Origin of the sequence: Paenibacillus sp. FSL R5-0744 (assembly GCF_037972555.1) — a bacterium.
Classification (GTDB): Bacteria; Bacillota; Bacilli; order Paenibacillales; family Paenibacillaceae; genus Paenibacillus_AQ.
Genome location: NZ_CP150228.1, coordinates 519,043 through 749,728, shown reverse-complemented (window position 1 = coordinate 749,728; position 230,686 = coordinate 519,043). Strand labels below are relative to the sequence as shown.

Annotated in this window: 205 protein-coding genes, 1 tRNA gene, 3 rRNA genes, 2 pseudogenes and 8 riboswitches (2 of these 219 running past the window's edge); of the genes and pseudogenes, 49 read left to right on the top strand and 162 right to left on the bottom strand. The window is 45.4% G+C overall.

Features of this window, described 5'->3' with window-relative positions:
• The 3 genes from MKY19_RS03390 to MKY19_RS03380 form a co-directional block, all read right to left on the bottom strand.
• Positions 1 to 128: the start of a diacylglycerol kinase gene (locus tag MKY19_RS03390; protein WP_042184783.1), read on the bottom strand. The gene continues 763 nt to the left of window position 1, outside the view; only the first 128 of its 891 coding nucleotides appear in the window; the start codon lies at positions 126 to 128; its stop codon lies off the left edge, out of view.
• A gap of 229 nt (positions 129 to 357) precedes the next feature.
• A complete protein-coding gene (locus MKY19_RS03385; RefSeq protein WP_339800283.1) occupies positions 358 to 1,128 on the bottom strand; it encodes a CbiX/SirB N-terminal domain-containing protein in 771 nt (256 codons plus the stop codon).
• Between the two features lie 3 nt (positions 1,129 to 1,131).
• Entirely contained in the window at positions 1,132 to 1,422 is a 291-nt protein-coding gene (locus tag MKY19_RS03380) for a YerC/YecD family TrpR-related protein (protein WP_019913624.1), read from the bottom strand.
• Between the two features lie 430 nt (positions 1,423 to 1,852).
• Between MKY19_RS03380 and MKY19_RS03375 the strand changes: the two genes are divergently transcribed.
• Complete coding sequence (locus MKY19_RS03375) at positions 1,853 to 2,422, top strand: tyrosine protein kinase (protein WP_149647572.1); 570 nt, start codon at positions 1,853 to 1,855, stop codon at positions 2,420 to 2,422.
• Positions 2,423 to 2,439: 17 nt separating this feature from the next.
• Here MKY19_RS03375 and corA read toward each other — a convergent pair whose 3' ends face one another.
• The 9 genes from corA to MKY19_RS03330 all read right to left on the bottom strand — a co-directional run bounded on the left by corA (position 2,440) and on the right by MKY19_RS03330 (position 9,843).
• A complete protein-coding gene (corA, locus tag MKY19_RS03370) occupies positions 2,440 to 3,399 on the bottom strand; it encodes a magnesium/cobalt transporter CorA (RefSeq protein WP_339800279.1) in 960 nt (319 codons plus the stop codon).
• Positions 3,400 to 3,432: 33 nt separating this feature from the next.
• Positions 3,433 to 3,567 (bottom strand): hypothetical protein, encoded by a 135-nt coding sequence (locus MKY19_RS03365; protein WP_339800276.1) that lies wholly within the window; start codon positions 3,565 to 3,567, stop codon positions 3,433 to 3,435.
• A 670-nt stretch (positions 3,568 to 4,237) separates the two neighbouring features.
• Positions 4,238 to 4,516 (bottom strand): hypothetical protein, encoded by a 279-nt coding sequence (locus MKY19_RS03360; RefSeq protein ID WP_339800273.1) that lies wholly within the window; start codon positions 4,514 to 4,516, stop codon positions 4,238 to 4,240.
• A 31-nt stretch (positions 4,517 to 4,547) separates the two neighbouring features.
• Positions 4,548 to 5,540 (bottom strand): inorganic phosphate transporter, encoded by a 993-nt coding sequence (locus MKY19_RS03355; protein WP_076300202.1) that lies wholly within the window; start codon positions 5,538 to 5,540, stop codon positions 4,548 to 4,550.
• A 13-nt stretch (positions 5,541 to 5,553) separates the two neighbouring features.
• On the bottom strand, positions 5,554 to 6,171 hold the full coding sequence (locus MKY19_RS03350) for a DUF47 family protein (protein ID WP_042184774.1): 618 nt from the start codon (positions 6,169 to 6,171) through the stop codon (positions 5,554 to 5,556).
• 202 nt (positions 6,172 to 6,373) lie between these two features.
• On the bottom strand, positions 6,374 to 7,471 hold the full coding sequence (locus tag MKY19_RS03345; protein ID WP_042184772.1) for a DUF3048 domain-containing protein: 1,098 nt from the start codon (positions 7,469 to 7,471) through the stop codon (positions 6,374 to 6,376).
• A 240-nt stretch (positions 7,472 to 7,711) separates the two neighbouring features.
• The gene (locus tag MKY19_RS03340; RefSeq protein ID WP_339268666.1) at positions 7,712 to 8,488 is read right to left on the bottom strand and encodes a class III extradiol ring-cleavage dioxygenase; all 777 of its coding nucleotides are present in this window, start codon (positions 8,486 to 8,488) and stop codon (positions 7,712 to 7,714) included.
• An 85-nt stretch (positions 8,489 to 8,573) separates the two neighbouring features.
• A complete protein-coding gene (locus MKY19_RS03335) occupies positions 8,574 to 9,404 on the bottom strand; it encodes an alpha/beta fold hydrolase (RefSeq protein ID WP_042124053.1) in 831 nt (276 codons plus the stop codon).
• A 235-nt stretch (positions 9,405 to 9,639) separates the two neighbouring features.
• Complete coding sequence (locus tag MKY19_RS03330; protein ID WP_042184766.1) at positions 9,640 to 9,843, bottom strand: hypothetical protein; 204 nt, start codon at positions 9,841 to 9,843, stop codon at positions 9,640 to 9,642.
• 183 nt (positions 9,844 to 10,026) lie between these two features.
• Here MKY19_RS03330 and MKY19_RS03325 point away from each other — a divergent pair, with 183 nt between their 5' ends.
• Together MKY19_RS03325 and MKY19_RS03320 are read left to right on the top strand one after the other, a co-directional pair.
• The gene (locus MKY19_RS03325) at positions 10,027 to 10,689 is read left to right on the top strand and encodes a DUF1129 family protein (protein WP_076286938.1); all 663 of its coding nucleotides are present in this window, start codon (positions 10,027 to 10,029) and stop codon (positions 10,687 to 10,689) included.
• Positions 10,690 to 10,736: 47 nt separating this feature from the next.
• Positions 10,737 to 11,678: a hypothetical protein gene (locus tag MKY19_RS03320; protein ID WP_339800268.1), complete on the top strand. Its 942-nt coding sequence runs from the start codon at positions 10,737 to 10,739 to the stop codon at positions 11,676 to 11,678.
• A gap of 86 nt (positions 11,679 to 11,764) precedes the next feature.
• On the opposite strand, the gene ilvA is transcribed toward MKY19_RS03320, so the two are convergent.
• The 19 genes from ilvA to MKY19_RS03225 form a co-directional block, all read right to left on the bottom strand.
• Positions 11,765 to 13,027, bottom strand: a complete 1,263-nt coding sequence (ilvA, locus tag MKY19_RS03315; RefSeq protein ID WP_042184762.1) for a threonine ammonia-lyase IlvA — start codon at positions 13,025 to 13,027, stop codon at positions 11,765 to 11,767.
• Positions 13,028 to 13,321: 294 nt separating this feature from the next.
• Entirely contained in the window at positions 13,322 to 14,617 is a 1,296-nt protein-coding gene (locus tag MKY19_RS03310) for an SEC-C metal-binding domain-containing protein (protein ID WP_339800265.1), read from the bottom strand.
• A 286-nt stretch (positions 14,618 to 14,903) separates the two neighbouring features.
• Positions 14,904 to 16,169, bottom strand: coding sequence for a phosphoribosylamine--glycine ligase (gene purD / locus MKY19_RS03305; protein ID WP_076300197.1), 1,266 nt, complete (start codon positions 16,167 to 16,169; stop codon positions 14,904 to 14,906).
• Positions 16,170 to 16,192: 23 nt separating this feature from the next.
• On the bottom strand, positions 16,193 to 17,740 hold the full coding sequence (gene purH, locus MKY19_RS03300; protein WP_339800259.1) for a bifunctional phosphoribosylaminoimidazolecarboxamide formyltransferase/IMP cyclohydrolase: 1,548 nt from the start codon (positions 17,738 to 17,740) through the stop codon (positions 16,193 to 16,195).
• Between the two features lie 161 nt (positions 17,741 to 17,901).
• Complete coding sequence (gene purN / locus MKY19_RS03295) at positions 17,902 to 18,519, bottom strand: phosphoribosylglycinamide formyltransferase (RefSeq protein ID WP_076286942.1); 618 nt, start codon at positions 18,517 to 18,519, stop codon at positions 17,902 to 17,904.
• Positions 18,519 to 19,559 (bottom strand): phosphoribosylformylglycinamidine cyclo-ligase, encoded by a 1,041-nt coding sequence (gene purM / locus MKY19_RS03290; protein ID WP_339800256.1) that lies wholly within the window; start codon positions 19,557 to 19,559, stop codon positions 18,519 to 18,521. Before purM ends, purN begins: the two co-directional genes overlap by 1 nt.
• Positions 19,560 to 19,917: 358 nt before the next feature.
• Positions 19,918 to 21,414, bottom strand: coding sequence for an amidophosphoribosyltransferase (purF, locus tag MKY19_RS03285; RefSeq protein WP_076286945.1), 1,497 nt, complete (start codon positions 21,412 to 21,414; stop codon positions 19,918 to 19,920).
• Positions 21,399 to 23,645, bottom strand: coding sequence for a phosphoribosylformylglycinamidine synthase subunit PurL (gene purL, locus MKY19_RS03280; RefSeq protein ID WP_339800252.1), 2,247 nt, complete (start codon positions 23,643 to 23,645; stop codon positions 21,399 to 21,401). Before purL ends, purF begins: the two co-directional genes overlap by 16 nt.
• Positions 23,623 to 24,312 carry a phosphoribosylformylglycinamidine synthase subunit PurQ gene (purQ, locus tag MKY19_RS03275; RefSeq protein WP_042124034.1) on the bottom strand — a complete coding sequence of 230 codons (690 nt, stop codon included), beginning with the start codon at positions 24,310 to 24,312 and terminating at the stop codon, positions 23,623 to 23,625. The genes purL and purQ overlap by 23 nt, the downstream gene beginning before the upstream one ends.
• 5 nt (positions 24,313 to 24,317) lie before the next feature.
• Entirely contained in the window at positions 24,318 to 24,563 is a 246-nt protein-coding gene (purS, locus tag MKY19_RS03270; RefSeq protein WP_339244715.1) for a phosphoribosylformylglycinamidine synthase subunit PurS, read from the bottom strand.
• A gap of 127 nt (positions 24,564 to 24,690) precedes the next feature.
• Positions 24,691 to 25,581, bottom strand: a complete 891-nt coding sequence (locus MKY19_RS03265; RefSeq protein ID WP_076300191.1) for a phosphoribosylaminoimidazolesuccinocarboxamide synthase — start codon at positions 25,579 to 25,581, stop codon at positions 24,691 to 24,693.
• 317 nt (positions 25,582 to 25,898) lie between these two features.
• Positions 25,899 to 27,194 (bottom strand): adenylosuccinate lyase, encoded by a 1,296-nt coding sequence (gene purB / locus MKY19_RS03260; RefSeq protein WP_076275258.1) that lies wholly within the window; start codon positions 27,192 to 27,194, stop codon positions 25,899 to 25,901.
• Between the two features lie 5 nt (positions 27,195 to 27,199).
• On the bottom strand, positions 27,200 to 28,321 hold the full coding sequence (purK, locus tag MKY19_RS03255; RefSeq protein WP_339804134.1) for a 5-(carboxyamino)imidazole ribonucleotide synthase: 1,122 nt from the start codon (positions 28,319 to 28,321) through the stop codon (positions 27,200 to 27,202).
• The gene (locus MKY19_RS03250; RefSeq protein ID WP_339804589.1) at positions 28,224 to 28,454 is read right to left on the bottom strand and encodes a hypothetical protein; all 231 of its coding nucleotides are present in this window, start codon (positions 28,452 to 28,454) and stop codon (positions 28,224 to 28,226) included. The genes purK and MKY19_RS03250 overlap by 98 nt, the downstream gene beginning before the upstream one ends.
• Positions 28,432 to 28,917: a 5-(carboxyamino)imidazole ribonucleotide mutase gene (gene purE / locus MKY19_RS03245; protein WP_042184739.1), complete on the bottom strand. Its 486-nt coding sequence runs from the start codon at positions 28,915 to 28,917 to the stop codon at positions 28,432 to 28,434. The genes MKY19_RS03250 and purE overlap by 23 nt, the downstream gene beginning before the upstream one ends.
• A 210-nt stretch (positions 28,918 to 29,127) precedes the next feature.
• Positions 29,128 to 29,229: riboswitch (purine riboswitch) on the bottom strand.
• 375 nt (positions 29,230 to 29,604) lie between these two features.
• Entirely contained in the window at positions 29,605 to 30,039 is a 435-nt protein-coding gene (locus MKY19_RS03240; protein WP_042184737.1) for a universal stress protein, read from the bottom strand.
• A gap of 40 nt (positions 30,040 to 30,079) precedes the next feature.
• Positions 30,080 to 30,343: a DUF1294 domain-containing protein gene (locus tag MKY19_RS03235; RefSeq protein WP_042193264.1), complete on the bottom strand. Its 264-nt coding sequence runs from the start codon at positions 30,341 to 30,343 to the stop codon at positions 30,080 to 30,082.
• Between the two features lie 112 nt (positions 30,344 to 30,455).
• Entirely contained in the window at positions 30,456 to 31,661 is a 1,206-nt protein-coding gene (locus MKY19_RS03230) for an MFS transporter (protein ID WP_339800246.1), read from the bottom strand.
• Positions 31,662 to 31,798: 137 nt separating this feature from the next.
• The gene (locus tag MKY19_RS03225) at positions 31,799 to 33,934 is read right to left on the bottom strand and encodes a DNA topoisomerase 3 (RefSeq protein WP_339800243.1); all 2,136 of its coding nucleotides are present in this window, start codon (positions 33,932 to 33,934) and stop codon (positions 31,799 to 31,801) included.
• A gap of 127 nt (positions 33,935 to 34,061) precedes the next feature.
• Here MKY19_RS03225 and tsaA point away from each other — a divergent pair, with 127 nt between their 5' ends.
• Both tsaA and MKY19_RS03215 read left to right on the top strand, forming a co-directional pair.
• Positions 34,062 to 34,508, top strand: coding sequence for a tRNA (N6-threonylcarbamoyladenosine(37)-N6)-methyltransferase TrmO (gene tsaA / locus MKY19_RS03220; RefSeq protein ID WP_339800240.1), 447 nt, complete (start codon positions 34,062 to 34,064; stop codon positions 34,506 to 34,508).
• 47 nt (positions 34,509 to 34,555) lie between these two features.
• Positions 34,556 to 35,095 carry a helix-turn-helix domain-containing protein gene (locus MKY19_RS03215; protein ID WP_339800237.1) on the top strand — a complete coding sequence of 180 codons (540 nt, stop codon included), beginning with the start codon at positions 34,556 to 34,558 and terminating at the stop codon, positions 35,093 to 35,095.
• A 484-nt stretch (positions 35,096 to 35,579) separates the two neighbouring features.
• On the opposite strand, the gene MKY19_RS03210 is transcribed toward MKY19_RS03215, so the two are convergent.
• From MKY19_RS03210 to MKY19_RS03135, 16 genes are all read right to left on the bottom strand, one after another.
• Positions 35,580 to 36,770, bottom strand: a complete 1,191-nt coding sequence (locus tag MKY19_RS03210) for a DUF4179 domain-containing protein (protein WP_339800234.1) — start codon at positions 36,768 to 36,770, stop codon at positions 35,580 to 35,582.
• Positions 36,745 to 37,332 carry an RNA polymerase sigma factor gene (locus MKY19_RS03205; RefSeq protein ID WP_042184728.1) on the bottom strand — a complete coding sequence of 196 codons (588 nt, stop codon included), beginning with the start codon at positions 37,330 to 37,332 and terminating at the stop codon, positions 36,745 to 36,747. The genes MKY19_RS03210 and MKY19_RS03205 overlap by 26 nt, the downstream gene beginning before the upstream one ends.
• A 185-nt stretch (positions 37,333 to 37,517) precedes the next feature.
• A complete protein-coding gene (locus MKY19_RS03200; protein WP_339800230.1) occupies positions 37,518 to 38,273 on the bottom strand; it encodes an acyl-ACP thioesterase domain-containing protein in 756 nt (251 codons plus the stop codon).
• Between the two features lie 238 nt (positions 38,274 to 38,511).
• A 5S ribosomal RNA gene (gene rrf / locus MKY19_RS03195) occupies positions 38,512 to 38,628 on the bottom strand.
• A 128-nt stretch (positions 38,629 to 38,756) separates the two neighbouring features.
• A 23S ribosomal RNA gene (locus MKY19_RS03190) occupies positions 38,757 to 41,685 on the bottom strand.
• A 258-nt stretch (positions 41,686 to 41,943) separates the two neighbouring features.
• Positions 41,944 to 43,501, bottom strand: a 16S ribosomal RNA gene (locus MKY19_RS03185).
• The 16S, 23S and 5S rRNA genes sit together here, the layout of an rRNA operon.
• A 371-nt stretch (positions 43,502 to 43,872) precedes the next feature.
• Complete coding sequence (locus tag MKY19_RS03180; RefSeq protein ID WP_081383096.1) at positions 43,873 to 44,682, bottom strand: transglutaminase-like domain-containing protein; 810 nt, start codon at positions 44,680 to 44,682, stop codon at positions 43,873 to 43,875.
• A 13-nt stretch (positions 44,683 to 44,695) separates the two neighbouring features.
• Positions 44,696 to 44,776, bottom strand: a riboswitch (cyclic di-GMP riboswitch).
• Between the two features lie 108 nt (positions 44,777 to 44,884).
• Positions 44,885 to 44,965: riboswitch (cyclic di-GMP riboswitch) on the bottom strand.
• 125 nt (positions 44,966 to 45,090) lie between these two features.
• Positions 45,091 to 45,741, bottom strand: coding sequence for a class D sortase (locus MKY19_RS03175; RefSeq protein ID WP_339800225.1), 651 nt, complete (start codon positions 45,739 to 45,741; stop codon positions 45,091 to 45,093).
• A 34-nt stretch (positions 45,742 to 45,775) separates the two neighbouring features.
• On the bottom strand, positions 45,776 to 46,180 hold the full coding sequence (locus MKY19_RS03170; protein WP_339800222.1) for a GtrA family protein: 405 nt from the start codon (positions 46,178 to 46,180) through the stop codon (positions 45,776 to 45,778).
• Positions 46,170 to 47,150: a glycosyltransferase family 2 protein gene (locus MKY19_RS03165; RefSeq protein ID WP_076285851.1), complete on the bottom strand. Its 981-nt coding sequence runs from the start codon at positions 47,148 to 47,150 to the stop codon at positions 46,170 to 46,172. Before MKY19_RS03165 ends, MKY19_RS03170 begins: the two co-directional genes overlap by 11 nt.
• A gap of 100 nt (positions 47,151 to 47,250) precedes the next feature.
• Positions 47,251 to 49,029: a phospholipid carrier-dependent glycosyltransferase gene (locus tag MKY19_RS03160; RefSeq protein WP_339800218.1), complete on the bottom strand. Its 1,779-nt coding sequence runs from the start codon at positions 49,027 to 49,029 to the stop codon at positions 47,251 to 47,253.
• On the bottom strand, positions 49,026 to 51,074 hold the full coding sequence (locus MKY19_RS03155; RefSeq protein ID WP_339268628.1) for a glycosyltransferase 87 family protein: 2,049 nt from the start codon (positions 51,072 to 51,074) through the stop codon (positions 49,026 to 49,028). Before MKY19_RS03155 ends, MKY19_RS03160 begins: the two co-directional genes overlap by 4 nt.
• Positions 51,071 to 53,050, bottom strand: a complete 1,980-nt coding sequence (locus MKY19_RS03150; protein ID WP_339268626.1) for a hypothetical protein — start codon at positions 53,048 to 53,050, stop codon at positions 51,071 to 51,073. The genes MKY19_RS03155 and MKY19_RS03150 overlap by 4 nt, the downstream gene beginning before the upstream one ends.
• A 155-nt stretch (positions 53,051 to 53,205) precedes the next feature.
• Entirely contained in the window at positions 53,206 to 54,606 is a 1,401-nt protein-coding gene (locus tag MKY19_RS03145; RefSeq protein ID WP_042184716.1) for an NCS2 family permease, read from the bottom strand.
• 124 nt (positions 54,607 to 54,730) lie between these two features.
• Positions 54,731 to 54,830, bottom strand: a riboswitch (purine riboswitch).
• Positions 54,831 to 55,017: 187 nt separating this feature from the next.
• Entirely contained in the window at positions 55,018 to 55,482 is a 465-nt protein-coding gene (locus tag MKY19_RS03140) for a hypothetical protein (RefSeq protein ID WP_339268624.1), read from the bottom strand.
• Positions 55,483 to 55,651: 169 nt separating this feature from the next.
• A complete protein-coding gene (locus tag MKY19_RS03135; RefSeq protein WP_339268622.1) occupies positions 55,652 to 56,386 on the bottom strand; it encodes a CPBP family intramembrane glutamic endopeptidase in 735 nt (244 codons plus the stop codon).
• Between the two features lie 272 nt (positions 56,387 to 56,658).
• On the opposite strand from MKY19_RS03135, the gene MKY19_RS03130 reads away from it, so the two are divergent.
• Complete coding sequence (locus MKY19_RS03130; RefSeq protein ID WP_339268620.1) at positions 56,659 to 57,543, top strand: Rgg family transcriptional regulator; 885 nt, start codon at positions 56,659 to 56,661, stop codon at positions 57,541 to 57,543.
• Between the two features lie 199 nt (positions 57,544 to 57,742).
• On the top strand, positions 57,743 to 59,320 hold the full coding sequence (locus MKY19_RS03125) for a carboxylesterase family protein (RefSeq protein ID WP_339800214.1): 1,578 nt from the start codon (positions 57,743 to 57,745) through the stop codon (positions 59,318 to 59,320).
• A 103-nt stretch (positions 59,321 to 59,423) separates the two neighbouring features.
• Here the strand turns inward: MKY19_RS03125 and MKY19_RS03120 are convergent, their stop codons facing one another.
• The 7 genes from MKY19_RS03120 to MKY19_RS03090 all read right to left on the bottom strand — a co-directional run bounded on the left by MKY19_RS03120 (position 59,424) and on the right by MKY19_RS03090 (position 69,498).
• A complete protein-coding gene (locus MKY19_RS03120; protein WP_339800211.1) occupies positions 59,424 to 60,167 on the bottom strand; it encodes a GntR family transcriptional regulator in 744 nt (247 codons plus the stop codon).
• 128 nt (positions 60,168 to 60,295) lie between these two features.
• Entirely contained in the window at positions 60,296 to 61,474 is a 1,179-nt protein-coding gene (gene deoB / locus MKY19_RS03115) for a phosphopentomutase (RefSeq protein WP_076285858.1), read from the bottom strand.
• Positions 61,475 to 61,603: 129 nt separating this feature from the next.
• On the bottom strand, positions 61,604 to 62,320 hold the full coding sequence (deoD, locus tag MKY19_RS03110; protein ID WP_339800208.1) for a purine-nucleoside phosphorylase: 717 nt from the start codon (positions 62,318 to 62,320) through the stop codon (positions 61,604 to 61,606).
• 239 nt (positions 62,321 to 62,559) lie between these two features.
• Positions 62,560 to 64,098: a glutamine-hydrolyzing GMP synthase gene (gene guaA, locus MKY19_RS03105; protein ID WP_339268613.1), complete on the bottom strand. Its 1,539-nt coding sequence runs from the start codon at positions 64,096 to 64,098 to the stop codon at positions 62,560 to 62,562.
• A 160-nt stretch (positions 64,099 to 64,258) separates the two neighbouring features.
• Positions 64,259 to 66,643, bottom strand: coding sequence for a transglutaminase domain-containing protein (locus MKY19_RS03100; protein WP_339800205.1), 2,385 nt, complete (start codon positions 66,641 to 66,643; stop codon positions 64,259 to 64,261).
• Positions 66,612 to 68,027 (bottom strand): DUF58 domain-containing protein, encoded by a 1,416-nt coding sequence (locus tag MKY19_RS03095; protein WP_339800202.1) that lies wholly within the window; start codon positions 68,025 to 68,027, stop codon positions 66,612 to 66,614. The genes MKY19_RS03100 and MKY19_RS03095 overlap by 32 nt, the downstream gene beginning before the upstream one ends.
• A gap of 58 nt (positions 68,028 to 68,085) precedes the next feature.
• Positions 68,086 to 69,498: a polysaccharide deacetylase family protein gene (locus MKY19_RS03090; RefSeq protein ID WP_339800200.1), complete on the bottom strand. Its 1,413-nt coding sequence runs from the start codon at positions 69,496 to 69,498 to the stop codon at positions 68,086 to 68,088.
• Between the two features lie 107 nt (positions 69,499 to 69,605).
• On the opposite strand from MKY19_RS03090, the gene MKY19_RS03085 reads away from it, so the two are divergent.
• The 3 genes from MKY19_RS03085 (at position 69,606) to MKY19_RS03075 (ending at position 71,812) form a co-directional block, all read left to right on the top strand.
• Positions 69,606 to 70,274 (top strand): DedA family protein, encoded by a 669-nt coding sequence (locus MKY19_RS03085; RefSeq protein ID WP_076285863.1) that lies wholly within the window; start codon positions 69,606 to 69,608, stop codon positions 70,272 to 70,274.
• Between the two features lie 184 nt (positions 70,275 to 70,458).
• Complete coding sequence (locus MKY19_RS03080; RefSeq protein WP_076301085.1) at positions 70,459 to 71,409, top strand: YafY family protein; 951 nt, start codon at positions 70,459 to 70,461, stop codon at positions 71,407 to 71,409.
• Between the two features lie 91 nt (positions 71,410 to 71,500).
• The gene (locus tag MKY19_RS03075; RefSeq protein ID WP_231573377.1) at positions 71,501 to 71,812 is read left to right on the top strand and encodes a zinc ribbon domain-containing protein; all 312 of its coding nucleotides are present in this window, start codon (positions 71,501 to 71,503) and stop codon (positions 71,810 to 71,812) included.
• A gap of 81 nt (positions 71,813 to 71,893) precedes the next feature.
• On the opposite strand, the gene MKY19_RS03070 is transcribed toward MKY19_RS03075, so the two are convergent.
• Both MKY19_RS03070 and bcp read right to left on the bottom strand, forming a co-directional pair.
• Entirely contained in the window at positions 71,894 to 76,177 is a 4,284-nt protein-coding gene (locus MKY19_RS03070) for an acyl-CoA dehydratase activase-related protein (protein WP_339800196.1), read from the bottom strand.
• A gap of 123 nt (positions 76,178 to 76,300) precedes the next feature.
• On the bottom strand, positions 76,301 to 76,807 hold the full coding sequence (gene bcp, locus MKY19_RS03065; RefSeq protein ID WP_339800194.1) for a thioredoxin-dependent thiol peroxidase: 507 nt from the start codon (positions 76,805 to 76,807) through the stop codon (positions 76,301 to 76,303).
• A 66-nt stretch (positions 76,808 to 76,873) separates the two neighbouring features.
• On the opposite strand from bcp, the gene MKY19_RS03060 reads away from it, so the two are divergent.
• Both MKY19_RS03060 and MKY19_RS03055 read left to right on the top strand, forming a co-directional pair.
• Entirely contained in the window at positions 76,874 to 77,926 is a 1,053-nt protein-coding gene (locus MKY19_RS03060; RefSeq protein ID WP_339804131.1) for an LCP family protein, read from the top strand.
• Between the two features lie 122 nt (positions 77,927 to 78,048).
• Positions 78,049 to 79,365 (top strand): glutamate-1-semialdehyde 2,1-aminomutase, encoded by a 1,317-nt coding sequence (locus MKY19_RS03055; protein WP_339800191.1) that lies wholly within the window; start codon positions 78,049 to 78,051, stop codon positions 79,363 to 79,365.
• Between the two features lie 73 nt (positions 79,366 to 79,438).
• Here the strand turns inward: MKY19_RS03055 and MKY19_RS03050 are convergent, their stop codons facing one another.
• From MKY19_RS03050 to MKY19_RS03010, 9 genes are all read right to left on the bottom strand, one after another.
• Entirely contained in the window at positions 79,439 to 80,059 is a 621-nt protein-coding gene (locus MKY19_RS03050; protein WP_042184679.1) for a hypothetical protein, read from the bottom strand.
• Positions 80,060 to 80,236: 177 nt separating this feature from the next.
• Positions 80,237 to 80,788, bottom strand: coding sequence for a peptide deformylase (def, locus tag MKY19_RS03045; protein WP_339804128.1), 552 nt, complete (start codon positions 80,786 to 80,788; stop codon positions 80,237 to 80,239).
• A 100-nt stretch (positions 80,789 to 80,888) separates the two neighbouring features.
• Positions 80,889 to 82,181, bottom strand: a complete 1,293-nt coding sequence (locus MKY19_RS03040) for a stalk domain-containing protein (RefSeq protein WP_339800188.1) — start codon at positions 82,179 to 82,181, stop codon at positions 80,889 to 80,891.
• A 127-nt stretch (positions 82,182 to 82,308) separates the two neighbouring features.
• A complete protein-coding gene (locus tag MKY19_RS03035) occupies positions 82,309 to 82,569 on the bottom strand; it encodes a hypothetical protein (RefSeq protein WP_076285870.1) in 261 nt (86 codons plus the stop codon).
• Positions 82,570 to 82,584: 15 nt separating this feature from the next.
• Positions 82,585 to 83,469: an inositol monophosphatase family protein gene (locus MKY19_RS03030; RefSeq protein ID WP_042184672.1), complete on the bottom strand. Its 885-nt coding sequence runs from the start codon at positions 83,467 to 83,469 to the stop codon at positions 82,585 to 82,587.
• Positions 83,470 to 83,706: 237 nt separating this feature from the next.
• The gene (uvsE, locus tag MKY19_RS03025) at positions 83,707 to 84,714 is read right to left on the bottom strand and encodes a UV DNA damage repair endonuclease UvsE (RefSeq protein WP_339800186.1); all 1,008 of its coding nucleotides are present in this window, start codon (positions 84,712 to 84,714) and stop codon (positions 83,707 to 83,709) included.
• Positions 84,711 to 85,028, bottom strand: coding sequence for a hypothetical protein (locus MKY19_RS03020; RefSeq protein ID WP_042123954.1), 318 nt, complete (start codon positions 85,026 to 85,028; stop codon positions 84,711 to 84,713). The genes uvsE and MKY19_RS03020 overlap by 4 nt, the downstream gene beginning before the upstream one ends.
• Positions 85,029 to 85,075: 47 nt before the next feature.
• Positions 85,076 to 86,167: a D-alanine--D-alanine ligase gene (locus MKY19_RS03015; protein ID WP_042184669.1), complete on the bottom strand. Its 1,092-nt coding sequence runs from the start codon at positions 86,165 to 86,167 to the stop codon at positions 85,076 to 85,078.
• 22 nt (positions 86,168 to 86,189) lie between these two features.
• On the bottom strand, positions 86,190 to 87,224 hold the full coding sequence (locus MKY19_RS03010; protein ID WP_339248406.1) for an amidase domain-containing protein: 1,035 nt from the start codon (positions 87,222 to 87,224) through the stop codon (positions 86,190 to 86,192).
• A gap of 267 nt (positions 87,225 to 87,491) precedes the next feature.
• On the opposite strand from MKY19_RS03010, the gene acnA reads away from it, so the two are divergent.
• On the top strand, positions 87,492 to 90,233 hold the full coding sequence (gene acnA, locus MKY19_RS03005) for an aconitate hydratase AcnA (RefSeq protein WP_042184665.1): 2,742 nt from the start codon (positions 87,492 to 87,494) through the stop codon (positions 90,231 to 90,233).
• A gap of 132 nt (positions 90,234 to 90,365) precedes the next feature.
• Here acnA and MKY19_RS03000 read toward each other — a convergent pair whose 3' ends face one another.
• Complete coding sequence (locus MKY19_RS03000) at positions 90,366 to 91,109, bottom strand: IclR family transcriptional regulator (protein WP_042184662.1); 744 nt, start codon at positions 91,107 to 91,109, stop codon at positions 90,366 to 90,368.
• A 271-nt stretch (positions 91,110 to 91,380) separates the two neighbouring features.
• Here MKY19_RS03000 and MKY19_RS02995 point away from each other — a divergent pair, with 271 nt between their 5' ends.
• A complete protein-coding gene (locus MKY19_RS02995; RefSeq protein ID WP_042184661.1) occupies positions 91,381 to 92,421 on the top strand; it encodes an alpha/beta fold hydrolase in 1,041 nt (346 codons plus the stop codon).
• Between the two features lie 187 nt (positions 92,422 to 92,608).
• Complete coding sequence (locus MKY19_RS02990; protein WP_094877189.1) at positions 92,609 to 93,787, top strand: Fe-Mn family superoxide dismutase; 1,179 nt, start codon at positions 92,609 to 92,611, stop codon at positions 93,785 to 93,787.
• A gap of 121 nt (positions 93,788 to 93,908) precedes the next feature.
• Here MKY19_RS02990 and folE read toward each other — a convergent pair whose 3' ends face one another.
• From folE to MKY19_RS02965, 5 genes and pseudogenes are all read right to left on the bottom strand, one after another.
• Positions 93,909 to 94,502: a GTP cyclohydrolase I FolE gene (gene folE / locus MKY19_RS02985; protein WP_042123940.1), complete on the bottom strand. Its 594-nt coding sequence runs from the start codon at positions 94,500 to 94,502 to the stop codon at positions 93,909 to 93,911.
• 45 nt (positions 94,503 to 94,547) lie between these two features.
• Complete coding sequence (locus tag MKY19_RS02980) at positions 94,548 to 94,799, bottom strand: YneF family protein (RefSeq protein ID WP_042123938.1); 252 nt, start codon at positions 94,797 to 94,799, stop codon at positions 94,548 to 94,550.
• A gap of 172 nt (positions 94,800 to 94,971) precedes the next feature.
• Positions 94,972 to 96,126, bottom strand: a pseudogene (queG, locus tag MKY19_RS02975) (tRNA epoxyqueuosine(34) reductase QueG); the annotation flags it as partial.
• Between the two features lie 36 nt (positions 96,127 to 96,162).
• Entirely contained in the window at positions 96,163 to 96,771 is a 609-nt protein-coding gene (gene lepB, locus MKY19_RS02970) for a signal peptidase I (RefSeq protein WP_339800181.1), read from the bottom strand.
• 190 nt (positions 96,772 to 96,961) lie between these two features.
• A complete protein-coding gene (locus tag MKY19_RS02965; RefSeq protein WP_036676822.1) occupies positions 96,962 to 97,381 on the bottom strand; it encodes a GNAT family N-acetyltransferase in 420 nt (139 codons plus the stop codon).
• A 479-nt stretch (positions 97,382 to 97,860) separates the two neighbouring features.
• Here MKY19_RS02965 and MKY19_RS02960 point away from each other — a divergent pair, with 479 nt between their 5' ends.
• Positions 97,861 to 98,469: a superoxide dismutase gene (locus MKY19_RS02960; RefSeq protein ID WP_042184652.1), complete on the top strand. Its 609-nt coding sequence runs from the start codon at positions 97,861 to 97,863 to the stop codon at positions 98,467 to 98,469.
• A gap of 409 nt (positions 98,470 to 98,878) precedes the next feature.
• On the opposite strand, the gene mutY is transcribed toward MKY19_RS02960, so the two are convergent.
• Both mutY and acpS read right to left on the bottom strand, forming a co-directional pair.
• Complete coding sequence (mutY, locus tag MKY19_RS02955) at positions 98,879 to 100,198, bottom strand: A/G-specific adenine glycosylase (RefSeq protein ID WP_339800178.1); 1,320 nt, start codon at positions 100,196 to 100,198, stop codon at positions 98,879 to 98,881.
• Positions 100,199 to 100,235: 37 nt separating this feature from the next.
• A complete protein-coding gene (gene acpS, locus MKY19_RS02950) occupies positions 100,236 to 100,634 on the bottom strand; it encodes a holo-ACP synthase (RefSeq protein ID WP_076300164.1) in 399 nt (132 codons plus the stop codon).
• A 207-nt stretch (positions 100,635 to 100,841) separates the two neighbouring features.
• Here acpS and MKY19_RS02945 point away from each other — a divergent pair, with 207 nt between their 5' ends.
• The gene (locus tag MKY19_RS02945) at positions 100,842 to 101,663 is read left to right on the top strand and encodes an alpha/beta fold hydrolase (RefSeq protein ID WP_339268585.1); all 822 of its coding nucleotides are present in this window, start codon (positions 100,842 to 100,844) and stop codon (positions 101,661 to 101,663) included.
• Between the two features lie 86 nt (positions 101,664 to 101,749).
• Here MKY19_RS02945 and nadE read toward each other — a convergent pair whose 3' ends face one another.
• The 3 genes from nadE to MKY19_RS02930 form a co-directional block, all read right to left on the bottom strand.
• Positions 101,750 to 102,559 (bottom strand): ammonia-dependent NAD(+) synthetase, encoded by an 810-nt coding sequence (nadE, locus tag MKY19_RS02940; RefSeq protein WP_339800174.1) that lies wholly within the window; start codon positions 102,557 to 102,559, stop codon positions 101,750 to 101,752.
• A gap of 168 nt (positions 102,560 to 102,727) precedes the next feature.
• The gene (locus tag MKY19_RS02935) at positions 102,728 to 103,162 is read right to left on the bottom strand and encodes a BrxA/BrxB family bacilliredoxin (protein WP_042184644.1); all 435 of its coding nucleotides are present in this window, start codon (positions 103,160 to 103,162) and stop codon (positions 102,728 to 102,730) included.
• Between the two features lie 116 nt (positions 103,163 to 103,278).
• Positions 103,279 to 105,000, bottom strand: a complete 1,722-nt coding sequence (locus MKY19_RS02930; protein WP_339800170.1) for an ATP-binding protein — start codon at positions 104,998 to 105,000, stop codon at positions 103,279 to 103,281.
• A gap of 178 nt (positions 105,001 to 105,178) precedes the next feature.
• Between MKY19_RS02930 and MKY19_RS02925 the strand changes: the two genes are divergently transcribed.
• On the top strand, positions 105,179 to 106,447 hold the full coding sequence (locus MKY19_RS02925; RefSeq protein ID WP_339800167.1) for an NAD(P)/FAD-dependent oxidoreductase: 1,269 nt from the start codon (positions 105,179 to 105,181) through the stop codon (positions 106,445 to 106,447).
• Between the two features lie 67 nt (positions 106,448 to 106,514).
• On the opposite strand, the gene MKY19_RS02920 is transcribed toward MKY19_RS02925, so the two are convergent.
• From MKY19_RS02920 to MKY19_RS02910, 3 genes are all read right to left on the bottom strand, one after another.
• Positions 106,515 to 107,777 (bottom strand): ABC transporter permease, encoded by a 1,263-nt coding sequence (locus MKY19_RS02920; protein WP_339268577.1) that lies wholly within the window; start codon positions 107,775 to 107,777, stop codon positions 106,515 to 106,517.
• Entirely contained in the window at positions 107,774 to 108,514 is a 741-nt protein-coding gene (locus MKY19_RS02915; RefSeq protein WP_042184638.1) for an ABC transporter ATP-binding protein, read from the bottom strand. Before MKY19_RS02915 ends, MKY19_RS02920 begins: the two co-directional genes overlap by 4 nt.
• 201 nt (positions 108,515 to 108,715) lie before the next feature.
• The gene (locus tag MKY19_RS02910) at positions 108,716 to 110,059 is read right to left on the bottom strand and encodes an MFS transporter (protein WP_339800163.1); all 1,344 of its coding nucleotides are present in this window, start codon (positions 110,057 to 110,059) and stop codon (positions 108,716 to 108,718) included.
• 343 nt (positions 110,060 to 110,402) lie between these two features.
• Between MKY19_RS02910 and MKY19_RS02905 the strand changes: the two genes are divergently transcribed.
• Entirely contained in the window at positions 110,403 to 110,870 is a 468-nt protein-coding gene (locus tag MKY19_RS02905) for a MarR family transcriptional regulator (RefSeq protein ID WP_042123913.1), read from the top strand.
• A gap of 114 nt (positions 110,871 to 110,984) precedes the next feature.
• Here the strand turns inward: MKY19_RS02905 and MKY19_RS02900 are convergent, their stop codons facing one another.
• From MKY19_RS02900 to MKY19_RS02890, 3 genes are all read right to left on the bottom strand, one after another.
• The gene (locus tag MKY19_RS02900; RefSeq protein ID WP_339800160.1) at positions 110,985 to 112,493 is read right to left on the bottom strand and encodes an MDR family MFS transporter; all 1,509 of its coding nucleotides are present in this window, start codon (positions 112,491 to 112,493) and stop codon (positions 110,985 to 110,987) included.
• A gap of 24 nt (positions 112,494 to 112,517) precedes the next feature.
• A complete protein-coding gene (locus tag MKY19_RS02895; RefSeq protein ID WP_339268572.1) occupies positions 112,518 to 113,078 on the bottom strand; it encodes a GNAT family protein in 561 nt (186 codons plus the stop codon).
• Between the two features lie 184 nt (positions 113,079 to 113,262).
• Entirely contained in the window at positions 113,263 to 113,544 is a 282-nt protein-coding gene (locus MKY19_RS02890; protein WP_094874766.1) for a hypothetical protein, read from the bottom strand.
• 227 nt (positions 113,545 to 113,771) lie between these two features.
• Between MKY19_RS02890 and MKY19_RS02885 the strand changes: the two genes are divergently transcribed.
• Positions 113,772 to 114,251, top strand: a complete 480-nt coding sequence (locus MKY19_RS02885; protein ID WP_042184630.1) for a GAF domain-containing protein — start codon at positions 113,772 to 113,774, stop codon at positions 114,249 to 114,251.
• A gap of 87 nt (positions 114,252 to 114,338) precedes the next feature.
• Here the strand turns inward: MKY19_RS02885 and MKY19_RS02880 are convergent, their stop codons facing one another.
• The 3 genes from MKY19_RS02880 to MKY19_RS02870 form a co-directional block, all read right to left on the bottom strand.
• Positions 114,339 to 116,771 carry a glycogen/starch/alpha-glucan phosphorylase gene (locus MKY19_RS02880; RefSeq protein ID WP_149644652.1) on the bottom strand — a complete coding sequence of 811 codons (2,433 nt, stop codon included), beginning with the start codon at positions 116,769 to 116,771 and terminating at the stop codon, positions 114,339 to 114,341.
• A 97-nt stretch (positions 116,772 to 116,868) separates the two neighbouring features.
• Entirely contained in the window at positions 116,869 to 117,972 is a 1,104-nt protein-coding gene (gene glgD / locus MKY19_RS02875; RefSeq protein WP_042184625.1) for a glucose-1-phosphate adenylyltransferase subunit GlgD, read from the bottom strand.
• A 122-nt stretch (positions 117,973 to 118,094) separates the two neighbouring features.
• Positions 118,095 to 119,258, bottom strand: coding sequence for a glucose-1-phosphate adenylyltransferase (locus tag MKY19_RS02870; RefSeq protein WP_042184623.1), 1,164 nt, complete (start codon positions 119,256 to 119,258; stop codon positions 118,095 to 118,097).
• 463 nt (positions 119,259 to 119,721) lie between these two features.
• Here MKY19_RS02870 and MKY19_RS02865 point away from each other — a divergent pair, with 463 nt between their 5' ends.
• The 3 genes from MKY19_RS02865 to MKY19_RS02855 all read left to right on the top strand — a co-directional run bounded on the left by MKY19_RS02865 (position 119,722) and on the right by MKY19_RS02855 (position 122,633).
• On the top strand, positions 119,722 to 120,405 hold the full coding sequence (locus MKY19_RS02865) for a response regulator transcription factor (protein ID WP_076116779.1): 684 nt from the start codon (positions 119,722 to 119,724) through the stop codon (positions 120,403 to 120,405).
• Entirely contained in the window at positions 120,402 to 121,985 is a 1,584-nt protein-coding gene (locus MKY19_RS02860; protein WP_339800154.1) for a HAMP domain-containing sensor histidine kinase, read from the top strand. The genes MKY19_RS02865 and MKY19_RS02860 overlap by 4 nt, the downstream gene beginning before the upstream one ends.
• A gap of 81 nt (positions 121,986 to 122,066) precedes the next feature.
• Positions 122,067 to 122,633 (top strand): FAD-dependent oxidoreductase, encoded by a 567-nt coding sequence (locus MKY19_RS02855; protein WP_076116777.1) that lies wholly within the window; start codon positions 122,067 to 122,069, stop codon positions 122,631 to 122,633.
• A gap of 375 nt (positions 122,634 to 123,008) precedes the next feature.
• On the opposite strand, the gene galU is transcribed toward MKY19_RS02855, so the two are convergent.
• The 10 genes from galU to MKY19_RS02805 all read right to left on the bottom strand — a co-directional run bounded on the left by galU (position 123,009) and on the right by MKY19_RS02805 (position 133,894).
• Positions 123,009 to 123,920 (bottom strand): UTP--glucose-1-phosphate uridylyltransferase GalU, encoded by a 912-nt coding sequence (gene galU / locus MKY19_RS02850; RefSeq protein WP_339800150.1) that lies wholly within the window; start codon positions 123,918 to 123,920, stop codon positions 123,009 to 123,011.
• 20 nt (positions 123,921 to 123,940) lie between these two features.
• Positions 123,941 to 124,921: a glycosyltransferase family 2 protein gene (locus MKY19_RS02845; protein ID WP_339800147.1), complete on the bottom strand. Its 981-nt coding sequence runs from the start codon at positions 124,919 to 124,921 to the stop codon at positions 123,941 to 123,943.
• Positions 124,922 to 124,999: 78 nt separating this feature from the next.
• Positions 125,000 to 127,153 carry a glycosyltransferase family 39 protein gene (locus MKY19_RS02840; protein ID WP_339800145.1) on the bottom strand — a complete coding sequence of 718 codons (2,154 nt, stop codon included), beginning with the start codon at positions 127,151 to 127,153 and terminating at the stop codon, positions 125,000 to 125,002.
• A 219-nt stretch (positions 127,154 to 127,372) separates the two neighbouring features.
• A complete protein-coding gene (locus tag MKY19_RS02835; RefSeq protein ID WP_042184608.1) occupies positions 127,373 to 127,918 on the bottom strand; it encodes a DUF1697 domain-containing protein in 546 nt (181 codons plus the stop codon).
• Positions 127,919 to 127,944: 26 nt separating this feature from the next.
• Complete coding sequence (locus MKY19_RS02830; RefSeq protein ID WP_339800142.1) at positions 127,945 to 128,763, bottom strand: aminoglycoside phosphotransferase family protein; 819 nt, start codon at positions 128,761 to 128,763, stop codon at positions 127,945 to 127,947.
• A gap of 14 nt (positions 128,764 to 128,777) precedes the next feature.
• Positions 128,778 to 129,074: an antibiotic biosynthesis monooxygenase gene (locus MKY19_RS02825; RefSeq protein ID WP_339800139.1), complete on the bottom strand. Its 297-nt coding sequence runs from the start codon at positions 129,072 to 129,074 to the stop codon at positions 128,778 to 128,780.
• Positions 129,075 to 129,093: 19 nt separating this feature from the next.
• A complete protein-coding gene (locus tag MKY19_RS02820; protein ID WP_076285896.1) occupies positions 129,094 to 129,720 on the bottom strand; it encodes a hypothetical protein in 627 nt (208 codons plus the stop codon).
• Positions 129,721 to 129,849: 129 nt separating this feature from the next.
• Entirely contained in the window at positions 129,850 to 130,953 is a 1,104-nt protein-coding gene (locus MKY19_RS02815) for an endospore germination permease (protein ID WP_339800136.1), read from the bottom strand.
• A gap of 239 nt (positions 130,954 to 131,192) precedes the next feature.
• Positions 131,193 to 132,347 (bottom strand): Ger(x)C family spore germination protein, encoded by a 1,155-nt coding sequence (locus MKY19_RS02810; RefSeq protein WP_339268548.1) that lies wholly within the window; start codon positions 132,345 to 132,347, stop codon positions 131,193 to 131,195.
• A complete protein-coding gene (locus MKY19_RS02805) occupies positions 132,344 to 133,894 on the bottom strand; it encodes a spore germination protein (RefSeq protein WP_339800132.1) in 1,551 nt (516 codons plus the stop codon). The genes MKY19_RS02810 and MKY19_RS02805 overlap by 4 nt, the downstream gene beginning before the upstream one ends.
• A gap of 221 nt (positions 133,895 to 134,115) precedes the next feature.
• Here MKY19_RS02805 and MKY19_RS02800 point away from each other — a divergent pair, with 221 nt between their 5' ends.
• Complete coding sequence (locus MKY19_RS02800; RefSeq protein ID WP_042184593.1) at positions 134,116 to 134,433, top strand: MGMT family protein; 318 nt, start codon at positions 134,116 to 134,118, stop codon at positions 134,431 to 134,433.
• Here MKY19_RS02800 and MKY19_RS02795 read toward each other — a convergent pair.
• The 8 genes from MKY19_RS02795 to MKY19_RS02760 form a co-directional block, all read right to left on the bottom strand.
• Entirely contained in the window at positions 134,430 to 135,131 is a 702-nt protein-coding gene (locus MKY19_RS02795) for a DUF1361 domain-containing protein (RefSeq protein WP_339800130.1), read from the bottom strand. The two genes, MKY19_RS02800 and MKY19_RS02795, sit on opposite strands and share 4 nt — an antisense overlap.
• 231 nt (positions 135,132 to 135,362) lie before the next feature.
• Positions 135,363 to 137,141 carry a sulfate permease gene (sulP, locus tag MKY19_RS02790; RefSeq protein WP_339800127.1) on the bottom strand — a complete coding sequence of 593 codons (1,779 nt, stop codon included), beginning with the start codon at positions 137,139 to 137,141 and terminating at the stop codon, positions 135,363 to 135,365.
• A 99-nt stretch (positions 137,142 to 137,240) separates the two neighbouring features.
• Positions 137,241 to 137,567 (bottom strand): metalloregulator ArsR/SmtB family transcription factor, encoded by a 327-nt coding sequence (locus MKY19_RS02785; RefSeq protein WP_339800124.1) that lies wholly within the window; start codon positions 137,565 to 137,567, stop codon positions 137,241 to 137,243.
• Positions 137,568 to 137,640: 73 nt separating this feature from the next.
• Positions 137,641 to 138,018 (bottom strand): hypothetical protein, encoded by a 378-nt coding sequence (locus MKY19_RS02780; protein ID WP_339268541.1) that lies wholly within the window; start codon positions 138,016 to 138,018, stop codon positions 137,641 to 137,643.
• Positions 138,019 to 138,079: 61 nt separating this feature from the next.
• Positions 138,080 to 139,648: a phospholipase D-like domain-containing protein gene (locus MKY19_RS02775; protein WP_339268540.1), complete on the bottom strand. Its 1,569-nt coding sequence runs from the start codon at positions 139,646 to 139,648 to the stop codon at positions 138,080 to 138,082.
• A gap of 170 nt (positions 139,649 to 139,818) precedes the next feature.
• Positions 139,819 to 140,112, bottom strand: coding sequence for a putative quinol monooxygenase (locus MKY19_RS02770; protein WP_042184585.1), 294 nt, complete (start codon positions 140,110 to 140,112; stop codon positions 139,819 to 139,821).
• A 27-nt stretch (positions 140,113 to 140,139) separates the two neighbouring features.
• Entirely contained in the window at positions 140,140 to 140,781 is a 642-nt protein-coding gene (locus MKY19_RS02765) for a nitroreductase family protein (protein ID WP_339268538.1), read from the bottom strand.
• A gap of 36 nt (positions 140,782 to 140,817) precedes the next feature.
• The gene (locus MKY19_RS02760; RefSeq protein ID WP_339800120.1) at positions 140,818 to 141,246 is read right to left on the bottom strand and encodes a MarR family winged helix-turn-helix transcriptional regulator; all 429 of its coding nucleotides are present in this window, start codon (positions 141,244 to 141,246) and stop codon (positions 140,818 to 140,820) included.
• A gap of 163 nt (positions 141,247 to 141,409) precedes the next feature.
• On the opposite strand from MKY19_RS02760, the gene MKY19_RS02755 reads away from it, so the two are divergent.
• Positions 141,410 to 142,189, top strand: coding sequence for a carbon-nitrogen family hydrolase (locus MKY19_RS02755; protein WP_339800117.1), 780 nt, complete (start codon positions 141,410 to 141,412; stop codon positions 142,187 to 142,189).
• A 71-nt stretch (positions 142,190 to 142,260) separates the two neighbouring features.
• Here the strand turns inward: MKY19_RS02755 and MKY19_RS02750 are convergent, their stop codons facing one another.
• Positions 142,261 to 143,190 carry a hypothetical protein gene (locus MKY19_RS02750; protein ID WP_339800114.1) on the bottom strand — a complete coding sequence of 310 codons (930 nt, stop codon included), beginning with the start codon at positions 143,188 to 143,190 and terminating at the stop codon, positions 142,261 to 142,263.
• A 178-nt stretch (positions 143,191 to 143,368) separates the two neighbouring features.
• Between MKY19_RS02750 and MKY19_RS02745 the strand changes: the two genes are divergently transcribed.
• Positions 143,369 to 144,253 (top strand): CHAD domain-containing protein, encoded by an 885-nt coding sequence (locus MKY19_RS02745; RefSeq protein ID WP_339800111.1) that lies wholly within the window; start codon positions 143,369 to 143,371, stop codon positions 144,251 to 144,253.
• A gap of 22 nt (positions 144,254 to 144,275) precedes the next feature.
• On the opposite strand, the gene MKY19_RS02740 is transcribed toward MKY19_RS02745, so the two are convergent.
• The 10 genes and pseudogenes from MKY19_RS02740 to MKY19_RS02695 all read right to left on the bottom strand — a co-directional run bounded on the left by MKY19_RS02740 (position 144,276) and on the right by MKY19_RS02695 (position 152,446).
• Positions 144,276 to 145,487, bottom strand: coding sequence for a Ger(x)C family spore germination protein (locus MKY19_RS02740; RefSeq protein ID WP_339800108.1), 1,212 nt, complete (start codon positions 145,485 to 145,487; stop codon positions 144,276 to 144,278).
• Positions 145,484 to 146,575 (bottom strand): GerAB/ArcD/ProY family transporter, encoded by a 1,092-nt coding sequence (locus MKY19_RS02735; RefSeq protein WP_339268528.1) that lies wholly within the window; start codon positions 146,573 to 146,575, stop codon positions 145,484 to 145,486. Before MKY19_RS02735 ends, MKY19_RS02740 begins: the two co-directional genes overlap by 4 nt.
• A gap of 27 nt (positions 146,576 to 146,602) precedes the next feature.
• Positions 146,603 to 148,345 (bottom strand): spore germination protein, encoded by a 1,743-nt coding sequence (locus MKY19_RS02730; protein WP_339800104.1) that lies wholly within the window; start codon positions 148,343 to 148,345, stop codon positions 146,603 to 146,605.
• Between the two features lie 181 nt (positions 148,346 to 148,526).
• Positions 148,527 to 148,964 (bottom strand): carboxymuconolactone decarboxylase family protein, encoded by a 438-nt coding sequence (locus MKY19_RS02725; RefSeq protein ID WP_076285910.1) that lies wholly within the window; start codon positions 148,962 to 148,964, stop codon positions 148,527 to 148,529.
• Positions 148,965 to 149,049: 85 nt separating this feature from the next.
• The gene (gene sigJ, locus MKY19_RS02720) at positions 149,050 to 149,925 is read right to left on the bottom strand and encodes an RNA polymerase sigma factor SigJ (RefSeq protein ID WP_339800101.1); all 876 of its coding nucleotides are present in this window, start codon (positions 149,923 to 149,925) and stop codon (positions 149,050 to 149,052) included.
• Between the two features lie 101 nt (positions 149,926 to 150,026).
• Positions 150,027 to 150,122 (bottom strand): annotated as a pseudogene (locus MKY19_RS02715) (L-2-haloalkanoic acid dehalogenase); the annotation flags it as partial.
• A gap of 18 nt (positions 150,123 to 150,140) precedes the next feature.
• On the bottom strand, positions 150,141 to 150,467 hold the full coding sequence (locus MKY19_RS02710; protein ID WP_339800098.1) for a thioredoxin domain-containing protein: 327 nt from the start codon (positions 150,465 to 150,467) through the stop codon (positions 150,141 to 150,143).
• 38 nt (positions 150,468 to 150,505) lie between these two features.
• Positions 150,506 to 150,898 (bottom strand): MerR family transcriptional regulator, encoded by a 393-nt coding sequence (locus tag MKY19_RS02705; protein WP_076285912.1) that lies wholly within the window; start codon positions 150,896 to 150,898, stop codon positions 150,506 to 150,508.
• A gap of 147 nt (positions 150,899 to 151,045) precedes the next feature.
• The gene (locus MKY19_RS02700; protein WP_339800095.1) at positions 151,046 to 151,681 is read right to left on the bottom strand and encodes a ThuA domain-containing protein; all 636 of its coding nucleotides are present in this window, start codon (positions 151,679 to 151,681) and stop codon (positions 151,046 to 151,048) included.
• A 42-nt stretch (positions 151,682 to 151,723) separates the two neighbouring features.
• Complete coding sequence (locus tag MKY19_RS02695; protein WP_339268519.1) at positions 151,724 to 152,446, bottom strand: SDR family NAD(P)-dependent oxidoreductase; 723 nt, start codon at positions 152,444 to 152,446, stop codon at positions 151,724 to 151,726.
• Between the two features lie 227 nt (positions 152,447 to 152,673).
• On the opposite strand from MKY19_RS02695, the gene ytxJ reads away from it, so the two are divergent.
• Both ytxJ and MKY19_RS02685 read left to right on the top strand, forming a co-directional pair.
• Positions 152,674 to 153,000, top strand: coding sequence for a bacillithiol system redox-active protein YtxJ (gene ytxJ / locus MKY19_RS02690; RefSeq protein ID WP_042123836.1), 327 nt, complete (start codon positions 152,674 to 152,676; stop codon positions 152,998 to 153,000).
• Positions 152,997 to 153,236, top strand: a complete 240-nt coding sequence (locus tag MKY19_RS02685; protein ID WP_042184561.1) for a glutaredoxin family protein — start codon at positions 152,997 to 152,999, stop codon at positions 153,234 to 153,236. The genes ytxJ and MKY19_RS02685 overlap by 4 nt, the downstream gene beginning before the upstream one ends.
• A gap of 202 nt (positions 153,237 to 153,438) precedes the next feature.
• Here the strand turns inward: MKY19_RS02685 and MKY19_RS02680 are convergent, their stop codons facing one another.
• The 5 genes from MKY19_RS02680 to MKY19_RS02660 form a co-directional block, all read right to left on the bottom strand.
• On the bottom strand, positions 153,439 to 155,763 hold the full coding sequence (locus MKY19_RS02680; RefSeq protein WP_339800090.1) for a histidine kinase: 2,325 nt from the start codon (positions 155,761 to 155,763) through the stop codon (positions 153,439 to 153,441).
• Positions 155,764 to 155,865: 102 nt separating this feature from the next.
• Positions 155,866 to 156,474, bottom strand: coding sequence for a potassium-transporting ATPase subunit KdpC (gene kdpC / locus MKY19_RS02675; RefSeq protein ID WP_076300181.1), 609 nt, complete (start codon positions 156,472 to 156,474; stop codon positions 155,866 to 155,868).
• A gap of 55 nt (positions 156,475 to 156,529) precedes the next feature.
• On the bottom strand, positions 156,530 to 158,563 hold the full coding sequence (kdpB, locus tag MKY19_RS02670; RefSeq protein WP_339800087.1) for a potassium-transporting ATPase subunit KdpB: 2,034 nt from the start codon (positions 158,561 to 158,563) through the stop codon (positions 156,530 to 156,532).
• A gap of 16 nt (positions 158,564 to 158,579) precedes the next feature.
• Positions 158,580 to 160,256: a potassium-transporting ATPase subunit KdpA gene (gene kdpA / locus MKY19_RS02665; protein WP_339268513.1), complete on the bottom strand. Its 1,677-nt coding sequence runs from the start codon at positions 160,254 to 160,256 to the stop codon at positions 158,580 to 158,582.
• A 216-nt stretch (positions 160,257 to 160,472) separates the two neighbouring features.
• A complete protein-coding gene (locus tag MKY19_RS02660; protein ID WP_076285918.1) occupies positions 160,473 to 160,889 on the bottom strand; it encodes a hypothetical protein in 417 nt (138 codons plus the stop codon).
• Positions 160,890 to 161,079: 190 nt separating this feature from the next.
• Positions 161,080 to 161,269: riboswitch (cyclic di-AMP (ydaO/yuaA leader) on the bottom strand.
• Between the two features lie 420 nt (positions 161,270 to 161,689).
• Positions 161,690 to 161,855: riboswitch (cyclic di-AMP (ydaO/yuaA leader) on the top strand.
• A 133-nt stretch (positions 161,856 to 161,988) separates the two neighbouring features.
• Here MKY19_RS02660 and MKY19_RS02655 point away from each other — a divergent pair.
• The 3 genes from MKY19_RS02655 (at position 161,989) to MKY19_RS02645 (ending at position 163,498) form a co-directional block, all read left to right on the top strand.
• Positions 161,989 to 162,480, top strand: a complete 492-nt coding sequence (locus MKY19_RS02655) for a hypothetical protein (RefSeq protein WP_339800083.1) — start codon at positions 161,989 to 161,991, stop codon at positions 162,478 to 162,480.
• A 16-nt stretch (positions 162,481 to 162,496) separates the two neighbouring features.
• Positions 162,497 to 163,006, top strand: a complete 510-nt coding sequence (locus MKY19_RS02650; protein WP_094877483.1) for a hypothetical protein — start codon at positions 162,497 to 162,499, stop codon at positions 163,004 to 163,006.
• Positions 163,007 to 163,138: 132 nt separating this feature from the next.
• Positions 163,139 to 163,498 (top strand): hypothetical protein, encoded by a 360-nt coding sequence (locus tag MKY19_RS02645; protein WP_339268508.1) that lies wholly within the window; start codon positions 163,139 to 163,141, stop codon positions 163,496 to 163,498.
• 90 nt (positions 163,499 to 163,588) lie between these two features.
• Here the strand turns inward: MKY19_RS02645 and MKY19_RS02640 are convergent, their stop codons facing one another.
• From MKY19_RS02640 to MKY19_RS02615, 6 genes are read right to left on the bottom strand one after another with little or no spacing between them, the layout of a single operon-like run.
• Positions 163,589 to 163,780 (bottom strand): hypothetical protein, encoded by a 192-nt coding sequence (locus MKY19_RS02640; protein ID WP_339268506.1) that lies wholly within the window; start codon positions 163,778 to 163,780, stop codon positions 163,589 to 163,591.
• A gap of 34 nt (positions 163,781 to 163,814) precedes the next feature.
• Positions 163,815 to 165,104 carry an ABC transporter permease gene (locus tag MKY19_RS02635; RefSeq protein WP_076285923.1) on the bottom strand — a complete coding sequence of 430 codons (1,290 nt, stop codon included), beginning with the start codon at positions 165,102 to 165,104 and terminating at the stop codon, positions 163,815 to 163,817.
• A complete protein-coding gene (locus MKY19_RS02630) occupies positions 165,097 to 165,999 on the bottom strand; it encodes an ATP-binding cassette domain-containing protein (RefSeq protein WP_339800078.1) in 903 nt (300 codons plus the stop codon). Before MKY19_RS02630 ends, MKY19_RS02635 begins: the two co-directional genes overlap by 8 nt.
• A gap of 4 nt (positions 166,000 to 166,003) precedes the next feature.
• A complete protein-coding gene (locus MKY19_RS02625) occupies positions 166,004 to 166,933 on the bottom strand; it encodes an ABC transporter ATP-binding protein (protein ID WP_339268503.1) in 930 nt (309 codons plus the stop codon).
• 19 nt (positions 166,934 to 166,952) lie between these two features.
• The gene (locus tag MKY19_RS02620) at positions 166,953 to 167,348 is read right to left on the bottom strand and encodes a GntR family transcriptional regulator (protein ID WP_339268501.1); all 396 of its coding nucleotides are present in this window, start codon (positions 167,346 to 167,348) and stop codon (positions 166,953 to 166,955) included.
• 60 nt (positions 167,349 to 167,408) lie between these two features.
• The gene (locus MKY19_RS02615; RefSeq protein ID WP_339800076.1) at positions 167,409 to 168,137 is read right to left on the bottom strand and encodes a hypothetical protein; all 729 of its coding nucleotides are present in this window, start codon (positions 168,135 to 168,137) and stop codon (positions 167,409 to 167,411) included.
• Between the two features lie 393 nt (positions 168,138 to 168,530).
• Here MKY19_RS02615 and MKY19_RS02610 point away from each other — a divergent pair, with 393 nt between their 5' ends.
• The gene (locus tag MKY19_RS02610) at positions 168,531 to 168,677 is read left to right on the top strand and encodes a hypothetical protein (protein ID WP_339800073.1); all 147 of its coding nucleotides are present in this window, start codon (positions 168,531 to 168,533) and stop codon (positions 168,675 to 168,677) included.
• 430 nt (positions 168,678 to 169,107) lie between these two features.
• On the opposite strand, the gene MKY19_RS02605 is transcribed toward MKY19_RS02610, so the two are convergent.
• The 7 genes from MKY19_RS02605 to MKY19_RS02575 form a co-directional block, all read right to left on the bottom strand.
• On the bottom strand, positions 169,108 to 169,572 hold the full coding sequence (locus MKY19_RS02605) for a DUF420 domain-containing protein (RefSeq protein ID WP_042123812.1): 465 nt from the start codon (positions 169,570 to 169,572) through the stop codon (positions 169,108 to 169,110).
• 26 nt (positions 169,573 to 169,598) lie between these two features.
• A complete protein-coding gene (gene ctaG / locus MKY19_RS02600; protein ID WP_076300136.1) occupies positions 169,599 to 170,519 on the bottom strand; it encodes a cytochrome c oxidase assembly factor CtaG in 921 nt (306 codons plus the stop codon).
• An 82-nt stretch (positions 170,520 to 170,601) separates the two neighbouring features.
• Entirely contained in the window at positions 170,602 to 170,928 is a 327-nt protein-coding gene (locus MKY19_RS02595) for a cytochrome C oxidase subunit IV family protein (RefSeq protein ID WP_042184535.1), read from the bottom strand.
• A 5-nt stretch (positions 170,929 to 170,933) separates the two neighbouring features.
• Positions 170,934 to 171,560: a cytochrome (ubi)quinol oxidase subunit III gene (locus MKY19_RS02590; protein WP_076300135.1), complete on the bottom strand. Its 627-nt coding sequence runs from the start codon at positions 171,558 to 171,560 to the stop codon at positions 170,934 to 170,936.
• Positions 171,557 to 173,404 carry a cytochrome c oxidase subunit I gene (gene ctaD / locus MKY19_RS02585; protein WP_076285960.1) on the bottom strand — a complete coding sequence of 616 codons (1,848 nt, stop codon included), beginning with the start codon at positions 173,402 to 173,404 and terminating at the stop codon, positions 171,557 to 171,559. The genes MKY19_RS02590 and ctaD overlap by 4 nt, the downstream gene beginning before the upstream one ends.
• Before the next feature lie 127 nt (positions 173,405 to 173,531).
• A complete protein-coding gene (coxB, locus tag MKY19_RS02580; RefSeq protein WP_042123804.1) occupies positions 173,532 to 174,578 on the bottom strand; it encodes a cytochrome c oxidase subunit II in 1,047 nt (348 codons plus the stop codon).
• Positions 174,579 to 174,976: 398 nt separating this feature from the next.
• A complete protein-coding gene (locus tag MKY19_RS02575) occupies positions 174,977 to 175,165 on the bottom strand; it encodes a hypothetical protein (RefSeq protein ID WP_339268495.1) in 189 nt (62 codons plus the stop codon).
• 470 nt (positions 175,166 to 175,635) lie between these two features.
• Between MKY19_RS02575 and MKY19_RS02570 the strand changes: the two genes are divergently transcribed.
• The 3 genes from MKY19_RS02570 (at position 175,636) to MKY19_RS02560 (ending at position 178,151) form a co-directional block, all read left to right on the top strand.
• Positions 175,636 to 176,652, top strand: a complete 1,017-nt coding sequence (locus MKY19_RS02570; RefSeq protein WP_339268493.1) for a serine hydrolase — start codon at positions 175,636 to 175,638, stop codon at positions 176,650 to 176,652.
• Between the two features lie 92 nt (positions 176,653 to 176,744).
• A complete protein-coding gene (locus tag MKY19_RS02565; protein ID WP_060626766.1) occupies positions 176,745 to 177,083 on the top strand; it encodes a hypothetical protein in 339 nt (112 codons plus the stop codon).
• A gap of 111 nt (positions 177,084 to 177,194) precedes the next feature.
• Positions 177,195 to 178,151, top strand: a complete 957-nt coding sequence (locus MKY19_RS02560) for a diacylglycerol kinase family protein (RefSeq protein ID WP_339800068.1) — start codon at positions 177,195 to 177,197, stop codon at positions 178,149 to 178,151.
• 99 nt (positions 178,152 to 178,250) lie between these two features.
• On the opposite strand, the gene MKY19_RS02555 is transcribed toward MKY19_RS02560, so the two are convergent.
• The 4 genes from MKY19_RS02555 to MKY19_RS02540 are packed head-to-tail and all read right to left on the bottom strand — an operon-like array spanning position 178,251 to position 180,846.
• Positions 178,251 to 178,844 carry a xanthine phosphoribosyltransferase gene (locus tag MKY19_RS02555; RefSeq protein ID WP_042123794.1) on the bottom strand — a complete coding sequence of 198 codons (594 nt, stop codon included), beginning with the start codon at positions 178,842 to 178,844 and terminating at the stop codon, positions 178,251 to 178,253.
• Positions 178,845 to 178,886: 42 nt separating this feature from the next.
• Positions 178,887 to 179,189, bottom strand: coding sequence for a hypothetical protein (locus MKY19_RS02550; protein WP_339800064.1), 303 nt, complete (start codon positions 179,187 to 179,189; stop codon positions 178,887 to 178,889).
• A gap of 22 nt (positions 179,190 to 179,211) precedes the next feature.
• Positions 179,212 to 180,030, bottom strand: coding sequence for a helix-turn-helix domain-containing protein (locus tag MKY19_RS02545; RefSeq protein WP_042184525.1), 819 nt, complete (start codon positions 180,028 to 180,030; stop codon positions 179,212 to 179,214).
• 33 nt (positions 180,031 to 180,063) lie between these two features.
• Positions 180,064 to 180,846 (bottom strand): zinc ribbon domain-containing protein, encoded by a 783-nt coding sequence (locus tag MKY19_RS02540; protein WP_339800061.1) that lies wholly within the window; start codon positions 180,844 to 180,846, stop codon positions 180,064 to 180,066.
• A gap of 305 nt (positions 180,847 to 181,151) precedes the next feature.
• Between MKY19_RS02540 and MKY19_RS02535 the strand changes: the two genes are divergently transcribed.
• The gene (locus MKY19_RS02535) at positions 181,152 to 181,826 is read left to right on the top strand and encodes a GTP pyrophosphokinase family protein (protein ID WP_042193221.1); all 675 of its coding nucleotides are present in this window, start codon (positions 181,152 to 181,154) and stop codon (positions 181,824 to 181,826) included.
• A gap of 100 nt (positions 181,827 to 181,926) precedes the next feature.
• On the opposite strand, the gene MKY19_RS02530 is transcribed toward MKY19_RS02535, so the two are convergent.
• Positions 181,927 to 182,730 carry a hypothetical protein gene (locus tag MKY19_RS02530; RefSeq protein ID WP_339800058.1) on the bottom strand — a complete coding sequence of 268 codons (804 nt, stop codon included), beginning with the start codon at positions 182,728 to 182,730 and terminating at the stop codon, positions 181,927 to 181,929.
• A gap of 33 nt (positions 182,731 to 182,763) precedes the next feature.
• Positions 182,764 to 185,850 carry a DEAD/DEAH box helicase gene (locus tag MKY19_RS02525; RefSeq protein WP_339800055.1) on the bottom strand — a complete coding sequence of 1,029 codons (3,087 nt, stop codon included), beginning with the start codon at positions 185,848 to 185,850 and terminating at the stop codon, positions 182,764 to 182,766.
• Positions 185,851 to 186,349: 499 nt separating this feature from the next.
• Here MKY19_RS02525 and MKY19_RS02520 point away from each other — a divergent pair, with 499 nt between their 5' ends.
• On the top strand, positions 186,350 to 187,126 hold the full coding sequence (locus tag MKY19_RS02520; RefSeq protein ID WP_339800053.1) for a tryptophan-rich sensory protein: 777 nt from the start codon (positions 186,350 to 186,352) through the stop codon (positions 187,124 to 187,126).
• Positions 187,127 to 187,211: 85 nt separating this feature from the next.
• Here the strand turns inward: MKY19_RS02520 and MKY19_RS02515 are convergent, their stop codons facing one another.
• The 5 genes from MKY19_RS02515 to MKY19_RS02495 form a co-directional block, all read right to left on the bottom strand.
• Positions 187,212 to 187,592 carry a RidA family protein gene (locus MKY19_RS02515; protein ID WP_042184517.1) on the bottom strand — a complete coding sequence of 127 codons (381 nt, stop codon included), beginning with the start codon at positions 187,590 to 187,592 and terminating at the stop codon, positions 187,212 to 187,214.
• A 93-nt stretch (positions 187,593 to 187,685) separates the two neighbouring features.
• The gene (locus tag MKY19_RS02510; RefSeq protein WP_339800050.1) at positions 187,686 to 188,351 is read right to left on the bottom strand and encodes an oxidoreductase; all 666 of its coding nucleotides are present in this window, start codon (positions 188,349 to 188,351) and stop codon (positions 187,686 to 187,688) included.
• 20 nt (positions 188,352 to 188,371) lie between these two features.
• Entirely contained in the window at positions 188,372 to 189,646 is a 1,275-nt protein-coding gene (locus MKY19_RS02505; protein ID WP_339800048.1) for an MFS transporter, read from the bottom strand.
• A gap of 95 nt (positions 189,647 to 189,741) precedes the next feature.
• On the bottom strand, positions 189,742 to 191,154 hold the full coding sequence (locus tag MKY19_RS02500) for an ATP-binding protein (RefSeq protein WP_339800046.1): 1,413 nt from the start codon (positions 191,152 to 191,154) through the stop codon (positions 189,742 to 189,744).
• 169 nt (positions 191,155 to 191,323) lie between these two features.
• Positions 191,324 to 191,527, bottom strand: a complete 204-nt coding sequence (locus tag MKY19_RS02495; RefSeq protein WP_042184513.1) for a CsbD family protein — start codon at positions 191,525 to 191,527, stop codon at positions 191,324 to 191,326.
• Positions 191,528 to 191,974: 447 nt separating this feature from the next.
• Here MKY19_RS02495 and MKY19_RS02490 point away from each other — a divergent pair, with 447 nt between their 5' ends.
• The 4 genes from MKY19_RS02490 to MKY19_RS02475 all read left to right on the top strand — a co-directional run bounded on the left by MKY19_RS02490 (position 191,975) and on the right by MKY19_RS02475 (position 196,486).
• Positions 191,975 to 192,865, top strand: coding sequence for an FMN-binding protein (locus tag MKY19_RS02490; RefSeq protein ID WP_076285940.1), 891 nt, complete (start codon positions 191,975 to 191,977; stop codon positions 192,863 to 192,865).
• Positions 192,866 to 192,913: 48 nt separating this feature from the next.
• Positions 192,914 to 194,794 carry an FAD-dependent oxidoreductase gene (locus tag MKY19_RS02485; RefSeq protein WP_042184509.1) on the top strand — a complete coding sequence of 627 codons (1,881 nt, stop codon included), beginning with the start codon at positions 192,914 to 192,916 and terminating at the stop codon, positions 194,792 to 194,794.
• 244 nt (positions 194,795 to 195,038) lie between these two features.
• Positions 195,039 to 195,488 carry a hypothetical protein gene (locus tag MKY19_RS02480; protein WP_042184507.1) on the top strand — a complete coding sequence of 150 codons (450 nt, stop codon included), beginning with the start codon at positions 195,039 to 195,041 and terminating at the stop codon, positions 195,486 to 195,488.
• A gap of 17 nt (positions 195,489 to 195,505) precedes the next feature.
• The gene (locus MKY19_RS02475) at positions 195,506 to 196,486 is read left to right on the top strand and encodes a polyprenyl synthetase family protein (protein ID WP_076285941.1); all 981 of its coding nucleotides are present in this window, start codon (positions 195,506 to 195,508) and stop codon (positions 196,484 to 196,486) included.
• Positions 196,487 to 197,121: 635 nt separating this feature from the next.
• Here MKY19_RS02475 and MKY19_RS02470 read toward each other — a convergent pair.
• The 10 genes from MKY19_RS02470 to MKY19_RS02425 form a co-directional block, all read right to left on the bottom strand.
• On the bottom strand, positions 197,122 to 198,006 hold the full coding sequence (locus MKY19_RS02470; RefSeq protein WP_339268475.1) for a UbiA-like polyprenyltransferase: 885 nt from the start codon (positions 198,004 to 198,006) through the stop codon (positions 197,122 to 197,124).
• 38 nt (positions 198,007 to 198,044) lie between these two features.
• A complete protein-coding gene (locus MKY19_RS02465; RefSeq protein WP_339268474.1) occupies positions 198,045 to 199,331 on the bottom strand; it encodes an aspartate aminotransferase family protein in 1,287 nt (428 codons plus the stop codon).
• Positions 199,332 to 199,428: 97 nt separating this feature from the next.
• Entirely contained in the window at positions 199,429 to 201,354 is a 1,926-nt protein-coding gene (locus tag MKY19_RS02460; RefSeq protein ID WP_339800039.1) for a U32 family peptidase, read from the bottom strand.
• A 43-nt stretch (positions 201,355 to 201,397) separates the two neighbouring features.
• Complete coding sequence (locus MKY19_RS02455; protein WP_042184497.1) at positions 201,398 to 202,189, bottom strand: energy-coupling factor transporter transmembrane component T; 792 nt, start codon at positions 202,187 to 202,189, stop codon at positions 201,398 to 201,400.
• Positions 202,182 to 203,087 (bottom strand): ATP-binding cassette domain-containing protein, encoded by a 906-nt coding sequence (locus MKY19_RS02450; RefSeq protein ID WP_339268470.1) that lies wholly within the window; start codon positions 203,085 to 203,087, stop codon positions 202,182 to 202,184. Before MKY19_RS02450 ends, MKY19_RS02455 begins: the two co-directional genes overlap by 8 nt.
• A complete protein-coding gene (locus MKY19_RS02445; RefSeq protein ID WP_339800034.1) occupies positions 203,078 to 203,932 on the bottom strand; it encodes an ATP-binding cassette domain-containing protein in 855 nt (284 codons plus the stop codon). Before MKY19_RS02445 ends, MKY19_RS02450 begins: the two co-directional genes overlap by 10 nt.
• 29 nt (positions 203,933 to 203,961) lie before the next feature.
• Entirely contained in the window at positions 203,962 to 204,519 is a 558-nt protein-coding gene (locus tag MKY19_RS02440) for a Gx transporter family protein (RefSeq protein ID WP_042123757.1), read from the bottom strand.
• On the bottom strand, positions 204,503 to 204,892 hold the full coding sequence (locus MKY19_RS02435; RefSeq protein WP_042184493.1) for a NusG domain II-containing protein: 390 nt from the start codon (positions 204,890 to 204,892) through the stop codon (positions 204,503 to 204,505). The genes MKY19_RS02440 and MKY19_RS02435 overlap by 17 nt, the downstream gene beginning before the upstream one ends.
• 730 nt (positions 204,893 to 205,622) lie before the next feature.
• Positions 205,623 to 206,558: an alpha/beta hydrolase gene (locus MKY19_RS02430; protein ID WP_339800029.1), complete on the bottom strand. Its 936-nt coding sequence runs from the start codon at positions 206,556 to 206,558 to the stop codon at positions 205,623 to 205,625.
• 169 nt (positions 206,559 to 206,727) lie between these two features.
• On the bottom strand, positions 206,728 to 208,677 hold the full coding sequence (locus MKY19_RS02425) for a choice-of-anchor A family protein (RefSeq protein ID WP_339800026.1): 1,950 nt from the start codon (positions 208,675 to 208,677) through the stop codon (positions 206,728 to 206,730).
• A 110-nt stretch (positions 208,678 to 208,787) separates the two neighbouring features.
• A riboswitch (cyclic di-GMP riboswitch) is annotated at positions 208,788 to 208,878 on the bottom strand.
• Between the two features lie 491 nt (positions 208,879 to 209,369).
• Here MKY19_RS02425 and MKY19_RS02420 point away from each other — a divergent pair.
• Positions 209,370 to 209,762, top strand: a complete 393-nt coding sequence (locus MKY19_RS02420; protein WP_339800023.1) for a hypothetical protein — start codon at positions 209,370 to 209,372, stop codon at positions 209,760 to 209,762.
• A gap of 386 nt (positions 209,763 to 210,148) precedes the next feature.
• Complete coding sequence (locus MKY19_RS02415; RefSeq protein WP_042184482.1) at positions 210,149 to 210,523, top strand: helix-turn-helix domain-containing protein; 375 nt, start codon at positions 210,149 to 210,151, stop codon at positions 210,521 to 210,523.
• A 64-nt stretch (positions 210,524 to 210,587) separates the two neighbouring features.
• Here MKY19_RS02415 and MKY19_RS02410 read toward each other — a convergent pair whose 3' ends face one another.
• The 7 genes from MKY19_RS02410 to MKY19_RS02380 form a co-directional block, all read right to left on the bottom strand.
• Positions 210,588 to 211,130, bottom strand: coding sequence for an NAD(P)H-dependent oxidoreductase (locus tag MKY19_RS02410; RefSeq protein ID WP_339800021.1), 543 nt, complete (start codon positions 211,128 to 211,130; stop codon positions 210,588 to 210,590).
• A gap of 476 nt (positions 211,131 to 211,606) precedes the next feature.
• The gene (locus MKY19_RS02405; protein WP_197071258.1) at positions 211,607 to 211,708 is read right to left on the bottom strand and encodes a sporulation protein YjcZ; all 102 of its coding nucleotides are present in this window, start codon (positions 211,706 to 211,708) and stop codon (positions 211,607 to 211,609) included.
• Between the two features lie 30 nt (positions 211,709 to 211,738).
• The gene (locus MKY19_RS02400; RefSeq protein WP_197071257.1) at positions 211,739 to 211,894 is read right to left on the bottom strand and encodes a hypothetical protein; all 156 of its coding nucleotides are present in this window, start codon (positions 211,892 to 211,894) and stop codon (positions 211,739 to 211,741) included.
• 178 nt (positions 211,895 to 212,072) lie between these two features.
• Positions 212,073 to 212,303, bottom strand: a complete 231-nt coding sequence (locus tag MKY19_RS02395) for a hypothetical protein (protein ID WP_042184478.1) — start codon at positions 212,301 to 212,303, stop codon at positions 212,073 to 212,075.
• 128 nt (positions 212,304 to 212,431) lie between these two features.
• Positions 212,432 to 212,770 carry an N-acetylmuramoyl-L-alanine amidase gene (locus MKY19_RS02390; RefSeq protein WP_339800016.1) on the bottom strand — a complete coding sequence of 113 codons (339 nt, stop codon included), beginning with the start codon at positions 212,768 to 212,770 and terminating at the stop codon, positions 212,432 to 212,434.
• A 54-nt stretch (positions 212,771 to 212,824) separates the two neighbouring features.
• Positions 212,825 to 212,896: transfer RNA gene (locus MKY19_RS02385), tRNA-Thr, on the bottom strand.
• A 95-nt stretch (positions 212,897 to 212,991) separates the two neighbouring features.
• Positions 212,992 to 213,300, bottom strand: a complete 309-nt coding sequence (locus MKY19_RS02380; RefSeq protein ID WP_076285946.1) for an MTH1187 family thiamine-binding protein — start codon at positions 213,298 to 213,300, stop codon at positions 212,992 to 212,994.
• A gap of 374 nt (positions 213,301 to 213,674) precedes the next feature.
• Positions 213,675 to 213,910, top strand: a riboswitch (cobalamin riboswitch).
• Positions 213,911 to 214,126: 216 nt separating this feature from the next.
• On the opposite strand from MKY19_RS02380, the gene MKY19_RS02375 reads away from it, so the two are divergent.
• The 4 genes from MKY19_RS02375 (at position 214,127) to MKY19_RS02360 (ending at position 220,286) form a co-directional block, all read left to right on the top strand.
• Positions 214,127 to 216,112: an anaerobic ribonucleoside triphosphate reductase gene (locus tag MKY19_RS02375; protein ID WP_076285947.1), complete on the top strand. Its 1,986-nt coding sequence runs from the start codon at positions 214,127 to 214,129 to the stop codon at positions 216,110 to 216,112.
• Positions 216,109 to 216,624, top strand: a complete 516-nt coding sequence (gene nrdG / locus MKY19_RS02370; RefSeq protein ID WP_076285948.1) for an anaerobic ribonucleoside-triphosphate reductase activating protein — start codon at positions 216,109 to 216,111, stop codon at positions 216,622 to 216,624. The genes MKY19_RS02375 and nrdG overlap by 4 nt, the downstream gene beginning before the upstream one ends.
• A gap of 55 nt (positions 216,625 to 216,679) precedes the next feature.
• The gene (locus MKY19_RS02365) at positions 216,680 to 219,013 is read left to right on the top strand and encodes a ribonucleoside-diphosphate reductase subunit alpha (RefSeq protein WP_042184468.1); all 2,334 of its coding nucleotides are present in this window, start codon (positions 216,680 to 216,682) and stop codon (positions 219,011 to 219,013) included.
• A 241-nt stretch (positions 219,014 to 219,254) separates the two neighbouring features.
• A complete protein-coding gene (locus tag MKY19_RS02360) occupies positions 219,255 to 220,286 on the top strand; it encodes a ribonucleotide-diphosphate reductase subunit beta (RefSeq protein WP_339800010.1) in 1,032 nt (343 codons plus the stop codon).
• Positions 220,287 to 220,457: 171 nt separating this feature from the next.
• Here the strand turns inward: MKY19_RS02360 and ssuE are convergent, their stop codons facing one another.
• Together ssuE and MKY19_RS02350 are read right to left on the bottom strand one after the other, a co-directional pair.
• The gene (ssuE, locus tag MKY19_RS02355) at positions 220,458 to 221,006 is read right to left on the bottom strand and encodes an NADPH-dependent FMN reductase (RefSeq protein ID WP_042184465.1); all 549 of its coding nucleotides are present in this window, start codon (positions 221,004 to 221,006) and stop codon (positions 220,458 to 220,460) included.
• A 146-nt stretch (positions 221,007 to 221,152) separates the two neighbouring features.
• Positions 221,153 to 221,356 (bottom strand): hypothetical protein, encoded by a 204-nt coding sequence (locus tag MKY19_RS02350; protein WP_339268453.1) that lies wholly within the window; start codon positions 221,354 to 221,356, stop codon positions 221,153 to 221,155.
• Between the two features lie 147 nt (positions 221,357 to 221,503).
• Here MKY19_RS02350 and serS point away from each other — a divergent pair, with 147 nt between their 5' ends.
• Together serS and MKY19_RS02340 are read left to right on the top strand one after the other, a co-directional pair.
• Positions 221,504 to 222,790, top strand: coding sequence for a serine--tRNA ligase (serS, locus tag MKY19_RS02345; RefSeq protein ID WP_339800006.1), 1,287 nt, complete (start codon positions 221,504 to 221,506; stop codon positions 222,788 to 222,790).
• A gap of 423 nt (positions 222,791 to 223,213) precedes the next feature.
• Positions 223,214 to 230,686, top strand: partial view of a 5'-nucleotidase C-terminal domain-containing protein gene (locus tag MKY19_RS02340; RefSeq protein WP_339800003.1) — the 5' portion only. It continues 321 nt past the right edge of the window; 7,473 of the gene's 7,794 nt are visible here — the first part of the coding sequence; its start codon is at positions 223,214 to 223,216; its stop codon lies off the right edge, out of view.

Genomic DNA, 230,686 nt, shown 5'->3' with positions numbered 1-230,686 from the left:
TCTCCGGTTGTTGCATGGCAGGTAGCTTCAATGCCACCAATATCCAGCCGGTCCAAAATATCGGCGAGCCGCTTCTTCATTTCTTCCCGTCCAGAAGTGGGATTATAAATCAATCTCGCAGTTTTCATTACCGGAACGCCACCTGTTTTTATAATAGAATAACCTAATTGATTATACCTAATTCGGACCACTACAATCAATGTTAAAGGCCCTTTCATGCAAATATTCCATTATACAGCAATTAATGACACTGAGTTTAAAGAAAAACAACTATTTATATGTGTATGCAACAAATCCCGTATTATCCACGGATGTGGGCACTTTTTTTATGATTAAGTGTGCTCAAGGGTAGGTACTTTATCGTTTCATTCGAATCTGTTCGAGGAGTGTCTCTACCTGTCTCTCAATCCAATGCGGAAGAAGGGGGTGGGGCAGAAGCGTTTGACCAGAATACTTATAGGTTAACCCTTTAAGTCTGTTAGGAACCACATGCTTAGTAAAATAGCCTTCACTCAAAAAAAGCGGCGCCACCAGAACCTCGTGACCCTGCTCCTGCCAATACTCTACCTTGCTTCTTACACTATCTGGACTCAGCAGACCATAGTCGGCCGCCGCTACGCCACTTACCTCACGTACACGTCCCGCCAGCGAAGATATGCCTTGCTGCCAGCGCTGACGGAAGCCATCATATACACTGCCATGACCCACAAGCAAAATCGTCTCTCGCTTCGGTTCCGTAGACAGCTCACGTAGCTTGTCCCAGATCATTACAGCGATGTCCGGATCATCGTCGATAGGATAACCGTAGTGAACTTTAGCCTTCACTGAGAACAGCGCTAAATCCGTCTCACGTTCAGGCTCAGGTTTGGCGCCAAGTGCATATTCTATCTCATCGACATGTGTGCTTCCTGAGGAAACGAACAATGGGACCACAATAATATCTGTGATCCCTGCGTGTTCCAGCTCATTTATTCCATCTTGAATCAGACGGCCCTCTACCAGCTCTAAAAAAGAGACCACAACAGGAATCTCTTCACCTAGCGATAATCCGCTTACGGCTTCCTCTACGATTGACACCCAAGCCTTATCGCGAGAGCCATGACTGATAATAAGTACGCCTGGCACCATAAATTAGCGTCCCAAACGTTCCAGCGTTAATTTATATCCGTCATTGCCGTAGTTCAGGCAACGTTTTACACGGGAAATCGTAGCTGTGCTTGCGCCCGTCTCTGCTTCGATCTGGTTGTAGGTGGAGCCTTTGCCGAGCATACGCGCTACTTCCAGTCGCTGCGACAGCGATTGAATCTCGTTCACAGTGCACAAATCATCAAAGAACACGTAACATTCTTCCATATTTTTTAACGTTAAAATAGCTTCAAATAATTGGTCGATACTTTTATCATTCAACTTCTTAAGTTGCATCAGCTTTTCATCCCCTAAAAGTTCTATCAGCATTAGTTTCTCTAATTAAGCTCCGTACAAAACTAGCTCCGGAAACATAAACCTCATGCGACTATCCTGCCTTTACTATATTGCACTGGAGCGCATTTTTCAAGCATTAACGATTTCACGCTGTAAAGAGTGAAATCGATGGACAAACGTCCACCCGTGGCGCACACTCAATATGTATCAAACTACGTTTGTTTCTTCCTACATAAGAAATAGCACCTACACTATAGTACTACATAAGCGCCGAAAATCAAGCTTGTACACGCTTTTTTCACTTCTTAAAGACGATTATAGGCATTCGCCCTTTTCCGCTCCTATCACGGGTAACCCGGGCATTCGTCTATACCGTATGTTCGCCCATGACATACAGTATAGCAAACCACTAACAAAGGAATGTGATATTATGCCTGATCATTACTATAATCATTCCCGCCGAAACCAGCGTTCACTGACCGATACTTATAATGCATCTGCTTACCCTGGGCTCAGTCCATATGCGCCTTCATCCCCTCCAGGAGAGAGCGGAATCCTTCCCGCTTTAGGAGCAGAAGCTGCCACTGAAACAGCTCTAGCGCTTCCTGCTGCTGAAGCTACAACAAAGGCAAGCGGCGGGCTTGCCGGGTTGCTTAGCGGCTTAGGCGGATTAGGCGGCGGGGGCGGAATCGGCGGGAATATGGAGCAAATCAAAGGTATCATCGACCGAATGGGCGGTATTGACGGGATCGTAAACTCCATGGGTAAAGTGCAGAAGGTGATGTCCGGCTTCCAGCAGATGGCTCCAATGGTTAAGCTCTTCATGGGTAGCTTCGGCAAAGGAAAAGGAGCAGCAGGCGCACTGGCAGCCGAAGAGGATGCCGCACTGTACAGCCCGAGTCGGCGCAAAAAAAGACGCTCCACCTCCGGGCGTCGTAAATCTACTACAACCACACGCCGGCGCTCTACTCCCTCTACCGGAAAACGTCGCCGCAAATAGCGGTGACGTTTTATTTTTCACTTAAACCATCCACTACGCCGGAACCATCTGAACATACTAACACCCACCACCAGCATAAATAGCAGAACGCCAAAATATCCATACTTCCATTCGAGTTCAGGCATCACCACGAAGTTCATCCCATAAATTCCGGCAATCAGCGTCAGCGGCATGAATACGGTAGTGATTACTGTTAGTGTTTTCATGATCGAATTCATCCGGTTGGAGTTAAGAGAAATGTAGCTATCACGTAGATCCGCAGTCATTTCTCGATCCGCCTCAATCATATCGGACAGTTTTAACAAATGGTCATAGATATCGCCAAAATAAATCCGTTCCTCACCGTTGCTCTGGACATGCTGCGAATTCACGATCCGGTACATCAAATCGCGCATCGGCACAATCGTCCGCCGCATCTTGAGCAGCCTTCCGCGCACATTAAACACTTGGCTCATCAAATCCTCCACCGACTCACTGCCGCCATTACTCTCCAGATCCGCAAGCTCGTCCTCTAAACTATAGAGGCATGGAAAATACTTATCTACCAGCTTGTCCATTACAGTATATGCAGCCGCCATCGGACCACCCGACCAGCCTTTACGACTATGTATTTCACGCTTCACCTGCTCCCAAGCTTCATTCATCTCTGTTTTTTCCTGATGATGATAGGACACGAGGTAATTCGCACTCAAAAAAAGGTCAATCTCTTCAGCATCCAGCGTCTCTTCATTCAGCGCATGCAGCACAAAAAACTGCACTTCCTCATAATGATCCAGCTTCGGTCGCTGTAGCACATGCATACAGTCCTCAATCGCCAAAGGGTGAAAATGAAAATAGTGATCCAGCAGCAGCGTCTCCTCTGCCGTAGGTGTAGCAAAATCTGCCCATATCCATGCATAATCCTCCCGCCGGATATCCTGCAAAGGTATGTCTATCAGCACCTCACCTGTATGCGTCACCGCAAGTGTACGTATCATAAATGTTCCTCCGCTTCATCTTCTTCCACGCATCTATTGTACCGCAAGAAGTGGAGTCTTCCAAAAATAACAAAAAAGAATCTCAGCCGAGAAGTCATAGCTCTGAGCTTCCATTATTCTATAGCGTCCCATTCCGGAAAGGATGGAATACTCTTTAGATAGTATCATTCATCCTCTTCTCCCTCTGATCATTCGGCTCATAGTGTATATAACGATGCTCCTCAGATGGCGGGGATAGAATGGATAGAGTAAGTTGGGTTGGGTTGTCACCGTACTTAATCAAATCATATCAAGTGATTTGTTTAATGATTAGTTAGTTTAAATTCTAACCCGCCGCTTAGATTCGACAGATGTACAAATAGCTACGTCCAGTCATAAGCTCATAAGCATCTTATCCAAGCTTTAACCACTCTCGGTTGTACGAGCTAGACTCTGCAAATTCAGGGCACTTATATCCTTCTTTATGCTTCTTCGACGCTATTTAGCCAATTCTGGGGTATTTATACCCCTCTTTCTACTTCTTCGACGCTATTTCACCAATTCTGGGGTATTTATACCCCTCTTTTTGCTTTTTCGAGGCTATTCCACCAATTCTGGGGTATAAATGTCCCTCTTTCCCCTTCTTCGACGCTATTTTGCCAATTCTGGGGTATTTATGCCCCTCTTTCTACTTCTTCGACGCTATTTCACCAATTCTGGGGTATTTATGCCCCTCTTTTTGCTTTTTCATCGCTATTTCGCCAATTCTAGGGTATTTATGCCCCTCTTTCTACTTCTTCGACGCTATTTCACCAATTCTGGGGGATTTATGCCCCTCTTTATGCTTCTTCGACGTAACTTAGCTAATTCTACGGGATTTATACCGCTCCTTCCCCTCCAATTGCCCAATTCCATCATTTCTACGGGATTTATACCGCTCTTTGCTCTCCAATCGCCAAATCCCGTCAATTCTACGGGATTTATACCGCTCCTTCCCCTCCAATTGCCAAATCCCGTCAATTCTACGGGACTTATACCGCTCTTCCCCCTCCAATCGCCAAATCCCGTCAATTCTACGGGATTTATACCGCTCTCTCCCCGCACCACCCAAACAACAAAAAAAGATGTCCGCAGCCAAAGGCTAACTGACATCTTTTTATTAAAGGGATTTAAAAAATGATTTTGAAAATCAGACCGGCTAATACCGCACTGATTGGAATCGTAATAAACCAAGTAACAACAATACGTCCAGCTACTCCCCATTTCACGGCAGAGAAGCGTTTCGCGGAGCCAACACCCAGGATCGCTGAAGTGATCGCGTGTGTGGAGCTGACTGGTAAATGCAGCAGTGTTGCCGAGAAAATAACGGAAGCCGCGGAAATATCAGCCGCGAAGCCGTTGATCGGCTCGATTTTGAAAATCTTCGTACCCATGGTCTTGATAATCTTCCAGCCGCCAATGGAGGTACCGAGTGCCATAGCCGTAGCCGCAGCAATCTTAACCCATAGAGGGATTACATCCATAGTCTCTTGGCGTCCTGATGTAACGAGGGCAAAGGTAATGATCCCCATCGCCTTCTGCGCATCATTCGTACCATGAGTAAACGACTGTAATGCCGCCGTCACAACCTGCATGGAACGGAAGCCCTTATTAACCGTATGTGGACTACGCTTTGCAAAAATCCATTTCAGGACTGTCATGATGATATAACCGATAACAAATGCAATAATTGGCGAGAAGATCAAGCCCTCGACAATTTCCACAAATCCGCCCCAGTTAATATGCGACGAACCTGCACCCACATATACCGCACCAGCCAAAGCGCCGATCAGTGCATGAGAGGAGGAGGACGGAATTCCGAGCCACCAGGTGATCAAATTCCAAATAATCGCAGCAATCAGCGTGGCTATTATGATATCCAGACCATTTTCCAGCAACGTGGGGTCTGTGATACTTCCGCCAATTTTCTTAGCTACACCTGTAAACATCAAAGCTCCGACAAAGTTCATCAGTGCCGCCATAATAATAGCTGTTCGAGGTTTTAACGCACGTGTAGAGACAGAGGTAGCAATCGCGTTGGCCGTATCATGGAAACCATTAATAAAGTCAAACGCAAGCGCGAGAAATATAACAATTCCAAGAATCCATATCGATGTTTCCATATTCTAGTACCCCTTATGAGTTGCGCATGATGATCGATTCCAACATGTTGGCTACATCTTCACATTTATCTGTAGTGGTTTCGAGTCGCTCATATAATTCCTTGCGCTTAATCAGCTCAATCGGGTCCTTAACGGTTTCAAATAGAGCTTTGGTACAAATACGAAGGACTTCGTCCCCTTGATTCTCAAGGTCATTCAAACGGATCGTATATTCACGAATGGCCAGCAGCTTCTTCTGGGAAAGCAAATGAACCGCTTTTTGGATTTCATAAGCACACTGACGAAGGATTTCGGCAAATTGTACAATGTATTCATCCGGGTCAAGAAGGTTGTACATATAGAAACGTGAGGCAGATGCCTCCAAGCCATCAATGACATCATCCATGCTTGTAATCAAGTCCATAATGTCGTCACGCTCAAGTGGCGTAATGAACGTCTTGTTCAATTCCTTAATTACGGTGTGCGTGTAAGTATCACATTGGGATTCGTACTTCTTCATCTCTGCAGCGAAACTATCGACATTATTCTGGAGATCAGTGATATTCTGAGCAAAATAATCTGCAGCTTGGACAATGGTATCCGCCATATTTTCCAGCGTCTCAAAGAATATGTCCTTTTTTCTCAACTTCATTGTTTTAAACCCCTTTACATAATATTACCGTGAGTACAGAGTCACCCATATGTAAAAAGCATGAAAATGAATGACAACCCTTGTTATCTTAACATATCCGTAGAAGGTATAGAAGCTATAGAAATGAACTTTTTTACACTCTATTAACACTTACCCATAATTCCGAACACAAATCTGTATAACACTGGATATTCCGACTTTCTTAGGTTGCACTATCTGCTCCGCCGTATACCACATGACTGCTAAATGAAGGTGAATTAGGGACAACCAAAATATGGGTGATTCCTGGATACATTAGCTCTTCTTTACCATCCTTCACAAACCGAATCACATCACCTGGCTCACGCGACCATCTGCCTTTTGTGACCTGTCCTCTCTGAAAGAGCAACGCTTCTCCACCAAGCTCCACATCAACCTGAAGTCTTCCAACATCATCAAGTACTTTATGATCGGAACCCATCACCATCACATTTGCAGCTTCTACTGGCTTATTGTTATTCAGATCCAAATGTGGTTTACCATTCACGTAACGCTGATAGGTCTGGAGCTGAGTATCGTATTTATAGTCAATTTTATAGCTTTTAAGCAAGAAGTTTACGCTAAACTCAGCGGCCTGTTCTCCGCCTGTCGGTATGTAATCTGGATTGTTAAAAAGATACCCTGGCACCTTCACACTTTTGTCATAACCCAGCTTCTCGGCACCTTCCCGCAGCTTCGCTGCATTACTGTAGAGATTATGAGGGGCTTTACGTGCTTTGTCCCGCCAGAAATAGGCTCCGGCACGACCGATTTCGTCCATATCTGCTTTTTTCTCTTTTTGCAAAATAGCATAAGCCGCGGGGCTCCCCCCGGCATGCACTGTCACACCACCATAGCTCTCGCCAATATCGAGCAGATAAGGGCGAATACTGCGAATCGGTCCGATTTTGACCACTCCGGTATGACTTTGAAAAATACCAATTAACCGCGTAATGCCACCTTCAGCAAGGACCTCATATAAAATATCCGCTTCACTCACCCCCGATTGTGGCCGGGCCGCTGGAGCATTATTAATCATAACAGCTAAGGGACGCGGGAGACTGTTTTCAGAAACGGGAAGACCTGTTAATCCCGAAACAAGTTCAGCAGATGGATCTGCAGTAGGCGATGGCTGGATCGTTTCAATAGGCGCGGGATCTGCTGTAGGTTGCTGTGTCGGGGCAATTACATTATTTGCACTCTCTGTACCGCAAGCGGAGAGCAATAGGGTACTTAGTACAAGGGCAGATAATAGACGGGAAGAAGAGCAGTTTACTTTCATAAGCTTGTAGTTCCTCCTAAACGTTTTATGTATCTTAACTGGTTTCTTCCATTTAATCACAGCCAGTCCCATTTGTCTTGATCCGCTTGCATCAAGTGTAATCGACTTCAGCGTCCTTATTAGGACGATATACGTTTAAGCGAGAAATATAAATAATGCATAGCGTAAAACTTTACTTTCTTATATTTAAAAAAAGGGCACAGCCGATCTCCGGCTGTACCCTACGTGTATCTTATCCATTTAGTCTAGCTTCCAGCAATTGAGGCTTAATGTCCCATATTGATACGCTTGAAATATTCGCTCTGCCTTCCTGCTGCCATCCGCTGTTCCCATCGCATAAAAGAGAGGTGCGAAATGCTCTCTTCCGTAAGATGGAACCGCATCACGAACATGCGGAGCTGTTTTCTCATAAGCAAACAGTGAAGGTAAATCCCAAGATTCTAACCCCTTGGCAATCCACGCATCGAATTCAAGCGCCCACTCTTCAGGCTGATCACTTTCATTAAGCATCCGCAAATTGTGAACAAGTCCACCGCTTCCTATCAGCAGTATGCCTTCGTCACGCAGAGGGGCTAACATCCGCCCGATATTGTACTGTTCCTTCGGAGAACGTAGTGAATCGACGGATAAAGCGACTACCGGAATATCGGCTTTCGGAAACATTTTTTTCAGTATTACCCAGACTCCGTGATCGAGTCCTCGCCCCAGAACGGGCTGATGTGAAAGATTGTTACCCTTAAAGAGCTCGGAAATCCGCTTGGTTAGAGCTGGATCGCCTGGGGCTGGATAGGTCAGCGTATACATTTCTTCAGGGAATCCGTAGAAGTCGTGTTGTGTTTCGTGCTTCTCATCCATGGTGAGTAGCTGTTCTGGGCTATCCCAGTGCGCTGAGAATACTACTATACCCCGTGGTGCTTCTAGTTCTTGACCAAGCCGCTCCAGAAAACGGGTATACTCGTTATCCTCCAGTGCGAGGAGCGGAGAACCGTGCGCGATAAAAAATGACGGTAATTTCATAGGATGCCAACCTCCATAACCCAGTATATGGTGTGCATCTTTATTTTACCGCTAATTTCAAGTTATTGCGAGTAAAGTCCATCACCTATATCATCCAATTTTGCCATTCTGTCTGCACATGCTCCTGCTCGTTCATCCACTCTCTTGTCCGCTTAAGCAGCTGCTGCTGTGCTGGACCAGACGAAAAGGTATGATCACCTTGAAAAATGATCTCTTTATCGCATCGTCCCTCAGGACGCGTCCAGAATAATTTCTGGTAAAGGAATGCATAATCCACGGGGATGACATCGTCAGACGTACCATGAATGACGAGCACATCACCACTGAATTTACTAGCCTCTTGGAAAGGCTGGAAGGCCGCCAAAGAATTGAAATATACCGGTGTGAACGAGTAGCCCACGTAATCCGCTGATCCATTCTTGACCGAACGATCATACGCCTCCCGCCCTACGATCTTTACAATATCATTGAAGGGGTAACCCACGGAGGCCCACAGCACGAGATTCTTCACGCGACGATCACGAATACTTGTCAGAAGCGCAACCGCTCCACCCAGACTATGGCCAATAAGCGTCACACGCTGTGGATCCACATCGGCAGAGCTAATTCCGTAATCGAGCACCGCTCTAGTCTGAGCGATCATCGACTCCATATCCTCACCGCCGTAATTACCGCTGCTCTCGCCGCAGCCCGCATAATCAAATCGAATGACCATATACCCATCTTGTGCCAGCTCACGAGCTGCTTTGACAAATATCCGATCGACCCCAATCCGGTTACCCACAAATCCATGGCAGATTACAGCTAATGGCAATCTGTCCTTGCAACGTGTGGAAGTTCCCTTCTCTTTACTCGGATAATGGATGCTCGCTGTCAATTCTTCGCCGTTATGCCGAATTACAATATTCCGTTCCATTGCCGTAACCTCCTATATTTAATCATTATTTTAATTTATTAGAATTCCGATTAACTTAGTGTGAATTATATTCTTATTATAAAGATTTCGTTCATATTGTCAACAGAAACGGGACAGATCTTAGTAATTTGCAAGAGCAAATTCGGAGTATAAACCGGAACGTCAAACAGCCAGTCTCTAATATAATGGAGACTGGCTGTTTTTCAATCGCATGATGAGCTTCCAGGGCCGTCAATCAATCATAGCTGTCGTTAAACATCTCATGGGTTTCTTGACTGCCTTCCCAATCCTTAAGCGCACCCTCTGTTGCTGGTTCTTCTGTGGAATTCCACATGCTGAATCCATCAGAGCCGCCCCAATCCCCCATTGAATGATTGGGCGTAGGCTCGAAACCGTTGCCCATGACACTATCCTGTTCTTTCTTGTTCTCATGTTCCATAAAGCTCCCAACCTTTCCCAAAGCTATATTGATCAAGCAACAACATTATCAGTGTTCACTCTTATAAAAGGATTATGCATAGGAAAATAGAAATGCTTGTCCTTGCGCTGACCTGTCAGGCAAACGTATACTCTAGGTTAAAGACTATACCGATTAACACTACTGGAGGTTTACATCCCTATTATGAAAGTGAAAGATATGATTAAGGAAAATAACGCCCTGCGAGAGCAGATGACGCCTTTCAATCGATCCTATTTTGAAGATATGATCCTGACGATGCGCGCCAGTAGGGTAGAAGCTCTCCGCGCTGAAGAACTTTTACTGGATGCAGCCAAACTGCTTCTGAAAGAACAAAAAAAAGGTAAAAACGCTAAACAGGTGTTTGGCGAGAATCCGGATGATTATTTTAAAGAGATCATAGACAGCGTTCCCACACGCTCAGCACGCAGCAAATGGAACTATTACTTGATGATTCCCTGCGCGGCTCTAACCTGTTTGTTCGGGATCTTTGCTATAGGTGGACTCTTCTTGCAATGGACTAACGGATCACCTGGGATGTTCGGAGAGATTAGCCTCTTCACCCTCTTCGCTGTTGGGGCAGGTTCCATTATCTTGATAGAACTTATTATGAAATGGTTAACCTCCTTGTCTGAGGGGGATGCACCTAAAGCCAAGCCCTTTGATATCAAGGGCCTTGGCGTCTATATCGGAATCGCCGTAGTTGCCGTATTCATTGGCTTGTACCTCGACCGATTGTTTCCGGTCATTACTTTATCCCCGTGGGTAAGCTTAATTGTTTCCCTGATTGGGGCAATTGGACTAAAGTTTATATTTTTTAGAAAATAAAAGTCATGCTCCACCCATATTTCATCCGATAGACAGGGGGAACTTTCATGAATAAGAAGCAATATATTCTCTATTCTGTTCTAGCAGTAACATTGGGACTAGGCGCGGTACCTATAGGAACGATTCAAGCTGAAGGCGCTGCCAGCCCTCCTGTGGGAGGCACTAAGGCAAATGCTTTGACAGCAAACAATAATCATGCGGAGGCTATCTATAAAGCTGCATTGCCGCTGTTGTCTTCCTCTAACAAGTTACCCGAAGCTATTAAATATTTGAACGCCAATATGTATGCGGTAGGTTCGTATCGTGCCACGATAATGACACTGAAGCTTGAGAATTTGCACAAGGCGGCGCTTCCGGCGTGGGAGAGCAAATTCAGTACCAGCAATGTCCAGCGGAAGCTCACCGCCATCTATAAGGCTGGCGCTAGTATGAAGACCCTTGCTGATGCCACAGAAGATCTCACTCTGCGCACACTGCTGAAGAGTGCCAGCGAAAATGGATATAAACTGGAGACCGCGGAAGGCACTTTTTTCCCGGTGATCGACTATGAGGCTTACCGCAAATATAAGCTTTATGTCACTGACGATATCAGCGCGTATCTATCCATTATGGCTACGGAGTCTGATCTGCCCTCCTCCAAGGATAACGGGCTGGTCATTGGTTGGACCGATGTAGCTGCGCGAGCACTGTCTCAAGAGCAATTTATTCAAAATCATCCGAAATCGAACCGAATTTCAGCCGTGAAATCCTTATATTCTATCTATGTTAACAATACGTTTTACGGCCAGAATAACACGCCCCTTTTCCATTATGACAATCTTGAAATGGACTTGGAGGCGCAGAAAGCCTACTCTAGCATTCTCTCCAAGAATAAAGACAACAGCCCATTCCTGCAGAAACTAGATGGCTTCATGAAATTGATGAAAGACAAAGATTATAAATTAACAGATGAAGTCGAACAATACCGTAAGACTGAATTACCTCTCTAGTATGATATACAAAAGGCCCGTCCCTATTCATTCTGGGACGGGCCTTTCTATGTTCATTAACGAAATGATTAAAGTGATGAAAGAAATTAAATAAGGATGTTAAAGAGATTGGAATCCTTATTGATTTCTACATAATCTACACCCTTCTGCTGCATCCGTTCGATAAGTGGTTCATAAGCTTCAATGGACAATAGCTCTATGCCTACAAGCGCGGGACCATTCTCTTTATCATGCTTCTTGATGTACTCGAAACGGGTAATATCATCCTCTGGGCCGAGGATTTCGTCCAAGAACTCACGCAGGGCACCTGCCCGTTGTGGGAAGTTCACCATGAAGTAGTGCTTTAAGCCTTCGTAAATCAGTGACCGCTCCTTGATCTCTTGCATACGGTCTATATCGTTGTTACCCCCACTAATGATACAGACGACCGTCTTCCCGCGGATTTGATCGCGGTATTGATCAAGTGCTGCGATAGGTAAGGATCCCGCTGGCTCAACCACTATAGCATTCTCGTTATACAGCTCCAGAATGGTGGTACAAGCCTTGCCTTCAGGTACCATCACGATGTCATCCAGATGCCGGGAACATATATCATAAGTCAGTCCGCCAACGCGCTTTACAGCCGCTCCGTCCACGAACTTGTTAATTTCTTTTAGCGTTACCACTTCTCCAAGCTTGATCGCTTCAGTCATTGAAGCAGCACCAAGCGGTTCCACACCAATCAACTTAGTAGATGGACTCACCGTCTTCACATAAGTGGCTATTCCTGCTGCCAAACCGCCCCCACCAATCGTTACGAACATAAAATCCGCAGGGTGATCCAGGTTCTCCATCACTTCCATCGCTATCGTTCCATTGCCTGCAATAATTCTCGGCTCATCAAACGGGTGGATCAACGTCATACCATGGTCTATACAAGCTTGCAGCGCTTCATCATAAGCATCATCGAAGGTATCGCCCTTCAGAATGACCTCAACAAACTCGCCACCGAACCGCCGTACTTGCTTAACCTTCTGGTTAGGTGTTGTGCTTGGCATATAGACCTTGCCCTTAATCCCAAGTGCCTTACAGGAATAGGCTACACCTTGTGCGTGATTTCCTGCACTCGCGCAGACAATACCTTTGGCTCTATCTTCTGCGGATAGACTACGAATCATATTATAAGCTCCGCGGATTTTAAAAGAACGGACAATCTGCAAATCTTCGCGCTTCAAATATACATCGCAATCATACTTGGCCGATAGTACGGCGTCACGCTGTAGTGGAGTCCGGATGATGACCTCCCGCAGTACGTGATGAGCCCGTACGATATCTTCCATTCCTACGATTCGGTCTTCCTCTTCTCTCATAACCCTCTCGCCTCACTATCATCTATTCATTCTACTTCTTGTAAACATACTCTCCCAAAGACATTTTTTCAAGCATTGTCCGCTGTATGCAATACAATTATTGATGCAAATCTTATACTTTCTTATACATGCAAAAACGCCTTCATCGTCCCTAAAAGGACGGTAAGCGTTTATGCGAGAAATATAAGGTAATTTATAACGTGAAACAAATAAATTCTTATATTTTAAAAAAAGAGACTACAGGAATCTCCCATAGCCTCTTTAAGTTCATGTCCGTCCAAGATCTGAATTCTACTAATCCTGTTGCTTCAGCATCCACTTCAGCAGATCAGGTAGGCTTGTCCACAAACGCGAGTGTACAATAACATATTCGATAGCTTCATTAGCGTCGCCCATTCCCACAAAATCCGGAAGGTTATGCGGCAATCTTTTGATCCCTAACAAATAATCCGGCACATGCTTGTTCACATTCCGCGCTACGCGGTACAACATTTTCAGTTGGGAAGTAATCCCATTCTTCTTATATTCTAAGACCATCCGGTCGTAAGCTACTGTCGCCGCTGCATCATTGCCGAACTTTTCCAGCACCTTTTCTGTCTTCTTGAGCTTGTTGGTGTAGAGATACGCAGCCGTTAAAAGGTAACGCGCACCTGTGTTATCTTCAGGATTCAGCTCTAAAATGTGCTCAAGTACTTTTTGTGCTTCTTCTGCATTTCCGCTAAACCAACAAGAGTCGGCGTAGCTTTTGCAAATTCGAATGTATGGACGAGTCTCGTGGAGGTCCCAGAAATGTCCCTTGTTCTCAGCGAAAAAGGCTTCTCCAAGCTCACGTTCACCTGCATCCATCCCTGCTTTTAGAAAAGCACGAGCATCTGCTTCATTCTCTGCTTCCTCAGCCAAAATGAGATACGCATCCGGACTGTCCGGATAAACCTCTAATGCGGCTTCAGCTAACTGTATCCGGCGGTTGGATGAATTGGTTTGCATAGCCTTTTGTAATAGTGCTTGCTCCTGATCCTTCGGACTGCCTGAGATATTCAGCAAAAGTAATTCTTCTTCCGCACCACCCATGCCGTATTCCTCAATGTAATTGAGCATCTCTTTGACTTTTCTAGAAATGGTAGGCGTAGTAACCTCATGTTTGGTAGCAAGATCCGCTTGTGTTAGGGAGAAGCCATATTCCTCAGACAAAATAAATTCGATCGCCGCGCAGAAAGAGCCCATTTTCTTCACAGCAGGCTTAGTCTTACGGGAATAACCATTCCACAGAACTAGAGCTTCCCAAATAAGCTCTCTATCATAGCTTTCTCTCATGCTCTCAATAAGGTGCAGCGCCAGTTGTTCATGTGCTGGATGCTCCCAATTCAGATCACGTGACACTTTTTTTCTGAGCGTAGTAAGAGTTAGCTTCACTTCAGGTTGTGCTACGGGTTCCTGTTTCTCAGCCACAGTCTCGCTAGCTGCCGCTTCTTCCTTGTTTACAAGTTGCATGATGGACTCTACTGCAGAAGTTTCTTTACCAAGGCAGCATTTCTTATATTTTTTCCCGCTTCCGCAAGGACACATATCATTTCTTCCAATCTTACTCAAAACGAATTCCTCCTTAAATCTGTGAGTAGCCATTCGCCATAAGCGTATCGCTAGTATGCACTATAAGTATCATCATTTCCAGGCACGAGGCATCCTTTATAAGGTTACTTCACAAAGTCTGAAGGACTCCGATTTAAAAGGGCCTTCCCATGATCGGAAAGACCCTTATCTGTATATATCCGCACATTTTCCCCCGTACGTGTAGTATTATAGCACTTCTTCTATCACTTGTCAGTCCTTTTTTAGGACTTTAAGCGCAAAAAATGCTAGATACAGTTCTTTATCCTTATACCAAAGCTTTCATAGCGATGTCGCTGCGGCTTTGTTTTCCGGAAAAAGAAATTCCTTCGGCTCTAGCGTAAGCTGCAACACGAGCTTCAGCAATCGTAGCACCTAGGCCTACCACGCCTAGTACCCGACCACCATTCGTCACCCAGCTTCCGTCTTCACCACGCGCCGTACCAGCATGGAAGATCAGCCCTCCTTGGCTGTCTTCAAGACCTTCAATCGGTACACCCTTTGGATAAGGGCCTGGATATCCTCCCGAAGCGAGAACTACGCATACAGCCGCTTCGTCGCTCCATTCAATGTCGATATCTGCAAGTCTGCCCTCTGTGACCGCCAGAAAGATTTCTAGCAAGTCGCTCTTGAGTCTAGGCAACACGACCTGAGTCTCAGGATCACCGAAACGAGCATTAAACTCAATCGTCTTTGGTTTACCCTCAGGAGAAATCATCAGTCCCGCAAATAGTACACCGCTAAAGGGACGACCTTCGTCCACCATAGCTTTTGCCGTCGGCTTAATGATGGTCTCGATCGCTTCTTGGATAATAGCCTCATCAATATGTGGTAAAGGCGAATAGGTACCCATTCCGCCGGTATTAGGACCTTTATCCCCATCAAAAACGGGCTTATGATCCTGGGCAGCAGCCATAGGACGTACCGTCTCTCCATCGACAAAAGCCAGAATCGACATTTCCTGTCCAGCTAGAAATTCCTCAATAACAACCTGAGCGCCTGCCTCACCGAATACCTTAGTGACCATAATATCAGCAAGCGCTTGCTCTGCTTCTTCCAACGAATAAGCAACCGTCACGCCTTTTCCTGCAGCCAGACCATCTGCCTTGATTACGATCGGAAGCGGCTGTTCCCGCAAATAAGTTAGCGCAGCTTCATAGTCGTCGAACTTCTCATAGGCTGCTGTCGGAATATTATATTTATGCAAAAGATCCTTCATAAAGGTTTTGCTGCCTTCGATCTCCGCTGCATTCTTGCGTGGGCCAAACACAGGAATATCCTGTGCTTCAAAAGCATCCACAATCCCAGCAGCGAGTGGATCATCTGGACCGATTACAACAAGACCTACTTCCTTCTCTTTCGCAAAAGCCGTCAGACGATCGAACTCAAATACTCCGATCGGCACACATTCGGCTAACTGCGCAATCCCGGCGTTGCCGGGTGCGCAATAGATTTTACCTGCCTTGGGGCTTTGGGATAGACTCCAAATCATCGCATGTTCCCGGCCGCCGCCGCCAACCACTAAAATATCCATCCGAATATGATCCTCCCAGTGCTCTAGTGTTTGAAATGACGGACGCCTGTGAAGACCATAGCAATACCATACTCATTAGCGACCTTAATTGACTCTTCGTCTTTAATGGAGCCGCCTGGCTGAATCACTGCAGTGATTCCTGCTTTTGCTGCCATTTCAAGCGTATCGCCCATTGGGAAGAACGCGTCGGAAGCGAGTATGGCTCCCTTAGATTTTTCACCAGCTTGTTCGATTGCAATTTTAGCTGCACCAACGCGATTCATCTGCCCTGCACCTACGCCAACGGTCATATCATCAGCAGCCAGCACAATCGCATTAGATTTCACATGCTTAACTACTTTCCATCCGAACAACAATTGTTTCAATTCTTCCTCGGTTGGTTTGCGGTCCGTAACGACTTGTAGATCATCTGGGTTCACAGAGTGCACATCGCTCTCCTGTACAACCATTCCTCCATCTATAGAGGTAACTACAAAGCTGCTCTTACGCGCACTAGCCGTACTAAGGTTACCTATTTTGAGCAAACGGAGATTCTTTTTCTTCGTAAGGATTTCCAGTGCTTCTTCCGTAAAGCCTGGTGCCAACACGATTTCGAGGAAAATATCTTTCAGCAGGTTCGCTGTGTCTGCATCAATAATCCGGTTTGCTGCTACAATCCCACCAAAGATAGAAGTTGGATCCGCGTTGTAAGCTTTTTGATAAGCTTCGTATACACTTTCACCCACACCTACACCACAAGGGTTCATATGTTTAACCGCTACGACAGCAGGCTCTTCAAATTCTTTCACGATTTGCAGTGCTGCGTTAGCATCGTTGATATTGTTATAAGACAACTCTTTGCCGTGCAATTGTTCAGCCGCAGTGAGTGTATCCAGTGCCGCCAATGGCTTGCGATAGAACGCTGCTTTTTGATGCGGATTCTCGCCATAACGCAGATCCTGAATTTTCTCATAAGTCACGGTGTAGCGCTCTGGCAGAGGCTCGCCAGTAACGTTAGCCAAATAATCGGAAATCAAGGCATCGTAAGCCGCCGTATGACGGAACACTTTTGCCGCAAGACGTTTGCGTGTTTCTAGCGTTGTATCTCCACCTGCGCGAACCTCTTCAAGTACAGTAGCGTAGTCATTAGCATCCACCACTACACTGACAAAAGCATGGTTCTTCGCCGCAGAACGCAGCATCGTAGGTCCGCCGATATCGATATTCTCGATGGCTTCCTCGTAGGATACGTCAGGTTTTGCGATAGTTTCCGCGAACGGATACAAATTCACAACAACCAGATCGATGTAGTCCAGACCAAGCTCCTTCATTTGACGCGTGTGTTCCTCGTTATCACGAACCGCAAGCAATCCACTGTGTACAGCAGGGTGCAAGGTTTTGACACGTCCGTCCATGATTTCTGGGAATCCTGTCACATCGGAAATCCCGATAACTGGAACACCTTCTTTAGCCAAAAGCGTGCTTGTTCCACCTGTAGAGATAATTTCTACGCCTAATGCAGACAACTCGCGGCAAAAATCCACGATACCTTGTTTATCCGATACGCTGACTAGCGCTCTTTTGATACTCACTTTGAATAGTCCTCCTTCAGGTTGTACGTGCGATTTAATATGAAGAAAACCCACAACGCGACACATAACGCCGCTTATGCAATATTTCCCGAGAAATACCCTGAAACATCTCGGTCTGTCACCAAATGTCGATCCAAAACTTCGAATGGCTGCGGTGCAGCTTACTTTTCGCGGATAATCGTCTTTCTTCCACTCAGTTCCACTTTCCCGCTGGCAAAAGCGCCAACCACTTCGGGATACAGCTCATACTCAACCTTATGAATACGTTCTGCCAATGAATCCGCCGTGTCGTTATCCTGCAGGGCTACGCTGCGCTGAGCAATAACAGGCCCGGTATCCATACCTCCATCGACAAAATGCACAGTAACACCCGTCAGCTTCACACCATAATCCAGCGCTTGTCCGATTGCATCTTTTCCTGCAAAAGCAGGCAGCAGCGATGGATGAATGTTAATAATTCGTCCAGCATACGGCGTTAAAAGCACTGGCGTAATAAGACGCATGTATCCTGCCAGCACAACCAGCCCGATTTCCCGCCGCTGAAGCTCTGCTACAATCTCTGCTTCGTAGAGTTCACGGCTGGCGAAGTCTTTTGGCCGCAGCAAGAGGGCGGGAATGCCCGCATCCTCCGCTCGCTTAGCTACAGGTGCCTCTGGCTTGTCGGATACAAGCAACTCAATATTGCCCTCACCAAGCAAGCCTGCTCTCTGTGCATCGATCAGTGCAGCAAAATTACTGCCTTGCCCAGAAGCAAAAACAGCGATTCGACTCCATTGCATCACACTTCAGCTCCAGTAAAGGTTACTTTGCGTTCCCCTTCTGTCACTTTACCAATGATAAAAGCCTCTTCTCCGCTCGATTTGAGCAGTTCAAGAGCACGTTCTCCATCAGCGCTACTTACTACCAGAACAAGTCCAATTCCCATATTAAAAGTAGTAAACATATCACGGTTGCTTACGTTTCCTTTGTTCTGCATCAAACCGAAGATCGGCAGAATCGGCCACGATCCGTAATTAATCTCCACATCTACACCGTCAGGCAATACGCGCGGGATATTCTCGATGAATCCGCCACCCGTAATATGTGCCATCCCTTTCACCGGAAGCTGCTCCAGCAGCGCCAGCAAAGGCTTCACATAAATCTTAGTTGGTGCAAGAAGTACATCCACAAGCGGAGCTCCAAGCTCTGGAAGCACATCATTCAGGCCATAGCCATCTTCCTCAAGCAAAAGCTTACGCACAAGTGAGAAGCCGTTGCTGTGCACGCCGCTAGAAGCTAAACCAATCACTGTGTCTCCAGCAGCGATGTTAGCGCCTGTTACCAGCTTCGCTTTGTCAGCAACGCCAACTGTGAATCCAGCGATATCATACTCACCCGCTGAATACATGCCCGGCATTTCAGCCGTTTCGCCGCCAATCAGCGCACAACCTGCTTGGTGACAGCCCTCTGCGATTCCTGCTACGATCGCTTCGATTTTCTTCGGTACGACTTTGTCGCAAGCCAGATAATCGAGGAAAAATAGCGGCTCCGCACCTTGCACTACAATGTCGTTCACGCACATAGCTACAGCGTCGATCCCAATCGTGTCATGGCGATCCGCAGCGAACGCGATCTTAAGCTTCGTGCCTACACCATCAGTTCCCGATACGAGCACTGGCTCTTCATATTTATCTTTATTGAGGCCAAACAGCGCTCCGAACCCACCAAGATCCGTCATTACTTCTGGACGGTAAGTACGTTTTACGTGCTTTTTCATGCGTTCTACCGCTTCATTACCAGCCGCAATATCCACTCCGGCGTTTTTATAAGCTTCCGACACTTGGGACACCTCATCTTTTAATTAGTTTAGAGCGCGTTTGGGCGCATTCGGAACCAGTGGTGGTTATTGGAGTTATTGCGAGGAATGTTTGGACTTCCGATCGCTGTTATGCTCGAATTCCTTTGAATTTGTTACCGCTGAGCGGTAGAAATTCGAGCATAAAGGCGAACGCTAACGCTTCTACAGTTCCAAACTTCCTCTCCATAACTCCCTCCAACCACCGCTTTCACCCTACTGCAAGCCGCAGTGCGCGCCTTGCACACGGACCTCAAGACCTCGGTGCATGAGCTGCGCCATGCACCTCCTTAAGCGAAACAAGCGAACACCCACACCTTTGCAAGGGGGACTTAGGGGGATGTCAACACGAGCAGCCATCTTTTTCCGCCCCGCCAAAATCAACCTGCGTCGGGTAATCATTATCGAAGCAGGAAAGGCATAGCCCGCCTTTGTAATCATCTTTGTTGTGACCACCAATGGAAGTGATTAAGCCCTCCGGTGACAAGAATGCCAAGGAATCGGCATTAATCTCTTCGCACATTTCCGCAATGGACTTGTACGACGCGATAAGATCGCGGCGGTCTGGGGTATCAATGCCGTAGAAGCAAGGATTCTTGAAGGGTGGCGATGTAATCCGCACGTGAACCTCTACGGCTCCCGCTTCGCGGAGCAGATTGACGATCCGACGTGAAGTTGTTCCACGCACGATGGAATCATCGATCATGACAACACGTTTGCCATCGACCACACTGCGCACGGCGCTTAGCTTCATTTTCACACCTTGCTCACGTAGCTCTTGGCTCGGCTGGATGAAGGTCCGGCCTGTATACTTATTCTTGATGAGCCCAAGCTCATAAGGAATGCCCGTCTGCTCCGCAAATCCAATCGCTGCCGAGATACTTGAATCCGGTACACCAGTTACGAGGTCAGCATCTACGAAAGCTTCTAATGCCATTCGGCTACCCATCCGCTTACGGGCGGTGTGCAGGTTAGCGCCATTCATATCACTGTCTGGGCGAGAGAAGTAAATATACTCCATCGCGCATAGCGCTTTACGTTTTGGCTCGGTAAAACGGTCCTCTAACAGGCCATTTTTATCAAGCACGAGCAGTTCGCCAGGTTCGATATCGCGGACTAACTGTGCTCCGATAACTTCTAAGGCGCAAGATTCGGAAGCAAAAATATAGGCGTCGCCGATCCGTCCCATTACAAGCGGACGCAAACCATGGGAATCCGAAGCGACAATTAATTTGTCATTCGTCATAAGCAGAAAAGCAAATCCGCCAACCAGTTGTTTTAGCGCATCCTTAGCCGCTTCAACAAAATCCTTAGACGAACGCGCAATCAGATGCGCCAGCACTTCTGTATCACTTGTGGTTTGGAAGATCGATCCGCTTTGCTCAAGCTGTTTACGAATCAACGGTTCATTTACTATGTTACCGTTTGTAGCAATCGCCAAATCACCGTCACGATATTTGAATACGAGCGGCTGTGCATTAGTTAAGCGGCTGTCTCCGCTAGTGGAATAACGTACATGCCCGATGGACATGTCTCCAACCAGTGAGGCAATTTTGTCCTTGTCGAATACTTCTTTTACTAACCCCATCCCGCGGTGATAGTTGAAATCACGACCATCTGCTACGCAGATGCCCGCACTTTCTTCCCCACGGTGCTGTAAGGCGTGCAAGCCGTAATAAGACATGGACGCCGCTTCCGGGTGTCCGAAGACCCCGAAAACGCCGCATTCTTCTTTTAATGTGTCAAAAATATCTCCCGAGCCCGTTCCTTCATTGTAAAAGTCACCAGTCCACAGGATAGGAGTCTCCTGCTCTTTCCCGGTCTTTATTTCATAAGACATGGAATAGCATCCTCCCAAACGAATTTCAATTCTGCTACAGCTTCATCTAATACGGATGCACCGTCCAGATTTACGCGCAGTCTGTCTCCACCTACAGTTCCGATGATTTCCACTGGAACGCCGCTGGCAGCAATCGCTGCTTTCAGCTCTTCCGCACGTTCAGGTGCTGCCGTCAGCACGATACGTGATTGGCTCTCACTGAACAAAGCTACATCGTTTCTAAGTCCATTAGCAGAAAGTTCAACGTTCGCACCAATACCACCACTGATACAGCTCTCTGCAAGTGCTACAGCAAGACCGCCTTCGGACAAGTCATGTGCCGAACGCACCAGACCGCCGCGAATCGAGGTAAGCACTGCGCTCAGCAGTGTTTTCTCAGTAGCCAAATCCAAAGCTGGAGGACGGCCTTCGGTTACACCATGAACAGCATATTGAAATTCACTACCACCAAGCTCAGCTTTTGTTACGCCTAGCAGAAGGATGGAATCTCCTTCTTGTTTGAAGCCTTGAGTCGTAATGTGATCCGTATCCGTTACTAAACCAACCATGCCGACAACCGGCGTTGGGTAAATGGATCCCGTAGTATTTTCGTTATAAAGACTGACATTCCCGCCGATAACCGGAGTATCCAGCACACGACAAGCTTCAGCCATACCATCAACCGCACGCTCCATTTGCCAGAACACATCAGGTTTCTCAGGGTTTCCGAAGTTTAGGTTATCGGTAATAGCAAGCGGTTCAGCACCCGAACAAACGATGTTACGAGCCGCTTCGCTGACTGCAATCCGTCCACCCACTTCAGGATCAAGATAAACATAACGCCCGTTACAGTCCGTGGTCATCGCAAGTCCTTTTCGTGTACCATGAATGGTAACTACAGCCGCATCAGATCCAGGTCGAACAGCCGTACTAGTCCGAACCATGTAATCATATTGGTTGTATACCCAAGCTTTGCTTGCTACGGTTGGTGATCCAAGAACAGTACGAAGTGCGCCGCCTAGATCTGTAACTTCTGCGTAACGAAGCGTATCTACCGATTCATTTTCTACATAATAAGCAGGAACCTCAGATGGTTTGTTGTAGACTGGACATTCATCAACAAGCGCTGTTACTGGCATGTCACCAACAACCTCACCGTGATGGTACAGCTTCAAGCGACCGTCATCCGTAACTTTACCGACCTTGCAGCAGATTACACCCCAGCGATCAAAAATCTCTTGCGCCTGAGCTTCATCCTTCGGTTCTACTACGAACAACATCCGTTCTTGCGATTCCGAAAGCATCATTTCATAAGGGGTCATGCCGTCTTCACGTTGTGGCACCTGATCAAGATACAGCTCCAAACCATTACCAGCTTTACTTGCCATCTCTGCACTAGAGCAGGTAAGTCCAGCCGCACCCATATCCTGAATCCCAATAACAATGCCGCTGTCGATTAACTCTAGACAAGATTCCATAACGAGCTTCTCCATAAATGGATCGCCTACTTGTACAGCTGTACGTTTTGCTTCGGACTCTTCACTTAGTTCAACGGATGCAAAAGTAGCCCCATGAATCCCATCACGTCCAGTAGGAGGACCTACGTAGAAGACTGGGTTTCCTACACCTTTAGCGACACCACGCTGGATTTTATCATGATCAATCAGACCGACACACATTGCGTTAACAAGCGGGTTACCGTCATAGCTATCATCGAACATGATTTCGCCGCCCACGGTTGGAATCCCGATACAGTTACCATAACCAGCAATACCCGACACCACATGCTCGAACAAATATTTCACGCGATCGCTTTCCAGCTTGCCGAAACGCAAGGAATTCAGCAGTGCGATAGGTCTTGAGCCCATGGAGAAAATATCACGAATGATACCACCTACGCCTGTTGCCGCACCTTGAAAAGGTTCTACTGCAGAGGGGTGGTTATGACTTTCGATTTTGAATACAACCGCTTGGTTGTCTCCGATATCTACAATCCCTGCGCCCTCGCCGGGTCCCATCAGGACACGTGGTCCAGTAACTGGGAAACGTTTCAACAATGGCTTAGAGTTCTTGTATGCACAGTGTTCGGACCACATTACGCTGAATACGCCGATTTCAGTATAATTCGGCAAACGTCCCATAAAAGACTTGATGAGCTCATATTCGCTGTCCGACACACCGAATTGGCTGTAAATTTTCTGCTCTGCGATCTGTTCTGCGGTCGGTTCCTTAACGGATACTTGCTGCGTCATGACGATCCCTCCAAGTCTTCAGTATAGATGTGAACATTCGTTTGCCATCTTCAGATCCGAGCAAGCTGTTAGCTGCACGCTCAGGGTGAGGCATCATGCCGACTACATTCCCCTGCACATTACTAACACCCGCAATATCAGCTACAGAGCCGTTAGGATTATCGCTATATGTGAACACAATCTGATTGTTAGCTTTCAGTTCTGCTAAAGTCTCTTCATCACAGTAATAGTTTCCTTCGCCGTGAGCGATTGGGATGATGATTTCTTCATCCTTAGCATAATCAATAGTAAATGGGGTTTCGTTATTAACAACCTTAAGCACTGTATCATGACAACGGAACTTCATGGACATGTTACGACGCAGCGCGCCTGGCAACAAACCAGCCTCAGTAAGAATTTGGAACCCATTGCAAATGCCTAGCACGAATTTACCTTGCTCTGCTGCTTTAGCAACTTCAGCCATTACAGGAGCAAATCTTGAAATCGCGCCGCAGCGCAGGTAATCACCATATGAGAATCCGCCTGGAACCAAAATGCAATCATACGCCGACAAATCTGTCGCTGTATGCCACACATAATCGACTGGTTCGCCGAGACTGTCCTCTACCGCCTTGTAGCAATCAATATCACAGTTAGAGCCTGGGAAGACAAGTACAGCAAATTTCATGTCGTTTAGTCCTCCAATTCGTAGCGGTAATCCTCGATCACCGTGTTGGCAAGTAGCTTTTCGCACATTTCCTTGAGTCGCAGTTCTGCTTCAGCACGGTTATCCGTGTCCAAAGTCAGCTCCATATATTTCCCAATACGCAAACTTTCAACTTCTTGAAAACCTACCGAATGAAGTGCTCCTTGCACTGCTACACCTTGTGGATCGAGAACGCTCTTCTTAATGGTGACATATACCGTCGCTTTTAACATATGCTTGTAGTTCCTCCTAAATTTTTATGTGTATTTACTTTCTGAAAGCTGAAACTCTACTAAAAGTAACTCTAGCTTTAAAAACATACACTTCATTTATTCCCATGAGTAAACACACAATGTTGAGCTATAAAGACTTGCCAGTAAGACGATGATAAATGTCCAGATAACGACGCGTTGTTTCTTCAACTACTTCTAGTGGAAGTGGGTCAGGTTTGCTATTTTTATCCCAGGAGGATGCAGATAGATACGTACGAACAGGTTCTTTATCCATACTATCAATTTCGATATCAAGAGCGTATTTGTCCTTGGCCCAGAAACGTGAAGCATCCGGCGTAAAAATCTCATCAATCAGAATCACCCTGCCATCCAGCAAGCCGAATTCAAATTTACAATCTGCTAGAATGATTCCCCGCTCAGCACAATACTCTCTGGCAAAAGAGAACAATTGCAAGCTCTTCTCCTGCAGCTCGAGTGCCAGATCAGCACCGATTAGCTCCTGCATCTTTTCAAAAGGAATATCCTCATCATGACCTACATCGTTTTTAGCCGCAGGGGTAAAGATTGGCTGTGCCAGCAGCGCATTTTTGCGCAAGTTCTTAGGAAGCTCAATACCATTCACTTTGCCAGTTTCTTGATATTGTCTCCAGCCCCCACCGGTGATGCACCCACGCACAACACATTCGATATCGATGCGCTCTGCTTTGCGTACTACCATAACACGGTTTCTGAGAGCTTCCTTGTCCTTAACGATATCTCCGAGCAGATCCACATCAATATGAACGACATGATTCTCCATTAGCTCTTTGGTCTTTCCGAACCAGAACGCACTCAGACGGTTAAGCACATTGCCCTTTTCAGGTACCGCTGGGTCTAGCACATAGTCAAAAGCAGATATCCGATCCGTGACGACGATCAGTACATTCTCCCCTAAATCGTATAGCTCACGAACCTTCCCTTTATAGAGCAGCGGCGCATTGATGAGTTCCACGGCTGTGGATACGGCCGACGATGTCATGACCTTTCCTCCCTTGAACTAATGATCTTCCTAAGTTGGGCTGGTCTAGGAGGAAGCACTTCCGAGGAATGTTTGGACTTCCGATCGCTGTTATCCTCAGATTTCTTAATTTGAACCGCTTCTCGCGGTAGAAATCCGAGGATAAAGGCGAACGCTACGCTTCTACAGTTCCAAACTTCCTCTACAGTGCTCCCCCATCCAGCTTTGCATTTATTGCAGCGTTCCTTAGTTCACCACTAACTTATCTTTTTAGGATCTCTAAGGTCTCATTCCGAGGAATTCGTTCCTATCGACCCAACCATTAACGCACTTATTTTTTAGAGCAGCTCTAGCTTGCGGAAGATGGTGTCCACATGCTTAAGATGCCAAGAAGGGTTAAATGCATCTTCAATTTCTTCTGGGGTAAGAACGTTAGTGATCTCAGGTGTAGCTTCCACGATATCGCGGAATTGTTTTTGCTCTTCCCATGCTTGCATAGCACGCGGTTGAACGGTGTCGTATGCTTGCTCACGGCTAAGGCCTTTGTCGATCAGTTTAGTCAAGATCCGACCGGAGAAAGGAACGCCGAACGTACGGTTCATGTTACGCTTCATGTTCTCTGGGAATACAGTCAGGTTCTTCACGATGTTTCCGAAACGGTTCAGCATGTAGTTGAGCAGCATTGTCGCATCCGGAAGGATGATACGTTCCACAGAGGAGTGCGAAATATCGCGTTCATGCCAGAGTGGCACGTTCTCGTAAGCTGTAACCATATGTCCGCGAATGACGCGGGACAGACCGGAAATGTTCTCGCAGCCGATCGGATTACGTTTGTGAGGCATAGCGGAGGAACCCTTTTGACCTTTGGCAAAAGCTTCTTCCACTTCACGAATCTCACTCTTTTGCAGAGCGCGGATTTCAGTAGCGAATTTGTCTAACGATGTCGCTACCAAAGCAAGAGCAGCCATGTATTCAGCATGACGGTCACGCTGTAACGTTTGTGTAGAGATTGGAGCTGGGCTTGTGCCGAGCTTGCGGCAAACGAATTCTTCTACAAAAGGATCGATGTTAGCGTACGTACCAACGGCACCGGAGATTTTTCCGAACTGTACACCGTTCGCAGCATGGCGGAAACGCTCCAGGTTACGTTTCATTTCTTCGTACCATAGAGCCATTTTCAGACCAAAGGTAGTTGGCTCGGCATGAACACCATGCGTACGGCCCATCATCGGTGTATCCTTGTAAGCAATAGCTTTATCTTTAAGGATCTCAATAAAGTTGATGATATCCTTCTCTAGAATTTCATTCGCTTGACGCAGCAAGTAACCTAGCGCTGTATCTACCACGTCAGTAGAAGTAAGACCGTAGTGAACCCATTTGCGTTCTGCGCCAAGACTCTCGGAGACCGCACGTGTAAATGCGATAACGTCATGGCGAGTCTCTTGTTCTATTTCATCAATGCGTGCGATGTCGAATTTAGCGTCTTTACGCAGTTTAGCTGCGTCTTCGTGCGGGATGACTCCGAGCTCAGCCCATGCTTCACAAGCGCAAATTTCAACTTCCAGCCACGCTTTGAATTTATTTTCCTCCGTCCAAATAGCTCGCATCTCAGGTCTGCTGTAACGTTCGATCATATTCTTTAGTTCCTCCAAAGTTTAGATTGCTCCACCCAGGACAAGCCGTCTCCGGTATCCTTGCAGAGCAGATTGATATGGCCCATCTTGCGGCCGGTCTTACTCTCAGTCTTGCCATATATATGAAGCTTAGGTACAACACCCAGCTTATTATCTTTTTCGTCCTGTGTACAGGTCGCTTTAATCGCGCCATCCAAATGCTGGCCTAGTACATTTACCATAACTACAGGTGTCAAAAGCGTTGTATCGCCTAGCGGCAGATTACAAATCGCCCGGACATGCTGCTCGAACTGTGAAGTCGCGCAAGCGTCCATGGTGTAATGCCCGGAGTTATGCGGCCTTGGTGCTAACTCATTGACGTACAATTGTCCGTCCTCTGTGACGAACATTTCTACTGCCAGCAGTCCAACCGCATCAAGCCCAGCGATTAATGTCTCTGCCAATTCGCATGCTCTCCGCTGAATGTCCTCTGCCACTCTTGCAGGCACAATGGACAGATGTAAAATATTATTTACATGAATATTTTCCGAGGGTGGGAAGCTCTTAACCTCACCAGAAGCACTGCGTGCTGCAACAACGGATATTTCACACTTAAAAGCTACAAACTTCTCAAGCACCAGCTCCGGCACAACGGATCCGGGTGCTACTTGCCGGAAGGCTTCTTCCAGCTCTTCTACCTGACGGATCACGGCTTGTCCCTTGCCGTCATAACCGCCTGTGGCTGTCTTCAGTACACAAGGTAGTCCAAGTTCAGCCGCCGCCACTTTCAGCTCCGCAAGGCTATCCACCTTCCGGTACGGGGCGACGGGTACGCCTGCCGCCTCGATGGCGGCTTTTTCGCGCAGCCGATGCTGCGTCGTATACAGCAGCGCGCTGCCCTGCGGCACGTACGATTCCTCCGTCAGCAGCGCGGCAACGCCCGCGTCGACGTTCTCGAACTCGTACGTGATGACGTCCGAGCGGCGGGCTAGCTCCCGCGCCGCGTCCCGGTCGTTATACGCCGCTGTAATCTGCGGCGTGACTTGACCGCTAGGCGCATCCGGCGCAGGGTCCAGCGCCACGAAGCGGTAGCCCATGGCGCTGCCAGCCAGCGCCATCATGCGCCCGAGCTGCCCGCCGCCGAGCACGCCGACGGTTGCGCCGGGCAGCAGCGTCCGGACGGTGTCCGTACCGGACACATCCATAGCTGCTGGCGAAGTAACGCCGCCAGCCTCCTGCAGCTTCAGCTCCTCCGGTCTCATAAGCTGTCGCTGCTTTCAAGGACTTCGTCGCGGATCGCATCCCGCCGCAGCTGCGCGCGCTGCTGCACTTCTGGATCGAATGCTCCGATAATCTGTGCAGCCAGGAGGCCTGCATTAATGGCCCCTGCCTTACCAATGGCTACCGTTGCCACTGGAATGCCTCCTGGCATCTGCACGATGGAGAGAAGCGAATCCAGCCCATTAAGCGCCTTCGACTGCACTGGCACTCCAATCACAGGCAGGATCGTCTTTGCAGCCACCATACCCGGCAAATGCGCTGCACCACCCGCTCCTGCAATAATGACGCGAATACCCCGGCCCGCGGCTTCCTCCGCATAGCTGAACATCAAGTCCGGCGTCCGGTGCGCAGATACTACCTTCTTCTCATAAGATAATCCCAGCTCTTCAAGCACCGCACAAGCGTGCTCCATCGTATCCCAATCCGATTTACTGCCCATGATAACAGCTACCTGCACAGACATGATTCGACCTACCTTCCAGTCACTAGTATGGATATCTTTATCTTGTAAATTCGAATAAAAAAAGCCCGATGACCAGACGCATTTTGCTGCGGGAGGATCGGACTAGTAAAGAAATTAGGAAAAAATAATCCGCGTGCCTATCATTAGGCTCTATTAAGCGCGGAAAATGGCATAATGCATCATTCCGTTACCCGGACCGCATTGCCGCATTCTATCATCCTATTTCCTCGTAGTCCGGTAATTTACGGTTCCCGGGTAGAAACTTCCGGGCCATATCCCCGGTTTTATACGAGTTGCTCATGACATCAGTTTAACAATCCCCTACACAGGATGTCAACTCAAACACGAACATTGGTAAATTCCGATTAATAATCGTTCGCTTTTAGGCGTATTTAATTTCTCAATAACCACTTATTTTGATGATAAAGACTTCTTTCCGTACACTATTAGCTCTAACAACAGATGTTATATTAACTGTAGAATAGGCTTCATGGAAATACATATAATTCCTCTACTGGATATGAATTTAGTCATTTCGTTTCTTAATAATCAAGTATAAACGCCTTTGGCGTCCCTGTATGACGGTTAGCGTTTATGCGAGAAATATAAGGATAAAGTATAGTTTGAAACATATACTTTCTTATATTTGAAAAAAGGAACGCCATAAGCGTCCCTTTTAACTTTATATTATTTTACTACCAGCACTGGAATGCGGGCGCTTTGTACTACATTGTGGCTCACACTTCCCAGAACAAACTCACGTATTCCGCCAAGTCCGCGGCTGCCGATAACAATTACATCTATAGCATGTTCTTTAGCATATTTCAAAATCACTTCAGCGGGTGATCCTTGTAATAGCTCAACCTCAGCATTCAAGCCTTCAGCCTCAAGGCGTCCCTTGACTTCTTCCGTAGTCTGCACTGCTAAATCATAATATTCTTTATTTACTGAAGCCGGTAGTGGTGCTAGAGCTTCTCCGATAAAAAATCTTGGAAATTCAAATGCGTGTACAACATGCATCGTAGAGCCCGGAGTTACTTTTGCGAGTTCAATTGCGCGCTCCAATGCTTGATTAGAAGCCTTAGATCCATCATAGGCGAGTAAAATTTTAGAGAATAACATGTACGCCACCTCTTTTTCTAGTTTGTAATCATTAAGACTATCACCTTAAAAAATAGCTGTACAAAAAGATATTCAGCAACAGAAGTAACGGAATTCCGATCCTAAAGGACATATGTCGCGTCTTGTGGCGCTTACGATACATGGCAATCAGCACGCCTAGTGCCCCGCCCATAGCTGCCAGCAGAAAAAGTGTCTTCTCAGGTACACGTTCTCGCCGTTTACGGGCTTTGTTCTTGTCTTCGGACATCACTACATATCCGATAATATTAATTACCACAAACCACAACATTATAACCTTGACCATTCTCCCGGGCTCTCCTCCTTGCTTCCTATCTATCTCTATTATATTCCTCTTTTTCACAAAAAACCAATCATCCTTACACGCTCTGATAACTTCGCTACCTGCCTCTTTCTTTTCACTGCTTCGCATCCTTCATCCATATCCATGACAACACCGCAGCCAACGCCGCCGCAATTCCACCCAGCCAGAACCCTCCGGTCAAGCCATAAAGAGCGCTCATCCAGCCTGCCACGAATGGCCCAGCCGACATACCTATTGCATAAACCGCCTGATAGAAGCCCATAGCTGTTGCACGCTTATATGGATCTACTTCTGACACCGACTTGCCTAGCAACAATGGGAAAATAAGTCCCTGCATAAATCCGTTTCCTATCTGAGTCAGACAGAGCGTCGCTAGCGTCGGCATTGAAGGAATAAGAAGTGTAAACAATGCACTTCCAGCGAAGCCTAAGAGAAGCGTGCCCCGGTCTCCTAGCAGCCTACCAAATGTCCGTGAGCCATAGAGGGTCGCGACAGCATGCGGAATCATAAAAGCGAGCGTCAGCCAGCCCAAGCTTTCTTTACTTGCTCCGATATTCAGAGCTTGGTTTGGCGTATATCCGAACATCGTTATGAATAGCACACAGTGTGCCAACACTGACAGCAGAGAAACTCTTACCAGAAGTGGCTCCTTCATAACACCCGCTAAGTCCTTGATCTGGATCGCACTTTGCCGTTTCTCCTGTTTTTGTTCAGGCAGCCGCAGCGCAAGCAGCAGCGCCGCAATCGCTACAATTCCTCCAATCAGAAACGGGGTATTCCAACCCCAATGCTCCACCATATAGCCACTGATCATCATACTGGTCAATTGGGCAATCACCGTAGTGAATTGCAGCATGCCCATCGCTTTTCCAGCTTCCTCTTTCGGGAAATATCCCGCGAACATCACAGTGTACACAACCCATGCCGAAGCCGCTATACCGGATACTGCACGTGCTGCCAATGCCCACCCAGGCTGTGCTCCCCATATAAAAAGAAAGCAGCTGGCTCCGCTCGCAATCAGTCCCAGGTAGATAAACGGACGACGCCGATCCAAATAATCCGAACCGATGCCAATCGGCAGTCGGAACAGAATCTGCATTAGCCCATAAACGCCCAGCACCATGCCCACCATAAAATATGATGCTCCCAAATGCTCCACATAAGGGGAAAGCACAGGAACATAAATATAAGAAGAGAACCAGAACATAAATACAATAACGAGAAAGAAAAACTTACTGCCACCCTGCCCCTCTGGGCTACCTGCTGCTTTTAGTTGATCCACTTGTTGTTCAGCTGCCACCCTAATCACCTGCTCTAAGTATTTGCTTAACATTCTAATTCAAAGCCTATCTGTAGACCACAAAAACTTACGTGGACAGAAAAAAGGGCTACTGAGTACACTCAGCAGCCTTTTTATTACGATACATGCGATCCTTTTTACTTATCCTTCTTTTGCCCTTCAAGCGCTGCTTTCAGCAGTTCCCCAAGGTTAGAACCAATGCTTTCTTGCTTACTGTATTGCTGTACCAGCTTTTGCTGTTCGCGTTTATTCACATGCTTATGATCCTTATCCAAGGTTTCTGTGATTCCACAGCCCAAACATTGTACGAACATGCCTGCTTTACCCTCTTTGAGCTCCATTTTCTTATGGCACTGTGGACAGCGGCGATTCGATAGTCTTTTCTCTCCGGCACGGGTATAACCACAGTTATCTGCTGGGCATACAAGCAGCTTGCCACGTTTGCTCTTTTTCTCCAGCAGTCTTGTACCGCATTCCGGACAGTTACTGTTCGAGACATTATGCGGTTTATATTCTGCTCCACTAGTTTTGACGCCAGTTACCAGCTCCTGTGCCATACTGCGGATGCCTTGCAAGAAGAGCTCCGGCTTGCCTTGACCACGCGCTATTTTCTCCAGCTCAGCTTCCCAGCGCGCAGTTAGATCTGGTGTCCGCAGCTGTGTGGATACCAACTCAATAAGCTGCTTGCCTTTACCAGTCGGATGCAGCAGATTCCCTTGGCGTTCAATGGTATCGGAGCTTACCAGCTTCTCGATAATATCCGCGCGGGTCGCCGGGGTTCCAAGGCCATGCTTCTCCATTTGCGTCAACAGCGAAGCTTCATTATAACGCTTCGGTGGCTGTGTTCGTCCAGGACGAACCATGCAGCGGCCAATCGTGACAGTTGCTCCTTCGCGCAGCTCAGGTAGCTTCACACTGCCCGCTGCCGGCTCGTCCGCAGATTCGTCATCGTCATCATTACTCATATCTCCGCCGTATACTTCGCGCCAGCCGGCATCTTTTACCGTCGTCCCTTTGACATGGAAGCTTTCGCCTTCCACATTGACGGTTACAGCTACCGCATCATAACGAGCTGGTGGGTAGAACAAGCTAATAAAACGCCGTACAATCAGATCATACAGCTTACGTTCCTCAGTACTCAGGCCATTTAACAATACGGTCTGTTCTGTAGGAATAATAGCGTGGTGATCGCTTACTTTGCTATCATCCACGATCCGCTTCGTAATCGGCAGCGGTTTGCGCAGCAATGGACGTGCTAACGCTGCATATGGACCGACCGCAACACTATCCAGTCTTTCCTTGAGTGTGCCCGTCATATCTGATGTTAAGTAACGACTGTCCGTACGCGGGTAAGTGACAAGCTTGTGCTGCTCATATAACCGCTGAAGCACACTGGAGGTCTGCTTCGCGGAGAAGCCGAACTTCCGGTTCGCATCGCGCTGCAATTCAGTCAGATCATAAGCGAGTGGATGAGGTTCGCTCTTCTCACTCTTTTGTACCTTAATAATACGGCCGCTGCGTCCAGTAAGCTTATCCTTTAGACTTGCCGTCTTATCCTTTTCAAATATCCGACCATCGCCGTTACTGGCTCGCCATGCCGCTTGGAAATCTCCAAAATCAGCAGTCAGCGTCTCAAAATCAACGGAACGGAAACCCGTAATCTCCTGTTCACGATCCATGATCATCCCTAATGTCGGCGTTTGTACCCGCCCTGCGGAGAGCGGCGAACCGAACTTACATGTCAAAGCTCTCGTGACATTCAGTCCAATCATCCAATCCGCCTCTGCGCGGCAACGTGCAGATTCATACAGACGATCAAAATCGCGACCTGGGCGGAGCTTTGCGAATCCTTCTTTTATCGCTTTATCCGTCTGAGAAGATATCCAGAGCCGCCGGAATGGCTTTTTCCACCCCGCCATATTCATAATCCAACGTGCCAACAGCTCTCCCTCACGAGCAGCATCCGTAGCTACCACAAGCTCCTCAATATCCTGACGCTTCATTAGGTGCTGAACAGCTTTATATTGCTGGTTGGTCTCACGCAGCACCTTCAGCTTTGCCTTCTCCGGCAAAATCGGCAAATCCTCCAAAGCCCAAGTTGCAAACTTTTTATTATAATCTTCAGGCTCTGCCAGGCCGACTAAATGACCCAGTGCCCAGGTAACCACATATTTTGGACCTTCAATATAGCTCTTCTGTTTATTATTACATCCCATGACTCGTGCGATCTCGCGTGCAACAGACGGCTTCTCCGCCAATACTAATGTCTTCATAATGCTCCCCTTTCCACATCAAATTTCATTATAGCATTAAATGAATGTTAGCAAATATCGTCAGGCTTTACCGGGTCACTCCGTTATAAACTAAATAATATCTGATACCTGAAAGGAGTCATAGTCAATGAATGAACAAGAAAGCTATAATATAGTACCTATAGGTTGGGTTACAGGTGCGCCACGTAATTTACGACTGGAAATCAAACCGGAATTTAGCCCGGCGCTTAAAGGTTTATCTCAATTTAGTCATTGCCAAGTGCTTTGGTGGCTGCACGAGTTTGCAGATGATCAATTCCGCCAGACTACACAGATTCAACCACCTTATGACGAAACATTAACTGGAGTATTCGCTTCCCGTTCCCCTATTCGACCTAATCCAATTGGGCTTAGTGTAGCAGCAATCCTGTCTGTCGATGAAGCTTCTGGCATCGTAGAGGTGGCTGGACTTGATGCCTATCCTGGTACACCAATTCTAGACATCAAAGCTTATTTTCCTAGTGCCGATCGCGTAATGGAAGTGAACATTCCCGATTGGGCTGCTAATTGGGGGGACTGGACAACAAATAATTGAAGTAATCGATTTGGACACCATTTCTAACTGTTATGGGAGGGCATCTCTTGAACAATCGCCAACTAATCATTCAAGCATTAGATCTCATTGAGGATCGCTTAAACACGCTTCTTCCTGTAGCTGTCCTTTCCAAAGAAATGGGATACTCACTTTATCATTTCACCCGCCTATTTCAAGCAGTCACTGGGATAGCACCCGGCGACTATATAGCCAGACGCAAAATCACTGAAGCAGCCTTGGACATTCACCGAATTCCAGAACGCTCACTCCAGGACATCTCATTAGACTATAACTTTAGTAACTATGAGACCTTTACTCGTGCCTTCAAAAGAATGCTGCACACGACTCCCTCTCTTGTTCGAAAAAGAATTAATAAAACGAAACTCCCTTTGTTGCCTAGACTATATGAACAGGATCTACTTCAAGTCCTTTCTGATAGCGATCTTTCCCCCCAGCTCGTTGATTTCGGGGAAATTATACTTCAAGGACCCGTAGTTAAAATAGACCATGATTTCTCCGTCATTTCTGATACTTGGCCTTTGCTTTTCAGTAAGGTAGATACTATATCTGATAGGGATACAACCTGAAAAATATTATCAGCTTGGCTTCTGGCCAGACGACTATGAGAGTAACGGTTTTTCGATCATGTGTGCCTGCGAACTTAATCCTATAAATGCAGACCACAATCAGATTTTCTCCCTTCAGATCTTACCACCTATACGTTATCTTAAATTCATCCATAAAGGCCGCTCTTGTGATATCCCTTCTACATATAAATATATCTACGGAATCTGGCTGCCCAAAACAGAATACAGGATGTCCATTCCATTTGAATTGGAATTTTATGGTGAATTGTATCTTGGACCAGATAACGAAAACTCGGTGAGTGAAATCTACATTCCGTTAGAATTTTTACAAGAAGAGACTACGTTGTCGTCTTTTATAAATGACAACCGTTTCTCTTAGAAATATAAAGATATTATAGTTGTTTAGCTTATAAATTCTTATCTTTTAACAAAAAGCCCGTATCTGCTATACAGACACGGGCTTTTTTGCTTATGGGATTAATAGTTACTCTTGCTCCACCTGAATCGTTTGTTCAAGCTCCGGATAATAATGTTTAACTTGTTTTCCTTCTTCATCTCTTAATGCTTTATGGCTCTCATCAATGGAGTAAGTAAACGGCTTAACTGTAATTGTTTTTGGTGTTTGTGGGAACGGACTGAAATCTTTGTCTACCATAGGATAGACTATAGCCGGCAAGTTGAATGACCCACTCGAAGAAAATGCATTGCCTAGTTCATCAACAATTTCATAGAACATTTCAGAGGTTGTGTATCCATCCTTTTCTTTCACAGTTGGCGCTTTACCTTCTTCGCTGAGCTGTAATCTGCTTGTGGCTGGAGTTAATTCCAGCTTGGTAATCGTATAACTGAATTCTTCTGCCTCTTTTGTTTGGTTCAGATCAAGCTTGATAATTCCTTCCGTTACTTTTTTCACCGGCACCTTGATTTCAAAAGGCTCTGCGATTTGTGTAACCGGCACAGTGATGCTTAATTCAAATTCATTCCCCAAAGGCTCTACATTATTTAGATTTCTATAATCGTATAAAATAGCATTCTTTTTACCCTCAACATCGCCAAAAGACGACATTTGGGCCTCCAGATTCTTTCCATTCGGCAATTTCACTTCTGCTGAACCCAACAACCCTTTTTCGGACTGGTTCATTGTCACTTTCGCATACTGCTGTTCTTTTACCGCTGGATCGAATTCAGTCGGTTCAATAATCATTTCTGCCATCATCTTATCCTTATCAATGCCTTCCCGTTCAATCGCAAAAGCCAACCGCGAGCCGTCATAATAGGCATCGGTAACCTTCAAGGTCACTCCATCATGGGTAACGCTTTGGTTAGGCGCAGTAGATAATCCTTTTTCTTCAGCAGCATTTAGACCTTTATCGTCAATCCCCTTAAAAATACTTCCTACAACAGGAATCTGCTTTAACGTTTCAGCCATGACTGGGGATATAAATCCGCTACCGATTATCCCCGCACCCAACACTGCTGCTGCCGCGGCAGCCACCAATGATTTTTTCAGGAACTTATTCCCGCTTTTTCTTGACGCTCGCTTTTCCATTCCCTCGTCTCCTATTCGCTTCATAATTGAATCGCTGAAACTGTCTACCGGCATTTCATGATTATGGAATGTTTGACGAATGTGCTCCATCTTCTGACTTTCAGTTGGATCTTGCCATTTCTCCATGAGGGCTTCCTCCTTCATTCATTCTTTGCCGGACTAACTTTTTGCGTAGACGTTCAAATTTCTTGCGTAAAGTAGCTGAATTACAATCCATAATCTGACCCATTTCTTCAAAACTGTACTGCTCTACTACCTTAAGAATCAGAAGATTGCTCTCTTCAGCTGTCAGATCATCCATAAATAACTTCTGCAATGGCTCCTCATCGTTAGGATTATAATAGGCTTTCGGCTGCTGCTCTTTATATAGCGACAACAGACGGTTTCTTCGTTTGCGTTTGCGAACCTGATCCAAACAATGATGATAGGCCACTTTATACAGCCATGAATTAAAAGAGACTCGTTTCTCATAACGTCTGAGTTCCTGATACACTTTTACAAATATATCTTGCACAGCATCCTCTGCTTCTTCATGACTTCTCAAAATATAATAGCAATACGTATAAATCTTTCTTTCATATGCTTGTATTATAGTTCTATAGGCTTCGCGGTTACCCGCAAGAACCTGATCAATAGCCTCTTCAATTATTGTTTGATTCACTTGGACCCCGGGGCTGCGACGTTCCAAAGAATCACCTCCTTGTTATTGACTACAACTATATAACGATTGTGATCCCTTTAATTGTGACAGGCTCAAAAATTTTTCCAAATATGTTATAAACACCATCTGTTTTTCAACAAAAAAAAAGCGACTACCCCGATTGATGCTCGGAGAAATCGCTTTTATAAAAATATTCCATATTTATAAACTTTTTACTTATTTATATTTTCCAACTCAATACATGCTTCAAAAAATACAATATCACTATTCTGGCCACGGACATATATACCATCATCCGTTACAACTGAGCGTAAAATAGTCAGTTCATCCCCAAACTTAGCTTCTTGTAGATAAGTAATCCGGAAGCGTGTGAACTCTGCATTATCCCATTCCGCTAAACTGAGTGCATCACAACATAAATCTCCGTATCGGGCATTATTCAGATGTCCGTTGCTATCCAGCCCACTATATCTTACCTGATACCGATAAGCTTCTTTCATAGTAATATCAGTAGGGATCGTTACCTTAACAGGCATATCCCCTACTGAATCGCCATTATAGTGCTTAACCTGAACTGGAAGAGCGTTCGGTCTGAGTATCTTTCTCTTCTCAATATCTACTAAAGCCCATATAGAACGCGCTGTGGCAATCTCTATATGATCTGCATCAAAAATACGATAATCCCGTTGCCATAAAGCCCCTTTAGTACCTTTACTCCAGGTATGTACGCTAAGCACATCATTTGGGCGAGGAATACGCTTAAAATCAAGATCTAACGTAATCATCATCCAGCCCATTCCTGCACTCAGAATTTCTTCCACACTTATCCCCAAATTACCCACTGCGAAGTCTGCCGCACATTGCATGATATCCAGAATAAAGGATAACTTACCCTGTGAACGATAATCCGTGTCGCTCGCATGTACAGAAAAATCTTCTATCCACACAAGATTACTACTGTTGTCCATTGTTTATCCTCCTGCCATGCAAAATATCCTTGCATTTACTTGAAGTATCCACATATACCACTGCTCTATCCACATAAATTGGGGACTACTTTCATTTTTGAATATATTTTATTATTTCATCCACATGTTAGTAACTTTTATTTTTTCGTTATTTCCCCATGACTTATCCACATTATTTAAATTAAGTGATAAAGGGAACAAAAAAGCCATTGTTGATAAATCAACAATGGCTTCGTGTGCTTGGCAACGTCCTACTCTCCCAGGACCCTTCGGTCCAAGTACCATCGGCGCTGGAGGGCTTAACGGTCGTGTTCGGGATGGGTACGCGTGGAACCCCTCCGCTATCGCCACCAAACATGCGTCTGTGAAACAGACGCTGCCGCGTGAAATTTCGTTCATCACCAGAAGTGAGAATGAATTTCTAAGCGTGTTACAGGCTTGATGCCTGAAAACTGAATCCGAATTGAATTTGCGTTTTAAGTATAGGATAAGCCCTCGACCGATTAGTATTGGTCAGCTCCATGCATTACTGCACTTCCACCTCCAACCTATCTACCTCGTCGTCTTCAAGGGGTCTTACTAATTGGGAAATCTCATCTTGAGGGGGGCTTCACGCTTAGATGCTTTCAGCGCTTATCCCGTCCGTACGTAGCTACCCAGCCATGCTTCTGGCGAAACAACTGGTGCACCAGCGGTACGTCCATCCCGGTCCTCTCGTACTAAGGACAGCTCCTCTCAAATTTCCTGCGCCCACGACAGATAGGGACCGAACTGTCTCACGACGTTCTGAACCCAGCTCGCGTACCGCTTTAATGGGCGAACAGCCCAACCCTTGGGACCTACTTCAGCCCCAGGATGCGATGAGCCGACATCGAGGTGCCAAACCTCCCCGTCGATGTGGACTCTTGGGGGAGATAAGCCTGTTATCCCCAGGGTAGCTTTTATCCGTTGAGCGATGGCCCTTCCATGCGGTACCACCGGATCACTAAGTCCGACTTTCGTCCCTGCTCGACTTGTAGGTCTCGCAGTCAAGCTCCCTTATGCCTTTGCACTCTTCGAATGATTTCCAACCATTCTGAGGGAACCTTGGAACGCCTCCGTTACTCTTTAGGAGGCGACCGCCCCAGTCAAACTGCCCGCCTGACACGGTCCCCGTACCCGATTAGGGTACTAGGTTAGAACCTAGATACGATCAGGGTGGTATCCCAACGGCGCCTCCACCGAAGCTTGCGCTCCGATTTCTACGGCTCCCACCTATCCTGTACAGATCGTACCCAAATTCAATATCAAGCTGCAGTAAAGCTCCATGGGGTCTTTCCGTCTTGTCGCGGGTAACCTGCATCTTCACAGGTATTAAAATTTCACCGGATCTCTCGTTGAGACAGCGCCCAAGTCGTTACGCCATTCGTGCGGGTCAGAATTTACCTGACAAGGAATTTCGCTACCTTAGGACCGTTATAGTTACGGCCGCCGTTTACTGGGGCTTCGGTTCATAGCTTCGGGTTACCCCTAACCACTCCCCTTAACCTTCCAGCACCGGGCAGGCGTCAGCCCGTATACTTCGCCTTGCGGCTTCGCACAGACCTGTGTTTTTGCTAAACAGTCGCTTGGGCCTTTTCACTGCGGCCCCCTCGTGCTATTCACACTACCGGGGCACCCCTTCTCCCGAAGTTACGGGGTCATTTTGCCGAGTTCCTTAACGAGAGTTCTTCCGCGCGCCTTAGAATTCTCTTCTCGCCTACCTGTGTCGGTTTGCGGTACGGGCACCTTCTCCTGGCTAGAGGCTTTTCTTGGCAGTGTGAGATCATGACCTTCGCTACTGTAATTTTCGCTCCCCATCACAGCCCAGCCTTAACGATGTGCGGATTTGCCTACACATCAGCCTCACTGCTTAGACGGACATATCCATCAGTCCGCGTCACTACCCTCCTGCGTCACCCCATCGCTCATAGCGGATTACGGTGGTACAGTAATTTCAAACTGTTGTCCTTCGACTACGCCTTTCGGCCTCGCCTTAGGTCCCGACTTACCCTGAGCGGACGAGCCTTCCTCAGGAAACCTTGGGCTTTCGGCGGATCAGATTCTCACTGATCTTTTCGTTACTCATACCGGCATTCTCACTTGTATGCTGTCCAGCGCTCCTTACGGTACACCTTCAACCCACATACAACGCTCCCCTACCCCAGATACATACGTATCTAGCCATAGCTTCGGTGGTGTGTTTAGCCCCGTTACATTTTCGGCGCAGAGTCACTCGACCAGTGAGCTATTACGCACTCTTTCAATGGTGGCTGCTTCTAAGCCAACATCCTGGTTGTCTGTGCAACTCCACATCCTTTCCCACTTAACACACACTTGGGGACCTTAGCTGATGGTCTGGGCTGTTTCCCTTTTGACAATGGATCTTAGCACTCACTGTCTGACTCCCGGCAATAAGTATATGGCATTCGGAGTTTGACTGAGCTTGGTAATCCTTGCGGACCCCGCACCCAATCAGTGCTCTACCTCCACTACTCTTATACCGAGGCTAGCCCTAAAGCTATTTCGGGGAGAACCAGCTATCTCCGAGTTCGATTGGAATTTCTCCGCTACCCCCACCTCATCCCCGCATTTTTCAACATGCGTGGGTTCGGGCCTCCAGTGCGTGTTACCGCACCTTCACCCTGGACAGGGGTAGATCACACGGTTTCGGGTCTACGTCCACATACTAAATCGCCCTATTCAGACTCGCTTTCGCTGCGGCTCCGTCTTCTCGACTTAACCTTGCATGTTAAACGTAACTCGCCGGTTCATTCTACAAAAGGCACGCCATCACCCATAGATAGGGCTCTGACTTTTTGTAAGCACACGGTTTCAGGTTCTATTTCACTCCCCTTCCGGGGTGCTTTTCACCTTTCCCTCACGGTACTGTTTCACTATCGGTCGCCAGGTAGTATTTAGCCTTAGCAGATGGTCCTGCTGGATTCATACGGGGTTTCACGTGCCCCGCACTACTCGGGATCCGTCTCGGAGAGAACACAGTTTAGGTTACAGGGCTTTTACCTCTATCGCGGGCCTTTCCAGACCTCTTCGCCTACCATATTCCTTTGTAACTCCATGTGAGACGTCCCACAACCCCTAAGAGCAAGCTCTTAGGTTTAGGCTGTTCCGCGTTCGCTCGCCGCTACTGACGGAATCACTATTGTTTTCTCTTCCTCAGGGTACTTAGATGTTTCAGTTCCCCTGGTCTGCCTCTACATCTCCTATGTGTTCAGAGATGAGTAACTGCGAATTACCACAGCTGGGTTTCCCCATTCGGACACCCCCGGATCAAAGCTTGCTTACAGCTCCCCGAGGCAGTTTCGTTGTTCGCCACGTCCTTCGTCGGCTCCTGGCGCCTAGGCATCCTCCGTGTGCTCTTATTAGCTTAACCTTGATTTTTCCGCAGGAAAATATCATACGATATCTCTCTTGGAATCATCTCACTAATAACATTTACTTGTTTGCACAAGTTGCTAAAAGATGTTCTAAAACGCAAATTCGTTTCGGTATCCAGTTTTCAAGGATCAAGTCTTACTGAGAGCTTAAACTCTCAAAACTGAGCAACGAGTGAGTAACAGGCCTAAACCTGAGATTTGGAAGTTTAACTTCCGATTTGAATGTCTTCATTGCAGAAGACGATTCTCCATAGAAAGGAGGTGATCCAGCCGCACCTTCCGATACGGCTACCTTGTTACGACTTCACCCCAATCATCTACCCCACCTTCGGCGGCTGGCTCCCTTGCGGGTTACCCCACCGACTTCGGGTGTTGTAAACTCTCGTGGTGTGACGGGCGGTGTGTACAAGACCCGGGAACGTATTCACCGCGGCATGCTGATCCGCGATTACTAGCAATTCCGACTTCATGCAGGCGAGTTGCAGCCTGCAATCCGAACTGAGACCGGCTTTGATGGGATTGGCTTCACCTCGCGGTTTCGCTTCCCGTTGTACCGGCCATTGTAGTACGTGTGTAGCCCAGGTCATAAGGGGCATGATGATTTGACGTCATCCCCACCTTCCTCCGGTTTGTCACCGGCAGTCACTCTAGAGTGCCCAACATTACTTGCTGGCAACTAAAGTTAAGGGTTGCGCTCGTTGCGGGACTTAACCCAACATCTCACGACACGAGCTGACGACAACCATGCACCACCTGTCTCCTCTGTCCCGAAGGCCGCCACTATCTCTAGTGGATTCAGAGGGATGTCAAGACCTGGTAAGGTTCTTCGCGTTGCTTCGAATTAAACCACATACTCCACTGCTTGTGCGGGTCCCCGTCAATTCCTTTGAGTTTCAGTCTTGCGACCGTACTCCCCAGGCGGAGTGCTTACTGTGTTAACTTCGGCACCAAGGGTATCGAAACCCCTAACACCTAGCACTCATCGTTTACGGCGTGGACTACCAGGGTATCTAATCCTGTTTGCTCCCCACGCTTTCGCGCCTCAGCGTCAGTTACAGCCCAGAAAGTCGCCTTCGCCACTGGTGTTCCTCCACATATCTACGCATTTCACCGCTACACGTGGAATTCCACTTTCCTCTTCTGTACTCAAGTCACCCAGTTTCCAGTGCGACCTCAGGTTGAGCCCAAGGTTTAAACACCAGACTTAAATGACCGCCTGCGCGCGCTTTACGCCCAATAATTCCGGACAACGCTTGCCCCCTACGTATTACCGCGGCTGCTGGCACGTAGTTAGCCGGGGCTTTCTTCTCAGGTACCGTCACTCCGATAGCAGTTACTCTACCGGACGTTCTTCCCTGGCAACAGAGCTTTACGATCCGAAAACCTTCATCACTCACGCGGCGTTGCTCCGTCAGACTTTCGTCCATTGCGGAAGATTCCCTACTGCTGCCTCCCGTAGGAGTCTGGGCCGTGTCTCAGTCCCAGTGTGGCCGTTCACCCTCTCAGGTCGGCTACGCATCGTCGCCTTGGTGGGCCATTACCCCACCAACTAGCTAATGCGCCGCAGGCCCATCCCTCAGTGACAGATTGCTCCGTCTTTCATTCTTTCTTCAGGAAAAAAAAGAAATTATCCGGTATTAGCTACCGTTTCCGGTAGTTATCCCAGTCTAAGGGGCAGGTTGCCTACGTGTTACTCACCCGTCCGCCGCTAAGTTATTTTGAAAGCAAGCTTTCAAAATAACTCCGCTCGACTTGCATGTATTAGGCACGCCGCCAGCGTTCGTCCTGAGCCAGGATCAAACTCTCCAATTAGTATTGAAAAGAGCGATATGCTCATTTTGAAACATCTGACGAGAAAATTAATTCTCTAATTTCGGATTTCACTTTCGTGATTTCCCACTCACTCGTTGTTCAGTTTTCAAAGATCAAGTTCTCGTTGGCGCCGTTTAATGTCTCAGCAGCAACTCTTATAATATATCATGTTGTTCTCAGTAATGCAAGCTTTATTTTTCGAAAGCCGTTTATATAACTCTCTCAAACATTGCCTGTACGCTGTCTAACAACGCTTAACTATAATAACCTATCTATTCATAGAAAAGCAACCCCTAATAGAAAAATAAACAACTAGCTTAATAATTAAGCTGGTTGTTTATTTAATAGAGTTATGAATCTAGCGATGCAAATTAATAGTATTTTGCTGCAGTATACTTACTTGAAGCCTTAATAAAATCCGTATTCTTCTTACTCTTCGCTGACGATGCATCTACCGTTGTATCAATAGTAACCCATTTCCCATCCATCAACACTTCATTCCATGCATGGTATTGCGTAACGTAGCTAGTATTCCCCATCACCAATTTAGCAGGCACATCTACACTACGCAGCATTGCGGCAAAAAGAGAAGCATAGTCATAGCAGATTCCTTTTTTAGTATTCAAAGTGTTGTTAATGTTCGGAATGTAATCTGTTGTTACGTTATTAGCAAGAGAATAATCGTATTGTACATTAGCAACTACATAGTTATAGATTGCCTTAACTTTCTCTTCATCTGTTGTTTTGCCTTTTGTAAGCTCTTTTGCCTTAAGGATCGCTTTATCAGAAGAACTCCATTTCACATTCTGTACGGAGCCCAAATATACGGAATTCGAGTCACTCATGGTTACGTCTACTACTTCGGAATATAACGCTTTGTATTTATTGCCGGTTGTGTTCTCAAGAACAGAAACCTTATAAGTACCATTACCTTGTTGTAAAGGGAAGTCCTCAGCTTGTCCAGAAGCATATAAGTTATATGTATAGCTGCTGTTGTCTTTAGTGATCATGAGTTTGATTCTTTTATCTTTCGGAATATCATAGTTAATTCCAATAACACCTTGAGCCACTTTCGATGTAATCAACCAGCTTGCATCTACACTTGCGGCTTGAGCTGTGCTTACCGGAACCGCAGTAATCAGTACGAACAGCGCCACCATCATAAAATAAACCTTTTTCACGGATAAAACCCCTTTCGGTAGCTGGCTGCCATCCTTTCGGGAAGGCCCTTTAGCTTTGCGTCCCTACCTTTCGATAGGTTTGCCGTTATCGTATAAGCTCTATCTGTTCTAATTTCACTAGACAAATTAACAGAATCAGTCCAAGTAGAAATATGAATCTAAGATTCTTATATATTTTATAAAAACAAAAAAAGCCTCTTCATTCGGTAACTGGCTGCCATCCTTACGGGAAGGCCCTTTAGCTTTGCGTCCCTACCTTTCGATAGGTTTGCCGTTTATCGTGTTTAGCTTTTATAGTTCTTATACTACCATATTTATCCTCGTAAACAAGAACAAAATTGCTAGATTTACTATTATTTTATAGTTATTTCTCTGTATTTGAGTTTTCTTGTTATTTCTCGTCAACGATTAGGAAAGCTTGGCATGAACAATCAAACGATGTGTAGGATCTACTAGTGGGTCACACGTAATTAGAGTAAGAATTTTATCTTTGTTATTCCCGTCTAGAACAGACACATCACTAGGAAGTACAACAGAAATATCATAAACCTCGTAATTATAAGTCTGATCGCTAGTCTTTACCGTAATCGTATCCCCAATCACAACCTCATTCAGCCTGTTAAACAATCTGCCCGTAGTTCTAGCTCTATGTGCAGCTATTGCGGCGTTCCCTATTTCTCCTATTGGAGTTGTTTCTTTCATATGGGCCGCAGCATGCTTCATATTCGCTTTAGTAGCCCCTTCTAATACAGGTAGCTTCAGATCGATCTTATCGATCTCAATTAATGCGATAACTTTGCCACCCATTTCAATTTCCGGTTCCGGCTTTTCTGTTTCTTGCGGCTGTGCTTGTGCATCTAAAGCTGATTCCTCCGCTAGTAGCTGAGTGACCTCGGCATATCTGCTCTTTAGATCAGGTGGTGGAGTACTTTCACTGGTGCTCAGTTCAGCTGATTCTAATAGCTTATCCTGCTGCCAGTCGTTATACCATTCGTTAGCTTTTGGATAGAGCATGATAAGGATCCCCGCCAGTATGAGCACATACGAGAATTTACGCATGATTTTCACCTCCGTAGATTGGTTCTACTGAACTTTAGAATACCCATTTACGACTTCCGAAGAAGTTAATAATCACCGTCACAAACGTTACTAATACCTTAGAGATCAACACTTGAATGCCTAGTTTGTCAGTCAACAGATGCATTAGCAACAGCGATATTCCGAGTACTACCAGATTCAGTACGATAAACTTCAGCAACTGCGTCTTATCAAAACCCTTATTATTGCCACGGTCACGATCCTTGAAGGTTACTTTTTTATTCAAAATAAAGCTGTTCGCTGTCCCTGCACTATAAGAAATCACCTGTGCCAACGCATATACCATCCCAAGTGAGTTCAGTAATGTAAAGATTACGAAATCAATGAGGGTATTTACCAGACCTACAGCATTAAATTTGAGAAACTGTATGAAAGCAGTCCGAAAGTTCTTATCTGACATCTTTGTAATCCTTCCGGCGATCCACTTCTTCTTCGTTACGATATCCTATGGTCTCACTGACAATATACAACGGTCTATCCTTAGACTCGTCATAAATCCGTCCAATATACTCACCGATTACACCTAACAGCATCAGAACGATACCGTTAAAGAGCAAATTGACCCCTACAATGGAAGCCCAACCTGGAACCGTCCATGAGGTGAAAAAGATTCTTTGAAACAATACGAAGAATAAATAGAGAAAGCTGGAGAAGGAAAGAAAGAATCCGACATACGTAGCAATCTTAAGTGGCTTATGCGAAAAGGAAGTGATCCCATCCAGCGCAAAACGAATCATTTTCTTAAGAGGATACTTAGTTTCTCCTGCAAATCGTTCTTCCCGCTCATATTCCACCATCGTCTGCTTGAAGCCGACCCAGCTCACTAAACCTCTGACATACCGGTTTTTTTCCTTGAGACCTCGCAAGACATCACATACCTTACGATCAATAAGACGAAAATCACCTGTGTCCGTGGGAATGTCTACACTTGTCATGCTGCTGAGCAATCGATAAAAGATCTTGGCCGTTACCTTTTTGAACATCGTTTCTCCACGGCGCTTCAGCCGCTTCGCATAAACAACGTCATAACCCTCTTTCCACTTCTCGATCATTTGCAAAATGACCTCCGGTGGATCTTGAAGGTCAGCGTCAATAACAACAACCGCTTGACCTTCGGCATAGTCCATGCCAGCTGTAATCGCTACCTGATGTCCGAAATTACGCGAGAAGTCAATTAGCTTGACGCATTCATCCCGATCACTGATCTCCCGAATCATCTGGGCCGAACGATCACGACTTCCGTCATTAACGAAGACTAGCTCATAAGTATCGCCGCATTCGTCCATTACTTTTTTCAAACGTTCGTAAGTAACGCTAATTACTTGCTCCTCATTGAACATGGGTACAATTACACTATATCTGGCTTTCACCTTTATTCCTCCTAAAAGCTTTATGGAGCGTTACATCTTTCTGTACTTCATAATAACGCTGTAAGCATAAACTTATTGTTATAGATATTTTAAAAAAATCTTAGAAAACCCAAGATGGGAACCAACGCAGCATATTCTTCACATAATCTCCGCTTACCTGCATCCCTGACAGGACAGGGTAGAACGCGACAAAGAGCAGTAAAGCAACAGCCACATAGACATAACTAACATAACGAGCCTCAGGATATTTGCTATCTAGCAACTTCATTATATATACAATACCAAGAATCATAAAAGGCACCATAGCAAAATAATGGTAGATAAAGGTTTCCCTTGGGACAAGCATCCACGGAACATATTGTGAGAAAAAGGCGATCCAGATCATATAAAGGGTCTTATCTTTGCGTTTCAGTGTAATCCACAGTGTTGCCAGCATTGCGAAAATCCCCGTCCACCAGATAAGCGGATTCCCCATAGTCACTATACTGCTGACCTGACCTTGCGGCAATCCCTCACTGCCACTGAAGAACCAGACGGGTCTCTTCATAAACGGCCATTGCCACCAGGAGGAAGCAAAAGGATGTGTAGCTACAAGCTGACTGTGATAGTTGTACATGTTCTTTTGAGAATCAATCAAACCTTTAATAGTAAAGCCCTCTGCTGATGCAGATAAACCCGGAACAAAAGATAAACTATAAATAATGACCGGAATGATTACAAAGAACGCAACACAACTAGCTAAAGTAATGATGGTATTCTTCCAGAACGAATTTACAGCTTCACGACAGGTACCTAACAGTTCCTTGTCTTTGATCTTCCCTTCCGCGAGCAACCGCCCCGAAGCTTGGTATTCTCTGTAACGCTCGAAAAGAGAGATAGCTAGCATAATCGCCAGCCCGGCTCCTCCGTACAGTACAATCCACTTGGAGGCGACACCAATTCCGAAGAATAGCCCGGACCAGAACAACGGAATTAGCGTTTTTCTTAAGGGTTGCCTGAAGAAATTCATAGTGTAATATCGCTGCATGAAATAAAACATTAACATGATGAAGAATACTCCGTATACATCGATCGTAGAGATTCTTGTTTGCGTGAAATGCATGAAGTCCAGTGCGAACAATCCTGCCGCAAGTGCTGCGTATTTACTCTTTTTAAACAGACGCAGTGCCATCACATAAATGAGAGGCAGCATGGCAATCCCGAACAATGTTCCAATAATACGCCAACCGAATGGATTGACTCCGAACAGTTCCATCCCTACTGCGATCAATAGCTTGCCTAGTGGTGGATGCGTGTTCTCATAAGGCACAATCCCGTGTGTATATTCATAAGCTGTCCGTGCATGGTAGATCTCGTCAAAATAAGTGCTATTCATAAAGTTAGAATATTCAGGGATGAGTGACTGCTCGTCAAAAAGATTGGCAGGCTCTCCTCTTTTAGCGACTGCACTAACATCCGGTGTAACACCGGCTATAGGAAGAGGTACTCTTTCGCCTCCCTGCTCATAGAAGGCCATTTCATTTAAAGTGAATCCTGGAGAGGTGACTGTAAACTTCACGTATCTTGCTGCAACGTTCAGAGGTTGGCTTTTCCAGATGAAGACATTCCCAACATCCTCGCTTACATCCAGCGGACTACTCCAGACCTCAGGGGATTCACTGAATTCGAGCTTAAACTTCCCGGTACCTACGCCACCGAAGATATTCACGCGTTCCAATTGTTTACTCTGTCCTAGATCTACATAGAAGCTTTCACCGCTGGCAGCTGGCTCCCACAAGGTCTCTGGAGATTTAGTAGAACCTAAATTATATAAAGCAATTGCCGCGTAAACGGCAGTAATGGCAAGAATACATATCCAATCTATACGCTTAAACTTCATCGCTTAAGTCTCCCTCCCTTCTGGTGCGGTCTTATTTGCTCGACGACTTTAAGGTCTTCTTCATATTTTTCTTCAGGTGTTGGTGGTGCTGGAAGAGGCTTTACTCCCCCACGAACATACACGTCGTAACCGATGTAGAGCATGTATAGCAATAATGACAGGTTAGCAATAGAAGTGACCAAAACGATTCCATCTGCACCTGGATTTACACCTGCATTTAGATGGGTCAACGTATAAGCCACATTGATATACTGCGTTAAGCTGAATCCAAGGAATAGGGATAAAAACCTACGATCCCGACTCGCTATATAAGTGAACATACATAGAATAACTGCAGGGAACATATAACGTTCATGCATTTTGGTTCCAAGCACAAAGACTACTACAATGAGCGCCATACCGATAAAGTAGGATTTGGATAAATCCAAGCGATCTTTTTTGAAGGAATAAAACGTTGCTATGGCTACTGCCACTAAAATAAATATGAAGCCCCATACACGGTAAGTAATACCTAACCAAGTTAGGTCAAGAGATGACCACATCGGGTCAGTCAGTGCATATAGATTAAATGCATTCACAGAAGAATAGGGATAGGAAGATAACGTACTCTTATACAGATTAATAAGGCCAACTAAACCACCGTTATTCCAGAAAAATGGTGCCGCGAGCAATCCGAATATCCCTAATCCATACAAAGCTCCAAATCCAAGCTGCTTCCAAGCACGGTGATGATAGAAAGCAAACAATAATACCGGTGTGAATATTAACGATTGTGGTTTAATTAAAGTTGCTAATGCAAACAAAATCGCGGATTGAACAAACTTTTTGTTCGCAGCGCCATGGATACTGAGCAACAGGAAAATCAAAAAGAACGAATCCGCTTGTCCCCACGCCGCTGAATTAACAAGCACCGCCGGATTAAACAGAAATAATAGCGTTAAGCCAAAAGCGATCCCTGAGCCGAGTTTTTTGCGGGACATTTGATATATGAAGTAACCCAATACCAAATCAGAAATAATCGCTGGCAGTTTGAATAGCAGATTCTCTCCACCCGAACCATGCGCAAAGCCAAATACACCGCGAATAAGACTAAGCATGTACAAAATGTACAAATAACCAGGAGGATAATCGGCAAAATACCCTTCTTCATAAAACTTGCCTGGACCTAAATCAACCATACGCTGGCCCCAAGCTATAAAGGTATTCATGTCGTTCTGATAGCCTTGAGCAGTCAGACCGATCCAAATCCTTAGTATAAAGGCAATTCCGATGGCAATGCTCAGCCATTTGGAATAGACATTCTCAGGTTGCTTCATAAGCTTCTCACTGCGGAATGCCTTGGTATAAAGCACTGCAAAAAATACACTGAAAAGCGCTGAGATCAGCAGCATCTTGGTTGGAGATACCTTATGTGGGGTATCCGCTTTTTTACCACCAGCATCCTGACTAACTGCTGCACTATCCAGCGAAATGACGTTTGCCCCTTCGGGAGCAGCGTCTAATTTTTCTACAGACAAATCATCAAAATAAGCTTTACCTTGAATCAAGCTAGAGTAGCCTCCCAAACTTGCACCTATGCCGAATTCTTTCTGTTTAGGTCCTGTCTGGCCTATGTATTCAAGATATTGCCACTCTCCTGCCGTATCCGTTACGTTGGGATAACCCCCGCCTACTCCAACGGCAAGTATATTGGCGCCCATTCCCTCGCCTGCGGTACTTACTACTTTGATCCATCCAGAGATTTTATAATAGCTGTCCGGCGTTGCCTTAATCGTCTGCACCCATTTCAAATGATTGGGCTCGATATTCTCAATGACTGCCGCTTTACTACCGGAGTGAACCTCGTCCGATTGGATTGAAAGTATGCCCGAGTTGTCTCCAGAAATCCACATATCCTTAGTCCAGTTAGAAGGAGCGTCCTCTCCTCCCTCCTCAAATCCAGGGTTCTGCAATAGATTTCCGTCTGCATAAATGCTTGTTACAGGAAGCAAAAACAATAACAGCATCAATACAGTCATTGCGGCCGTACGTGTACTCTTGATCATCGTTCCAACCTCACCTCGTCTATATTAATCCAGCCTTTACCGCCTTTAATAAAAATTTCAGTTTGCTCATTCTGACCGATAGATACCATTGGAAGTGTAAGCTCTTGATAAACCTCACTAGCAGGTATTTCAGCCTCCGCCCGCACTACGCCATTAACTCGGACGCCAACCCTTCCTTCTTCTCCACCAGCACTAACCATTATACCAAGCTTATATTCTCCAGGTTCTGCTATTCTGATAGATTGTGTAATCGTTTTGTCAAATCCCGGATCAAGATAGGCCAAATAACTTCCATTATAGGGATTATTGGTTGCCACACCCGTACCGGATGAGAAGCTCCAGCCTGATATCCCCTCTTCAAATCCTCCATTTGTAAATTCCGAGATTCCCTCTACTACCCCAGTCTTAGCGGTCACAACAGTATAGTTGGCAAAACGTTTAACCGAATAATTTTCGCTTTCAGCAGGAGTGGGATCACCATTCCACAAGATATATGTCGCTGTCTCTCCCGGAACTATGCTTGAATATCCAAATCTATATCTCCCAAAGGAAGACACCTGCTGAAATGCACCTCCAGGATTAGAATAATTAACGGTTGCTAAGAAATCATGGGGATTGATCTGCTCATAAAAAAGCACATAAATATAAGGCATATTAACTTTATCAGTCACGTAGATGTTCCCAGCACTCTCTTCAGACGCATATTGTATAGCCTCACCGAAAGATTCATAGAAAGCCGGTCCTATCTCTTTAGGATAATCGCGGAAATAAACTGTAGTGAATAGAACAAAAAATAAGCTAAAGGTTACAGCCGACAGAATTGCTAATACTTTTACTTTCTTGCTTAACCACATAAACCCTGCAACAATCAGCAAAATGATTGGATAGAAAATTACATTCATCCGATTAATGTTTACGTTCGTAACAAAGGTCATCAAAACGGAAACAAACAACCAAAGTAAAATAACGAGCAGTCCCGTCCGCTCACGACCACGGTTCCGTATTGTCGTTAACATAAATATAAGTCCTATAAGTACAAAGGGTAACGCAATAGGATACGCGTATCCATAAGGTGAAATCGAATTCCAAGGCAAACCATCAGATCCGCTAATTAATATCTTCAAAAATTCCCGGAAATTGCTTAATGCTGTATGTAATAGTTGCCCTCCGAATATAGAAGTTACCTGTTCCACACGCGGTGTTGTCAATCTCGGAATTGAGAACAATGGGGTCAAAATCCCCTCTAGCGACAATCGATTGATCATAATAAATAGGAAGATTGGAAGTGACATTAATATAAACAGAGCACAGTTCCATAGAATGGTCCGAAGCTTTAGCGCTCTTGTATAGAATAGAAGAATTCCAGCACCTAAAGCAAATATCGGCACAAAAAAATAGGATGTTCCATAAGCATAAAGTGAAAGGGCAAGCATAATTGTAAATCCATAAGACCACTTCGGAATATGAAATGATTTAAGTAACATATAAACGGAGAACAGAATCAGGGTGGGAAATAAATTAGATTCCAGTGCCCATCTTGACATCATAATATGCCAAGGATTAATTGCGATAAAAAACATCGCCACAATACCAGCAGTTCTGGAAGTAAATAGCTCTTTGGAAAGAAGATAGAATACGAGCATACCCAGTAGACCCATGATTAAACTAACAGCACGTACAGACATTGGAGTGAGTCCGAACAATAATATGAAAGGCATTGATAAGTAAGCATAAAGTGCATTCTGTCCGCTTCCCCAAGCAATGAGGTGAATAGGTAAATGAATACCATTGCGGTCTATTCCATAATGAAGAATAGCGTAAGCATCATAACCTATAGATGCCTCATCCTGATTCAAGCCACCTGGAATCGAACCAAAGTAAAAAATGCGAATCACAGCCCCCAGCAAAAACAATAAGAGAGGCCAAGGATTACCTTTAAAATAAGAAGACCAATTGCTAAATCTTGTGGACAACATTCATCACCTCTTCAACAATATAATCTAAATATTGGATGATGGAAAGGAAGAACATCCAACAAGTTAAGTAGGAGAATACATTATCCAAAATAAAAAAAACGGCCCCTTCAGTAATGAAGGAGCCCGAGATGAATTTCAGAAATACTGTATATATGTTAGCCCTCGCTACCAAGGAATACATAACGGAGAACGATCAGAATCGCAAGTACCCACATCATCCAGTGAATATCGTATTTCTTCTTACCCGCAAGGTTAGCAACAGAAGCAAGGATTACATAAGTTACGATACCAAAGGAAATACCGTTAGCGATATTATAAGTGAAAGGCATGATAACAAGAGTTAGGAACGCTGGAATCGCAACAACCATATCTTGAAAATCGATTTGACGGATTGATTGTGCCATCAGCACACCTACGACGATCAATGCTGCGGCTGTAGCAGATCCAGGAATAAGAGCAACCACTGGAGCAAGGAACAATGCAAGCAAGAAACATACGCCAGTTGTTACAGCTGTAAGACCTGTACGTCCACCTTCAGCAACACCTGCCGCGCTTTCTACAAAAGCAGTAGTAGTCGAAGTACCCAGTGCCGCACCACCTGCTACAGCAACTGCATCGACAAACATTGCATTACCTACACGTCTATTACCTTCTTCAGGGTTATCCATAATACCAGCGCGTTGAGCCGTACCTACAAGTGTACCAAATGTATCAAACAACTCTACAAATGTGAAGGTTGCAATCGCTGAAACAATACCTGTGTGCAGGATACCATCCCAGTCAAATTGGAAGAAGTTCAATTGTGTGAAATCAGGAACCCAAGGCGTTGCCGGACTGGACAATGCGCTGAAATCAACTACGCCCATCAACATACCAGCGACAGTTGTTCCCAAGATACCGAATAAAATCGCACCTTTAACGTTCAATACCATCAGGATAGAGATTAGAAGAAGTCCGATAATTACCAATTGGACATTGGAATTCTCTAGGCTACCCATGTGAATGATAGTTTCAAAGGAAAGGACATCTGTGAAAGTGTTAGCAGGAATGTCTTTACCGGCTTCAACACCAATCGTCATGAGTCCACTATTCTTAAGACCAAGGATCGTAATGAACATCCCGATACCTACTGTAATCGCATGTTTCAAGCTGTCAGGAATTGCAGTTAGTAAGATCTGTCGAACTCGAGTTACAGTCAGCAAGATAAAGATCAAACCGGAAATAAATACGGCTGTCAGACCCATTTGCCAAGTGAATGGATGCTCTGATGTGGCGGAAGATAGAATTACGGAAGCAAAATATGCGTTAAGTCCCATACCAGGTGCCAATGCCACTGGAAAGTTTATGAACACGCCCATTGCGATAGTGAAAATACCTGCTGCCAGCGCCGTCGCTAGAAATACAGAGTACCAGCCCATATCAATACGGCCAAATGCTGTTAAAGTACTCGGATTAACCGACAAGATGTAAGCCATTGCCATGAACGTGGTCAAGCCCGCCATGATTTCTGTACGAACTGTGGTGCCGTTCTCTTTCAACTTGAAAAACCGATTCAAATTGTTCTCCCCCTAAGGTATGTTGTGTCTGACAGCAACAAAAAGCCGGTATCTGTTAGACACCGGCTCGAAAAAAAGAGTAGTCCCCCATGACCATAGTCCTAAATTAAGGACAATGCGGGGTTGCTCTGCTCTTCTTAATCGTAGCCAGGTCATTACGGTGACCTCGTAGAAACTTCCAGGCCAATTCCCGGAAATATACGAAAGAATTATGTTGTTGTGCTCTATCATTTTAGGTGGACATCATATAAGTTGTCAATGATAAAAAGCGAACATTTTCGACTTTATTTTTTCCATTGTTCGTAAATCATACATTTTCATGCTTGTATCTACTGTCAAATTCGTTCTTGCAATGCAGCTTATTAACTATCCAATCACTTTATATATGGGTATATTTCACTATGTTTCTAGTTATTGATCTTTAGTGTACTTATAACTATGCCAAGAATTAGCTAAATGTCCTATCGCTAAACAAACTACTGCAATACTCAGCCAAATAGATTTTCCCCAAATCGCTGCCAATCCGAATGCACATACTGGAAGAACTGCCATCGGGATCGGAATAAAAACTAAAGGGTCCCATAATAATTTAAATTGCTGCCCCTTAACTATATATCGAACCCATAGACCATAATAAATAGCAATAAACAAGACAATAAAGACAGCAATTACGCCAAGCTTTACCTGTTGAAAGTTATCCTGTGACATCGCAAGAATACCTATACAACCCAATTGTCCTGCTCTCTCCAAGAAGGTATAGATTGGTCCTGCATCTCGCAAACCCGAAGGTACATTTTCAGGTGGAAACTTAATCATTAGCAAACTTGGGACAAGAAGGATTAATGCCATTAGTGTGCCGAGAAGAGAAAATCCCATGTTAATTTCTCCCTATGATAGATTTTTCCCATTTTATCACATTCATATTGAGCAGCTATATAGCGTCTATCACATTTTTTTGAATACAAAAAAAACCTACAGCCCCTTGTTCAATAAGGAGTTGCAGGTGTTTGTTAAGACTCTATCGCAAAAAATCCTTTGAGAAAAATTAGCGAGTGGATGCCCAAAAGGCCAAAGCAAACATTGTCCAGTCATTCATCACGTGCACTATAAACGATGTCCATATATTTTTAGTCTTAAGATATGGATATAGCAGAACGATCCGTGCAATACCAATACCGAGAATAGCTTGGACAATATTCCAATTATACGTTGGTAAATGGTATGCCCCAAATAAAATAGCTGAAACTATGCAGGCTAAAATTATAGCAGACTTTCTACTCATCTTAAGTTTCTTAACTCCAAATGATAGCACGACCAAGAATGGAAGTATCGTGATTAATTCTTCACCAAACAGCATCGGGATCGTTCTCAAGAAGAACGGAATTGCATCAGCAAAATTACCATTGAAACTATCGGTTGCGGGATTAGCGCTCGTACTAAACAATTTTGTAATAAGGAAACCAACAATACCTGTCACAATCAAATTTACAACGTAAGTTCCAAGAATCAAAAGAATATCTTTAGCTACTAATTTTCTGAATAATGATGTCCATTGACTTCGTGCCACAAAGATTACTGCTGCTAAAGGAAAAATCACATTCATAAAGGGCTGTACATTGGGACCTCCAAACATAATAAGAAACAGAGCAAAACCAACCGCGACAGAAACTAGAAAAATGAGGCTGCTCTTCAAATTTAGACTAGGCGATGACAGTTCACTGTAGAACGGGAAATCATCATTTTTACGCTCAAATCTGAAAAAATCACTTTTATTATTCATAATAAATCAAATCCTTCCAAGGAAATATAAAACTTATGCTTCCATTAATCCATCTAACGTACTTACATCATAATTGCTTTTATGTCCCATTACGACAAAGGTCTTATAAATAGGACCTTAAATTGAAGAAATTTCCAACGGATTCGATTTATTTGATAATATTTCCAAGTAGCTCAAAAAACCACAATGAGTAGATTTTCAAATATCAAAATTTCGTAATCAAATTAGATTCTCTCTGAAATATAATAAAAGCTCACGATTTCAATAAGAGGGTGGCGAAAGAATTGAATACCTACGGTGAGGTTGTTCGAAATATACGGACCAATAAGGGATTAAGTCAAAAAGAAGTGTATTTAGATATTATCTCGAAATCATATGCCATTGAATTTGAAAAAGGAAACCATGAGATCACATTAAGACTGTTAGAACAAATTTTAAATCGACTTATGATGGGGATTGATGAGTTTTTCTACATTTATAGAGGTTATAAACTATCTAAACACGATACATTTACCAACAAATATTCCAAAGCTGGAAACAATAACGATCTCGAAGCATTAATTGAGATTTATCAAGAGCTACATCAGAGAGAGGATCTGACCTCAAAAATTCATCTGGCAGAAGTCAGGTCTCGTATAAGATTATTAAAGCACTTTAACTTGACGGGTCAGTTTGAGAAGAATGTCATTTTGACAGAAGATATCGAGACGATCACTAACTATCTCAACAATCTCCAATCCTGGACCCTCCAAGAAATGCAGCTGTTCACAAATACTTTAAATTACATAGATTACGATCAAAGAGATATACTCTTTCAAACGCTTATTAAGTCTATGAAAAAATATGAAGCTCACGAACGCGGACGAGATGTCATATGTGTAATGCTAACCAATATGATTTACGAATTAATTATGATCAATCAAATAAGCTATGCAGAGATCTTACTAGAGAACTTAAATAATATTAGCAGTCCTCAATATCAAACGCTGTTCTTTAAGATTGTATATAAGTATTATAACGGTCTAATTAAAATTAAAAGAAACAGTAAAGAAGAAGGAACGAAGCTTGCTCAATCAGCAATCGATGTATTATATGAATTTGGCGAGCCCTATCAAGCAAAAACATTAGAGTCTATATTGTCACAGATCTTACAATAGAGTTTCTAGAGGGTGGTGATGATTTCTGTTGCATAAGGGCATCTTGACTTTTTTATCATGATTATTTTCTTATCCTGAGGCCAGACCTGCTGACCTCCAGAAAAGAAGCAAAGAATAAGGATAAAGCAGATAAGTTTCCTGTATTTTTCACTATCGTTCTTTTATTATAATGGGGCTATCTTAGGTAAGGAGGATTTCCATGATGACAGCAAAAAATTTCGTATGTTCCTCAGCAGAACCCATTGTACAGACCAAAGCTGGAAAAATGAGAGGCTTTCAGGTCAACGGCACTTATACCTTTCACGGGATAAAGTACGCAGATGCCAAGCGCTTCCAGATGCCCACAGAGGTAGCGCCTTGGGAGGGAATTAAGGATGCACTCGCTTACGGTTATGTGTCTCCCATGTTAACTCAGGATCAGCCCCAAATGGAAGTGCTGGTTCCTCACCGTTACTGGCCTATGGATGAGAATTGTCAGTATCTGAATATCTGGACTCAGAGCCTTGAACCGCAGGCCAAAAAACCTGTTATGGTATGGCTGCACGGGGGCGGTTTTGCAGCTGGCTCTTCTATTGAACAGGTAGCTTATGAAGGAGACAAGCTTAGCGAGTTCGGTGATGTGGTCGTAGTAACCTTAAATCACCGATTGAATATTCTGGGATACATGAACCTGTCTGCTTTTGGAGATAAATACGTCAATTCCGCTAATGCCGGAAATGCCGATATGGTAGCAGCTTTAAAATGGATTCAGGAAAACATTACAGCTTTCGGCGGCGACCCGGACAATGTGACCATCTTCGGACAGTCTGGTGGCGGTATGAAGGTATGGACACTAATGAATACTCCCGCAGCAGACGGCCTGTTCCATAAGGGCGTTATCCAGAGCGGATTAATTGATGGGTTTTTGGACACCCGCAAGACCGATAGTACCGCCATCGTAAAGGCACTGTTGACAGAGCTTAATTTTGGCGAGGTAGAAGTAGAAAAATTGGAAGCGGTTCCTTATCCTCAGTTAGCTGCAGCATATAATAAAGTTGCACCAGCACTCGCAATGCAAGGGGAATACATTGGCGGTAATCCTATGCCTAATGAATTCTATGTAGGCGATCCTAGAGAGGTGGGCTTTACCGAGCATGCGAAGACCATTCCGGTATTGATTGGCAGCGTATTTGGTGAGTTCGCTTTTGGTCCCGGTGTTCCTAACAAGCAGGACGCGACTGAGGAAGCCACCATGGAGATGCTGTCTCAAAAGTATGGCAGTCTTACGGAGAAGCTTGTCACACAATTTAGGGAAGCGTATCCGGATAAACACTTGACCGACCTGCTATTCTTAGATACCTTCTTCCGTATTCCAACCAAGGACTTTATTGAGAAGAAGTCCGTACACGAGGAAGCTCCTACCTACTCCTACTTATTTGCTTATGAATTTCCTTTTGAGGGCGGCAAGATAGCATGGCATTGCGCTGAGATCCCTTTCGTATTCCATAATACGAAACGTGTTCCCGTGTGCCTCATTCCGGGAGTTTCCGATCGGATGGAGGAGCGCATCTGTGGGGCATGGGTAAGCTTTGCACGCTATGGCAATCCTAACATCCCTTCCCTTCCCCAGTGGCCGGCATGTAAACCGGGAGATGAGGCTACCATGATTTTTGACCGCAACTGTGCATTAAAGCATAATTTTGATCATGCATTGATGGATACTTTATTGAAAACGAACCCGAAGCTGCCTTTCCTGCCAAACAATGAGGCCGAAGAAGAAGGATTTATTTTGCATTAAGCAATCACCCCTCGAAAAACTCTTTGATTCGGGTCAAAAAAACTCCCTTCTGTCTGCTAAATGTCGCAGATAAAAGGGAGTTTTTCTAATCCATTATTATTGGTTAACCTTTAGACATATTTAATTTTAAATTTGAGAACTGCTGTGGGATATAAAATTTATTATACATTAACGGATAATCTGGCTCTGTTTTGTCGTAAAGGGTCTCTAGTAGCAAAAAGCACTCGTTCTGCCCCATTAATTTATCTTTCCGATCTGCTAAGTTAACGGTATGCGTATATTTTATTTCAATATTCCCATGGTTAGCATCTACATAAGCCTGATTCTCTAGAAAATCCAGCATTCTCTCTTTACTATCAAGATCCAAAGATAACCTCTCTACTGTTTGCATAGACATAAAAGTAAAAGCGTAAGCATGTAGCTCTCCTCCTGCTCTATACAAACGTTCCAAAGCTACAACTGCAGCTGAATCTCTTCTTAATACTTGTTTGGTATGTTCCGTTTGCGGGTCCAGCCGATAATGTAGATCTACTTGGTCAAATGCGCTTATATGACATTTATGCATGGGGTTGCTCAGTTTCTCTAATTGAGTATCCTCTTGTTTAAAAGAAGATTCAAGTACAAAGTTCCCCTTACCACGAACATTTCTTACTAATCCATCATCTTGCAAAAGAACTAAAGCTTGCCGTAAAGTAGCGCGACTAACCCCTAGTTTTTTGGCTAAATCCGGTTCTGAAGGAAGCTGGCTACCTACGAGGTATTCTCCTTTGTTAATCTGAAGAAGAAGCTCATCATATACATTGATATAAAGCGGCCGTTTCAATTTATCTAGTTTATGAGTGTTCATTCATCTGATGTCCTTTTCTCCCCATTATGACACATCATTTTTCAAGCGACAAGGAATGTCATTCTCTGCTTCAATCACAACGTAAAAACCTCCAAAAAGAAACTTTGGAGGTTTTTATGTGATATCAATTATTTAAGAAATGGCAAGAAAGACTCACCGTTGTCTGGCATATCAACATCAAAGTTATCCGCTATAGTCGCACCGATATCAGCAAAGGTATCATGCTCAGGTAATGCGCCACTGTCCTTTAATTGCTTGGAATAGACTAGGACTGGAATAAACTCACGAGTATGGTCTGTACCAGGGAAGGTCGGGTCATTTCCATGGTCAGCCGTAATGATTAACAAATCATCTTCTAGAATGGAATCGAATACCTCATCTAATCGTTTATCAAATTCCTCTAATGCTCTTCCATAGCCTTCCGGATCACGACGATGACCGTATAAAGCATCGAAATCAACTAAATTCAAAAAGCTCATTCCAGTGAAATCTTTTTTAATTACATCAAGCAGTTTATCCATGCCATCCATATTGTCTTTTGTACGAATGGATTCAGTAACGCCTTCACCATCGAAAATATCATTGATTTTACCAATGGCGATGACATCATAACCTCCGTCTTGCAAGCTATTCATAACGGTTTTATGAAATGGTTTTAAGGCATAGTCATGACGATTGGAGGTTCTCGTAAATTTCCCGGGTTGGCCTACGTAGGGTCTGGCAATAATACGACCAATTAAATAGGCAGGGTCTTTGGTGATTTCCCGAACCTTTTCACAAATATCATATAACTCTTCTAATGGGATGATTTCTTCATGAGCTGCAATTTGCAGAACCGGGTCAGCAGAGGTATAAACGATCAGATCCCCTGTTTTCATTTGATGCTCGCCATATTCATCAAGAATAGCCGTTCCACTTGCAGGCTTATTCGCTACTACTTTTCGGCCAGTTATATCCTCGATCTGTTTAATTAATTCGTCGGGGAATCCATTTGGATACACATTAAAGGGTTGATCAATATTTAAACCCATGATCTCCCAATGACCTGTCATTGTATCTTTCCCGACTGATTTTTCCTGTAATTTAGTATAATAAGCAAGTGGTTTCTCAGCTTTCGGAACACCTAAGATTTCTTCAATATTGGACAGACCCAATTTGGCCAGGTTGGGCAGATTTAATCCGTTCATATGTTCTGCAATGTGTAAAAGGGTATGGGAGCCAACATCGTTAAATTGATCCGCGTCTTTCCCTTCTCCAATGCCTACTGAATCCATGACGATCAAATGTACACGTTTAAATTTCTTCATTCTACTCTCATCCCTTATCTAGTAATTAAAAGTAATATAACCGGAACGACTTTACATAATAGGCTTCCAATATCTCATGCTGTATAAACTTTATATCGTTTACATTAGTTTCACATAGAAGGAAAGCATTTATGCTAACTCTAATGCGATCTCCATCATTTTAGTAAATGCAGTTTGGCGTTCCTCCGAAGTGGTCTGTGCTCCTGTAATAAGATGATCACTCACTGTTAGAATGCACAGCGCATTTACACGTGCTTGGATAGCGTTCCAATAGAGGGCTACAGATTCCATTTCAACGCCCAAAATCCCTACATCCTGCCACTTTTTATTAGCTGCCCGATCTGCATTATAAAATATTTCACTGGATAAAATATTACCAATATGAACCTTTTGTCCTTGATCATCTGCTATTTTCTTAGCTTTCTCCAAAAGCTCAAAAGAAGCCGTTAGTGGATATTGTCCAGGTAAATTATATTGATGACCATAATTGGAATCCGTTGCAGCTCCCATACCAAAAATTACATCGTATAGCTCAATGTTTTCTTGCATTGCACCACAGGTACCAATTCTGATTAAATTCTTAACTCCAAATACATTGATTAATTCCCAAGAATAAATTCCCATGCTCGCTGGACCCATTCCCGTACCCATAACAGAGATTTTCTTCCCTTTGTAAGTACCGGTATATCCTAACATTCCTCTTACCTCGTTAAAGCACTGGTAATCTTCTAAAAAAGTTTCCGCAATGAACTTAGCTCTTAAAGGATCACCAGGCAACAGAATCGATTCAGCGATCTCTACCCCGTTCGGTTTAATATGAGGTGTCTCTTTGGAAATAGTCATCATTTTGATTGGCCCCTTTAGTAGAAAATGTACTTGTTTATCTTGTCTATTTTTTAGACAAGTACAATTTATCATAACTTTTCGAGGGTTGCAAGCCCTTTCAACAAAACGTGTTCATGAAAGATTTGTGAAAACGGCGTCTCCAGCACAACCCTTTACTTGAGAAATAAAAAAACTCTCTTTTATTTGCTAAATAACGCAAATAAAAGAGAGTTTTTTTGAAATCTATAGTTGCACCGATCCTATTCCCACTCGATTGTTGCTGGTGGTTTCGAAGTAATGTCATACACTACGCGGTTTACGTTCTCAACTTCGTTAACGATACGTACGGAGATTTTCTCAAGGATATCCCATGGGATACGCGCCCAGTCAGCCGTCATGCCGTCGATGGAAGTTACTGCGCGCACACCTACTGTGTAGGAATAAGTACGAGCATCCCCCATAACACCAACACTCTTCATGTTAGGCAGGGCAGTGAAGTATTGCCAAATTTCACGGTCTAATCCCGCTTTAGCAATTTCCTCTTGCAGAATGTAGTCAGAGTCGCGAACGATAGTAAGCTTGTCCTCTGTTACTTCACCCAAGACACGGATAGCAAGACCTGGACCAGGGAAAGGTTGACGCCAAACGATAGCACGTGGCATTCCCAGCTCTTCACCCAGTTTACGAACCTCATCCTTAAACAAGGTATTTAGTGGCTCGATCAAGCTGAATTTCATGTCTTCCGGCAAACCGCCCACATTGTGGTGAGATTTAATCGTTTGTGCCGTAGCTGTTCCGCTCTCAACGATATCCGTATACAGTGTACCTTGTGCAAGGAATGCGAAATCTCCGAGCTTAGCCGACTCTTCGTCGAAGCAGTAGATAAACTCGTTACCGATGATTTTACGTTTTTGTTCAGGATCTTCAACACCTGCAAGCTTGCTCATGAAGCGATCGCGTGCATCGATTTTCACGACATGAATATCGAATTTACCTACGAAGGTCTCCATAACACTTTCAGCTTCACCTTTACGCAAAAGACCGTGATCAATAAACATACAAGTTAATTGGTCACCGATTGCACGGTGAATAAGCATTGCAACTACGGAAGAATCTACGCCACCGCTAAGTGCGCAGAGTACTTTTTTGTCTCCAACTTGGTTACGAATATCTTGAATAGCTTCATCAATAAACGATTCCATCGTCCATTTGCCGTCGCAGCCGCAAATTTGATACAAGAAGTTCGAGATCATCTCATTACCATGTACAGAGTGACGTACTTCTGGGTGGAATTGAACCGCGAACAATTTACGCTCGTCATTGCTCATTGCCGCGATTGGAGCACTTTCAGTTCCTGCATCCAGCTTGAATCCTGTTGGAAGTTCAACCACATGGTCACCATGGCTCATCCATACCGTCTGACGGCTCTCTAGCCCAGCAACGAGTGCAGTACCTTCTTCAAAATCAATATCGGCTTTACCGTATTCACGTTTAGCGGAGCGTTCCACTTTACCGTCAAGTTGGTGAGCCATTAGCTGCATACCATAGCAAATACCGAAGATCGGTACTCCTAAATCATAGATCGCTGGATCTACATGTGGAGCATCTTCAGCATATACACTGCTAGGGCCACCAGAGAAGACAATCCCTTTAGGTGCAAGTGCTTTGATCTTGTCTACTGGCGTATTGTACGGCAAAAGTTCGCTGTATACTCCCAGGTCCCGAATTCTGCGCGCGATAAGTTGGTTGTATTGTCCCCCAAAATCGAGAACGACGATAATTTCATTTGGCTTATTCATTACGAGCCTCCCTTGATTATTGGATTCATTATACTCATGGTTAATTCTCATCGTCAAGGAAAGGAGAACACACTTCTCATAATAGGAGAGAGTTAAACTTCATGAAGAACATTCCTTTCCATGGAAGGAATTGTATAGCAGCATCAGCTGTTCTGACCGATTAAGTTAACCGGAAGGTGATGATCAGGCATTCGCGCATAAACGCGGACGCATCATGAGTAGTAAGCTCGCTGATCTCTGCAGGTGATGCTGGCGCCGCAGACATTGCAGGGATTGCAGATATCATAGACCTTGCTGACATTCTAGACGTTGCAGGCATTTCGTTCGCGGGATCGGCCGCGACGAAGGCTGAAGGCGCGGGCGCGTACGCCAGGGTCTCCCACTGGCGTACGAACTGCCGGACGGCTTCGCTTAGTCCGGCATCGTAGATCTGCAGGGAGTCCACATACTCCCTGCCAGTGACACCGGGCGGCGGCGGTCCATACCGCTCCGCCAGCCCGTGCCAAGCTAGAGAGGCAGCGCGCAGCTGCCTCTCGCGGCTCATGCTGCTGGCGCTGCGCGCGGCCAGCAGCAGAGCCAGGCTACGCCGCCAGCGCCAAGCGGCGGCGGGAAGCAGCGCCGCGGCAGCGAGCGGCGCGGCAGCGGTCCCGCCCGCCATCGGCAGGGCGGGCAGGCCCGCGCTTCGCGCAGCTTGCGGCGCGAGCGAGGCTGCCGCAGGCAGCTCCGGCGCAGCGAAGCCGGCGGCAAGGGCGGGGCCAGGCGTTGGGTCGAATGGGACCCAACCAGCACCGGCGAAATAGACCTCCACCCAAGCATGGGCATCGCCCTGGGTGACTAAATACTTCGCCGGCATAGTATCGTCCTGCAAGGTCCCAGGCCCAAAGCCTTGGACATAACGAGCAGGAATTCCTGCACTGCGCAGCAGTACGGTCATAGCTGTTGCAAAATGAACACAGTAGCCTTGTTTCGTCTCAAATAAAAAGTGATCCACAAAATCAGATCCGGATGGTGGAACCGTTGTGTTCAACGTATAGGAATATCCATGTTGTAAGTAATCCTTAATGGCAGTTACGGAGTCATAGCGGTTACCTGAAGAAGCTGTAAGCATCTCCGCCAGATCTCTCACTCGTACGGGTAACAAATCTGGCAATTGCAAATACTTGCCCATAATTTCCTGGGGATCGTTACTGTTTAAACCACGAAGCAGTACTGGATCACTCTCAGGAAGTAAGGACTCCACTGAATATTCTGTGATCCGTGCAGAGCCTATTGAATCAGGCAGACGAAAACTCTCTCTGTCTATGTTGGACAGCACATATCCCAATTTACTTCCGCCCAAGAGTTCAACCGACTCAACATCAGTTATTATTCCCGCATTGAATAAAGGAATTCCCCCGGAAGAAGGGGTGGCAAATTGTATCCGCTGCTGAAGTGTTCGTTTCCTAGTTTCACCGCTTAGCATCAATGAAGGATTCTTTGGAATACCGGACAGATTAAGCGGCATAAACTCTTCGCCCCCCCTGATCCATCGGCGACCATCATAGTAAGCAATGCTCTCACCTCGCCAGTAAGTACGCTCGCTAGTTATAGCTGTAAAGACTGGTTCAGTATTTCGGGATAAAGGGGCACCGAGTTCACCGTCATTCGAACTATACCCTGTTGTTCCTGAAGCATTAGACGCCTTATCTTCTGGCAAATGGCCTGAAGCCCAAGTCTGCAGCTTCTGAAATGTCGATTGCAACGTAAGCTCGCTGGTTGGTCTTGCCCCGAGCAGCTGCCCACCAAACCATGCTGTTGCCATCACGACAATGGCTGTCGCCAAAGTCAGCCCTCCCCAACGCGCATAAGGCAGTGTAGTAGCTCCCTCACGTTCTTGAAGACGCAGGAGTCCACTCATCGCGTGCATCCAAAAAATAAGACCCATGGATATCACAATATCCATTGTGGTATTGACGTCAAAGCCCATATCCAAGATCAGCAAGTAAATGATTGTAACTGCTGTGAATAGCACTGTACTCCCTCGGAAGAGTGCAAGCTGCTGTACTGAGGATACCAATAGCCCCCAACCTACAATCAATATCAAAAGCCTGCTGATCTCGCTTAACTGAGAAACATGTCCAGAAAGAAGCAGAATGAGATCATTCGGAATTTCGTCCGCATAAATCCCTAACCACCCTATGCCTTCGCCCCCACTGCATAAGTAAAGCCATGCTGAAACAGTAATAAGAAATTGAATACTTAGCAGTAGCCACCCCGGAATCTGAAATATCCCCCATAACAGCAATACTGCCGCCAATACCATTAGAACTTGTAGCATCTTGGAGGTATCTTCTAATAAAGCAGACCTATATAAAGGGAGTAACCATTCAATAAATAGCCCCATAATGGCCAAAGAGAACAGCAAACGATAGTACAGAGGCACTTTTCTCTGCTTACCGGCATGTCTGTTCTCTATTTGCCCCAAGTTGAACTGAAAGCCATTCATAGCCAGTTCTGTATCACCCGATTTTCCCTTACCGTAGTGTTGGTTTTCCGGATGATTCATGGAACTCTACCTCCCTGAATCTGAATGCTGGCAATGCATCATCCAGACAAAACATTCGTGCTCCAAGACGAGCCAAACTATCTCCGACAGTTCCCCTTCCAGGCTGGCGAGCCTCCCCTTGCTTCGGTGCTGATTGGTCCCAAGCATAATAAAGCTCCACCTTCACACCTTGCATCAAGAACTTGGCAATCACCTTGGCAGATTCCTCTTCTAGTCGTCCCGTGATAATGGCTACTGTCATCCCCGGAATCCAGCCTCGGGAAGCATCATCAAGCAGCAGCGACAGGTTTCTAGTGCCATCCAGGGAAATTTCAGTTAGAATATCCAGCACTCTCCCTGGGATTTTACCCAGCCCTTCATGTCTAGCCATACCTTCTGGCCAACCGCCGCTAAACAACTGAACATAAGCACCTGAACGCTCAGCGGAGAGCATCAGCCCCATCGCTGTCGACACCGCTTTCTCAAATGCCGGAGGCGAATCGTCTCTGCTCCCACGAGGTTTAAGCGCATCTGTAGGAACCTCGTAGCTGAGCGGGTCATTAGCCAATACGATACAGGTCATTCTTGCCTTTTCCCGTTCTGGAACTTTGCTCTGCAGCGCTCCCGTTCTTGCACTATTCTTCCAATGAATTCGGCTAAGTGGATCTCCTGGCTCATAATCCCTGGATTCCAAAGCCTCATCACTGATGTTTCTTCCCCGTCTAGAATACAAGGTGTCACCCGTCATAAATCCGCTATCTGGTACAGTTCCACCAAAGTATAAAGGCGCTGGCAGCACCTTAAAACTCTGTCCTCCATCCGGTTCAGATCTTCCCGTGAACCAACCCGGAAAATCTCCCCAAGTTACTCTACAGCCAAGCAGATGATGATTGCCGCGAGATAAATTTTCAATCGTGTATGTGTATGAAAAAGAACGTTTGAATCCAGGAAATAGCAGCTTCTGATGATGGCTATCACCCCAATAATCGGCAATGGTCATCCAAGGGAGAGGCAACCGAGAAGAGAAGCTCAGCTGTACCTTCACATGAAGTGTATTTCCAGCCATCGGTCTCGAAGGAGTAATTGTACGAACAAGCTTAATCGTCCGTGGACCAGAGAGCTGAAGCATAAGTCCACCGAGCATAATAACTCCAACAACGATCAGGAGAAACAGCAAAGACGGACCTCCTCGCCAAACATATAAAGCACCTATAATTCCAGCCACAGTCAGCATCCTTAACCATTCCATCAGAGCACTTCGGCTACGCGGATAAGAGAAGCTTTTGACACTTCCGGCATCTTTCTTCAATTGATCAATTAGTGATGAAGAGGACAATGGGACACCCATCCTTTGGTCATAGACTTGTTCCCAGCTCAGGAACTTATTACTATCTATTCTTCCCATGAAAAAGGGTGCCCAGACATTTGTTTTTTCTTTTTACTAGACAGCCTCAGCTCTTCTTTCAGAATGTTTTTACCCGGCGTTCTACTTCAGTAACGCTTATATTAAGCGGAGGATGACCTGTTGTCTCCAGCAGTTCTCGTAGCGATACCCAGATCGATCCACCAATCATTTCTATCCTCGCATCGATTGTCTTTTGACCCTTATCAGGATGGTTTAGAATCAATTGTTTGTTCATTACATCGGCAATGACCGCTTTCCCGTTCCAATCTATTTCTCCACTTCGGCTATTCACATCCCAGCTAACTCGCCCTCCAAGCTGTTCAATTACAGCACGAAGCGGAACCATATACTGTCCATTTCGCACGGAATATTCCCCGGGATTCAGCTTCGTCTCCAGCTTTCCTACCTCCAGAATCAATGGCTTTCCAGGCGCAAAGAGCTCCGCATTCGGTGTGATATTTGAGGCGACCCAAGCTTCTGAAGGCTTTTTCCGCACCAAATTAGTGGCTTTTGCAGAGACTTTAAATTGTACAGGTTCTACCGTTTCATCCAATAGGCCAAAGTCATATCCAGCCGCCTTATAGCGTGCAATAATGTCCGGCAGCGCTTTGACGCTCTCTTGATGACCGCCACCATCATGTAGCAGCAAAACAACCTGGGAAGACTTCATATCCATTGTGGATTCCTTCAAAATTTCTGAGGCTGGCACGCCTCTCCGTTTAGAATCGCCGCTATCCACCGTCCAATCCATCACCTTATAACCTGCTTGCTTCAATAAATTGAAATAGGTATTATCAAAATGATCATAGGTTCCACCTGGGGCGCGGATAAGCTGTGGCCGAACCCCTGTAATCCCCTGAACAATCTCTTCAGTCTGTTTAATTTGATTCCAAAATTCCGTGAATCCACTATATAAATCATGGTAATTATGATTATAGGTATGATTGCCAATCGCATGGCCCTGTTCCCATATGGAGTCGATGAGCTCAGGATGGCTTTTCGCTTGATTACCAAGAACAAAAAAGGTTCCCTTCACACCTTCCTGATGTAAAATTTCAAGTACATTGAAGGTGTTATCGCTAGGTCCGTCGTCAAATGTAATATAGACTGTTTTTTTAGATTTTTTGGCTGCTGTGATTGCAGAACTCGTTGTCGAAACCTTGGATATTTTCTCTACCCCATTAGCTTGAGGGAGTTGAGTCACAGTAAGGGCCGCACTTGAAGAGGAGTGAACTTCCGGAGGTGCAGAAGCGAGTGGTTCTACTGCAGATGGCAAATCTTGCATCGTCGCTGCGGTAAGCTTATTCTTAACAGATACAGACTCGGCGCTAGCGGGCTGCAAGGATCGGAGCTCCCATGAATTCAAGTTTTTCCCTATACTCCATCCGAGCATTACGATGAATATTACAACCATAACGAGCAATCCGCTTATCAACTTTCGGCGGCTGTGTGCGCTTTTATTACCCTTCATCTTCTCTACCTCCAGCATTCTATTGGCTTAAAAGCCATTTGGTAGATTGTATGAAGACAAGCTGTAAAATAGAATAAGGCAACTGCCTCTTGGAGAGTGACAATCTTATGGAAATGCTGAGTTTTATACAAGAATTATTCACCAAATATGGATATAGCGTATTATTCTTTGGATTACTTCTCGAGTTCGTTGCCCTGCCCTTTCCCGGAGAGACCACTATGGCGTTTGCCGGTTTCCTTTCCTATACTGGGAGACTTGATTTTTTTACGCTAATTGTAGTTGCTTTTGCAGGCACCACAGCTGGGATGACCCTCACCTATTTTGTCGGATTAAAAGCCGGTATGCCCTTTATCCAGCGATATGGAAAATGGTTTCTATTCTCACCTACTAAGCTAGAAAAAACACAGAAATGGTTTGAGAAATACGGAAGCTTTCTAATTTTTATCGGTTATTTCATTCCAGGGGTACGGCACTTTACAGGTTATTTTGCTGGTATTATCGCGCTTCCCTTCCGTAAATTCGCCCTATATGCTTATAGTGGAGCCGTATTCTGGGTAGTGCTGTTTCTTAGCATCGGAAAGGTGTTTGGTCCACAGTGGATGGGCATCTTCCATTTGTTCGAGTCCTATGCGCTTTGGATTATTTCTGGTGGTGCAGTAATAGCAGCTCTTGTGATCATTTACCGTTATCGCAAAAACATTGGTGCCCGCCTCTTCCCTGGCAAAGCTGCCACTCGGATTCAGGCCCAGATTAAAAAACCTTCCAAGGAGCGGTGAATTCACCGCTCTTTTTACTACGTATCAACGCATACCCTGCCAACAGTATAGCAATTACAGAAAACCCTGCTCCCCCAGCAAAACCCAGCGTCCGAGGCTTCATCCATGCTTTATTTTCAAGGATTTGCTAAGATGTAGTACATCATTACATAACGAAATTATCCGAAAAGGAGGGCTCTACTTTTTGAAAATTGATCGATTGCTCTCTATCGTCATTCTACTAATGAACCGGCGTCTCATTCAGGCGAAGGAGCTCGCCGACATGTTCGAAGTGTCCGTGCGTACCATTTACCGTGATATTGAAAGTATTAATGGGGCTGGAATTCCTATCGTCACCTATCAGGGATCGGGTGGTGGTATCGGCCTTATGGAAGGCTACCGGTTAGACCGCAATGTATTGACCGACCGCGAGCTGGCTGATATTTTTTCCGCTCTGCAAAGCGTCTCCTCTTATGGCGGAACTGAACACACTCTGCTCATGGAGAAGATCAGTAGCGTAATCCCGCCCTCACAGACCGCCGCTTTCCGTAGCAAAACGACCCAGCTCATCATCGATTTCTCTCCTTGGGGTCTTCAGCCTATCCTAGAAGAGAAGATTGCAACTCTAAAAGAGGCGCTGGAAGAAAACAGAACTGTGGCCTTTGATTATGTCAATGCCGAGGGGCAGTCCAGTCAGCGTTCTGTCGAGCCCTATACTTTAGTCTTAAAAGGACAAGCATGGTACTTGTATGGTTACTGCCTGCAACGCCAGGATTTCAGATTATTCAAGCTGCATCGTATGAAAGGACTCGTTAAAGAAAAACGGGAGTTCATTAGAGAAGATAGGGACATGCATGAGCTGCCCTGGAGCACTGATTATCAGCGAGTGACTTCTGCCTCAGTAGTGTCGCCAATCCTTCTGCACTTCACAGCTGAAGGCAGACATCTAGCGGAAGATCGCTTTGACTCCACTGAGCTTCAACCGGACGGACATGGTGGATATAACGTGTCCATCCATTATCCCGAGGACGGATGGCTCTATGGTTTCTTGCTCAGCTTCGGAACGGCTTTAGAAGTGCTAGAGCCGGAACATATTCGTCAGAAGCTTGGAGAGTTGGCTCTTGGGGTTGCCAAAAAATATGCAACCTCGCTTTAAACCTGACGGTATGTCGTCAGATTCATAGTTCTATAATGTACTTAAAGCGAGTGCTCATAAGCTTCGCATACTTTTAAAAGGAGTGCTGTATATGAATCAAGAGCATGTAGGGCAAATGCAAGGCGAACCGAAATTTTGTCAAAGCTGTGGGATGCCTATGCCTACGGAAGATCTACTTGGAACGAACAAGGAAGGGCAAAAGATCGAGGATTATTGTGTATACTGCTACGAAGATGGAGCATTTAAACAGCCTGATATTACGCTGCAAGAAATGTCTGACATTTGTACAGGCTACTTGGTTCAAGAAGGAATGGATGAGGCTGTCGCCCGCAAATTACTCGCCGAACAGCTGCCTCATCTGAAACGATGGAGAGGCGTAGCCAGCTCTCCTTCAACAAACTAATAATCAGCACAAAAAAGCGGACCAAGTGAATTCTTGGTCCGCTTTTTATAGGCACTTCTTCTATATGTTACCTTTTTAAGCTCAGGTCAAACTGTAGGAGCCTTCAAGTAGGGGCTGCTGCAGCGGTTTAAGTGATGGTTCTAAATCAGACACAGCATTCCCTTCATGACTGCTAGCAATCGACATCATCAGCTTGATTCGATTCGCTTGGTTAACTACACTAACTCCAGCATCATAATCAATGGCGACGATATTCGCACCTGGATACAACTCCTTAAGGCCCTTAATCATCCCACGCCCGGTAATATGATTGGGCAAGCAGGCGAACGGTTGAATACAAGCAATATTATTCACACCATTATCCAGCAGATCCATCATTTCTGCAGTCAGGAACCATCCCTCACCCATCTGATTTCCTACGGATACCAGTCGGCTGGCCTTCTCAGCAAGACCATAAATATTTTCCCGTCCTTTAGCCAGTCCAGCATCCTCAAGAGCTACCTTTATCGGCTTGCGATAAATCTCCAGATAGGAGATCAACATCGGATTAATATATCCTAGCCGTTTACTTTTACCGAATTGCTCGGCTTTGTAGATCGGATTATACACGCAATAAAAGATGAAATCTAAGAAGTCTGGCATTACCGCTTCTCCGCCCTCTGCCTCAATCATCTCGATGATGCGGTTGTTGGCGTCCGGATGAAATTTAATCAGGATCTCTCCAACAATGCCTACTCTTGGTTTAGTAGCACCTGTAACGGGCAGCTTACAGAAATCGGCTACAATTTCACGAATCAGACGTTTATATTCTCGGAACGAGAAGTTGACTAGACTGACCTTACAGCGCTCCATCCCCTTACGGAATAAACGCTCAGCACTCTGTGGAACGACCTCATACGGCCTAAAATGATTTAGCAACCGCATCATTAGATCACCATAGCAAGCCGCAGCGATCAGCCGATTTGCCAGCTTAAGACTGATTCGGAAGCCTGGCTGGTTCTCCATTCCAGAAGCATTCAGCGAAATCACAGGAATCTGTTCGAGGTCTGAATCCTTTAGGGCTTTGCGGAGCAAAGAAATATAATTCGTCGCCCGGCAGCCACCGCCCGTCTGTGACATGATTACAGCGGTACGATTCGGATCATAGTCCCCACTCTTCAGTGCCGACAGAATCTGCCCTATCGTTACAATAGCGGGATAACATGCATCATTGTTAACGTATCTAAGGCCCTCTTCCGTCTCTTCAGGCCCAGTGGTTTCAAGGATCTTGAGACGGTATCCCGCATCGCGGAAGACCTGTTCAAACAATTCAAAATGAATGGGCGACATCTGCGGCGCAAGGATCGTGTACGTTTCTTTCATTTCCTTCGTGAATGCTACATTAGCCTGTATTTTAGGCGGCTTCTGTGGCAGCACCTTTCCTTTTTCCCGTTCGCGCATCGCTGCCAGCAGTGAACGCAGCCGAATGCGCGCAGCGCCAAGGTTGCTAATCTCATCGATTTTGATCAGCGTATATACTTTGTTATGCCTTTCCATAATGTCTTGTACGGCATCACAGGTGATCGCATCAATCCCACATCCGAAGGAAGTCAATTGAACAAGCTCCAGGTCGGTTCGGACTGCGGCAAGGCGGGCTGCGCGGTACATTCGGGCATGATAGGTCCACTGATTAACTACCGCCACATCCCCTTCACTTCGGTCCAGATGGCAGACAGAATCTTCTGTCAGCACGGCGAGTCCCATACCGGTAATCATATCTGCAATGCCGTGATTAATTTCAGGATCCGCATGATAAGGGTGACCACAGAGAAGTATTCCCTTGTTCCCAGTGCTGGCAAGATACGCAAGCGTCTCTTCACCTTTGGTACGCACATCACTTTTGGCGCGGTCAGCTTCAGCAAGTCCTGCCTGCACAGCATTCGCAATCTCTTCTCTCGGAATCCCTGTAAATGTCTTCACGAGTCCCTTAGTCAGCGCAGATCTATCGTCGAAGGTCAGAAACGGACTGACCAAAGTGATTCCATTATCCTTTAGTCCATCCATATTGTTGCGAATGACCTCAGGGTAAGAGGCGACCACCGGACAATTGAAATGATTATCCGCTGCTTCATCTTCCTTCTTCTCATACACTACGGCAGGATAAAAAATAAAATCGACGCTTTTACCGATCAAGCTCTGCACATGTCCGTGCGCCATCTTTGCAGGATAGCAGATCGATTCTGAAGGAATCGTATCCATCCCACTTTCATAGAGCTTCTTGCTTGATTTAGGAGAGAGAATTACCCGGTAGCCAAGTTTGGTGAAAAAAGTGTGCCAGAACGGGTAATTCTCGAACATATTCATCGTACGTGGAATACCGACAGTGCCCCGTGCTGCACCTGCCTCAGGTAATGCTTCATAGTCAAAGAAGCGTTCATACTTATACTGCATCAAATTTGGCAGTACATTCTTCTCTTTCCTGCCTCCTGCACCACGTTCACAGCGATTGCCTGTAACGTAGAAGCTCTTGTCCGGGAACCGACTGATCGTTAACGCACAGTTATTTCCACAGCGGCCACAGCGACCTGAAGATACCTCGTACTTAAAGTTGGCTATTTCCTCCGGTCCAAGCAGTGTACTTTTTCCGTCAGCCCCTGCTTGCTCACGGGCAATCAGTGCACAACCGTACGCTCCCATAACGCCAGCAATATCCGGTCTGACTACCGTTCTCCCCGTTAGGCGCTCAAAGGCCCGCAATACGGCTTCGTTATAGAAGGTGCCGCCCTGAACAATAATATTCCGCCCTAAATCCTCAGGGTTGCGAATTTTAATTACTTTTTGCAGGGCATTCTTAATTACGGAATAGGCAAGACCTGCCGAAAGATCAGCCAGCGACGCACCTTCCTTCTGAACCTGCTTCACTTTAGAATTCATGAATACCGTACAGCGGGAACCCAAATTAACAGGTTTGACTGCTTCCAGCGCTGACTTCGCAAACTCCTCGATACCTAATCCGAGCGCAGAAGCAAAGCTCTCCAGAAAAGAGCCGCAGCCTGCCGAACAGGCTTCATTGAGCATTAGACTGTCGATAGCACCGCCGCGGATCTTGATGCATTTCATGTCCTGTCCGCCGATATCCAGAATAAAGTCTACTTCCGGCATGAACTTAGATGCGGCCTTGTAATGAGCAACCGTCTCCACTTCACCGCCGTCCGTCCATAAAGCGGCTTTGATTAACCCCTCTCCATAACCTGTTACATAAGAACCTGCAATATAACAGCCTTCCGGTAGAACCCGATACATTTCCTTCAGTGCCTCACTGACAGAATACAAGGGATTCCCATTGTTGCTGCCATAAAAGGTATGTAGAATTTCGTCAGCAGAGCCGGTCAATACGAGTTTGGTTGTTGTTGACCCCGCATCGATCCCCAGATAACAAGGGCCACGATACACAGCCAGGTCTGATCTGGCAGCAGAAGCTTTACCATGGCGCTGACGGAACGCAGCAAGCTCTTCGGGGTTCTCAAACAGCGGTGGTAATTCAGCATCCGCTGCCCGATCCGCTGTAAAATCCACAGCCGCTATTCGCGCGATCCAGCCTGAAAGCGGCAAAATAGTAGGATCCGCTTCAGAGAGTGCTGATCCAATCGCTACGAAATACTGCGACCGCTCGGGGAAAAGAATATCTGACTCCGCAAGTTCAAGCGTCTCAGCAAAACGCTGACGCAGGGCTGGCAGGAAGGTTAGCGGTCCGCCAAGGAAAGCCACCCGTCCGCGAATCGGACGTCCGCAAGCGAGACCGCTGATCGTCTGATTAACAATACTCTGAAAGATTGAAGCCGCCACGTCCTCCCGGCGGGCCCCCTCGTTTAATAGCGGCTGCACATCGCTTTTGGCGAATACACCGCAGCGTGAAGCGATAGGATAGATTCGCTCATGCTTCTCTGCCAATGCGTTTAAGCCCGCTGGGTCGGTCTGTAGCAGTGATGCCATTTGATCAATAAATGCTCCCGTTCCTCCCGCGCAAGCCGTATTCATACGCTGCTCAATGCCACCTCGGAGATAGATGATCTTGGCGTCCTCACCACCCAGTTCAATCGCCGTATCGCATTCTGGAATCAGCTCGCCAATCGCCTTTGTACAGGCGATCACCTCTTGAACGAACGGTACGCCTCCCAGTTTGGATAAAGATAAGCCCGAGGAACCGCTTACAGTAAGGGCTGCGCCTCTCTCAGGAAATCTGCTCTGTACATCAGATAGAAGAGAGAGGGCTGCTTTTTTTATATCGCTATAATGTCTTACATAGTCCTGATAAACAATAGTGTTACGCTCTATAACAACCACTTTCGCAGTAGTTGATCCGATATCAAGGCCAATACGCAGCATTATCACTACACCACCTCGTCTTGCTCCAAATTTGAAGCAATTATGAGGAAACTATATCATGACAACACCTTATGAAAGCTGTTAAAAATGTAACAGACTTTTACAAAAAGTTATTAACAAACTTTATGATTTGGAAATCCCTGCTATGGCAGATGCTACATGACCCTTTACTCGTACTTTCCGCCATTCTTCCACTAAGATCCCCTGCTCATCGATCAGAAAAGTAGAACGTACAATGCCCATGAATTCTCTACCATAGAGCTTCTTAAGCTGCCATACACCGAACATTTCACTGACCTTATGATCCTCATCAGACAACAGTGGAAAGGGTAGACTGTTCTTCTCCATAAATCTCATATGCGAAGCTAAAGGATCTGGACTGATGCCTAAAACAACCGCACCAAGCGTAGTAATCTGATCGTGGGCGTCCCGGAATTCGCAGGCCTCCTGCGTACAGGCTGGTGTCATATTTTTAGGATAAAAATATAAAATGACCTTTCGGCCCAGGTAAACACTTAAACTAACCTCTTGCCCGTTGGAAGACGGAAGAGTGAAATTCGGTACTTTTTGTCCAATAGCTACTACGTTCAAGTTATATCCACTCCTTCTTGATATTGGAGGATCGAGCATGAATTGCGCGTATCCCCAAAAGAAATTATAATGTAGAGAATGTGAATGCGAAAGGAAGAACGAGAAATGCCACCTAGAAAGAAAAGGCACGCAAAGACTAATAAGTCAAAAAAGAAACCGCTGCTTTGGATACTGGCCATTATACTCCTACTTATTATCGGTGGGGCCACTTACTACTTCACTTCCATTGTCAATGAGCTTGGCAGCATGTCGAACACCGAGAATTCACCATTCAAGGATGCTGAGACCGTTGATGTTGACACTCCAGAACCTCCAAAATGGGAAGGTACAGAGCCTGTTAATATACTACTAATGGGCGTGGATGCCCGCGGTGTCAAGAAGGGGGAAATTCCTCGTTCCGATACAATGCTTGTCGCCTCACTTGATCCCGTGAAGAAGAAAATCAGCGTATTCTCAATTCTTAGAGACACTTACGTTCCGATTCCAGATCACGGCGAAAAACGTATTAATTCAGCTATCATTTATGGACCTAACACGGCGATGCAGACTGTAAGCGATCTGCTCGGCATCCCGATTCAATATTATGTCTACACGGACTTCCAAGGATTCATCAAGCTAGTAGATGCCGTTGGTGGGGTAGATTATGAAGTCGAGAAAGATATGGTGTACAAGACCATTGCAGATGGTCCCGAGTATGACATTGATCTTAAAAAAGGATATCAGCATCTCGACGGTAATAAAGCTCTGCAATATGTACGTTTTCGACATGACGCTACCTCCGACTTCACTCGGACCGAGCGCCAGCGTGCTTTTCTCAAGGTTGTGGCTGACAAGCTGATCAAGACCACATCCATAATCAAGCTACCGAATATCCTGTCTCAAGTTACGCCTTATATCGAAACTAATCTGACAGTAAATGATATGTGGAAGCTTGCAACCGTTGGGTACGATAGTACCATGGGCGGTAGTGAGCAAATTCCGCCAATGGATCTGCTCAAAGAGGAAACTACAAGTGACGGATCGCAGGTTATAGGCATTCGCAGTGAGAAAAAATTAAAGGAATTTGTTCAGGATACCTTAAATGGCCCTGAGCCAACGCCTACACCTTCAAGTTCACCAGAAACTACTTCAAATAGTAACACTAGCGGAACCCAATAAAGATCTGACAAGCAACGTTCACAAGTAGACACTACAGGCAATGGTATAATACGGGCGGACAGCGGAAACACCGTTGTTCGCCCGTTGCCATGAGCACCAACAATCGAAAGGATGATCACATTATGAATCGTTCCACATCTGAGCAACTTTATCACGAAGCCCTTCAACATATCGTTGGAGGTGTAAATAGCCCTTCCCGCTCTTTTAAAGCCGTTGGAGGCGGAGCACCTGTATTTATGAAACGTGCCAGCGGATCTCACTTCTGGGATGTAGATGGCAATGAATATATCGACTATCTCCAAGCCTATGGACCGATCATTACCGGCCATGCTCACCCACATATAACGAAGGCAATTACCACTGCAGCTGAGAATGGTGTTCTTTACGGAACCCCAACAGAGCTCGAAATTAAGCTTGCTAAAATGCTTAAAGAAGCTATTCCGTCTATGGATAAAGTCCGGTTTGTCAATTCCGGCACAGAAGCGGTTATGACTACCATTCGTGTCGCTCGTGCTTATACAAAGCGCAGCAAAATCGTAAAATTCGCTGGCTGTTATCACGGCCACTCTGATCTAGTGCTCGTAGCAGCAGGATCCGGGCCTTCTACGCTTGGCATTCCAGATAGTGCCGGCGTTCCTAGCAGTATTGCACAGGAAGTAATCACTGTTCCTTTTAATGATCTGGAAAGCCTGCAAGAGGCACTAGAAAAATGGGGCGAAGATGTCGCCGCTGTAATGGTTGAACCGATCGTCGGTAATTTCGGTATGGTGATGCCGAAGCCCGGATTCCTCGAAGGGCTCTGCAAGCTGACTCATGCTAACGGCTCACTCGTTATTTATGACGAAGTCATTACGGCCTTCCGCTTCCACTATGGTTCCACACAGACATATGCAGGACTGGATAACCATGAAGACATTACTCCTGACCTTACAGCACTCGGCAAAATCATCGGTGGCGGTCTACCGATCGGCGCGTACGGCGGACGTAAGCATGTGATGGAACAAGTAGCCCCACTAGGACCGGCATACCAAGCGGGAACAATGGCGGGAAATCCTGCTTCCATTTCCGCAGGGATCGCCTGTCTGGAAGTGCTGAGCGCAGAAGGCGTATACGATGAGATGGAACGGCTTGCGATCCGCCTTGTCGACGGTCTTCAGGAATCTGCTGACCGTCATGGCATTCCACTGACGATCAACCGCATCCGTGGTTCATTCTCTACTCATTTCTGTAAGCATCCAGTTACGAATTACGATGAGGCACAGGATACAGATGGCGAATTGTTCGGTAGCTTCTTCCGGCACATGTTGAACCGAGGGATTAACCTCGCCCCTTCGAAATATGAAGCTTGGTTCCTAACGACAGCACATACCGATGCAGATATCGACGCTACGCTGATTGCAGCAGAAGAATCCTTCCGCGCTATGGCGGCTGAGAAATAAGACGTTATTTACAGCCACTAAACATACTAAAACCTACCACCAAGCTTCTGGTGGTAGGTTTTTTGCATAGGCACTATTCGAAATCAATTTGCTTGTCCAATATAATCTCTGTCATGGCAGGTCGAAACATTTGGTCTCCTCCGGGTATTAAGGCAAATTGAACCGTATCCAGATCCGCTGGCAGCGGTGGCGAGACCAAGAACTGCATTTGTGTATGAGCTCCCCCTCCGTGACCTCCATGCTGCTGGATTTCATAGGCTGCCTCGCTCAAAATCTCCAATGTTAGAGCCGGTTTAAGATAAACTTGCTCCACTGTTTCTTTTAAATACTTAATCTCCACAGTAACTATACTGAGCGTTTCATACTGCATAGCATGTGTAAGTGTATACTCGCAATCTTCGAGGACTGTCCGCTTCACAATTGGAAGTACGCCGAGCAGTAAACCGGGCTCTTCCCAATATTTCCGTCTGGGCACAGCCTCATTCAGACTGTGTATATACTGTACAATCTGAGAAGTGTCCATCTCGAATCTAGTTGACCATTCCTCAAGGAGCTCACTTTCGGGGGAGAACCGTTTTTTGCCTGTTATAGCTTTACGTTCCTGAATCAGAGTCAAAATCTGCTCATCAATCTTCTTAACCTCATCATTATATTCGTTGACCACGCCTCTTATTGGCATTCTACCCCAACCCATTTAATAACCTCCTTCTTATAATAAAGTTACTTTCTACCCATTAGCTATATGGTACCTCCTGTGGATTAATTTGTAAAATATTCGAAATCTTTCAATCTTGCAGATAGCAAAAAAAAAGCATGTACCCCTCAGCTTTATGCTGCAAGACCACACGCTTTATGATTCAGAGATTTTCTTTTACTCGTACAAGTTACGGATTTCCACTCCCTGAGGAAGCTTGAATGGATTTTCCTTGTTGATTCGGTCGTAGAACATGATCCCATCGAGATGATCAATCTCATGCTGGATAATGATGGCTTGGTAGCCCTTAAATTTATGGACCACTTCCTTCCCCTCAAGATCATATCCCTTTACCTTCACAGATTCATAACGAGGTACAAAACCATGCACCGGCCGATCAACGGACAGACACCCCTCGCTCTCCGGTAAGTACACCATGGTTAGTGAGTGACTGATGATCTTAGGGTTAACCCAAGCATGCTCTACAATCCTCCCTCTCTCGTCCGTAGAATACATCACGAACATACGCTTCAACAGTCCGATTTGATTCGCCGACAGACCTACGCCAGAGCGTAAATTGTATTCTTCGGAAATCTCCGGGTCCTGGCTGTTCTTCAGAAACTGAAGCATACATTGCAGAGTCTCACGATCCTCCTCCTGTAGAGGAAGCTCCACTGGTTGAGCTACGGTACGAAGTACGGGATGACCTTCCCGTACAATATCATCCATAGTGATGATATATTCAGCACTAAATTTTGAACTAGACAATATTCCATCCACCTTTGCCTTACGGGCTTAATTTAAAATACCTATGATATAGTATGCAGATTTATGGATTTATGAAAGCCGTTCGCAGTTTGCTACTATAATTAACATCAAATCCAAGTCCGGTCGCCAATGCGGCAAGGGGAAGATAAGTTTTATCTTCTTTGCCTACCTTTTGCAGAAAAGCAGGGGTATCAATGGCTACATTCTGTCCATTCACCTTAATAAATTTGCTACCGATCGTGATTACAACCGTCCGGCCACCGTATTCAATAGTAGCACTGGAGGTCTTATTATCCCACTTTCCATTAGCGCCTACGGCATTTAGAATATCTTTAAGCGCCAAGAAGTTCTGACCATTCTTAAGGATGGGCTTATTCGGCGTATTTAACTCCACACCCTTTACAACAATCGACATCGGTACAGTATCCGTAGCCATCACCGCTACAGTGGGAATGCGGTATTCCCCCCATTGTAATTCAGCAAATACTTTTGCAATGGTCTCGTATCCAAGCTGCGTAGGGTGAAAATCCGCTTGTCCTGCCCCGATAATATGTGTGAGTGATCCCTCTGAGCCGGCAAACTTTGCCGCTACATGAGCTACTACTACCTTTGCTCCCTCTTGATTCATACTTGCAGCCACACGATCTGCCGAATCCGTAAATTTCGCTGCTGCGGTCATCAATTTAGTGTACATCGCACCAAGAGCGATCTTAGGAGCAGGCTGGTATTGGTCAGCCAATATAATTGTTGCTTGAGGATTTATCGCACGAATATTCTCAAGACTCGCCTTCACATTCGTATTGTAATCCGCTAGCTTCTGCTCCAGCTGAGATTCAAAATCTGTATCTGTCAGCTCCTTCACCTGTAAGAAAAGACGGCTTACATCATTCCCGCCAATTGTAATCGTAATCAGATCGGCTTCCTTCAGCTCTGATGCGATCTGCGGGGTTAACTTTACGAATTGGTCAATCCGCGGATCTGGAAGACCTGACTGAATACCTTCAGCGGTAATCGCTGAGCCGTCCTTGATGGCTCCAGTGTAATTACGTAATCCAGCAGTGGTCAATCCAAGAATACCATAATTGGTAAGCTCGCTCCGGCCATGATACCACCCCTGCTCCAGTAGTCGCTCCGCATAACCGTAAGGCTTGGTATTCACATCCGTCATTCCCGGCTCGTATCCGGCAGTAATCGAATCGCCAAGAGCTACGATGCGAAAGACATCCTGACTTGCATCTTGTGTTGTAGACGTGTCAGCTGCATTTGCCGATCCGGCACCTACGCCAATCAGCACAGATAACAAAAGCATACTGCTTGTGCTAGCTGCTAAAATTCTTCTCCACTTACTTAGCATCGTATCCCTCCCAAAATGTTCTAATTCTCATTCTACCATCCCTGATAGCAACGCAAAAGAGCGGCCTCCCATATTCGGGAAACCGCTCTGAACATCACAATTATTATCACAGCTAGAAACGAATGTCTTATTCTTTATTTGAATCCTCTTGTGAATTCAAATGTTTCCCGGCACGTTCCAGATATTTATCATAACGATCGTCTAGTTCATGTCCAATCTTACGATACCGCAGCGTCTCCTCCACAATAGGATCCATTGTGGTCTGGATACGAATTTCATACTTCGGAGAGATCTCACGGATTTCTTTAGCTATACGGTCACCCTGTTCCATCTCACCATCAACCAACATTTCGCTTAGCTTGCGTTCCAGATCATCCTTCTCGCTCATGATGCATCGTCCTCCCTAAAGCTTATATCCTGTTGCTTCAGCATTCTTCAGTGACGAAACCAAATATTCGTGAATATGACCATTACTTGCTACTATATGACGAGTGCCAATATCGTATGGACGCCCAAGCGTATCCGTAATTCTGCCCCCTGATTCAAGCACTAGCAGCACTCCTGCTGCACAATCCCAAGGGCTTAAGCCTACTTCCCAGTATCCATCTACTCTACCTGCTGCCACATAAGCCAAGTGTAGAGCTGCTGAACCTCCTGCACGAATACCACGAATCTGCGGAAGAATGCTCTGCAGTCCTGCCATATTCACAGGTTGCGCAAATTCACGGTCCGGTGGAAAGCCCATTGCAATCAAGCTGTCTCCAAAAACGTCCTCCGTAGAGACTGCGGTAGGAACACCATGCATGTAGGCTCCCTTACCTTTTTCTGCAACGAACATTTCATCACGAATCGGATCGTAAATTACCCCCACCGTTAATTCTCCACGAATCACTAAAGCAATGGAGACACAGTAAAAAGGAAATCCGTGTACAAAATTTGTCGTACCATCTACAGGATCTACAATCCACAGATATTCATGCTCACGAGCTTCTTCCAATGCAGCGGTTGCTGCTGCTGCTCCCGGGGAAACGCCTTCCTCACCGAGGATCGCATGATCTGGATAATGTGTCAGGATCAACCTGCGAATCATCTGTTCAACGCCTTTATCTACTTCCGTGACCAGATCCTGTGCTGATGTCTTTGTATTAAGTTCCTTCACCAGGCCCTGTCTGCTTTTTATCCATTCTCCTGCTTTGGCAGCAGCATTAATGGCTACCGCCGTATGTCCCTTGCTTGTTACTACATAGGGTTCACGTTCTTTCTTACCCTCTGGTTTTAAAGGACTCATATCTTCACTCCGCTTCCTTGAACATAATCGCCATTGGCATGAAATTTAAAGCAATCCTATTCACAATACCGTTCAATACGCCAAAACGTTCTCAAAGTTCCGCCATAAGGGATACCCATTTCTATGATCCCTTGAATGTTAATCGTAATAAAGTTTCATTCAACGTACCCTATTTCAAGTTACATATCAAGTCATGATAGGGCCCGTATTCGGGACCTATCGCCTTATTTTCATTGTTTAAGGTTCGATATTCACACTTGCCCCATTTAATACAGAAATTCCGTTACCGGCATCAGCCAGCTCCTTCATTGCTTCCATCAATCCAAATAACGCACCATCTTTAAGTTTTGCCTCAATCATAACATCAATAGCAGGGGTATCTGCAGCTATCCGCTTTAAAAAAGCTACTAATGGCGCAGGCTCCACACCATCTGCATGGCTGCGTGGATCAGACGGACTGCGCGGACTAGATACATGAATCTTAGGCGGGAAAAGCTCTCCAGACGGAACATCCTTCTGCGCAAGCTCGCTTCGCCATGTCTGCTGAATATCAGGCCACAGCTCCCAAGGGAGCTCTCCTTCATTATTCACCCATTGATGGTGAATATCCAGCACCATCGGCAGGCCTACGTTCTGGCAGACTGCCAGTGTCTCCGGGGCTGTGAAGGTCTTATCATCATTCTCCAGCGTAATACGTGCCTGCAGCGCTGCTGGTAGCGCGCGGAAATGCTTCTCAAACCGCTTGGCTGCCACCGGCTTGTCCCCATAGGCTCCGCCAATATGAATATTGTTCTTCGCCATGGCAGGAAGTCCCATAGCATTTAGCATGTCCGTGTGGTGCTGCAAATCCCGGATGGAACTTACTAGCACCTCAGGACGGGGTGTACTAAGCACTGTAAAGTGATCTGGATGAAAAGACACCCGCATCCCATGCTTTTTCACATATTGCCCCACTTCCGCGAATTCCTCAGCGAGCGCAGCAAACGGATTCCAATCCTGTAAATCAGGATGCGTCGCCAGAGGAATCAACTTGGAAGTGAGACGGTACACGAAGATGTCCGAACCCACATTATGCTTCATTAGTCGCAGCGTATTGTGCAGATTCATCCGAGCGAGGTTCTCCAAACGCCGAAGTGCCGCTTCACGGTCATCCAGCTTCTTGAAGGAGGCCATCGTCATAGTCTTGGATGGTGAGCAGTCTTTGATAACGGTGGACATCGCTACATATCCAAAACGGACAATCATCCCTGCGCTCCAAAAAACATTTCATCTGCTAGTGCAGTTTGCACTTTTGATTCTTCTTCATTCAATTTACGCACGAGTTCCATTTCGACCGCTGTAACCTCATGCCCCTGAAAATTAATCTCTGCAATCGAGGCTGAGATTTTGACGATCGCTACAGCTACATTCTCAGGTGTGTAGGCAATCACCTTCTGACCCGTCGGATACACGCGAAAGCCCTGCTTCACCATTTTGGTACGCCCATACTCCAGCAGCTCGTACAGCTCTTGTTCATTCTTGAACTTACAGACGGAATTGAATTCAGTTTGAAAACCCATATTTTGTCGCCCCTTTCCAGTCGGGATGAACCCGCTAGTAGCTTCAATTACTCGTTATCATACTTAAGACCTTGTTTGAAATTATAGCGCTCTAAAGCTAACTCAATCATACGGTCTAACAGAGCTCTATAGGATACACCTGTCTCACGCCACAATAGCGGATACATGCTGTAAGGAGTGAAGCCAGGCATCGTATTCACTTCGTTAATTAGAATTTTACCATCCGATCTCCGCAGGAAGAAGTCCGCCCGGGTAATCCCGCTACCCTCAATCGCTCTAAAAGCGGTTATCGCGGACTCCCGCAAACGATCAGCAACTTCAGAATCTACTGGCGCAGGAATCATCATTTGCGATTTACCATCCGTATATTTAGCTGCGTAGTCATAATATTCTCCAGAAGAAACGATTTCACCCGGAACAGAGGCCTCTGGCTCATCATTTCCGAGCACACCGACCTCTACCTCACGAGCATCCACGAATTCCTCAATAATGACTTTGGTGTCATAACGGAAGGCGAAATCTATAGCTTTTACAAGACTTTCCTTATCAGAAGCCTTAGAAATACCTACACTTGAGCCCAGATTAGCAGGCTTTACGAATACTGGATATCCCAGTTTATCCTCTACACCCACAATCAACTCATGGCTTTTTCTTTTCCAAGCGCTGATGTTAAAATAACAATATTCACACTGATCCAGACCTGCATCAGCGAATAGCTTCTTCATAACAACCTTATCCATCCCTGCCGAAGAGGCAAGAACACCAGCCCCAATGTAAGGAATATTCGCCATTTCGAACAACCCTTGAATTGTTCCGTCCTCGCCATACGTGCCGTGCAGCAGTGGGAACATAACGTCCACCGCTTTATCCGCACCGGATAGTCCACTAAATACTACATTCAGGGCTGTGCCCATATCTTCCGTTGCCTCTGAAAGCTTGAGCTGCTCTACCTCACTATAAGGTGCCGATAACGTCTCTCCGACTTTCCACAAGCCCTGTTTTGAAATATAAAACGGGATAATCTCATATTTATCGTAATCAAATGAGTTCATCACGGCAAAAGCCGTCTGTAAAGATACCTCATGTTCTCCGGATTTGCCCCCGTACACCAGCCCTACGGTTAGTTTTGCGTTCCCCATACCTTTATAACCTCTTTCTGTCTTATAAATAGTCGTTAATATGAAAAAAACGGTATTTCGTTTGATCCGTCCATGCGTAGGAATCACGATAGTCCCAGAAGCGATGACGACTGCTAACTGTACGTGCATTCACAAGCGGCATGCCACCAGCATCAAAGGCTGTGACGATCGTGCTGTGCTGATATTGCCCGTTACCATCCCAGTCATATTGAATGATATCGCCCAGCATCAATTGCTCCGGCCGCTCCATGACTTCCGCACGCAAGCCACTGCTCCGGCTAACGCTCAAATAGCGCTGCAGACTGTCTGATACAGCCCAGCTATAACTCCACCATTCTTGTTTTCCTTGGTAGCCTTTGTACCACCAACCCGTTTCTCTTTTACCAGTATAGTTGATAGGCGCGCCCCCTGCAAAGAGGCATTGGGAGACATAATTCGTACAATCTACCTCAAATGTTTCGAACTCCGGATTCCCGTCTTTCCACCAACGATCGGCATAAGCCACCGCTTCTTCACGGTTGTAGCGAACCTCTCTTGAGCCCGAGATCTCACCAAGAATATTCCGGTTTAGAAGGGGCTGTGATGGCAGCGGAGCAGGCAAAGCTTCCCCCCATTTGGACAACCTGCCTGATAACTCCACCTCAGCTCTATGAACTGTATTCCTTTCGGGAATGGTTCGTTCTATAGCAGCGATTTCCCAACCCCCTCCGTCCCGCACAAAGGTCAGCCGCTCCAGCTCAACCCTATCCTCGCGGTGGTTAACGCCTCCTTTTTCATAATAGAGTGCACTATGCAGCGTAACCTCTGCTACCACCTCAGTCGGAGTCTGCCGGACGGTCCGTAAAGTCTTTACACCTGTTTCTCCACGCAGCGGAGTGATCCCACGAGCGGTATACCATTCAGCGATACGGCGTGAACGTTCCCCTTGCTCCACCAGAAAACGTGGATCTTTAACGGATACGGAAACTGTTTGCGATGAGGACTTAGGTTCCACCCTGGCCTTATTCACTTGATCTACATATACATATAGACTCTGCTTCCACTGTTGTTCCATTATACTCGCACCCCTTCATTCCCTTTTAACTGCTGCTCTATGTATATGAAAGGAAACAGGCCGCTATACAGATCGCTTCAATTTACATGGTAGGGCATATGCTTTGCTTATAGCTTACGTTTTAGAGGTAACTCTAAATGGTTTCTGAGATGCGATATTCGGGCTTTATATATAGGAAAAAAAACTTTACTCCCCTCTTTGTAACCGTTATAATTAAATAACATGCAATGTGAAATTGAGTTTCAATAGATGAAACAAGGAGGCGCACATATGCCAAGCAAGGATCATTTCTCGTTGGCCCGCACCCTGGAATCAGGTGGCAAATCTTATCGCTATTATGATCTTAACTCCCTTGAGGAACAAGGATTGGGCTCTATCTCTTCCCTTCCTTTCTCGATCAAAGTATTACTTGAGGCGGCTGTTCGTCAATTTGACGGACGGGCGATTACAGAAGAACATGTGAAACAATTGGCTGATTGGTCAGGCGACATTGATCGCAATAAAGAAATTCCGTTTATCCCTGCTCGTATCGTACTTCAGGACTTTACCGGTGTTCCGGTAGTCGTAGATCTGGCAGCTATGCGTGACACCGTAAAGAAAGCCGGCGGAGATCCTAAACAGATCAACCCGCTCGTTCCCGTTGACCTTGTAATTGACCACTCTGTTATGGTTGATGCTTTCGGTACGGCAGACGCTTTGGAATACAATATGAACGTGGAGTTTGAGCGCAACGAGGAACGCTACCGTTTCCTTCGCTGGGCACAGACCGCTTTCAATAATTTCCGTGCAGTTCCTCCAGCTACCGGTATCGTGCATCAGGTGAATTTGGAGTATTTGGCTTCCGTAGCCACCACTAAAACTATCGATGGTGAAACTGTCGTTTATCCAGATTCCCTTGTTGGAACGGACTCCCACACTACGATGATCAATGGACTTGGTGTTGTGGGCTGGGGTGTAGGCGGTATTGAAGCTGAAGCAGGTATGCTCGGACAACCGCTCTATTTTGTTACACCAGATGTAGTGGGCTTCAAGCTTACAGGCAGTCTTATCGAAGGGGCTACAGCAACAGACTTGGCTCTGACAGTGACTGAAATGTTGCGTAAAAAGGGCGTAGTCGGCAAATTCGTCGAATTCTACGGTCCTGGTCTTGCTAACATCAGTCTTGCTGACCGGGCAACGGTTGCAAACATGGCGCCAGAATACGGAGCAACGATCGGTTTCTTCCCTGTAGATGAAGAGACACTTGCTTATCTTCGCAGCACAGGTCGTCCAGATGATCTGGTAGAGCTCGTTGAGTCTTATTACAAAGCACAAGGCATGTTCCGCACTTCGAATACGCCAGATCCTGAGTTCAGCGATGTAATTGAACTTGACCTAGCTTCTGTCGTTCCAAGCTTGGCTGGACCAAAACGTCCGCAAGACCGGATCGAACTTACGCATATGAAAGAAAATTTCGAAGGTATTATCCGTACACCTGTAGACAAAGGCGGTTACGGTCTCAGCGATGAGAAAATCGCCCAAGCTGTAGAAATAGAACATAAAAATGGCACCAAAAGCAAGCTAAGCACAGGCGCGGTCGTGATCGCAGCGATTACAAGCTGTACGAATACTTCTAACCCTAGCGTTATGCTTGGTGCAGGTCTTTTGGCGAAAAAAGCTGTGGAACGTGGTCTGACCAAACCAGCATACGTTAAGAGCAGCTTGACTCCAGGATCATTGGTTGTTACTGAATATTTGGAAAAAGCAGACTTGCTGAAGCCACTTGAAGCACTGGGCTTCTACTTGGCGGGATATGGCTGTGCTACTTGTATCGGTAACTCCGGTCCATTGCCTGAAGAGGTTAGCCAAGCCATCACTGATAACGATATGACCGTAGCTGCTGTAATCTCCGGTAACCGTAACTTTGAAGGCCGCGTACATGCTCAGGTCAAAGCCAACTACTTGGCTTCACCGCCGCTCGTAGTTGCTTACGCACTGGCTGGCACTGTAAATATCGATTTACAGACTGAACCGCTCGGATTTGATCCACAAGGTGAACCAGTATTCCTGAAGGATATTTGGCCAACTACTGCTGAAATTCGTGAAGCAATCGGCCTCTCCCTTAGTCCGGAGATGTTCCGTCGTAAATACGAGAATGTATTCACTGCTAATGAACGTTGGAATTCTATCCCTGTTCCACAAGGCGAACTGTATGAGTGGGATGATAATTCCACGTATATTCAGAATCCGCCATTCTTTGAGCATCTGGCAGACGGTCTGGGAGACATCAAGGATATCAAGGATGCACGCGTTCTGGCGTTGCTTGCTGACTCCGTAACGACCGACCATATCTCACCTGCAGGTAATATCTCTACCTCTGGTCCTGCCGGCGAATATTTACGCGATCATGGTGTAGAACGTGCAGACTTCAACTCCTACGGCTCACGCCGCGGAAATCATGAAGTCATGATGCGTGGTACATTCGCTAATATTCGGATTCGTAACGCAGTAGCTCCAGGTACAGAAGGCGGAGTTACAACCTTCCTGCCAAGCGATGAAGTCATGTCCATCTATGACGCTTCCATGCTGTATCAGGACGCTGGACAGAATCTCATCGTTATCGCCGGTAAAGAATACGGCACAGGAAGCTCACGTGACTGGGCTGCCAAGGGCACGCTTCTGTTGGGTGTTAAAGCTGTTATCGCTGAGAGCTTTGAGCGGATTCACCGCAGCAATCTGGTTGGTATGGGTGTGCTTCCTCTGCAATTCCAGGAAGGTCACGGCTGGAGCAGCTTGGGACTGACCGGACGTGAGACCTTCAACATTACAGGTCTCGATAACGAGGTGACGCCAAGCCAAGATCTAACTGTTACCGCTACCCGTGAAGACGGTACTCAGTTCGATTTCCCTGTCACAGCACGCCTCGACAGTACGGTTGATATTGATTACTATCGCAATGGTGGTATTCTACAAACTGTACTTCGTCAAATGCTGGCGGATGCCACAGATTCTTCGGCTGTATCGGTAGAATAGGTTTATCGCAAGACGCACAAGGGAGTGCCCTCTGGCCATTAAGGCTAGAGACACTCCCTTGTCTTATTATATTTGGATATTAAACGGCCAGCCTCCGATCATCCGGAGACTGGCCGTTTTTCTCATGTTGGGCTATGGAATCATCATGCCCATTTCACTTGCTGCTTCCTTCAAGATGGCGGCATACTCTACTAACGTGTCCCTAGACAGGCGGCTGACCGGCCCTGACAGCGATAACGCCGCAATCACATTTCCACTACGGCCTGTGACTGGTACCGCCACAGCGGCCGCACCAGACTCACGTTCTTCGAAACTCGTAGCATACCCCAGCCGGATGATCTCATTAAGCTGATCTTTGTATACACTCTTCTCAACGTAATCCGGCCACTCCGAACTCTCCAGCAGCTCTCTCAACACCTCAGGTGGTGCATACGCTGCTAACACCTTACTCGACGCCCCTACGGATAATGGCAGCCTCGCACCGATCTGTGCAACTCTACGAATCGCTTGCTGGCTCTGTACCGCCTGAATACGTACGCGTTCAATACCATCCCGTAAGTAAAGGCTGACCGTCTCTCCGAGTCGATCTCTCAGCCGTTCCATAGATGGCAGCAATACCGCTGCCGACTCGTCAAAAGCAGGCAGATGCGTCGACAACTCCCAGATTCGTATACCCAGCCTGTATTTTTCTGTCGCCGGATTGCGAATAAGAAAGCCCTTTTCCTCTAGTGTTGCCAGCAATCTGTGGACTGTACTCTTATGTAAGTCAATCTTTGATGCGATCTCCGTTAACCCTAAATCTCTGTCCTGCGTAAAACAAAGTAATATATCAAGCGCACGTTCTACCGCGCGTACCGTAAGCTTTCGGTCCTCCACAGTAATCCCCCTTCGTGTTTCATCAAATGAAACGCGGTTACATTATAACTAACTCTATCTTAGTGCAAAACTCTACGGAAAGTCCAGTATATTCACTGAGCCGAAAAAGACTGGTCCGCACTTTACAGTTACATTACAAAACGGTCCAATTCATTGACTTTGTAAGTGCTTCAACTTACGATAAACATATTAAATATACTAATGCTTTAGTATCATTTTCGACAAATTATCCTAGGCACTAGTACTCACATCATACTTAGGAGGGGACCTTATGGATCTGACAACCAGCCGAGCCGGCACGTCAGTCTCCCGTCGTCCTAAACTACCTAAACAGGGCAGTTCATCACGACTATCGCTGCGGATGATCCGTGTTAAGCATATTATCGTTGCATTGCTATTATCTATATTTTTCTTTTTAGCATTTTGTTTTGTCTCGCTTCATGGCTACATCGCTTGGGTGCTATCCAATCCAACCGTCGCGCCACTGTACTCCAATCCTATGATGGCCAAAGGCCTCGCCTACGAGGATGTAACTTTCCCAGCTAAGGATGGCAGTCGCCTGATGAACGGCTGGTATATTCCAGCCAAGGATGCTACTAAGACTATTGTATTCAGTCATGGCTATGGTGCCAACCGCGAAGAGTCTTGGGTACCTATGTACGATCTCGCTCACTATGCACACAGTCTGAATTTCAATGTCGTAATGTTTGATTACGGATTTGCTGCCCAAGGTAATAAGGATATTGCAACCGGCGGCAAAAAAGAATCCCAGCAGCTTCTAGGCGCCATTGATTTCGCAAAGGAACGCGGAGCTAAAGAGCTCGTTGTTTGGGGCTTCTCCATGGGTGCTGGCACAGCACTGCAAGCAGGATTAGTATCTGAGGACATCGACGCGATGATTCTGGACAGCACCTTTTTGTTAGAACCAGACACGCTGTATCATAATATTAAGCAGAATATCGATCTGCCGCGCCAGCCTTCCCTGGCGATCATGGAAATGCTGTTCCCGGTACTGAACGGTACGGGACTAGATCAGATTCCATATGCAAAGGTTAAATCCAAAGATTATCCTTTCCCTATCCTTTTCATGCATGGAACCAAAGACGATAAAGCCCCTTATCCTATTGCCGAAGAACTAGCAGCAAATCAGAACAATCCGTTCTCTGATTCCTGGATCATCGAGGGTAGTCATCATGAGCTGTTGTTCCGCGAGCATCCCCGTGAGTATTTGCGGCGGGTCTCCGCTTTTTTAGGGAATGTCCATCTGGCCAAAAATAATAATGGCGATCAGCCGGCGATGGCAAGTAATTAACTAAGCGCTAATAACCATACGAACAGCCTCTTCCAGGGACAGAAAGAACGCGCCCTAGGAAGAGGCTGTTTTCATCCCCAGGAAAGAAAGAAGCCAAAGAGGCACTCTAAGTTTATGTTCTTCATAACCTTCCAAGACCGTTCATATAATGGACTGATAAAGACATATCACGGGAGGTTTTCTTGGCATGCTATATGTATACGGGCCGATGCTGCCAGTACGTATTCTGGAAGAAATCGTATTTTGGAAAACACAAGAGAAAGAGCATACCGAAGTCATCAAAGCGATCGTACCTAAATTAGAGGACCCTTATGTGAAACTCCTCGATGAATGGGCCGTTGTTTTTGGTGCAACTGAGCAGGCGGCACAGCAGCTATTGAATGCTGCCCTTTCCGCTTCTCCTCCGCCACAGGCAGAACTCACTGCGGAAACGGAGAAACTGCTACATATCTCCTGCAATCAATCCCAAGAGTTCGTCCGGCAGCTCTTTGCCATCATGGAGAGTAGCGCAGCGGTCAAAGCCGTCCCCCTTGCAACTACTGTGATTCTGCATATTATTCGCGAATCAGAATACTTCTTAGCCGTACTGCAGACACTCAGCTCGCCCGGAAAGCTTTCACAAGTCATGCGTGATTACACAGAGGATTATGTCGTAAACATCGATACAGACGATACTATGCGGAATGATGGATTTTCTACTTTTACTGACACTGTTCCTGATATCCGCGATAAAAACGACGCGGTACCCATTGGCGGCCATACGCTACCTCCCTTGCCTTACGCCTATAATGCACTAGAACCTTATATTGACGAAAAGACGATGAGAATTCATCACGATAAGCACCATCAAAGTTATGTAGATGGATTAAACAAGGCTGAAGTTAAATTAGCAGATTCCCGTAAGAACGGTGACTTCGATCTCGTTAAACATTGGGAGAGAGAATTAGCCTTTAATGGTGCAGGCCACTATCTTCACACGATCTTTTGGAATGTGATGTCTCCGCAAGGCGGGGGCCGCCCAACAGGTGCTTTACTAGAAGCTATAGAACAAAGCTTTGGAAGCTATGACAGCTTCAAGAAACAGTTCACCGAAGCTGCGAATAAAGTAGAAGGTGGCGGATGGGCCATTCTCGTCTGGAGTCCACGTAGCCATAGACTAGAAATTCTCACTGCGGAAAAACATCAAAATTTATCGCAATGGGACGTTGTTCCGCTCTTGGCCTTGGATGTATGGGAACATGCCTACTATCTGAAACATCAGAATAATCGTGCGGATTATATTAACGATTGGTGGAAGGTCGTCAACTGGCCATATGTGTCAGAGCGTTATGCGGCTGCCAGTAAACTGGCATGGAAGCCTTACTGATCTCTTACCACTTCGTAGAAGACATCACTTCTATTCGCTTATATTGACCCAAAAGGACCCATCGTTCACAAAAAGTGAATGATGGGTCCTTCTAATTTCGAGGTATAGACACCTCTATATACTATTCTTTAATCAAGCTCAGAAACTCCGCACGAGCGGCGGCATCCTCCCGGAAGACCCCTCTAGTAGACATGGTTACCGTCTTACTTCCTGGCTTCTTCACTCCACGTGCGCACATACAAAGATGTTCACCTTCCACAACGACCATAACGCCGTGAGGGCTTAGTACCTCCGTCATAATATCCGCAATTTGCGTCGTAATGCGCTCTTGAACCTGCAAACGCCGACTCACTGCTTCAACTAGGCGAGCTAATTTGCTGAGTCCAGCAATCCGTCCGCTCGGAATGTATCCAATATGCACTTTACCGAAGAAAGGAGCCATGTGATGCTCACATTGGCTGTAATAGACGATATCCTTCACGATCACTAGCTCTTCATGAGACTCATCAAAAGTAACACCGAGCGCCTCGCGGGGATCTATCGAATAACCGCCGAATATCTCCTCGTACATCCGCGTAACACGTGCTGGTGTTTCAAGCAGTCCCTCGCGGCCGGTATCTTCACCGATTAATTCTAATATTTTCTCAACGTGATACTCGATTTGCTCACGGTTCTCTGATACTTTACCGTTCACGTATTCATTGATGTTCCCCATGATGTCTCCCCCTTCCGCACCCGTATAATTTCTATCCGGACCCGGTTACTTACTTCTACGTTTATTCCCTTTAGCTGCTCCTGGTCGGGCGCCTGTCTGGTTCTGATTCTTCATCATCTGTTGGGCACGTTGCATTTGTTTCCCATTCAGGTTATAACCCATTTGTTTCGCAACCTTTTGCAGCATTTCAGGATCATTCTGCATAGTTGTCATTTGTCTGCGCAGATAATACACACCGATAAAAAATCCACCGATGAGACCTACGACCAATGTAATAATAGGTAATGCGATATTCATCTAAAGCCCACCTCTACACTCTATTGTCTGCATCGCCATATGGCGCGCGAATCTATCATAGCATTTCGAGAACTGGACAGCAATTGGGAATATGCAACCTGTCTATGATCTTTTTCCTTCATTAAACATCGTTGTCCTCTCGTGCCTGCTTCGCAGTAAGGAGCACATCCTGCGCCCGGCTCAGCATTTCTTTTACCGTGTCATGCTCTTCGCGCTCTAAAGCCGATTCAACAGCAGCTAGAGCCTCCTCACCACCGATGCGTCCCAGCGCCCAAGCAGCAGTGCCTCGCATCTCAGGCCGCGGCTCTTTCAGAACAATTTCTGTTAGCTTTGGCACCGCTTCTACTTCCTTGAAATTACCGAGAGCGATGATCGCATTTCGTTGCATCGGCTTTTTGCCTCTCCAGGCAGCAGAGCTATTTCCGAATCTCTCTTTGAATTCACGGTTGCTAAGATCCAGGATTGGCATTAACAATGGCTTCACGATCTCAGGATCAGGCAGCATCTGAGGGCGATGATTCCAGTTCTTCCCTCGATTCTTGGGACATACAATCTGGCAGGTGTCACAGCCGTATAGACGGTTGCCAATCTTGGTCATGTATTCATCACTCAGAAATCCTTTGGTCTGCGTCAGAAAAGAAATACAAGCCTGCGCGTTAAGCTGACCCGGCCCCACCAGTGCACCGGTTGGACAAGCATCAATACACTTGGTACACTCCCCGCAGCCTTCCTCAACAGGCTCATCCGGAGCAAAAGGAATGTTCGTAACCATCTCCCCTAGATAAATCCAGGATCCCCATTTGGGTGAGATGATAGAACAGTTTTTGCCGCTGAAGCCTATCCCCGCTCTTTCCGCTACCGCTCTATCTACCAGTACACCGGTATCGACCATACTTTCCAGCACAGCATCCGGTACACGTTCATGAATAAAGTCCTCTAGCTTACTTAAGGCCTCCCTCAGCACATGATGATAATCCCTGCCCCATGATGCTCGGGCGAGAATACCTCTTCGTGCACCTGGCTCAGATTTTGGAGGATTCTCCATTTTGGAAGGATAGGCCACAGCAATTGAAATAATAGATAAGGGCTTGTCCCCAGAGCTCAGAGCGGGGATTGTCCTTTTATCCAGATCCGGTTCCTCGAAACCAGATTCATATCCTTTGTCTCGGTGGTCTTGCAAAATATTTTTCAGATATAAAAAAGGCTCTGCTGTAGTAAACCCGATATCATCAATACCGAGTGACGTCGCAGCCTCCTGAATCTCCGCTTTAAGCTGTGCCCACTTGGAAGGCGGGGGTGCATACGGTGACTGAAATGTATTGTTCATTTCCGCCTTCTCCTTTTCATGTTATCGATAAAATTCTTATAACCCTTTCAGTTTAGACAGCGGCCACCAGATATAGTCCGCCCTGCCTACAATCATGTCCTGTGGGATGGAGCCGAAATAACGACTATCTTTGCTTGCTGAAGCATGACGGTTATCTCCCATGACAAAATAGTTTCCGCTCTCCACAGTTAACGCCGCGAAATCCGGGTCTTCAATCTCAGTATCGATATACGGCTCATTCACTATTTTTCCATTCACATATAACTGGTGATCCTTCACTTCTATGATATCTCCAGGTATGCCAATGACTCGTTTTACTAAAAAGTCCTTCCGACTTGGTCCAGTGCTAGGATCATGAAGAATGACGACATCCCCGTGTTTTGGGTTTACAAACATCAATGAAAGCTTATTAATAAAGAGCCTCTCACCTTCCACAAGCGTTGGCTGCATAGACTGACCTTTAACCGTTGATATATTGAACACAAAAATATTAAGAACCGACATTACCGCAAAGACAACTACCGCTGTAAGCAACCAATCCTTCAATTCCGCGGCCAAACGACCACCAAAGCCTTTGTTTGATCTGGACGATCTATGTCTTTGCTTCCGATTACGCATGAACTCTACTTGGGAATCCTGACTCAATATGTCACCTCTTATTCTCAATTATTGATGTCTATACTTGCAGATATTATAACAATAAAAAAGCATATCTCCCAGCCATTAGTAATGGACTTCTGGAAAATACGCTTGAGTATGAATGAAACAGACTATATCATCAACTATAGTTCTTTATTTAGTAAATGTTTCCGCTTACGCATCTGAGTGATCAAAATTACCCAACAATGCTCAGCTTCCGGACAGATTTAAAAATTTGATTCTCGCTATATCCCATAGCTTCATACAATGGCAATGCAAAAGAATTATGCTCATCGACGGCTACGTAGATACCACTAACCTTACGAGCTTGAAACCTGGATTCCATAGCCGATACCAGACTTCTACCGACTCCTCTGCGGCGATAATCAGGATGTACAGCAATCCGGAAATAACAACCGTGGTTTTTCTCAATCGTACCAATCAGTGCTCCAACAATTTCTTCTTCATCTTCCGCAACTACAATGAGATCTGAATCCCATGAAAGCTGCCTGGAGAAAGGCTCGATAGTGTTCTCGAAACATTCTTCCGATAATGCGGTTTGCAGCAAATCAGTCACAGGGCTAACGTCGCTTAATTGAAAGGAACGAACGTGCATTCTTTAAAATCTCCCTTGTCTATGGCTTATGAATTTAACAAAAAGAAGGGGTTCCCTTAACATTGAGAAAATAAAAAAAAGCATCAAATACCGAGGAATACCTGCTTTTAAATCTATTAAAGCACACTTTTCTCGTGATATCATCATTTTTCTTTTGAAAGCGCTTAATATCAAGCGTTTACATTTCGACTAAGATTCATTGTTTCATTATAAGGGTAATTATAAAGAGTTATGTCTATGGGGTGACGGCTCTTTATTTTAACATTTTAAATACAATTGATGATTCTGTTTACACTCCCATCATACTTTATAAACATTTATGTTTGTTTAGTGTTGCATTATTGATCCAGATACTGTTTAATTAAAGTATCCTATTGGGAGATACCCTATAGTACATATCAACAATAAAGAATTTTGACGATAAACCGCCGAAGTTCTTTATCTATACAAATTCTAATATACTCAGGAGGGATTTTTCCATGGCATTTCAATTACCAGCACTTCCTTATGCAAACAACGCACTCGAACCACACATCGACGCTTTGACGATGGAAATTCACCATGATAGACACCATAACACATATGTGACTAATCTGAACGCAGCTTTGGAAAAGGCACCTGAATTGCAAAGCAAAAGCATCGAAGAACTTCTTACAGATCTGAACGCTGTACCAGAAGCTATCCGCACTGCTGTTCGTAACAATGGTGGCGGACACGCTAACCACACCTTGTTCTGGGAAGTTATCGGACCAAACGGCGGCGGCGCACCAACTGGCGCACTTGCAGCAGCTATTGACAGCGAACTGGGCGGATTCGAAAAATTCAAAGAAGATTTCGCAGCAGCAGCAACTACTCGTTTCGGCAGTGGCTGGGCTTGGCTAGTTGTTAAAGATGGCAAACTGGCAGTAACAAGCACACCTAACCAAGACAACCCAATCAGTGAAGGCGCTACTCCAATCCTCGGACTTGATGTATGGGAGCACGCTTACTACCTGAACTACCAAAACAAACGCCCTGATTACATCAAAGCGTTCTGGAACGTAGTAAACTGGGAAGAAGTTGGCAAACGTTACGAAAGCGCGAAATAAGGAATTAAATTCGGCTTGAGCTTATAGCTTAATAGCCAATTTAAAAAGGTATCCCCTGGCCTAATAGGCTGCGGGATACCTTTTTTTATGTTGCTCTACTGGGCAGAGTCCCCAAATAGCCTTCGTCTTACTATAATTAGGGAAAAACTCCCTGAAATTCAGCGATATTCTCCATAAACACTAGTAATAAGGGAAAACCTCCCTAAAAACCAGCGGTTCTGGAGCATAAATAAGATATTCACCGAATTTTTAGGGAGGTTTTCCCTAAAATGATTAAAAATAGGCGGAAAGGGCATGATTTCAGGGAATAATTCCCTAAAAACAATTTTGATCACTCTTGAGGTCATAAAACAACAGAAGCAATTAGATGTAAGCATAGTACATTCCATACTTCTACATCAAACATTCTCTACTTCCCCGACTTCGCCAGCTCTTCCTGCTCATCGAAATAAAGGTTCAGCAGCTTCAAGAAGACATTAGGGAACGCATAATTAGCCATGTCCTCACGACTGATCCAGCGCACGGCTCCGCCATCCTCTGGACTAGCATTACCGTCCTCAAATTTCTCGACGGGCACGCTGCTGTCCATCTCTGGGAACAGGCCTGCATCCGCGGTGTAGGCTGCCCGTCCTTCTGCCGCTATTGGCAGCGGAAGGGCGTCCTCCTCCCTGCAGCGATACACCTGCAGGGTCCACACAATATGGCTGAAGATATGCTCAGCAGCCATCCAGTGCTCCTCAGGCCGGGCGGAGATCCCGGCCTGCCGCAGTGACCGGCGCAGCCGGTCCAGCGCCGCGGCCTCCGGCAGCCGCGCGCTCTTAGCGCCGCCTTCCGCTGGCGGCGCCTGCCAATGCGGCAGCTCCCACATGCGGGCTAACAGCCCGCTTTGTGGCCGCTGCCGGATGAGCACTTGGCCCGCGTGGGCACCGCGGCCCTCGATTAAGGCCGCCAGCCGCTCCTCTGGGCGCGGCGGCTTGGCCTTGGTCTTGACGGGCAGCGAAGTCTCGCAGCCCGCCAGGCGCGCAGCGCAATGCTCCATCACCGGGCAGGTTAAGCAGCTCGGTGATTTCGGGGTGCATACGAGCGCCCCGAGCTCCATAAGCGCCTGATTAAATGAGGCAGCTTCCCCCTCCGGGATCAGCTCAGCCGCCAGGCGCTCCATTTTCACGCGGGTGGGACCCTTAGCGATATCATCCTCGATGAGGAAGTATCGGGACAACACCCGCATTACATTACCATCTACCGCTGGCTCTGGCCGATTAAACGCGATGCTGAGAATAGCCCCTGCTGTGTAAGGACCCACTCCCTTTAAGCTGAACACCGCATCACGGTCATTCGGCACCTGTCCACCATAAAGCTCCTTTACCTGCTTGGCTGCATGCTGTATATTACGTGCGCGGGAATAATATCCTAAGCCTTCCCAACACTTAAGCACGTCTTCTTCAGGGGCGTCAGCGAGTGACTCCACCGTCGGAAAGCGTTCTATAAAACGATTAAAATAAGGGATTACCGTATCTACCCTTGTCTGTTGCAGCATAATTTCAGAAATCCAAATATAATAAGGATTGCGATGCCTGCGCCATGGCAAATCCCGCTTCTGCCCTTGATACCACTCCAGCAAATGATAACTGAAATATTGCTTGGCCTCCCGCAGCTCCTGATCTTTTTTATCTTGGTCTTCTCGTCTTTCTCCTCGTTCCTGCAAATCCTGTCGTTCTTGTTGTTTCATTGTAACTCTCCTTGCCCTTCTATAATCACGGTTCAATTCATGAACCTAGCTCCTCCACCACCGCAAAAGCTGAAGCCAAATCACGGCCATGTGTTATCGTAAGATGAATGGTATACTTCTGTCCTTCAGGTAGATCTAGTCTGCTCCAGGCTTCGCATGATAAGGTTACTTCCGGCTTACCTTTACGGTCAGGTAATATCTCAATATCCTGAAAACCAACCACATTACCAATGCCACAACCTAAAGCCTTCACAACGGCTTCCTTGGCAGCAAAACGCCCGGCTACGAACTCAGCCAACCTTCCACCTCGTTGCTCAGCAAGCTGGTACTCTTGCTCCGTTAGGATGCGCTGGTTGAATTTCTTACCCTGTCCCCTGCGCATTACCTCTGAGATTCGCTCAATTTCTAACACATCATGTCCGATTCCGTAAATCAAAATTTCACGCTCCTTATGGACGTGTATCCTATACTACTTCAATAATGGTATGATCATTATACAGGTCATTCATTTCAATTTTAAATTATAGTCCTATAAGATTCTTTCTGCTATCTTAAAAGAAAATGCTTTGGAAGTCTATCTAGGCGCCTTCGTGATGGACTTGCTGATTTACTTCATTTATATATAGAGAGAGGGGATTACCCTATGCAGCATCGTAATTTCGAAATACCCGCTGGTGAAGACGCTGTTCTCCGCTGCTCACACTTTCCTGCCCAAGAAGCACCTAAGAGCCTTATCGTTATTGCACACGGCTACAAGGGCTTCAAAGATTGGGGGATGTTTCCTTACATAGCCACTACTCTCAGCCAAGATCATGAAGTGATCACCTTCAACTTCTCTCATGCTGGAATCGGAGAGGATCTGCTGCATTTTACCGAGCTTGAAAAATTCGCCCGCAACACCTTTCGTCGCGAGCTGAAGGACATGGAAATACTGTTGTCCTACCTTAGCCAGCACCCGAAATTCGGCAGCTTGCCCTTATTCCTTCTAGGACATAGTCTTGGAGGGGGCATTTGTCTAGTCTACACACTTGATCATCCGAGTGAAGTTAGCGGGGTCATCTCCTGGAACGGGGTTACGAAGCTCGATTTGTTGACGGAAGAACAAAAGCAGGAGATGAAGCAAACAGGACGAACCCATGTCCTTAATGCACGCACAGGCCAACAAATGCCGCTGGATGCTGTTATTTTAGAAGATATGGAGAACCAACAAGAACGTTATAATATCCTTGAACGCATGAAGACAGCGTCCTTCCCAGTTGTTCTTATTCAAGGCAGTCTGGATGGAGCGCACCTCCGGCAAGGATCTGAGCAGCTCACTAAACTCCGGCCCGATATTAACTGGGTTCATATTCCTGAGGGTAATCATACCTTCGGTACTGTGCATCCTTTTGCCGGCACTACCCCACAATTGGAGCTTGCGATTGCTTCGACCACTAATTTTATCGATCAAACGCTGGCTAACTAAGATTCTTGTAGCTTATCCATCTCACAAAAAACCGCCACGAGAGCTGCTACAACGCAGACCCGTGGCGGTTTCTACTTCTACCTATTCTAAATTCCAGGAATGACATTGCGCTTATGCGCCGTTCTCCGGTAGTAATTCTCGAGTTTCTCCGCTACCTCAGGGTCAACCTGTTTGCCTTCCAAATAATCGCTATTATCGTCATAAGTAATGCCCAGCTCTGTTTCATCCGTCTGCCCCGGCCATAAGCCTGCCGTAGGTGCTTTAGTAACAATATCCGCAGGCACACCAATATGAGCCGCTAATTGACGAACCTGACGTTTATTAAGTGTGGATAGAGGTGTAATATCTACAGCGCCATCCCCCCACTTGGTGTAGAAACCCGTAATGGCTTCTGAAGCATGATCCGTTCCTACTACAATCAGATTGTTCTCAAAAGAGAGCGCATATTGCATAACCATACGTGTTCTTGCTTTAACATTCCCCTTGCCTTGATGGGTCATATGACGATGTTGGCCCAAGGACTTCAGGCTATGCTCAACTTCAAGCGCAATCTCATTTACAGCTTCCTCAATGTTTGTCTCCACGGTATGGGTCAGATTAAAAGCTTTTGCGACATCATAACTGTGCTGGATATCCTCTTGAACACCATATGGCTGGTATACGCCAAGCGTAATATACTCTGTGCCTTCTTGAGCCGACAGCTCGTCCGTAGCCTGCTTACACAGACCCGCAGCTACCGCGCTGTCCACCCCGCCGCTAATGGCGATCAATAATCCTTTGGCACCTGCCTTCAGCACGTACGACTTTAAGAAATCAACCCGTTTGCGTACCTCTGCTTCTACATCAATCGTTGGCTTCACACCAAGATCTGCAATAATTTCTTCCTGTAAACTCACAAACCACACCCCGTTCCATCAGAAATGGTTCCATATCCATCAAAATATCCATACCAAGTGAAGCTCTATGCTTCTAAGTATATTCTATCCCATTATCGCTCTTATATTTTGAAAAATCCCGCAACAGCCGAATTACCGACTAATGCGAGATTATATGGAATAACTTTTTTACTTGCAAAAACGATCAAAAACTTCTTTCAACTCAGCAGCAATTTCAGCAGCCGAACGATTCTCAACACTATGGCGTTCAATAAAATGAACGAGCTCTCCATCCTTCATCAATGCAATGGAAGGGGAAGATGGCGGATAAGGAGCAAAATATTCACGCGCTTTAGCAGTAGCTTCTTTCTCTTGACCTGCAAACACTGTGAACAAGTGATCCGGAGCGATCTCATTTTGCAATGCCTGAGCTACACCAGGACGGCATTGTCCAGCGGCACAACCACAGACCGAATTCACGACTACAAGCGCCGTACCTTTTGCGGTAGGAAGAGTGGCTTCCACCTCTTCTGGAGTCATAAGCTCCTGAAACCCAATGCTTGTAAGGTCATCACGCATAGGCTGAATCGAATCTCTCATATATTGATTAAAAGACATGGACATTTCTCTGCACTCTCCTTCACTGATTACTGTTTTGTCAGATAACATTACAGCAGTACTTACTAACTTTATTATACATTCATACTCTGTGAAAGCAAGAGATGCTACAGTAACCTGATTCAATCCGCAAGCATGGCTTCGCTATATTCTTCCTTTACTAAAGGGAATGAGATGGTAAATACTGTACCCTCTCCTTCTACAGAATCTACAGTTATTTTACCGTTATGCCTTTCCACAATACTGAGACACAAGGATAACCCTAGACCCGTTCCCTCCCTTTTTGTTGTGAAGAAAGGGGAAAACAACTTCTCTCGTTGACTGTCCGACATACCTATTCCTCTATCCCTTACAATCAGCTCCACTTGTTCCTGAGTACTATGTGTTTCCAGTGTCAGAATCCCCTTGGATCCCATAGCCTCCATGCCGTTGCGGCCTAAATTAAGGATAAGCTGCTTGATTTCCCGAACGTTTAACTCCAATTCATGGATGGATGCGTTCAGCTTTAGCTCAACACTTTGACCACGAAGATTAGCATCCGCCCACAGCAGCGGACTGACTTCTTCTATAACTCGGTGTAATAACACTTTCTCCTTATCGGATATCCGGCTCTGCGCCAGCGATAGGAAATCATTAATAATGCTATTCGCCCGATCCAGCTCCTCCAATACGATCTGATAATAAGAATCCAAGTCATCCGAGCTCTTTTCTCTCATTAGCTGTAAAAATCCCCGAACTACCGCCATAGGATTACGAATTTCATGGGTAATTCCGGCTGCCATCTGCCCTACTAAGCTCAAACGTTCCACATGATCCAGCTCTGAGCGGAGTTTCACTTCATCCGTAATATCCTGTGCAATGAGTACCACTCCACTCGTTAATCCTGAGTTCTTATGCATTAGTGGTGCTGAATAAATTTGATAGATCCGCGTTCCATGAATCATTCGCTCATGGGAACGCCGTTTATGCTGAATGTTATCCCGTACCCTCATATATGCATCAACATCCGCTGAACCATTAAAAAATTCCCTAACCGGCTTGCCAATAATATCTTCCCTTTTCAAATTGGGATAATGAATTCGTGCCATTCCCAACATACAATCATTGAGGTCGGTCACAACTCCGTGATCATCCAGGGACATAATACTCAGAGGTACTACATTTGTAATCTGCTGCAGCTTCTCAGACTCCCACTGGAAATTATCACTTATACTTTCCATATGTATTTTAGCCCGCCAACTACTCCAGACCATTTCAACAAAATAAACAAAAATACCGCCTAGTGCGATACTGAAAAATAGATACAAAGTAATCAAAAGTGACTCGCCAGAATGAGCCTCATATATATTTTTTCCACCTATAATAGGCACAAGTGCAATGAACAACATATTCGGACAAAGAACCATCCATAACATACCTATCTTCTCTACCACTGTGCCTTTCTTAAAAGGCTTAGCTAGCCCAAACAGCAACGGATATAATAATATTCCTGAATTTAATATCATATTACTTATTCCTGCTGGCTCTGCAATGAATATATTACAGACAAGCAAAAAGATGGACAGCAGAATGCCTGAACGTACAGTTCCATATAAAATACCGATATAAGCAGGAATCATTCCTAAATTCAAATAAGCAATACCGAATAAAGTCGTCGAAAGAAGAGAGCATAGCATAAGACTTAACGCACACGCCAAAACCAAAAAAGTTTGATTATCCGGGAAACCACCTTTTTTTCGAGCCACAAGCCCTCGGTCCACCCACCACTGAATCAGAAAAAGAAAGGAGCATGCTGCCGATATTTGCAATAATATATCCTTAATTGCGCCAATAATTACAATCACACCCCAAAATGGACAAATTCCCCTACATGACTAGATTAAAGCACAGGATTACTCTCCTGACAACGATTATAACCAAGTGAGCGGACAAGACTGGTTACATGACAGTCAGAATGGTATGATTCCGTTAGGAAAACACGAAGTAACACCCGTGTCTTAACATGTAAAGGAGTAAAATTTCATGAGCAACTTCGATGTGATCGTCATAGGTGGCGGCCCTTCGGGATTAATGGCAAGCGTGGCCGCAGCAGAACACGGGGCATCCGTACTACTGATCGACAAGGGAGCTAAGCTAGGACGAAAGCTCGGAATATCTGGTGGCGGACGCTGCAATGTAACGAACGTCAAGGAGAGAGATGAGTTAATCTCCCATATCCCGGGAAACGGGCGGTTTTTGTATAGCGCCTTCGACCATTTTAATAATCAAGATATCATTGCCTTTTTTGAAGGCTTAGGCATTGCATTAAAGGAAGAAGACAACGGACGGATGTTTCCCGTCTCCGATAAGGCCTCCAGCGTCGTCTCCACCTTAATCAACAAAGTACGGGGTCTAGGTGTGCAGATTATGACGGATAGTCCTGTTTCACGTGTAATATATGGAGAAGGGGCTGTTAAAGGCGTTCAGCTAGGCTCGGGCAAAACGATTTCCAGTGCTGCCGTAATCATCGCCACCGGAGGAAAGTCCGTTCCTCAGACCGGCTCTACTGGAGATGGGTACCCATGGGCTGAAGCCGCAGGCCACACCATTACTGAGCTATTTCCGACAGAGGTACCGATTATTTCACGGGAAGAGTGGATTAAATCCGGTGAGCTGCAAGGATTGTCGCTACGCGATGTGGCACTTACTGTATGGAATCCAAAAGGAAAGAAGGTCATTTCTCATCGCGGAGATATGATCTTCACCCATTTTGGATTATCCGGGCCAATTGCACTGCGCTGCAGCCAATTTCTGAGACAGGTCCAGCGTAAATCAGGGAATGACACGGTTGAGATGTCCATCGATCTCTTCCCTGATCTGAACTTGCAAGAAGTGGAATCATCGCTGCAGGACAAGCTGGACCAGGAGCCAAAGAAAGCGATCCGCAATTCACTAAAGGGGCTGCTGCCAGAACGTCTCATTCCCCTCTTGTTAGCTAAAGCTGACCTGGATGGAGATATTACGGGTCATCATGTATCCAAGATTGGATTGCATGCGCTAGCAGGTATCTTGAAAAGGATGCCCGTTAATGTTCATGGTACCCGATCCCTGTCCGAAGCCTTTGTTACGGGCGGCGGCGTAAATCTGAAAGAGATCGATCCCAAAAGAATGGAATCTAAGCTTATGCAAGGGTTATTCTTCTGTGGAGAGGTACTCGATATCCATGGCTACACTGGTGGCTACAATATTACAGCAGCGTTCTCTACTGGATATACAGCAGGCAAACATGCCGCTGACCATCGCCTTAGTTAATGCGTTGCAACTAAAAACAGCGTGACTTGAGAGGCTTCTCAAGTCACGCTGTTTTTTTATCTATCTATCAATCTTTGCCCAATCGGAACGTACCAAATATTCTGCTGATAAAGAGTCCAACCATGTATCCAACCGGTACGAACAAGATGATCCCCCACCATCCATATAAAGAGAGACAGATTAGTGCGGAGGTAATCATTGTAAAGGGAAGTAATAAAATAGGGACCGCATGCATACCCGCTTCAGCCTTTTGTTCTTTCGTAAATGGAAGTATCCCAATGTAATCATCTCCAACAAACAAAGACCAGAACGAAAACAGCCAAAAAGTCATAAGCGATGTTAATACTACAAATCCTAGCCATTTAAATCCCGATGGAATGATAAGGATCGCTACCGCGGACACGGCAGTGAAAGCCAAGTAAAGCTTTAAATGGGCCGGATTCCGTATGAGTGCCTTAATTGCTGCCGCAGAGAAACGGCTCTCGGCAGTCTTTGATTTAAGCAAAGGCTGCGACTTCCGGAAAATCCATGGCTTATGGCGAGTCGGGCGAGGTTTATCCAGAACATGGCGGAGCAGTATGGCCGCTATCTTCATTCGCTGCTTGTAGTCCTCGCGCACATCGTTCATAAATGTCCCACGCATCAATAAGCGCCACCGGAAAGCAAATATTGCAACGACTGTGAATACAATTGCACTCAGCAATATGATGAGCGGGCGATCATTCCAAAGGCTAGCTACTCTGAAATAAATAGCGTTCGGGACGGAGATCGCCAAAAATAGCCATAACCAGCGACGCCAACCTTGCTTCTGTACTTTTACAAGATGTCCAAGTAACTTAACACACCAACTGCACGCCAAGGTCAGAGCGAACAGCGCCCATACCTCCGATGACGTCATCTCAAATCCCCGAATCAGAAAAGGCAGTAACAGTGCAAAAGCTACACAGAACTTCAGCGAGGTTACAATCAGGCTGTAGAGCAACCCGCGAAATAAGATCGTATTCATCCATCGTTGCCGTTGTCTAAGAAATAATAGATCGCCTTCCTGCAATAACAGCACCAAGCCCCCGTTGCAGATCAAGAGCACTAATAATGAAGGAATGAGCATAAACGGCAAATTCACACTCCAAGCCGGTAGCGCCTCATTCCAGAACCCATAATACAAACGCCCTCCCAATAATCCCCCGGGAATAAGAATATATAAAAGAACAGTCCAATCAGCCGCCGTACGGATAATAGCGGATTGCTCACGCCAATGAGAGAATAGCCGCCGTCTGAATAGTTGTTTAGCGTTAGAAAAAGCAAACGCCCGCTGTCCCTGCTTACTCATGTTAATTCGTCGAAGCAATCAAACAACGACGCCTCCGGCAGTCCAGCATAATCACGTATATCTTCGAGTGTTCCTGAGGCGGCAACCTTTCCCCCGGAGATCAATACGAAATCATCGCATATCTTCTCTGCTGTATCCAGTACATGCGTAGACATTAATACACCAGCTCCGCGCTTCCGCTCCGCTTCTAGCAGCCGCAGGAAATCTTTAGTGGCGCGAGGGTCTAAACCAATAAATGGCTCGTCCACAATATAAACATCCGGCTGTACCAAGAAGCCAAGCATTAGCATCATTTTTTGTTTCATGCCCTTAGAGAATCCAGCTGGAAGATCATTGCGCACATGACCCATACCAAACTGCTTCAACAGTCTTTCTGCAGTTTCTTCGAACTGTTCGTACTTCAGTCCGTAGGCAGCGGCCGCTAAATCCAAGTGCTCCCACAATGTCAAATCCTCATAAAATACAGGTTGCTCCGGTACATAAGCGTAAGATTTATTAACTCCACTAAAAGACACCTTAGCCTTGGTATTCTTCAACAAACCAAGCAGGGTCTTAATGGTTGTACTTTTCCCAGCACCATTAGGTCCGATCAGTCCGAGCAGTTGACCTCGCTTCACTTGAAAAGAAATATCGAATATGCAAGGATCTCCCGCTTCATAGCCAGCTTCATCGATCTCAACATCGAGCACAATGTCGTCATAGCTCTCGGTATCCACTGTAGTTTCTTCTTTTTCCATACTCTCCATCTCCTAGTACTTCTAATAAATACTATTATAAATTGCATTCCCTATTGCGTATATGAATGATATTCAAATGATCAACAGAGGCAATCGTAACTTATCTAATCGTACTATATATTTTTCCTGAAAATAATCAAGCTGCTTTTTTCACAATAATAACTTAAGCCCTGCGCAATAGCGAATAAAAGAAACCTCCCATCAAAGGGAGGTCTGTCCTACAAAGTCCATGTTATTTGTTGCAGCTATTCCTTCCTGCTTCTTGATCGCCGCTTCATCCCTGCGCTCGATTTTACCACGCAGCATTAACAGCCCTAGTCCTAGCAATCCTGTAAGCAAACCAGATAGAATAAAGGCAGATACCGGCCCCGATGCTGTCACTAAGGCTCCACCGGCTACAGGTCCTAGAATAACAGCTGCGCTTGTCAGGCTGCCTATGGTTCCAAATACACGACCCGTGTATTCCGCAGGTGTCCGCTGCTGGAGCATTGAATTGAAGGGGATAAACGCTAGTCCTGCACCCACACCAGCAAACATGAAGGACCCAAACAAAGCAATGTTCATCCAGATTCCGGCTTGACCATGAGCAGTTACGATCCCTGCACTTGAGAAGACAACGCCCATGATTACAGCCCCTAATCCCATAAAAATAAGCGGATGCTTACCACTGCCTAATCGGCTTACAAGCAGCGCAGATAGCAAGGTTCCAAAGCCACTGGCTGCTACACACCACCCCAGCAGATCTCCGTTCACACCTGGAATCTCCCGGAATAACGTTACAATCTGAGAGTCTCCGATCTGTAGCATTAGCAGCACCAGTACTAGCATAACAATGCCACACAGCACTACAGGCATTCCTGCAATCACATGCAGACCTGCCGACATTTCTTGGCGGAAGGATTTACGCACATCCGTATCCCCCGAGCTTGCTTCCGTATCTTCCTTCTTTATCACAGCTGTACGCGGTAATCCAAGCAAAAAAATCGCCGATAAAACGAATGTAGCAGAATCGATCATATAACAAACAGATATGCCGAAGGCTGCAACTAGCAATCCACCAAGCGCTGGACCCACAATTTTAGTTATCTGCTCTATAGATGAGCTAAGCGCCATTGCTTTATCCATCTGAGCCGTAGGAACAAGTTCCTTAATCTTTCCGCTTTTGGCCGGAGAGAACAGCACATCCATACATCCCTTAGCCAGCAGCAGCACATAAACCTGCCACAGCGAGCCTGCAAATACCAAGCAAATAACAACCGCTGCACGGGCTATATCCGAACCAATCATTAGTGCCTTGCGGTTAAAACGATCACTTAAGTAACCTGCAAACGGTCCTCCTAAGAGCAAAGGCACTGCCATACATAAAGATATAGCCGTAATTTCCCACGGTGTGGCATTCCATTTAAACCCTACCATTGTCAGTAGCGCTAGTATATGCAACCAGTCTCCTACATTCGATACAAGCTGTGCCGCAATAAGCAGCATGAATGGTTTATTTGCGGTTAGCTTACTTTCTTTTAAATCATCAATATGATGTTCCTCCATCCTTCCTTCACTCCCCGTTACTATTTCTCAATGAAATAATAGTAAAATATTGGGGATTGTCATTCATCCGTCTGGAGGCGTAAATAACACTGAACCGGGGGATGAAATTGATATCCTTTCAGAGACTGAAGTAAAAAAACATTCAATTTCAGCGTCTTCAAAAAATTGTTTGATTTTTAATAATTAAAAGTTGCTCATTGTGACAAATCACATGTTCTTCATTCGATCTTTCACGTATTCTATTGTTATCTCAAAGTTCGTTGCACAGGTAAACCGTGCACTAATTAATATGATTACAGACGTGCGACGAGTTCACATGATTAACGATAGAGGGTGGAGAAGCATGATACAATCTTATGAACGTGATACACAATTAACACTACATTTGTACCGGGTATTTGCCAAATCATTCAAGAGTATTAATGAGCATGCTGTTACCGGCAGCAAAATTGAAGGTTTTAACCCTACTGCCTTTGCCGTCATGGAAGTGTTGTACTATAAGGGACCACAGCCCATTCAACAAATTGGTGCCAAACTACTGCTACAGAGCGGCAATGTGACTTACGTTATCGACAAGCTCGAAGAACGCGGCTATTTGCAACGCAAGCCTTGTCCAAGTGATCGTCGTGTGATTTTCGCAGAGTTGACCGCGGAAGGCGAACGTCTCATGAATGAGATGTATCCGAAATACTCAGAGCGTCTTCATCTTGCTTTCAGCGGACTGAATGATGAAGAGAAGGAACAAATGATCACTCTGCTCAAGAAGATGGGTCTGCAAGCTGAGAAGCTTTCCCCTCTTCCCCGTAAGTAGAGCTAGAGGTTAGGCTGCTTTTTACTTCATATGTGTTAGACAAGCTGTTATTGCACGAAGAAGCCCGACCGGTAAATACCCGGTCGGGCTTCTTTATGTGATTTAGAGAATGAGTTATGCCTTTTTCAAAGACGACGTAGCATCCTCTACCGAAGGTACACCCTTGCGCAAACCCCAAGATATAACTAGTGACAAGACTGCGAAAACTGCCATCACAATAAATAGTGAATGAAGTCCCCCTTCTAGTGCACCACGTAAACTGTTTGATACTTCGCCGGAGAGGTTAGTGCCTGTATGCGAGCCTAGCAGCTTATTAATATCATCACCTGTAACGTTTGAATCCGGTTGTTTTCGCAACAGCTGATCAATATTCAAGTTCAGCCAGGAACCGAAAATAGCCACCCCAATGGTCTGACCTAGGGACCTTGTAAATGCATTAAGTGCTGTGGACGCACCGCGTTGATCATACGGAACCGACGACTGAGCGATAATCGTGAAGACCGTAGAGGAGTATCCGAAGCCTACCCCACAGACCAGCATCAAGCATAAGAGGATTACCTGTGAAGACTCTCCAGTCAAGAAAACCAGACCAATAGCTCCGGCAGCAATCATCATCAATCCAAGCATTGCCGTTCGGCGAGAACCCGCTCGCAGAATCATTCGTCCGCCTGCGATTGACCCAAACATCCAGCCTACAGACATTGGCGCAAGCAGCAAGCCTGAGATCGCAGCGCTTTTTCCAGAAACGCCCTGAACCCATAAAGGGATATACGTAGAAAGTCCAATAATTAATGTGCTTACAAGCAGGTTAGCACCTGTTGATACTGCGATATTACGATTTGAGAATAGGTTCAGCGGAAGCATAGGCTCTGGTGCACGGCGCTCCACAAACAAAAATAAGATTAGCAGGATAACTGCTGCACCCAGTGTTGCGAGTAGTAAAGGAGAGGTCCATGCCAGGTTCTGCCCTCCCGTGGAGAGTCCAAAGAGTAGAGCACCCATGCCTGCCGCGAACAGAAGGACGCCTGGCACATCGATCTGTGTCTTCCGACGCACCTTTTCTTCCTTCAGGTAGCGCGCAATAAATACCATTGCCAACACGCCAAATGGCAGATTGAATACAAATACCCAGCGCCAGCTTAAGTAATCTACCACATAGCCACCAAGCAGTGGCCCTACCAAAGAGGAAATCCCCCATACAGAGCTTAGCAACCCTTGTGTCTTTGCTCTTTCTTCAATGCTGTAAATATCACCGATAATGGTAAAGGTCATTGGAATAAGTGCACCCGCACCGATCCCCTGTATCGCGCGAAACAGGATCAGCTGTTCCATACTTTGAGATATGCCGCATAATAATGAGCCTAGTAAAAAAACAGCCGCTCCCCACATGAATACAGGCTTACGTCCGAACAGATCACTGATTTTGCCGAAAATAGGTGTAGTAATAGCCATTGCCAGTAAATATGAAGTAAATATCCAGCTCAGCCACTGCATTCCCTGAAAGTCGCCTACAATCGCCGGCCCGGCTGGTCCTGTTACAGTTCCCTCAATAGCCGCTAGAAACGTGGCCAGCAGTACCCCTGTTAATATTAGTTTACGCTCTAAATCCCCTGTTGACTTCAATGTTCCAAACCCTCTCTTTATGTATTAAGTGGATTGCCACTCCTCGCGCAGTAGAGCATGGAGAGCAGTATCCTGAAAGCCGGAAGCGATCTGCCTGTATTGACGCAATACGCCTTCCTTCTGAAATCCAAGCCTATGAACCAGCCTCTCCGCACGGATATTATCAGGATGACAGAGCGCTTCAATCCGATTCAAGCCCATAATATTGAAACCAAAATCGAGTACAAGCCCAAGCGCTTCTTTCATATATCCAAGCCCCCAAAAGGCAGGCGACAGATCACAGCCTATTTCACCACGGTAAGCTCCCTGAAGCTGCCAATGGTTATATCCACAGCTACCTATGACTTCCTCCCCTGGTCCAATAATACTCCAACGTAAGCTCTCCTCTTCCTGAGCCATCTGTGATAGAAGGTCGATAAGCTGCTTCGTCTCTTCTATAGAGGATAATGCCGGAGCACCCAGCCAGAGAGAAACTTCCGGATGAGACCAAACCTGAAATAACGCTGAAGCATGCTCAGTAGTCATAGCACATAATTTTAATCTTCTACCGATCAGTGTAGGTGTCACTCCATTGCATAGATACAATTCTCCGCTCCCCCTTCAACTTATCAATTATACATCATTCAAGAGTATATCCTTAAGCTAAAAGTTCTAATTTCTTTAACTTTGAAAAGAACAAATTGTATCCTCTCACGTAAAAAGCGCCTGCATCAGAAGGTTAATTCTCCCTTGATACAGACACTTTTATGGAACTTTGCTTTAAATGATTTCATTCTGCTCCCTGAATAACTTCACTACACAGCACCTGAAGTTTGGCTCGAATATCCTTGAACTCTTCAATACCCGTGCCAGTAATACTGTACCCTTCACTATGTGCAGTCAGAAAGTTGTCCAGCGTCAGCTTTTCCAATTCCTGTTTCACTTCGCGTTCTCCTACACGATACCCCATGTCTTCCAGTCCGAGCAGCATCTCCGAGATCGTCACATCTTTATCATGAGCACAATAAAGCATGTGAATTCCTATGAACAAGTTCTGTACATCAGCGCGCATATTCCACTCCTTCTGGCAACAAAGCCTTCGGTATTTACTCTTGCATTACCCTATGACAGTTCATTGGAAACATCACCACAAGGGTTCAGTGCTACAGAGGGATCATAGCCCATCCCAAAAAATTACAAAACAATGTTGTGTCTTGACGTACCCCTCATAGCTGTACTATGTTGTTAGTTACAGTTATGGTTTCATATTGAATTTAAAGTACAGGAAGGTGATGCTTCATGTTTCAAGCTATGCCATATGATGGAACGCGCAGCGAGCAGTTTGAAGCCGTTCTAATCCAACTCGAAGCATTGATAAAGGACGAACCAAGTGCTACAGCCAATCTGGCAAATGCTTCGGCACTACTTAAACACGCTCTACCGGATACGAATTGGGCCGGTTTTTATTTATTTGACGGCAAGGAGCTAGTACTTGGACCTTTTCAAGGCCTCCCTGCATGCATTCGAATTCCGCTATCTCGCGGGGTGTGCGGAACGGCAGCCGCCGAGCGGCGCACACTTGTAGTAGGTGATGTGCATGCATTCCCAGGTCATATCGCCTGTGATGCAGCCTCCAACAGCGAGATTGTTGTTCCTTTAATAAAGGATGATCGCTTGCTTGGCGTACTTGATATCGACAGTCCGCTCAAGGATCGCTTTGATGATGAAGAACGCCGGTTTCTGGAGCGGTTCGCAGCTTTAGTATCGGAAGCTATCTAAAAATTTCTTCGTTTTATATCCCATAAGAAAAAAGGCTGTCTTATTTGTAGGGGTACCTACTTATAAGACAGCCTTTTTATGTTGATCTTACAGTCGAACCGGACTAATGTTCCAAATCTCAGCTGCATAGCGACTAATTGTGTTATCGCTGGAGAATTTACCGGAATGACCAATATTAATAATGGACTTCTTCAGCCATTCTTGCCGGTTGCGATATGCCCGATCAATTTCGACATGCGTCTCAACGTAACTAGCGAAATCCTTCAGGACAAAAAACTCATCGTTATTATCCAGAAGAGAGTGGAAAATGCTCTCAAACTCCGTAGCGTGACAACATATAGGTCCTGGTTTGATTAACTGATCCAGCACTTCTTTCACACGACTATCCCCGTTGTAAATATCACGCGCATGATAACCACCATGCTGGTAGTAATCCATGACCTGCTCAGCACGAAGTCCGAACAGGAACATATTGTTGTCTCCCACCATTTCATGCATTTCTACATTTGCGCCATCCATCGTCCCTACCGTCAATGCACCGTTCATCATAAACTTCATATTCCCGGTACCGGATGCTTCTTTGCTGGCTGTAGAAATCTGCTCACTGATGTCCGCTGCAGGAATGATCTTTTCTGCTAGGGATACCGAATAATTTTCAAGGAAAAAGATACGAATCTTCCCTTTAACATCCGGATCTTTATTGACTACCTCCGCAACTGTATTAATCAGTTTGATAATCCGCTTCGCCAGATGATAACTCGGCGCTGCCTTTGCTCCGAATATAAACGTGCGTGGAACCATATCCATCGAAGGATTATCTTTGATTTGATTGTACAAATGCAGAATATGCAAAATATTAAGCAACTGGCGCTTGTAGGCATGTAGACGTTTCACCTGTACATCAAAGATAGAGTCAGGATCGACATGTACTGAATGCTTACTGTAGATGTACTCTGCAAGACGAAGCTTATTCTGGCGCTTAATACTGGCTACTTGTTCCTGGAAGGAAGCATCCTCACAATATTTAATCAAGCCAATCATTTCTTGAGGATGGCTCACCCAACGGGTCCCTATCGATTGATTGATTAAATTAGCCAGATCTGGATTGGCATGCAGTAACCATCGCCGATGGGTAATTCCGTTCGTCTTATTATTGAAACGGTGTGGATACATTTCATTAAAAAGTCGCATCTCGCGCTTCATTAATATTTCTGTATGCAGCGCCGCTACTCCATTGACACTATGGCTCGCTACAATCGCCAGATGAGCCATCCGAACCTGATCATCATGAATAATCGCCATCTGCGCAATTCGATCCTGATCCCCCGGATAACGACTCATAAGCTCGCCACAGAAACGCGCATTGATCTCTTCAATGATAAGAAAAATACGTGGCAGTAGCTCCCTAACCATTTGAATAGGCCATTTCTCAAGCGCTTCGCTCAGAATAGTGTGATTAGTGTAAGAGACCATACGCGTCGTGATACTCCATGCCTCATCCCATCCTAAACCATGTACATCCATCAGTATCCTCATCAATTCAGGAATCACCAACGTTGGATGTGTATCATTAATATGAAGAGCAACCTTGTCTGGCAGCGATTCTATAGGAATCCCAAGCTTGGCATAGGTACGCAGAATACTTTGCAGCCCCGCGCTACAGAGGAAATACTGTTGCTTCAGGCGAAGCAGCTTGCCTTCGTATTGAGAGTCATCTGGGTAAAGGAACTCCGAAATGGATTCTACTGAACGCTTATACTCCAGAAACTTATGATAGTCCGTCCCGGCAAAAGAACCAAAGGTTCTTGAGGGCTGGGTGATGGATTCCGCACTCCAATTACGCAGTGTATTCACATGCCGGCGATCAGCACCAATGATAGGGACATCGTAAGGCACTGCACGAACAGCCTCATATTGCGTATGATCGAATACGAGTCGTCCGTTCTCTTCGCGGGTCTCAATAGTCCCCCAGAACCTAACTTCAACCTGCTTGTCTTCGCGGCGCACTTCCCATACATTATCATTCTGCAGCCAGTAATCAGGAAGTTCCACTTGATACCCATCAACGATCTTCTGCTCGAACAGGCCATATTTATACCGTATACCACAGCCATGTCCCGCATATTGCAGGGAAGCGAGTGAGTCCAGGAAGCAGGCGGCCAAACGACCGAGACCTCCATTCCCTAACCCAGCGTCCGATTCCTCCTCCTCTATATCCTGCAAACAAAAGCCAAGGTCCGCTAAACCTTCACGTACTACTTCCAGTACACCCATATTCAACAGATTGTTCCCCAGAAGCCTACCGATCAAGAACTCCATTGAAAAATAGTAAACCTGCTTATCTTTATCGAGCTTATATTTCTGGTTCGTTTCCGCCCAATTTTTCCCGGCGTTCTCACGAATCATGTTGCCCAGTATTTTATAGACATCGGCATTCGAGGCTTCCTCAAGCGGTTTACCTAATTTACCAATGAGGGTCTCACGGAATACCTGTTTGAAAGATTCTTTATCGTTAAACAACAGTAGGTCCTCCTGACAAATGCTTTTATTAGAAGTGCAGCAGACTGTGCCATTAGATCAGATAGGTTAATACTGCTTTGTTCATCTAATCCAGTCGTTAGATCTTGCTGCTCTTGGCGATGACGAATGGACGTTTGCTATCTCCAACAAGAATTCGATTCTTACTCAAATGTACGTCTTTATCCATAATTACATTCTCAATGACCGCATTTTCTTCGATGACGCATTTTTGCATAATTACTGAGTTGATGATCTTCGCTCCCTTACGTACCTGAACCCCCCGAAAGATCACGCTGTTCTCTACCGTTCCAGCTATAATGCAGCCATTAGCCACCAACGAATTACTGACATTAGCACTTTCCAAGTATCGGGTCGGAGCCTCATATTTTATCTTCGTCTGTACCGGGCTTTCTTTGAACAAACTGAAGTAATTCTCCTGCTGGAGCAGTTCCAAACTGTTCTTATAATAACTCTCTAATGAATTAATTACGGCATGATAGCCATGATATTCGTATGCGGCGATATTAAATTTGTGTCGGTTCTTCTGAACTACATCTCGGAAAAAATAACTCTCTCCATGCGCAATGCAATGCTCCACCTGCTCCAAGAACAGTTTTTTCTCCATAATGAAGATATCCAGATATAAATTAGGATGGTCTTTCTCATGATGGATATTAGTCACCTTATTCTCTTCGTCTACTTCAATACGCTGGCATAGATCATGTTCTGGCTGCAGTTCTTCAATCTTTTTATACACTACTGTAACGTCGGCACCCTTCTCCAGATGGTAACTGTACAAATCCTGAAGATCGATCGTATTGATATGCTGGCTGCCGGAAAACACGATATATTTAGCAGATCCCCGTTTAAAAAGATCCAGATTGTTATGATAATGCTGTAAGTCCCCGAGAGAAGTATCCGTTGGATCGTTCCAGTCTGGAGGCAAAATGAATAATCCCCCATGCTTGCGGTTCATATCCCACGATTTCCCGTCACCCAAATGGTCCATTAGAGAACGGTATTTACGGCGGACAAACAGGCCAACGCTCTCCAGGTCTGCACGCATCATATTAGAAAGCACGAAATCAATCAACCGATAACGACTGGCAAAAGGTACGGCTGCACCACAGCGGAAATAAGTGAGTTCATTTAGTTTGTCGAGTTCATGATCCAGATTAATTACACCCATGAGTTGCTTCATCGGAATCCACCGTCCTCTTATAATTTATAAGAAAGTATAAGTTTCACGATATACTTTATCCTTATAAATCTCGCATAAACGCTTACCGTCCCTAGAAGGACGCCGAAGGCATTTTAGCTTGATTATATGGTTTTGGCCACAGCTGATTTACGTTTTTTGCTTTTATTGTCGATCAGCAGAATTTCGTTCTCGTTCTCCCGTTCGATGCCTATTTCCATATAATCGTCGATTACCGTATTCTCACTAATAATCGCTTTATGAATGCGTACGTTCTTGCCAATCTTGACCTTAGGCATAATCACGGAGTCCGTAATTACACTTCCTTCACCCACTTCTACCCCATAAAAGAGAACCGAATGATTCACTTCTCCGTGCACTATGCAGCCTTCATTAATAATGCAGCCTGACACTTTCGCCCCAGGGGCAACATATTGGGCAGGTTGATTCGGATTACGTGTAAAAATGCGCCAGCTGGGATCATTTAGATTAAGTGGCGGAGTATCGCTTAGCAAATCCATATTTGCTTCCCATAAGCTAGTTACTGTACCTACATCTCTCCAGTATCCTTCAAAAGGGTACGCAAATAAGGAGTTTCCGTCCTCCAGCATCAAAGGAATGATATCCTTGCCGAAATCGTGGGATGATCCTACATTCTCCCCATCCTCTAGTAAATGCTTGCGGAGAACCTCCCATTTGAAGATATACACACCCATAGAAGCTAATGTACTTTTTGGCTGAGCGGGCTTTTCCTCAAATTCGTAAATTTTTAGATCGTCCTCCGTATTCAAAATTCCAAATCGGCTTGCTTCCTCCAGCGGAACGTCAATGACAGAAATTGTGCAATCAGCGTTTCTTTCCTTGTGGTATTGAAGCATAGCGTGATAATCCATTTTATAAATGTGATCACCGGACAGAATAAGAACATGCTCTGGATCAAACTGATCCACAAACTTAAGATTCCGATAAATCGCATCGGCTGTTCCCCGATACCAGCTGCTTCCATTCTCACGTTCATGCGGTGGCAACACGAATACCCCACCGTTCTTACGGTTCAAATCCCAATCACTGCCTACTCCGATGTAAGAATGCAGTATGAGTGGCTCATATTGAGTCAGCACACCAACTGTATCAATACCTGAATTGGAGCAGTTACTTAAAGGGAAGTCGATGATCCGATAGGTCCCTCCAAAATAAACAGCGGGCTTGGCAAGCGATTTGGTTAAACCTTTCAATCTTTTGCCTTGGCCTCCAGCCAATAGCATGGCTACCATTTCCTTTTTCTTCATGGAAAAGCCTCCCTTGACTTATGGGTAATATGAAGTTCAGCAAGCACAGGTTGAATGAACAGAAGTTCCAAAAAGAAATGAATGAACAAGAAATACACTTGAAAGAAATGAGCCTTGATAGGAAGATGGACAAAGATGAGAAAAACGTGGAAGGAAATGTAACACGGTCGAATGATCTTTCCTAAAATGGGTAACTTTCACCAAAATCAGGAGATTATCCTTATTGTAAAGTGTTCTATATCCGCCGTCAAAACCCTTTATCACATTTTCGAAAATCCGATTTTTTTAACCTTGTTTGTTATTAAACACATTAATATTACTTATAACTAAATTAACCGCTTTGAATCATCATGAAATAAGAAAAGGCTCCTTTAATCGTAAAGCAAAGGGACTCATCTTCAGCAAACATTCAACCGAATATGTCATAATGTAGCTATCTATCACTGATTTGGAGGTACCTATGATGAAAGCAGCTCAAGGCGTTCGACTACTGCTCGTAGATGATGAGCCTCATATATTACAATTTCTAGAGCTGGGTCTCCTTAACGAAGGATTTGAAGTCAGAACCGCACCCGACGGAATCACAGCCATCTCGGTCGCTGCTGAGTTCAAGCCACATGTAGCCATCCTAGATGTCATGATGCCTGGCATGGATGGATTCGAGTTATGTCATTACCTTCGCTCGGAAGAGACGGAACTAGCCGTTATTATGCTAACTGCAAAGGATGAAGTGGACGATCGAGTCAAGGGTCTCACTATTGGTGCTGACGATTATATGGTCAAGCCCTTCAGCTTCGACGAATTGCTTGCCCGAATTCAAGCGCGGCTACGGAATCAGTTTCCAGGTCTGCTCGGCGAGGTGCGCTGCGGTCCATTCCGAATTGATAGCCGTAGAAAAGAAATTCGCTTCAAGGAAGAAGTCCTTGAACTCTCACCCACGGAATACGAGTTATTACAGTATCTCGTTATTAATCACGGCCTTGTACTAAGTAAACCCATGATTCTTGATAAAGTGTGGGGCTATGACTTTGGTGGTGAGGAAAATATCGTTGAGGTCTATATCCGTTCGCTTCGCGAGAAGCTCGGGGATAAGGAGCACCGTATTATCCGTACCCTGCGGGGAGCAGGCTACCGGGTAGATCTATGAGTACGCGCTTCTCTAAATGGTTTCGTAAGCTGCCCGCACCACGTTCTCTACGCAAACAGCTGCTAGCCATTTCGCTGCTCATTCTATCAGGATTGCTTCTTCTAATCGGAGTATTACAATATATACTCATGCGGGATTTCATATATAGCAATAGAGCAGAGTCTATGGAAGCGCAAATACGTTCTGTTCCCCGTGAGATGTTTTTCAACTTTTTCAATTCCTATGACGAGGACACCACAACTCCGAATGAGGGAAACACCGAGTATAACGGCAATTTGCCGGGGGAAAGAAACGGCGAGAATAAAATCCCAAATGGTCAAAGAACCGGTGAGAATAGGCGTCCACTCCTGCTGGATGCCCATACAACCCTCGCTATTTATAGCTCAGATGGCACCTTCAGGGACTTACAGCAAATGACTTTATCTGATTCAGCCGCGCCTAGATTAACGAATGAGCAATACAATAATCTGCTCATTCATACCACGGATAGAGCAACAGGAAATTACAAGCTCATAGAGGCCGATGACGGCACTGAACATCTGGCTATATTCGTGAATCTCTATAGACCTGGAAATACTCGATTGCTTCTCCAAATGAGCGTGAATACCGGACCTCTTACGGATGTAATCTTACAGCAATTGATGATCTACGCAGGTTTGTCAGTGATTGCTTTATTGGCTGGCTTCTTCCTATACTTGCCTGCCCTTCGAAAGACGCTGGTCCCTCTTTCAAATATGGGAGAGTCCGCCGAGATCATTGATGCCGGTAATCTGGATATCCGATTTCCAATTAACCAAGGCCAGACTGAGATCGACAAGCTGGCCCATTCATTCAATGGTATGCTCGAGCGTCTCGAAATATCCTTTCATAATGAACGGGAAGCCAAGGAACAGATGCGCCGCTTCGCTGCCGATGCTTCTCACGAGCTGCGAACGCCGCTGACCTCAATCCACGGTTTTTTGGAGGTCTTACTGCGTGGCGCTGCGGACAACAAAGAACAGTTATACAATTCATTGCGAAGCATGCATGGCGAATCGAAACGGATCAATAAGCTGGTGGAGGATTTGCTGCTGCTCGCTCGGATGGACGGCGCCCCTCAACTGCGGATGACGGATCTGCTGCTCGGTGAGGTCATTTCCGAAATGAAGCCGCATCTGCTCTTGTTAGCGGATCAGCGCAAAGTTACTTTTGATATCTCGTATGGCATCCATGGTAAATATGAACCCAATAAAATCAAACAGGTAATTCTGAATCTGTTCCACAATGCAGTTCAGCATACGGATACAGAATCTGGCACCATTCATCTCTCTTTACATGCTAGAGGAAATGAGGCCATTTTAACGGTGCAAGACAACGGCTGCGGGATTTCTCCAGAGCATATCCCACATATCTTCGATCGCTTCTACCGCAGCGATTCCTCTCGCACACGAAAATATGGTGGATCTGGACTCGGCCTTTCTATTACCAAGTCTATCGTGGAGGCACATCACGGCAAGATTAGTGTAAGCAGCACTCTCGGTGAGGGAACAACGTTTAGGGTTACCCTTCCTTGCGAGGAAGGATTAGCCAAGAGAGAGTAACAACCGTTATAATAGATGATAGACTTAAGCCTATGTCTATGATGCCAGTTTTGCTTCACAAAACTTTGAGGAGGTCAAAAAATGTACGAAATCGCCGTAATTGGAGCCGGTCCTGCCGGTGCAAGCGCAGCCCTGTTCGCCGCCAAGGCGGGCAAAAAAACGCTGCTGATCGACAATGATAAAGGCATGACCCGTAGAGGATGGTTTGAGAACTTTTATGGAATTTCCGAAGTAGGCGGTCCTGATCTCGTAGAAACCGGACATAAGCAAGCCGTCAAATTCGGCGCTGAGCTGGTAGCAGAACAAGCTATTAACCTCACTTCCAGCGGCAATGGATTTGTCATTGAGACCGAAGATGGAATCATTTATGAAGCCAAACATGTTATTCTTGCAACAGGCGCCCTTACCGATCTAGCCGCCAAAGCAGGGGTGGAAACTAAGGATGGTACAGAGCCAAGAATCAAAACAGTTGTCGCTGTTAATCCAGAAGGCAAAACAAATATTGAAGGCATTTGGGCTGCAGGTACCGTTGCCGGAGTAAGTGTACATGCCATTATTACGGCAGGCGATGGCGCGAAGGTAGCCATTAATGTGATTAGCGAGTTAAATGGTACGCGTTACGTGGATCATGATGTACTAAAGGCTTAATAAATGACTGAAAATATAGATCCGGAGACGATTCTTAGGAATCTGTCCTCCGGATTTTTTATATCGCAAAAAATAACTGCACTTGGTGCAGTTATTTCATACTTTAGCCCCCTTTATGACTTTTTTAAGTGTAGTTTATGCAACTTAAAACAGATGGAAAGAGTGTTTCCATTGGATTATGAAGAAATAAGTGTATCAAGTGCAACTAAGTCGATACGTAGCAGTCTGATGCGCTTTTTAATAGTATAAAGTACACTTATTTGTTCATCCCCACCTTCCCTTTAAACGCCCCACGCGCAAAAAAACTGCCCCAAACATCATCCCACCACCGCCGAAGACGATGTTAGGATCGTTTGAAACAGTCTCCTTCAATCACTAGCGTGTACCCCAAGGTAACGCCCCCACTTCTTCACTTTCCTTCAGACTCGCAGCCAGCTTTTGCAAATACGGAACCAGTAATGGACGCAACTCCTCCCGCATCAATCCGACCTCCAGCGTAGCCTGAATGTAGCCGAATTTATCACCAATATCATAACGTTTGCCGATCAAATCCAGGGCCAGCAAACCTTCATTACGGCATACCTCATGCAATGCATCAGTCAGTTGATATTCACCGCCTGCTCCCCGTTCAAGGTTAGCCAGCACTGAAAATATCGAAGACTCCAAAATGTAACGCCCCATAATCGCATGCTCTGAAGGTGCCGTATCCGGGGAGGGCTTCTCCACCAAACCTTTAACTTCATGGACGCCTTGTAGAGAACCGCTTGATGAAATAATTCCGTATTTATGAACCTCCTGCCGTGGTACCTGCTGAACACCGACGATGGTCTTCTCCTCTTGTTCATACAATCGCATCATTTGCAGCAGCGCCGGATCCTCCGAGACCATGATATCGTCACCGAGCAGAACAGCGAAGGGCTCATCGCCAATGAACTGTTCCGCACAAAGGATGGCGTGACCTAGTCCTAGCGGCTCTTTTTGCCTAATGTAATGAATGCTGGCCAGTTCGCTAATCGCTTGGACTTCACGAAGCAGCTCCTCTTTTCCTTTTTCCAAAAGCGTCTGTTCCAGTTCCACTGATTTATCGAAATGATCTTCAATCGACTTCTTGTTGCGGCCCGTCACGATAATGATGCTTTCAATGCCGGATCGAACAGCTTCTTCTACGATATATTGAATCGCCGGTTTATCCACAATGGGCAGCATTTCCTTGGGCTGAGCCTTAGTTGCAGGCAGGAAACGAGTGCCTAAACCCGCGGCGGGAATAACCGCTTTTCTAATCTTCACAACGAATCCCTCCCTTGCATTTATTGACGATGTAGAACTTGCTGCTCACGAACATCCTGCTGTTTCTTACCTTCATAGAACTCTTGAACAATATAGAGCGGACGTCCCTTGGTCTCATCATAAATCCGACCGACATACTCACCCAGAATCCCTAACATAATGAGCACAAAGCCATTAAAGGTCAGTGTGATTCCGATCATCGATGCCCAGCCCTTAACGACTGAATCCGTAAAAATCACCAGATATAGCACATACATCAGATATAGAAAACCAGAGGCCGACAGCAGCATACCAAGGTATCCTGCCAGCTTCAGCGGCTTATAAGAGAAGGAAGTAATTCCATCCAGAGAGAGCTTGATCATCCGTTTCAGCGGATATTTAGTTTCTCCAGCCAGACGTTCATCGCGTTCATATTCAATGGCTTTTTGCCGAAAACCGACCCAGCTGACTAGCCCGCGTACGAACCGATTTTTCTCCGGCAGGCGTTTGAGCTCCTCACAGACTTTACGATCGATGAGGCGGAAATCCCCCGTATCTACAGGTATTGAAATATCGGTTGAATAACGTAGCACTCTATAAAAGAGACTGGCCGTCCACTTTTTGAATAAGGATTCTCCGTTGCGCTTTATCCTTTTGGCATATACAACTTCATACCCCTGCTTCCATTCCGCAATCATGTCCAGAATCAGTTCCGGCGGATCTTGCAAATCGGCATCAATAATGACAACTGCATCCCCTAGGGCGTAATCCATTCCGGCAGTAATAGCGATCTGATGTCCAAAGTTACGAGACAAGTCGATCAGCTTCACACTTTCATCCCAGTAGCTATATTCCTCAATCATTTGGGCGCAATTATCTGTGCTGCCGTCATTCACAAAGATCAGCTCATACACTTCATTAGTTAAACCCATTACTTTTTTGATACGTCGATACGTCTCTTGAATGACCGCCTCTTCGTTAAACATTGGTATAATAATGGAATAGCGCACGTTGGTACTCATGAGCAGCTCCTCCTTAAATTTGAATAATGAAGCGTGCCTGATCTATCTCATAACACGCCTCATAGGATTAACATTCGCCTAGTTTACAGTAACTTTGTATAATGTCCCGCTGTTTCCTCCATCGCTTCCTGCCCAATCGGCTGCTGGAACTTCTGTACCATTCTCTGTGATCCAAGTCGTCAACTCGGAGCTTCCCCCGCGTCCACCACCCATACCACCGCTATTGATCAGGAAGTACTTCACCTTTCCGCTCTCTACAAACGCCTTTAGGGTATCTGGGGTATACACGGTGTCTGAGTTAGAAAATCCGTTCAAAATAACAACCGATGCACCCTTGTCAACGATATAAGGAGCTGCTGTACCATAATCCAATGTAGCAAAAAGATAAGGCTCCCCAGTATTGTTCTCCTCCAAATAGGACAACAGACTCTCATTCGCACTTGCGGCGCTATTACGTCCAAAATTGCTTGGACTGCCTCCCATTCCCCCTCTACCCTCACTACTAGTCGGGCCCGCCTCAGGGGTTTGACTGTTCAAACCATAAGTAATGGGAGTAGCTGCCCAGTAGAGCGGCCCAATTAACAATACTAATACGGCTGCAATGCCTGTCGTATAAATAAAGGATTTCTTCATGCCTTTAAGAACTACCAGTACCAGCGAAACCACTATGCCTGCAGCTAAAATCCCAATGGACCAGCCACTGCCGATCGTATCGTTATAAGGATGAACAATGTACCACTGGAAACCTGCTGTAACCAGCGTTGCGGCTGGCAATAGCCAAGACAGCCAACCAGAGTGCTCGCGATATAGCGTCCAGAGCTTTGACCATCCTGCACCGACTAATGCTGCAACTGGTGGAGCCATCATCACCAGATAATATTGATGGAAGAACCCCGCGATACTGAAGAACCCCATAATGGGCACTAACCACGCTAACCAGAAGAGAGCTTCTTTATGAGCTTGGGTAAAGTTCTTTCTCCGCAGATTGGCGAACAATCCAATAATGCCTAGCAATACGAAAGGCAGCATCCAGCTAGCTTGACCTGACAGTTCTGATTGGAACAGGCGCAGTGGGCCTGCTGTTCCTGTATTGAACATTCCGCCTCCGCTTCCACCGCCATTCATGCCGCCGCGATTTCCTCGCCCGCCGTCGTCGCCACCAAATTGCCGGCCTTGACTGTCTGTTCCACTAGGAGGCTGACCTGGTGCACCTCCATCATCGTCACCAGTCTGGCTATTCGAGGTCGAATTTGTGCCTTGCCGGCCCGAAAATGCTGCACGTCCACCATCAGTGCCACTATTACTGCCTGACCCATTCATAGCTGGCATCTCGCCGTTCATGTTCGGTATCTCACCATTCATAGCGGGCATTTCACCGTTCATGTTTGGCATCTCACCGCCATTCATTCCTGGCATTCCACCGCCACCACCACCTGCCCCACGATCCCCTGTTAATCGGGCAACGCCATTGTACCCAAAAGCAAGATTCAGCACTGAATTGGTACCACTACTGCCGATATAAGGCCGTTTGCTGGCGGGAATCGAATCCACGATCACTGCCCAGGATAAGGAGACCACAAGCAACATTGCTGTGGAAGCTACCAATACTCCCGTCTTCCGCTTCCAATTCACTTTGGCAGCTAAGACATAAAAGAAATAAAAAGCCGGTAGAACCATGTACGCCTGCAGCATCTTCTCGTTAAACCCAACACCGATTAACGCAAATGCGGTAAGAAGGCTACCCAGCTTGTTGCTCTTCGTCCCTTTAAATAGAAACCATGCCGCGAGCAGAAGGGTGAATACAAGCAGCGCATCAATATTGTTCGTTCGGCTGACTGCCGCTGCTACCGGAGTAGTCGCCATGACTAGAGCTGCTATACGTGCTGCCGCTCTGCCAAAGGTAGGCTTCACCAGCAGGTATACAAGTAACACGGAGCCCACGCCGCCGAGTGCCTGTGGCAAAATCACACTCCAACCATGCAGCCCGAAGATAAGCGCGCTAAGTGTCTGAATCCAAAAGGTAACTGGTGGTTTATCCACCGTTACTGAACCCGCGGAATCCAATGAAGCGAAGAAGAAATTATGAAAGTTCTGCAGCATACTTCCCACCGCGGTGGTGTAGTATGTATTCACATAGTGGTCGTTCCAAACTCCATAACCATACAAAAAAGCGGCAAGTAATAAAATGAGCCAAAGTATAAGATCCGAGCTTATTTTTTTGAACCTACTCATCTCCATCCACTCCTATCCTTTGATCGTCTATAATTCCGGCAGTTCTGTGCCCCCGGTTCAAACTTTCTGTAGGTGTATTATTTCACCCTTACCTTAACTCTCAATGAGTCCAAGCTGAATGTTTGCTGAATATACAAGGCCACCAGAACGCAAAAAAAGCCCCACAACTGTGGAGGCTTTCTGTTCAAATCCCAACCCAAGCAAATATTTTAAAATAGACTATTCCATTCTGCCCATAGTAACGAGCTTATTCACCGTATTCCAATTACGTGCTGTAAGCGTCATACCCAATATTCTGTCAAAAGGAACCTTGAAAAGCGGCGACTGGCTCACACTGACCTCATATAACACGTACATCTCTCTGCCGACAAAACGCACTTTATCTGGTCCATCCTCATAAGTGCGCAGTTTATCCAATGCTTCCGCTGAAGGCTCGACTGGTAAAAAAGTAACATACCATCTTTTGAATTCCTCTGGCTCGGAGAGCTGAAAGGGATCGTTAGCGATCACGTTCTCCATCTCAGCCAGTGTACGAATCATAACAGAGACCTCGAAACCAAACACCTCATGAATCTGGCGTTCAATGACTCCAGTAAGCAGACTCTCCGAACCTTCATCACTCTCAAATACAACATTTCCGCTCTGAATATACGTTCGTACATTTTCAAATCCAAGAGTCTGAAACATCGCCTTCAGGTCCAACATTTTAATAATTTTGTTCCCGCCGACGTTAATTCCACGCAGCAGCGCAATATAGGTAGTCATAGAATACACTCCGTTTCTTGTTATGATCAAGTTAGTCCCACGGTTAAGGTCTGCAGACGTTTACGCACTTCTTTTACTAGAAGCTCCTTCTCCGGTGGCGGAAGTCCTTCCACCAGACGCGCAGCAGCGATCGGCAAAATCCAGTGGTCTACGTCCTCATAGGTGAGTCCTGATAAACGGAGATACTCCTGAATATATCCCTTGGTTAATTTCTTTCTAATAAAACCTATCATCATTCTCGATAAGGCAGAGGCTCCAGGGGGCATGGCTCCCATACTGAACATCACTACAGATCGCGCAGCATCGGCCGCTGGTTCTCCCGCCACACCTGTCATCCAGTCGATTACCCAGAGCTGATCATCCATAAGTACATTGTCAGGATGGAAATCTCCATGACATAAATAGGTTCCTTGTGGTAACTTCTCCAGATAGCGCAGGATGGCTGACTTCTCATCTTCACTAAGCATTGGAGCCCCCATGATATTCCACTTCAACATATCCTTCTGCTGTCCAATCTCCTCAGTAATTTCAAGTTTATGCAAATCGTAGTGAAGCCTAGCCATCATTCTGGCATACTTACTAACTTTCCAAGGCTTCTCACCCATCACCTTTAGCAGGGAGGGACCTTTAATTTGTTGAAATACAATACCTTGTCTTGATTGTTCAGAAATGAGTTCAAATGGCTGTGGTGTCCGGACGCGCTGCGAGTGCACAAACTGGCTGATCTTATATTCTCGGCTAATATTCTGTTCTGAAACATCCTCTAGGTACAATTTAAGAATCCTCTGATCATCATGCTGCCAGATCTCCGCTGTTCTGCCTTTCCCAACAAGCTTCGCCTTCATTCGGCAGCCTCCATTTAGTCCAGATTAATGCGGGTAAAATGCTCAACAACCGGAAATGGATCGTAGTAATGGTGAAGTAGCGCCTTCCATTCCTGATACTGGCTGGATTCTCTGAATCCTATGGTGTGATCTTCAAGCGTTCTCCACTTCACAAGCAGCAGATACTTATGATCATCCTCCAAGCAATGTTGCAATTCATGCCCTATGTAGCCTTCGATCGAAGAAATTAAGCTTGATGCCTCCTTGAGGCTTTTTTCAAATTCAGTAGTTAAACCAGGCTTCACTTGCAGCATCGCAGCTTCCAAAATCATAATCAGCATCCTCCAAAGGTTATGTATTTAAAGCATCACGGAAAAATTCATGATAAAAATTAATAATAACAAGCAGAATGGCTAGTGACTCGTTGACCAGCTCTACCTCAAGGCTATGATTAGCATCATCGATTCTATACACTTTTAAATGATGAAGCCCACTAATTTCACCAGAAAGCTGTTCGCTAAATAAAGGGTCGCTTCCGCCATAAATTACAGTCCCACGACTCTGCTGTATCAAAGGGATCGCCTCAGGTAATGGTGTTATATATAGATGAGACGTCTTTTTCTGTATTTCTAGCTCTTCTGCAATTCTCCCTGCTATGACCGAACCCACGCTTTTGCTAATGAATAGAATCTTTTTGTATTCAGGAAGAGATGCAATGGCCGCTTTACATTCCTGAATGAGAATAATCATTTCATCACGCTTAAAACCTACTCTAGCACTCTGGTAGCCATATTCAAGCAGCAGGACATCGCAATTATGTTCCCGAGCTGCTTTGGCCGCATAATCTAGCAGGGGGCGTTCAGCCGAGTAATTTTTACCTGGAAAAATAACAGCCAATGCCTTAGATCCTTGAGTAATATATTTATGTCTAACCTCTCTACCCCAATATGAGGACATAATGATGTTGCTGACGTTCATACCTGTTTCCCTCTTTTCTAAAACAACCATTCTATATATATCTATCATTATAGCTAACTTATGTTTAGTTTTAAAATCAAAGAATTCCTAATCTTTACTAGAGATCAGGAATGTTCGAAAGTAGGTCTATTACTGTGATACCACCTGCTTATTTTTACTTTTACTAACCTTAATTTCAGCACAAATCCACAATATCAACGGAATAATCACCTGAAAAGGAAGCGCATATATTGGATAAATAGTATAGGCAAAATGCTGCATCTCCATAATATCCTTGAAGATAAATCGAGAGAAATAAACCATAATCAATCCCAGCTGAAGCACAACGGATCGGTAGCTCTTCAGATTGAATAATTTAGCGACTCCAACACTAGCCACATATAAACATAAGCTAGCCTTTATGAATATCGTGATGACAAATCCAAGTGCTGATGATGCCTCCATTCGGGTCAAAAAATCCCCTATATTAATCCGACTAACCGCTACATAAGAGGGGAAGTATAAACTTTGAACAATATCAGGATTGAGAATCAGCAAATTCCGCAGAGAAACGAGCAAAATCACCCCACCAGAAATCAGCAATCCGCTTAGCAGAATCTTTTTGGCTGAGTCTTTTGCCGGTAAATGACTAAATACGCCCATAAAAAGAACAATTTCAGCAAAAGGAAAAGTAAATGATCCAAATGTATCTGCAAATATTGGTGACCATCCACTGGCAAGAAAAGGCTTCAAATAGTGATACTTGAGCTTGGGAATGGCTAAGATTTCAATAAATAGAACCTCAGCTAAAAGAAGCAGCAGAAATAGCTTAGCACATCTCCCAATCACCTCAATTCCTGCCTTAACCACCCAAATACATAACAGACCTACGCATAACATGGGTGCAATCATAGGCGTCTCTGTCAAGGCAACCGTTTTACTAAATTCCCCAAAATTCCGTAGAACGAGGGCCCCCATATGCAGCGCGTACCATATATACATACAAGAAACTACTCTCCCAAAGATAGATCCAAATACGATGATCAATATATCAAATAGATTCTTACCCGGAAAAAGCACATGAAATCTGGCGTATATAAACAGCAGGGGAACCGTTAAAGATATGGCAAAAAGTAGAGCAATCCAGCTACTGTTGCCCGATTTCCCCGGCAGACCCATGAATAGTGAAGTCCCAATAATAAATAGAACAACAATACTTATAGAATGCCCTGTGGGTATGATCTCTTTTTTCATGCTTAAATCTCCTCTTGGACTTGTAACTAAAATAACTTGCTGATCCAGCTTACAATTAAAGGTGAAGGACTAGGAAGCTGCCATTTCATGGCCAATGCAAAAGCAATACAGAAAGAAAACAGACATAGTGTACAACACACATAAAAATCCCGTTTTATCCCTTGCTTTAACAATCCGTAAGGATCCATCAATACAACAAAAAAGTAGATCAACACAACGATAACAACCAATTTTATCACCTATTCTTGATGGATCTGGATAGATCTTGAGTTTTGAGCACTGCTCTCAATAATTACTGTTGAATTTACAACCACATCTAGATCAGAGAATTCCCGCTCCCAATCTTTATCTAGCTCGGTCCAGGTCTTAGGCATATTCTCAAAGATAATCTCTCCGAATCCAAAAATATCGGAATGATATTCCTGCTGCAACTTCTTAATTACAGAGAGAATATGCTTCTGTAATTCCTTAGCGGCACGCTTCTCTATAACATTCTTACTATTCAGACTAGTGAATCCTTCAGTAGTCATTACCTCATCAAGCCCGGTATGTGTGACCATATTTATCTGTAATTGGAGCTTACCGTTTACCCAAACAGGCTTTAATTTTGTTTTATTGGAAAAAATCTCAAGTGTGAAGTCGGGGGCTCCCTTTTCGTTATTCACGGTTAACACCCCACCCTTTATCTCATCTTTAATAAACAACATGTACTTGGTCTCTTCGCCACTCAGTTTGCCAATCATTTTGTCCATTTTGAATATAGCAGTTCCACTAACACGCGGATTTTTCTGACCATTTTTTTCGTGAATATAAATAAGAGGAGCTATAGCACAATCCCCGGGCGTCTCCAGCTTTTCAATGAAGTCCCAAATCTCCACAACCGGGGCCGTACTAACATTTTGTTCAATTGCCATCTGCTGAGCAAGACCATAAGACATAATAGTTTCTGTTGAGCTATTCAAATTAATTACTTCCTGAGCCGTCTTCTCTTTAGAAACAAACACGTATACATCCGATCGAGTTTCTGTATCTCTGTTGTACCAATCAATCACTTTTACAACCCCTTCCTTCGCTATCTCCTCACTGAGGATGATCGCCTTGGAATGACTCCAAAATAGTTTCTTTCCCGTGATTGAAATCATGCTTCTTACAATATCAAACATCGTTTTTCCTGAAAGACTAACCATCTTATAACCCGCTTGACTAGATTTCATCCCCTCTTTCGTATCCACAATTTCGACCGTTGCTAGTAGCTTCCCGTCAGAATCCTTATCGATGCCCACGCCTGCTACAACTGCCCTATCTTCAATTTCGGCGTAATCCCAACAACCCAAGGTACTTACCAGAAGTAATAGCGATATACAAGCTAGCAACCCTTTTTTGATTTTTTTCATGACCGATTCCTTACTTTATTGGTCGCTTTTCTCTTTCGGTTACGCGCTCCAATCATCGCCGGACGTAAATACATATGCCACCACGGCGCCCTTATAGCTGTATCCTTAATGTCCTGCGGATGAATAGAACCTACTCCAAGCATGTACTGAACCCCAAAGGAACGTAAACTCATCAAATGAATCACTAAACCGATCACACCCAAAAAATACCCATATAATCCCAGAAAAAAGGTTACGAACAGCAAAAGCGACCTTACTACGATTAGAGGACCTGTCAGTCTTGGGTTAAGCAAAGCCATAATTCCTGTTAAACCCACTACAATAATCATAGGAGCGCTAACGATTCTCGCTTCCACAGCCGCCTGACCCAGTACAAGCGCACCTACGATGCTAATCGCCTGACCAATGTAGGTCGGTATTCGTTCTCCTGCCTCTCGCAGAATTTCAAATATCGTTAGCATGAACAAGACCTCCACCACAGTTGGAAAAGGAACGGCTACTCTCGACGTTGAAATACTAAGTAACAACATGGTAGGCAGCATTTCCTGACTATAGGTAACCAACGCTACGTACAAAGCAGGAATACTAATAGACAAAAAGGCTCCAAGTACCCTTATCATTCGGTTAAACGAACCAAAGTAATAGTTAATATAATAATCAGCACTGGCCTGAAAATTCTCCACAAACAAATAGGGCACTGTCATTGCATAAGGACTGCCTTCCATTAATAAGGCAACTCTACCCTCCATAATTTTGCTTACTACAGAATCAGGACGTTCTGTGCTTCCCGTCATTTCAAAGGGTGAAAAGGGTTCATCTCGAATAAGCTCCGAAAGAATAGACGTATCCAATACAACATCTATGTCTACCTGTTGAATTCGGTTCTGCAGCTCTTTAATAACATCCGGTGAGGCCAAACCTTCGATATAACAAATACAAGTTTGTGTTTTGGAGCGAGTCCCGACTTGACCATAAATAATCTTTAAGTCCGGACTTTGCACTCTTCGGCGAATGAGCGTCAAGTTTACAAGCAGCGACTCTGTAAAACCTTCTCGCGGACCCTTTACACTTTTTTCCGTCACAGGCTCCGCGATGGCCTTCGTTTCCCACCCCTGCGCACTAATGTTAAGCGCACCCGCAAAGCCATCCATCAGAAACAAAGTTTTTCCGGCTACGACCGCGCTAACCATCTCATCCAAACTCGTAGAGCAGACCACATCGCTAATGTTAATAACCAGCGTCCGAATTTTCTCCATCATTTCAGCTGTATTCCCGCTATCCATTGCCGTAAAATCAAAATCCATTAGAGGCTTTATCACCCCGTACTGGATCATTTCCCTGTCTACCATTCCGTCTACATAGACTAATCCGCAGCGGATGTCGTCACTATGGATATTATTTATCACCCTTATTCTAAGTGTTCCATCATCCTTGAATATTTGTCGAAACAGATTCATCATTTCATCTAGTGACGTACTCGGAGTCTGCCCAGACGTCGTATTTTTTAGGGAATCTTTGCGGATACCATCTGCTGTCTGTTTCTCCACAGTAGTCACTCCTGTCACAATAGTTTCCTAGAAATTATCCCCCATCTCACTAAATACTATCCGCCAAAATTATACTGTAAAGAGATCAACTTCTTCGCAAAGGAGAGTAAAGTCCATCCGTTAAAATAAAAAAAAGCCGCTTTAGCAGCGGCATGTTGAATGTTTATGATTGTAATGATCATCTGGTATAATTTGATGAAAATAAGAGATAGGAGCTCCCTATGACACCATTTACAGAACAAGTGATTCGTATCATACAATCTATACCTGAAGGAAAAGTGATGACTTACGGAGGCGTTGCTCGTGCGGCAGGAAGCCCAAGAGGCGCAAGGCAGGTAGTTCGTATCCTTCACTCCATGAGTAGAAAATATAAGCTTCCCTGGCATCGGGTTATCAACGCCAAAGGAATGATCGCCTTGACTGAAGATGAATCCAACTCCCTCCAGAAGCTTTATTTACAGGAGGAAGGGATTATTTTTAATGAAAAAGGTGTGGTAGATCTGAAGCAATACCAATTTGATCCGGAATTTATGGATTAACCACGTATGTGCTTAGCGCCCCTTCCTCTTTCACTGGTTCCAAGACCATTCAGCAAACAGTACATCGTAGCGTAGATAACCAGCAGTACAAACGCAATGAACAAGCTGAAAAATACCGACTGTCGATTCAAGCTGTCCATAACCAGTTGGTACAACTGATGCCGGTCCGTCAGTACATCCCAGCTATTCAGCCTGTAGACTCGGCCAAGCAGGACACCATACCCCCCAAGTACACATGCTGCGAATACGAATATCCAAGAGAACAGCAGGCTGCTCTTGCGATAAACAACCGTCTGGAACTGGTATAAAGAGAAGAACCCGGTCAACCAGCCGCTCCAAGTGAACAATAAGAGGGTGACCAGATCATACCAATACCGATTCTGAATGGTGCCATCCACGATATATCTGCTTTTTCTTATCGTCAGATGCACCAGATCCGTCATGAGATAAGGCGCGTTCGGAAAGAACAGCAGCCAAGCGACGCCTAGCGGAACAAGCAGCAATCCACCTATCTTCCTTTTATCCAGTTCATAAGCAGCCATAGAGAACAGGAACGGAATCCAAGCCAGGAATAAATTCCAGAGTAAAAATGCATAAAACGAATCCGTCTGTAGTGACACTACACGATATACGGCCAATGTCGCCACAGACAGACCTGCCAAGAGCATAAACACCTTCGGATAATTCAATTCCTTCATGAGCTTATATTCTCCTTATCGAGATAGTTTACATTTAACTTATACCCAATTGTACAAATTTGGCATTCCCAAGTCCAATCTCAAGCATAAACGCCTTTGTCGTCCTTATTATGACGATAAGCGTTTAAGCGAGAAATATAAGGATAATATATGATGTGAAACTTAAATTCTTATATTTGAACAGAAAAACCCGGACGCAAAAACGTCCGGGCTGACTCTTATCTATTTCACTCAAAGACCACTATTTAGTTCAGGTGCAATTACAGGTTTCTTGCGCCCTTTCAGACCGCGCACACTTCCCGCCTCTTCCAGAGAGGAGAACGCTGTACACTCCCTAAAAGCGGCATGGCTACATCCAATACACTTGTTGTAATCGATGCTGTTAAGTGCGTCATTAATGGCTTCCCCGGTGTGCGGATAAAACTGAGCCTCACCTATGGTACTATATAGTCCAGTTCTCTTGAGTAGCTCAAGCGGCTGTGGCTGAATACCTGAGATCATAAGTTTCCCTCCAACAGCTTGTAAATGCCGCACAAGCTCTGCTAAATTGGATTCTCCAGTGGTATCCATGAAGGGTACTTTCCCCATCCGCATTAATATAATTCTAGGTTGATCTGAACCATAGCTTGGCATAGTGTCATCGAATCGATAAGCAGCGCCAAAAAACAGTGGACCTTCCACCGTGTAAATTCCAATTTGCGGACAGTCATGACTCTCCGTAACCATATGTGCCTCTACCTTAACGGACTTCGGATCAGGCAGCACTTTGGCTACCAGATGAACCTCTCCCATTCGTTTCACAAACAGAATAACCGCAAGAATTAATCCCACCTCTACAGCCAGCGTTAAATCTGCAAATATCGTTAACAAGAAGGTGATGAATAACACCAAGGAATCGCCGGTCTTGATCTTAAGCAGATGAAGGAACTCTTTGCGCTCACTCATATTCCAAGCTACTACCATTAAGATCGGTGCCATCGCAGCTAAAGGAATACTGGAAGCATAGGGTGCGAGCAACAGGAGAATTAGAAACACCACAACACCGTGAACGATCCCCGAGATCGGAGAAACAGCGCCACTCTTGATGTTCGTCGCTGTTCTAGCAATTGCTCCTGTCGCTGGTATGCCCCCGAACAATGGAGCAGCAATATTTGCGATCCCCTGACCGATCAGCTCTCGGTTACTATTATGGCGGCTGCCTGTCATTCCATCCGCTACAACAGCGGATAACAATGACTCTATAGCACCTAGCATTGCAATGATAAATGCCGGACGAATTAGCAGGGTAATTCGTTCCCAAGTAATGTCCGGAAATCGAAAGCTCGGTAAGGTATTAGGGATTTCTCCGTAAGCAGAGCCAATCGTAGTCACTTTGCCGCTAAAGAATAACGCAGCAATCACAGTCGCGCACAGAAGACCTACCAATGATCCAGGCACCTTCGGAGCGAATCGAATCGCTAGGATAACGACGGCAAGACAAATCACGGCGGTCAGAATACTGTATCCATTCATCGTCGATAGATGAAGCCCTATTTCTTTCATATTATTTACAAAGCTCTCATGCCGTTCTATATTCCTTAGTCCAAGGAAATTAGCGATCTGCCCGGTGAAGATAATGACCGCTATCCCTGCTGTGAAACCAATCGTTACTGGCCTCGGAATAAACTTAATCAATACACCCAGCTTTAATAACCCCATGAGAACTAGAATAACCCCTGCCATCATTCCAGCGATAAGCAAGTTCTCATAGCCATACTCCATCGCAATGGCAAACAAGATAGGAATAAAAGCACCTGTTGGCCCACCAATTTGAAATTTTGATCCTCCGAACAATGAAATACATATTCCGGCAACGATTGTCGTGTAAATGCCATACTCCGGTTTTACACCAGATGCAATAGCAAATGCCATCCCCAAAGGAATGGCAATAACACCAACGATTGTTCCCGAAATCAAATCCTTGCGAAATGCATTCATGTTGTAGCCTTTATATCGGCCCCACCCTGTCATGATCAAACCTTCTTTTCTTTAAATATCTGATTATTTGAATATAAGAAGAACATTACTCTAGGACGCAACTGTTGTCAACGCCAAAATAATGTTATTCCTTTATTCTCCGCGCATACCTTCGAGCAATGAAATGGTATTCACCAGATGGTTATCAAATATTTGTTTAGCTACGGCCAGAAGATCTTTAATTAGAGGATCACGTAACGAATAGATCACAGTGGTACCTTCTTTTACACTGGCTACAACATTCTTAGCGCGTAAAACAGCTAACTGCTGGGATACAGCAGAACCTTCTGATCCTAGAATGGCTTGTAGCTCATTCACATTCTTCTCACCTTCGCTGAGCAGTTCCAGTATACGAATTCGCATCGGATGAGCCAGCGCCTTGAAGAATTCGGTCTTAAATTGCTGAATTTCGGTGTTCATAGACTTCTACTCCTCATAGCTTACTTCTGATTCTAATGTCATCTTTGTATGTTATCTTAGTCCCTGATAAGCGTCAAATACTCAAGGGGTAGATGCTCACATTACGAACCTGTACTTCTACAAACACACCAAGCGCCATAGGCTCACCGAGACACTCGAACATCACTAAACTTTCACCTATTCGCAAAAATCCTGTTCCGTCCTCTTCAATATTCTCCAGCACACCGGTAAAAACAACCTTATCTCCCTCTAACCTTGTATTGAACTCACTAGCAGGTGCAGGCAGAATATCCACCCATCTCATCAGCAGCTCCGAAAGCTCGAATTCCACATCTGTTTCCTTATCTGGCTCCACAGGAGCTCCGCACCAGATCCCCCGACCCTCGCCAAACTCTGTGCGAAAGAATACCTCATCCTTTTTCATGCCACTCTTTGTAATTTTGATTTTCATAGCTATTATTCCACCTTGATAATTTATAACGATCATTATACATGACAATGAACCGATATTATCAAGTGTAATTCTGAGTAACTTTATTCAGATACATACTAGGATGCAGCCAAGGATGCTTAAAGAACTCACTTTTCTTCGTAATTCTCCGTGAGACACCCAGATCATAATCGATCATAGACTTTATCCGCGCTGCGAATGCCTCCCCTTTCACCAGTATTCCCAGCTCGAAATCGTGGCAGGCGCTTCTCTCATTGATGTTGTAGGAGCCATGAAATACCGCCCGTGATCTATGGTCATAGGTTATTTTCCAATGTGAAAAACGACCTGTGAAGCTGTAATCATAAAAGGAAACCCCATTGAGAAACGGCTTATACATATTGCCTCGTACCGCCGCAGTATTGGTAGGATGATCATTAACCTTCAGCGGATTGCAGATGCTCAGATGACAGGAACAGTCTGGCCCCAGCTCCCCCAGCCGATCCCAAAACTCTTGATCAATCAAATAAGGATTTACAATCACCGTCTCCTCAGTCGCATAGGTAATTAAATTCAAATAGTATTGCTGAATTAAGTTAACTGGATTACCCGGAAAGCTTGCAAACAGTGTACATTCTTCCTCCCCAAAATGATAATTTACATTCGGATGGTAGAAGGCATCATCCACGTCAAAATGATCACCTCCCAGAAGTAACCAACGGGAATGAAACTTAGCATTTAAAGGCTGCGCCGCCGCGCCACGGATCCGGAAGCAGCCATCATGCCACTCCTCTTTTTTACTAGGAATCCCCTGTAGATGTCCTTCTATACTGATCGAAGAAGATGCCTGAACAGGCGTCACGTACGTGTATTGATCTCCAATATTCAGGCTGCCAATAATAGAGGTTACCCCATCAATGACCATAAACTTCCGATGATCAATGACATTCAGCCCAGTGATTTCAACGTCCTCTTGTACTTTATCCTGTAAGAACAGGATACTTTCCGGTACGCCTTGTTGCTTCAGCGCCTTCCGCTTCACACGCCATTCTACGGCTGTATAATAAGAATTGAAGGTATTCAACAGCTTAGCTCCTGCATTCTCGAGCCTTTCAGAAATCTTGGAAAATTGACCAAACGCCAGATTGTTCTCATACCCTAAAGCTGTCAGCGCGTAATTGACCATGATCCGTACCTTCACCCCCCGTTTAAGGGCGTGAAATAATTCATCTGCAACCAGATTGCCTGAATGGTCATTAAAGAAGAGCATCACGGACAGGTGAATATAATGCTGTGCCTTCTTTATTTCTTCTAGTATCATCCCTAGGCACTCGGGTCCATTCACGTAAGGATCTACTTGGTTATTCCATGTGGTTTGTGGGGCCAGAGCTTTTAGCTTGTCTGAATCTAATCTGTCTAATACTTCAGTAAGTTGTCCCAGCAATCTTGGGCTAAAGCCAGGAACCTGAAATAGCTGCTCACCCTCCGTAATGACTCCGCCAATGGACTGTCGGTATGCTCTAGCCGCCTCCAGGTCGATCCCCATTAGTCTGCGCTCCGCCTCTTCTCCTGCTTCGCCCATAATGCGGGCAAGTGAACCGCCTGATAAATAATAGTTCACGATATCGATCATATTTTTCTGTATTTCCATATGTAAGATCCCCTATCTTTATTGTGAGTGCACATGTATCAAGGTAAGGATAGATACCCTTGAACTCCTCCTTATAAACGGGGAACATAAAAAACAGGAATGCCCCGCAGCCATGGCTATGGAACATCCCTGTTTAAGATCAACCAGGATTTACTAAGAATCGAGATAACTTATTTCACTTGCTCTGCGCTAAATACTTTTACGTCTAGTGGCGCAGCCAAGAATTCACCAGCTTTAGCTGAGAACGCGGTAAAATGAGCGCTCGTATTGTGGCTGGATACGGCTTCAGCGTCGCGCCAAGTCTCCACCATAATAAATGAGTTTGCTTCTCCAGCATTCTCATACAGCTCGTATGAGAGATTTCCTTCTTCAGCGTGAGTAGCTGTGAGAAGTGTTTTGGACTCCGCCAAAAACTGCTCGCGACGTTCCGGATTCACTTTAAGTACTGCATGGATAATGATCATTGTATTTTCCTCCTAAGGAATAAAGTATTATTTCCACTCAGCAATTTTATCGATAGGCAAACGGACAGATGGGTAACCTGCATCAACAGCCTTACCGATGGAAAGCAACATTACAGGAACATAACGATCTTTTTCCATGCCAAACGCTTCTGCGATTTGATCTTTTTCATAACCGCCGATTGGGTTTGTATCGTATCCATGTGCACGGGCAACCAGCATCAATTGCATTGCAACAAGAGCACCATCAATAAGCACAGTATCTTTGTTAACTTCACGTGGCAAGGTAGCAAAGTGAGCAGATAATCTAGTTAATTGGTTTTCTTTTACTTCAGCAGGCATTAGTCCACGTTCAACAGCTGTGCCATAAATCTCCTCCGCATAGTCGAAATTGTTCAAATCACCAAAGATGGCAATCATAGCTGCAGAGGTTTCAACTTGTACGCCATTAAAGCGAGCAAGAGGAGCTAAAGTAGCTTTTGCTTCTTCACTTTCAATGACAAGAAACCGCCAAGGCTGCATGTTTACAGAAGAAGGTGCAAGAGTCGCTTCCGTAAGAATCTGAGTCATCTCTTCTTTGCTGATCTTAACGGATGGATCATATTTGCGGATAGAGCGGCGACCCGTAATAATTTCTTTAAAATCATTGGTTTGTGTTTGTGTAGCGTTCATATGTGTATTTCTCCTTTGAGTGTGTGATTTTGGTAGTTACAACAGATTGATATTAGATTGCAGACGATTAAGCATATCTATGAGCACTTTTCGCTCCTGATCGTTAAATCCAGTAAGCAGAGTAGCGACAAATCGTCTCTTCTCTTCGCCATATTGAATCATTCTTTCCCGCCCTTGATCCGTTAATGAGACCAATGTAACCCTGTTATCTGCGGGGTTGTTGCGGCGAGTGATCGTACCACTCTCTTCCATCCCTTTCAAGTGCCGAGTGACGGCGGCCGCATCTATATCCATGCCCTTTTGCAGCGTAATTTGGCTGACTTCATCCACTTGGAATAGTTCATGCAGGAGGCGAAGCCGTGTGGGGCTAATGCCAGCACATCGTTCGAATTTCAGACAGATTCCCTTGTTTAATGCCTGCAGCAGTTCAAATATGCGGTCTTCCTCAGGATAGTGCTCCGTCAAAATATACCTCCTTTATAAATTTAATTGCATGCAATTGTTTTGTATAAAATTATACTAACTGATAATCATTGACCCGTCAACTAATATATCAAATCATTTTTTAAAAATCAACATTGCTTATCCTCTTATGGTGCTATAGTCTTGAACAAAAAGGAGGAATCCTATGAGAATCTCCCTGATTCAGCTGGATATAGCATTTGGCAAACCCGATATGAATTATGCTGCTGTAGCAAATAAAATTAGTGTAGCTGCCGCCACAGTCCCCGACTGTCTTATTCTCCCTGAGCTTTGGACCACTGGCTATGATCTGACCCGACTAGAAGATATTGGTGATCCAGAAGGAGAAATTACCAAGGAATTCATCTCCAGATTAGCCAGACAATACAACATCAATATCGTCGCTGGTTCAGTCGCTAGCAGGAACGCCTCCGGTGTAACTAATCGTATGTTTGTATTTAATCGAACTGGAGAACTCGTTGGCGAATACAGTAAGCTACATTTGTTTCAGCTAATGGATGAACATCTATATTTGCAGCCTGGAGAAGACAAAAGCCTCTTCACATTGGAGGGCACGTTATGTGCCGGATTAATCTGTTATGATATCCGATTTCCAGAATGGGTTCGTGCCCATACCGCACAAGGCGCAGAAATCTTGTTTGTCAGTGCAGAATGGCCATTATCCAGGCTGTCACATTGGCGTGCACTACTGATCAGCCGAGCGATCGAGAACCAATGTTATGTAGTAGCCTGCAACCGTGCAGGAAGCGATCCTAACAATACCTTTGCTGGGCATTCTATGATAATTGATCCTTGGGGAGATATTTTATGTGAAGCTTCTGATGGGGAAGAAATCCTAACGGGGGATATCGATTTACATATGGTGCGTCAAATTCGAGCACAAATCCCGATTTTTGCAGACAGACGTCCGGACTTATATGATTAAAAAGAACGTAACAGATGCTGGCCTCTCGCCAGATTTCCGTTACGTCCTTCTTAACGATGCTCAATATCCATTTATCCTTGGGCATAACGTTCATGCAGAACTCGCGCAGCATCCAGAACACGCGGATCTTCATAGTCTAGGAAATATCCGGTCTCCTGCTGTAGCCTGTCAGAGGATTTAAGCACCAATCCACGGTGGGCTAATGCTTGTCTAATACCTTCGGCAAATACTTCAGTCGCATTCGGTCCACCTAGTTCGCCAAGCCCAGCGATCGTCTCTGGACGAACCCGTGGATAAGATAATGCTGAGTCTCCTCCAGAGGCTTGCTCATAAAATTTATGAATGAGTTCACCACGTTCCTGTCCCGAACCCGAAACCACTACAAATGCATGTACGAAATAGGCATTATTTTGTCTGCGCTGAGCAATGCCGCAAAATTTCCGCCCACCGATCGCCAAATCGAAGTCCCCCGGGCAGTAAGAACCAACAATTTCACCAGCCTCAATTCGAGCCGCAGCCTGTGGATGACTCATAGCAACTGCCTCAGTGATCAGAGAAGCCAGAAGCCTAAAGTCATCATGAAAGTCCAGCTTTCCGCGTCCTTTGGGGAGAACTAGCGAAACATTAACAATTCCATCATCCAGAGGCACCGCAGCACCACCGGAATGTCTTACCGCTGTACGAATTCCTTGCTGCTCCAACTTAGCCATCGCTTGAGCCGCGTACGGAAGCTTGCTGTCCCGTAGGCCCAGCACAACACCCCCGGAATGACTCCATAGGTGCAGACTAGGAGGAACAAGTCCCGCTCCGACATCCCTACAAAGGGTCTCTTCAAAGGCGAACGGGATCAACATCTCCCCGATGCCCCCTGCTTTCTCATCTATCCTGTCATCCTTTAAGATTAGATGCTGGAAAAGTCCCATTTCTGCAGGAAGTCCGATGACTTCTTTACTTCTATTAACAGATCCATTGATCATTGCATCGTATTCCCGAGTATCCACCGATTCCCCTCTTTCCCGTATTATCCGTAATATTGTAATCGTTCTGCCTCGCTAGTGCGAAATCAGAATTGAAATGAGGTTATGATAACGCTATCCTTATAGTATACGAACATACCCCAGCTCGAATAGGGGGTAGCCTTAGGTTCATGCTATACACAACGTTAAGGAGTGATGCCGCATGACAGTGGAAGTGATGAAGGAACGACAGTTAACCAAGACAAGACAATGGGAACAGGCACTTAACCTGCTGTATATTGATTTCTGGGATTACTGCCATGATGCAATTAGCAAATTTGATGACGAGGACATTCACCAAGCAAGATTGAACTGCCGCAAGCTGTTAACACTGCTTTCCATTCTCGACCCTGGTCATACTCTAGGGCTATACCCCCTATTTGAAAAAGCCCAAAAGAGATTAGGCAAGGTCAGAGATGCAGACGTTCTGATTGAATCGTTCAAGACTAAACGTAAACACGCCAAGGAAAACAGCGATACAAAGACAGCAGAACTGTTGAAGGCTGTGATCGACCACCAAAAGGACAAGCGCAAAACTTATCGTAAAAAGCTAGCCGATAAGCTGCCTAAGCTAATCAATGAGGATCTGGATGAGAAGTGGAAAGCTTTTCTAAGTGAACAGCTAGAGGCCCTGGTAGCGAAAAAAGATGCCAACGTTGTCATGCGCGAACTTGAGGTAGCTTACGAGCAGAAGAAAAAAGCTTGCAAGGCTATATTTCGTGGACAAGATGCCGAATCAGAAGCAGCCTTCGACTCACTGCATGAGCTGAGGATGGCTGCTAAGGAACTGCGATATACCGCTAGTGCAGCCTCTTTTGCGTTAAATCAGAAATTTCATGCCCATGAGGAAATATATAAGCAGATTCAAGATCAACTCGGGCTAATTAACGATAAACGCCTATGGCTGGAAACACTAAATGCTATTGGGCGAGAAGAGCTGAATGTCGGCAAAAAAACATGGAATACCTTTACTGAAGAATTAAAAACCGAGGTACTCGATGCACTGCACCAAAATGATGTCATACCGCTCACACATCAAATAAAGTAACTCTGAATCTTTTATAACCTCTTTATTCAGCCGTTGTATCTGATGCGCCGTATTCTTCTATATTCACATTTACTTCATAGGTAATCGGAATTTGGCTGAAGGTTTCGTCCCAGTTATCCTTGACGCTCCGCCATACGGCTGGATGCTGATTATGTAGACTGGTGCCGAAACCGGCAGCTTCGGTATGCAGTTCCTTCTGCATTTTTGTTACAGTAGTTTGCACCAATTCTAGGACACGCTTCTGCAGCAAAGCTTTATCCTTCTTTACAATTCCGTCATGTAATTTCTTCGGTTTCTCGGCAAAGACCTCGGCATATCTACCTGTAGATTTTATTTTCACGTTAAAAGAGATCTGCCCATTGTTCACATTAGCTTTGATCTTGCTATGCATGGATTTCACCTCATAGGTTAAGAGGTCATTGGTATCCGGATTATACGTCTTAAGCACTCCTCCTAACCCCTTTCCGGTCAGCCAAGCCATCCCCTCCAGTTCCGACTCATCCAAAAATCCAACAAGCTTCCCCGTTGTCCCTTTGATTACACCTGCTCCTGATAGCTTTGTCTCCTGATCAATAGCGATAACATTTTGCAATAAGAAGCTTTTCTTTCCTTGCAATGGGCCAACTACTTTTGCCAAAGTTACCGGCTCCCATATCCCCATATTCCGGTCTCTATTATTGAAGATGCCTTCAAGTACAAAAGCAGGAGTCTGACCCGGTAGTGCATTTTCCAATACATCTTTGGCCATTCCCTTGCTGACAAATAACATAACACTCGGACGAATATCATTATCCCGAGTAAAGAAATCTATGATTTTAGTAAGGTTGTTGGAACGCGCGAGTTTTTCACTAATCACAATAACCTTTAAATGATGACCAATCGGAGTGCGTCTAGTACGCAGTGAAAGCTGCCGCATCGCTTCAAAGATAGAATCGCTAGTTTCACTCATATTATAGTAATTCTTAAAGGAGGAGGAAGAGGAACTGGCAGAAGACTTCATAACAGCCCCTCCCGACCCCTGCGGAATCGTAAATTGATAGGTGCTTATTATTTTTGTAGGCTTCGTATGATTCTCCCCTTCAGACTTAGCTATTTCCTCGCCTCCTGACTCCTCCGCACTGTCTAGTGCAACACCAATCTGCATGTTTAACTCCTCAATCGGTGTGCTGCTCCAGCAGCCTGATAACAGAGAACACAGTACAGAGAGTACGATCCACAACCTCCATTTTTTCATGAAGCAGCCCTCCGGAAGTAGGTGATGATTAATAATGGTAAGGGAAGCAAACCGAATAAAATAAGCATACAATCACCGATGCCTGATCCTAAAGCAAACAAAGCATTCACATTGGGAGGAATCCTAGAAACTATATAAACAACAGGAAGTAACGCCAATAAACAGCTTTTGAAGTTTCTATGAATGATTTGAGACAAGCCTAACGCCGCTGCATAAATCGCAACACAAAAGGTACAAAAGATCTGCATAATCCAGATCACCAACAACAACGACTCAAACCTCTCAAAGATGAGATAGTTCACTTCAAAACTTCGTACAAGATCGAGAAACGGCCAGGTTCTTGTGAGAACTCCATCTATAGAAAAGGCACCTATAGTCGCTACAACTGCCAGGACATAAAATATCGTCGATATACAAGTTCCAGCTATTATTACCTTCACTGCTTTTTGGGGCTTGTCCATAAAAGCAACAACGAACAGCATTGCTTCTCCAGCTGTAAAGGTCAGGATGGTTGGCCTAATCCCTTTCCATACGGGTTCCAATCCGTTTCCAAGGACGGGAAGCAGGTTATTGAGGTCGAAAACTTCGAAACTAAGCAGACAAACTCCTAGAAACACTGTCCAGGTGATCGGAACAATAAGTCTGCACATGCTAGTGATCGCATTAATTCCTCCTCTGCATAAATAGAAGGCAATCCATATAAAAGCAGCCACTATCGCCCAAGGAGGTGTTCCTTCCAGTAGAAAAAAAGAGGTCACTTCCTGCACCGAACGTATCTCAAAACCGGCGATACTGAGAAAATATCCAATGACTCCTATTGAGAGAACCATTCCGAGTGGCTTGCCGATGATCTTCCCGATATATTGAAAAAAAGTTTGGCCTGGGAAGCGTTGACTAAGCTTCACTATGATCAATCCGAACAGAAAGGAGATTACTCCCCCTAACAAAATACTTATCCATACATCTGGACTGCCACTGGCCTCTACAATGGTCCGAGGAAGCGTAAGCACCCCTGCCGCAATCGTATAATTGGCTAGAATGACCGTCGCTTGAACAGCAGTAATTCGGTCCTTTACATCGGGGCTCATGTTCTCTTCCTCCTTCACCTAGACTTTTCACCCTTTACGCAAAGGGTCTTTTGGTTTCAACAACGTAGGCCGCCCGGTTAAAAATTGCAAAGGCATACGGAATATAAAATCTTTCCAATTGACTGTCTTATTCGGGACTGCCAGACCAAGATAGGGAATACCAAAGCTCTTCAGCTTAATTAAATGACTACTAAGCAAAAGAAAAAACAGTACCACTCCGTATAATCCAAAGATTGCTGCAAAAAACATAGCTGCAAACCGGAGCATACGAAGCGTCATCCCCGCACTATACATTGGCATAGAGAAGGAAGAAACAGCCGTAATTGATACTACAATGACTAGGATTGGACTCACGATTCCAGCTTCTACCGCGGCTTGGCCAATGATCAAACCGCCGACAATTCCCATCGCCGGACCGATAGGTTTAGGTAAGCGAAGTCCAGCCTCCCGTAAGATTTCAATCGAGGTCTCCATAATCAATGCTTCGATTAATACAGTGAAGGGAACGCCTTGCCTGGAGGCGATAATGGAAATAGCCAACTTCGTTGGAATCAATCCTGGCTGGAACGAGAGGAAGGAAATATATAGTGCTGGCGCAAAAAGTGATATCGTTGCCGCAAAAAAACGCAAAAGACGTAGCAGCGACCCTACCATCCAGCGATCGTTATAATCCTCTGGAGATTGCAGTAACATTCCAAAGGTCACCGGCATAATCAAAGCGAAGGGAGTACCATCAATTAAGATAGCTACTCTTCCTTCCAGAAGTGCTGCCATTACGCGGTCCGGTCTTTCTGTATTTTGAATTTGCTGGAAGGGACTATAACTATTATCTTCAATCAATTGCTCGACATAACCAGATTCTTGAACATCATCTATATCTATCGTTTTTATTCTTCGTTTAACCTCTTCTACAAGCTCATCATTCGCAATATCCTTGATATAGGTTAAGATGAGTTCCTTCTGCATTCTCTTTCCTACAGTAAAAGAAATCATTGCTAACTCTGTACTCTGCCCGTGTCTACGCAGCATTGCCGTGTTGTCGCTTAATGTCTCATTAAATCCGCTTCGTGAGCCCCGCAGGACTGCTTCAGATTCCGGCTCCTGAATCCCCCTTGTATTCCCCTTCGGACTACTAAGCACAAAAGCCTTGGATATCCCCTCCACGAGCAGCACGGCAGATCCAAATAACACCTTCTGAAGCGAGAGGTATGCATTATCCGTAAGCTCAATTTCCGAGATGAGTAGTATCTCATGAATGAGAATATCTTGTAGAACCTCCGCTTCCGGAATGGTATTTATTTCCTTAAATGGCTGATACGCATTCATTAATGGCTTCAATATATTCTGATCCATTTTGTCTTTGTCCGTTAGACCGTCTACGTACAAAAGTGCTGCCCTTGTCTTAATGTTTCCAATTCGCAACTCCCTTACATTCACATCATGCATATCGGCGCTGATTTCTCTGAATTTCTGCAAATCATCCTCAAAATGGCCACTATAAGTTATTCTCTTCCCCTTATCCTTAGTTACTACATTCGAGCTGGACTGCTTCACCGGCCCTTCTAAAATGCCTGTTTCTCCAGAGTCTTCTCCGGAAGAAACACCTCCACCTTTGCTACCAGTAGCTTTTTCCGCTCTAGTCGTTATCCTGTCTTCTTTAGCTTTAGCCCAGCTTATTGTACGAAGCAGGAAGAAAGGGACACAGAAAATCATAATCCCTTGGAAAACCACACCCCAACTTGGAATTAATTCTATTACCTCATTCCACACCCCTAACACCTCCTTTATAGCTGTGACCGTATTTTTTACCGAAGATGGATAATTCATGCATACAAAAAAGACCCCACAGTATGGGGTCTCCCTAAGTTAAACTTCATATGTTCTTATACCTCTATTGTATCTGTAAAGTGTCGGATGCTAGTCTTGGACGTTCGGCTGACGTAATTAAAGTTTATTGCGGCATCATGCGAGTGGTGATCGCGATGCGATTCCATGCATTGATTGTAACAATTGCCATGATGATCTCGCCAAGTCGCTTAGTATCGAAATGGCGCTCCGCTTCCGAATAGACATCGTCCGGTACATGTCCTTGCGTCACGAGTGTAACTGATTCGGTCAGCGCAAGCACTGCACGCTCCTCGTCGCTGTAGAACGGCGCTTCACGCCATGCGTTCAGCATGTAGATGCGCTGTTCCGACTCGCCTGCCTTGCGGGCATCCTTCGTATGCATATCGATGCAGAAGGCGCAGCCATTAATTTGTGACGCTCTGATTTTGATTAACTCCAATAACGACTTCTCCATGCCTGTCGATTGTACGAACGCTTCAAGACCCATCATCGCTTTGTATGCGGCTGGAATTTCACCGGCCAGATCCATTCTTTGTTCCATGGGGATAGCTCCTCTCCGGCTGTAGACCGGTTATCTTTTGATTGTTTCACTAATAAGACAATGCAAAAGCTCCGTTTGTGACAGGTTACCCCATTCGTTGTAATTTATCGGGATTGAGTACGATATAAATATGCTCGATCCGCTCCCCGGCCGCATCAAGCTGGAAGCTGATTGTCTTAAGCGGCCGGCCATCCCGATAGATGACGATGCCCAGCTGGCCGTTAAGTAGCACCATCCTTTGCGAATCTCCGAGGAAGCCCTTCGTAATGACGCCTCCAATGAAAGCTTGAACACGATCTCTGCCCGTAATAGTGAAGATCGCTGCGCGAACTTTACCGCCGCCGTCCGACGTAAGCAGCGCATCCTCGGTCAGCAGGCTGACAAGCGCATCGACGTTGCCGCCTCGAGCAGCTGCGAGGAATGCTGTCGCAAGAGGTGTTGCCTGAGCCGTGTTGTTTGGCAGAACTGGCGATTGTTGATGCAGCTTATCATTAGCGCGGCTAAATATTTTTCGACAGTTGGCTTCTGATTTTCCTAATACATCAGCAATTTCGCTATATTCGAAAGCGAAGGATTGGCGCAAGATGAAGACAGCTCTCTCAACAGCCGATAAATGTTCCAGCATGACGAGCAGGGCGTAGGATACATTTTCATCGTGATCGAAAAGATCAGCAGGATTATCGCCGCCTCCATTCGTAAAGCTGACGAGCGGCTCCGGCAGCCATGTGCCGACATATTGCTCTCTCCTTATACGGGCGGATTGCATATAGTTGATGCAACGATTTGTTGTCATACGGATTAAGTAAGCTTTCGGATGGGTGATATCTATTGTTTGTAGCTTGCTGTACTCGATGAATACGTCTTGAACGAGGTCCTCTGCATCTGCTATAGAGCCGGTCATACGGTAAGCGATTGCCCTCAGCAGAGAGTGATAGTTGGTATATGCGATCTGAAAATCCATACGTGCTAGACTCCTTCCAAAGCTGTGCCTTTCATACCGTCACGGCTCACCGCGGCGTCTACATCGTTCAGCGGATGATCAACAATGTAGACGCTCTCCTAGGGCTTCATGTCTAGCCTATTTAGTGCACGTAGGAAAATATCCGGATGAGGCTTCTTAATGCCTTCTCAGCTTGAGATTAATATAGCATCAAAATACAACTAAATTCCAATTCCCTATGCTAGAATAACCTTGTTCAGTATCCCTTGGTAGGCTGCTATCGGACGTAAGCCAACCAACTTTTCCATTGGCTGCCCATCTTTATATACAATGACTGTAGGCATCCCCATAACACCAGCTTCCCCAGCCAGATCCGGCAATTCGTCACAATTCACCTTCACAATAGAGACATCGTCTCCATATTCCTGATGAAGATCTTCCAAAAGAGGCAACAGCACCTTGCAAGGGGGACACCATGGCGCACCGTAATCTACCAAAACCGTTCCACCACCGCGAATCTCTGCTCGTACCCAATCAGTGCTATCTGCATTTGTAATAGCCATTTGTCATTCCTCCTCATAGTTTTCAACCCCAGCAGTACCTACTCCAAACTCTCCAGTGTACATGCCTCTAAACTACTCTCGTTCTGCTCTTGCAAGATAGAGGCCATTCTTTCTTCCAAATTGCGTTTGATCTGATTCAGTTCTACAAGCTGACGTTCAATATCCTCAAGCTTGCTACGGTATAGTGGCATCACTTCTGCGCAGAAAGCTTCTTTGTTCTTCAAAACACAATGTAGAAAGCCCGCGATCTGCTCTGTGGACAGACCCAGGTTCAAATATAATTTTATCGTTTCTACCGTCTCCACAGCGAGCGGAGAGTACTCCCGATATCCGTTGGCCTGACGGATCGGCGAAATTAATCCCTGACTCTCATAATAACGAATTGAACGGACGCTTACGCCCGTCAGTTTAGCAAGCTCACCTATTTTCATAGCAATCTCCCCGGGGTTCATGAGAATTGTTCTACACCAGTATAAACCCTGACATCAATGTAAGAGTCAACAAAAAAATCCAACCGTAGTTATCCCACAGTTGGACTCATTTATAATCTTACAACAAGTATATCCGCCGCTTATATTCTACAATAATCCTGCTGCCCAAAGCCCACCTCTACGAATCATTTCGCGGAATGGTTCTACTGAGAATGATGGTAAATGATGCCCTGGCATTAAATAAACAACCCGTCCCAAGCCAAATTCGTGACACCAAGCCGCTTGGCGCATAGCTCCCTCATGAGAATATTCAGCGAGCACCGTTGTTTCGAAATAAGGATGCATCTCAAAATAATACGGCTCATCCTCAATTACAAATTCTTCAATTCCCTGCATAATGGGATGCTCTCGTGCGGGTATGGACATCTGCAGCGAAGTATACTCTGGATGATGGGTGAAATGTGCGCCTAGCATAGCGCCAAGCTCCTGATTGCGCTGTAAGGAAATTCCGTTATGTACCACTAGTAGTCCGCCCCCGCCAGCCACATAAGATAGCAAAGCACCACTTTGATCCGCGGGGATTTTGTCATCAGAAAATTCAGTGTAGGAGATTACCAGCTTATAGTCAGACAACGTTTCTTTATTGAGAAGTGCATAATCCTCTGAAGAGAAAACCTGTAAGTCATTCGCAAGGATTTGTTCGATCTCCCGGTCCACGCCAGCAAAGGGGTGATATTTAACCTCCGAGTAGCTTCCGAGTGCGAGTGCTTTTAGTGTAGACATGTTATCAGCGCCTTTCTTCTTATCTATTTTGAAATATCCGTTCTACCACGGCCATGAGCTGCCATCCGTATCCAGATAGGCCGGTTCCTCGCCCATATATTTTTTATAATCCAGAACAAGGTCGATAATCTGCTCCGCGGACTGTTCAGGAGTCATTTCCGCTTGCTCATCCTTCTTACCATGCATATAAGTCTGCAGCCAGCCAGGATGGAACACCATTACTTGACCGCCAAGCGTTTTCAGATGATTATGCATCAAGGAGGACTGCATATTCAGTGCTGCCTTCGACATACAATAGCCATACATGTTGATACGCTTATTTCGGGCAATACTGCCTGCCTCTGATGAAATATTGACGATTAATTTATCCTCACTTTGTAGTAATAGTCCCATCAGTGCATTGCTGACTCTTAACGCGCCAAGCGTATTTACATTATATATTTCTGCCATGCCTTCATCATCCAGCTCCACCAGCACAGTAGCATTATCAGCAGAACGAATAATACCTGCATTATTAATAATCATATCGACATATCCAGTTTTACTGGCTATTACTCTTGCAGCCTGCTTTACACTATCTTTATTGCTGATATCTAGGGGGATAAGCTCCAACTGTTCAGGATATCGCTCTTTAAGCGCTTTCAAATCTTCCGATTCTTTTAAAAACTGTCCTGCAAATACTGAGAACTGTTTGGCCAGCAACGAACGCACAAGCGACAGTCCGAGCCCCCGATCAGCTCCAGTTACACATGCAACTCTCTTCATTCTTCTGAACACTCCTATCTCGTAGCGATATGGTTAGGCATGTTGCTTCTTTTCACCTTAGCATGCTGTACTCTTTTTTTCAACGCGATTGGTTTCAGGTATATCGCCTCTTGTGCAAGCCTTTCAGAATCCTTTTTGTTTTAATTTTGATATATGTTACAATCATGATTACAGGTTGTTAACAACACAATTGTTAGCAAAATAACGATCCCAGGAGGGTGATATCTATGTCTATTCAACAACTCCATACGCTGGAGGATCTTGAGCAATATGTAGCTAAGCCTGGCAAGAAGCTGCTGTTCAAACACAGCACGACCTGCCCGATTAGTGCTAAAGCTAATGAAGAGTTTCAGGCTTATCTGAAGGATGCGGATACTGCCGCTGCAGTGGTCTTAGTCATCGAGGATCGTCCCGTTTCCAATCAAATTGCTGAGGATTTTGGCATCAAACATGAATCTCCACAACTCTTTCTGCTTGAGGACAATGAGGTTCGCTGGAACACTTCCCACTGGAAAATTACAAGAGATGCTATCAAAGAGGCTGTGAACCAATGAGTGAGCCAGTGATTGTCTATTCAACCGCAGGGTGCAGTGACTGTAATTTGGTTAAAAATTATCTTACGGAGCAGGGTGTCCCTTTTGAAGTAAGAGATGTTATGACCAGCACAGTCTATCAAGAGGAAGTTGAGAAGCTTGGTTTCATGGGCGTTCCTGTCACCGTAGCAGGGGATCAAGCGATCAAGGGATTTAATCTTCCTGCGCTCAAAGCACTCATCGAAGCTGCCCAATAATTAAGCCATTAAACTATTCAGTACATGATGTAATTCATAGCTGCAAAAAAGGGTATCCTCATAGCCAATCGGCTTGTGGATACCTTTTTTTCAAAATATAAGAATCTATAATTTTCACGCTATACATTATCCTTATATTTCTCGCATAAACGCTTACCGTCCTTTAGGGACGCCGAAGGCGTTTTTACTTGTTAGTCATAGTCTATGCTTCCTCACGTATGAGATCTGCCACGACCAGCACATCCACGTTTCTGGCAGAACGCAGAATCTGCTTGGTAACATCGCCGCGAATACTTTTTCGCAGCCATGAGCGTTGTGATTGACCGATAATAATCTGAGTGCTCTGCAGAGCTTGAGATCTTTCAAGCAGCAAGGACGCCACTCGGGCAGGGAGCACGTTAGGAATCATCCTGAACGTTCCACCCAGTCGTTCCGTCAATTCCTTTAAATCATTTATACGTTTATCATATACGGGTCCATTTTGTTTAAATTCCTGCACATACGTAACATACCAGCAAGCTTTTAGACGATATGCAATCCGAAAACCACGCCGAATTAAACGCTCCGCATGATCCCCCAAGGTGATACACACATATATTACTTCCTGACGCCGCCAAGGTCCCCGTAACGAACCAACACGTTCCCAAGATTCTAGCCTTTCATCAACATCATCAGCAATTTCCCGCAATGCCAGCTCCCGTAGGGCTATTAAATTTCCGATTTTGAAAAAAGCCCCCAGCGCCTGATCCACCTTGGCCATGGCATATATTTTTCCATCCTTCATTCGCTCTTGAAGCGTCTTGGGTGATACATCGATAAGCTCTACCTCATTTGCCCGCTGTAGAATGCTGTCCGGAAAAGTCTCCCTCACTCTAACTCCTGTAATTTGCTCTACGGCGTCATTCAGACTTTCTAAATGCTGCACATTCACGGTAGAAATCACAGATATTCCCGCATCCAGCAGTTCCATAACATCCATATACCGCTTCTTATGTTTGCTGCCTGGCATATTGGTATGAGCGAGTTCATCCACTAGCACGACTTCTGGATTACGCTTAATAATTGCTGCCGTATCCATCTCCTCAAGGATAGTCCCGCGGTACTCCATACGTAGACGCGGAAGGGTCTCCAAATCGCCGATTTGTTCAAGGGTTTCTTTGCGGCCATGTGTCTCCAGGAGCCCTATCACGACATCGATCCCTCTCTTTAAGAGATCGTTCCCTTCACGCAGCATCTTGTAAGTCTTGCCCACACCGGGAGCAGCCCCAATATATACCTTAAAGGTTCCTCCGCGAATCGCATCGATTTTATCCTTTACTTCCTGACTGCTTAACCTGTGATAGGCATCCGCTTTCCGTTCATTACGACTCTGCCGGGTTGGAAGTACACGTTCTCCTTCGCGATCTGCGCGATCCGCTACGAAGAACACATCCACACCTCGGATTTGCTTCAGTAACGAATTAGCGATTGAGCCTTTCCATAATTCCTGCCAAGCGGTCTGCTTGGAATGTCCCATAACGATCCGGGTAATATTATGTTCGATCGCGTATTTTACCAACAGATGTGGGATCTCCCGCTTCGAGCGAAAGGTGATCTCCTCCATAGAGGCACCAATCTTCTCGGTCAGCTTCCAGAGGGAACGCTTAAAGGTAGCTGCTTCCTTAGAAAGGGTGAGACCCTGCTTCCAGAATGACACCACTGACAGATCCCCATTTAACCGCTTGGCAATCTGCTGTCCACGTCGGATATGGATCGAGCCATTCCAATAATACTGCGCAGATACCAACACCTTTTCTGCGATCCCCGAAGCTCCCTGCAGCCCTTGTTCTTCCCGGTGTTTCTCCAGCGAGTCATTAACATCCTCAGCGACCATTCGAAGTGCCAGCTCCCGCAGCTTGCTTAAATTACCCTTATTAAAAAGCGATCTCTGCTGGCGTTTACCTAAATGGCCATCGGACAGGCGCTGAAGTATTTTTTCAGGGGTCACATCAATTAGAACGATATCATCGGCAAGGGTAAGCACCTCGGCGGGAAGAGAATGCTCTACCTCAATCCCGGTCCATTTCCGTGCCAGATCCGCAGCACCTTCTAGTTCGTATACATTTACAGTTGTGATGACACTAATCCCATTGCTCAATAAGTATTTGATATCGTCCAGTCTTCCAGATCTCTCCGCACCCTCGCGATTCTGGTGGGCCAAGCCATCGGTTAGCACAACTTCTGGATTACGTGCCACAATAGCTTCTACATCAAGATCCTTCTTCTCTATATCTTTCTGAAACCAATGAATACTTGGTATCCGTTCCAAATCGCCCAGCTGATCCTTAGTTTCTGGACTCTGATTCGTCGAAACCGCACAGATCACAACATCGATTCCCTGCGCTTTTAGTGCCTGGCCCTCACGCAGCATCTGATACGTTTTGCCCGACCCACTGACCGGACCGATATAGATCTTCAGACGTCCCCGATGCAGCTCATAGATAGAGAGCAGCAGCTCCTCCGGCGTCTTCCTCCGGTATGTTCCCATCAAGACCACTCCTTAATAACCGATCATGCATGTACCCTTCTGTTTCCGAAAGCAAGATATCCCTGCCCGATTCTAGTAATCTGGCAGGGATATTTACTATATTTATTTGTTCGCTAGTTTCAGTAGATCCATGTTCAGCTTCAACACATTGACCCGTTCTTCACCAAACAACCCTAAGTCACGACCCTCGGTATGCTTATTTACGAGCTCTTCCAGCTGCGATGCAGGAATACCGGTTAAATTGCTAATCCGAGGAATCTGCACCATTGCTGAAGCTGGTGTGATATGCGGATCAAGCCCCGAACCCGAGTTGGTGACCAAATCAACTGGCAATTTGTTCACGGGCACATCCGGATTATCGAGCTTCCACTGCGTAATGAAATCCTTTGTCCGCTGCAGCATATCCGGATTGGATGGAGCGTAGTTATTGGACCCTGAGGCTTCTGCTTTATACTCAATACTAGACACACGACCATGAAATAGTCCTGGGTTCGTAAAGTTCTGCCCAATGAGTTCCGAGCCTACAACTACTCCAGCATCATTCTTAAGCAAGCTGCCGTTCGCTTGCGACGGCATTAGAACCTGGGCAAGCGCTGTAGTTGTCAGAGGATAGATCACTCCGCAGAGAACAATAAATACTAAACTTAGTCGCACAATAATAAAGAAATAAGCACCTTTCGATGATGATAACTGCTCTTCAGTGTCCTCCATGGAGTTTCCGTTATTCACGATGCTCTCACCCTTTCAATAATTAGTCAACACGTCGTTAAATCCATACACTTACGATCATATCAATGAGCTTGATGCCCGCAAAAGGAACTACCACTCCGCCTAGCCCATAGATAAATATATTGCGTCCAAGCAGCTTCGTAGAGCTCATTGCTTTATACGACACACCCTTCATAGCCAGTGGGATGAGCAGCGGAATAATAATCGCATTAAATATTAAGGCGGATATTATAGCCGAGCTTGGCGAGCCTAGTCCCATTACATTCAGGGCTTCCATTTCAGGAATAGCGAGCATGAACATCGCCGGAATAATGGCGAAATACTTCGCGATATCATTCGCGATACTAAAGGTTGTTAACGCACCCCGCGTCATCAGCAGCTGTTTACCAATCGCCACGACCTCAATAATCTTCGAAGGGTCAGAGTCCAAATCGACCATATTTGCTGCTTCCTTAGCAGCTGTAGTGCCGCTATTCATGGCTAAGCCCACATCAGCTTGGGCAAGGGCAGGGGCATCATTTGTACCATCCCCAGTCATCGCAACCAGCTTACCCTCGTTCTGTTCGCGGCGAATGACTGCTATTTTATCCTCAGGTGTACTTTCCGCGATGAAATCATCTACCCCCGCTTCACGGGCAATCGTAGCTGCGGTCAGCGGATTGTCACCCGTACACATGATGGTCTTAATCCCCATTTTCCGCAGCTCATCAAACCGCTCTTTCATGCCTGGCTTTACGGTATCCTTCAAGTAAATAAGTCCATAGATCCGATTGTCTACCGCAACCGCTAACGGGGTCCCCCCCATCCGGGCGATGGCATCAGAATTACTGTCGAGGTTCGCGGGAATGACACCGCCTTTCGACTGTACCCATTTCTTCACGGAGTCTACCGCACCTTTGCGTACGCAGCATCCATCTTGCAGGTCAATACCACTCATCCGTGTTTCGGCCTTAAACTCTACGAATTCGCCACCTTCAGCAAGCTTGCTGTCATAGCTGCGTTCCAGCTTCTTGGCCAGCTCAATTACAGAACGTCCCTCAGGCGTCTCATCCTTTAGGGAACTGATGGCCGCCCACGCTGTAAGCTCAGCTTCCGTTTCATTTCCGACAGGAACAAATTCACTCGCCATCCGGTTCCCGAAGGTAATCGTACCGGTCTTATCTAGGATCATCGTATTAATATCGCCGGCAGCCTCAACTGCCTTGCCCGACATGGCGAGTACATTAAACTGGGTCACCCGGTCCATACCCGCTATTCCGATTGCGGAGAGTAGCCCCCCGATTGTTGTCGGAATCAGACAGACCAACAAGGCGATCATAACCGGAATATCAAGATCAACGCCTAGATAAGTTGCAATCGGCCGCAAGGTCACTACTACAATCAGGAAAATCAGCGTCAGACTGATCAAAAGCGTATTTAGTGCGATTTCATTCGGTGTCTTCTGACGTTTCGCCCCTTCAACAAGGGAGATCATTCGATCTAGAAACGACTCACCAGGATCACTTGTAATTCTGACTTTAATCTCATCACTGACGACCCGTGTACCGCCTGTAACGGAGCCAAAGTCCCCACCAGCCTCCTTGATTACAGGTGCGGATTCACCTGTAATCGCTGATTCATCTACGGAAGCCAGCCCTTCAATCACTTCACCGTCACCAGGGATGAGTTCTCCCTGACTGACGATGACGATATCTCCTTTACGCAGCTCGGAGGAAGAGACTGTCTTCACCGCTCCTCCAACCAGTTTGTTAGCTGTGATATCTTGTTTTGTTTTTTTGAGCGAATCGGCTTGGGCTTTACCCCGGCCTTCCGCCAGTGCTTCAGCGAAGTTCGCAAACAGCACTGTAAATAGCAGAATGAACAACACTGTGATATTGAAGCCTATCGATTGCTCTGCATTAAAATATCCAGGAGCCAGCACCATGAGGAGGACAATGATCGTACCGACCTCTACCACGAACATGACGGGATTTTTGATTAGCGTTACTGGGTTAAGCTTTATAAAACTATCCTTTACAGCGCTAAGGAGTATGGGTCCCGTCAGCAACTTTTTTCTTTTTACAGTACTCATCTTATTCTCCCTCTTCCTACCGTAAGGTTAGATATTCTGCAATGGGGCCGAGTACAATGACCGGCAGGAACGTCAACGCACCGATAATCACTACTGTACCAATCAGAATTCCCGTAAACAGTCCATTGTCTGTGCGGAACGTGCCAATCGTCTCAGGAACCGGCTTCTTCTTAAGCAGAGAACCTGCTACCGCCAGCATTGCAATGATAGAGACATAACGACCTAGCAACATGACAATCCCGGTTGTGACATTCCAAAAAGTTGTATTGTCTGCAAGCCCTTCAAATCCTGAACCATTGTTCGCGGCAGAAGAGACATATTCATATAACACTTGGCTGAGTCCATGGAATCCAGTGTTCGTAATCGCCCCTTGCCCCAAATCGGTCAGGAACGCAGCTGCGGTTGGCACAAGGATAATGAACGGATGCACAAGGATCGCTATGGCAATCAGCTTCATCTCCTTGGCCTCTATTTTCCGTCCGAGGAACTCCGGTGTCCTGCCGACCATGAGACCGCACAGGAAGACACCCAGAATCGCATACATCAGCATATTGATCAGTCCGACACCTTTACCACCGAAGACATTGTTGAGCATCATCAGTGCAAGAGGCGTAATACCTCCCAGCGGCGTCAGCGTATCATGCATATTGTTAACACTACCTGTCGTAGCTGCGGTTGTTACTGAAGTAAACAAGGAAGACTGCGGTATGCCGAAGCGCACCTCTTTACCTTCCATACTACCTTGTGAAGATTCAATTCCTAGTGCATTGATCGCCGGATTGCCTTTCGATTCAGCATAGAAGTTTAGGCTTAACAGCAGAACAAACAAGGTCATCATTGCGGTAAAAATTACCCAGCCCTGACGTTTGTTCTTGGCAAACAATCCGTACATATAAGGGAGCGAAGCTGGCAGCATCCACATAGAGAGAATCTCTAGCACGTTCGTAAGTGGATTAGGGTTCTCAAAAGGATGCGATGAATTGGCCCCGAAGAAGCCGCCACCATTCGTGCCCAGATGTTTGATCGATTCCAAAGAAGCTACTGGACCGATAGCAATTTGTTGTGTTTGGCCCTCTAGTGTAGTGACTTCAAGTGATGGCTTGAGCGTTTGTGGCACATGTAGTCCTACCAGCACCAATGAAACTAACAAAGCTAGCGGAATGAACACACGAATATGTGCTTTGACGAAATCCTCGAAGAAGTTCCCGACTGATTTCCGTCCCGTGATTCCTCTGACAAAGGCAACCGCAACAGAAAATCCGCTCGCTGCAGATGTGAACATCATCATCGTGATGACAGCCATTTGTGAAAAATACGAAAGCCCCGTCTCCCCGCTATAATGCTGCAGGTTCGTATTGGTCATAAAGCTGATCACTGTATTGAATGAAAGCGTCTGTTCCATATCCGTAATTCCATTCGGGTTTAACGGCAATCCCCGCTGCAATCTAAGAACAATGTAACTGAAAGTAACCAATACGATATTTGTTAACACAAAGCTGAGCGCATACTTCTTCCAAGACATTCCGTCCCGTTTTTTCAGGCCGATCAGCTTATAAATCCCTTTTTCCATGCCTCCAAACCATCGATCCGTACGGTTCGGTTCATTAGAAAATACATAATATAAATACGTGCCCATCGGCTTAACCAGCAAGATAAGAATTACGATTACAGCAACTATTTGCAAAATGCCCATGAATGCCCCTCCTTAAAATTTCTCCGGATGAATCAATGCGTAAACCAGATATACAAACAACAGTAGGGTAACAGCGATTACTAGAATCACAACTTATCCCTCCCTGTATCCTCAACTACACCTGCGCACCAGCGCATAAATCCATAAAACAACCCGTAAATTACAGCTAACGAAGCCACCATATACAGATCCATCATATCTCCCGCACTCCTTCTTTTATCCTTGATGAGGTGATTTATCGATTAGAAAATCAGCATCACCACTATGAGAATAGATTACATAACTTGCACCAAGTCTTTTATAGACCAATCTAGGATTTATTGAGCTTGTGATTACAAAAATCGGCTGTGTCGTCCAAGTGCGGCACATCTGAATGTAGCGGCAGCATAACGTAAAGCTGCTCTCGAACAGATATACCCGTCCTACCGGGAACGGCGGGCGAAACCAAGTATTCTGATGGCGGGTATCAACTAGAACGACTTGTTCAATCCCCATCTCTTCGAGTAGGGCCTTCTCAGGCAAGTTGTTGGTCAATCCGGCCATCTTAATGCCTCTGAATTTTAGAAGCTTAATAAAATGTTCGCCTGCCTTCGTTGGCGCACATACCAGTACATATTCATTCTGATCTGTCATCTCTTATTCTCCTCAAATGCTTTGCTTGTAAGATCAGAGCTTGATCACCCTGATCTTGAAAGAAAAGCTACCGCTAATGATGAATATAACGACCTCTTCGTGAGGTTTTCCATAAATGCTTTGCTTAAAAAAGCACAGCAAAAAGCCACAAAGGATTCTCCTCTGTGGCTCGCTAGCGGTCACATTGCACTCATCCTCTCTCCATACGCTTACGAGGTTAGCTGTCGGATTCGGGCGGTGAGAGTCGCCCTACCTGTATAGATGCGAGCTCACTCGCATCTTCTACAGGATTCACCCCATAACCGGCTTCCGACTCTCACATCGTCTGCCGATTGTTGGTTCCCCCGCTTTCCTTAACGGAAATTAAGCGGATCAAATATTCGATTGTTGTTGAAACAGGAGTAATCATACCCTTATGCAGGAAGAATTGTAAAACCTGATTGATGCCAAAATAATGCAAATTAAAAACTATTTTCGTATCGGATAGCGCTTACTTGATATCCAATCTCTCTATATCTCTTGTTTACTCGAGTTTTAATCCATTAGCGAAAAGCGGGCATACCATGTGATTTTATTCACCACAAATGTAGAAATCTTAAAAAAACGCCTTTATAGGTAAGAAAACAAGAAGTCGAGATTAAGCGAGGAAGAAGCCCGATAACTCGCAATAAATACCTATTTGGTTCCCTTTTCCGTCGTAGTAGGCAGGATTTGGTTTAAATCGCGCTCAAAAGAACACTTTCTGTTTTTACAGAAACACCTTGAAAAGAGTATGATTCGGGTTGAATCTATTTCACGAAATACATTCAACGCTGAGTTCCTGTATTTGCAGGGAACGGGGGAACCATCAGGTCACATGGCCTACTTGGGGTGAATCCGAAGGAGACTGTCCAAGTCTCATATAGGTAGGGCGACTCTCACCGTCCGAATCCGACAGCTAACCTCGTAAGCGTAAAGAGAGAGACCCTTGATCCGCCACGCTTTGGCACAGGTGTGTGTATACCTGTATTCCAAAACCGCAGCAGAGGTCCTCCTCTTGCTGCGGTTTTTGCGTTACCTGAATCTATAGGGTGATAGCATGCTGGACGGGGTGAAAGGAATGAAACACTATTATTGGGGAACTCAGCAAGAGCTACTTGAGCCGATAAGTCTAAATTATGTTTGCTTTGGAGCGTTGTGGTTCGAAGAGGATCATCACAGAACTATTGTCGGCTATGCTTTTGGTCAGAAGCAGATTGAATCACTTCGCCATTTCAGCAGCCCATCTACCTGTGAATACTGTATGGACCGAACAATTATATACGAAATATATAAAAGTATCCGAGAAAAGCAACAGCTGCAGGATTGGTCAGCACACCAACGTTTTCCGTGGCTCACCGCTTTTAAGGAACCGTGGAAAGACATTGCAGTCGGTTGGTACGTAATGAGATCCCGCAACACCTTTCCCTTACATTTATCCGTTATACGCAAACAGAAATTCAGACTATGGCTAGAGCATACCGCAGTCTGTGAGAATGAAGCTGAAATGCTCGCCTGTATAGAGAAGGCTAATGACATTCACCATGTAGATCTTAAGCTTTTGGAAACCTAAGGAGGAAAAAACTGTCATGGACCAGCGAAGACTGTCTCGCATAGAAGTATTCGTCTTTGATTCACCTGAGCCTATTCATTATGGAATGGAGGCTGATCAAGGCAGCCGTTATGGCATCCTGAAACTTACCTGTAAAGGAGGTAGCAGCTGGGGGGCATGTCTTATCTCTGCCAATACCAAAACTTTCGATCTTATTAAATGGAGTTCTTTTCTCAGAATGATATACCATTGCCGGCTAGAGGAAGCGATAGATAAAGTACGTACCCATGGTTCAGAGTGGGATCAGACTCAGTTTGAGCTAGTGCAAGGTGCTTTACAGGATTTAAAAGCCAAGCTGCAGGGTAAATCCTTGGCAGGGCACATTGAGCAAGGTCGTCTGTACAGAGCTGTCGCTGGTGGGAGAGATTCCAAAGGAGGGCGGCTATATTATAAACCATCCAGTGTTGCGCTTCAAAAACATAGTTATCCAGAACCTGATACCGCCGAGCTTATCAACAAATCCATTTCTTACTTTTCTATATTATAGGTTCATCCCATAACCCATTCTGAAAGGATCGTGTTTATCATGCCTGACCCCTTACCTGCCGAATCATCCCGTAGAACTATATTTGCAGAGTGTGTTCAAAAGTGTACGAATGATATCTATATGCTCAGTTCCATGTTGTTACAACAATCAGCAGAAGCCGAGAAGGTTACTATCCGTACTTTTAAAGAGCTTCACAAAATATTCCGTCAAAAAAGCTTCGACAGCCAGCTATTCTCTATCGAAGCTTACCGTTCTTGTATCCGACAATGCGCCGATTATTACGCACGCCGGTCTCTTCTGTCTGCCAAGGCATTGCCTTGGGAGGAACAGCTTATAAAAACGATGTGGTATGGCCTAAAGCTATCTTTACCTCAAATAAGCATCATTCTGCAAAAGAGTCTTCCTGTACTAAAAGCACAGCTTAGGCGTGTGCGGGAGCAACTGACTGCTCAAGAGGATTTGCTGCCTAGTGGTAATCTATCCGTTGTCTAACTCCCTCAACTATCTTCCAAATAACTTTTACGATACGTACACAAAAAAGAAAAAAGCCACGGCATCTGCCGCGGCTTCCTTTCCCTATTATTACGCTTTGCTCTTACGCGCCTTACCGTACATCCACAATCCCGCAATCATCCCTACCATGGCAACACCAGTCAATACACCTTGAGTGAAATCCATAACAGCGGATCCATCTGAATGGAGCATTCTACTAACCGTAGCCAGAGATACCGAACTCATTAAAAGCATCATATTGTATTGTTCACTTTTAGTCATGATTACCACTCCTTAAAAGTTTATATGAAGCCACTTAGATCTTGTAAGCCTTCATCGCTTTTCTGATCTCTTTAATACTTGGACGTTTGCCGTACATCAATACGCCTGTGCGATAGATCTTGGCAGCCAACCATCCAAAGATGAACGTGGTAACAAGCAGGATGGCTAATGATACAATAACTTGCCAGATCGCTACTTCACCAACACCAATCCGGAGCAGCATGGTCAATGGAGAGGTGAAAGGCACATAACTCGCTACCTTAACCAGCAGAGTATCCGCATTAGAGATACTGAACAGTGGAACATAGAATGCTACGAAGCCTAACATCATAATCGGCATAACCGCTTGGCCAAGATCCTCTGTACGGCTGACAATCGAACCTACAGCTGCATACATCAAGGCATAGAGGAAATAACCTAGTACATAAAGAACAATTCCATAAAGCAACAAATTAATATTAAGCTGGCCTAAATCCAGGTCTAAATCTTTCAAAATCGTTGCATTATGCGGAAGCTTAAGATTGACGACTACCGCTGCGATAATGACGCCAATTTGTAATAATCCTACTAAGAAGACACCGATAACTTTACCAAACATTTGCGCTAAAGGTGAGGCACTTGTAATCAGAATCTCCATGATCCGTGAGCTCTTCTCTGAAGTAATCTCAGCTGCGATCATATTACCGGTCATCATGATAGACATGAAGAACAGCATAAGCATGGCGTATACAATGACGTAATTAATAGGTGGAGCGGACTCCTGCGACGCATCCTTATCTCCCGCAGTCCCATCAGGGTTGAGCTGCTGAGTAGCTATCTGTACCGGTGTTGACATAGCAGCAATCTGCTCCTGCGTCAGCTTGTCGCCAACGATGAACTGGGTGTTGGCCTGCTGAAGGGCATTTTGGAGATAGATTTGCACATCGCCCTTCAATTCACCATTTTCACTATGATAAGTAACGGGTGGAAGTCCTTCGCCAGTAGGTTCTGCAAAAGTAACGTACCCCTCTACAGTCCCTTCATCTAAAGCTTTCTTTAGCTCCGCATCGTCGGCAGAAGTATATTGCACAACTTTTGCCTGCGGCATTCCTTCAGGTGAAGTATATGCCTTCAACAACTCTGCAGCCTGATTTCCCTCTTCCGCGATCACAGCAATTTGAGTCTCTGCGTTTGTTTTAGAATCACCCTTAAACTGATCGATGATGTACGGAAGATTCATCCCAATGCTGAGCAGCAACACTAGAATTAATGTAGTAATCATGAATGATTTCGTTCTTACTTTATTTTTAAAGGTAAAGCCAATAATTGTCCCCATCTTATTCATGAGATTCACCCACCGCTCTGATAAAGATTTGATTTAATGTTGGTTCCTTAATTTCAAAATGCTCCACTTCACCCTGTGCCATCGCCTGCTGTAGGATACGTTGTGCTGCGCCGATCTCACTGATGGACAACAGATAACCTCGCTCCTGTCGCTGTACTGCTGTTACACCTGCAATTGATTCTAGACCGGTCACTTCGTTATCCGTACGCAACAATACTTGTTCACGAGGATACCCACTCTTAATCGTACGAATATCGCCCTGCACGACAGTATTGGAACGATCCAAAATCGTAATATTACGGCAAAGCTCTTCAACATGCTCCATCCGGTGAGTAGAGAATAAGATACTCGTTCCTTGATCACGTAATTCTTTTACCGTATCTTTCAGTAGTTCCACGTTAACAGGGTCCAAGCCACTGAAGGCTTCATCAAGGATGAGAATTTGCGGTTTATGAACTACTGCAGCGATAAAGCCCATTTTCTGCTGATTCCCTTTGGAGAGCTCTTCAATCTTCTTATTGTAATAATCTGGAACCTCAAACCGATCAAGCCAATAGCGGAGGCTCTTATCTGCATCACTAGCTGACATCCCGCGCAGACGTGCCAAGTAGACGATTTGATCGCTTACCTTTACCTTTGGATATAATCCTCTTTCTTCAGGCAGATAGCCCATGATTTGCTGAAGTTCGCTGTTATATGGCTTTCCATTATACAAAATTTCCCCACCATCAGGGTAAATTAGGCCAAGCACCATGCGCATTGTGGTTGTTTTCCCTGCACCATTTGCCCCCAGTAATCCGTAAATTTCCCCCTTGCCTACCGTTAGGTTAATTCCGTTTACAGCGGTTTTCTCTCCATATTGCTTCATTACACTTTCCAGCTTTAAGGCTTCCATTTCTCTAGTCCCCTCTCTTGTGATCAATCAGGATAGGACGGTGTCCCTGTGTCCATAAACCCAATATTTCGTCCAGTTCTAAACTGCGACTCTTAATAACCTTTACGCCCAAGTCCTGAATGCGTTTCTCGTTCTTAGAAAATTGTTCTATGATAAAAGAAGCTACACCCGGTGTATCCATGGTAAAGTTTATACCTCCCGGTAATTCCGCTGATAACTCAGCAAGCTCCTCTTCATCTGCAACCTGTACCCACACCTCTGTCCAAGTACCGAATAAACTGTCTTTCTCGGCCATACCTAGCAGTTCACCTCTATGCATAAGCACGATATAATCAGCCAACCGCCGCACCTCTTCTACAATGTGTGTGGAGATGATGATCGTAGCGTTGTTCTCATCCATATATTTAAGCAGCGTCTCGATCATAATCTTCCAGGCAAAGGGATCAAGACCTGATGAAGGTTCATCCAATAGCAGCAGACTTGGGCGTGACGCAAGTGCTGCGGCAATTTCGAATTTCCGACGCTCACCCTTAGACATCTTAGAAAGCCTCATATGATATGGAACCTCAAAGCGATCCAATAGATCCTGAAAATACGACTTATCCCAGTTCGGATACCAATGCTGTCGAAAATGAGCTGCCTCTTCTGCATTCCAGTGGTTCTCCTCAGTAATCGATGTCTCAGGAACATAGGCAATGGTCTGCCGCAGCTCCAGAGGCAACCCGCTATCATACCTGTTCTCAAACCAATATATCTCGCCTTCCTCTGGATTGGTCAGCTGCATCAGTAGATTCAGTAGCGTGCTTTTGCCAGATCCATTCTGACCTACCAGGGCTGTAATATATCCTCTTGGCAGATTCATGGTCAGCGGTCCTATCGTCTTGTTTCGTCGCTGTTTAAGTACATTCCGCAATTCTATAGCCATCTGTACCATATGAATATGCGCCCCCCTTTCATTCCTTTGCTCTATACTTGCGTTCTACAATCTCCATAAAAATCTGCTCAAGTTCATCCTTGCTGCAATGTACAGATCGGCCGATATCCACAGCACTTTCAAGTGCTTTGCCTACCGTGTCCCGTTTGTATTCTTCCATTGCTCCGTCGCCTACATGTGATACAAAGGTACCTGTTCCTTGTCTCGTTCGCAGCAAACCTTCATTCTCCAGATCCTGATATACGCGCCGCACTGTAATTACACTGCATTTCAGATCTCCTGCGAACTCACGAATCGAGGGCAGTAGCGTACCTTCTGTAATGACTCCGCTAATGATTAAGGATCTAAGCTGAGTCTCTATCTGATGATAGAGGGGCTCTGCACTATTTTCGTTGATTTGTACCGGTATCCACATTATTTACACCTCGCCTTCCACTCTAGCGTGCTAGAGCGCAGTCCTTGCCATTCCGATTTTTTATACGAGATTGCGACTCTTCAGTCGATGTATAGTCCATTTAGAGAATAACTGCACAGATATTGTTCCCAGTAGAAGTGACCCCCACATGATCGGAGATAACAGCCCCCACTCCTTGGAATAGGAGATACTGTATAAAAACAAATTGCCTCCCCCAAGTGTAACTAGGAATGATATTCCCCACGATAACACTACGATAAGCAATGTTAGCCATAGATAAGCTTTGCCGCTAAAAAGATACTCAATAAAAATATATAGACCTGAGACCATGAAGCCGAAGCCGAGCCATGTAATGGCAAAAGCTATATACGAGGGAACCGCCAGCTCTGTCCGGAAATTCTCCCCTAACAAGTAAACAATACCGAAGAATAACGTACCATTTAGAATAAAGGAGCCTACCCCCTGAAGTTTTCTCCGCGATAGTATTACTGCAGCTGGAATCGGTAAGGTTCTTAAGTAAACCAACATTTTTGTGTAAGAGTCTTCACTCCAATATTTCATGGAACGGCGAGAGAATGTTAATCCCAATAAGGGTATAAAGGAGAGAAATAAGAAATCTGTTATCATCGTCCGATCCTGCTCACCTAGTACGTCATTTGCTACCAGGCTAGTCATTCCACCAAGATAACACATAAAAATAACTGTTATTACGAGGGTCCCAAATATCTTTAATTTGTCTCCGCGAAAATCAGAGCGCAACATAAACCATGAATCTTTTAATGTTCTCATTAAAACTAACCTCGCTTTACAATGTCTTCAGCGTCTAGCAGAAGCAGGTGTTCATATCCCTGTGCTTACTGTATATATCTATATACACAGTATATGACCTTAATTTACCATTGTCAATCCTGTAAATGGAAAACATTCAAGTTGATTAGGAGGTATGCGCTCCCCCCTTTTGGAGAAGGCTTTGCACGTATGGGAAACTGATCATTATTGGGATTAACTAATCAGAGGATTAAACATAACTTATGGAGAGGTTGAATGTGAGCGAAGGACGCGAAGTGAGGTCAGCCTCATTGTTGCTTCTCCAACGGGTTGTAGGTGTAGGGCTAGTTGTTGCGGCTCGGTGGGGTGATTGAAGGGCGGGAGCGACTCCTCGGTGGTTGTGACCACTAATGGATGCGACCGCTCAATCGATGCGAAGGCTCGACGGGTGCTACTGCGAGTGGATGTGAACGCTCAATCGATGAGAGGGCTCGGCGGGTGCTACTGCTGAGTGGATGTGACCGCTCGGTGAGTGTAACTGCTAGTAGAAGCAACAATTAGGGAAAATCTCCCTCAAATCACTTTAATTTAGCCTAAAATCAACATTTTTAGGGAAATCCTCCCTAAAAATTCGCCCATTTACGCGTTTTAGCGCTAAAACCGTAAAAAAACAGGGAGGAATTCCCTAATTACCGATTTTCGAGCTCAAAACTCATCTTTTTCAGGGAGGTTTTCCCTAAAAGTAAGCAGATAGAATACTTCACATCACGCACTGTTCAGATCACGAGTGATTTCACAGTACAATTTCAAGATTTCAGCACTCCCCCAACTCCATAAACTAAAATAAGCCCGTCATCCATCATCCCTATTTAGGAACGAGCAGATGCACAGGCTTATTTCATTACTATTCACACAAATTCACGTACGATTCGCACGCATATTCACATGCTCTTTTCACATGCCAATCACAAGCTCTTTTCACGCAACTATCTTACGCGCCCAAAATAACTTCCCACACTGGCTTGGTGTGTCCACCTGGATACAGAACATAAAGCAGCACATATACCATAACGCCAGTAATCGCAGTAATGAACCAGATTATAGATGTTACTCTGCCCCACTTACGGTGCTTGGAGTACTTCGCCTTAAATCCAAGAGTTAACGTAGTAAGTCCGAATACCGCAGCTACCGTTGCCAGCACGATATGGAAGATCAGAAACACTTGATAAATCGTCTGAAGTTCATCCGGTCCGCCCCATGAGGTGTTTCCCACGAACAACGTTCTAGATACATAAACAATAAAAAACAGGAGCGCAGCGATTGCGGCAGCAATCATCGTCTTCTTGTGCGCCTCGCGTTTGCCCTTAATGATGAGCCACCAGCCAATAGCTACGAGCACCGCACTGAGCACGATGAACGATGTGCTAATAGTTGGAAACACCGTAAAAATATCCATGATTCTCCTCCTTGGCAGTCTACCAGTTATGCACGGGTCAAGGTGCTCTCCTCGAGTGCTGAGGAAGGCGTCGATAATTCATCGCCCTCTTGTCCGTTCTCTTTTTTATACCAATGATAGAACACATAAGCAAGCATAGAGGCAAAAATAAATTCCTGAATGAACTTCATCGCGATACCTCCCACCTGCTGATCCACTTTTGGTGACAACAAAGAAAAGAACGCAGGACCCCCAAAATTCTGAAGTAAGGCAGAAGGATCACCCGATATACAATAGCCCATGGCAAGTGCCCAAGTCTCCGGATCACTGTAAGTAGCATAGAGCGGTTGATCTGCAAAAATAATCAGTCCGCAGGCTGGTGTCAGCAATACCATGTTTAGAAAAATAAACCCAATCTTGCCCAGTCCACTCGCCATTCGGCGCTCCGGTAGCGGATTGATCAAAGTCCACCACATTAAGGCAGCTGTTAGGAATAAAACAATATAGTAGATTCGGTGAACGGTAAAATGCAGCATCACATAATCATGGATAACAGGAATATGGTACAAAGAAAATAGACCATTAAACAGTAAAGCAGCTACCACCGGTCGAGCTAAAAAAGACAGCCGGCGAAATGGATTTACTCTCAATATGCTGCGCCAGATAAAATCTGGAATCCCCAGCATAATCAGCGGCACCGCCACTAGGTATGACAAGGCCATACTAACCATGTGGAATGAAAACATCATATGTCCTAATAGACTAACAGGACCGCCTTGTGCAAGATAAAGCGCAAGCATTCCGCACACAAATAGTGCTCTTCGCCAGAACGGAACCGGAACTGAATCGGCATGACGTCCAGCAATCGGACCAATCCAAACGAAATAACCCGCCGTCAGCAGCAGCATAACCGCCAGAAAAAGCGGGCTCCACAGTTCTGCAAAGCTAAAATATTGTAATCCGAGCATAACCCTAACCCCTCCTAGCGCAGGATCTAGTTAAACACCAAAAAGAGGGGGCATCTCAGCCCGCCTCTTTCTTTATAGTCCGTTAATTCCACCAAACCCAATACAGCGACATAATAATACAGGTACCGGCGGTAAAAAAACCACCCAGCATGAAGATAATCGGTATTAGATGTCCTTTATCTTTCAGGTGCATCCAGAAGCCCATCTGTACAATGACCTGAATGACTGCCATCACCAGTAGTAGAATAACCGCAAAGGTGGCATTCACGCCTCCAGCAGCAACAGCGGCGAAAGCAATTAAGGTCAAGACAATGGACAGTATAAAGACAACAATATGCCTCTGTGGCCCTTCATGCCGATGACGATGCTTATACCCGTCATTCTCTGGCACATGCTGATCTGTCGTCATAGTGTCTAGCCCACCTTTCCAAGTAGGTATACAACCGTAAAGATGAAGACCCATACCACATCAATAAAATGCCAGTACATGGCTGACACATACACTTTTGGTGCAGTAACTACGGTTAATCCTTTACGCATGAGTTGCCCAATCAGGATGGCGATCCATGCAATCCCGAAAGCTACGTGCGCACCGTGGAATCCTACTAATGTATAGAATGCCGAACTAAATGCACTTGTAGTCATTCCGAAGTCTTCGTGTCTCACATATTGAGTAAACTCATAGATCTCCAGAATCAGGAAGCCGAGCCCTAAGACTACAGTTACCAAAAGCCAGTTACGAAGCACAGCCGGACGGTTCCTATGCATCGCTTGGATAGCGAATACACTCGTCAGACTGCTTACCAAAAGAATGAATGTTGCAGCAGCTACAAGCGGCAAGTGAAACAGTTCATTCGCCGATGGCCCCTCATTCGTCTGATTACGCAATGCGAGGAACGTAGCGAACAACGTACCGAACAATACTGCTTCCCCACCTAGAAATAACCAAAAGGCAAGAACCTTGTTTCGTCCTTCGAGCGTAGCTTTTTCCGGCTCGTGAGGAAATTCTTCCTTAGAAGCTTCTGCATGTGCCGTTGTCATGTCCGCTCACTTCCTTCCAGCTCTTCAGGTTCAATATGCCATCCATGATCATCATACAGCGAACGCAACAGCATAGATCCAAACGTAATGATAAGACCGATGGCTGTAACGATATAATTATTAAACATAAAGCTCATAAAGGCGTTGCCGAAGTCATCCCGACTAAACATAAAGCCCAGTCCAGCGATGAAAATCCCAACAGACATAGTGAACGGCAATATGGTTGCAGACGGCATATGAATCGAACCAACGGGTTCAGCCGGAGTCATGCCTTTATTTCCTGCCATCTTTTCTTTCCAGAATGCATCAATTCCACGGATAAGCGGGGTTTGCTTGAAGTTATATTCTGGCGGTGGCGAAGAAATCGTCCATTCTAGTGTACGTCCATCCTCCCACGGATCATCAGCTGCATCCATTGGCTTTCTTGAAGTTAGGAAGACATTGACTAAGAAAATAATCGTACCGACAGCCATCAGCCCAGCACCAATTGTACTGACTAAATTCAGCAAATCGAATTGCTGATTCGGCAAATACGTAAATACCCGACGTTGCATCCCCATGAGTCCAAGGAAATGCTGTACAAAGAATGTCAGATGGAATCCGATGATAAACGTCCAGAAGGTCCATTTGCCCAGCTTCTCACTTAGCATCCGACCAAACATCTTCGGCCACCAGTAATGCAGACCTGCAAACAGGCCAAGCACCAAGCCGCCCACAATAACGTAGTGAAAATGCGCTACAACAAAATACGTATCATGGAACTGAAAGTCAGCAGGCGCAGAAGCCAGCATGACGCCAGTGACGCCACCCATCGTAAAGGTAGGAATGAATCCTGCCGCGAACAGGTTTGGTGTCGTGAAACGTACTTGCCCGCCCCACATCGTGAACAACCAGTTAAAAATCTTGATTCCTGTCGGAACCGCAATCAACATCGTTGATACAGAGAACAATGCGTTAGCTACCGGCCCAAGTCCGGTAGTGAACATATGGTGAGCCCAAACCATGAAGCCCAAGAAGGCAATCAGGATGGTAGCGAACACCATTGAGCTATATCCGAACAATCGCTTCCGTGAAAAAGTCGGGATAACCTCCGATATAATTCCGAAGGCAGGCAGAATGAGGATATATACTTCTGGATGACCAAATATCCAGAAGATATGTTGCCAGAGCACCGGATTACCCCCAGCCCCAACCTCGAAGAAATTGGCTCCAAGTATCCGGTCGAATGTCAGCAGTACCAAACCTACTGTAACTGCTGGAAATGCAAACAAAATAATTGCGGAAGTAATAAATGTAGTCCAAGCAAACATCGGCATCCGCATGTAGGTCATTCCCGGCGCGCGCATCGTAATGATCGTGGCTAGAAAGTTAATCCCCCCGATAAGGGTACCTAATCCGGCAATTTGAAGACCAATCGTATAAAAGTCTACACCGTGTGTGGTGCTGTATGTACTCGTAGATAGTGGGGTGTAGGAGGTCCATCCGGCATCCGGAGCGCCACCCATTATCCAGCTGAGATTCAGTAGAATTCCGCCGAACAGGAAGGTCCAGAAGCCAAGTGCATTTAGAAAAGGAAAGGCTACGTCACGTGCACCGATTTGTAGCGGTATGACGGCATTCATTAAGGCGAAGATGATTGGCATGACGCCGAGGAATATCATCGTCGTACCATGCATGGTAATAAGTTCATTGAACGTTTGGGCATCCAAAAAATTATTCATTGGCTTGATGAGTTGCCAGCGAATCAGAAGTGCTTCAATTCCGCCGATACCAAAAAATAATCCTCCGGCCCATAGGTACAAAATTGCAATTTTTTTATGATCGACGGTTGTAAGCCAATCCATAAGTCCTGTATGGCGCTTCACACTGTGGCCATGCCCGAGAGGCTTGGATGAATTCAAGGTATGCGCTGCTTGAGCCAAAGTTCGTACCCCCTTTTTCGAAAGTTCCGCCCGCCTTTAGGCTAAGGCATTAGTCCAGCTTATAGTTGGCCAGATACTCAGCAATGCCATCAATCTCCGCATCACTTAGGCCTAGATCTTTGGGGTTAGGCATCAGATTGCCCGGTTTTACGGATTGTGGATCATGCAGCCATGTTTTGAGATTCTCCTCAATTGGTGCACCATCCTCCCTAGTGTCGTCGTTGAGCAGGATCCCTGCAATCGACTCCCGAGAACCAATTCCGGTCAAGTTCGGCGCATTATTAATCCCTTGATCACCTACAGCGTGGCAAGTCAGACACGCCGCTTTGAACTTCTCAGCTAAAGCAGGATCCTCTGGCAGCACAGCTACGGGTGCTTTCATCGAATCTATCCACTTCTGAAAATCTTGTTCACTAACCGATTTCACCTTAAATTCCATGAATCCATGAGACGGCCCGCATAGTTCCGCACATTTGCCACGGTAAACGCCTTCATTAGGTGCACTGAAGCTGAAGCGGTTAATCGTCCCGGCTGGGTTGGTGTCGATTTTACCGGAAAGGGAAGGGACCCAGAAGGAGTGCAGCACGTCTTTAGTCTCCAGTTCAAAAGCAATATCTTTGCCCACTGGAATAATCAGATCCTGCGCTGTAGTCACCTTGTAATCGGTATACTCAAACTCCCACCAATATTGGTGGCCGGTTACTTTAACCTTAATCGCATCCTTGTCATTGGCATGATCATCTCCTGCGGCGAACACTGCTTTCACCGTTGGAACTGCCAGTACCACTACGAGGATAAGCGGAATGACCGTCCAGAGAATCTCAAGCTTGATGCTACCCTCAACCTGCTCAGGGATTTCATTCTGACCCGGCTTTCGACGGAAACGGATCAGTACATAAGCTGCAATCGTAAAGACAATCAGCAACACGACGATCATAATACTGATCGACAGCTCCATTAATCCATAAGACATTTCCGCCTGAGGTCCCTGTGGTCTGAGCACTGACAAGTCCTCACGACCGCACCCGGCAAGAAAGAGACCAAACATAGCGGTCATGGGAAGGAGTCGCTTTACAGCCTGCCACGTTTTCATCATTGATCTACCCCGCTTTTCCCGATTTCGTAGGTTCCTGTTTTTTTCTGTCAATTATAACAATCACTATTAATATAAGTTTAAGGGAAAGTTTTGTCAATCGTTCACAACTAGTTCACATTGTAATTTTCGACATAATAATTCCTTGTCCCACCTGCATTTATGCGCATTTTTTGAAAACGCAATCAAATAAAAAATGATCGGTAAAGCGCATTCATTGTGAAATGTGTCTATTAATTCATTTGACTATTTTATGAGAGACAATATTTCTTATTCATAAATGTACATACAAAAAAAACCGATTCCTGCAACAAACGCTGCTCGGGCACGGTTTATAAGAATCCTCGTGGATGTTATTACTCAAAATGATGTCAAAAGTAAGTGACACTCGTATCTGTTAGCTAGGAGACGGATGAATTAATCTTTACCAGCTCATGCTCCACGACCATGGTCAGTTCTTCTTCATAGCCTCCGGTAATCCGATATTTTCGGACGTACTCCTTTACGAATTTCTTGGGATCTTTGGGCCGGAAAATACGTGTCATTTCCCGTAAACTTTCCTTGACTTCGTTATGACCTTTACTTGCCATGATCAGTTCCCTCCCAAAACATTGAAAATGAATGCTCCGTTGTAGAGAATGCATGATGAAAAGTACGCCGTAACCTCGAATGCAAGTGAAGTAACCATTACACATACGTGGCTTGCATTATCCGCCAAAACGTAAAATTCAAAGCTTCAAAGCCTTGAGATACTGGTTCGCCGGTGAAGCAGGTTCGTCGTGATTTGGGCTGAGAGTAAGGACGCCTGTTGAACGAAAGCTCCTTGACACTTTTATTACCCGAAGAGCCACTTACTGAATCACCCCTTTCGGGCCTTATCGTTATATTGTATCATATTCCGGTCCAACTTCCACCTTTCCTTGTAAAATGTGCTAATTGGAAAATTTTTATTTTTTTACAATGTTCTTCGTAAGTCATATTGCTCGTGTCGGGTTAAAATACAATATGTTCTATAGCAGGCCACACCTAGCACATACCACAGCAAGAAAAGGAGATCATTATGGGCCAACCCACACCATTACTGACTTCATCTTATAACGTAGTTCCCGCGATGACTACCGCGCTACCCGAGGAAACTGCAACGCGCCGTGAGGGTCTTGAACAAGCTGATTATGCTATTCAGAAAGAATATCCAAAGATGCATAGTATGCTTATTGCTCGCCATGGCAAGCTCATCTTTGAACGTTATTACGGCAACCATCATGCCGGGGCATTAAATGATCTTCGATCTGCGACTAAAAGCTTTATCAGCGCAATTACCGGAATCGCTATCGATCGGGGAGATATCCCTGATATCGATGTCTCGGTTTCCAAGGTACTTCGTAAACATGTTCCATACCTGCACTCCCCTCATTTATCAAAAATCACTCTTCGTCATCTGCTTACCATGACTTCCGGATTTAGCTGGATCACGGGCAAGAAGCTGGGGGAGCCTTTCGTCCGGAATCTCCATCGTAGTCGCCGCTGGGGTTCCTTTGCTCTTAGTATGAACATAATTCCGGAACATATCGGTCAATTTCAATACCGTAGTATCGACACCCATCTGATTTCGATGATCCTTAGTGAATCTACAGGTCTCGATGCATTCACCTATGCTGCTGAGCATTTATTTAGCCCTCTCCGAATGACTCATACGGCTTGGTTACCGAGTCCGGAAGGACATAGTATGGGACATATTGGTCTGTACTTAAACTCAAGAGATATGGCTAAATTTGGTATGTGTCTGCTTAATAACGGCGTATTTGCGAAGCAGCAAATCATTCCGAAGCATTGGCTGCAAGAAGCACTAACTGCACAGACTACAGGATACCCGGCTTTTGGAGATTACGGATATCAGTTCTGGGTGGGTACGATGAGCGGCCAACCCTACAAGCTTGCCCACGGTCATGGCGGACAGCAAATCCTTATCCTACCCAATTTAGATGCGGTTGTGGTCTTTACAGCAGAGAGTAAGACAAACAATTGGAAGAGCCCCCGCAAGCTGTTGGAAAAGTATATTATACCCACAATGAGCTAAACATACTTTTTCCTGACAAGTCATAGGCTTTTAAGGAAGAAGGAGTAGCGAACTAACCCCTTTCTTCTCCAAGTAGAAGGAGAGTGAGCCCTTTGTCCCCTTTCAAATCATCCACCGGATTGCCCGATAATATTGCGGGCGCGCTGTGCTATTTTTTCCCTTTTATCGGCGGTGTGGTCTTTCTCGCTCTGGAGAAACGCAACCGCTTCGTGCTGTTCCACGCGTTGCAATCACTGCTTACATTCGGCGTACTGATGATTCTCCATGTCCTAACCGGATTTATCCCTTTTCTTGGTTCCCTGTTGAGTGCAATCCTTTCTCTTTGCAGCTTTGCTATATGGCTGCTTATGATCTATCAAGCTTTAAGCAGCAGATGGTATAAGCTCCCTTGGGTTGGGGATATTGCAGAAAGTCAGATTCGGCATCTATAAACACCGCCGAACTAACACCTCTTATCGCTGAAAAGTATTCCCTTTTGCCCATCCACTCCTTACAATGGAAAGACGGGCATCAACGGAATTCTACAGGCTGGAGGAATTTAAATGTATCTATTCATCATAAACCCGCGTTCCGGCGGGGGCGCAGGCGGGCGGACCTGGCATACTGTAGAGGCGCTCATGAAAGAGCGGATGCTGCCATATATGACCTTGTTTACGCATAGCGCAGAGGGTGCAGAAGCCCTCGTTCTAAATACACTTAAACACCGTGAGGACTGGAAAGCCGCGATTGTAATCGGCGGCGATGGCACGCTGCACAGCATTTTGGGTGCCCTTCGTGGCAAAGATATTCCTATGGCAATCATCCCTGCCGGCTCCGGTAACGACTCCGCACGCGGCTTCGGCATTCCGCTTTCGACTGAAGCCGCGCTGGAAGCTGCACTTAGCGAACGGTATATCGAAGCCGATCTGATCTCAGGCGCAAACGGACTGACTTTAACAGCCGTTGCCAACGGCTTTGATGCTCAAGTGGCCGAGAATGTGAATGCCAGCCGTTACAAACGGCTGTGCAATGCCATTGGCGCAGGCCAACTGGCTTATATCATCGGTATATTGCATACGCTGATGACGTTTAAGCCATGCCGGGTGAGTGTTGCGTGCGACGGGACGGAGCACGTCTTTGAGAAGGCATGGCTGGTCTCGGTCTGCAACCTGCCCAGCTACGGCGGCGGGCTCTTGATCTGCCCGCAGGCGAAGGCCGATGACGGCCAGCTCGACGTCTGCGTCGTGCACGGGTGCAGCCGCGGGCAGCTGCTGCGGCTGTTCCCAACGGTACTGAAGGGCAAGCATGTAGCGTTGCCCTTCGTGTCGATGCTGCGTGGACGTAGCGTAGCCGTCAACTTCGCAGAGGCCCTGCCGGCGATCGGCGATGGCGAGAGCTTCGGCAAAGGGCCGCTTGCCGTGCGCTGCGAGCCTGGATCGCTGCGGGTGCTCTCGCCGCTGGCGGCGGTTAGCGCGCAGCGACACGCCGATCCTGCAGCGGCATGCGGTAGCAACGGGTAATCCATACCCGTGCATCACAAAAAAACAGCAAGAGACAGGCTTATAAACCTGTCTCTTGCTGTTTTGTGTTAACTTCATCCGAATCTACACCAAAGAGTCTTAGCTAAGTAGCCCTTCCTCTTCTTCCACGAAAGAGATTCTTCCGTCCTCCAGTGAAGCGATTCGCACGAGTGATTCTACCCGGTAACCAGCTTCCTGCAGTAAACGATTTCCTGGCTGGAACGCTTTTTCGATCACGATACCAATCCCAACCACACTTCCTCCTGCCTGCTCAACAATACGAGCAAGTCCGAAGGCGGCTTCGCCATTCGCCAAAAAATCATCGACAATCAGAACTCGCTCACCCGGAGCAATGAACTTCTTGGAAACGGTAATTTCATTCGTTTCTTTCTTCGTGAAGGAGTAAACCTTTTCTACATAAATATCCTCTGTCAGCGTCAACGATTTCTGCTTACGGGCAAAAATCAGCGGAACCTCCAGCTCTAATGCCGTCATAATCCCCGGAGCAATTCCCGAAGATTCAATCGTCAGTACCTTCGTAATCTCTTCGCCGGAAAAACGGCGGGTAAACTCACGGCCAACCTCACGCATTAGAAAGGGGTCCATCTGATGATTCAGAAAAGAATCTACCTTGAGCACGCCTTGCCCGAGTACAATACCTTCTTTTAACACCTTTTGTCTCAACAGCTCCATTGTGCTCCCCCTTCTCCCATCAATGAATCCTTTCTCCCCACTTTATAGACCTGTCGGTTTTTGTGGCAATAAATTTCCAACGATAGATTTTAAATTATGGTCATCCTTGCTCTTTTCTTGCCCATTATCATAACCCGTAATTCGGATCTCCACGAAATCGCCCGGATTTACCGGTTTAAAGATCAATTTCTCGCGGTCTTCCAGTCTCACGTTAAATTTCATGTCCTTGAACATTTCAACTAGCTCTGCTTCTCCGGGACTTGCTACTTTATCCAGAAACAGCAGTCCACGCAATTTTTTAGGACCATCCTCATGCACCACTTCAAAATGTACGATACATTCCATGCTTTTCACCTCCCTGTAATAGCTACTGCGCCTGTTCTTCCCCATCATCGCCTGGATCATGCATCACATATTTGCTGTGAATTTTGCTGTAACGCTCACCATAACGTTCTTCTAATTCTGCGCCCATATCCTGCTCCAGCTCGAACAGCACCATTTCCTGTGCAAAATGATTCAATAGCAGATCTACTAACACCGGGTGCTCGGTTACAACCGCTTGCGCCGATCCATCTTCATAGCGCATCCCGAGCATACACCAGCTCCGATCGATTACGAATGAGAACTTCCGTCCATCTGTTCGCTGAGAATCTCTTCCGAGAGGCGGCCATACCGGATAGGCGGCAGGAGCAGCATTGCCACCATCAAACGCCCACAAGAGTCTAACGCCACGCAACTCCGCCTGTTCAAGTTCACTCCGTAGAAGTGACGCTTCCTCACGCCACATATCCACTACGATCTCTTGCTCAGCCATATTAAGTTGGCGAATAAGAGCGCCCAATACATTGCGGTCACCTTCCACATTATAAAACGAAGGGCTAACAGGTCCACCGCGAGGCATCTCACTTTCCATATAAGCCAGTGAAGCTTGAACCCGTCCCGAGATCATGGTCGCAAGCTCCTCTGGATTGAGAACACTGTACCGCGCAGGTTCTCCTTCACCACATCGTACATATCCCTGCTGTGTAAGGCGTTGTAACGCCGCATACACATTCGATCTTGAAACTCCGAGCTGTTTGGCAACCTCATAGCCAGAAGCCTGACCTTTTGTCGCAAGCTCTACCATAATTTTGGACTCCATCTCTGTGAAGCCCAGATTGCGCAGATGCAGCAGCAGCTGTTCCATCTTGTTGTCCCCCTAAGCTGACTGAAATCCGTTCTATATTTGCTCTGACCCACATCGCGGGCACCATAAGGAGCCCTTAGGTAATTCGTTCCGACAGATTTGGCACTGGATCATATCTCGTACACCATGGTCCTCAGTGACCGCAGGTTCCTCCTGATGCTCATTCTTGTGCCATTCGCCGAAGCGACGGTCTAGTTCAAGCTGTCTTTTTCTTTCCCGTTCCAGCTGCTCGGCTTGTTTACGTTCCCGTTCAATCTCTTGCTCGCTCGCCTTATATTCTTCAAGTGGCAGCTCATCATCCGGATGCTGAACTTCAGCATATACGACACTCTGCGGGTGCAGCTTCATTGCAATTTCCTTCTCTTCATCCGTAAGCTCATCTGCTCCATAATATTGATCTTCGTCATCTTCATTCACAGATTGAACAAATACCGGTGTAGAAGGCACCCTTCTCGAAGCGGACAATGGCTCCAGCTTACTTCCGCATTTCGGACAAAAGTTTGCATCAAGCGCCACAATATGACCACATGAACATAACCGCTCATTTTTCAGCTCAGCAATTCGTGTCCGCAGGACTTCGATTTTTTCCTGAAGTTTGGAACAGTTACGGGACAGCTCCACCATTTTACCTTCAGCTACCGACATATCCTTTGAACGATACCCTTCATAAAAAAGTCTGCCCATTTTCGTAAATTCAACTTCCATCTCTTGTTCAACATCGGAAATAAGTCCGTTCAGCTTGCCGATCTCTACTGAGTTTTGGGCTTTTTCGGTAACCCGGCTCGCGCTATCTTTAATTTTTTTGATAAAACTCATTACAGTTCCTCCCTCTCCAGCGATACGTGTTTCTATCATACCAAATGTATCGAGTAGATTCATTAATGTGCTTTAATACGCGATTTAGAGGAGAATGTTCCTATAAAATCCATACTAATTGATTTAAGCCACTTCCCTCTTACACTTATGGGTTATATTTCCTAATTTTGAATGTAATTTTGCGTCAGGGGTTCTACATCGGTTAAAATAGAATTATCACAAATAACGAAATCGGGAGAGTTTCAGTGGAAGAACATGAGAGCACACAGCTTACGCTTAGTCAGCTACAGGTACACGTAAAGGATCTGCAACAGTGGCAAGGTAACAGCAACGAGGATTTCGCCAAACTGGTTAACGAGTTCGAAGCCTTACCGGCACTCTATCGCCACGCGTTAAATGATCTTCAGAATAAAATTGATGTAATCAAGACGGAATGGCAATCCCGCGACGGCTTCAGTCCCATCGAACATGTCAAATGCCGGATCAAAGAACCAAAGAGCATTCTTCAAAAGATGGAGCGCAAAGGCTACGGTTTCAGCTTGGAAAATATGGAGCAATACATTCACGATATTGCCGGAATGCGGATTGTATGTGCCTTCGTTAAAGATATATACCGTTTAGTAGATCATCTTAGTACACGCGAAGACATCCGCGTGCTTGAGATTAAAGATTATATAGCTCATCCTAAACCAAACGGATATCAAAGCCTTCATCTTATAGTCGGTATCCCACTCGTCCTGCTGGAAGGAACACGCTGGGTCAAGGCTGAGATCCAGCTGCGCACCCTAGCTATGGACTTTTGGGCAAGCATGGAACATATTCTGTATTATAAATTCGATAAGCAGTTGCCTTCGCATGTCGCTGAGGAACTAAAAGAAGCCGCGCGCGCCGCTGATGAACTAGATCAAAAAATGCTTCGTCTTCGCCGCGAAATTCTAGAGCTTTCAGAAGGAGAATTGCCCCCTGCTGGTCAGCATTAGAATAACTAACCAGAAACTCTGTTAGATAATTAGGCAAAACAAGAGGCTGTTTCAAGAGTAGCATTGACTACTTTTGAGACAGCCTCTTTCGTATTTTCACTTACCGCTTAATCGGACCCTTAGTCGCTCGACGTGCAGACGCTTCTGCAACCCGCTGCATAATCAAAGTTAATCCCTCAATGGCTTTAGGTGTCTGCGGTAGCAACGTTCCCCAGTCTTCTGTAACTTCAGCTACTACTACCGGCGAAGGAAACGGTCTAGCCGCAATCTCATGGAACTGTGGCCCAGGCTGATGTAGCGAACCTTCAGCAGCCGCTTCTGCCAGCCATTCGCCAGAGGAAATGGCCGGACCCTTGCGTTCAAGCCGAGCCAATTCTGTAGAAAGTTCACTAACCGCGGCCTCTTCTTCCTCTGTTTCAGCTTCGTCGCTAGAAATATTCCCTTCAGCCCAAAGGGCAAAAATTCCGTCCAAGAGCTCTCCTTTAGTAAATCCTCTCAGCGAAAGTGCCAGCAGTGGCTCTTCAGCAAGACGTTCTTTAATAAGCTTCAAAGTTTCCGCCTTATACTCCACACCTTCACCCTCAAAAAGGGCTTGCTCCAGCTCACTATCCGTAGGTAGAAGCTCAAGCTCTGCCAGTTCACCCGTCAAACGCCCTTGCAGCAAGGCAAATACTTCCCCGGGACTTAGTGCCAGACTTCGTAATATTTCTTTTCTTCGGGAAGCATGCCATACCGGAACCTTCAGAGAGAGAGGTCGATCCGCTTGTTGTTCCTGAGCAGGCGCGCTGGCGTTCAATTCACCCTTCGACCGAGACCCTCCCGTCACTTTCCCAGGTAGCACCGTCCATGCTGCTTTTACTAATCCAGGCACAACTTCCAGCTGCATCTCTAACCGTTCACTCATTGTTCGATCCCTCCGTAATCACTCATATCTGTCTTACATCCAGTCCTGATCCTGCAGTTCAATAAGTTCCTTCAGCTCATGATTGGACATCTCAGTCAACCATGTTTCGCCAGAGCCAACAACCTGCTCGGAAAGATTTTTCTTACGCTCAATCAATTCATCAATACGTTCTTCCAACGTTCCTTGGCAAATCAACTTATGCACTTGAACATTTTTATCCTGACCAATTCGGAACGCCCGGTCTGTCGCCTGATTCTCAACTGCCGGATTCCACCAACGGTCGTAATGGATGACATGATTAGCTCTTGTAAGGTTCAACCCTACGCCACCCGCTTTTAAAGAAAGTACGAAGAAGGATGGGCCTTTTCCCTCTTGAAAATTATGAACCATCTCGTCGCGCTCTCGTTTTGGAATTCCGCCGTGCAAGAACAGCGGCGCTGTTCCATAACGCTTAGTCAGCTTGCTAACCAAGAGCTCACCCATCGCTACATATTGAGTAAAGATCAACACAGATTCTCCGACCTCCGCAATGCTATCCAGAATCTCGAACATGACTTCCATTTTACCGGAATGCTCACTTCGTGGACCCCTGCCTTCTTCTTTGCGGAATAGCTGAGGATGATTACAAATCTGCTTCAATTTCGTTAGAGAAGACAGCACGAGTCCTCTGCGAGCCATCCCGCTACTCTCTCCGATCACGCCAAGCATTTCATCCACGACACCCTGATATAGGACTGCCTGTGTTTCCGTCAGCGGACAATAAGACTTCAGCTCCAGCTTCTCCGGCAAATCTTTAGAGATATCCGGATCGCTTTTCAAGCGGCGCAACAAGAATGGTGATACCAAGCGATGCAATTCCCGCAGTCGTTCTCCACCCTCTCCAGATACATACCGCTGCCGGAAGGAATGGTAGGTTCCTAAATAGCCCGGGTTTAAAAAGTGAAAAATAGACCATAACTCACCTAGTCTGTTCTCTACTGGTGTCCCCGTCATAGCTATGCGATGCGGCGCTGATAGCTTCATCACACTTTGCGCCTGTTTTGTCCGATGATTCTTAATATACTGAGCTTCATCCAGCACCACAGTGGACCACTGAACATTCGCTAAATCCTCGCTGTCACGACCTGCTAAATGATAGGTCGTCAATACAATATCATGACTGGCAGCCAGTTCTAAAAAGCTATCCCCCCGCACTCGGCGTCCACCATGATGAATGTGAACTTTAAGAGAAGGCGCAAAGCGCTGCAATTCCCGCTGCCAGTTCCCCAAAAGTGAGGTTGGGCATAGAATCAAGACAGGCTCCTGCTTCTCTTCAGGTGGAGCACTTAAAGCGCGGTCCAGAAGGCAGGTAATGACCTGCACCGTCTTACCGAGACCCATGTCATCGGCCAGACACACCCCAAATCCCAGACCACTGAGAACGGAGAGCCATTGATAGCCGCGCTCCTGATAAGGTCTCAGTGTGCCGTGCAGACCTTCAGGTACGGCACGCACTGGAAGATTACGCAATATGTCGCCCCGCATCAGCGATGACAATAGTCCGGATGTTTCCATCCCCGTGACCGACATCCCTTTCCAGAGCCGCTCTTCACCATCCTCAGCCTCTAGGCGCATCCAATCGGCTGCGGTCATTTCCCCATTTTCATGGCGTTTCATATATCTAAGAACCTGGCGAATTTCTTTAGGATCTACCTCAATCCATTCTCCGCGGAAACGTACAAAGGGCACGCCTGCCTCCACTAGTGCGTTTAGTTCTTCTTCACTGATTGTACTCTCCCCAAGTGAGGCTTCAATGCGAAATGAAATCAGCTCTTCCATCCCAAGAGCCACTGGAGCAGGACTATCAATCCCACTCACTACCGGCTGCATTTTCATTTTCATGCCAATCCGGCGGCGTCCCTCACGGCTCCAGCGCGATGGCATCTGCACGGTTATTCCACGCTCACGCAGCTGCTGCACTGTCTCCTTCAAAAAGAAATAAAGACGCTCTGGTTCCAAATCTGCTCCCGTAGGTGCAGGCATAGAAAGAGCGCGCTCTATGTCTGGAGAGATTCTTGCCGCTCGGCCCAGCGCTATAAGAAGCTGCTGCTGTATATTGCGATAACGTTTCCCCCATAACGTAAACTCTCGCTCCTTACTGCTCCAAATCAATTTTGCCGGAATCCAGAATTCCCCTTCTTCCTTGTTCTCCGCCCAGAAGGTTAAGCGCCAGATTTCGTCATTATCTCCAGGGGGCTCAAGACGTAGCCCAAGACCCAGCTGTCCACTCCGCGCTTCTTCAGGTTCCGATTGCGGCACATCGCTACCAGCTGTCTCATTCACAGTAGCCAGAAGATCTGTCACCTCTGCTTGCGTTCCCTGCACGGGTATATCCCGGCTGCCTGTAAGAAGACTATTCCACCACAGCTCAGTTAAAGGGGAGTAACCCCGGCGATAATTGGCTTTGTAAGGGGTAAGTTCACTTTCAATACCCGCAATCACTTTCTTGATCTCTGCAGTCATTACCGCCTGCATAAAGGAGTAAAGCACATAGGCGCCAGCCTCTTCCCTCGAAGATAAATCCCCCGCTTCAGCAATATGCGTCCCTAAGGCCAATACCGGCATGGACGACGCCAGCTGCAGAAAGATCTCCTTATCCTCCTGCTTTCGAAAAGCTGGAGACCAGCAGACCGTTGCTGCCTGTTCACCACCACGACGGCGTGAACCTACCGGACGTGGGGGCAAGGCTCCTGGCGTAACGCCGCCTGTACCCATCAATTCCAGCGCAAAGCGAGCTGCTGCCGCCCAATAGCGCAATTCGCCTCCAGGCTCTACTCCCTGATCTCGGCATAACGTCTCATCCCATGCCAGAAGCAGTTCAAATGCATCGCTAGGGACTAAGGCGAGCCCTTCGAATGTTCTTCCGGGCAATCCACGGCGTGCTGGCTTCCCCTCTACAGGAGGAGCCGGATATTTCACTTCTGCGAGCCGCAGAGCAGCACTCGCAAAAGGGCGAACTCCTCCCTGCAGCTCCAGCCGCTTCACCACTCGGGTCCAAGCGTCAACCTTCGGCTCCGAAGTTTCGCCAGAGAAGCAAAATAACACATCCCCCAACCATATTGCATAAAGATGCTTAGTCATCGGTGATCTCCTGTCTTTTAAGCAAGCAAAAAAAGAACCAGTCCGCCACCATCAGGTGGTAACTGCAACCTTTTCCGCGAGAAATAAATTTTGAAGCTATACAAGTAGAAGTAGTTTCTCCATCCTTTTAGAGATGAGATACACTCCTGTAAGAAATATAAGGATAAAGAACTAGGATAAAACTTATCTGCTCTTGAATCTTCATCTCTTCATCTTATACGAAAAAGCGCTGATTTAAAAACGTTTCTGCATATTTTCTGTAGATTTTTATACAAATAAAGTTGAAGTACATAGAAACACCCATGAATTTGATTTATTTCAGCATATTTTTAATAAATGTTCTAGCCACTATCGTAAAATACCCTTCACCACTACCATACTATCCATGAACATTATGACTCACTAGTCACTTCATTTCTTGTTTATAGTCTTAATTGTGCCGAAAGCGGGTATATTCTAAGTAAGCATCACCCTATTAAAAAGCTAGGGAGTGAATTCTTTGAGACGTTATAATCCTTATAAATGGTGGAATCTTCTGTTCTTTTTAGGTGTGATTATCGTGAATGTGCTCTCGGTCACCTTACCATTAGGCGGGCACAGCACTGGAGAAATCTCTGATAAATATCAGACCTACATCACACCTGCCGGTTACGCGTTTTCCATCTGGTCATTGATTTATCTACTATTAGCCGGCTTCGTTATTTATCAATTCCGCTCCTATACAGCCTCTAGAGATTCTGTGCGGGCGATTCAGTTCTGGTTTGTTCTAAGCTGTATTTTTAATATGAGTTGGCTCTTCCTTTGGCAATACTTATACATTGAGCTCTCTCTGGTTGCTATGGTGCTGATGTTAATCACACTGATTGTCATTTACCGAAAAACACGTTTGATCGCTAATCCTACCTCAGGCGAGAAATGGCTGATGAAGCTACCCTTTAGTATATACCTTGGCTGGATCTCTGTGGCTACTATCGTGAACATCAGCGTTGTTCTGGAAAAGAATCATTGGGAAGGTTGGGGGCTTAGCGGTAGCACTTGGGGCGTTATTATGCTCTGCGTGGGAACTCTACTTGCAATTGTGGTCAGCTATCCTTACCGAGATAGCATTTATCCACTCGTATTCGTGTGGGCCTTCATTGCGATTGCTTTGGAACACAAAGAGACCAGCGATGTCTATTTAACGGGACTGATTACAGCAGGCCTCCTGCTTCTTTACAGCATCTGGTTATTGTTCAAACCCCGCCGTAGTAGGTATCGGAGATACAGAAGTTACTAATTCTAATATAAAAAATGGCAGGCTAGGGTTATCCACCTTAGCCTGCCATTTTGGTAAAATAATAAAAGTGCAAAAGGATAACTCCTTATTTCTTACGAGCTACCGCTTCAATCTCAACAAGTCCGTCTTTAGGCAGACGCGCAACCTCAATAGCACTGCGGGCAGGATAAGGTTCTTTAAAGAAGGTGCTATAAACCTCATTAACGGCCGCGAAATCATTCATATCCTTTAAGAATACAGTCGTCTTTACTACATGGTCTAGTGTTGCACCAGCTTCCTCAAGAATGGCTTGTACATTGTTAAGCGCTTGACGCGCTTGTTCTTGTACGCCCTCAACCAAATTACCCGTTTCCGGATTCAGACCAAGTTGACCTGAAGTGTATACCCAGCTACCCGTGGTTATAGCTTGACTATAAGGACCGATTGCTCCGGGTGCTTTTGTTGTAGCTACTTGTTTTTTGCTCATCTTACTACCCCTCTCCATTATGCGCTGATCATTTATTGTCCATTGTAAGTCCTGTTCTCATCTTAATGCAAATTTATTAGAGACCCAAAAAGCTTAGCGTTTCCCAATCACATGTATCACTTCATTCGTATAAATATGTAATCCATGGGTATCCGCAGACGCAATGTTAACCATAGCTCTTGCGACTGTCGTACCAGGTATCGCACGATATTTAGCCGCCTTACCCACCATTACAAAATCCAGCGCTTTCATCAAACTGGCTCCGACTCTCTCCCCTAATCTGAATTCTTCACGTTGGCCTAGCAGCAAGGAGGGGCGAAATATATGCATACCTTGAAATCCAATAGCGGTTAAACCTTCTTCCGCTCTTCCCTTAGTCCGACTGTAGAAATTACGCGACTTCGCCTTTGCCCCTATTGAAGAGACGACCAAAAACTGTTTAACACCCTGTTCTTTCGCTATGGCTGCAGCATCAAGCGGATAGTGTAGATCGACTCGTTCAAACTTTTCTTGTGAACCCGCCTTTTTTATCGTAGTCCCTAAACAACAGAAGATGGAATGTACCCCTTCGAACGACTCCGTATAGTTTCTTAGGTTCTCCCAATCTACAACGATTTGTTTAAGCTTAGGATGTTCTATGGCTAACGGTGTCCGTACAAGCACCCTTACTTCTTCCCAGCTATCACGATTTAACAATTCCTCCGTAACCGCTTTGCCTACCAATCCGGTGGCACCTAATACCATCGCTATTCTTAACAAGGAATAACCCCCTTTTACTTCTATTCGTCCTTTAGAATACGACGACCTAGCAGAAACGCAAGTGCAATCATCAGCGTGCCTACTACTAGCTGCATACCGTATACCTGAGTCCATTGCGGCCAGTGCGCAATTTTTTCATAGAGCTGACCGCCAATAAGCGGACCAAAAAAGGATGATAACCCGGTAAGCGCCGCATATGTGGCCATATACATCGGCCGTTCTTTTTTCGGCGTGTCTCCAATGATAAAGTTAAAGGCCAGCTGGTTGAAACCGCCTACACCAACACCAAAAACGATATGGGCCGCGAATAAAACCAGCAGCATAGGCATCACAGACAAGAGTCCCCACATCAATGAGGACAACGCAATAATCGGCAAAGTAAAGAATAACAGTCGCTTATTGCTGTATTTCGCATTTAGATTGCCCCAAACGTAGAAGCTAGCCATCATAAACACGGTCTGGGACACATTAAGTAATGACAACGTTTCATAATTAATATGAAGTAACTGCAACATGACATAAGAGTATAGCGGAACCGTTAGGTTCTGCAACAACAGCCAAGCAGCCAGAAACAAGGTTGACTTCATAAATAATGTATCTTTAAGCGGTTTCTTAAACATGGGCAAAAATTTATGCTCTTCTGATTTCTCGAACGGTACATCCGGATAAAAAAAGAATACTACGACATTCGATATCGAGAAGATCCACACAACAATATATAGAATCAGAAAACCATGACCCCCGGGATAACGGTCCAGAATAATACCTCCGCCATACATAACCAAACTTCCAAGTGCATTCAGGACCGTGTTACGAATCCCAAAATAACGTCCACGTACCCGTGCGGGAACTAGATCACTAATCACAGAGCTCCACAACACACCACCAGCAGTATTGGCAATAAAAGCAGTAGTATATAAAGCAATAAATGCGATGACCCAATATTCTTTAGGAAAAATAAACGGGATTAGTCCCGTAGAACCCCAAAGTATCCTATGCAGACCGATAAAAGTAACCATAGCCCATTTGCGACTTGGCAGCTTCTGAATCAGAAAAGCTACCCCAATCTGTGCCACATTAACTAATGTAGTAAGCGCTAGCACAAATCCAATTTGGCTAGAGGAAGCTCCTAAATATAGTAGGAATCCTGTTAGGAACTGCCCTTGCAGCAGTACCTGAAAAATAGTTGACGGCACACCTTCCAGCGTAGCTATACGCAAATTTCTGCGATGCACTGAAGGTTTACGAACACGTTTTGAAACCGTAACCTTATGCTTATTTTCCATGTTGTCCATAGAGGCGGTAACACTCCTTTGATGCGGCATTGGCTTCATTCTACTCCGCATCAATCTACTGTCAATACGCCAAATCACCAAATAATATTGGAGCTTTACTCACTATCCACTTCAAGGGGCAAATAAAGCGAAAATCGACTCCCCTTCTCTTCCTTACTCTCCATAGAAATGAACCCGCCGAGCAATCTGGCCAAGTCATTACTAATAGAAAGTCCTAGTCCTGTTCCACCATATTTCCGGCTAGTCGTTCTGTCTGCCTGTTGAAAGGCTTCAAAGATCATGGCATGCTTCTCCGGTGCGATTCCTATACCACTATCCTCCACATCAAATACAAGCCAATGTTGCACGGCATCCCCTTCCCCACCTTCCTGCTCGTGGATATGCAGCGATACGTAACCTGTCTTTGTAAACTTAAAAGCATTTGAGAGCAAATTACGCAAAATCTGCTGTACGCGATGTGGATCGGAATGAATCATTGGAGGGACATTCTCATCCATGGAGATATTAAAATCCAGTCCTTTTTGTTTGGCCGTCACAGCGAACTGCATTGCCAGCAAATCTGGGATCTCGCTAACATTTAATTCTTCATTTATAATATCTAATCGACCTGCCTCCACCTTGGATAAATCCAGAATGTCGCTGATGATCATCAATAATTCATCACCCGAACGATGGATAATGGCTGCATACTCTCTTATTTCTGCTTCCGTAAGCAAATCATCATTTTCTTCAATTAATTGCGATAAATTAATGATGCTATTCAATGGAGTTCTAAGCTCATGTGACATATTGGCGAGAAATTCCGATTTGAATTGAGAAGCCATCATTAACTGATCAGCACGCTCTTCAAGATCAAGCTTGTTCTTATGTAATTCTTCAGTCTGAGCAGACAACTGTTCGTTAGCATGCTGGATCTGCTCATTCCTTAGAAGACCGAGTTGAAAATCACGGATAATTAATGAGAACAAAATACTTAAAATTAGCCCCGCAGGGAACGTAATTGGCATAATCTCTCTTATGTACTCTTCCACAGGGATAACGCCTAACGCCATAATGTTTATGGCATTCATAAGATTAACGATTAGAATAACGATCAGACCTTGATTCACAATACTGAGGGTTGAGCGTCTGACCCAGTAGCTAAGCGCCGCGCAAATAACTCCCAAAATAAAAAGATTTAGCATTCCTGCAACTGCTGCCTCTGTCACTCCAAAAGTTAACCTTGTAAGCCCCGTCCCTATACCGATCAATATAAGTGTGATGGGTCTAGGATACGCCAGCGTCGAGATGATTAAGGGTACAAACCGCAAATCAAAGATCACATGGTCGTCCAGATTATAACCAAAAAGAGTACTGATCCAACCAGCAAAGATCGCCAGGATCACCCAGCTCGCCTTCTTTATTCCTACACTTGCATTTGAAATGGTATGTTTATAGATCAGATTAGCCAAATAGGCCACGGCTATAAGAATTGCGGTATTCCCGAAAAATATTTTAAGATACCCCATAGTTTTGCTCCTACCTGCACAAGATAAATTACAGATTTCATCTCACAATAATACCATAGCTTAACCTTCGCACACCTAATTGTTGCATAGGAAGAGCGCAAATCGTATACGATTTGCGCTCTTCCTATGCATTTTATATTTGGGCATTGAGAGTATAAGCTATTTTGAATTAATCGCGGTAAGAACGTCCCCAGCTTTGATACTCTTTTTCCGCGTCTTCTTTCGAATGGCCATAACGCTCTTGTAGTTTACCTACCAACTTATCCTTTTCACCATCAATCACATCAAGATCGTCATCTGTAAGCTTGCCCCATTGCTTTTTGGCCTCGCCTTTGAGCTGTTTCCATTTTCCTTTAAACACATTGTTGTCCATTATATGCTCATCTCCTTAGCTGAATTAAGTAGGGTAGAATACTATCCTGTGTTATCGTTACATTACCCTGTCCTATTCGCCATGAATCTTACCTAATCTATAGAAAGTCACAATTTGTCAAATAATAGTTTAAAAAAAGGTATTCAAATCCTTTAAAATTTGATACAATCAATGTATAAATTAAACATTTAATTTTTTAAGTGATTTTTTTCACATGAGTTATTTGCTCTATGTGCTAGAATGCCCTCGGAGATGAAACAACATCATTAAATTTTTTTCTATTGTATGCCGATATATGTCATGATACTGTTAGAGTTTGGCTCTTCACCCCAAGATTAAAGTGACAAATATCATTTATAAAGTGATTTTTATCACTTCGCATTACTATTAAAATGTTTTACATTTTAATATATATATTTTAAACTATATTTTTGGAGGTCATAACAAATGAAAAAAACAACAGTAATCTTGTCGACTGCCCTTATCCTAGGTAGTTTGCTTGCAGGTTGTGGTAACAACACAGACAACACACCGGCGGCTACTAATGCTCCAACAGAAAACAGTACAGCAACTAATTCCACTAACACTGGAACTGAAGCGGCTAAGTACAAAGACGGAAATTACTACTCTGCTGCTGAAGTCGACGCTAAAACTGGCTGGCAGTATTATGCGCTTCTGACTGTAGAAGGCGGTAAGATTACTAAGGCTGACTGGGACGCTTTTAACGTAAATACTGCTGGTGACTCTAAGAAAAAACTTTCTGAAGATGGTAAATATGGCATGAAAGCTGGTGGTGCTTCTTCTGAATGGCACGAGCAAGCAGCAAAAGCTGAAGCTTTCCTGATTGAAAAACAAGATCCAGCAGCTATAACTTTAGACGCTGAGGGGAAAACTGATGCTATCTCCGGTGTATCTGTACACGTATCTGACTTTGTAAAAGCTGCTCAAGCTGCTCTGGCTGCTGGACCTGTTGAAGCTGGTCAATACAAAGACGGAGGTTACCATGCTGAAGGCGAAATGGATAAAGACTCCGGTTGGAAATCCACTGTTGACTTGACTGTTGCTAACGGTAATGTTGTTGCTGTTAAATTCAGTGGCGTAAATGCTGCTGGCGACGACAAGAAACAATTCTCCGTCGATGGTAAATACGGTATGAAAGCTGGCGGCGCTTCTGCTGAATGGCATGAAGAGATCGCAAAAGTTGAGCAATACTATCTTGAAAAAGGTACTGCTCCAGAACTTACAGCTGAAGGTAAAACTGATGCAATTTCCGGCGTGAGTATTCATGTTGGTGAATATTTTACACTTGCTGAAAAAGCACTCGAAGGCGCGAAATAATTTCGCATAACCTTCTGCAGTTAATCAGACGAATGAGGTGAATTTCTTTTGAAAAAAATAGTCATTTTGGGCGGCGGCTACGGCGGCGTACTCACGGCTAAGAAACTGGCAAAGAAATTTAAGAAAAACAAAGATGTTGAAATCACACTGATCGACCGGAATCCATATCACACTCTATTGACTGAGCTGCATGAGGTTGCCGCGAACCGTGCTCCAGAGGATTCAATCAAGATCGATCTAAAGAAAATCTTTGCTGGACTTAAAGTGAATGTTGTTCTTGACGAAATCAGCAATATTGATTTCAAGGGTAAGAAACTCAAATCCAATAAAACTACCTATGCGTACGATTACCTTGTAATCGGTACAGGTAGCAAACCAACCTTCTTCGGCATTCCAGGTGCAGAAGAGAATACCTTCTCCTTCTGGTCTTACGATGATGCGGTAGCATTGAAACGTCAAATCCGCGACATGTATACCAAAGCCGCTATGGAGAAAAATCCAACTGTACGCCGTGCAATGTTAACTTTCGTTATCATTGGTGCCGGCTTTACAGGTGTCGAGCTTGTTGGGGAAATGGCTGAGCAACGCGAGGAATTGTGCAAGGAGTTCTATATCGACCCATCCGAAGTAAGATTGATTGTGGCTGATATGGCTCCGAAGATTCTGCCTATCCTTCCAGATAAGCTGATTCAAAAAGCCGAAGCTCACCTTCGCAAGCTGAACGTGGAAATTGTAACAGGCGCTAAGATCACTGAAGTAGGCGAAGGTAGTGTTGCCCTTGGTGAGAAAAATGTTGTCGCTTCACAAACCATTGTTTGGACTGCAGGTGTTGAAGGTTCTGAAATCGTGGGTGGACTTGAAGTACAACAACAAGGACGCAAACGTATTGTTACGAATGAGAACCTTGAAAGTGTAGATCATAAGAACGTATATGTAGTAGGGGACAACATTTTCTTCATTCCTGAAGGTGAAACTCGTCCTGTACCACAAATGGTTGAGAATGCTGAACAAGCAGCTCCGATCGTTGCTGGTAACATTGCAGCTGACATTCAGAACACTGCTAAAAAAGCATACAAACCAGGTTTCCACGGTACTATGGTATCCATCGGTAGCCGCTACGGTGTAGCAAACGTTGGTTTGCCAGGCAAGTTCTTTATGCTTACTGGTTTTATGGCAATGTTATCCAAACACTTTATCAATATGTTCTACCTGTCTCAGGTTGTAGGCTTCAATAAAGTTTGGACTTACATGATGCATGAGTTCTTCCATGTTGAGAACCGTAAGAGCTTCTTGGGCGGACACTTCTCCAAGCGTTCACCTAACTTCTGGCTCGTTCCGCTTCGCATGCTGCTTGGTGGAATGTGGTTATATGAAGGTATAGATAAGCTACGGAAAATTTGGGTAGATCCAAACAAGATATTCCTAATTCCAGCCGCTCCTTTTGCAACGGATGCTTCATCAGCAGCCAGCGTAGCGGTGGATGCAGTTAAAACAACAGTAGATGCACAATCTGCAGCTTCAGCAGTATCCACTGCAAAAGAAGCGGTTGAAGCATTGCCAGTTCCTGGCTTCGTTTATAATATTACAAACTGGTTCATGGATTTGATGTTCTACAACAACGACGGAAGTTATACATTCCTCGCGAAATGGTTCCAAATCGGTATGGTATGTGCAGAAATCGTGTTCGGTATTATGCTTATCGTTGGTCTGTTCACAGCTATTGCTTCTATAGCGACGATAGCAATGTCCGTCATGATCTGGTCGACCAAAATGGCTTCTACAGAAATGTTATGGTATGTTGGTGCGGGTATCGCCTGCATCGGCGGATCGGGCAGCACATTTGGCCTAGATTACTATGTACTTCCTTGGCTTAAGAAACATTGGAAGAGAGTTCCGATCGTCAGACGATGGTATCTATACACCGACTGATTATAAAGCCCTGAATTCGTGTAATTTATTTTAAAGAAAATATGTAGATTGCATGTCAGTAAGCTAAATATGGATGTACTTCAGAGTAATGTGTCCCTAGGACACATTACTCTCCTTATTTACAAGAAGAAAATAATCTTCCTAATATCAGGAAATGGTCAATTTATTCTTTAATGAATGGTTTTGTAGGGATGATCAGGGGTATGGTTTCTTCCGGCAAAACCGACAAGAAGGAGAGAATCTTGTGAACAAACAACTCATAGAAGATACCCTCCGGTTGTTGCATACTGAAATGTCACCTATTGCCGGAATTGAGCTTAACCCCTCTCCGGCTGCATGTGAGCAGCTAATCTCGGTACTAGAACGCCATGATCTGGAATACAACCGCAAAGTCAATTTGCTGGGTATTTACACTATTCTCACTTTGGCAGCTGAGCGCCATATGGAATGTATCCCACATCATCCCGACCTTACACGCAACATTTTGGATGGAGATTATTTGTACAGCTTTTACCTTCAGTTTGCGGTGAAATGCCGTGAGCTCGACCTAGTTGCTTATCTAGCTCCTTCGATCAAAAAAATGCAAATTAGACGGTCAAATGGAGACTTCGCGGAACATGATCCAGCGGCTGGAATCGAACAATTCTTGATTCAAGAGTGCAGACAGCGCAGTCGCACAAGCAAAGCCATTTGACAGGTGGGATCTATAAGATGAAGCTGCATGAGGCCTTAAACATAGACATAGATGAAATTAATCGTGAAATCGTAAATCTTGTGGCACGAGATAAGGATGTTCCTAAGAAATCACAACTCGGGCAGAGTATTCTTGAGCTTATAAATTCTGGAGGTAAACGCCTCCGTCCTCTTATGGTCATTGTTGGCAGTCGTTTTGGCCGAAAGGATACAGGTCGAAGAGCGCTTCAATTAGCTGCTGCCGCTGAATTTATTCATGTTGCCTCATTAATTCATGATGATATCATCGACGATTCTGAGTTACGGCGGGGCAAACCCGCCCTACATACTAAGACGGGCACACTATCAGCAGTGCATATTGGCAATTATATGTCCGCTCGGGTTATCGAACTGTTAAGCAAATATACCGGAGACAAAAACAAATATGTTCATGACTTATCTTCTGTAGCTACTGCTCAGCTCTGTCTAGGTGAGTATCAGCAAATGGAACATGCTTTTGATTATGAGATTACAATGGAGCAGTATCTGGAGAAGTCCTTAAACAAAACAGCTCTTCTTATGGCCACCTGCTTACGTGTGGGTGCATTATCCACCGAAAGCTCAGAGGAAGTGGCCAACCTTCTGTATACCTTTGGCGAAGCCTTAGGCATGTCTTTTCAAATACAAGATGACCTGCTGGATTTCACGCAGTCTGAGGCTGTGCTAGGTAAGCCCGCCGGCAGCGATCTGCGTCATGGTCAGGTTACCCTGCCAGTGCTTTATGCATTACAGGATCCAAAGCTTTCGCCTGTGATTCGTTCAATCGGCCCTGATTCTTCGGATGCTGAGGTGGCACATGTGCTTGCCCTTATTAAGAGAAGCGATGCCTTAGCTCGCGCAGAACAGTTCAGCCAGAACTACCTAGATAAGGCTGGAGCGATTGTGCAGCAGCTCTCCTCCTATCCGGCGCATGCCGATCTGGATACACTGCTGCAATATTTTGCCGACCGTGATCGCTAAGGACCTGCTCTCGGAGCAATCAAAAACGGATACCCCCATTTACTTGGGTTGGTATCCGTTTTTTTGTGTACTTTAGCTAAACAAGCCGAACGTAGCGCAGCGCCCGTCAGCGTGTTTAGCTCTTGGAGAATAGTCTCTTAGGATTTGACGTTACTATATAGGGAAATCCTCCCTCTAAAAACCTAAATTCACATGGTTTATAGACCAATCAGCCAATTTAGAGGGAGACTTTCCCTATAACAAGATCTAAAGTCAATAAAGCTCGGTAATATAGGGAGGTTTTCCCTATAAGTCTGCCTTGGATTAGTTCAGCCCTCTCACACGGCTCTAGCCCCCCCCTCGCAGATGTCCACAAAAACAAAAAAGGAAAGCCGCGTAGCCAGCTTTCCGATCCCTTTGCCTACCCTCTTTTGGGTAGGCTGTTGTCTTTTGTTGTTAGCTTGGAGGCAATGCGCCATTGGTTAGGACGGAACGGAGTGGAATTTTGGAACTGTAGAAGCGTAGCGCTCGCCTTTATTCTCGGATTTCTACCGCAGACAGCCGGTTCAAATCAAAGAAATCCGAGAATAACAGCGATCGAAAGTCCAACATTCCACGCAGTGCAGCTTCCTAACCATACTCAACGATCAACGCTCCTAGCTAACATAAAAAAAATCAATCAGCGTACACAATAAAATCACTATGCTGATCACCTGATTCAAATTATAAGAAGCCACCTTCATCAGCTTACGATTCGATGGTTTTATAATCTTATGCTCGGTCATCAGGAGCAGCGTCGCAATTCCAATCCCCACCAGATAGATCCAGCCGAGATCACGCCATAAATATAGGAACAATAGCAGCATAATCATGATGAAATGTAGTCCTTTTGCAATGCGCAGCGCGTTCTCTAGTCCGAAAAAGCTAGGAATAGACCATAGACCATGCCGCCGGTCAAAGTCGATATCCTGAGTGCCGTAAATAATATCAAATCCGGCAATCCACAGCATAACAACAGTACCGATAACAAACGGTGTAAATGCGATATTTCCGGTTACAGCGAACCATGCGCCAATCGGTGCAGAAGCAATAACAAATCCTAAATATAAATGACTAAGAAAGGTAAACCGCTTCGTGTAGGAATAGGTTGATATCAATACGATAGCCACCGGCGACAAGATCAAGCAGAGCAAATTAAGCATACCTGAAGCCACAATGAAAATGGCATAGTTGACAATAACAAAGACAACAACTTCTTTTTCCGCCAGTAAGCGTTGAGGCAGATGTCGATGTGCCGTACGAGGATTCTGTTCATCGAACGTACGGTCCGCCAGCCGATTGAATGCATTGGCGCCATTACGGGCGCCTATCAATGCAATCAATCCCCAGATCATCACATGTCCTGATGGCCAGCCCCCAGCAGCCCACACCATCGAGATAATGGCAAATGGCAGCGAAAAAAGTGTATGAGAGAACATCACCAGTTCACTGAACATTTTAAGCTTTAGGCCTGCAGTTTTAAAAATGTTTAGAATAGCCATTCGTTTTCCTCTTTCTTCGCTACTTGAAATTCATCGTATTAGTCATTAAGCTCCGCAAGAACTTCGTTCAGGACGTTAAGCATCCCATCGATATCTTCTTCCGTAATAATCATCGGTGGCTGGAAGGCTAGTACATTGCGTCCTATGCCATTTTTACCGATTAGATAACCTCGGTCCTTCATCGCCTCCAGCACTTGATCTGTAAGTGCCGCTGCACCCTCAGCATCTACACCCGTTAGCTCCGCACCCAGCATTAGTCCAGTTCCCCGCACATCAACCATCAACGAAGGATAACGAGCTTGCAATGCCTTCAGACCTGCCTTCAATCGTTCTCCGAGCTGTACCGAGCGTTCAGGAAGCCGTTCATCTCGAATATAATCAAGCACAGCCAGCGCTGTTGCAGCAGATACCGGATTCCCCCCAAATGTGGAAGCTGAAGGACGGTTTAGAGCAAGGGCAATCTCATCGGTTGTAGCGAAGGCTGCAACTGGAATTCCGTTACCGAGTGCTTTGGCCATACTTATAATATCGGGTACAACGTCAAAATGCTCCATAGCAAACATTTTACCAGTACGTCCAAATCCAGTTTGGATTTCATCAGCGATTAAGAGTACACCGTATCTCTCTAACAATGCTTTTACATCACGGAAGTAGGTTCGGGTTGGCATAATCATTCCGCCGTTGCCTTGGATTGGCTCTACGATCATGGCAGCGATAGTATTCCCCTTCTCTTCAAGCACCCGCTCTAGCGACTCCAGGGATAACGATGCCGCTTCCTCCAGCGATAAATCCGGATGATAAGGGCGAGGAATAAACTCAACGTCATGATCCAAGTATTTATCGGTACGCCACATAGGCAGGCCTGTCACACTCATAGTTAGATTGGTACGGCCATGCAGGCCACTCTCCAGCGCTATAAACCCTTTACGTCCCGTATACATCCGAGCGAGCAGCAGAGCTCCCTCATTAGCCTCAGAACCACTGTTAACAAAGAAGGTCCGTCGTAGTCCACCCGGCATAACTTCTTCCAAACGCTCTGCCAAATCTACACTCGGTTGAGTTAGATAGATGGTTGTCGTGTGCTGCAGCTGCTGCAGTTGTTCAATCGTGCGTACTGTTATAGCCGGATTACAGTGACCACATGCGACTACGGATACGCCAGCGAAGAAATCCGTATAGGACTTTCCTTTTTCATCATAAACAAACTGCATTGAACCACGAACAAGCTGAGGTGCATCACGGTAAAAATGCTGTGTACAAGGATAGAAATATTGCTTACGTTTGGCTGCTACTGCTTCTCTTCCGATGAAGTCTTGTTGTTCCATGAAGGGTTCTCTCCTTTTTGTGAAAATAGTAACTTATTCATAGAGTCCTGTGCACCACTCTATCACTAGGCGATATTTATTTCCCATTAAAATGCAATTAGTTGAACTGTAGCGAGCCCAAAGTATAACCAGCATAGACCGGCTTAAGGCCGCCCAGCATGTCATCCCTGCTATCAGATCCGTTGATTGCCTGTTGATAAGAAACAATAATTTCACGTAGCTGTTCGACGCTATAGGTTGCTCCTTCAATACGGAAGCTTGATATCCCTAGTCCACTCATCTCATTCAACAAAGGTAAATAGCAAAGCTCTTTTGCGAATAAAAGATGGCAACGGCCGTGCTGATCACGATATACCGGATTCTCGCCTTGGTCTGTCTTTAGTACCAATACATTATTGTGTACATATTGATTATCCTCTTCAGCAATAGGCTCCATTAACTCCGTATTCTCATAAAGATCATGTTCCATATACATTAGTGCAGGTGTACCATGAACAACAACTTCCAAAGGCGTTTTGCAATGAGAGGCAAAGGTAGCAAAATGCTCTAGCGTCATTTCTGGCGATACCGAAAGCTGAGTTAAACCTAAGTTAGCATATAATTGCGCTGAAAGATGATTGTATACATTTAAGTTACTGTCCCCAATTAGCGGATAGCCTGTATTGTTATAACGACGAATAGCTCCTAAATTTGTAACGATAATACCGTCAATCGGCAAGCGTTCTCCGCCAAGCAATTGATCATATTGGTCAAAATGCAGCTCGGTCATCATCCGTGGTAAACCCAAGTAGATTTTGCTATCACCCTTTAGCTCACCCAGTTCCTTGATGTCACGCTTTGTAAAAGGTTTATCTGGTTCAAATACATCCCCTGGCAAGTACAGGCTATCTACACCAAGCTCTAAGACCATCCGTGCCTGTTCCATATTATTCACACGTACAGCTAACTTAGCTTTTGTCTTTTGCGGTTGCTCGACCTCAGCCAATCTTTCCCGCAACTGCTCAACTCGTTTCTCAGACAGCTCACGCTCTGCAGTTGGTGTACTGAATACTTTTCCAGTGCTATAGAATTTACCAGTTCCTTCATAACGGCGGTTAATGTTAGTCAGTCCTGGTTTGCCGAAGGCATACGCCGTCGAAAAGTCACGTTTACGGTTATTATAAAGCTCTTTCGTATCTACCGTACGATCAAAGCCAATCGGATCATCGATATACCGGTCAATGGCTTCGCCGTAGCTATTCGCCAGCATCACCATAAACTCCTTATCCCGCATGCGGCCCTCTATTTTGAAGGAGGTGATCCCTGATTCAATCAATTCCGGAAGATGCTCATACATAAACATATCTTTTACAGCTAGGGGGTATTCGGCCGGATATACATACCCGTCTTTTTTAACCCGATAATCCCAGCGGCATGGCTTCATACATTTCCCACGGTTACTACTCATACCGAATACATGGGAGCTGAAATAACAATTCGCACCGTGAACGGAGCACATATCCCCGTGAATAAAATACTCCAGTTCCATCCCACTCCGCTGACCTAGCAGCTTAGCTGTCTGTAAATCCATTTCCCGCGAAGTAACCACACGACTTACACCCAGATCACGCAATGCGTAGATCATTTCCAGATTGTGAACATTCATCATGACCGAAGAGTGAATAGGAAGATTAAGCTCCATCTCGCGAATTAGCTCCAGCACTGCCATATCCTGAACAATCAAGGCATCAGGACGAGCACCATCAAGGAAACGCAAATATTCTTTAGCCTCTTCCACATCTTCTTCACTAAATAGGTTATTCACTGTGATATACACTTTTTTGTCTAGACGGTGAGCAATATCTAGTGCCTCTACGATCTCCTCATGAGACAGATTATATCCTTTACGCATCATTCTCATATTCAATACAGGTCCACCAAAATAAACTGCATCACATCGTGCCTGGATCACTTCCTTGAAAATCTCAAACGTGCCTGCGGGTGCTAATAATTCAATCTCTCTACCATTAAAATAACGTGCCATTCAAGTTCCCTCCCAAGTTGATACTCTCCATACAAGTTGTACTTTACACTAAAGCTACTGCAATCCCCATTACAATAAACATAGTAATAAAAATAGTATCGAATATGCCCCACCTTAGGCGGTGATACTGGCTACGCGGAGCATCCATACGAAAGCCACGAGCTTCCATGGAATATACCAGATCCTGCGCACGCCTAAACGCACTAGCGATAATCGGAACCAGCAAGGACACTAACATTCGCCCCTTTTCCTTTAAAGGTAGCTCCTTCAGATCAGCACCCCGTGAGGCCTGCGCTTTCATGATAATCTGCGATTCATCTAGAATCGTAGGTATGAAACGAAGGGAAATGCTGATCATCAGTGTGATACGGTCGGGCTTCAAGCCAAACTTTTTGAATGGAGCCAAAATCCCCTCCAGCCCTTGATTCAGCTTACCCGGCGTTGTGGTGAATGTAAGTAACGCCGTGAAAGTGATCAGAAAGAACATGCGGATGACCGAAAATGCGCCTAATCTTAGCCCTCCCTCATAAATGGACCACGAACCAAGCGTCAGCACCGCCTCACCCGTCTTCACAGACAGCAGCTGTACGATAAAGATAAATAGCATTAAATACCGTAAAGGCTTAGCTGCTTTCAGGAAGTATTTAAGCGGAATCCGCGTGGAAGCCATAACCGCTATTGAGAAAATAGCCAGCAGCGCCATAGCCATCCACGAACGGGAGAGCAGGATAACAGCTACGTATAATAGCATTCCGGTGATTTTGGCACGAGCATCTAGCTTATGCACCCATGAACCGGTCTCAATACTGCGCCCGATGATTAGCTTCTCATTCATGGTCATCCCTCTTTCCTTCGTGCTGCTCGCTAGAGTTGCCTGATCCAGATGGCAGCGAAGCGATTAGCTCTGCTAAGCTCTCTGCCGTTAAGCGAGGAGCTTCATCCGTAAGACCAAAGCGATCAGCTACTGCACGCCAGTAACGAAGGGACTGCGGAACCGTCAAGCCACACTGTTCCAGAATCGAAGGGTCATCAGCCAGTGCCTTTACGCTGCCTTGAAATGCCGTACTGCCCTCTTTAAGGACAAGCCAGTTGTCCGCGTAAGGCAATAACTCATCCATCCGATGCGTGACGACGATGATCGTTCTCCCCTGCTCACGGCATAAACGCTCCAGCAAGTGGATTAGTTCTGCACGGCTGATGGGATCAAGCGTAGCCGTCGGTTCATCCAGAACGATGACTTCAGGGTCCATAGCTAGTACGGAGGCGATAGCTGCCTTACGCATTTGCCCACCGCTCAATTTAAAAGGATTCCGCTCTAGCAGCGCCAGATCCAGCCCCATATCCAACATGGCCTGTCTTGCGCGTGCCTTTGCCTCTTCGAGGCTCATGCCAAAGTTAAGAGGACCGAAGATAAGATCCTTTTCGACCGTATCTTCAAACATTTGCTGCTCTGGAAATTGAAATACCAATCCGACTCTACGGCGCAGCGGCATCAGCTTAGGTGATTTCTCCCCCGCCTGGATGGTTACATCAAGTACTTTTACCGTCCCCTCCGTTGGTTTCAGTATCCCGTTAAACAACTGCAGCAGTGTCGATTTACCAGAGCCTGTCGCCCCAGCAATACCAACCATAGAGCCTGTTGGAACACTGAGGTTAATGTCGCGGAGCGCTGTCAGCTTCCATAGGCTTCGGTCAGCATAGGAATAACTTACTTGCTGTAATTCTATGGCCATAACGTGTCTATAAGCTCCTTTTCACTGGCGGGAACATCCACATGGATGCCCTGATTCTGCAGCTCGCGTGCAAGACGCCAAGGATACGGCTCACACAGATGGCATTTTTGCAGAAGCTCCTCGTCCCAGAACAGCTCCGCCGGTGTAACATCAGCAGCTAAACCACCTCCATGCAGCGCAAGCACCCGATCCGATGCCAAAATCTCATCTGCATCATGCGTAATCATAAGGATCGTATACTTTCCTTCCGCTCGCATATCTTGCAAAATACCAAGAAGATCATTTCTGCTTCCTTCATCCAACATAGAAGAGGCCTCGTCAAAAATGACGATGCCTGGTTCCATAGCAAGAATGGAGGCGATAGCGACACGCTGCTTTTGGCCTCCAGACAGCTCACCTGGGTGTTTGGACAGCAGATGATTTATTCCCAGCCTCGTCGTATAAGAGTGTAGCCGCTCAGCCATCTCTGCGTACGACAAACAAAGCCCTTCCAGGCCGAATAAGATATCTTCCTCTACAGTGGCTCCAATAAACTGATTATCTGGATTTTGGAACACCATACCGATGCATTGCCGAATGCTTCCGATCGTTTCCTCACTCAGTTGCATACCACTAACCACAATCTCGCCAGCACTCTTAGGCAGCAAAGCATTTAGTAGCTTAACTAGCGTAGACTTCCCGCAGCCATTGGGACCAACCAAGCTAACCCATTGTCCCTGAGAAATAGATAACGTTATATTTTGAAGAATCGGATGCTCAGGATCATAACCAAACGATACCCCATCCAGAGAGATGATAGCTTGTCCTTCTCCCTCTAATTCTTGACCTTCATATGATTCATTCATGTTAGTCATCCTTCCGCTGATGTGACTAATCAGTCCAAAAACTCTTCAAACAACGATATTTTTGACAATGAAGCCACCAAATAACGGACTGCATAGCCCACGGCAATTCCTGTTACTACTCCAGTGATTAGCAGCATGGGAAGATAATAAAAAATACTAAGGGATGAGAATACCATAGAAGCTGCCAGCAGCTGACCGATATTATGTGCAATCCCACCAGCTATACTAATGCCGATCAAGCTTATACTCTTGCCTTTGCCACTAATCAGCATTAACACGAACATTACAACAAAGCTAAACAGCGAACCAAATAAACTGAATAGTAAGCTTGAAAAAGTACCTAGCAAAAATGCAGTAAGCAACGTTTTGAGGATGACAAGCAGGAATGCGTCCCGTCCACGTAAAAAGTAAATACAAGTCAAAATCATAATGTTAGCTAATCCTAGTTTAGCACCCGGCACCAGTCCCATTCCTGACAACGGAATCTGCGCTTCTATTAGACTAAGCACTACTGCCACTGCGGCGAAAATCGCAATAATTACCGTTCTTTTTAAAGCTGTTGCAGATTCACTACTGGACATAGGCATCTATATCATCCTCCCCCGACGCACTTGTGATTTCCACTAATACTCTATGCGGTAGACAGACAATCGTCTGTTTGGGCAGGGTAATAAAACCAAAACCTAGGCATACTTGATCCGGGCAGTCGGCATCGTACATTTCAATCCCGTAATCATGCACCTTCAAGAGGTTATAGCCACGTTCGGTACGAACCTCAATGGTTTGTTCTTCTTTTGTAAGCTTTACCGTTTTAAATAACTCGCCGTCCACCGTTACATTGGCTACGAGATTTTTACCGGCCCCACCTTTATCATCATTGTCCGAAAACCATCTCGGTGCGAGAAAAGCGAGCGCAGCAATCAACACGATGGAAATCAACCACACATCTGCGCGTTTCATAAAAATCTCCCTTATTTTTTAATTAAAATCCAGACTTATTAATTATAACGGTCTACCCTCAATCCTTCAATCAATGTTGGGGTTTAATGTAAGTTTTAGAGACCAGTTCACAAAATAGGCACGCAAAATAACCCCCACAGCCCCATTTACTCTGGCTTTCTAGCTTTTCCGAATTAATCCACAAATAATCCAGCATACGATATATTCAAATCAAACGCTTTCTCTCGCTCTGCTTGTTCCCCTTCTAAATCAAACAACCCTTATCTTGGAATTCATTATTATATTTGCCTTTTAAACAATACTGTGTTATATTTATATCGTATTTGTTTTTCGATATATTGAATATCCCCATCAAGAAGATGTCAGGCCGACTATTTTACACTTCGGCAATTTGGACACAGAGGCTTCATGTTTTCTTGCAGAAACTTTCCTTTTTATGAGACTAAATTCGAAATATAGCATTCCGATTCACACTGGCGCGGTCAATGGAGCCGCAAGGGCAAAAGAGAGGTAGGGCTTTTGTCGTATTGGAAGGATTATTCTCGCCACACGGCTGCTGGAAATAACAAGGAATTAAGACACCCGTTACTCACGAACGGCGGGGGATGAATATAACGAAAAAGCATGGCTGTACGAACCTTACATAAGGACACATGCCATGTGTGGAAAAATATAGGCGCCCGATAACCGCTACCTAGCGGATATCGGGCGCTGTCTACGTTCAGGGCATCTAATTTACATACTGATTCACAAAAGCTGTTACTACGTTTATATACCCCGTCTTATCCATGTCATAAGCTAACCCATGCCCTGCTTGCGGCACTACGAACTTCTCTTTGGGACTCTGACATGCCTCATACAATTCATTCATCATACTATACGGTACAAAGTTATCTGCATCCCCATGAATAAATAGAATCGGCACCTTCGCCTTCCGCACCTGTTTCAAGGCAGATGCTTCACTAAAACCATACCCTGCTTTCAAACGAGTAATTAGACTCGCACTTTGAATAAAAGGGAAACTTGGCAAGCGATACATACGCCGTAGTTGGTAGGCTAATTGTGCTTTAACTGAGCTGTAAGCACAGTCCGAGATAATAGCTTTGACCTGCGGCGGGAGATTTTCACCTGAGGTCATTAGCACTGTAGCACCACCCATAGAGACCCCATGAAGCACAACTTGAGCACTGGGCCCAGTCTTTTCTATTATATATTCAATCCACTGCAAATAATCCTTGCGCTCATGCCATCCAAAACCAATATAATTCCCAGCGCTTTCCCCATGTCCCCTGGCATCGGGAATCAGGATATTAAAGCCCATTCTCTCGTAATAGATTTTGGCGTACGCCCCCATATCCTTCCCTTTTCCAGAATAACCATGAGCTAGAATCGCCGTACGACCTTCAGCACGATCCGAAAGGAGCAAGTACCCTCTTAGTTGTAGCCCGTCCTCAGATGTAATCTCCACATTCTCAAAGCTCTGACTGGAGATCCAATTCTTCCCCTCACCCCAAGAAGCCCCGGCAACCGGGGGATCAACCTTCAGATCACGATTATTACTCAGGAATTCCTTCGGTGCTCGTTTAATAGCAATTCCATAAAAGAAAAAGCCCGCATAGATCAGAGCTCCTATGACGATGACAGCGCTAATGAAGAACCATACCAATTCATCTTCCCCGTCCTTTCCTCATATCCGTTGTAAATCAGTATAACATCTACTTAGAATGCGCCAAAATATAACAATCATAACAAAAGAAAACCGCCCTCGGAATATGTCCCGAAAGCGGCTTACTATTCTTCGGCATAGCTTGTGTTCAAGCTACAATCACCGTTTATTATTTCTTGCTCGAGAATCTATTTCTCATTAGCAATCCAATAAGTGCAAAACCTAGACCAGTTACATAATAAGGGACTGAACTTGATTCTCCCGTTTTTGGAAGTTCATCCACAGGTGGATTACCTAGCGGGATTGTATCATCCACTACAGCAATATCCTTTGGTGACGGCGTTGGTATTACTGTCGGTACTGGTGCTAATGGAATCTCCTCATCATCAACAAGTACCTCTGTGTTGCTCGACGGTGTTGGCGTTGGTACTGGTACTGGAGTCGACGAAGCTACAGGACCCAGCGGCACAGGATCATCATTAACAACGATAGTACCAATTACAAATGATGGTGTTGGTGTCGGGAACACAGGAGGCTCCGGCGTTGGCGTCGGTGTTGGCGTTACTTCTGACGACGGTGTCGGTGTTACTTCTGACGACGGTGTCGGTGTTACTTCTGACGACGGTGTCGGTGTTACTTCCGACGACGATGTCGGTGTTGGCGTTACTTCTGACGACGGTGTCGGTGTTGGTGTTACTTCCGACGACGGTGTCGGTGTTGGCGTCACTTCCGACGACGGTGTCGGTGTTGGCGTCACTTCCGACGACGGTGTCGGTGTTGGCGTCACTTCCGACGACGGTGTCGGTGTTGGCGTTACTTCCGGCGACGGTGTTGGCGTTACTTCCGGCGACGGTGTCGGCGTTGGTGTCACGATCGGCGTTGGCGTTGGTGTCACGATCGGCGTTGGTGTTGGTGTCACGGTCGGCGTTGGTGTTGGTGTCACGGTCGGCGTTGGTGTTGGCGTCACGGTCGGCGTTGGTGTTGGCGTCACGGTCGGCGTTGGTGTTGGTGTCACGATCGGCGTTGGTGTTGGCGTCACGGTCGGCGTTGGTGTTGGCGTCACGGTCGGCGTTGGTGTTGGCGTCACGGTCGGCGTTGGTGTTGGCGTCACGGTTGGTGTCGGTGTTGGTGTCACGGTCGGCGTTGGTGTTGGTGTCACGGTCGGCGTTGGTGTTGGTGTCACGGTCGGCGTTGGTGTTGGCGTCACGGTTGGTGTCGGTGTTGGTGTTACGGTTGGTGTCGGTGTTGGCGTCGTTCCTGGATCATCACCATCGTATGGATGGTGGTGAAATTCACCACCACCAGTACCAGTGAGCGAAGCCGCCACGAATGTTCCGTTAACCTGACCATTAATAAAATCAACATCAGCGTAGGGAGCAAGCACACTCCCCATTACATTTATTCCTACCATATCAAGATATGTAGCTTGACTAAAGTTAAACAAAATTTTCTTGCTGTTCAATGCGCCATTAGGTAGGAATGCGAAATTTTTCATTTTTACGCTTGAACCATCAATGTTAATAATTGCAGTAGATCCGGAAGGAACATTAATTGTGAATCCGTGATTAGTAGAGACGTTATCTCCTAAAACATTAAAAACATTGACCACAGGGTCTGTGCCTGTCAATGTAAGACCGCCATATTCATACTTTGTTGTTCCATTGGCTTCTATTGCTGCTAGTTCAGCTGATTTATCCTTCAAAGACTGGCCTACGGCCGCAAAGTCAATCGGGTTTCCCGTAGTTCTGGTTCCTCCGCTATTAATCGTTACATTACCTGCAAAGCTTCCCCCATGCACGATATTCCCGTAAACAGAGCCATTGTTGAAAGTAAGATTCCCTCCAACAACAAGTGTGTCAGTGAAGGAGATCTCAGCAGCACTTAGCCTATCACCAACGCTGTAGTTGGTTAAAGTAACATTACCTCCAGCAGCAAATCTTCCCTCCGTATCCGAAAAGGTTGTAACATCCCCTAGGATAAACACATTGTAGTTTCCAGCAATCCCGAGTGTAGTAGAACTAGCATTAACAGTCCCGGCTCCCAAAGAGGAAAGACCACTACCTACTATCAAAATCCCCGCTAATATTAGTGCTAGCAGCGGTTTCATTCTTCTTTTCAAAAAGCACACCTCCTAAATCTATGATTTATATTTAATCAGAATAATTACCAGAAACTCTAAAAGACCTAACAACAAAAAAGACCGCCAAAAAAGAAGTGGAATTCCCTTCTCATGGCAGTCGGACGGTCATAGCGCATTTAAGACACTTTAGACTCCTGGACTTTGCGTCCCACCCTTTCAGGCGGTTTGCTATTATCATGATAATATATGTATTGACTTGCAGATTAGAACTAGCATTTTAAGCATCCTATTAAATAATAGTCTATGACTTTTAATACTTTTGAACTAATAATAGTTTAGCGCTCCATCCCCACAATTGTCAATCAATTCCTTTTGATATTCATACGTGTAAGCAAGCACAAAAAAAGCGCCTAAAGGCGCTTCACACAAAGGTTTTCCTTCAATTATAAAGTAACTTTATATAGCCTAATATCGATATCCATAATGGAATACTTAGAATCAAACCAAATACCATTCCACGGCGGAGACTTCCTTCCTCATTCATCCTAATTCTCCCTTTATATAAGTCTGAAGCATTATTTTTTATTATTACAATTTTAATATATTTTATTCCTTCTAATTTAGTTGTGAATTCAATCACATTGGACTAGCTGTTTAGAAATACCATTGATTATTTTTGGAATATCGGGGTAGAATACGAATATACGTTCCCATTAGAGGTGATGAGATTCATGAATAGAGCTGAAAGCAGGGACAACATGCTGGTGAAATCTTATTTATTGCTTCCGATGATTTTATCAGCTTTCGAACGGGACTCCGCCATTCTATCTGCACATTTACGAACACCCACCCCCTATCTGGAGGTTCTTGAAACAGCCGCAGCAGTTGCTACAACAGATCTAAGAGATATTCGTTCAGAGATGAGAAAACGGGGAATCAAGGTTTATGAGCAGAACAAACTTAACACGGGGATAGAAGCCAAATTTATATGTCGTGGATACCATGAACGAATGCTGCTGTTAAACGACATTGTCGCTGCCCAAGCTGCCATTCATATGCGCAGATATCTCGGTCTGGATATTTCATCTTTTAAGAGCTATGAAGAGCAATATCAGATTAAGTGAAGTAGCGAAGAAGTTGCCCCCCCTCCCCCATTTAATTAGCGAACAAAAAAATAGGCCTTACCATGGGAGTTGGCAAGACCTGAGAGATTTATACCACAAAACACTGGGGGGTGTTTGGTGACTTCAATATATACCTTGAACCTGAAAATAAGATGATGCTCACATGAAAATTACATTAAAAAACTTCAATTCGTCGCTTAGGCTATCCGCTTGATAGTTAGCCACGAGTGCTTTGAACAAATTGTTTCAAAATGATATAGTGAATTCGTTCTCACAGGATGACTTGATAGCAGGTTGTAAAACATAATAAAGTCGGGACCTGAGTACGGAGCGACAACAGGCGTTTGCCTTTTCGTTGAATATTTTCTGAAGGAGGGTAATAGCCCATGAGTGATGAAATCTGTATACCACCTGGCATTCAGCAGAAGGACACTAGCTTTGGCTACACCTTGTCTATCATTAGTGGTAAATATAAAATGACTATTCTCTACTATCTCTCTGAAAACAAGATCGTGCGGTTCAATGAACTGCAACGGGGTATCGGCACAATACCTTTTAAGACGTTAAGCGTTATGTTGAAAGAACTGGAAGCCGACTGTCTCGTCAGGCGCGAGGAATTCCCCCAGATCCCCCCTAAAGTTGAGTATTCCTTGACCGAGAAGGGCCAATCGCTTATTCCGGTGCTGGATATGATGTGCACTTGGGGAGAGAAAAACTTCGTTCCAGCCGCGCAAGAGATAACCATACCTTTTACGATTTAACGACAACTTATGACAAAAGCAGCATTTCCATTAATGAAAATGCTGCTTTTTGTTTCAATTCTAATTACATATTTTCGATAAATTCAACATAGCCTTGCGAACTGACATCCAATTTCTTCAAGTAATCCGTACTTCCTACCGTCTCAGATTCCGTGCCATAAATGGCATAGAAGGAACGATAATCAGCGTTGCAGTACAAAAAAGTCGTGTCAAAGGGAGATAAAATACGGTCAAGCCCGTAGCCGAGTTTACCTTCTTCACTAAAGTCTTTTTCACTTCCTCCGGCAGTTACAGCTAATGCGATTTTTCGATTTCTTAATTTATCACTCTTCGAACCATATGCCCATCCGTAAGTAAATACTTCGTCCAACCACTTTTTAAGCAGAGGTGGACTACTAAACCAGTAGACAGGGAATTGTAAGACGAGCTTATCATGCGCTTCAATCAGCTGTTGTTCCTTTTCCACGTTGATTTTTTCATCGGGATAGGCTTTGTACAGCTCGTGCACCGTATATTTGTCTGGATATTTACGGAGTTCTTCGATCCAGCGTTTATTAACGACGGATGTTTCGATGTTTGGGTGCGTGACGACAATAAGTGTTTTCATTGGTGTATCCTCCATGTTTGAATCAGATTTAGGACTTGAGTATACCTCCCACTATGCCATCGCGTAAGTATGCACTTTTAGTTCACGTACTTACCTAAAGGTAAGCACTGCAACCTGCCTGCACGTATGATTGATGTATAGTCTTCGGGGCGAATCTCGTCTTCGGTGTACACCCAAATATCACACAAGAGAGACTGGGTCATTCCGCCATTTTACTTGAGTAAAGGTTAGACGGATGTAACGTTATGTGTATGAACTCTATATCACTGATAAAAAAATTTGCCTGAACGCAAAGAAATACCCCACCATTACTGGCAGGGTACGGTACTTCCGCATAATTTCAACATAATCCATTTGGGATACTCGACTACCACTTAAGGTTGACAGGGTGCGTCTTTGATTATGTATGAAAAAAATCCACCAGCATGAGTACTGGCGGATTTAATAAGGTGCAGCTATATTGGGAGGTTTGAAACTTAAATAAACAAAGTCTTAGAGATGATTACCAACAAGATAAACAGAACCAGAATTGCGGCGGTAGAAGTAAAGCCACCATATCCTCCTGCGAATTCGCCCATTTTAACTCCTCCTTTGTAATTGAATACAATTTAAAATATACAAGCTTTTGTAATGATGACCAGTAGGATAAAGAGCACTAAGATTGCCCCTGTGGATGTAAAGGCTCCACCAACAAAACGTTCAGGTTCACGTTCACGTTCACGTTCACCAACGCCGCAACAACGTTCTCCACGTACTTCGCCCATTTGTCAATTCCTCCTTTTTAATTGGATACAAAACTAAGATATGCGGGATTTGTATCGGTGCTTGGGTAAAAAAGAAACGAAAATAGTAGGCCTGTTGCGGGATCCGACATTTCGTAAAAAACAAAAAAATACCCACCAGCCGAAGCCAGTGGGCGGTTTTTCCCGGTTTTATGATTTTTTAAATAAGGGCTATAGCCAGCAGAGTGAACAAACTCAAGGTTAAGATGTCATTTGTAGCAAAAGGATTACCAAAAAAAGCTGAAGTGTGCACAGATCCGTTATGTTCCGTTCTTAAGTAAACATTATTTCTGTCCACATTTGTAATTACGCCTACGTGCTGTCTACCATCTTTAGTCAGAATCCGCACTCTTCTATTCATGTAGCGCAAGCAGCTGCAATAAGCATCCATCAGGAAACTCCCCCTCGCTCGTATTACTTTATTTTATGATGAGAGGTTACGCCGGTAACGGCCAGCAGCGCCCAAAACTTCCGGCTCGACAAATTAACTTTCCAGTTCACTTTGTAAGGTTAACTGTCTTACTTGCTCTTACTTGCTCTTACTTGCTCTTTCTTGCCGTTTACGAGTACTACCACTTTATTGTCATTGTTGCCCTGATTCGCTGTTTCCTTCTTTTTCAGCCCTAGGTACTTTGCAATCCCGATCACATGGCTATCAATGATTGCTTGGATAACCACATCTTTTTTGAGTTTGGCAGCGTCGGTTGCCACATCCAAAAATAAATTCTCCGTGAGTACTGCAGGCATGTTGCTCTCACGCACCACGTGCAGGTTTTTTGCCTTTTGGCCCCGGTCGTTGGGGACTCCATTACAAGCGGAAAAGACACTCTTTCGGTAGAAGAATGGTAGAAGAAACAAAAAAGCGCGACTCCCCAAACTTCAAGAATCCGCGCCAAATATGGTTTTTTGGGATGCTGGTGAAGGGAATTGAACCCCCGGCCTACGCATTACGAGTGCGTTGCTCTACCCCTGAGCTACACCAGCTTAAGGCCGATTTTTCTGTCAAACAAAAAATATTATACAACTTTCAGCCAGAAACGCAAGCCTATTTCTCCCTATTTCCCTACTCTCCCGAACTGCTATTCCACCTGTAGTTTACGCTCCACAGACTCCAGCTTTCCACGGCTAGTGGAGGGTTTATCGCGGCGGTCGTCTATTTTAAGTGAGGTAGAGACACGCTCTGCACCTGCGGCAAAAGGAGACTCGTGCAGCGCTTCGACTGCAGCAAAAATACGCTGAAGAGGCCCTTCGATGATTGTACCCATGGATGTAAGCTCATAAGTAATCCCTTCTACCGTCTTCAGCACTCGCTGCATATCCGCAACATAGCTGCTAAGGCTCGTACTACCTGTTCCAATCGGAATAACGGTTACTTCAGCAATAGGCATGGGAATACCTCCTCGGAATTTTAAAGTATGTGTCTCCTTCTATTGTAACAACACCACCGCTCTCCCACAAATGATCTCAGCTTTATTATGCCCCTTCTTCTTTCCCCAAAATTCTCCGAAATATGACTTTCGCCACAAGTATTTTTTCTAACATGAATTCTAGGGTCATCTGCACTACATTTATGGACTCTTTGTGGCATCTTTTCGGACAATTTATGAATCATTTTTTATATGCCTGTGGATCAATTGTGGATTACTTATGGACAGCCTGTGGATCATTTGTGGAGTACTTTTGAAGAACCCGCTCCCCGCGCGGGTTTTCTAAAAAACTGTTTACAAACACAACATCTTGGGTTATTTTTATCTAACGACAACAAAATATAGTGGAGACAGGCGCTTTGATCCTTTATCGGAATTAGAGCTTAATAGGGAAGTACGGTGAAAATCCGCTGCGGTCCCGCCACTGTAACCGGATGCCCCTTACAAGCTTTTAGAAGCTTAAGATGGGCAGATCTCCTAGCAGAAGCCACTGAGGGGTAAGAGCCCCCTTGGGAAGGCGCTGAGAGGTCCTACGGAAGCCAGGAGACCTGCCTGTTTCGACGACACCAACTATGAGTGCCTGCGAGGAACAGGAACGGTGTCCGCATGCGGTCATCTTCTTAGAGGCCACTACAAATATCTGTGTGGATATTTACATAACGCATCGGGCATTTTCTGCCATCCTCGCTAGAGGATGCTTTTTTTATGAGATCACAATGAATATACGGCCGCTTATGCGGCCCCACTTCTTAATGATAGGACGATAGACTGAGAGGAGAGCTATACAATGACGTTGTTGGAGAGACAATTTAACGGTACAACAAATGCACGAGAAGTTCTTTTAGAAGAGCTCATTGATTTAGGACGCGATATTATCGACAGCCGGGATTTGGACCTGCTGCGCGAGAATGCCAATTTGAACGGAGAGAGTTTCTCCGGTAAAATGAGCAAGTTCGGCAGTGAATATTCAAAATGGTACGCCCGCAACTTTACGATGCCGCCGCAGCTAGTGCAAGCCATTGATGACAATGTCGTCTATGTGCATGATCTGGATCAATACGCAATCGGAACGACTAACTGCATTTTTATCCCGTTTGATAAGCTTCTCCGCGAAGGCTTCAACACCGGCAACGGCAGTGTTCGTCCTCCGAACTCCATAATGACAGCTATGTCACTGGTAGCAATTATTTTTCAATCCCAGCAAAATGCTCAATATGGCGGCGTATCCGCCAATAAGCTCGACTATGATCTGGCACCTTATGTAACCAAATCCTTCGCTAAGCTGTTCCGCAAGGGTCTGGATTATTTTGATGAGGGACAAGCTAATGATTCTTTGGGCGAGATTACAATGAGCCGGACCGATCTGGCGGAGTTATATCCAAAAGCATTTCGTTTTGCACTAAAGGAAACCGAAATCGAAACCCTGCAAGCGGCTGAAAGTATGGTACATAATCTCAACACCATGTCCAGCCGATCCGGTGGGCAAATTCCGTTTACCAGCATCAATTATGGTACTTGTACTTCACCAGAAGGTCAGCTTGTGATCAGCTCCCTGCTAACAGCAACGATGAACGGACTTGGCAGCGGAGAAACACCTGTGTTCCCGATTCAAATCTTCAAATGCAAGCAAGGAGTCAATCAACAGCAAGGCGATCCTAACTATGAATTGTTCTTAAAAGCGGCGGAATGTTCTGCACGCAGACTATATCCGAACTTCGCTAATCTGGACGCTCCGCTAAACTTGCAGTATTATGATCCAAGTGATCCTGATACGGAATTTGCTACAATGGGCTGCCGCACCCGAGTGCTCGGTGACCGTTTTGGGCGTAATCATTGCTCCGGGAAGGGCAACCTTTCCTTTAATACACTGAATCTGGTTCGGCTCGGTCTAGCACACGGCACAGTAACAGGCCGACGTACCGTCGCAGACGAAGCTGGCTTCTATGAGGATCTAAATCACTATATGGATATTGCGCTGGAAGGACTTCTTCATCGGTTCCACATCCAAAGCGCGCAAAAAGCTAAAGCATCCGATTTCATGATGCGAGAAGGCGTCTGGGAAGGCGGCGAAAATCTCGCTCCTGAAGACTCTGTAGGCGAACTGCTGAAGCATGGTAGTCTGTCGCTTGGCTTCATCGGTATGGCGGAATGCATGAAAGCCATGTACGGCAAACACCATGGCGAGGATATGGAAGTCCATGCCAAGGCTGTGGCTATCGTGCGTCACATGCGGGAGTATTGCGACCTTAAAAGTGAGGAACTTAATCTCAACATTACCTTGTTCGCAACACCAGCAGAGGGCCTGTCCGGCAAATTCACCAAGATTGATCGCAAGGTACTGGGTTCTATTCCGGGCGTAACTGACCGTGAGTATTATACGAACTCTTTCCACATCCCTGTATACTACGATCTAGGTGCTGCTCAGAAGATCAGCTTGGAAGCTCCTTTCCATGAATACTGCAATGCCGGGGCTATTTCTTATGTCGAATTAAATGGCAATGCCCGCAGCAATCCATCTGCTTTTATCAAAATCATTAAATATGCACTAGAACAACAGGTCAGCTACTTCAGCATTAACCATCCGATTGACCGCTGCTCCAGCTGCGGATACGAAGGCGTAATTGGGACAAACTGTCCTTCCTGCAACGCACATGAGAATGACGTGCACATCCGTCGTTTGCGCAGAGTTACAGGTTATTTAACTGGCGACTATCAGACCCGCTTCAATGCCGCCAAACAAGCCGAAGTACGGGATCGCGTTAAGCATCTATGAATATTTGCGGATACTATCCGGAGTCGATTAACGAGGGAGAGGGCATGCGGGCCGTCCTCTTCATCAGCGGCTGCCGTCATCGTTGCCCGGGATGCTTTAATCCCGAGACATGGAACTTTAAATATGGAGAAGTCTTCACCTTAGAACGTCAACATGAAATCATTGCAGAAATCGCCGCTAACCCTTTGCTGGATGGTCTAACACTGGCAGGCGGCGATCCTTTTTTCTCGGCAGAAGAGGTACTTGGGTTCATTCATGAGCTTCGCGCCGTGCTCCCTGGCTTCCCCATCTGGATTTACAGTGGTTATACGTATGAGGAACTAACCGCCCTTCCCGGTTCGCCGGAGTGGAATCTACTTACACAGTGTCAGGTATTAATTGATGGACGTTTTATAGAAGAATTGAAAGATACTACACTTCCTTACCGAGGAAGCTCTAACCAACGCATAATCGACATTCCGGCCAGTACGAACGGCTCGGAGGTCTTTCTGTGGCAGCCTACTGCGCTATAATATATCAATTTTTGATATTCAAAATTAATCCAAAATAAGAAGGGATGAAATAACCATGCCACAATTCGTAGTAAAACCAGATAATCGCCAACTGGCTTTTGATGAGAAGCGCCTTTCCGTATACGCCGACCGTATCTTAGAAGGTCTTGATCAACTAAATAAAGAAACATTGCTGCGGGGAGTAATTTCCAAACTGCGTCGTGACTCCGTAAGCGGAGAAGAAATTAGCAATGCCTTCACCATGAGTGCTCTAGAGCTTGTAACGAAAGAAGAGCCTACTTGGAAGTTTGCAGCTGCCCGTGCCCTTCTGACTACCCTTTATAAAAAAGCAGCCGTTCATCGCCGCTATAAAGCTTATCCAGAAGAGCCTTACGGTGAGCTGTACCCGCTAATTACGGATCTCGTAAAAAAAGGAATCTATCGTGAAGAGCTTCTAAGTCATTACACCAAAGAACAAATTATCGAACTAGGTGGGTGTATCGATTATACACGCGATCTTTTGTTTGACTATATCGGTCTGCTTACGCTATCCGACCGTTATTTGGCGCATGATTTTGACGGCCGTGTAATGGAGCTTCCGCAAGAACGTTACATGATTATCGCCATGTACCTCATGCACCGTGAGCCAGCTGAGAAACGTCTTGAGCTTGTAAAAGAAGCTTACTGGGCTATGAGCAACATCTACATGACAGCTGCTACCCCTACAATGTCCAATGCCGGCAAAAAGGTCGCTGGACAGCTATCCAGCTGCTTCATTGATACGGTAGACGATTCCCTAGAGGGTATCTTTGATTCCAATACAGACGTAGCGCGCCTTAGCAAAATGGGTGGCGGTATCGGCGTCTACCTTGGTAAAGTACGGGCACGTGGTTCGGATATCCGTGGCCATAAGAACACTAGCTCCGGCGTAATTCCTTGGATTCGCCAATTGAACAATACAGCAGTCAGTGTAGACCAGCTCGGAACACGTAAAGGTGCTGTCGCTGTCTACCTTGATGTATTCCATAAAGATATTCTCGCTTTCCTCGATCTTAAACTAAATAATGGTGACGAGCGTATGCGTGCACATGACGTATTCCACGGTGTAACCCTGCCGGACTTGTTCATGGAAGCCGTTGAATCACGCAGCCACTGGAACCTCTTCTGCCCACATGAAGTGAAGAAGGTTATGGGCTGGACGGATGAGAACGGTCGTCCGCTTGGTCTGGAAGACTTCTACGATGAAGAGCTTGGTAAGGGCACTTTCCGTGAAAAATATGCTGAAGCTACAGCCAATTTGGAATTGTCCCGTATTACCGTTCCTGCGATCGACATCATGAAACGGATTATGAAATCACAGCTTGAAACAGGTACTCCATATATGTTCTACCGTGATACGGTTAACCGGACGAACCCGAACCGTCACCAAGGTATGGTCTTCTCTTCCAACCTGTGCACAGAAATTATGCAGAATCAATCCGCTACCGTTATTGAACAGGAAGAATTAGTAACCAAAGATGGCAAGACCAGGATTGTTATCTCCAAAATCCCTGGCGATTTCGTAGTCTGCAACCTGAATTCGATTCACTTGGCACGTGCGATTCCAGCTGGTGTGCTGGAAAGACTTGTACCTATCCAAGTACGTATGCTGGACAACGTAATCGACATTAATAATATTGAAGTTCTGCAAGCACAATACACGAACAGCCAATACCGCGCAGTGGGTCTCGGCACATTCGGCTTGCATCACCTATTGGCACTCAAGGGCATTCGTTGGGAATCTGATGAAGCCGTAGAATATAACAACCATTTGTATGAACACATCAACTACCTGTTGGTACGTTCGAGCATGGAGCTTGCCCGTGAAAAAGGCCGTTATCCGAAGTTCGCCGGTTCCGATTGGGAGACAGGTGCATACTTCACTTCACGTGGCTACGTTAGCGGTGAACAAGAAGGTAAATATGTTACCACTGAACAATGGCGCGAGCTGCAAGAAGAAGTGGCTAAAGACGGTGTTCGTAACGCATGGATGTTCGCGATTGCACCGAACGGCTCCACATCGATTATTGCCGGCTCCACAGCCAGCATTGATCCTTTGTATGAACTGCTTTCCTATGAAGAGAAAACAACTTACAAGATCGCTAACCCAGCACCAGATCTGTCCGACAAGACGATTTGGTACTATAAAACTGCGTTTACAATTGACCAAAACTGGTCGATCCGCATGGCTTCTGCTCGTCAGCGTCACGTCGATCAAGGTCAAAGTTTCAACCTGTATGTTCGTCCTGACATCAAGGCTACCGAGTTCCTTGAGCTGCATCTGAACGCCTGGAAGGGCGGATTGAAATCAACTTATTATGTGCGTAGCCGTGCTTTGACAATAGAAGAGTGTGATTCTTGCGCTAGCTAAGAGTCTTACTGCTTTAAAAAATTCGGTGATTTAATCGTAACTGCGAGCAATGTTTGGGCTTCCGGTCGCTGTTATCCTCAGATTTCTTGATCTATACCGTCTTCGCGGTAGAAATCCGAGGATAAAGGCGAACGCTATCGCTCCTACAGCTCCAAACTTTCTCTCCGTTACTTCATCAACCTCATTTAATTAAAGATCAGACAAGACGAATTACCCGCGCAAAAAAATGGAGGGAAAATAAATGCAACTACAAAAGATTTTTAACACTGAAGCACCCAACCAATCCACACGCATCATCGACGGTGAGTGCTCAGGTATTCTGAACTGGAACGATATTCGCATGCCGCATATGTACAAGCTGTACAAGGTGCTGCTGCTTAATCACTGGATCGCGGATGAAATCCCAATGTCCAAAGATGCGCAACAATTCCCTATGCTCGATGCTGAGGAGCAACGCGTATTTAAGATCAACATCTCCCTGCTCGCCGTGTTAGACTCGATGCAGACGATGTTCGTAAGCGACGTGAAGCGTTATTTTACTGACTCTTCTCTAGAAGCTATCTCTGCCATTATCGGACAACAAGAAGTGGTGCATAACCAATCCTATTCCTATGTTCTTTCCTCTATCGTGTCGGAAAGTGAGCAGAAAGAAATTTTTGAATATTGGAAAAAAGACCCTGTCCTGCTGGAACGCAATCAGTTTATCTCTGATATTTATCAAAAGTTCCGTGATAACCCTACGAGACAAACCTTTTTCCATGCACTGGTAGCGGATCTCATCTTGGAAGGAATTTTCTTCTACAGCACCTTCGCCTTCTTTTACAATCTGGCCCGTGACCAAAAGATGATGGCGACCAGCCAAATGATCTCTTATATCCAACGTGACGAGAACCAGCACTGCTATTTCTTCGCAGAAGTATTTAAGCAGCTGCTTGTAGATTTCCCTGAGTTGAACACTAAAGAGAACATGGATTACGTGTATCGTACGATCGACCGCGCGGTAGAGCTTGAAACCAACTGGGCTTACTACACCCTTACTAATGTCCGCGGTATTGATCTTAACGAGCTTAGTGACTACATCAAATATACAGCGAACAAGCGCTTAACCTTGATGGGTATGGAAAAAGCCTACCAAGGCGTTGATGTTAACTGCATGCCTTGGATCAAACCTTTCTCCGATGATGCGCTTAATGCCACCAAAACCGACTTCTTCGAAGCTAAGTCCCGTAACTACGGTAAGGTTGGCGACGATAACGGATTCGACGATTTGTAAGACCGGATTATAACGAACCCTATATAAAAAAGAGGCCATTCTCTACTTTCACAGTGAGATGGCCTTTTTACTATAGCAAAAAGCGTCTCTTCACCCCTTGGATCAGGTATGAATGAGACGCTTATATAGTTGGTATGAATCCATACGAAACAGAATGCTAGCTACTTAGTCTTAAGCCTTGCGTTCCACACGATGTGTAGTTTCTTCTGCAAGCTCAGCTAACGCATCATTCAGACGCAGCTTCAACTCCTCAGCAAGCTCTACCACTCCGTGATCATTACGAACCACCTGAGAATCCACGGCATACACTCCACCAAGAATGTAACGTGCACCGAGTACAGACAATACAGGCTTCAAAGCATAATCAATCGTAAGTAGATGTGCAAGACTGCCGCCCATGAAGAGCGGGAGTACGATTTTGCCTGCCAATCCCTTTTGTGGAACTAGATCCAAGAAGGTCTTCAACACGCCTGTATAAGAGGCTTTATAAACCGGGCTAACCACGATTACCGCATCCGCTTCGGCTACAAGGCCGTTCGCTTTGACGATAGAATCACTCTCAAACTTGGTATGAATCAAATCTTCCGCTGGCAGCTCTGCTACGTTAATACGCTCAACCTCAAAGCCCTGATCCGTTAAGCTTGCCTCCGCATACTCTATAACTGCATTGATGCGCGATACCAAGGAAGGCGTTCCGTTAATCACAACAATTTTAGCCACTTCTCCACCTCTTTCATCCTATTAAGCAGCTCACACTGCAAATATTTATCCCGACAGGAATACTTTAAATTAATATTAATCCTATCGCAGATTAGATCTTATTGTCAAACCATAAACGCTTGCGTTCATCCCACTCTTACGATATACTAAGCAACAATATTAAATCCAACAATCAGGCCAATGACCGGCATCCAACCGTGAGGCGTCTGCGACCGGAGCCTATAATGACTCCCTAAGTTCACCGGGTTTCGCCCGTTACTGCGAAGACCAAAGAGGGTCGAATTCTTTCCTGCTGTTAAGGAGATTCGATCAACCTGGGTGGCACCGCGAGCTGACGCTCCTCGTCCCATGGATGAGGGCGTTTTTTGCGTTTTTTCAAGCATAAATACCTTCGGCGTCCTTATAAGGACGGTAAGTGTTTGTGCGAGAAATAGAAGGATAAAGTGAAGTGTGAAACTTACACTCTCTTATCTTTTAAACAAAAAGGAGCGAGCGATATGCTGGAAATGAACTGGATCAAGGATAATCAGGAACTTGTAAGAAACACTGCCACATGGAAAAGAATTGACTTCCCACTGGATGAATTGCTGGAATGGGATGAAAAGCGCCGAAGCCTGCGACAAGAAACAGAACAAATGAGAGCCGAACGTAATGGGCTAACTAAAGAGGTTGAACGATTATTACGGCAGGGTGACCGCCCTGCTGGAGAGATCGTCAAGGCACAGGTACGAGAACTCAATCATCGGCTGAACCTGCTGGAAGCTGATCTGAACGAGGCTGAACGCCGCTGTAGAGAGCTCATGCTGCTCGCACCGAATCCGGTGTCGCAGGATACACCCATCGGCAACGATGATAACGATAATGTAGAACTGCGGTTGAACGGAGCGGTGCCGGAATTCGGCTTTGCGCATCGTGATCATGTGGAGCTAGGTGAACTCCACGATATTATTGATATTCCCCGTGGCGTCAAAGCAGGCGGTCCTCGCAGCTATGTGCTCAAAGGAGTCGGCCTGATGTTACATCTCGCTGTACAAAGACTTGCCCTAGATGTGCTCACTGCACGCGGATTCACCGTGATGGATGTTCCTGTGATTGTCCGCCCTGAAGCGTTGGAGCGAACCGGATTCTTCCCGGGTGGGATGGATCAGACGTACGAGCTCAGCGGAGATAATCGCTGGCTGGTAGGCACATCTGAAGTGTCGCTAGTTTCACTCTACAGCGACGAGATTGTAGAGCTCGACACACCCATGCGATTAGCCGGAATGTCGACTTGCTTCCGCCGTGAAGTTGGATCAGCGGGGCGAGATGTGCGCGGGCTGTACCGCGTACATCAGTTCTCGAAGATTGAGCAAGTCATCTTATGCCGAAATGACGAAGGTGTCTCGGACCATATGCTTCACGAGATCCTCGCGAATGCCGAGCACATTCTTCAGCTCTTAGAGCTCCCCTATCGAGTCATGGCTGTCTGTACAGGGGATATGTCCTTGAAGACGCATAAGCAGTATGACATCGAGACATGGATGCCTAGCAGAGGCGCATACGGTGAGACCCATTCGGCTTCTAATCTACTCAATTTCCAAGCTCGCCGTTCGGGCATCCGCTATCGGGATGCGGACGGTCGCTTACAATACTGCCATACCTTAAATAACACCGCAGTGGCTACGCCAAGAATTCTGATCCCGCTGCTGGAGAATCACCAGCAAGAAGATGGTTCTATCTACATCCCTCAGGCGCTGCGCAAATATATGGACGGATTAGAGCGGCTAGAACTTCCACAACAGTAGTCTGTTTTATCCAAGTAAATTTAAAATATAATGCCTACTCACTTCTCAACAAGAAGCTGAATAGGCATTTTTTTGTTCTAAGACCTCCCGAATAGCCGAGCCCAATAACTCCTACTCTATTGTTATTCAAATGTAAAATTTAACAGAAGTATAGAATACATTTGTTGTAAGCCTTTGATAATTCAACTATAAAAATTAATTTATATATGGGACTATTCATCATCCAATAAACACTAGATTTTAAGGATTATTGTATTTATGCACTATTTTCAGCCCCTATTCTTATGCGAAAACAATAACTTTTTATTTTAATTTATAGAACCTTTAATTTATATTAATGCAAACCAACCTTTCATTTTACATTTGAATGATAAGATTTAGTAGGTTTCTAATAAAAGATTTGAGGGGAGAATACTTATCCAAATGATTATTTCTTCAAGAGTAAGGAAATGGTGGGCTAGTGGACTGGCAATGTTAATGCTTGTCGGCAGTGTGCTACCAGCTATTCAGACTGCCGAGGCAGCACCGGATAATAGCAATGTTGTTATCTCACAAGTCTATGGCGGTGGTGGAAACAGCGGAGCAGAGTTTAAGAATGATTTTATTGAATTATACAATCCTACCAACAAACCAGTAGTCTTGACTGGATGGAAAGTTCGGTATACTTCCGCAACTGGAACCTTTAGCAGCGGAACAGAATTAACAGGAACTATTCCTGCAAATGGATACTACCTCGTCCAAGAGGCTGCAGGAACAGGAGGAATTGCTGCACTACCTACTCCTGATGCCGCAGGTATCCTAGCTATGAGTGGGACAAACGGTAAAGTCGACTTGGTTGACCCATCGAATAATACGATAGATTTAGTTGGCTATGGTACAGCTACAGGTGTTGAGGGAACTCCAACCCCTGCTCTCACCAACGCGACAGCCGCTATTCGTAAAGCCGCAGCTGGTGCACCAGCTGATAGCCGTGGTCTAGATACGGATAACAACGTTGCGGATTTTGTTGTTCAAGCAGCAAGTCCACGCAATAGTAGTTATGGTAAAGCACCAGAGACAGCTAGCTCCGTAGTAGCTTCACCAGCCGCTAATGCCTGGCCGGTAGGCACTGAAATTTCTCTGAACTCTCCGACAGTTGGAGCATCCGTCTATTCAGCTGTTTATGGATCAGGTGGTTCAACTGATTTCCAACCTTACACAGGGCCTATCACCTTAACTGAGGACACTACGATTAAGGCGTATGCTTCAGAACCAAATATGCCAAACAGCGCAATAACAACTTTTGACTACACGATTCTGACCAAAACAGACGTCGCAACAGCACGCCTTGGTAATAAAGGTCAGAATATTTCAACAGAAGGTATCGTAACTCACATTAACGCAGCAAAAATGTATATTCAGGATGGAACCGGTGGGATCGTACTTTATGGATTCCCAGAGTTCGCAAACGTTGGAGATCGTGTTGCAGTTAGTGGCGAGATGGATATCTACAGCAACCTGCAAGAGCTCAAACTCCAAAGCGGACTTCAATACTCTGTCGTTGCGAGTGATGTAGGTGTACCCGCACCTAAATTGATTACAGCAACCGACTTGTCTGCAGCCAACGGCGAAAACCATGAAGCTCAGCTGGTAATTATGAATAATGTCACTATAGATAATGTAAATGGAAATACAGTGACTGCAAGTCAAGGCGGACAACAATTCACAATTTTCTCAACCCTGCCTAAACTAGTAAAGGGTGCAACCTTTGATAGTATCACTGGGGTTATCGAGCAATATAATACAACTTATCAATTCATTCCACTTAACGAAAACGCTTTGGTGGAAGAAACCTTTTCTGTAATGGCGAGCCCTGGTGCAGGTCGCATCATTAAAGGAAGTGCTGTGACCCTATCCAGCCCTACCCTTGGAGCACAAATTCATTACACGACCGACGGAACTGAACCGACAGCAGCAAGCAAGCTTTATTCAGATCCAATTACAGTTAGTAAAGATCTTACCATTAATGCAATTGTCGTAGCAGATGGTAAGACAAGTAAGGTGTATACCTTTGCTTATAAAGCTTCTGATCTCCCTCGTATACATGATATTCAAGGAGAATCTCATGCCTCTGAGTATGTAGGTCAGAACGTTACTGACGTAGAAGGTATCGTTACCCAATACGGATACACATTCGCAACTGGCGCTTATAGAGGTTTCTTTATGCAGGACCCTCAGCCGGACAATAATGTGAACACATCGGAAGGTATTTTCGTTTACAGCACAAATGCATCCCTTAAACCTAAAGTTGGAGATTTAGTGCGCGTTAATGGAGTCGTTTCCGAGTATAACGAAGGAAGTGCGAGCAATCTAACCTCCACTCAAATTAATATGACATCACTAACAGTAGATTCCTCTTCTAGTTATACTGTGCCTGAACCTATCGTACTTGGCAAAGGTGGAAGAGCTATTCCTTCTTCCATCATTGATAATGACAGCATGGCTGATTTTGAACCTAGTGAAGATGCCATAGATTTTTATGAATCGTTAGAAGGTATGCTTGTAAAACTCCCTACCCCTACGATTATTAGTCCTTACTGGACAAGTGGTAGCGGAAATTCCATGCTTTATAACATCCCTACAAGAGTAGAAAATGATACTCCTGATGTCATCACACCAGCTGGTGGACTAGTTCTAAAAGAATATAACCAATTCAATCCTCAGCGCCTTATCATTGCTTATGGAAATCCGGGTCAAGAAGTCATCACCGGAGATAAGTTCGCTGGAGATGTTACAGGGGTCATCGGATACAACAATGGCAATTTCAAAGTAATTCCGGAGAACGGTAAGCTGCCAACCATTACCCCAAGTACTTTTAAACAAGAAACAACTACTCTTGAGGTTAATGAGGACAAGCTATTAATCGCTTCATACAACATTGAGAACTTCTACCCAGGCGTCGGAGCAACAAAAATCCAGAAACTTGCCGACTCCATCACGAATAATATGAAAAAGCCTGACATTATCGGCGTGGTCGAAATGCAGGATAGCAATGGTGAAACCAACAATGGAATCACTGAAGCAAGTGCTGACGAACTGATTAAGGCTATTGAAACTGCAGGCGGTCCTGTATATAAATACACAGACATCGCTCCAGTCAACAATCAGGATGGTGGTGCTCCAGGCGGAAACATTCGCGTAGGCTTCTTGTACAACCCAGCAAGAGTACAGCTTGCGGATAGTGTAAACGGTCAAAAAGGTACATCTACGCAATCCGTTGCTTATGATGCAGCGACAGACAAGCTGACTTACAATCCGGGACGAATTGATCCAACGAATGCTGCATTTGCTAGTTCACGTAAACCACTTGCTGCACAATTTATTTTCGGCGGCGAAAAAGTGATCGTGATCGCAAACCATTTCAATTCAAAAGGCGGCGATAATGGTCCTTTCGGGAACGTTCAGCCACCGGTATTGTCCAGTGAAACACAACGTCATAAAATTGCGGCGGTCGTAAACGGATTTGTCAAAGAGGTTCTAACTGCAAATCCTGAAGCCAATGTCGTAGCTCTTGGCGATTTGAATGATTTCCAATTCACTAAAACTGCAACTATTTTAAAAGGTACAGAGCTGGACAATTTGATCGACACATTGCCTTTAAATGAGCAGTATACGTACACCTATGACGGAAACTCTCAAGTACTGGATCATATTCTTGTCAGTAAAAATCTAACGGCTTCTTCCAAAGTAGATGTCGTCCATCTAAATGCCGACTTCTCTCCATCGAAAGGTCGGGTATCCGATCATGATGCGGTTGTAGCACAGATTGATTTTAGTACTGCTGAAGACTTCCCATTAACAGTTCTACACACCAACGATACGCATGCAGGACTAGATACTGTAAGCTCACCAAACAACATCTTGCGCCGTGTAACAGCAATCAAAAATGCTAAGGCGACTACAGAAAACCCTATTCTTCTCGATGCGGGTGATGTGTTCTCCGGAACACTCTACTTCAACAAGTATCTGGGTCAAGCAGATCTGACCTTTATGAATCTGGTCAAATATGACGCTATGACTTTCGGTAATCATGAATTTGATAAAGATTCTGATACGCTTTCCAAATTTATCGGCAACGCTAAGTTCCCTTTTGTCTCATCTAATGTGAATTTCTCTGCAGATGATATTCTAAGCAAAATGTTCACCAACGAAATTGGTCGATCGGGTAATGCGGCAACCATCTACCCTGCTCTAATCAAAGAAGTTGACGGAGAACAGGTTGGTATCATTGGTCTGACGACAGAAGATACTGCCAACATTGCTTCACCAGGTAAAGTAACTTTTGAGAATGCTGTAGTGAAGGCAACAGAAACTGTCGCTATGCTGCAAAAAGAAAAGATTAACAAGATTATTGTTCTCTCACACCTTGGCTACGAAGAGGATCTCAAGTTAGCCAAAGCGGTTAATGGCATTGATATTATTGTCGGTGGTCACAGCCATACGCAATTAGATCAAGCGGTTGTAGATAACAGCGATCCTAATGCACCGAAGCTTATTGTACAAACTGGTGAAAAAGGACTCTTCCTTGGTCAGCTTGAAGTTAAATTTAACAAAGATGGCGTACTGACAGATTGGAAAGACCAATTAATCTCCATCGACGCTAAGAACGGCGCTAACTACGTTATCGCAGAAGATCCTGAAGCTAAAAAGATCCTGGATACCGACTATAAGCCAGGTATTCTAGAGCTAACCAACGAGGTAGTAGGAAACTCAGAGGTTGTCCTGAACGGCGTTCGTAACGATGTTCGCACAAAGGAAACCAATCTCGGTAACCTGATTGCCGATGGTATGCTTTTTGCAGCCAAGAAAGCTGGCACTAATGCCGTAATCGCCCTGCAAAATGGTGGCGGTATTCGCGAATCTATCAATGAAGGACCGATTACACAAGGTGAAGTACTCGGAGTACTTCCTTTCAACAACGATCTGGTTACGATCACTTTGACCGGACAAGAAATTAAGGATGCCATGGAGAATGGGGTTTCCAAAACTCCAGCAGCAGACGGACGTTTCCCGCATGTTGCAGGGTTGAAATTCTATTATGACTCCACGAAGCCTGTGAACGAACGTGTATTACGTATCGAAGTGAAGAACGGAGACAAATACGTTCCTCTAGATCTAAAAGCATCTTATGAAGTAGCTACTAATGCTTTCACAGCTAAAGGTGGAGATTTCTATACTTCCCTTGAGAAGGCCTATAAAGAAGGCCGGGTGAATCTACTGTATCTGCCGGACTTTGATGTATTTACGAAGTACCTTAAAGAAGTTGGAACTGTCACTGCGAACACTTCCGCTGTTGAGGGCCGGATTGTGGATCTGAAAGGTGCACCACTGCCGGAGACAACTGAAGACTTCCCATTAACAGTTCTACACACCAACGATACGCATGCAGGACTAGATACTGTAAGCTCACCAAATAACATTCTACGCCGTGTAACGGCAATCAAAAATGCTAAGGCGACTACAGAAAACCCTATTCTTCTCGATGCGGGTGATGTGTTCTCCGGAACACTCTACTTCAACAAGTATCTGGGTCAAGCAGATCTGACCTTTATGAATCTGGTCAAATATGACGCTATGACTTTCGGTAATCATGAATTTGATAAAGATTCTGATACCCTTTCCAAATTTATCGGCAACGCTAAGTTCCCTTTTGTCTCATCTAATGTGAATTTCTCTGCAGATGATATTCTAAGCAAAATGTTCACCAACGAAATTGGTCGATCGGGTAATGCGGCAACCATCTACCCTGCTCTGATTAAAGAAGTAGACGGCGAACAGGTTGGTATCATTGGTCTGACGACAGAAGATACAGCGAATATTGCTTCACCAGGTAAAGTGACTTTTGAGAATGCTGTAGTGAAGGCAACAGAAACTGTCGCTATGCTGCAAAAAGAAAAGATTAACAAGATTATTGTTCTCTCACACCTTGGCTACGAAGAGGATCTCAAGTTAGCCAAAGCGGTTAATGGCATTGATATTATTGTCGGTGGTCACAGCCACACGCAATTAGATCAAGCGGTTGTAGATAACAGCGATCCTAATGCACCGAAGCTTATCGTACAAACTGGTGAAAAAGGACTTTTCCTTGGTCAGCTTGAAGTTAAATTTAACAAAGATGGCATACTGACAAATTGGAAAGACCAATTAATCTCCATCGACGCTAAGAACGGCGCTAACTACGTAATCGCAGAAGATCCTGAAGCTAAAAAGATCCTGGATACCGACTATAAGCCAGGTATTCTAGAACTGAGCAATGAGGTAGTAGGAAACTCAGAGGTTGTTCTAAACGGCGTTCGTGATAATGTTCGTACAAAGGAAACTAACCTTGGTAATCTGATTGCCGATGGTATGCTTTTTGCAGCCAAGAAAGCTGGCACTAATGCCGTAATCGCCCTGCAAAATGGTGGCGGTATTCGCGAATCTATCAATGAAGGACCGATTACACAAGGTGAAGTACTCGGAGTACTTCCTTTCAACAACGATCTGGTTACGATCACTTTGACCGGACAAGAAATTAAGGATGCCATGGAGAATGGGGTTTCCAAAACTCCAGCAGCAGACGGACGTTTCCCGCATGTTGCAGGGTTGAAATTCTATTATGACTCCACGAAGCCTGTGAACGAACGTGTATTACGTATCGAAGTGAAGAACGGAGACAAATACGTTCCTCTAGATCTAAAAGCATCTTATGAAGTAGCTACTAATGCTTTCACAGCTAAAGGTGGAGATTTCTATACTTCCCTTGAGAAGGCCTATAAAGAAGGCCGTGTGAATCTGCTGTATCTGCCGGACTTTGATGTATTTACGAAGTATCTTAAAGAAGTTGGAACTGTCACTGCGAACACTTCCGCTGTTGAGGGACGGATTGTGGATCTGAAAGGTGCACCATTGCCGGAGATAACCCCAACTCCAACACCAGTGCCAACATCACCAACAGTTCCAACATCAACATCAACAGCAACAGCAACAGCAACAGCAACACCAACGACTGTTCCAACGGCTGCACCGCAAGTAACAACAATTGATGCTGCTGATCTGACCAAACAACTTGCTGAACTGCCAACTGGTAAACATGAACTGGTTATTCCGGTTAAAGCGACTACTGGCGGCGCTCAAGTAGAACTCCCAGGCAGTGTGCTTGTAAAACAAGCTGCTGCACAGCCTAACACCATTCTTACCCTTACTACTGATGGCGCTTCGTATTCCTTGCCGCTCAGTGTTGTAAACAGTGTGTCGCTTGCCGCTCAATTAGGCACCAGCGACTTTACAATTACAGTATCCATTCTATTAGCGGATTCGAAAACGCTAAGCAGCACAAACCAAGCTATCGCTTCACAGCTAGGTAATGCTACTTTAGCTGCTCCAGTAATCGAATTTAGTGTTTTAGCAGTAGCCGGATCTAAGCGTGTACCGCTGAACAACTTCGGCAGTACTTATGTTAATCGGACGATCAATGTACCTACTTCCTTAAATTCAAATAACGCAACGGCAGTCGTCTTCGATCCTGCTACAGGCAAGATTTCCTTCGTGCCTGCGATATTTGCCCCTAAGGCTAATGGAACAACAGATGTTACGATTAAACGGAACAGCAACAGCTATTACACCGTTGTTAAATCTTCCAAAACGTTCGGAGATATTAGCGGACACTGGGCTAAAGCGTCCATTGATCTGTTAGCTTCCAAACTGATCGTTAGTGGAACCAATAGCGATACATTCTCTCCTTCACAGTCGATCACACGGGCTGAGTTCGCAGCATTAATTACGCGTTCTCTTGGACTTGTGACAACCGGTGGCGAGACAACTTTTAAGGATGTAAATCCAAACGCATGGTATGCTGATGCTATTCGCACTGCTGCA

Excerpts from the sequence above, each read along its gene's own strand:
- MKY19_RS02575 (WP_339268495.1), bottom strand. The coding sequence starts at position 175,165 with ATGGCAAGTAAAGGTCATAACGAAGTCAAGGAAAGTTTACGGGAAATG.
- MKY19_RS03200 (WP_339800230.1), bottom strand. The coding sequence starts at position 38,273 with ATGGACAACAGTAGTAATCTTGTGTGGATAGAAGATTTTTCTGTACAT.
- MKY19_RS02515 (WP_042184517.1), bottom strand. The coding sequence starts at position 187,592 with ATGAGCAAAAAACAAGTAGCTACAACAAAAGCACCCGGAGCAATCGGT.
- MKY19_RS02945 (WP_339268585.1), top strand. The coding sequence starts at position 100,842 with ATGCAGCATCGTAATTTCGAAATACCCGCTGGTGAAGACGCTGTTCTC.
- MKY19_RS02935 (WP_042184644.1), bottom strand. The coding sequence starts at position 103,162 with ATGTCCATGTCTTTTAATCAATATATGAGAGATTCGATTCAGCCTATG.
- MKY19_RS03015 (WP_042184669.1), bottom strand. The coding sequence starts at position 86,167 with ATGGGGAACGCAAAACTAACCGTAGGGCTGGTGTACGGGGGCAAATCC.
- purF (WP_076286945.1), bottom strand. The coding sequence starts at position 21,414 with ATGTCTTATGAAATAAAGACCGGGAAAGAGCAGGAGACTCCTATCCTG.
- purQ (WP_042124034.1), bottom strand. The coding sequence starts at position 24,312 with ATGAAATTTGCTGTACTTGTCTTCCCAGGCTCTAACTGTGATATTGAT.
- coxB (WP_042123804.1), bottom strand. The coding sequence starts at position 174,578 with ATGATGAAAACGTGGCAGGCTGTAAAGCGACTCCTTCCCATGACCGCT.
- MKY19_RS02825 (WP_339800139.1), bottom strand. The coding sequence starts at position 129,074 with ATGATTTTGGAAGCTGCGATGCTGCAAGTGAAGCCTGGTTTAACTACT.
- MKY19_RS03120 (WP_339800211.1), bottom strand. The coding sequence starts at position 60,167 with ATGAACACTCATAAACTAGATAAATTGAAACGGCCGCTTTATATCAAT.
- MKY19_RS02915 (WP_042184638.1), bottom strand. The coding sequence starts at position 108,514 with ATGGAAAAAGAAGAAACTACAGTGGATACCGAGAGCTATGACGACATT.
- MKY19_RS02560 (WP_339800068.1), top strand. The coding sequence starts at position 177,195 with ATGTATCTATTCATCATAAACCCGCGTTCCGGCGGGGGCGCAGGCGGG.
- MKY19_RS03155 (WP_339268628.1), bottom strand. The coding sequence starts at position 51,074 with ATGATCAAGAGTACACGTACGGCCGCAATGACTGTATTGATGCTGTTA.
- MKY19_RS02840 (WP_339800145.1), bottom strand. The coding sequence starts at position 127,153 with ATGAGTAGGTTCAAAAAAATAAGCTCGGATCTTATACTTTGGCTCATT.
- MKY19_RS02640 (WP_339268506.1), bottom strand. The coding sequence starts at position 163,780 with ATGACTAAAAGTGAACAATACAATATGATGCTTTTAATGAGTTCGGTA.
- MKY19_RS02990 (WP_094877189.1), top strand. The coding sequence starts at position 92,609 with ATGCTATATGTATACGGGCCGATGCTGCCAGTACGTATTCTGGAAGAA.
- MKY19_RS02910 (WP_339800163.1), bottom strand. The coding sequence starts at position 110,059 with ATGGAGGAACATCATATTGATGATTTAAAAGAAAGTAAGCTAACCGCA.
- MKY19_RS03085 (WP_076285863.1), top strand. The coding sequence starts at position 69,606 with ATGGAAATGCTGAGTTTTATACAAGAATTATTCACCAAATATGGATAT.
- MKY19_RS02375 (WP_076285947.1), top strand. The coding sequence starts at position 214,127 with ATGACGTTGTTGGAGAGACAATTTAACGGTACAACAAATGCACGAGAA.
- MKY19_RS03375 (WP_149647572.1), top strand. The coding sequence starts at position 1,853 with ATGCCTGATCATTACTATAATCATTCCCGCCGAAACCAGCGTTCACTG.
- MKY19_RS02630 (WP_339800078.1), bottom strand. The coding sequence starts at position 165,999 with ATGGAAGCCTTAAAGCTGGAAAGTGTAATGAAGCAATATGGAGAGAAA.
- MKY19_RS02605 (WP_042123812.1), bottom strand. The coding sequence starts at position 169,572 with ATGGATATTTTTACGGTGTTTCCAACTATTAGCACATCGTTCATCGTG.
- MKY19_RS02795 (WP_339800130.1), bottom strand. The coding sequence starts at position 135,131 with ATGAAGGAATTGAATTATCCGAAGGTGTTTATGCTCTTGGCAGGTCTG.
- ctaD (WP_076285960.1), bottom strand. The coding sequence starts at position 173,404 with ATGGATTGGCTTACAACCGTCGATCATAAAAAAATTGCAATTTTGTAC.
- guaA (WP_339268613.1), bottom strand. The coding sequence starts at position 64,098 with ATGAATAAGCCAAATGAAATTATCGTCGTTCTCGATTTTGGGGGACAA.
- MKY19_RS02830 (WP_339800142.1), bottom strand. The coding sequence starts at position 128,763 with ATGAAGGCGAAGCTTGTTGGGAAAGGCAGAACAGCGGAGATCTGGCAG.
- MKY19_RS02490 (WP_076285940.1), top strand. The coding sequence starts at position 191,975 with ATGAAAAAAACAACAGTAATCTTGTCGACTGCCCTTATCCTAGGTAGT.
- glgD (WP_042184625.1), bottom strand. The coding sequence starts at position 117,972 with ATGAAGCAACTCATGGGTGTAATTAATCTGGATCATGAACTCGACAAA.
- MKY19_RS02695 (WP_339268519.1), bottom strand. The coding sequence starts at position 152,446 with ATGAAGAGAGTTGCATGTGTAACTGGAGCTGATCGGGGGCTCGGACTG.
- MKY19_RS02710 (WP_339800098.1), bottom strand. The coding sequence starts at position 150,467 with ATGGCTATTACAAATGCAGATAGCACTGATTGGGTACGAGCAGAGATT.
- MKY19_RS02650 (WP_094877483.1), top strand. The coding sequence starts at position 162,497 with ATGGACCAGCGAAGACTGTCTCGCATAGAAGTATTCGTCTTTGATTCA.
- MKY19_RS02745 (WP_339800111.1), top strand. The coding sequence starts at position 143,369 with ATGACAGTGGAAGTGATGAAGGAACGACAGTTAACCAAGACAAGACAA.
- MKY19_RS02475 (WP_076285941.1), top strand. The coding sequence starts at position 195,506 with ATGAAGCTGCATGAGGCCTTAAACATAGACATAGATGAAATTAATCGT.
- MKY19_RS02680 (WP_339800090.1), bottom strand. The coding sequence starts at position 155,763 with ATGGGAACATACCGGAGGAAGACGCCGGAGGAGCTGCTGCTCTCTATC.
- purB (WP_076275258.1), bottom strand. The coding sequence starts at position 27,194 with ATGATCGAACGTTACAGCAGACCTGAGATGCGAGCTATTTGGACGGAG.
- MKY19_RS02365 (WP_042184468.1), top strand. The coding sequence starts at position 216,680 with ATGCCACAATTCGTAGTAAAACCAGATAATCGCCAACTGGCTTTTGAT.
- MKY19_RS03075 (WP_231573377.1), top strand. The coding sequence starts at position 71,501 with ATGAATCAAGAGCATGTAGGGCAAATGCAAGGCGAACCGAAATTTTGT.
- MKY19_RS03040 (WP_339800188.1), bottom strand. The coding sequence starts at position 82,181 with ATGCTAAGTAAGTGGAGAAGAATTTTAGCAGCTAGCACAAGCAGTATG.
- MKY19_RS02460 (WP_339800039.1), bottom strand. The coding sequence starts at position 201,354 with ATGGCACGTTATTTTAATGGTAGAGAGATTGAATTATTAGCACCCGCA.
- sigJ (WP_339800101.1), bottom strand. The coding sequence starts at position 149,925 with ATGGATTTTCAGATCGCATATACCAACTATCACTCTCTGCTGAGGGCA.
- MKY19_RS03330 (WP_042184766.1), bottom strand. The coding sequence starts at position 9,843 with ATGGAACATGAGAACAAGAAAGAACAGGATAGTGTCATGGGCAACGGT.
- deoB (WP_076285858.1), bottom strand. The coding sequence starts at position 61,474 with ATGAAGAAATTTAAACGTGTACATTTGATCGTCATGGATTCAGTAGGC.
- MKY19_RS03150 (WP_339268626.1), bottom strand. The coding sequence starts at position 53,050 with ATGTTGTCCACAAGATTTAGCAATTGGTCTTCTTATTTTAAAGGTAAT.
- MKY19_RS02465 (WP_339268474.1), bottom strand. The coding sequence starts at position 199,331 with ATGGAACAACAAGACTTCATCGGAAGAGAAGCAGTAGCAGCCAAACGT.
- MKY19_RS02615 (WP_339800076.1), bottom strand. The coding sequence starts at position 168,137 with ATGAGAACATTAAAAGATTCATGGTTTATGTTGCGCTCTGATTTTCGC.
- MKY19_RS02845 (WP_339800147.1), bottom strand. The coding sequence starts at position 124,921 with ATGAGTACCAACGTGCGCTATTCCATTATTATACCAATGTTTAACGAA.
- MKY19_RS03335 (WP_042124053.1), bottom strand. The coding sequence starts at position 9,404 with ATGGAACGGAATATTGTAATTCGGCATAACGGCGAAGAATTGACAGCG.
- MKY19_RS02685 (WP_042184561.1), top strand. The coding sequence starts at position 152,997 with ATGAGTGAGCCAGTGATTGTCTATTCAACCGCAGGGTGCAGTGACTGT.
- MKY19_RS02360 (WP_339800010.1), top strand. The coding sequence starts at position 219,255 with ATGCAACTACAAAAGATTTTTAACACTGAAGCACCCAACCAATCCACA.
- MKY19_RS03350 (WP_042184774.1), bottom strand. The coding sequence starts at position 6,171 with ATGAAGTTGAGAAAAAAGGACATATTCTTTGAGACGCTGGAAAATATG.
- MKY19_RS02770 (WP_042184585.1), bottom strand. The coding sequence starts at position 140,112 with ATGATCATTATCCATGCAGTACTTAAAGTGAATCCGGAACGTCGCGAG.
- purN (WP_076286942.1), bottom strand. The coding sequence starts at position 18,519 with ATGCAATGGAGTCGAATCGCTGTTTTTGCTTCTGGGCAAGGCAGTAAT.
- MKY19_RS02885 (WP_042184630.1), top strand. The coding sequence starts at position 113,772 with ATGTTTCAAGCTATGCCATATGATGGAACGCGCAGCGAGCAGTTTGAA.
- MKY19_RS02500 (WP_339800046.1), bottom strand. The coding sequence starts at position 191,154 with ATGGGGTATCTTAAAATATTTTTCGGGAATACCGCAATTCTTATAGCC.
- MKY19_RS02655 (WP_339800083.1), top strand. The coding sequence starts at position 161,989 with ATGAAACACTATTATTGGGGAACTCAGCAAGAGCTACTTGAGCCGATA.
- MKY19_RS02755 (WP_339800117.1), top strand. The coding sequence starts at position 141,410 with ATGAGAATCTCCCTGATTCAGCTGGATATAGCATTTGGCAAACCCGAT.
- MKY19_RS02470 (WP_339268475.1), bottom strand. The coding sequence starts at position 198,006 with ATGGCTATTCTAAACATTTTTAAAACTGCAGGCCTAAAGCTTAAAATG.
- MKY19_RS02890 (WP_094874766.1), bottom strand. The coding sequence starts at position 113,544 with ATGCGCGCTGATGTACAGAACTTGTTCATAGGAATTCACATGCTTTAT.
- mutY (WP_339800178.1), bottom strand. The coding sequence starts at position 100,198 with ATGAAACAACAAGAACGACAGGATTTGCAGGAACGAGGAGAAAGACGA.
- MKY19_RS03050 (WP_042184679.1), bottom strand. The coding sequence starts at position 80,059 with ATGGGTTGGGGTAGAATGCCAATAAGAGGCGTGGTCAACGAATATAAT.
- bcp (WP_339800194.1), bottom strand. The coding sequence starts at position 76,807 with ATGCTCGATCCTCCAATATCAAGAAGGAGTGGATATAACTTGAACGTA.
- purL (WP_339800252.1), bottom strand. The coding sequence starts at position 23,645 with ATGACGCAGCAAGTATCCGTTAAGGAACCGACCGCAGAACAGATCGCA.
- MKY19_RS02455 (WP_042184497.1), bottom strand. The coding sequence starts at position 202,189 with ATGAATGAGAAGCTAATCATCGGGCGCAGTATTGAGACCGGTTCATGG.
- kdpC (WP_076300181.1), bottom strand. The coding sequence starts at position 156,474 with ATGGAGGACACTGAAGAGCAGTTATCATCATCGAAAGGTGCTTATTTC.
- corA (WP_339800279.1), bottom strand. The coding sequence starts at position 3,399 with ATGATACGTACACTTGCGGTGACGCATACAGGTGAGGTGCTGATAGAC.
- MKY19_RS03320 (WP_339800268.1), top strand. The coding sequence starts at position 10,737 with ATGAATAAGAAGCAATATATTCTCTATTCTGTTCTAGCAGTAACATTG.
- MKY19_RS02505 (WP_339800048.1), bottom strand. The coding sequence starts at position 189,646 with ATGGACAACATGGAAAATAAGCATAAGGTTACGGTTTCAAAACGTGTT.
- MKY19_RS02495 (WP_042184513.1), bottom strand. The coding sequence starts at position 191,527 with ATGGACAACAATGTGTTTAAAGGAAAATGGAAACAGCTCAAAGGCGAG.
- MKY19_RS02925 (WP_339800167.1), top strand. The coding sequence starts at position 105,179 with ATGAGCAACTTCGATGTGATCGTCATAGGTGGCGGCCCTTCGGGATTA.
- MKY19_RS02540 (WP_339800061.1), bottom strand. The coding sequence starts at position 180,846 with ATGAGTTTTATCAAAAAAATTAAAGATAGCGCGAGCCGGGTTACCGAA.
- MKY19_RS02395 (WP_042184478.1), bottom strand. The coding sequence starts at position 212,303 with ATGGATGCTTATTGCAGCTGCTTGCGCTACATGAATAGAAGAGTGCGG.
- MKY19_RS02765 (WP_339268538.1), bottom strand. The coding sequence starts at position 140,781 with ATGAACGCTACACAAACACAAACCAATGATTTTAAAGAAATTATTACG.
- MKY19_RS02550 (WP_339800064.1), bottom strand. The coding sequence starts at position 179,189 with ATGGAATGTATCGTACATTTTGAAGTGGTGCATGAGGATGGTCCTAAA.
- MKY19_RS03055 (WP_339800191.1), top strand. The coding sequence starts at position 78,049 with ATGAATCGTTCCACATCTGAGCAACTTTATCACGAAGCCCTTCAACAT.
- kdpB (WP_339800087.1), bottom strand. The coding sequence starts at position 158,563 with ATGAGTACTGTAAAAAGAAAAAAGTTGCTGACGGGACCCATACTCCTT.
- MKY19_RS02645 (WP_339268508.1), top strand. The coding sequence starts at position 163,139 with ATGTTGTTACAACAATCAGCAGAAGCCGAGAAGGTTACTATCCGTACT.
- MKY19_RS02610 (WP_339800073.1), top strand. The coding sequence starts at position 168,531 with ATGCGACCGCTCAATCGATGCGAAGGCTCGACGGGTGCTACTGCGAGT.
- ctaG (WP_076300136.1), bottom strand. The coding sequence starts at position 170,519 with ATGCTCGGATTACAATATTTTAGCTTTGCAGAACTGTGGAGCCCGCTT.
- MKY19_RS02700 (WP_339800095.1), bottom strand. The coding sequence starts at position 151,681 with ATGTCTACACTAAAAGCACTCGCACTCGGAAGCTACTCGGAGGTTAAA.
- MKY19_RS02960 (WP_042184652.1), top strand. The coding sequence starts at position 97,861 with ATGGCATTTCAATTACCAGCACTTCCTTATGCAAACAACGCACTCGAA.
- MKY19_RS03035 (WP_076285870.1), bottom strand. The coding sequence starts at position 82,569 with ATGAGCGAGAAGGATGATCTGGAACGCAAGCTAAGCGAAATGTTGGTT.
- MKY19_RS02555 (WP_042123794.1), bottom strand. The coding sequence starts at position 178,844 with ATGGAGCTGTTGAGACAAAAGGTGTTAAAAGAAGGTATTGTACTCGGG.
- MKY19_RS03100 (WP_339800205.1), bottom strand. The coding sequence starts at position 66,643 with ATGAATCATCCGGAAAACCAACACTACGGTAAGGGAAAATCGGGTGAT.
- MKY19_RS02570 (WP_339268493.1), top strand. The coding sequence starts at position 175,636 with ATGGGCCAACCCACACCATTACTGACTTCATCTTATAACGTAGTTCCC.
- MKY19_RS02980 (WP_042123938.1), bottom strand. The coding sequence starts at position 94,799 with ATGAATATCGCATTACCTATTATTACATTGGTCGTAGGTCTCATCGGT.
- MKY19_RS02380 (WP_076285946.1), bottom strand. The coding sequence starts at position 213,300 with ATGCCTATTGCTGAAGTAACCGTTATTCCGATTGGAACAGGTAGTACG.
- def (WP_339804128.1), bottom strand. The coding sequence starts at position 80,788 with ATGGATGATATTGTACGGGAAGGTCATCCCGTACTTCGTACCGTAGCT.
- MKY19_RS03385 (WP_339800283.1), bottom strand. The coding sequence starts at position 1,128 with ATGGTGCCAGGCGTACTTATTATCAGTCATGGCTCTCGCGATAAGGCT.
- MKY19_RS02995 (WP_042184661.1), top strand. The coding sequence starts at position 91,381 with ATGGATCTGACAACCAGCCGAGCCGGCACGTCAGTCTCCCGTCGTCCT.
- MKY19_RS02815 (WP_339800136.1), bottom strand. The coding sequence starts at position 130,953 with ATGAAAAAAGAGATCATACCCACAGGGCATTCTATAAGTATTGTTGTT.
- ilvA (WP_042184762.1), bottom strand. The coding sequence starts at position 13,027 with ATGAGAGAAGAGGAAGACCGAATCGTAGGAATGGAAGATATCGTACGG.
- MKY19_RS02785 (WP_339800124.1), bottom strand. The coding sequence starts at position 137,567 with ATGAACACCGAAATTCAGCAATTTAAGACCGAATTCTTCAAGGCGCTG.
- MKY19_RS03170 (WP_339800222.1), bottom strand. The coding sequence starts at position 46,180 with ATGTCAGATAAGAACTTTCGGACTGCTTTCATACAGTTTCTCAAATTT.
- MKY19_RS03030 (WP_042184672.1), bottom strand. The coding sequence starts at position 83,469 with ATGAGTCCTTTAAAACCAGAGGGTAAGAAAGAACGTGAACCCTATGTA.
- MKY19_RS02855 (WP_076116777.1), top strand. The coding sequence starts at position 122,067 with ATGTACGAAATCGCCGTAATTGGAGCCGGTCCTGCCGGTGCAAGCGCA.
- MKY19_RS02835 (WP_042184608.1), bottom strand. The coding sequence starts at position 127,918 with ATGACTACCTATATTGCGCTGCTGCGTGGAATTAACGTCGGCGGGAAC.
- MKY19_RS02735 (WP_339268528.1), bottom strand. The coding sequence starts at position 146,575 with ATGAGCCCCGATGTAAAGGACCGAATTACTGCTGTTCAAGCGACGGTC.
- MKY19_RS02525 (WP_339800055.1), bottom strand. The coding sequence starts at position 185,850 with ATGACTAAGCATCTTTATGCAATATGGTTGGGGGATGTGTTATTTTGC.
- MKY19_RS03340 (WP_339268666.1), bottom strand. The coding sequence starts at position 8,488 with ATGAAATTACCGTCATTTTTTATCGCGCACGGTTCTCCGCTCCTCGCA.
- MKY19_RS02420 (WP_339800023.1), top strand. The coding sequence starts at position 209,370 with ATGAATAGAGCTGAAAGCAGGGACAACATGCTGGTGAAATCTTATTTA.
- MKY19_RS02810 (WP_339268548.1), bottom strand. The coding sequence starts at position 132,347 with ATGAAAAAAATCAAAAAAGGGTTGCTAGCTTGTATATCGCTATTACTT.
- MKY19_RS02920 (WP_339268577.1), bottom strand. The coding sequence starts at position 107,777 with ATGAGTAAGCAGGGACAGCGGGCGTTTGCTTTTTCTAACGCTAAACAA.
- MKY19_RS02400 (WP_197071257.1), bottom strand. The coding sequence starts at position 211,894 with ATGGGCGAAGTACGTGGAGAACGTTGTTGCGGCGTTGGTGAACGTGAA.
- MKY19_RS02780 (WP_339268541.1), bottom strand. The coding sequence starts at position 138,018 with ATGAAAATCAAAATTACAAAGAGTGGCATGAAAAAGGATGAGGTATTC.
- MKY19_RS02415 (WP_042184482.1), top strand. The coding sequence starts at position 210,149 with ATGAGTGATGAAATCTGTATACCACCTGGCATTCAGCAGAAGGACACT.
- MKY19_RS02660 (WP_076285918.1), bottom strand. The coding sequence starts at position 160,889 with ATGACAGATCAGAATGAATATGTACTGGTATGTGCGCCAACGAAGGCA.
- MKY19_RS02820 (WP_076285896.1), bottom strand. The coding sequence starts at position 129,720 with ATGAACGTCAGCAACATCATTATGTCCTCATATTGGGGTAGAGAGGTT.
- MKY19_RS02740 (WP_339800108.1), bottom strand. The coding sequence starts at position 145,487 with ATGAAAAAATGGAGGTTGTGGATCGTACTCTCTGTACTGTGTTCTCTG.
- MKY19_RS03070 (WP_339800196.1), bottom strand. The coding sequence starts at position 76,177 with ATGCTGCGTATTGGCCTTGATATCGGATCAACTACTGCGAAAGTGGTT.
- MKY19_RS03060 (WP_339804131.1), top strand. The coding sequence starts at position 76,874 with ATGCCACCTAGAAAGAAAAGGCACGCAAAGACTAATAAGTCAAAAAAG.
- MKY19_RS03240 (WP_042184737.1), bottom strand. The coding sequence starts at position 30,039 with ATGTTATTCTCTAAAATTTTACTCGCCTATGATGGATCTAAGGCTTCT.
- MKY19_RS02595 (WP_042184535.1), bottom strand. The coding sequence starts at position 170,928 with ATGACGACAGATCAGCATGTGCCAGAGAATGACGGGTATAAGCATCGT.
- MKY19_RS02410 (WP_339800021.1), bottom strand. The coding sequence starts at position 211,130 with ATGAAAACACTTATTGTCGTCACGCACCCAAACATCGAAACATCCGTC.
- MKY19_RS02870 (WP_042184623.1), bottom strand. The coding sequence starts at position 119,258 with ATGAAGAAAAAGGAAATGGTAGCCATGCTATTGGCTGGAGGCCAAGGC.
- serS (WP_339800006.1), top strand. The coding sequence starts at position 221,504 with ATGCTGGAAATGAACTGGATCAAGGATAATCAGGAACTTGTAAGAAAC.
- MKY19_RS03345 (WP_042184772.1), bottom strand. The coding sequence starts at position 7,471 with ATGAAAGTAAACTGCTCTTCTTCCCGTCTATTATCTGCCCTTGTACTA.
- MKY19_RS03380 (WP_019913624.1), bottom strand. The coding sequence starts at position 1,422 with ATGCAACTTAAGAAGTTGAATGATAAAAGTATCGACCAATTATTTGAA.
- sulP (WP_339800127.1), bottom strand. The coding sequence starts at position 137,141 with ATGACAGGGTGGGGCCGATATAAAGGCTACAACATGAATGCATTTCGC.
- purS (WP_339244715.1), bottom strand. The coding sequence starts at position 24,563 with ATGTTAAAAGCGACGGTATATGTCACCATTAAGAAGAGCGTTCTCGAT.
- MKY19_RS02350 (WP_339268453.1), bottom strand. The coding sequence starts at position 221,356 with ATGGGACGAGGAGCGTCAGCTCGCGGTGCCACCCAGGTTGATCGAATC.
- MKY19_RS02725 (WP_076285910.1), bottom strand. The coding sequence starts at position 148,964 with ATGGAACAAAGAATGGATCTGGCCGGTGAAATTCCAGCCGCATACAAA.
- folE (WP_042123940.1), bottom strand. The coding sequence starts at position 94,502 with ATGGGGAACATCAATGAATACGTGAACGGTAAAGTATCAGAGAACCGT.
- MKY19_RS02775 (WP_339268540.1), bottom strand. The coding sequence starts at position 139,648 with ATGGAAATACAGAAAAATATGATCGATATCGTGAACTATTATTTATCA.
- MKY19_RS02905 (WP_042123913.1), top strand. The coding sequence starts at position 110,403 with ATGATACAATCTTATGAACGTGATACACAATTAACACTACATTTGTAC.
- MKY19_RS03020 (WP_042123954.1), bottom strand. The coding sequence starts at position 85,028 with ATGGGTTTTCAAACTGAATTCAATTCCGTCTGTAAGTTCAAGAATGAA.
- kdpA (WP_339268513.1), bottom strand. The coding sequence starts at position 160,256 with ATGGGCATTTTGCAAATAGTTGCTGTAATCGTAATTCTTATCTTGCTG.
- MKY19_RS03235 (WP_042193264.1), bottom strand. The coding sequence starts at position 30,343 with ATGGTCAAGGTTATAATGTTGTGGTTTGTGGTAATTAATATTATCGGA.
- MKY19_RS03365 (WP_339800276.1), bottom strand. The coding sequence starts at position 3,567 with ATGATACTATCTAAAGAGTATTCCATCCTTTCCGGAATGGGACGCTAT.
- MKY19_RS02800 (WP_042184593.1), top strand. The coding sequence starts at position 134,116 with ATGACACCATTTACAGAACAAGTGATTCGTATCATACAATCTATACCT.
- MKY19_RS03090 (WP_339800200.1), bottom strand. The coding sequence starts at position 69,498 with ATGAAGGGTAATAAAAGCGCACACAGCCGCCGAAAGTTGATAAGCGGA.
- tsaA (WP_339800240.1), top strand. The coding sequence starts at position 34,062 with ATGAATGAACAAGAAAGCTATAATATAGTACCTATAGGTTGGGTTACA.
- MKY19_RS02860 (WP_339800154.1), top strand. The coding sequence starts at position 120,402 with ATGAGTACGCGCTTCTCTAAATGGTTTCGTAAGCTGCCCGCACCACGT.
- MKY19_RS03355 (WP_076300202.1), bottom strand. The coding sequence starts at position 5,540 with ATGGAAACATCGATATGGATTCTTGGAATTGTTATATTTCTCGCGCTT.
- MKY19_RS02635 (WP_076285923.1), bottom strand. The coding sequence starts at position 165,104 with ATGAATAAGATGGGGACAATTATTGGCTTTACCTTTAAAAATAAAGTA.
- MKY19_RS02965 (WP_036676822.1), bottom strand. The coding sequence starts at position 97,381 with ATGCACGTTCGTTCCTTTCAATTAAGCGACGTTAGCCCTGTGACTGAT.
- deoD (WP_339800208.1), bottom strand. The coding sequence starts at position 62,320 with ATGATGACTATTTCCAAAGAGACACCTCATATTAAACCGAACGGGGTA.
- MKY19_RS03175 (WP_339800225.1), bottom strand. The coding sequence starts at position 45,741 with ATGCGTAAATTCTCGTATGTGCTCATACTGGCGGGGATCCTTATCATG.
- MKY19_RS03160 (WP_339800218.1), bottom strand. The coding sequence starts at position 49,029 with ATGAAGTTTAAGCGTATAGATTGGATATGTATTCTTGCCATTACTGCC.
- MKY19_RS02450 (WP_339268470.1), bottom strand. The coding sequence starts at position 203,087 with ATGGCCATAGAATTACAGCAAGTAAGTTATTCCTATGCTGACCGAAGC.
- MKY19_RS03135 (WP_339268622.1), bottom strand. The coding sequence starts at position 56,386 with ATGAATAATAAAAGTGATTTTTTCAGATTTGAGCGTAAAAATGATGAT.
- MKY19_RS02625 (WP_339268503.1), bottom strand. The coding sequence starts at position 166,933 with ATGGTACAGATGGCTATAGAATTGCGGAATGTACTTAAACAGCGACGA.
- MKY19_RS02530 (WP_339800058.1), bottom strand. The coding sequence starts at position 182,730 with ATGAGTGAACGGTTAGAGATGCAGCTGGAAGTTGTGCCTGGATTAGTA.
- MKY19_RS03125 (WP_339800214.1), top strand. The coding sequence starts at position 57,743 with ATGATGACAGCAAAAAATTTCGTATGTTCCTCAGCAGAACCCATTGTA.
- MKY19_RS03325 (WP_076286938.1), top strand. The coding sequence starts at position 10,027 with ATGAAAGTGAAAGATATGATTAAGGAAAATAACGCCCTGCGAGAGCAG.
- ytxJ (WP_042123836.1), top strand. The coding sequence starts at position 152,674 with ATGTCTATTCAACAACTCCATACGCTGGAGGATCTTGAGCAATATGTA.
- nrdG (WP_076285948.1), top strand. The coding sequence starts at position 216,109 with ATGAATATTTGCGGATACTATCCGGAGTCGATTAACGAGGGAGAGGGC.
- MKY19_RS03225 (WP_339800243.1), bottom strand. The coding sequence starts at position 33,934 with ATGAAGACATTAGTATTGGCGGAGAAGCCGTCTGTTGCACGCGAGATC.
- MKY19_RS03095 (WP_339800202.1), bottom strand. The coding sequence starts at position 68,027 with ATGGGAAGAATAGATAGTAATAAGTTCCTGAGCTGGGAACAAGTCTAT.
- MKY19_RS03210 (WP_339800234.1), bottom strand. The coding sequence starts at position 36,770 with ATGGAGAAATGGCAAGATCCAACTGAAAGTCAGAAGATGGAGCACATT.
- MKY19_RS03265 (WP_076300191.1), bottom strand. The coding sequence starts at position 25,581 with ATGACATCGTCGGCCGTATCCACAGCCGTGGAACTCATCAATGCGCCG.
- MKY19_RS02865 (WP_076116779.1), top strand. The coding sequence starts at position 119,722 with ATGAAAGCAGCTCAAGGCGTTCGACTACTGCTCGTAGATGATGAGCCT.
- MKY19_RS02445 (WP_339800034.1), bottom strand. The coding sequence starts at position 203,932 with ATGAATGAATCATATGAAGGTCAAGAATTAGAGGGAGAAGGACAAGCT.
- MKY19_RS02705 (WP_076285912.1), bottom strand. The coding sequence starts at position 150,898 with ATGAAAATAGGTGAGCTTGCTAAACTGACGGGCGTAAGCGTCCGTTCA.
- MKY19_RS02440 (WP_042123757.1), bottom strand. The coding sequence starts at position 204,519 with ATGCCTATGTCCAGTAGTGAATCTGCAACAGCTTTAAAAAGAACGGTA.
- purD (WP_076300197.1), bottom strand. The coding sequence starts at position 16,169 with ATGGATATTTTAGTGGTTGGCGGCGGCGGCCGGGAACATGCGATGATT.
- MKY19_RS03140 (WP_339268624.1), bottom strand. The coding sequence starts at position 55,482 with ATGGGATTTTCTCTTCTCGGCACACTAATGGCATTAATCCTTCTTGTC.
- MKY19_RS02590 (WP_076300135.1), bottom strand. The coding sequence starts at position 171,560 with ATGACAACGGCACATGCAGAAGCTTCTAAGGAAGAATTTCCTCACGAG.
- uvsE (WP_339800186.1), bottom strand. The coding sequence starts at position 84,714 with ATGATTGTCCGTTTTGGATATGTAGCGATGTCCACCGTTATCAAAGAC.
- acnA (WP_042184665.1), top strand. The coding sequence starts at position 87,492 with ATGCCAAGCAAGGATCATTTCTCGTTGGCCCGCACCCTGGAATCAGGT.
- MKY19_RS02620 (WP_339268501.1), bottom strand. The coding sequence starts at position 167,348 with ATGTGGATACCGGTACAAATCAACGAAAATAGTGCAGAGCCCCTCTAT.
- MKY19_RS02545 (WP_042184525.1), bottom strand. The coding sequence starts at position 180,030 with ATGGAACAGCTGCTGCTGCATCTGCGCAATCTGGGCTTCACAGAGATG.
- MKY19_RS02435 (WP_042184493.1), bottom strand. The coding sequence starts at position 204,892 with ATGAAACGCGCAGATGTGTGGTTGATTTCCATCGTGTTGATTGCTGCG.
- MKY19_RS02405 (WP_197071258.1), bottom strand. The coding sequence starts at position 211,708 with ATGGGCGAATTCGCAGGAGGATATGGTGGCTTTACTTCTACCGCCGCA.
- purE (WP_042184739.1), bottom strand. The coding sequence starts at position 28,917 with ATGTCTGTGCAGGTAGCTGTTATCATGGGCAGTAAATCGGATTGGGAT.